We start from the raw sequence: 211901 nt of genomic DNA on the forward strand, positions 1-211901 counted from the left end.
CCGAACACAGAAGTTAAGCTTCTTAGCGCCGATTGTAGTGAGGGGTTGCCCCTTGTGAGAGTAGGACGCCGCCACGCTGGTATTATTATTCCGGCATAGCTCAGTTGGTAGTAGCGCATGACTGTTAATCATGATGTCGTAGGTTCGAGTCCTACTGCCGGAGTACTTGAAACACAACAGATTCTGTTGTGTTTTTTTGTTGTTTTTACATAAAAAAAAGGCTCTTCGTCAAGTAGTTTGGTGAATTCAAATTGAGAGAATTTCATCGTGAATCAATCGAAGCAGAGAGAAGCTTAGATTGATTCTTTTTTGTTCCGGATTAATCTTGGAAAACTGGTTATTTGTCAATAAGAGTTAATGAGTTCAGTCAAGTGAAGGAGGTTGCTTCTGTTCCCGCTGTTTATTCAGTTTTTGATTGTGCGAGACGATTTTTGTCCCAGTTTCTTTATTTGTTAAAATTAGATTAATTTAAAATTTGTTTTCGAAGTATTTTTTTGTTGCAATGCTAATCAAAATGTAATTTTTGTTAAGAAAACTGAGATACTATATCTAAGCAAATCGGAATAAAGGAGACTAAGTTATGAAAAAAATTACTAAACTGATTTTTGGAATTTTTGTTTGTACGATATTTAGTGCAATAATTAGTGGATATACTGTAAGTGCGGATGAAAATACCGCAGAGCCTCAAATTATAAATCGAGCTACTAACGTAGGAAATACCTACCATCACAGGATTGTATCAATTCAGATGTTAGAAAATCCGAGAAATGTTCTAGAGTGGAATATGTTCACTACCAGTCGTGTATTTATGCGTCAAGACCAGGGCCTTCCAAATCAAAGATGGGTTATGTTCTATAACAATGAAGATGGTACTTATCAAATTGTAGGTGGTCCTCTTAATGCTGGAGGGACATTCAGAGCAGCTTATCTATCAGCAAATGGGCAGAATATTGATACACGTTGGAATATCAATAGCGATAAGTGGCGAATTTTCCGTTTTGGATCACATGCGAATGGAAATACAGTATACATTCAAAATGTGAGTGAAAATCGTATTATGACTTATCCTGCTGCCTGGCTGGGTAGTCCGCTTATATTGAGACCACTTGAAGTAGCTAATGGAGGTACTAGTCAGCGATTTATTATCCGAATTTTAGGAAACGCTTAAAATTCGACTTGCAATTTTTTAGCTACAACATTTTGTATAATGCTAGATTCGCATATTGTAAGTACGGATGGAAATATAGTAGTCCCTCAAATTAAAAATCGATCGATTCATAAGTAATGTTGCTGATACTTATCAAATTGTTGGTGATCCTTTACACGCTGGAGGGGGATATAGGACTGCTAATCTTTCAGCAATAGAGAATTGTGGGTTCTTTAGTAGATAATCGTAGGAATATTAATAGTGACAAATGGCGGATTTATAGAGTCGGGATATATTCTTTAGGAAACACAGTTTCCATTGAAAATACAAGTATAAGTATGGTTAACCAAATTGTAACGCCATTTAATCCACGAGCTTCCATTAAGCTAGGGCAACCTAATAGGATTAATCGAGTTTCAAATCAAAGATTCATTGCACATTATTTTGAGAATGCCTAAAATATTAAAGAAACCGATTTGCTTAAAATCAGTAGATAGTGTCTTTTTAAGGAGATACTATCTTTTTTTTTAATGTATGGTACAAAAATAAAGTCCATTTTTGATTCTGTCCTTAAAACCGAATAAAAGGTGTTCCAGAAGTAACTCCTTCAGAAATAAGCAGAGAACCCAAAAAAATTGATGAACAATTTTTTTGGGTTCTCTGCTTATTTCTCGGAGCTGGATACTTCTGTCACAATCTCTACAAAGCCACTTGACGGGCTTGAACCGTCGACCTCTTCCTTACCATGGAAGCGCTCTACCAGCTGAGCTAAAGCGGCATTTTTACTACCTAAATAGGATAACTAATTTATAGTCATTTGTCAATAACTTTTCTCTGTGAACAGACGACATTTAAAAGAAATTGAGTTGTTTTTCACAAATATAAAATAACGATGGTTAATTAGTAATTATTTGAAAAATCGAAAAAAAAGTATTGCGTTATATGATGAAAATTGATATTATATTCATGTAATTTGATTCCGGCATAGCTCAGTTGGTAGTAGCGCATGACTGTTAATCATGATGTCGTAGGTTCGAGTCCTACTGCCGGAGTACTACACAAAATCCAGAAGTATTCTTCTGGATTTTTTTGTTTTCCAATGAAAATACGTAGATTGAATCGCATGATTGTTCTGAATTTTCAGAATAGCACATTGTAATTCGAAGGGTTAAAGAGTAAAATGAAGGTATATTTTCAATCGGGAAGGATGATTAAATGAACGCGATTACACCAGATATGACAAAAAAATTTGCCGATCAATTTCAAACGAATAAAAAGCAACAAGCTTTACAAAATGCTGTTGTAAAAAATGGGATCACAGCTTCAGCAGAAAATATTGCTTCACATACAAAAAACACACCGGTATTTTCTGTAGATCTAGCGACTGGGAAAGTCTCAAACCAAAAACAATCTGGCCGTTGTTGGATGTTTGCGGCGTTGAATACATTCCGTCACAAATTGTTGAATCAATTCCACTTAAAAGAATTTGAATTATCACAAAATTATACTTTCTTTTGGGATAAATATGAGAAAGCAAACTATTTTTATGAAAATATTCTTGCAACTGGTAATGAAGCATTAGACAGTCGTAAAGTCGCTTTTTTACTAGCTGTTCCCCAACAAGATGGTGGACAATGGGATATGATCGTATCATTATTCCAAAAATATGGTGTCGTACCAAAATCAGTGATGCCAGAAAGCGCGAATAGCTCAAATTCTCGTGATTTGAATAACTACTTAAACAAATTATTGCGTAAAGACGCCGTTAAACTACGTCAATTAGTGGCAGAAGGAAAAACAAATGAAGAGATCCAAGTAGAAAAAGAAAAGATGTTAGCAGGGATCTATCAATTTCTAACAACTTCTTTAGGTACGCCACCAACTGAATTTGATTTTGAGTACCGAGATGAAGAAAAAAATTACCATATCGATCAACAATTGACTCCACAAATGTTTTACGATAAATATATTGGTGTAAATTTGGATGATTATGTAAGTATCATCAATGCACCGACGGCAGACAAGCCTTACGATCGCTCTTATACGGTCGAAATGTTAGGGAATGTTGTGGGAGGAAAAGAAGTCAAATATCTTAATGTCGATATGACAACGTTCAAAAATTTAGCGATTGCTCAATTGGAACAAGGAGAATCTGTGTGGTTTGGGTGTGATGTTGGTCAATCTTCTACAAGAGATAGTGGCATCATGGCAACAGATGTTTATGAGATGGATGAATTATTTGATTTAGATTTTTCTATGACTAAAGCGGAACGTTTAGATCATGGAGAAAGCTTGATGACTCACGCGATGGTCTTGACTGGTGTCGATTTAGTTGATGGAAAATCAACTAAATGGAAAGTCGAAAACAGCTGGGGAGAAAAAGTCGGAGATAAAGGGTTCTTTGTGATGAGTGATGAGTGGATGGATGAATATACGTATCAAATCGTTGTCCGCAAAGATTTATTGACGGAAGAACAGCTAGCCGCATTTAATGCTGAACCAATTTTATTAGCTCCTTGGGACCCAATGGGGGCATTAGCTTAATTTCAATATCAATCAAAACAGATACAGAGACTTAATAGTTTTCTGTATCTGTTTTTTGTTGATTTCTTGATTTCAGGATTTTATAAATACCTGTGTTATACTTTAAAATGATATAGGAGTTGTTGCGGGCGTACTTGATTGATGAATCATCGATCTTGTGAAATAGCAAGGAGGAGTGAAAATGGATATCCAAGAAGTGTTAACAGAGATTCGTTTGAGTGGTAAGGTGATACCGATTACTGGGGGAGATGTGAATCAAAACTATCGAATTGAAGAACAGCAAAAATCCTATTTTCTAAAAATCCATCCTCATGTGACCAAACGCTTTTTTGAAGCAGAAGTGGATGGTCTGAAAGAGCTTGCACCACATGTACGAGTACCTGAAACTTATATGTTAGGCGAAACAAATGAAGGTGCCTATCTATTGATGGAATGGATCGAACCAGGGAAAGGTGATCCTCGAGAACTGGCAAAAGACTTAGTAAAAATCCATCGTTCAACTGCACCACAGTTTGGTTTTCGCAAGGACAATTATCTAGGCAGTTTACCACAGCTCAATACATTTGAAGAAGATTGGTGGACCTTCTTTTTCAAAAATCGCTTGGAGGCTCAAATCGACATAGCGGAGAAAAACAATCGATGGAATGAAACACGTGAAAAAGAGTATCAGCGGTTAAAAAAAGAACTACTAAATCGTGACGATCATCGGAAGATTACGCCTAGCCTCTTGCATGGAGATTTATGGAGTGGTAATGTTTTCTATGATAGGCAAGGAAGACCAGTGTTTATCGATCCGGCAGTTTCTTATGGGAATCGCGAACAAGATATTGCGATGAGTCAGTTGTTCGGTGGCTTTCGTCCTGAATTCCTGGAAGCTTACCAAGAAAGCTGGCCATTGGAAGAGGGCTGGGAGAGTCGTTTGCCACTCTATCAACTCTATTACTTGTTGGCGCATCTCAATATGTTTGGAGAGAGTTATGGGACACAGGTCGATCATATATTAATGAAGAAGTAATTGGAGGTTTTCTTTTGGCACAAAAATATACAAAAAAACATGAAGTATCTTATTATGAATGTGATATCAACAAAACAATGACTTTTCCGTCCATGCTGGGTGTAGTCATCAAGACTTCGGAAGAACAAAGTGATCATTTAGGTCGAGGAACCGACTTTGTCAGTAGCTTTGGCTTGACTTGGGTAATCACGAACTATTCGATGAAAATCAATCGCTTGCCTCATGTAGGTGAAACAATCGATGTTACCACACAAGCGATGCAGTATAATAAATTCTTTTGCTATCGTAATTTTTGGATTCATGATGAGGAAGGAAATGAATTAGTTGAAATCGAATCAGTATTTGTTTTGATGGATCTAGTGAACCGTAAGATGAGTAGTGTGAATGAAGAAATCATTGCACCTTTTGAAAGTGAAAAAATCAAGAAAATCAAACGACAAGAAAAAATCGAGCCAATCGAATCAGGCTTGATGTTGCCATATCGTGTGCGATTTTATGATATTGACAGCAATCAACATGTGAACAATGCGATGTACTTCAACTGGATCATTGATGTTTTAGGTTACGATTTTTTGACAACACATACACCTAAACATGTGTTGATCCGTTTTGATAAAGAAGTTGAATATGGCAATGAGATCGAGAGTCATTATGAACAAACGGTGTCTGGAACAGAGGTAAAAACGAGACATGAGATCAGAATGCAAGAGCAACTTTATTGTGCAGCGAATATCTTATGGGAGAAAAATGAAGAAACAAAATAAATCGAGTGAGATAAGATTGTGAGATATTTTGCTTCGATAAATAAGCGCGAAAAGAGGTTGTGACAGAAGTGTTCAGCTCCGAGAAATAAGCCGAGAAACCCGAAAATTGTTTTTCAAATTTTTGGGTTTCTCGGCTTATTTCCGAAGGAGTTACTTCTGGAACACCGTTTATTCGCTTTTAAGGATAGAAACAAAAATGAATTTTATTTTTGTCTCACTTTCTTTTTCGCGCTTATTTCTAAAGGAGTTTCATTTGGAACTCCGTTTAACAATGATGTGATTGTAGCGTCTATTGAGTTTTCCATATGAAGAGGCGAGCAAACCCTGTATTACTCAATTTGATTTCTATTGTGTCATAAATTTGATCAACTGTTCTTCTGACAAGCCACCGTTAATGGCAATCAAAAGTTTTATTCTAGCTTTTTGGCTATTGATACTATTACAAAAAATAACGCCCATACTTGCGAGTTCTTTTCCGCCACCTTCGTAATCATAGACGGGTTCAGCGATTCCGTTGAAACAACGAGAAACCAAGACTACTGGTATTTTTTGGATCAAGAGTTTCTTTAATGCTGTTAATGCCTGCGGAGGGAGGTTCCCAGCGCCTAAAGCTTCAATGACCAGACCGTCGACTTTCGAATGGGCAAGTGCTTCTAATAAATCACCTTGCATACCCGCATAGGCTTTGACGATTGGGATCGTTCCTTTGACTGATGCGATATCTAGTCTTTGCGCTTCAAGTAATTCTTGCATAAACAATATACGATTTTTAGTGATCAAACCGATTGGTCCTAACGTAGGAGTACGAAAAGTAGCGACATTAGTCGTGTGGGTTTTAGTGACATAGCGTGCTGAGTGGATCTCATCGTTCATCACGACTAAAACACCTTTGTCTTTTGCTTCCTCACAACTTGCTACTCGAATCGCACTTTCAAAATTATATAGACCATCGCTACCTAACTCATTACTTGAACGCATCGCTCCTGTTAAGACGATCGGTAATTTATCGCCAATCGTTGAGTCTAGAAAAAATGCTGTTTCTTCCAACGTATCTGTCCCATGGGTGATCACGACACCTTGGATGTCAGAAAGAACGGCTTGATTGATTCTTTCTTTAAGTTGTAACATATGTTTAGGCATGATGTGCGGGGAAGGAAGATTAAAGATATCTTCCATGATCAAATCAACATTTTCTGGAATCGTTACTTCTGCATCTAATAGTGGGTTAGCCACATCTGGACTTACGCCACCTGTTAAAGAATTTTCTTTCATGGCGATCGTGCCGCCTGTGTGTAAGATAAGAATTTTTTTCATTTTCAGAACTTCCTCACGAATAATTTTGCATAGGGTTTCTAGCTTATTGTATACTATATAAAAGAGTTTTGCTATGAATGAATCAAACGGAACAACTTGAGAACAAAGATAAAATGAATTTAAACGAATGGAAGTGATTCGTCGTGATCAAAATTGGCTTGACTTCATTTAAAGAACATGACAAATTAACAGGAAAAAAGAATAATACTCTTTACGATTATGCGAGTGTCCTTTCATTAGTCGAATTAGATACCGCCTATTATGGTATCCCAAGAAAGTCATCTGTGGAGAAGTGGGTGAATGAAGTACCGGCATCTTTTCGCTTCGTGATGAAAGCTTACCAAGGAATTAGCGGTCAAGGCGACTGGCAGAAGTATTATCAATCCGAAGAAGAGATGATTGAACACTTTTTGGATGTGATGGCACCGATGAGCGAGTCAGGAAAACTCTTTTGTTTTTTAGTTCAATTCCCTGCTTCATTTAAATGCACCAAAGAAAATGTCGCCTATTTAAGAAAACTAAGAAAATGGTTCAATGGCTATCCGGTAGCTATTGAGTTACGTGACTATTCTTGGTATAGCGACCAATTTCTGTCACGCACGAGACAGTTTATGACTCGTGCAATGTTTTCCTTAGCAATCATTGATGAACCACAATTACTGAATACGACGATTCCTTTCGATCCTTATGTGACAAATACGGATTTTACCCTTTTTCGTTTTCATGGAAGAAATGAGCAAGGTTGGCAAGCAAATGATCAGGATTGGCGAAAAAAAAGAACGTTGTATCGCTATTCTGAAGAAGAGTTACAGGAATTAGCAGCAGCCATCAAAAAAGTAGACGGGTCAACAAAATATGTTGGGGTGATCTTCAATAATAACTCTGGTGGAGATGCGGCTGAAAATGCCTTGGCATTACAAAAGATCTTAGGGATCGAACCAGATGAGCTGAATCCAAAACAAATCGATTTGTTTTGAAGACCTGTCTTTTGTAATCACTCTATATAAAAAGTAGCACGCACGCCTTACCAATAAGAATTGAAACTGTTCAACTAGAAATTTTTACTAAATAATAATCGGAAGAGGTGATGGAACGACATGATCAAAGCAGTTTTTTTTGATATCGATGGCACATTAGTCAACAACCAAGCAAAAGCGTTGGCTTCAACTAAATATGCGATTGATCAACTACAAAAAAAGGGCATATTATGCGGTGTTGCCACTGGGCGCAGCCCTGTAAGAATCAAAGAAGTGATCGATGAACTTGAACTAGACATGTTCGTCGTCTACAATGGTCAATTAGTCTTTGACCGTGATCAAACGATCGTCGACCATCCTTTTGATAAAACAGTATTAGCGGATATCGTCCACTTTTCAGATGCTCATCACCGACAAATCATTTTTGGTGGGCGAGATCAACTAGATGGTTCAACGACGATGATGCTAGGACAATCGATCATCATCAAAAAAATCGTCAATCACTTACCAAAAAAATTCCCTGTACGTCTGTTGAAAAAAATCTTACAAGTGTTCAGTCCACATCGTCAACGTAAACGGTATGAAACCTTAGCGATATTGAATGAACCGATTTATCAATGCATTTTATTGAGCCAAACATCTGAGCAAGAAAAACTCATCCAACGATTCCCAGAGTGTTCGTTCCAACGTTCTAATCCTTATACGGTCGATATTATTCCTAAAGGGGGATCCAAATTGTTAGGAATCCAACAGTTTGCGACAAGCAAAGGAATGGCATTGTCTGAAATCATGGCATTTGGCGATCATTACAATGATGTTGAAATGCTAAAAGGAGTAGGAATCGGTGTTGCAATGGGGAATGCGCCAACTGGTGTGAAGCAGCAAGCTGATTTTGTCACAGCATCAAATGAAGCGGATGGTATTTATAAAGGTTTGAAGCATTTCGGGATAGTTGATTGAATGTATGTCAGTTAGGAGGACTAGAATCATTATGGAGCCAGAAACACCTTATCAAAAAGTAGAACAATTCCATCGGACATTCGATCCAAGAATACCAGAGCGACCCACTGCATTTACTAAAGAACATGCGGATGATCGAGCAGGATTCAAAATCGAAGAGTTAGTTGAATTTGTGGCAGCAGCGAGTGACGGTGATGCGAAAAAATTGCATGATTCCGTCCAATACTTGCATCATGCAATTGATCAAGCAGAAAAAAAGATTCTTAAAAAACAGATTTGGGGAGAGGAAAGTCTCGTCGAGCAAGTAGATGCGCTGACCGATTTGCTTTATTTTACGTATGGCTCTTTTTCTTTGCTGGGCGTTGATCCTACGAGGATTTTTGATATTGTCCATCAAGCGAATATGGGTAAACTATTTCCAGATGGTAAACCTCACTACGATCCTGTTACAAACAAAGTATTGAAGCCAGACAATTGGCAAAAGGATTACGCGCCTGAAGAAAGGATCGCAAAGGAAATCAAGGAGCAAATGAAGAAGGCAGAGCAAGTAAAGTTTGCCACAGAAAATTCTTCAACGGGTCCTTGATAAGGTCTTCTCATTTTAGTTGGTAGAAAGATGGCCAAAAGATTTTTTATGTAGGTAGTGTATGACTGAACATAGTATGTTATAATATAAAATAGATGTCTTTTTGCACGAAAGACGTATTTACAATGTTATGCAAATCAGATTCGTCTGATCATAAACAAATAGAGACAGTAGATGCATATTGAAAACGGAGGAACCTTAAATGGGAAATAATGTTATCATCGGGATCGTCATTGCAATCATTATAGTCGCCATTCTGGCTTTTTTGGTTAGTTACGTAATGAAGAAAAAAAACCAAGATCGATTGGACGTCTTAGAAAAACGCAAGGAAGAATTATTCGACTTGCCTGTGATTGAAGAAGTTGACGATGTCAAAAAAATGCATCTAGTGGGGCAAAGCCAAAATACCTTTCGTGAATGGAGTCAAAAATGGAACGACATCTCTACCTCATCATTTGCCGAGTTAGAAAGTCAGATCTTTGAAGTCGAAAATCTCAACGAGAGCTTTAGATTCTTAAAAGGAAAAAAAGCAGTAGAAGAAGCCGAAGCAACCATGAACCAAATGGAAAAAGAAGTTGCGGAGATTCGTGAAGGCTTAAAAGAATTGCGTGAAACAGAAGAACGTAATTCCTTAGCTGTTCAACAAGCTTTAGACGTTTATGAGGAACTAAAAGCAACGATCCGAGAAGAAGAACAGCAATACGGTCCAGCTTTACCTGAGTTACAAAAGCAAGTGAAAACGATTGAAAATGAGTTTACACAATTTGTTACGTTAAATACTTCAGGTGATCCAGTGGAAGCCCGTGAAGTGCTGGATAAAGCGGAAAAACACACGTATGAAGTGGATGCGTTAATGAAAAAAATCCCGCCATTATTTGAAGATCTGAATACGACTTTCCCGGCGCAAGTGGAAGAGATCCAAGAGACCTATGACCGCTTGGTCAAAGAGGAGTATGTTTTTCCAGAAGAAAACCTGTTTGGCGATATCGAAACGATCAATCGTCGAATCGAACGTTCGTTGATCAATATTGAGAAAACGGAAGTTGAAACTGTTGAATTTGAAAATCGTGAAACGGCTAATCTGATCGATGCATTATATGATATTTTAGAACGTGAGATGGAAGCACAAGCATTTGTGACTAAAAATCAAGCAACGATCGAACAATATATCAAACATGCGACAAAAAACAATCGTCAATTGTTGATCGAATTAGATCATACCGCTCAAAGTTATACATTGAACCATAACGAAATTGGGCGTGTACGTGGTTTCCAAACAGAAGTGGAAGAAATCGAACGCCAAAACGAACAAATCAAACCACAGTTACAACAACATGAAGTGGCTTACTCAGAAGTAAGAACGTTCTATAAGAAAGTCTTCAAAGTATTAGAAGATATTGAAAACCAACAGGTTGAAATCAGCGATTCTTTACACGAACTAAGAAAAGGTGAAAAAGAAGCGCAAGAAAAAATCGATACATTCGAATTTAAATTGCGCAGTCTTAAACGGTTTGTTGAAAAACAACGATTACCAGGTTTGCCAAATGATTATCTAGAGTTTTTCTTTGTGGCAACAGAACGTATCGAAGAATTGAGTACTGTGTTGAATAAAATCAGAGTCAACATGGATGAGGTCGAACGTCTTGTAGCATTATGTGAAGAAGATCTAGAGTTACTTGATAAGAAAACCCACGATCTAGTGGATGCAGCAGCATTAACCGAGCAAATGTTGCAATATGCGAACCGTTACCGTCACACACATGAAGAAGTGAAAGAAGCCATTGAAAAGAGTTATTACTTATTCAATAAAGAATATCACTATCAAGAGGCTTTGGATGAGATCGGCACAGCATTAGAGCGCACAGAACCAGGTGCATTCAAACGAATCGAAGATTTTTACTTCAATCATCCTGATTTAGTATAATCCTGCGATCAAAAAAGACAACACAGGCAAGTGCCGAGTGTTGTCTTTTTTTGGGAGTCATTGACTAGTAACTATTGGGTAGAGAAATACGTTGATTCGATCGATTTTTTTATAGAGTCCAACTCAGAGAAAACGCCACTTGAAAGCACAAGGGACAACCGTTATAATAGGTAAGAATTTCAAAAAAAGAAGGTTTAAATATGATATATTTCGATAATAGTGCGACAACACCGATTTATCCGCAAAGTTTGGATGCGTATGTCAAAACAAGTCAACGGATCATCGGGAATCCATCAAGTCTACACGATTTAGGCAATCAGGCGAACCGCCTGCTACAACAAGCGAGAAAACAAATCGCTGAACTGATTGCTGTCTCCCCTGAAGAAGTGTATTTCACATCAGGTGGAACAGAAGGAAATAACTGGGTGCTTAAAGGAACGATGCTTGAAAAACTAGGTTACGGTAACCACATGATCATTTCAGGCGTTGAACATCCAGCTGTCAGTGAAACAGCTGAGCAGTTAAAAAAACTCGGTATCGAAGTGAGTATTGCTCCTGTCGATAAAAGAGGGATCGTCCGCGTAGATGAGTTGAAAAAATTAGTGCGTAAAGAAACGATTTTAGTTTCCGTTATGGCAGTAAATAATGAAGTAGGTGCGATCCAACCAATCAAAGAAATCAGTAGTTTTTTAAATGATTTTCCTAAAATCCATTTCCATGTGGATGCGGTACAAGCCATTGGTAAAGTTCCTTTAGAGGAATGGTTGACTGAACGTGTGGATTTTGCCACTTTTTCTGCCCATAAATTCCACGGGCCTCGTGGTGTTGGTTTTGTTTATTGGAAAAAAGGCCGCCGGTTAGCACCGCTGTTCACTGGAGGCGGACAAGAGAAAAATCAACGGAGTGGAACAGAGAATGTGCCGGGAATCGTCGCGATGGCAAAAGCCCTGCGTTTAGCTCTAGATATCAAAGCACAAAAACCAAACCAAACTGCCTATCTTAAACAAGCATTGATTGAAGCTTTACATACGTATGATAAAGTAACGATTTTTTCTGAAGGTGAAGATTACGCACCCCATATTTTGTGTTTTTCATTAAAAGGTATTCGTGGTGAGGTATTGGTCCATGCATTAGAAGAAAAACAAATATTTGTCTCTACGACAAGCGCTTGTTCTTCTAGAAAGCACATGGCAAGTAGTACGCTGCATGCGATGCAAGTACCCAATGATTTAGCTACTTCAGCGATTCGCGTCAGCTTAGATGAAAGCAATACGATGGCAGAAGTCGAACAATTCATGATCATCTTTAAACAGTTGTACAAGAAATTTTCAGTCATCAATTAAGAAACAGAGGAGTGTTTTTGTGAAGTACAGTGAAATCATGGTTCGCTATGGTGAACTTTCAACAAAAGGAAAAAATCGTCGAAGTTTTATTATGCAGTTGGCACAAAATGTCAGACAGGCATTGAGCGATTTTCCTGAAATCAAGATCCACGCAGAGCGTGATCGGATGCATCTACTGTTGAACGGTGTAGACGGAGACTTAGTCATCCCTAAGTTAGCGAAGATATTTGGAATCCAAAACTTTTCACCTAGCGTGCGAGTAGAAAAAGAAGTACAAAGTTTAAAACAAGCGGTTCAGGAAATCATGCAAGAAATCTATACAGGAAAAGAAACATTCAAGATCATTGCAAAACGTAGTGATCATAGCTTTGAATTGGACAGCAACGAACTAAACCAAGCATTAGGAAATGCAGTCATCGATGTTTTTCCGGATATCCAAGTACAGATGAGAAAGCCAGATATTGCGTTGCGTGTGGAAATCCGCCGAGATGGGGCTTATCTTTCCTATGAGACGATCAAAGGAGCTGGCGGTCTGCCTGTCGGTACAAGTGGAAAAGGTATGTTGATGCTTTCTGGAGGGATCGATTCTCCAGTTGCCGGTTATTATGCCATGAAACGTGGGGTAGAAATTGAAGCTGTCCACTTTGCTAGTCCACCTTACACGAGTGAACAAGCCTTGCAAAAAGCGAAAGACTTAACAGTGAAGCTGACACCCTATGTTGGTAAAATCGAATTTATCGAAGTACCGTTTACAGAAGTGCAAGAAGAGATCAAACGAGTGGTGCCCCAAGGCTACTGGATGACGATCACACGTCGGATGATGCTTCGTTTGACAGATGAGATCCGCCGTATTCGTCATGGACTAGTGATTTTAAATGGTGAATCATTAGGGCAGGTGGCTTCCCAAACACTCCAAAGTATGGTGGCAATCAATGAGGTCACGAATACACCGATCATTCGTCCTGTAGCGACGATGGATAAATTAGAGATCATCGAAGTGGCTGAACAAATCGATACGTTTGATTTGTCCATTCAACCATTTGAAGATTGCTGCACGATCTTTGCACCGCCACAGCCTAAAACTCGTCCACGACTAGAAAAAGTGCATCAATACGAAGAACGTTTGGATATCGATGGGATGATCGAACGTGCAGTGGCAGGATTAAAGATCGAAACGATCCACACAGAAACAGCAAAAGAACAAGTAGAAGAATTTTCTGATTTACTTTAAACGAAGGAACTTGTACTTCTTGTACGAGTCGATCATTCGTAATAAAAGATCCAGTCTCAAGAAGTAGACAGGTGAAAGAGGACGAGACAATTGTTTAGCCTCGAGAAATAAGGCGCCATCCACAAAAATTGTATGTCAAATTTTGTGGATGGTACCTTATTTTTCTTGTTTTTCATGGAGTTAAGCTTCCTCCTATTGCGAGGTTCCTTGTTCCATGCTAAACTAAAATTATGTGAAATGATTAACAAGGAGAAACGATATGCGAGAAAAATCAGAAACGTTACCAAAAGCAACAGCGAAACGGTTGCCTTTATATTTGCGCTATTTGAATATGTTGAATGATTCTGGTGTTCAACGAATCAAATCAAATGAATTTAGTGAGATCACACAAGTACCTTCTGCCACGATCCGCAGAGATTTTTCTCATTTAGGAGAATTAGGACGAAGCGGTTATGGGTACGATGTTCCCTATTTGATTGAAGTATTTGATCGAATTTTGAACACAGAGGAAGAAAAAAGAATCGCTTTAGTTGGTTTTGGGAATTTAGGAAAAGCATTGAAACACAACAATTTCAGAAGAAATGCAAATTTGAATATTGTTTGTGTATTTGACAATGATCCAGCCATCGTCGGAAAAGAAATCGAAGGTGTGATGGTTTATCCTATGGATCGCTTTAGTGAAATCGTTGAAAAAGAAGGAATCAAAGTGGCGATATCAACTGTGCCAAGTAAGTATTCACAAGCAGCCATCGACGAAATCGTCAAAGGAGGCATTACTGCGATCTTGAACTTTGCACCAGATCGTGTCAACGTTCCGCCACATGTCCATATGCAATACATCGATCTGACAACTGAACTACAGACGTTGATCTATTTTGATGAAAATTATTCGCAAGTCTTTCCTTCCAAGTAAAAACTAAGCGGGAAGATCGTGCAAAAGTGGCGTTTTTATGTGAATCGAACAGCGATTCATCAAGAGATTTTATTGACTTTGGCTACTAACCATTGTAAAATGAGTCAAGATGTTGATCAAGAGGAGTAACTAGTCCGACGTTTAGAGAGAGAGAACGAATGGTGGAACGTTCTTAGCGAAAGCTAGTGAAGGTAGCTTGGGAGTTTTTGTCTTGAATCGAGTAGAGATGAACGAGTAGTGATCGTTAACTCACTTTGAGAGGTAATAGGCAACTATTACAAATTAGGTGGTACCGCGTAATTTATACGTCCTAAATACGAAAGTATTTAGGGCGTTTTTTTTATTTCAAAGGAGGAAGACAGTATGACGGAAGAAAAGAATCTATCGACAAAGTATAATCCGCAAGAAGTTGAAGCGGGGCGTTATCAAAACTGGTTAGACGAAGATTTGTTCAAACCTAGTGGCGACAAAAAAGCAAAACCATATTCAATCGTTATCCCACCTCCCAATGTGACTGGTAAACTCCATTTAGGTCATGCTTGGGATACAACATTGCAAGACATGTTGATTCGACAAAAAAGAATGCAAGGCTATGATACGTTATGGTTACCGGGGATGGACCATGCAGGGATTGCAACGCAAGCAAAAGTAGAAGAAAAACTACGTGAGCAAGGTGTTTCTCGTTATGATCTAGGTCGCGAAAAATTTATTGATCAAGTATGGGAATGGAAAGAAGAATATGCCGGTCATATCCGTGAACAATGGGCAAAAATGGGTTTATCTTTGGATTATAGCCGTGAACGCTTCACCTTAGATGATGGCTTGTCTGAAGCTGTTCGTAAAGTATTCGTTAGCCTATACGAAAAAGAGTTGATCTATCGTGGCGAATACATCATCAATTGGGACCCACAAGCACGCACAGCTCTTTCTGATATCGAAGTGATCCACAAAGAAATCGAAGGTGCCTTTTATCATATGAGCTATGAATTGGCTGATGGTTCAGGTGTGGTGGAAATTGCAACGACTCGTCCAGAAACGATGCTTGGTGATACGGCGATCGCTGTTCATCCAGAAGATGAGCGTTACCAAGCATTGATTGGTAAAAAAGTCATTTTACCACTAGTGAATAAAGAAATACCGATCATAGCAGATGAATATGTCGACATGGAATTTGGAACAGGGGTTGTAAAAATCACGCCCGCACATGACCCAAATGACTTTGAAGTCGGTAACCGTCATGACCTCCCACGAGTGAATGTCATGAATGAAGATGGCACGATGAATGAATTAGCAGGTAAGTATCAAGGAATGGACCGTTTTGCAGCACGTAAAGCGATCGTTGCGGATCTAAAAGAACTTGGGCGTCTGATCAAAATCGAAACGATGATCCACAATGTAGGCCATTCTGAGCGTACAGGGGTAGTTGTTGAACCTCGTTTATCAACACAATGGTTTGTAAAAATGGCACCTTTAGCTGAAAAGGCGATCCAAAATCAAGAAACTGATGATGCAGTTGAGTTTTTCCCACCACGTTTCAACCAAACCTTCTTACGCTGGATGGAAAATGTTCATGACTGGGTAATCTCACGTCAACTATGGTGGGGACATCAGATCCCTGCGTGGTATCATAAGGAAACTGGTGAAATGTACGTGGGCATGGAAGCACCAGCAGACAGTGAAAACTGGTTACAAGATCCCGATGTGTTGGATACTTGGTTCAGTTCAGCGCTATGGCCTTTTTCAACAATGGGCTGGCCTGACGAAGACAATGAAGATTACCAACGTTACTTCCCAACAAGTACATTAGTAACAGGTTATGATATCATCTTTTTCTGGGTAAGCCGAATGATTTTCCAAAGCTTGGAATTTACAGAACGTCGTCCATTTGAGAATGTACTGATCCATGGATTGATTCGTGATGAACAAGGACGCAAGATGAGTAAATCTCTTGGAAATGGGATCGATCCAATGGAAGTCATTGAAAAATACGGTGCTGATGCGTTACGCTGGTTCTTATCCAATGGTTCAGCACCAGGACAAGACGTACGTTTTAGTTACGAAAAAATGGATGCTTCTTGGAACTTCATCAATAAAATCTGGAACGCTTCTCGTTTCGTTATCATGAATGTTGAAGGAATGACCGTAGAAGATATTGATCTTTCAGGTGAGAAAACTGTAGCCGATCGTTGGATTTTGACACGTTTGAATGAAACAATCGCTAAAGTGACTGACTTATTTGAACAATTTGAATTTGGTGAGGCAGGTCGCCAATTGTATAACTTTATCTGGGATGATTTCTGTGACTGGTACATCGAGATGAGTAAAGAAACACTTTACGGTGAGGATGAAGTAGCGAAACAAACCAACCGTAGTATTCTTATCCATACGTTGGATCAGATCTTACGCTTATTGCATCCGATCATGCCATTTGTCACAGAAGAAATCTGGCAACACATCCCTCATAAAGGCACATCTTTAGTAGTTGCTGACTATCCAGTCGTGCAACCGGAATACGATGATGAAGCTGCTTCAAAAGGGATGGAAGTACTGAAAGAATTGATTCGTTCTGTACGTAATATCCGTTCTGAAGTGAATACACCATTATCAAAACCAATCACGTTACTGATCAAAACAAATGATCCGAAGATCGATCAATTCTTAAATGAAAACACTAGCTATATCGAGCGCTTCTGTAATCCAGAAGAGTTGACGATCTCAAGTGACGTAACTGCACCGGATCTAGCAATGTCAGCGGTCTTGACTGGCGCAGAAATCTTCTTACCTTTAGCAGGGCTGATCAACATTGAAGAAGAAATCCAACGTTTAGAAAAAGAACTAGCAAAATGGACAGGCGAAGTGAAACGTGTACAAGGAAAATTAAGTAATGAGCGTTTTGTATCGAATGCACCGGATGATGTAGTTGAAGCAGAGCGTGCAAAAGAAAAAGATTATTTAGAAAAACAAGCAGCTGTCAATGAACGTATTGCGCAATTAAAATCAATCAAATAAAACGAAAGGGAGAGGTGACGGAAGTTGCCTCTCTTTTTTAAGTAAAAAGAGTTCTTCTGGATTTCATTGTTTCCTACGTAAGCTTTTTTGTTATAATGAAGAGGAATGGGGGGATAGTAACGTGAAAATCGAAGAAGCAATCAATTGGATCCATAGCCGATTACCATTTGGCTCACGTCCTGGATTAGACAGAGTAGAGGCCTTATTAGAGGTAGTCGGACACCCAGAAGAAAAAGTCAAAACGATCCATATTGCAGGGACGAATGGCAAAGGTTCAACAGTGACTTATTTAAGATATTTATTAGAAGAAGCCGGCTTGACAGTCGGAACATTTACCTCCCCATATATCGAATCCTTCAATGAGCGCATTTCGATCAATGGACAAGGCATTCCTGATGAATCATTGATTCGACTAGTAAAGAAATATCAACCGCTAGTTGAGCAGATGGATCAATTTGAAGCAGTAGCTGGCATTACCGAATTTGAAACGTTGACTGCTATGGCATTTGATTATTTCTTGGAAGAACAAGTGGACGTCGCGATCATTGAAGTGGGATTGGGTGGTTTACTCGACTCAACAAACGTAGCGAAACCTTTGTTGACGGGTATCACAACGATTGGTATGGATCATACAGATATTTTGGGCGACACGATCGAAGAAATCGCTGCTCAAAAAGCAGGGATCATCAAACAAAATGTGCCACTGGTCACTGGAAATATCGTACCTGAAGCCTTGGCAGTGATCGAAAAACAAGCAAAATTAAAAAATGCTACACAACACGCATGGGGAGAGGCTTACACAGTCAGTTACAAACATCCGGCAGAAGAGTGGGGCGAAATTTTTTCATTCCAAAATGAGTTTGGCAAAATCCCTAAGTTGACGATCCATATGATCGGGAGACATCAAGTTGAAAATGCGGGTATGGCGATTGAAATGTATCAAATCTATTGTGGACGGATGAATCTTCCATTCCGTGAAAAAGACGTGATCAATGGCTTGAAAAAGGCGCAATGGCCAGGTCGTATGGAACGATTAAGTGAAGAACCCTTAGTGATTTTAGATGGGGCGCATAATACCCATGCGATGGCACGCTTAGTCCAAAATCTTAAACAAGAATTCAAAGGCTATCATGTCCATCTTTTGTTCTCTGCTTTACGAACAAAAGAGGTTGATAAAATGTTACACCAATTACAAGAAGTACCAGATGCAACAATCTACGTCACTACTTTTGATTATCCTAAAGCAATCGAGTTGTCGGATATCCAAGCAACGACTGATGAGAAAGTTACGATTGTTTCAATGTGGCAATTTGGGCTTGCAGAGATCTTGGAGAAGATGACGGCTGAGGATGTTCTTGTAGTGACAGGTTCACTCTATTTTATTTCGGAAGTGCGACGTTTGCTTGTACAGTTGGGAGGAAAAAATGAAAGTTAATGCAGTGATTTTTGATATGGATGGCTTATTATTTGATACAGAGATCGTTTATTATGAGGCATCCCAAACAGTAGCCGATCGGATGGGGTTTCCCTATGACAAAGAGCTTTACTTGCGATTTTTAGGCGTTTCTGATGAAGAAGTTTGGGCGAACTACCATACTATTTTTTCAAGCTTTGGTCGAGAAACTGTCCAAAAATTTATCGACGATTCCTATCAAGAAACGCTTGATCGTTTTGCTTCAGGTCAAGTTGAATTAAAACCAGGTGTTTTAGAATTCTTGAACTTTTTGGAAGAAAAAGATATCCCAAAAGTAGTCGCATCAAGTAATCAGCGACATGTCATTGAACTGTTGCTAGAAAAAAATAATCTACGTCATCGTTTTGATACGATCGTCTCAGCTGAAAATGTCAAACGTGCAAAACCAGATCCAGAAATCTTTTTACATGCCCATGCGTTTTTAGGTACTGAAAAAGCGGAGACATTGATATTAGAAGATTCACAAAATGGGGTATTAGCAGCGTATGGTGCAGGAATTCCAGTAATCATGGTGCCAGATTTACTAGCACCTTCTGATGAATTAGCCGCTAAGACAACAGCGATTGTTTCTTCACTTCACGAAGTTCCGGCATTGATCAAATAAAAATAAAATAAATATCCTCCTTTTCCGTATCTTATTTTGAGCGCACGGGAAAGGAGGTTTTTTATGGAAAAAAATTTGCTTCAAACAGTACCCGCTACGTCTCTACCAAGGGAGAGGATGGAGACTTATGGAGAGGATGCGTTATCAGATCAAGAGCTTTTAGCCATTTTGCTTCGGACTGGTCAGCATCCGTATAATGTATTAGAAGTTGCGGGTACGTTATTGAAGAAATTTGGTGGTTTAGCGCTCTTGAGACAAGCAACACTAGCAGAATTAGAAGCGGTTCGTGGGATTGGTCGGGTCAAAGCCTTAGAGATCAAAGCATTGATCGAGCTGGGTCGACGGATACAAGTCGATCAGTTGCGTCAAACGACGACTGTCCATGCGAGTTATGAATTGGCAAAAGAATTGATCCTAGAACTAAAAGATCAAAAACAAGAACATTTAGTTTGCATCTATCTCGATACCAAAAATCAAATCTTACTAAAGAAAACCTTGTTCATCGGGTCATTGGATCAGACAATCGCACATCCACGTGAAGTGTTCCATTACGCAGTCCGCTATTCAGCAGCACGGCTTGTACTTGCTCATAATCATCGTGAGACACGTTCGTAATTGAAAAGATTACGCACGTCCTCTCAGAAATAAGAGAGTCGTGAACTCTTTGCTTGATAGGTGAAATGAAGGAGTAACGTCCTGAAGCGCTTACTCTGATACTCCGACATGCGTCATTTCATATATTGGGAATGAGGTGTGAATCTCGGTGAAGTCGGCTGAAAGATACCGTCTGTTGATTAAAATAGTGAACTGCAACGAAATCTCTCTAGCGGTAGAGGGTGTATCTGATAGGTCGGGAGTCGTTAAACTTGATAAGGTGAGAATGTGGTGAAACACTGACGAACCAGCGAATGAAATATCCATAAGTGGCGAATACCTAGAAATGGGTAAGGCTAACAGTAGGTTAGTTATGTTCCGTGGGCGAGTACCTATGGTGGTTCCGAAAGCTCCATGCACAGTTACAGGCTGTGGAGAGAACATTGGGTAAGAGTTGGCACCTAAGTCAAGACATAAGATAAAGCAAAGGGAACGTGGAAAGCTGTCATCGTGGAGAGAGTATACTCAATGAAGCGATTTTAAGGGGAATCATAAAGAGGAAACTTAAATTTGTGGCAGTGAGAGTGGAGGCACGAGCGAAGAAATTTCTGTAATGGAGATGGAGCAACAGCCTCTAGCCGTTAGTTTGATATACTTCAACTCAGTCATAGCAAAGGATTCTGGTATGACTCAAAAGGTCACGTACCTATAAGGAGCGTGATAGACCTTGAAAGAAAGTTTTAAGAAGATCCCTAGAATGAAAAACACACGGTTACGCCATGCGGAATATTATGGTATGACCGAAGTCTTCGATTCAATCTATGAGCGAAGTAATAAGGGCGAAAAATTTAAAAACTTGATGACGATCATCACCTCAACAGATAATATTCTTCTAGCCTATCGAAATATCAAACGTAATAATGGTAGTGCGACACCTGGAATAGATAAGGTGACTATCTACGATATCGAGAAGCTGGATACAGAGGAGTTTGTCAACAAAGTCAGGAAACGTTTCACTCATTACAATCCTCGAAAAGTAAAACGAGTAGAGATTCCCAAGCCGAATGGGAAAACCAGACCACTAGGAATCCCATCAATGTGGGATAGAGTCGCACAACAATGTATCCTACAAGTCCTTGAACCAATCTGTGAACCAAAGTTTTATAAACACAGCTTTGGCTTTCGACCAAACCGTTCAGCAGAAAACGCTGTTTCTACAGCGGCGGGGCGAATTAATCGAGCAAAAATGCAATAGGTAGTCGATGTAGACATCAAAGGATTCTTCGATGAAGTCGATCATACAAAATTATTGCGACAGATATGGACGTTGGGAATACAAGACAAACAACTACTCGTGATTTTGCGTAAAATGTTAAAAGCACCTATCCAAATGCCTAATGGAGAAACGATCTATCCAACGAAAGGGACACCACAAGGCGGGATTCTTTCCCCGTTGTTGGCAAACATCAATTTGAATGAATTTGATTGGTGGATCGCGAAACAATGGGAAAGTTTCAATTGTGAAAACATTAATGACTATTACAACGAAAAGGCTGAAAGATGGAATCACCAACATAGATATAAACGGTTGAGAAAAACGTCAACACTAAAAGAAATGTATATAGTCCGTTACGCAGATGACTTTAAAATCTTTACAACTACAAGAGCAAATGCTGAAAAGATTTTTACAGCAAGCAAAATGTGGTTGGAAGAACGGTTAAAACTACCTATCTCTCCAGAAAAATCAAAGATTACAAATCTGAAAAAGAAAAGTAGTGAGTTTCTTGGATTTGAATTGAAAATGGAACGTAAAGGATACGACAGAATGGGACGTAAGAATTATGTTTGCCAATCCCATATTTGTGATAAAGCCAAAAAGAGGATCAAGAAACAGCTCAAAGATCAGATAAAATTGATACAAAAAGCACCAAACGGCAATGATGTTACCCGTCACCTAAACATTTACAATAGTATGGTTATCGGGATTCACAATTATTATCAAATCGCAACACAAGTCAATGCCGATTTGATGCCGATCCAGTATCAATTAACCCAAGTTGAGAAGCACAGATTTAAATATTTGGGAATAAAGAAGACATCAAAATATAAAACTCGTGATAAAGGTATTCGACCGTATCTAAAATCGAAAATGACAAGGTATATTAACGATATACCGATTATACCGATTGGTTTTATAAAGACGAGAACGGCTTTAATGAAGCACAACGGTGTGTGTAAGTATACAGAAGAAGGTAGAAAACTGATTCATAAAAAGCTTCAAGTAGTTTCAGTGCAAGCACTTCAATGGCTTAGAAGCCATCCAGTGATTGGCGAACGAGCAACAATTGAGTTTAACGATAATCGTATTTCTCTATTTGTGACCCAACAAGGAAAATGTGCGGTTACAGGCGAAGAGTTGGATGTCACACAATTGCACTGTCACCATAAAATCCCATGGATCAAATCAAAAGATGACCGATACTCTAATCTCGTTTTGATTAGCGATACCATTCATCGATTGATTCACGCAACACGTGAAGACACACTTCTATCTTATTTGCAAGACCTTAACTTGTCGGATTCGGAATTAGAGAAAGTCAATAAATTGCGAGTAGCAGTAGGAAACACAAAAATTTCATTCAGTAATCAATTTAAAACCGGACTGAGACAAACATGAAGTAATGAACTAACGGGGGAACGCCGTGTACGGTGAAAGTCGTACGCACGGTGTGAAGTGGGGGAAAAACTGGCGATAACATCAAAGGTTTACCTATCGCTATCCAGCGGCAACGTTCTTCCGTCCAAGCAAGACATGCGATTGACACGACGCATTCAGGAATGTGGAGAGATGATGGGGATCGAAGTTCTTGACCATCTGATTATTGGCAGCAAACAATACTTTAGTTTGCGTGAAGAAGGATTAATGGAAAAAGAATGATGTAGCTTTCTTGCAAAAAAAAACAACCAAGTGTACAATTATAATGTAATTTTGTTTGGGAATAGAAGTTGAAACATCTGTTGCACCTCTATCGTACACGAGCAATGTTACAATCAAATAAGTGCTTTGGCACGAGGAGGGTATTATTAATGGAAAACGGAACAGTTAAATGGTTCAACGCTGAAAAAGGATTTGGTTTTATCTCACGTGAAGATGGAAGCGACGTATTCGTACATTTTTCAGCAATCCAAGGTGACGGATTCAAAACATTAGAAGAAGGTCAAGCAGTTACTTTTGACGTAGAAGATTCAGATCGTGGCCCACAAGCTACAAACGTTGAAAAAGCGTAATCTATACGAAAATATACTGTTATGAGGCTTGCTTCGTCATGGAGCGAACCAAATAATTGATGACAGAGGTTGAAACCAACGTGTTTCCCTCGAAAAATAAGATGAGACCCACAAAAATTGTTCTTTCACATTTTTGTGGGTCTCGCTTTTTTTTCTATAAAAATCTGGGAGTAGGACATTAGTTCTCACCACCTAAAACCGAATAAACGGCGGGAACAGAAGAACCGCTTCGATAAACAAGGCGCCAGCTACAAAAATTTGAAGAACAAATTTCGTGGCTGGCGCCTTATTTATCGAGGCTGAACACTTCTGGCCCGACCTCGGTTTTAAGTTAGTTTTGATCCGGTGTCATCACCATAGGGATGATCATTGGATGTCTTTCTGTACGATCGAACAAGTAAGGTTGTAATGCACCGACCATCGCTTCTTTTAATTTGTGCTCCGAACAGTCGGGGGCATTTAGCACATCACGCAATGCGTGGAACAAAATACGTTGCGCTTCATTGATCATATCCCCTGATTCACGCATATAGACGAAGCCACGAGAAAGGATATCTGGTCCAGCTAGAATTTCTTTTTTCTTGATATCGACAGTTGTCACTGCAAGAACGAGTCCTTCTTCTGAAAGTAAATGACGATCTCGTAAAACAACATTACCGATATCACCGATTCCACTGCCATCGATATACACATCGCCAGCGACGAATTTTCCAGCTAAACGAGCAGAATCACTTGTCAATGCTAATACATCACCGTTTTCCATGATAAAACAATTCTCAGCTGGTACACCTGTGTCTTGTGCAAGAGAGGCATGGATCTTCAACATCCGAAACTCACCATGCACCGGTACAAAATATTTTGGCTTCATCAAACGAAGCATCAATTTTTGTTCTTCTTGACCACCATGACCAGATGTGTGGATATTATTGATTTTTCCATGAATTACTTCAGCACCAGCTTCAGACAATAAGTTGATCAAGTGGTTCACACTTGTTGTATTACCTGGGATCGGTGAGCTAGAAAAAATCACCGTATCATCTGGTTGGATTTGGATTTGACGATGGGTACCATTCGCAATGCGGCTCAATGCAGCCATTGGTTCACCTTGCGAACCTGTACATAGGATCATTGTTTCATTTGCAGGCAAACGATTGATTTCATGCGCATCGACAAAGGTACCGTCAGGCACTTTGATGTAGCCGAGACGTTGTCCGTTGACGATCGCATTTTCCATACTACGCCCGAAAACAGCAATTTTTCTACCCGTTGCTACAGCGGCTTCCGCTGCTTGTTGTAGACGGAAGATATTGGAAGCAAAGCTGGCAAAAATGATCCGACCTTCGATTTTCTCAAATATTTTCAAAATAGAAAGGCCAATCGTTTTTTCTGATTTCGTAAACGTTGGAATCTCTGCATTGGTACTATCTGAAAGGAGGCAAAGAACGCCTTCTTCTCCGATACGAGCCATTTTATGCAAATTTGCTGGTTCTCCTACAGGTGTAAAATCGAACTTGAAATCTCCAGTAGCCACGATGTTACCAGAAGGTGTTTTGACAACCACACCTAAAGCATCCGGAATACTATGGGTCGTTCGGAAAAAGCTGACGGATGTTTTTCTGAAACGGATCACAGTGTCTTCATTGATTTCATTTAGCACAGCGTCACGAAGTAAGCCATGTTCGTCCAGTTTATTTGTGATCAAAGCTAAAGCTAGAGGGCCAGCGTAGATCGGGATATTTGCTTGCTTTAATAAGTAAGGTATCCCACCAATATGGTCTTCGTGTCCATGAGTGATCACTAAAGCTTTGATTTTGTGTATGTTTTGTACGATATAGTTGTAATCAGGAATGACGTAGTCAATGCCAAGCAGTTCATCTTCTGGAAACTTGATTCCAGCGTCGATGATAATGATTTCATCTTGGAATTGTACCCCATACGTATTTTTCCCGATTTCACCTAATCCACCAATCGCAAAGACGCCTGTCTCATTATTTTTGATGGAAAGTTTCATCTTAAAACTCCACTAATGTGAATGCTGGGTTTTCTTTTTCGTATTCTAGATGGTTACCTTCTAGAAGTTGTACGAATTCGATATTGTATGGGGTATTTTCTTCCACTCGTTGGCGTGCTTCAACATCGCTGTTTGCTTCGATGTATAGCGATTGTGTTTCTTCACGTTTTGGGTTACGGATTTTTGACTCTTGATAATAAACTTTGTAAATCATGGTTTATGTCTCCTTTATCTGCTTAAAGCAGTAATTTAGCGTATTTTTTGGACAACACAAAACGAGGGGACAAGCCACCTATGTTTTTTTATACTTTAAGAAAAATACTTGATTCTCCTTAAAGAGACAAGCCTCGCATTTGCTTATCCAATTGGAATATTTTTTACTCGGATCCTCTGTATGAAACATACAATAGTTAATTGCTATTCTAGCATAAATCAAGAGATAAGTATAGAAAACGGTCACTGTAAAATGAAAAAACGTACGAAGAGAAAATATTTTTCAGAAAAATTTCTTTTTAAAAAATGTAGTGTTCTATAAAGTAGTAGATTGTGCTACTATTGAAAGTAATGGCAAGATAGAATATTTAAAGGAGATGATAAAGTGAAGTTAATGTGGCATTACACCATGCGCTACAAAAAATATTTGGTGTTGAATTTTATTTGTGTGTTCGGCTTTATTCTGATCGAACTAGGTCTACCAACTATTTTAGCACGCATGATCGATGTTGGAATCCTCAACGATGATTTTGACTATGTGAAACAACAAGGACTATTGATGATCGGGATCACTGTGATCGGGATCATAATGAATATATTTTTAGGTTATTTTGGGTCAAGGATCACGACGAATATCGTTGCAGACATTCGTGATGATCTGTTCAAACATATCCAAACGTATTCACATCAAGAGTATGAAACACTAGGCGTATCATCATTGATCACTCGTACGACCAATGATGCGTATCAAATCATGTTGTTTCTACAAAATATTTTAAGAATCGGTTTTATGGCACCGATGATGTTTGTTGTTAGTTTGTATATGGTTATGCGAACAAGTCCATCTCTTGGTTTATATGTAATTGGTGCATTGCCATTCTTATTATTGGCTGTTGTTGGGATTGCTAAGTTTTCTGAACCTTTATCAAAAATCCAACAAAAGAATTTAGACAGGATCAATAGTATCTTACGTGAAAACCTATCAGGTCTACGCGTTATCCGCGCGTTTGTAAATGAAAAATTCGAAGAAAAAAGATTTGAAAAAGTCAACGAGAACTATGCTTCAAGTTCTAAAAGCCTCTTTCGCTTGATGGCGGTTGCTCAACCTGGCTTTTTCTTCTTATTCAATATCGTGATGATTTTGATTATTTGGAGCGGTACGCTACAAATTGCAGATGGACAGTTGCAAGTAGGGAATCTAATTGCTTTTATTGAGTATATTTTCCACGCGTTGTTTTCATTTATGTTGTTTGCGAGTGTGTTTATGATGTATCCGCGAGCAGCAGTCTCTGCTAGTCGTATCCAAGAAGCTTTAAATGCTACTCCTGCTATTGTTGAAGATCCAAATGGCATATCAGAAACAAAAACGAAAGGCTACATCGAATTTAAAAATGTGACCTTCGCTTACCCTGGACATTCGCAAGAACCAGTGATTCGCAACGTCAGCTTTACTGCTTCACCTGGTGAAACAGTGGCATTTATTGGTAGTACAGGTAGCGGGAAGTCTACATTGATCCAATTGATTCCACGTTTTTATGATGTTACTCATGGTGAGATCCTGATTGACGGTGTAGATGTGCGTAAGTACAAGTTGAGTAAACTAAGACAAAAAATCGGGTTTATTCCACAGAAAGCACTATTGTTTACTGGGACGATCGCTGAAAACTTGAGATACGGAAAAGAAGATGCAACGCAAGAGGAAATGGAACGTGCGGCTGATATTGCGCAGGCGACTGATTTTATTTCTAAAAAAGCGGACGGTTATGATGAACATCTTTCTGAAGGTGGCGCAAACTTCTCAGGTGGGCAGAAGCAACGGTTAGCCATTGCTCGGGCAATCATCCGTCGACCAGAAATCTATATTTTCGATGATAGTTTTTCAGCACTTGATTATCAAACGGATGCAAAACTTCGTGCAAGATTGAAAAAAGAAACAACTGAATCAACCGTATTGATTGTTGCCCAACGTGTGGGTACGATCATGCACGCCGATAAGATCATCGTATTGAATGAAGGAGAAGTAGTAGGCATGGGCACACATCGTGAACTACTAGAAAATTGTCCGATTTATTACGACATTGCCGCTTCTCAATTATCGAAGGAGGAACTAGCATGAAAAAAACCTTCGCTTCTTTTAAACGTTTAGCTCGCTATATCCGTCCTTATCGATTGACGTTTATCTTCGTGCTACTATTTACATTTTTAACGGTGGCTTTCAATGCGGCATTGCCTTATGTCGTCGGGCTTCCAACAACAGAAATCAGCAAAAATCTAGTGAATAATGAGGCAATCAATTTTTCTTATATCATCAACTGTTTGATTTGGATCGCGGTGGTTGGTACAGGTTATAGTATTTCTCAATTGCTTTCTGGGGTATTGATGACAAATGTTGTTCAGAGTGCCATGAAAGACTTGCGTAGAGATATTGAAGAAAAAATCAATCGTTTGCCGGTTTCTTATTTCGATAAAAATCAACAAGGAAATATTTTATCTCGTGTCACGAATGATGTAGATGCAGTTAGTGGCGCCTTGCAACAAGCCTTTATCGGTATCGTCAATGCAATCTTAGGGATTACGATGGCAGCAGCGATGATGTTTTATATCCAACCGGTCATGGCGTTGATTTCAATGATCATGATTCCAGCGTCAATTTGGATCTCTAAACGAGTGATCAATGCTTCTCAAAAATATTTCCAAGAAATGCAAAATTCTTTAGGTGAATTAAATGGCTATGTTCAGGAAAACATGACTGGATTCAGTGTGTTAAAAGTATACGGTCGTGAGAAAGAAACATTTGAAGGATTTCATAAGGTCAACCATAGCTTGAAACATTTTGGGTTTCGAGCAGCCTTTATTTCTGGATTGATGATGCCGTTAGTACAATTAACTGCCTACGCTACGTATATCGGTATGGCAGTTTTAGGAAGCTTTTATGTGATTTCTGGAGTCATTGTGGTTGGGCAATTACAAGCCTTTATCCAATATATTTGGCAAATCAGCCAACCAATGGGTAATGTGACGCAATTATCTTCTGTGTTGCAAAGTGCATCCGCAGCTACGAAACGGGTGTTTGAGATTTTAGACGAACCTGAGGAAAAAGAAAACAAGACCGATGTTCCTTTGCCAGAAACGATCCATGGAAATGTCTCGTTTGAACATGTCGATTTTGCTTATGATCCGAAGAAACCATTGATCCAAGACTTGAACTTTGAGGTGAAAGCTGGACAAATGGTAGCTGTTGTCGGACCAACGGGTGCTGGGAAAACAACATTGATCAACTTATTGATGCGTTTTTATGATGTGACGCATGGCGCCATCAAGATTGATGGTATTGATACGAAAGCGATGAGTCGAAGTGATGTTCGTTCCATGTTTGGGATGGTACTGCAAGATGCTTGGTTGTACGAGGGAACGATTGCCGACAACATTCGTTTTGGTAAATTAGATGCAACAGATTATGAGATCGTTGATGCAGCGAAAACAGCGAATGTCGATCATTTTATCCGAACGATGCCTGATGGTTATGAAATGGAGATCAATTCAGAAGGAGATAATGTCTCGTTGGGACAAAAACAATTGCTGACGATTGCTCGTGCGGTTGTTTCCGATCCGAAGATATTGATTCTGGATGAGGCGACTAGTTCCGTTGATACGAGACTTGAAGCGTTGATCCAAAAAGCAATGGATAAAGTGATGGAAGGACGAACGAGTTTTGTGATCGCTCACCGTCTATCAACGATCCGTGAAGCCGATCTGATCTTAGTGATGGATCAAGGCCAAATCATTGAAAAAGGAACACATGAAAGTTTATTAGCAAAAGGCGGTTTCTATGAGAAACTTTATAACAGCCAATTTGCTGAAGCAGCGGAATAATGAAAAGAGGTTTCTAGAGGCGAACAGCCTTCTAGGACCTTTTTTCTTCAATAAATGAAAAGAGGGAAAAAGATGGCAAGGTTTATAGCAGATAATGCGACGGTTATCGGTGATGTAGAATTAGGAGAAGATGTCACGGTTTGGTACCAAGCAGTGGTTCGTGGCGACAGCAATTGGATCAAGATCGGCAAAGGAACCAATATCCAAGATGGGACGGTCATCCATGTCGATCATGATGCCCCAGTTGAGATTGCTGAAAATGTCACAGTCGGACATCAATGTATGCTTCATGGCTGTAAAATTGAAAAAGGCGCATTGATCGGCATGGGAGCGACTGTTTTGAACCATGCAGTCATTGGGGAGAATAGTTTGATCGGAGCAGGCTCACTTGTGACAGAAGGAAAAATCATCCCACCGAATGTTTTAGCTTTTGGTCGACCAGCCAAGGTAATCCGTCCGTTAACAGAAGAAGAAATCCAAAAAAATAAACAGAATATCACGCATTATATCGAAATGGGACAAAAACATGCAGAAGGATTCTTCAAAGAATGGCAACAATAGTTTTAACACATGTTTTTACAGCAAAAAAAGAAGGTCTGTCATCCAAGGATGAAGGCCTTCTTTTTTGATCTTGATAGGTTGATTAGCTTAATGAAGCACTGTTTTCCATGACTTCATCGATCAAGCCATATGCTTTGGCTTGTTCAGCAGTCATATAGTTGTCACGATCTGTGTCTTTTTCAATCACTTCGATTGGTTGACCAGTACGTTCCGCTAAGATTTTATTCAAACGTTCGCGGGTTTGTAAGATATGACGCGCAGCGATTTCAATTTCTGTTGCTTGTCCTTGTGCGCCACCAAGTGGTTGGTGGATCATGATTTCAGCATTTGGTAAAGCAAATCGTTTCCCTTTTGTTCCGGCAGTCAATAAGAAACTTCCCATTGAAGCAGCCATCCCCATAACGATTGTTTGGACATCTGCTTTGACAAAATTCATTGTGTCATAGATGGCCATTCCAGCAGTCACAGAACCACCAGGTGAGTTGATATAGATGTAAATGTCTTTTTCAGAATCTTGTGCATCTAGAAATAGTAATTGTGCGATGATTGAGTTTGCTAAATCATCTGTTACTTGTCCACTCAACATGATGATGCGGTCTTTCAGTAAACGTGAGTAAATATCGTAGGCTCTTTCCCCACGTGAGGATTGTTCAATAACTGTAGGAATTAAATTCATAATAAGGTTCCTCCTTGATTTGTTTAGAAATAGTGTAACATAAATTGATTTTGATTACCTACAAAGTAGTATACATTTTTGGTCAATAAAGGTCAAATGAAAAAACTTTCCGAGAGCTAGTCTCATAAAGTGAGTTTATGTTATGATAAAAAAGAAATCAATAAGAAGGAGGAACCGTAATTGGTAATTGCTATCACAGGTTTTATCGGTGTATTAGTAGGAGCGATCTTAGTCTACTTAGGGATGGCGATCCAAATGCGTCATCTTGAGAATAAAGAGCAACGTAGACGCGAATTGGAACTGAAAGTCAAAGAAATCGAAACATTGAATCAATTAAATAAAAAAATCAATGAGATTCTCCAAAAGCGTGCGAGCTTGTTGGAAGAATATGTCAGCTTTGATGCTTTTGACGATTGTTATATCACAATCGATGACTTTGCGTATCTGCAATCATTTTCTGCACAAAATAATTTTTATTTACCAAATTATATTTTAGATGAATTATTCCAAAATATCGCTCACCGCAAAGTGATTCTTTCACCGGATGAAACGATGAAGATCGGCGGCTATGCTTACAAAGGTGGGCGTGTCATTTTGGAAAACTTTACAGATAATTTGACCGCAATGATCAATGAGAAAAAATCCCAGTTGAAAAATACGACGAGACAACCAATCGGCTTTTTCTCAAAAGATGATGTGTGGAGCTAAACAAAACATATTGTTTATTCAAGGATAAGAGAAACTAAACATTTTGATAAAGTAAAAGTTTGGGCACTTACAAGGAGTCCAAGCTTTTTCTTTTTTGTTCCTGTGGTAAAATAGGGATGATCGGAGTGAGGACTATGGTACAGATTTATGCACATCGAGGAAGTAAAGGAACCCATCCGGAAAATACATTGCCCGCCTTTTCTGAAGCAGTAAGAGTGGGGGCGGACGGGATCGAGCTAGATGTCCATCTTAGTAAGGACGGTCAAGTAATCGTTATCCATGATGAAACCGTTGATCGAACAACCAACGGCAAAGGCCTTGTTCGAGAAAAGACTCTCGAAGAGCTGAAAAAATTGAATGCAGGTAGTTGGTTTAGTAAAGATTTCCCAGCAGCGAAAATCCCTGCGCTAAAAGAAGTACTCTCGCTACTTCTCCAAAAAAATTATCGAGGAACATTGATGATCGAAATCAAAACGGACAAGTATGAGTATGAAGGGATCGAAGCACAAGTATCTGAACTTATGACAAAAAATGAGTGGCCGTTTCGTCATGCTTATTGTAGTTTCAACCTTCGTTCATTAGAACGTTTATCCGTCATCGAACCAGAGGCACAATTGGATCTTTTAATGAGTGATTCAATGAAAAAATTAGATCTAGCTAAGACCTTACCTTTTATTGAAGGTCTTCACCCTAAAGCAACTTGGGCATTTGCGCATCCTCAGGAAATACAGGAGTTTCCAAAGCGTATTCGTCTTTGGACAGTCAATACGACAGAAGAGCTTGAAAGAGGATTAAAGGAACCTGTGGATGCACTCATCACAGACTTTCCTGAACGTGCTTGGTATGTTAAACAATTAATGAAAAAGTAGGAGCCATATGGAAAAAGTATTAGTGATCGTAGGACCCACAGCAGTTGGTAAAACAGCGTTAAGTGTGACACTTGCCCAAAAATTCAACGGCGAGATCATCAGTGGAGATTCCTTACAAATTTATAAACATCTGGATATCGGTACGGCAAAAATCAAGCCAGCTGAAATGATGGGGATTCCTCATCATTTGATTGATGTGATCGAGCCAGACCAGCAGTATTCGGCAGCGGATTTTCAACAGGCAGGTCGCAAGTTGATCAAGGAAATCACCGAAAGAGGACATTTGCCGATCATCGTCGGTGGCACCGGTTTATATATTCAATCGTTATTGTACGATTTTCAATTAGGAGCAAATGAAGAAACGGATTCTGCTATTCGAGAGAAATATGAAAAAATGGCTGAAGAACTAGGAAAAGAACAACTTTGGGCTTATTTGAATGAACGCGATCCGCTTGCGGCGGGAAAAATCCATTGGAATAATCAGCGAAAAGTGATTCGCGCATTAGAAGTATTTGAGACAACAGGCTACAGTATCATGGCACCGAAAGAAAGACCTGAGTGCTTGTATGATTATTATATGATCGGTCTGGATACGGAGCGTGAGTTCCTTTATAGTAGAATCAACCAACGAGTGGATCAAATGCTCACAGAGGGATTGATTGCAGAAGCAAGAAAGGTCTATGAATTAGGGGCGGTTCAAGCCAGTCAAGGGATCGGCTATAAAGAATTCTTTCCTTATTTTGAAGAAAACATCACTCTAGATGAGGCAGTCGAACAAATCAAATTGAACTCTCGGCGCTATGCCAAACGACAACTGACTTGGTTTCGTAATCGCTTGACGGCGCATTGGTTCGATCTCTTGAAAAAACCGACAGATCTAGCAGAGATCGAAAATGCCATCGAAGGTTGGCTGAAAGAGGTGAGGACATGAGAGAAGCAAAAGAAAAAGTAATCATTGTTGGTGTGGAAACGGAAGAAAATCAGCGATATTTTGCTGAATCAATGAAAGAATTGGAACAATTGATCGATACAGCAGCTGGTGAAGTCGTATATAGACTCACGCAAAAACGACCGCAAGTGGATCGTCAAACGTTGATCGGTAAAGGAAAGCTTCAAGAATTGACTCAATTAGCAGATGCTTATGAGGCAGATCTTGTCATATTCAACCACGAATTGACTCCGCGTCAAAGTCAGCTGATTACCGATGCAGTAGGGGCGCCGGTCATTGATCGAGTCCAATTGATCTTGGATATCTTTGCGATGCGTGCGCGATCTAAAGAAGGAAAACTGCAAGTCGAATTGGCGCAATTGCAATACCTACTACCTCGTCTTGCTGGACAAGGCGAGTCGCTTTCTCGTCTTGGTGGTGGGATCGGTACAAGGGGACCAGGAGAAACGAAACTGGAAACGGATCGTCGGCATATCCGAAACAAGATCTTAGGCGTAAAAAGAGAGCTAAAAGCAGTGGAGGCCCATCGAGAACGTAATCGGCAAAAAAGACAAAGTAGTGAAGTGTTTCAAATTGGTTTGATCGGTTACACGAATGCGGGTAAATCAACAATCCTTAATTTATTGACGCAGGCCGAATCATATGCGAAAGATCAACTATTTGCCACCCTTGATCCGCTGACGAAAAAATGGCGTTTTGCGGAAGGATTCGAATTGACTGTAACGGATACCGTTGGTTTTATCCAAGATCTGCCCACCCAGTTGATTGATGCGTTCCATTCAACCCTTGAAGAAAGCCAAGGGATGGATCTCTTGCTCCATGTTGTCGATGCAAGTTCTTCTGATCGAATCTTGCAAGAACAAACGGTTTTAAAGTTGATGGATGAGTTAGATATGAAAGAAATGCCTGTATTGACTGTGTATAATAAATCAGACCAGATCGATACAGCAGGGTTTACACCGACTTTATTTCCGAATGTCTTGATTTCTGCTCAGACACAAGAGGGGAAAGAACGCTTGATCGAGGCCATCAAACGGCAGTTGATGGAGTTGATGCTTCCTTATACGAAACTTGTGCCGAGTGACCAAGGACAAACATTAAGTGAGTTGAGACGGCAGACACTTGTATTAGATGAACACTTCATTGAAGAACAAAATAGCTATGAAGTACGTGGATTTGCGAATGAAAATTCAAAATGGCTAAAAAAAGATGAGTTATTTTAAAAATGAAATAATAAGAAAAAAACGAGCTTGATCGACTTCATTTAGAAGTGGATCAAGTTTTTTTATAAAAAAAACCGTTTCTTATGTAAGGAAACCTAACATGAGAGGTTGACAGTCTTTTTTGTGATTGGTATACTTTATTCAATTGATAGGACGAAAGGAGACGTCAGATGGGAGAAAAGGAATTACGTCGTTCAATGTCAGTATTTCCAATTGGTACAGTTATGAAACTAACAGACTTGACTGCTCGACAAATCAGGTATTATGAAGAACAGGAATTTGTTCACCCTGAGAGAAGTGAAGGGAATCGACGCATGTATTCACTGAATGATATCGATATTTTATTAGAGATCAAAGACTATCTTTCAGAAGGATTGAATATGGCTGGAATCAAACGGGTCTATGAAATGGCACAGGCGAAAAAACAAGAAGAAAAAAGTAAAAAACCGCTGACCGATCACGACGTTCGTCAAATTTTCCGTGATGAGATATTAGCTCAAGGCGGGTTAGCCAAAACAGGACATTATCAGTCACAAGGCTTGCAACAACGTCAATACTTTGACTGAATGAAATAAAAAAAAGAAAGAGGGATACCATGGTAAAGAAACAAATCACAGGCGAAGAGATTAAACGAATCATTGAGGATGAGAACGTACGCTTTTTACGTTTGATGTTTACAGATATATTAGGAACAATCAAAAATGTTGAAGTTCCAGTGAGTCAAATCGACAAAGTACTTGAGAATAAAATGATGTTTGATGGTTCTTCGATTGAAGGATTTGTCAGAATCGAAGAAAGTGATATGTACTTGTATCCTGATCTTTCTACTTGGATGATTTTCCCATGGGAAAGCGACCACGGCAAAGTGGCGCGCCTGATTTGTGATATTTATAATCCAGACGGTACTCCGTTTGCTGGTGACCCTCGTGGCAATCTGAAACGTTCATTAAATGATATGAAAAAACTTGGCTTTACCTCATTTAATTTAGGGCCTGAACCAGAATTCTTCTTGTTCAAATTAGATGAAGATGGTGGCATCACAACGACGTTGAATGACAAAGGTGGTTACTTCGATTTTGCACCAACGGATCTAGGCGAAAATTGCCGTCGAGATATCGTATTGGAATTAGAAAGCTTAGGCTTTGAAGTGGAGGCTTCTCACCATGAAGTGGCTCCTGGACAACACGAGATCGACTTCAAATATGCGGATGTCGTTGATGCTTGTGACAATATCCAAACGTTTAAATTAGTCGTGAAAACCATCGCTCGTAAACATGGCTTGCATGCGACTTTCATGCCAAAACCATTATTCGGGATCAACGGTTCTGGCATGCACTGCAATATGTCTCTATTCAATGAAGATGGAAATGCCTTTTACGATAAAAACGGAGATTTAGAATTAAGTCAAACTGCGTATCATTTCTTAGGTGGCTTATTGAAACATGCGCGCGCGTATACGGCAGTCTGCAATCCAACGGTCAACTCTTATAAACGTTTAGTTCCAGGTTACGAAGCACCTGTTTATGTGGCATGGAGTGGACGTAATCGTTCGCCATTGGTACGTGTACCGGAATCTCGTGGTTTATCCACTCGTTTAGAATTACGTTCTGTCGATCCAGCAGCGAACCCATACCTAGCAATGGCTGTTTTATTACAAGCAGGTTTAGATGGTATCCGTAATGAATTGACACCACCACCGGCTGTTGATCGTAACATCTACGTGATGAACGAAGAAGAACGTGAAGAAGCACAAATCCAAGATCTGCCATCAACGATCCACAATGCCATCAAAGAATTACGCAAAGACAAAGTGATGATCGATGCGTTAGGCAATCATATCTTTGCAAACTTTGTGGAGGCAAAACGTCTGGAATGGGCTGCCTTTAGACAAACCGTTTCTGAATGGGAAAGAGAACAATATTTAGAGCTTTATTGATCTAGTCTGTAGAAAATAATAAAAAATGTAAAATGCCGAATCTATGGAGTAACCATCCATGATTCGGCATTTTTTTATCTACGGAATATGCATTTCTTGTAAGTATATTAATTAGTTTTGCGATGAATTTTAAGGAACTGATTTACTGCTATTTATTTAATATCATATGTAAACATCAATCGATTGTATGTGTGTGTTTCACTCGCCATTGTTCTAATTTAATAGTTAACCAGAAACCATATATTCCTAAAGTAATGAGAGTGAGTAATAACCATTTGATCCAATGACCAAATAATTGCATTGCTGTACCATCGAAATAGAGTCTTTTTCCGTTGATTACAGTATGTTTGATTTTCCAATTATACAAAAAACAAAATCCCCAAGGTGCGCAGATACCTAACGTTAATATGGTGATAAGTGAAGTTAAAATCGATGTACCAATATAAGTAGCAAGTCCACCATCAAAATAAGATTCTTTCATAAATATTCCTCTTTTCTGGATATATTTTTTAATTCAATATTAATAGTAACATTTTCTGCCTATATTTTCCTAAAATTTCGGTAACATTTCCTATGTTGCCATTTTCCCTCTTACTTTGATCAATTGAATACTAATCAAAGTCTTTTACGAAAGTGAGTGTATCCTTGTTTAGTGAATTTGTTCAATCATAATTGAATACTTGACTTTCGTTTAGATAGCTTGTAATATACACCTTGGGCACCCTTTTAGAGGGTCAGAAGTTTACAGAAATCAACGCTCCCTATTCTTTAGAAGGATAGGGAGCCTTATTTATTTTCTTAGACTTTTCCTGCAGATAAAACAAGAAGGAGTTTTTGAACATATGACAAAATACATTTTTGTGACAGGCGGCGTGGTTTCATCGATTGGTAAAGGGATCGTAGCAGCATCTTTAGGCCGTTTGTTGAAAAATCGTGGATTGAAAGTAACGATCCAAAAATTTGATCCATACATCAACGTGGACCCAGGGACAATGAGTCCATACCAACACGGAGAAGTTTTCGTTACGGATGATGGAGCAGAAACGGATTTGGACTTAGGCCACTACGAACGTTTTATTGACATCAACTTGAACAAATACTCCAATGTGACGACAGGAAAAATTTATTCAGAAGTCTTGCGTAAAGAACGTAAAGGGGAGTACTTAGGCGCAACTGTCCAAGTGATTCCGCATATTACAAATGAAATCAAAGAAAAAATCATGCGTGCAGCTAAAATGACTGACTCAGATATCATTATCACAGAGGTCGGCGGCACAGTTGGGGATATTGAATCACTACCATTCTTAGAAGCGTTGCGTCAAATGAAAGCTGATGTTGGTTCTGATAACGTGATGTATATCCATACAACGTTGATTCCTTATTTAAAAGCGGCTGGTGAAATGAAAACTAAACCAACACAACATAGCGTGAAAGAGTTACGTGGATTAGGTATCCAACCAAATATCTTAGTCGTGCGCACAGAGCAACCTGTATCTCAAGATGTCAAAAATAAATTGGCACAATTTTGTGACGTTGAACCAGAAGCCGTGATCGAATCACCAGACGTAGATACACTATATTCAATCCCGTTATTATTGCAATCACAAGGAATGGATCGGATCGTTTGTGATCATTTGAAGCTCTCAACGCCAGAAGCAGATATGACAGAATGGAAAGCATTAGAAAATCGTGTCTTGAACTTGAAGAAAAAAGTTCGCATTGCTTTAGTAGGGAAATATGTTGAATTACCTGATGCGTATATTTCAGTTGTGGAAGCATTGAAACATTCAGGCTTTGCATTTGATGCAGATATCGAATTGGATTGGGTCAAAGCACATGAATTGACGAGTGAAAATGTGGACGAACGATTGAAAGAGGCAGATGGGATCTTAGTACCAGGTGGTTTTGGTGATCGAGGAATCGAAGGGAAAATCGAAGCCATTCGTTATGCTCGTGAAAATGATGTCCCATTCTTAGGGATTTGTTTAGGGATGCAAATGGCTTGTGTTGAATTTGCTCGCAATGTCGTAGGTCTAGAAGATGCTGCTTCAGCAGAAACAATTCCAGAAACGACAAACAACATCATCGACTTGATGGCAGATCAAGAGAACGTTGAAAATCTTGGTGGAACATTGCGTTTAGGGCTTTACCCATGTAAAGTCAAAAAAGGCACGACTACTGCTACAGCTTATGATGGTGCAGAAGTTGTCCAAGAACGTCACCGTCATCGCTATGAATTCAACAACAAATACCGTCAACAATTTGAAGCACATGGTTTAGTCTTTTCAGGTGTATCTCCAGACAATCGTTTAGTTGAGATCGTTGAGATCACCGAGAAGAAATTCTTTGTTGGATGTCAATTCCATCCAGAATTGATCTCACGTCCGAACCGTCCACAGAAATTGATCAAAGCATTTGTTGGTGCTTCGTTAACGGAACGCGAATCAAAATAAAAAATGCTAGGAATTGATCCGTCAAAATCAGCGGGTGTCAAATTATTAGAATTGTTATTAATAAATATTTTAAATGTTTATAGAGAACCTTTTACCTACGATATTTCAGTGAATTTTATTTATTTAATGAAAAAAGCGTCTTGAAAATTTTCATTTTTATTGATTTTAGTAGAAAACTAGTGAAATGTTTGGTAAAATAGGTTCGTTGGTTAAGGATCATCTTAACAAATTTAGTTTTCACAAAATTTAGGAGGAATTTATTATGCCAGTAGTATCAGGAGCTGAATTTTTACAAGCTGCTCGTAAAGGCGGTTATGCTGTCGGCGGGTTCAACACAAACAACTTAGAATGGACTCAAGCGATCTTAGAAGCAGCTGAAGCTAAAAAAGCACCAGTACTTATCCAAACTTCAATGGGTGCAGCTAAATACATGGGTGGTTACAAAGTATGTAAAGACATGATCACTAATTTAGTTGAATCAATGAACATCACTGTTCCAGTGGCAATCCATTTAGACCATGGTGACTACGATGCAGCATTAGAATGTATCGAAGTTGGCTATACTTCAGTTATGTTCGATGGTTCTCATTTACCATTCGAAGAAAACTTGAAATTAGCTAGAGACGTTGTTGAAAAAGCTCACGCTAAAGGAATCTCAGTTGAGTGTGAAGTTGGTTCAATCGGTGGAGAAGAAGATGGAATCATCGGAACAGGCGAATTAGCAGACATCGAAGAATGTAAACAAATGGTAGCAACAGGTATTGACTACTTAGCATGTGGTATTGGTAACATCCACGGTCAATATCCAGAAAACTGGAGCGGATTAGCATTTGATCACTTACAAGCAATTGCTGATGCTGTAGGTTCAGATGTACCTTTAGTATTACACGGCGGATCTGGTATTCCTCAAGATCAAATCGAAAAAGCTATCTCAATGGGTATTTCTAAAGTAAATGTGAACACTGAATTCCAATTATCATTTGCTGCAGCAACTCGTGAATATATCGAAGCTGGTAAAGACCGCGAAGGTAAAGGATTTGACCCTCGTAAATTATTAGCACCAGGTAAAGCAGCAATCGTTAAAGATGCTGAATCTCATATCGACTGGTTCGGTTCTGCTAACAAAGCATAATCGATTAAAGTTAGATCAAACGAGATAACTGATAGAAGAGAACAATGTGCCGATCCGGCGATTGTTCTCTTTTTTTATTTAAATAAAAGGAACGATACTCGTTTCTTCGTTTCATCTATGATAAAATACAAGCATATGTATAAAATTTGAGGAATAAACAAGGTGGGGAACAAATGAAAAAAATAATCATCGAAGGAAATCGTCCATTGACTGGTGAAGTAACGATCAGTGGTGCTAAAAACAGTGCAGTTGCCTTAATACCAGCAGCGATTTTAGCAGATTCTCCTGTGATCTTGGAAGGTGTACCTGACATTCAAGATGTTCATTCATTGATAGAAATTTTAGAAATTATGGGCGCGACTGTCCGTTTTGAAAACAATGTATTAGAAATCGATCCACGCGGTGTCGTTTCAGTACCGATGCCAAGTGGGAAGATCAATAGCTTGCGTGCTTCTTACTATTTTATGGGCACGTTATTAGCTAAATTTGGCGAAGCAGTTGTTGGTCTACCAGGTGGCTGTTACCTTGGTCCGCGTCCAATCGACCTTCATATCAAAGGATTTGAAGCGTTAGGAGCAAAAGTCACAAATGAACATGGTGCGATGTACCTACGAACAGAAAACAAAACGCTTCATGGAAATCGTGTGTTTATGGATGTGATTTCTGTTGGTGCAACGATCAATATCATGTTAGCCGCAGTGAAAGCAAAAGGACAGACGACGATCGAAAATGCGGCGCGTGAACCTGAAATCATTGATGTTGCGACATTATTGAACAATATGGGTGCCAAGATCCGTGGAGCAGGCACTGACGTGATTCGTATTGAAGGAGTAGAAGAACTGCATGGTTGCCGTCATTTCATGATTCCTGACCGTATCGAAGCAGGGACTTATTTGGCTGTAGCTGCTGCTGCAGGAAATGGTATAAAAATCAAGAATGTGATCTATGAGCATCTTGAAAGTTTTATTGCTAAACTTCAAGAAATCGGTGTGAGCATGAAAATCAGTGAAGACGAGATCGAAGTCTATCCTTCAAAGAATTTAAAAGCCGCGAATGTGATGACTTATCCGTATCCAGGTTTTGCCACAGACTTACAACAACCGTTGACACCGTTATTATTGATGACTACAGGAACAGCTGAAATCATGGACACGATCTATTCCAAAAGAGTGAATCATGTCCCTGAATTAGCACGAATGGGTGCTGATATTTCAGTAGAAGGGAATATGATCATCCTAAATGGGCCGAATAAACTTCATGGCGCGGAGGTCGTTGCCTCAGATTTGCGTGCAGGTGCTTGTTTAGTCATTGCTGGATTGATGGCAGAAGGCACGACAACGATTTATAATGTCGAATATATTTTGCGTGGCTATGATCATATCATCGAGAAATTAACAGCAATTGGAGCAAGTATCAAAATGGTGGAGGAAGTGGAAGCCGAATGAGCGATTATTTGACAATGGCCGAACTGGAAAACAAAACACTAAAAGATGTTTACAGTTATGCAAAAGAATTCAAGATTCCTTATTATAGTAAGATGAACAAAAAGGAATTATCCCTAGCTGTTATTCGAGCTCAGGCTGAAAAACAAGGCTTTTACTATATGGAGGGGATTTTAGATATCGTTGGACAAGACGGCTATGGTTTTTTGCGTCCGATCAACTATGGTCCAAGTGTCGAAGATATTTATATCTCTGCCTCCCAAATTCGTCGCTTCAGTTTAAGAAACGGTGACAAAGTAGCTGGTAAAGCAAGACCGCCTAAAGAATCAGAACGATATTACGGATTGATGCACGTTGAAAGTGTCAATGGGAGAGATCCTGAAGATGCGAAAGAGCGCCCGCATTTCCCAGCATTGACGCCGCTTTATCCGGAGAAGCAACTTCGTTTAGAAACGACACCGCAACAAATTGCAACACGCATGATCGATATTTTCTCGCCGATTGGCTTTGGACAACGTGGGTTGATCGTTGCACCGCCGAAAGCAGGAAAAACATCCATCTTAAAAGAAATCGCTAATGGGATCACTGAAAATCATCCAGAAGTGGAGTTGATCGTTCTATTGATCGACGAAAGACCTGAAGAAGTAACCGATCTTGAGCGTAGTGTCAAAGGCGATGTGGTTTCTTCCACATTTGATCTGCAACCACAAAACCACACGCGGGTTTCTGAATTGGTTTTAGAGCGTGCCATGCGTTTAGTTGAAGATAAACGGGATGTCGTCATCTTGATGGACAGTATCACTCGCTTAGCTCGTGCTTATAATCTAGTGGTACCACCAAGTGGTCGTACATTGAGTGGAGGGATCGATCCTGCTGCACTGTACAAACCGAAAAAATTCTTTGGCGCTGCCAGAAATATTGAAGAAGGCGGTAGCTTAACGATTTTGGCTACGGCATTAGTTGATACTGGGAGTCGGATGGATGATGTCATCTACGAAGAATTCAAAGGAACAGGGAACTTAGAATTACAACTATCTCGTGAATTATCAGAACGCCGTATTTTCCCTGCCATCGACATCAAAAAATCAGGTACTCGTAAAGAAGAGTTGTTGATGGATAGTGATCAGCTAGAAGAAATCTGGAAACTCCGTAAGCATATGATTGGCGACTCATTAGAATATACGGAACAATTGATCCGTTTCTTGCGAAAAACTAAAAATAACCAACAATTTTTTAAAGATTTCCAAGATGTTTCTTTTGGCAAAAAAAATCCCACAAGAAATTTAAAAAGATAATTGCAAGCTTATAGGAAACATGGTAAGATGTAAATGTTGTAAATCGACAAATCAACTCTGGTTCAGCAAATGAAGCAGGGCAAAGGAGCGAATAGCATGAAAGAAAATATCCATCCAGATTACCATCCAGTCGTATTTTTGGATTCTACAACTGGTTTCAAATTCTTGTCAGGTTCAACAAAAACTTCACAAGAAACAGTTGAATGGGAAGACGGTAATACATACCCAGTCATCCGCGTCGAAGTAACTTCTGACTCACATCCATTCTACACTGGACGTCAAAAATTCACACAAGCAGACGGACGTGTGGACCGTTTCAACAAAAAATACGGTCTCAAAGACGAAAACGCTGCAGAATAATCAAACCATTGTTAAGTCAAGGTTTAACAGACTATCCTATCAGGATAGTCTGTTTTTTTTGATCTTTTGTAATTCTTATGTAGAGCTCATAAAAACTGCAAAACGATTTGCTGTTTCTTCTGATTACTGGTTATGTGTTTACGAATAATCTTAAATGTTAGGTTTATTCGTTTGTTATATCTAAATAATTTCTTGAGCCTTCACAAAATAATAATATGCTTCTGGACTAAATTTTTTAATCTTTCCCATTTTTTTAAAGAGTGGAACGCCAGTTAGTTCAGATAAAGGTTTAGAGGAATTGTAATGGTCAATATTAGTATGATTAGATTTTAACAGACAAGCTAAATATGCAGCTTTAGAAGCACTGACCACAGCTTCTTCTAAAATATAGTTTCTACTAATGATATGAGACTTGATTCTACGTATTCCATCTTCTAATTTTAAGAATGTTTCTTTATAGCTACTACCACGCCCTCCAATGATACATGCGGTCTTTAAGATATCGTCTAAAACATCTTCAGGATTCAAGCTACTTAATTCGCGACATATAAGTTCTTGTTTAGCACATTTGATGAATGCAGCTCTTATTTTACCTAAATCAATTGCTTGATCAAATAAACTTTCAATATCAAATAACTGCTTAATAATTTCCATTTCTTTTCCTTTATTGTAAGGAATACCAGTAGTATTTGGGGCAAATGCAGTTAACTTATCGCCTAGAATGTTTTCGATATCTGGGACGGAAACTATTTTGTTTGGTGGTGAAGTAACAACAAAAGGACTTTTGATTGGAAGTTCTATTAAATGATTGTAGGGAGAGGGTTCAAATAAAATATCAAGTAACACATAAGATTCTGTACCATCTAATGGCGATGGATAGAAAAACTTGAAATGAACCTTTGGAATCTCAGTTTGATAGCGTGATTGTTCTTCAAATCGGGTAAAAATAGAACAGTCAATAATTGTTTGTAACGTATCAGAAAGTTTTTCTTTGGAGATTATTTCAGTAATAACAATATCAATATCAATAGAGAATCGTTTGATTTTTTCCAGTAATAAAAGTAAACAAGTTCCACCCTTGAAAATAAACTCTAATTGAGTATCTGTAAGCTTTTCTAGTAAATATAAAGCGTGAGTTACTTTGTCCAATAAGTTATGATCTAAGTTTTGATAGTTATTTTCTACAGAGGCATACCAGTCAGTAGTAAAACTTGATTCTTGAATCATTCTTCTTCTCCTTATATAGGCAATATTTTTTTAAGTTCTTGGTGTACATTTCTCTTGTTTGCGTAACGAGTAAGTGTTGAATAATTAATATTGTACGTATCTAGAGCAGTAGAGATAATTGTATGGATTTCTGAAGAACTGATTGGAAGAATAATCGGATTGTTCACAAGTAAATCGACAATTAATTTTTCTATTTTAGGAGTATAAAAGCTTCCATCAAACCTATTTAAAGGAGCATCAACATATAACCTATTGACAATAATATTTTCTTCTGAAGGGTTAATATAGTAGTCATACATCTTTTGATCCGGAGATACAAAAGTATTTGGAAACCGTTCCTTCAAATAATGAAAGGCAGCATTTAAGGTATCAATCTCAATCTCAATGATCAGATTATTTGTCTGATACATGTGATTGGATAGATTCCCAATCCATCCTGTAGAATATATACTGAAATTCATATACGGAAACTTGGTTTGTAAAAGGTTGGCTATGCGTAAAATTTTATCATTAGGTGCTAAAGCAAATGTCTCCTTTTCATTGAGTGCATAGACACCTCTTTTGGGACTATATATGATTCCTTGTTGTTTGAGCGCATAAATTCGCCAACGTAAGGTATTCAATGGTAATTCGGGAGTGAATTGCCGATAAAATAGCAAGAGTTCTTGTGTGGAAACTTCTGATTTATTTTTTAAATAATCAATTAGCTCATTTTTGTATAAATTACTAGACATAATAATTCTCCTAGGCAAATAATTGGGTTTAAACGTATTTTCAACCCGAATGTTTGCTTAATTCTACCAAATAATTGGGTGTAAATCAAATTATGACCCGAATATTTTTATTATTCTAATCTCTAATTTTAAAAGTCTAACTTGTGATAATATAGATTATAAAAGGATGGCAAAACCTCATATTAATTCCTTGGTAATTAATGATCTCTTGCAACAAAAACATGTAAGAGAAGAGGCGCAGAAAAAGGAGAAAAAAATGAAGGATAAAAAAGCTTTTTTGTGTTTGATGTTCGGTCAAGCAGTAGCGAATATTGGTGATACGATTTATACAGTAGCAATCATCAGTGCAGTTTTTTCTTGGACAAATTCAGCATTTGCTTCAGCCGTTGTACCAGTCGTCGTTACAGGAGCAATGATGTTGGCTAGCTTTTTGACACCCTTATTCTCCATGAAAATATCGCTTGATAGAATGTTGAAATGGAGTCAAATAATGAAGACCATTTTTTTGACCGTTCTAGCAGCCTATCTCTCTTATCTGCCTAAACCAATTAACCTAGGCGTGATTTACTTTTTGATTGCTTGTATTGCATTTTTAGATGGATGTGCGGAACCAGTCAGTATGGCACTTATTCCTCGATATATCAAAAAAGATCAGTTGATTCGGGCAAATAGCTTATTTAGCACGATGCTTCAAGTCGTTAATATCGGCAGTTGGGCGGTAGGTGCTTCTCTACTTATCTGGTTTTCTGTTTCTGAGCTAGTTTGGATAGACGTGGGACTATTTTTAGTTTGTTCTGTTTTATTTTTATTTCTACCTAGAGCTGTTGAAAAAGCAGCAAAGCACTCAAAATGGCAAAAGTTGAAAAAAGGTTGGCAATACGTTTGGAGAGAGCCTTTGATACGGATAGTCGTGATCATGGATACAATAGAAGGAATTGCCAATACAGCATGGGCCTCTTCTATTGTGCTGGTTTTTGTATCGGTAGTATTGGAACAACCAGCTAACTGGTGGGGCTATATCAATACTTCTTATTTTATTGGCGCGTTACTCGGAAGTTTGATCGTGATGAAAAGTCCGGCCTTTTTTGATAAAAGTAAAGGAAAAGCAATCGTAGGAGGCTCTTTTTTGGGTGGTGTAGCAACTTTGCTAGTCGTGTTGCTCCCTTATGCGTCATTTGTTTTGCTCTGTACGTTTATGATCGGAATCTTTTTCCAGATAAAAAATATTCCGCAAGCAACGATCATTCAGCAAAAGACTTCAGAAGAAAAGTTACTTTCTGTGTATGCGATATCAGGAGTAATCCATATGGGCACTTTTTCGACTGCGATGCTAGTTATGGGGAAAATTGCTGATCTTTTTGGCGTGAAAGTTGTTTATCTTTGTTCAGGGATACTTCTTATACTCGTGGCGCTCATCGGTCAGTATAAGAAAAATCTATTTGCTTGAAAAAACTAGTATTATTTTAACACGAGATGGGACAGAAGTGTTTAGCCCTGATAAATAAGGTGCCATTGACGAAAAATTGTTCTTCAAATTTTCGTGGATGGTGCCTTATTTCTGAAAGTGTTACTTCTGTTTCCACTGCTTATTCGATTTCAGGTGGTGGGAGAGGATTAATAGCCTAAACATGTTTTTTTATTATTGTGAGAAAATATGGCAAGCGTGTTGTTGTTTATTTATTTTTTACATCATTGTTTGGTAAGGATAGTGGTATAAACAGCAATTTTATAGGTAATTGTCAGTAGAAACATAAATAAAATAAAAATTTTTTTATTTTTTTCAGATGTGAAGAAAAATTGGTAAATAACACATTCTTGCGGATGTTATAGTTATTTTGTAATAAAAAATGATTTTAGGGGAGTTATTTTAAAAATGAAGAAAAGTTTATTATTTAGCGCTGCACTTTTAGGGATGGTTATGTTTTCTGATGTAACTACCGCAGAGGAAGTTATTCATTCGGGGGATAATGAAAAAGCTACCACTTCTGCAATCGTACAAAACAATCAAAATATTTCTACTAAACTAGAACTCAAACAGAGTGAGAATCTAAATACATATAGATCAACTATTTTAGATAATCCATATGGTCCGAGTACTAATCAATCGACCGGAATATATAAACGTGCGAATGATGTGATCGAGATATACGTAGATGAATCAACTGATCAAACACAACTACCGACGTATACAGTTACTACACCTGCTTTAACGAATTTTTCGGAAGGCTCGGCAAATGGAACACAACTGGTTAAGGGACGTAATGTGATTTCTGGTTCGCAAGTCGGTCTGATCCACATTCGTAATGAATCTGGTCAAACAGCGCAAGGAAAGCTAAGTATTGAAATCAAAGGCGGGGTAACGATTCCTCGATTTATTCTTGGTGAAACAACTCAGCAAGAATGGACAAAAATGATTGCCGATAATCCGACAGCAGTAGGCTATGAACTAGTCAGTGACCGTGTGTTAGTGACAGGATCGAATCGAACACTCCAAGATGCAAAGGATCCTGAGACGATTCTTAATGCACATGAGAAAGTCATTACGTTCCATAATCAAACATCTGGTTTAGATGGTAGTTCTGCTGTCCATCGTAAGCCAGTTGGGTTGTTCCAACATTTGCGAGAAACTATTCAGTCTGGCTATTATATGTACGCTTTTTACCAACATACAGCTTATAGCAGCACCTCAGATGCAATGAGAGTAGTACTGAATCCTACGACTATGGGACAATGGGGGATTTGGCATGAACTTGGTCATACCTACCAATTATCACGAATGAATTGGAAAGACTTAGGTGAAGTAACTGTAAATATCTATTCTATGCGTGCAGAAAAAGCGCTGGGCGAGCGTAGTCGCTTAGAAAGAGATAATCGTTATCCAACTATTTTCAACTACTTGAATGGGACAGGGCAAAAACAATTTGACAGCCAAAGTGTCTGGACAAGACTTGGAATGTTCTGGCAATTGGAACTAGCATTTGGTGATGATTTCTATCCTAATTTACATAAAATGTATCGAAACGAACAACGATCACTGCCGACGGAACAAGACAAACGTCAGTATTTTGTCGTTGCAGCTTCAAAAATCAGTGGTCAAAACTTGCAACCTTTCTTTGAAAAATGGGGCATCCAAGTGACTGCTGAAAGTCGAATCGAAATGGAAAAGCTACCAAGCTTGACTAAAAAAATCTGGGAATACCGAGATGAGATGACAGGTGAAGTAGGGGATATCGATGGTGGTACGAACAATAATGACAAAGAAGCACCAACGATCCCGACAGGTCTTGCGGCGAATGAGGTAACAAGTCATTCTGTCAAATTAGCATGGAACTCATCTTCAGATAACACGAAAGTCAAAGGGTACAATATCTATAGGAACAACGTAAAAGTGGGAACAACGGATAAGCCTGAATATTTAGATGGAAATCTAAAGAGTAACGAAGTATATGTGTATCAGGTGAGCGCTTATGATGAAGCAGGGAACGAATCAGAAAGAACGAGCTTCTTGACGGTCGTTACAAGACAAGAAGAAAAAGATGATGAAGCACCAAGCATCCCAACAGGTTTGACGCAGGGAAGTGTAACGACTAATACCGCGCAGATCATTTGGACTGCTGCGACAGATAATCTACGTGTGGCTGGCTACAATATCTATCGTGACGGTGTAAAAATCAATTCAGTAACAGGTTTGAATTTCACTGATACGAATCTAGCAAGCAATACTAGCTATACTTACCAAGTCAGTGCTTATGATGGAGCAGGTAATGAGTCAGGAAAAAGTCAGGCAGTGACAATCAAGACCAACGAGCAAAATGTTATTCAAGATACTTGGCGCAGTGACCAAATTTACACAGCAGGAGACTTAGTGATTTATAACGGCATCCAATACCGTGCTAAATGGTGGGTCAGAGGAGAACGTCCTGATACATCACAGGCTTGGGAGAAAGTAGATAAAACACAATCAGAAGAATGGGGAGCGAACAAGGCATATTCTGGTGGTGACCAAGTTGTCTACAAAGGAAAGACCTATGAAGCAAAATGGTGGAATACTAATAGCAATCCAGAAACAAGCAGTGTCTGGGTATTGAAGTAATAAGTTAAAACAAATCAGTTTCACTAGAATAAAAAATCAGTAATGAAAAACAGCACCTACTTCTTTCTCTAAGGAAAGTAGGTGCTGTTTTTATGAAATAAAAGAAGTAGACTCAATCTTACTCTAAGTATCTCTCAAATTAGTTAGATAGTGGTGTTTCTTTTGATGTTTCAGTTTCTAAAGCCTGTTCTTTTGCTAATTCATTTTTATCATAAATCTTAACGAATGGATAATACATAAAAATGGAAAGAATGATTAATAAAATGTTCAATACGGCTGCCCGCCAGTCACCACCTGTAGCTAAGTAAGCACCAATAGGACCAGGGAGCGTCCATGGTGCGGTGATGGTAACAGCACTGACTAAGCCTAGTTTAGTCGCAAACCAAGCGATGGTTGCGCAAACCATTGGAGCAAAGATAAACGGAATGATCAGTGTCGGATTTAATACGATCGGTACGCCAAAGATGACTGGCTCATTGATATTGAAAATAGAAGGAGTGATGATTGCCTTACCTAGTTTTGAAGCATATTTTGATTTGGCTGTGAAGGCAAGCAGAATCGCTAAACCGATCGTACAACCTGCGCCGCCGATCCAAACAAACCATTGATAAAAAGGTTCAGCTGCAATATTGGGTAACGCCTCACCAGCAGCTGCTGCAGTTGTATTGGATTCTAAGATCTGCAACCATAAGGGGCGAGCAAGTGAACCAATGATGGATACGCCATGGATACCGAATGCCCAGAAAAAAGTGATTAGAAAAATCAGCAACAAGACACTCGGCAACGTATCGGTTGCGCTGATCAAAGGGCTGACAATTTTTGAAACGGCAGTGTGCCAATCAAAGCCGATATAATAGCTGATCGATGCCATGACTAAAATCACGATCAAGGTTGGCGTTAATGCTTCGAAAGAACGTGCAACCGCAGGAGGTACTTGCTCAGGCATTGTGATTTTGAATTTCGATTTATCCGTCAAACGATACACTTCGACTGCAAAAATCGAAGTTATGATTCCGACAAACATCCCACCACCGCCAAGATTGGCCATAGGCAAAACAAAACCAGAAGTGCCAGCAGCTTCCGCAGCCTCAAGAGGAATATTGACAGGGATAAAGGTCAACAAAAAAGCAATCGTAGCGAGTAACCCGCCAGAAACAACATCTAGTTTATAGGTTTTGGCTAAACTGGCACCGATACCAAATGTCGCATATAGAGACATGATATACATGGTCATGCGATAGGGTAATAAAATAGTTGCTGCATTTTCGGACAAGAACTGATAGATCCCCCAACTGGGCGGTAAGGGCGGAAAAGCAATGATCAAGAAAAACGAACCGACGATAATTAGTGGCAATGTAGCGATGATCCCATCACGAATGGCACGTAAATGTCTTTGGTTGGCAATTGTAGCCATTGGACCTGCCAAATAACGCTCAATGATTTCTGTAAACTTTGTTAACATTTCGACACTCCTTTTTATCGATAGAATTTAGAAGATGATGCCTTGATACAACCATAAGTAAGCGGCGGACATGAGACAGACTGTAGCAATAAGAAATGTTCGGATACATCCTTTAGTAAAGCCTATATTAGTTGAAATAAAATAATAATTGCCAGTGATGACAGCAGCTAAAGAGGGAGGAAGAAAGAGAAAGACACCCAGTCGAACTTCCCAGTGTAATAAATAGAATAAATAGGGAATGAAGATACCACTCACGATACAAGCAAGAAGCAAGTAACAAGCCGATTTCATCCCAAAACGAATGATTGATGGAGCTGTTTCTTTATTATTCATGGTACGACCTCCTTTCATTTTTGAAACGCTTACATAAGTCAAGTATACATTTATGAAATTAAAAATCAACATATATATCTATTTAACGTAATTTTATTTCTATGCCTATTTCAGTATGGGAAAGTGTGTAAGTATTTAATGATAGTATAAAAAAACATGAACCAGATAGAGGGATTCCCTCATAGTCTGATCCATGTTTCGTGTTCTGTTTTCATTGAATTAAAAACTTCGGCCACCGCCGCCAAAGGTACCGCCACCACTCGAATGAGTCGTGCTGCCACCACCACCGCTTCCTGGGGGTGGCGCTTTAGGGATACGACGAGTCGTGACAAAGGAGTTCGTTAAACGATCTGTTTTGTCCGTCAATTTGATACTTGCCTTTTCACGGAATGGGTATTTATATGTCCCGGATTTCAATTGGTATCGTGAGGCGGTGATCATATAAAAAGCGATGCTTAAGATAGCTGCCAAAGCCACCGCAATCACTATTTCGACGGTAGTCAAAACTTTATACCGAGTGATTTTACCTGTGGCTTCATCTATACGATAATGACCGCCAGGCACTCCTTCATCTACATAAGTAGAAGCTTTGGTCAAATAGGCTTGGGCTGCTGCATAATAGTTTGCATTCGTCATCTGATCATAGACATCATCCAAAATCGAATCGATCCTGCGGTCCGTCAAATAGTCGATCATATTTCCAGAAGTGGAGATATAGATTTCTCGTTGCCCCATATCTAAAAGTAAAACAGAACCATTTTGATCATTTCCTATTGCGGTTCTTAAATAGTTGTCAGCGAAATCTCTCGGTTCTGAACTATTTGAGGTAGTTGTGACGATAAATACTTGTCCTTTGATCTTTTCATTGATTTCTTTCGCTTGTTGGTTCAGTGTGTTGACTTGTTCGCTTGTAAATAAATTCGCGTCGTCATTGATTGTTGGGGTAGCAGCTCCTACGATCGGTGTCCACAGTAAACTAATAGCTAATAAAAAGAAAATGGAGAGACTTTTTTTACTCATCATATCAAATAGCCTCCAATCATAAAGAGGATCGCTAAAACAGTGAATATCCCAAAAGAGGTCAAAGCGAGTTTTTTATGACTGATCGGTAATACACCGCTAACTTTACCCGTTTGGCCATTCATTGCATAATAATAGACTTTCTTGTTAGAATCGTTGCTACGGTAAGTAACAAGCCAGACCGGTAACAAGACATATTCATTTTTTTCGCCAGTGATTTCCGCAGAAGTACGTACTCCGGTCAAAGTAGTATAGCCATTGGCTGTATCTCGCAACAATTTTTCGGAATAATCACGTAACTCATTTTGGATATCTGCTTTGATTGCTTGGTACTCAATGTCACGTTTCTCTGCTTGGAAACCAGCAAGATACTGACTTTTGAATCCGATAGCTTTAGCTAATGGAAATGGTTGGACAGCCTCCACCATTTTTTGTTGTGTATTTTTTGACAAAGCATTTTTTACTAATTCTTTGAAGGAAAGCTTTCCTTCGCGGTGAACCGCATATTGTTTTGTTTCGGTATACTCGATATCACCAACACGCCAGATCCTGACCACTGTCCCGTTGGCTTGTAAGGAACCATCTAGTTCAGCATCGGTTGCCCAATAAGGGAAATAAACGCCAGTTAATTTGTCGATTTGATCCTGATTGAAAAATGCTTTTGGTACAAACCATTTTTTCTTCGTCCATGCGAGAAACTGTTTGATTGCTTCTTCTTTTTCCACAGCAAAAGGTAGGACTTTATTTGGTAAGAAGTCACCACTTAACCGTCCTGATAGCACGACTGGATTATGGCAGTAGTAACAATAGGTAGCAGCTGTAGTGGCTTCTGTGACGATTTCTGCACCGCAGTTTGGACATAAAAATAGTTCCATGTTGCTTTGCTCATCGGTAGCCGTCTGTCCAGCTGTTGTCTCTGTATGGGTTGTTCCACCAGCATCTGCAAATGCTTGACGTTCTGTTTCATCCATTTGATCGAGCTGTTCTTCTGCTGTAAAAGTGAAGTCATCCGTTGGAACTGGTTGATCTTGAGTCCCATTGATGTCGCGGGCCGATTTTTGTTCTTCTTCATATTGACTGACTTCTGCTTCTGTATAAACATTTAAGCAATAATCACAATGAAATTTTTGATCTTTTGGATCGAAGGTCAATGGTCCGCCACAATTGGGGCATTTATGTGTTAAAGCATCCATTCAGGCACCCCTTTCAACTAGTCGAGTGGGATACCTTTGAATGGTTTTCCACAATTTGGACAAAACTTAGGAATTCCATTTGAAAGATCCACTACTTCATGACATTCGCTACATTTCATTTCGAGCTTTGGCTGACTATTCGCTACTGGTTTTGCACCACCACAGTTTGAACAGAATTTACCAGTGTTTTCGGTACCACAGACAGGGCAAGTCCATGTATCATTAGTGCCTTGCGCTGTTTGTTGGTTTTGTTTTTCTTGTTGTTGCTTGATTTGTTCTTGATTATTTTGTGAGGACTGAGCTAAGTAGGAGCCATTGGCATTCATGCTCATTCCCATGCCCATAAAGCCAGTCATTGCACCGGCATCATTTTTACCTGCAGCTTCCATCCCACGAGCAATCGAACCTTGCACATAGCCCTCACGGACACTAGGATCGCCTAACATGGCACCTTCATTACGCATGTTGATGAGTTTGACCGAATCATCTGTGTAAGAGATGCTAGCAACTGCGACAGATACAATCTCCATCCCACGAAGCTCACGCCAGGAATCGTCTAACGCTGTGCCCATATATTTGCTTAGTTCTAAACTTTTTGATGGGACATAGGAAATACGTTGCCCATCAGCAGACATTTGGTTGATCGCTGATTGAAGAGCAGTCAAAAATTCTGCTAAATATTGTTCATTGATATCTGCAATTTCAACTTGCGTCTTATTTTTAGGAATTGCATTTGTATAGAATAAGATTGGATCGGTGATATGGATAGAGTACGTTCCATGCGCACGTAAGAATAATTCTGCATTATAGAAATTATCAAAGTAATTCAACGGAGCGCTTGTGCCAAATTTGATTCCCTTGATCTCTTGTAGATTGATATAGAATACTTGTTGTTTTTGTGGTGTCACGCCACCAAATTTAAAGCGGTCGAAGGTTTCAGCGATTGCACCTTTCAATGAACCATTGAACATGGAAGGGGCAGCATCATTTTTGATCGTATAATAGCCTTCCTCAGCTGTGTAATCGATGATTTTTCCACCATCTACCAAGAGCATCATCATGTTCGGATAGACATGAACGACTGTGCCATCTGTCAATACATCTTCTGTACCTTTTCGATTGGATCCTCGTTTATCGTCTTTACGTACCTTGACACCTTTTGTCATAACTGTGGTGTCGCTCATATTGTCTGGTTCAATGACTTCGATCCATTGATCTGCTAATCCGCCGCCGATCATGCTAGTTGCTGCTTTAATAAGTCCCATAAAAAGTCCTCCCTGTGAGCAAGTATTTTTTTACTACGTATATGTTTGTATTATACCATAGGAGACTGAAAATGCTCTCAGTCGAAAGATGTAGAAAACCAGAGCAACTCTTTTCCACGTTCAGCCATACATTTTAGAACTGAACTTTTTTTCAGAATCTGGATAAATACTGTTCAAGACGCAACTCTTTGGACACAGCTCAAAAAAATCAACGATGAAATAGCTATTTTGAATGTTTCTGTCTAATAGTCTAGAGTTTAAGGCTTCTTTCACAACCTAGCCAAACGATGTTAGAAATTGGTATTTAGCCGAAACATCCCAAAATACGAGCAGCTTTTTTGAATGTTAAGACTTATTTCTAAGTGTTGCTCACTTCTGTTACAACCGAATAAAGTATAGTAGTTTTTTTTTGCTAAATCACGTATAATAAAAGTTAGTGAATTTTTCAAAAGAAGGGGGATCCTTATGGCATATCAAGCACTTTATCGTGTGTGGCGTTCACAGCGATTTGAAGATATCGTTGGACAAAAAGCTGTGACACAAACATTGAAAAATGCGATTGTTTCCCATAAAACCTCACATGCCTATTTGTTTACAGGACCAAGAGGGACAGGGAAAACAAGTGCGGCAAAAATATTTGCCAAGGCGATCAATTGCCCAAACAGCAAAGATGGTGAACCTTGTAATCATTGTGAGATGTGTCAGTCGATCACGACTGGGACACAAGAAGATGTCATTGAAATCGATGCGGCAAGTAACAATGGTGTCGAGGAGATCCGTTTCATCAGAGATCGAGCAAATTATGCACCAACAAAAGCCGCTTACAAAATTTATATCATTGATGAAGTCCACATGCTTTCGACTGGAGCGTTCAATGCTTTACTGAAAACACTGGAAGAACCAAAAGAAAGTGTAATTTTTATTTTAGCAACCACTGAACCGCACAAAATCCCTGCAACGATCATCTCTCGAACACAACGTTTTGATTTCAAACGGATCAATGCAGCAGATATTACCGAACATTTAGAATATATCTTGGATCAAACAGAGATTGCTTATGAAGCGCCTGCGTTGACTGTCATCGCACGAGCAGCAGAAGGTGGGATGCGGGATGCGTTAAGTATTCTTGACCAAGCGATTTCTTTCAGTGATGGCACGATCACGTTGGATGATGCGATGCAAGTCACGGGGAGTTTGACAAATGAGATGATGGATGCGTATCTATCCGCTTGCTTTAGCAAAGAGATCCCACAAGCCTTACAAGAATTGAATCAAATTTTAGCGGCAGGAAAAGAATCACGGCGCTTTTTAGAAGATCTGTTGTCTTATTGCCGTGATCTATTGATGTATCAGCAAGCGCCAAATCTATTAGAGGAAACCTCACATGTCAAAACAGAAACATTCACGACATTGGCGAAAGAAATCCCGGCACAACGCTTGTTTCAAATGATCCAAATTTTGAGCGATACACAAAATGAGGTGCGTTTTACAAATAGCGCGACCATTTATTTAGAGGTTGCCACAGTGAAACTAGCTCAATCTTCAGCAAATGAAAGTCAGCAAGTGCCTAGTGAGATCGATCAGCAACAAGTAAGACAATTGCAACAAGAGATCCAAGAGCTGAAAAAGGAAATCAAAGAAATCAAAAATGGTACGGTGAAAGTCACTGCGAATCAGCAAACGACGCAATCACCTGTTCAGAAAAAACAGCCAAGTACATACCGTATTCCCACGGAACGGGTGTATAATGTACTAAAAGAGGCGACAAGGAAACACTTGAATGAAGTAAAAGAAGTCTGGGATGATCTTTTGATGAGTTTGTCAGTGACCCAGCGAGCGATGCTCAAAGCAAGTGAACCAGTTGCGGCAGGACCTAATGGACTAGTGATTGCTTTTGATTATGAAATCGTCTGTCAGCGCGCAGCTAATGACGAAGAGCTTCAATTAGCGATCCACAACCAACTTAGTCGCATGATCAAAGATTATGCGCCAGAGCCTGTCTATATCACACGGGAAAGTTGGCCCGGTCTAAGAAAAAATTATCTCGTCCAAGCAAAGGATGGAGAAGCCGAAGAATCTTTTGCATCTGATGATGAATCAGACGAGATCGAATTGCTTCCTCAAGAACAAACAAACCAAGAAAATGTAGTGACGAAAGCTGAAGAACTTTTCGGTTCAGCAGTCACAGTAATCGATGATTAGAAAAGGAGAGCGATACTAATGATGCGCGGAATGGGAAATATGCAAGGGATGATGAAACAAGTCCAAAAAATGCAAAAAGAAATGGGCGAAGCCCAAGAAAAACTAAATGAAACAGAATTTACTGGCAGTTCTACGAATGACTTAGTCAAAGTCGTTTTTACTGGTAATCGTCGAATGAAAGATATCCAGATCAATGATGAAGTAGTTGACCCAGAAGATACAGAAATGCTACAAGATTTGATCGTGATGGCTGTCAATGACGTATTAGAAAAAATCGATACAGAATCAGAAAAAACAATGGGAAAATACACTAAGGGCTTACCCTTTTAAATTTTCCTGAAGGGGAAATGAACATGCAATATCCAGAACCAATTGCCAAACTGATCGACAGTTATATGAGACTTCCAGGTATTGGTCAAAAAACAGCGACAAGACTAGCTTTTTATACGATCGATATGAAGGATGAAGTGGTCAATGAATTTGCCAAAGCTTTATTGAGCGTCAAACGTGATCTACATTTTTGTAGTATTTGCGGAAATATCACAGAAGAAGATCCTTGTGAGATCTGTAAAGATCCATCGAGAGATCGTGGTATCATTTTAGTCGTTGAAGAACCAAAAGATGTCATGGCGATGGAGAAGATGCGTGAGTATCGTGGCTTGTACCATGTGCTACATGGTGTATTGTCACCAATGGAAGGCACGGGTCCAGAAGATATCAATATTCCTCCTCTCTTACAACGCTTGCATGATGCAGAGGTCCAAGAAGTGATCATCGCAACGAATGCGACCACTGAAGGAGAAGCAACTGCAATCTACCTTTCACGATTGATCAAGCCTGCTGGGATCAAAGTCACACGGTTAGCTCATGGCTTATCTGTTGGTTCCGATATCGAATATGCAGATGAGGTGACTTTAATGAAAGCGGTCGAAGGCAGACGTGAACTATGATTTTTTGACACCAGTCTGATCGCGTTAGTTTGATCGACAAAGATTTTCAGATACAATAGAAAAGCAAGAGAAGAGATGGAGGAACAAGTGTGAACGGCTTATTTATTACGATCGAGGGACCTGATGGTGCAGGTAAAACGAGTATCATCAAAGAACTATTTCCTCTTTTACAACAAGTAGCAAAAACAGAGATCATTCAAACTCGAGAACCAGGTGGGATACCAATTGCTGAACAGATTCGTGCAGTGATCCTTGATCCGAAAAATGATCGCATGGACGAGCGAACAGAAAGTTTATTATACGCAGCTGCTCGAAGACAACACTTAGTCGAAAAAGTTTTACCTGCACTTTCGAGTGGGAAAATCGTTTTGTGTGATCGTTTTGTCGATAGTTCGTTGGCCTATCAAGGTGCAGGTCGTCGGATCGGCGTAAACGAGATTGCTGAACTGAATGAATTTGCTACAGAAGGAACGACTCCTGATTTTACTCTTTATCTTGATGTGGATTCTGACACAGGATTACGTCGAATCGCTAAAAATCGCCAGAATCAAATCGATCGCTTAGATTCAGAAGGATTAGAGTTCCACCAGCGTGTCCGTCATGCCTATTTGAAATTGGTAGAGGAGCATCCAGACCGCATCCATAAGATCGATGCAAGAAATAGTTTTGAAGAAGTGTTACAATTGAGTTACCACGCAATTATCAACCAATTTCCACAATATTTTGAAAGTCAGGAAGGTGAACGTAAATGAAAATCATTTTAGCAATCATTCAAGATAAAGATAGCAACCGTTTGTCCAATGAATTGATCGATGCAAACATTCGTGCGACTAAATTATCTTCTACTGGTGGTTTCCTTAAAGCGGGAAACAGTACATTTATCGTTGGTATCGAGGACGATCGCGTCGAAGAAGCATTAGAGATCATCAAAAAAACATGTGAGTCAAGAAAACAATTTGTTTCTACTCCAGTAACGTTAGATATTTCAATGGACGGTGGCGTTCCTTATCCTGTAGAAGTAGAAGTGGGCGGAGCAACAGTCTTTGTCTTACCAGTTGAAGGATTCCACCATTTCTAGGAGGAACTATGGCTCAAGAAAACATACTTGCGCAAATGCAACCTCTCGTGTATCAACAACTTCAACGAAGTTTTGAGCATGGGCGTCTCGCTCATGCTTATCTTTTTGAAGGTGAAAAAGGTACAGGAAAGCATGAGGTAGGCATTTGGTTAGCACAACATTTATATTGTACGAAGATGAACAACCAACAACCTTGTGGCAGATGCAATAATTGTCAACGGATCCAAAATCAAGAACATCCAGATGTACTCGTTCTTGCACCCGATGGTCAGTCGATCAAGGTCGATCAGATCCGCCGCTTACAGACAGAGTTTAGTCGTAGCGGATATGAATCAAGGAAAAAAGTATTCTTGATCCAGGAAGCAGAAAAAATGAATGCGAGTGCGGCCAATAGTTTATTGAAATTTTTAGAAGAACCACCTGGTGATTTTCTAGCGATTTTAGAAACGGAAGCCATTGGTCGGATCTTACCTACGATCCAATCTCGTTGTCAAACCTTGCATTTCCAAGAATTGTCAAAGGATTCATTGATTCAAAAATTACAAGATCAGCAAATTTCTGTGGAAAAAGCAAAACTTTTGTCATTCTTGACAAACAGTTTAGGAAAAGCAGTTGAAATCTCAGAAGATGAATGGTTTAATGAGGCTAAGGACTTGATTTATCAATGGTTTGTCTACTTGGATAAAAGAGATACACAAGCCTTTATCTATGTCCAAAAACGATTGGTGAAAGTATTTAAAGAAAAAAATCAACAATTTACTGGTTTTTCAATTTTAATGTATTATTATCAGGAAGCTCAAAAACAGGCGATAACATCTGGGGAGTATGGTAAAGTCAAACGGCTGAATCAAACGATTGAACGTCTTTTGTTAGCAGAACAAAAACTACGTAGCAATGTGAGTTTTCAAGCCGTCGCTGAGCAATTTGTATTACAAACGATTTTTTGATTTGTCAATTTATATTTTGCGTAATCAAGGAGGCCACAAATGGTAGAAGTAGTAGGTGTCCGTTATAGAGATGCTGGTCATGTCTATTATTTTACACCCGGAGATTCAGAATATGCATACAATGATAAAGTGTTAGTCGAGTCTCAGCAAACTTTACATATCGCAACGGTTGCTATTCCCAAAAGAGATATTGATCTGGAAGATTTACCTGAAACCATCAATCCCATTTTGCATAAAGCAACAACTGCTGAGCTTAAAAAAAGCAACAAAAATGAAGAAGATGCAAAAAAAGCTTTTTTGATTGCGAAAGAAAAAATTAGAGATCGAAAACTAGAAATGAAAATCGTCCAAGTTGAATATACTTTTGATCGAAGCAAATTGACTTTTTATTTTGCGGCAGATGGACGTATTGATTTTCGTGAATTAGTGAAAGATTTGGCGGCCGTTTTTCGTACAAGGATCGAATTGAAACAAATCGGTGTTCGGGATGAGGCGAAGATGATCGGAAGTATCGGGCCTTGTGGGCGACCACTCTGTTGTTCTTCTTTCTTAGGAGATTTTGTGCCTGTTTCGATCAAAATGGCAAAAGAACAAGGATTATCACTGAACCCAACTAAAATTTCTGGCTTGTGTGGTCGCTTGATGTGCTGTCTACAGTATGAAAGTGAAGCATATGAAGCCGCAAAAAAAGAACTCCCTGACTTTGGGAAAACACTTGAAACTCCTGATGGTAAAGGGAAAGTCGTAGGATTGAATCTGCTTAGTCGCTTAGTTAGTGTGCGACTGAACGGACGGGAGAATCCTGTTGAATATGAATGGGATGAACTAAAAAATTTCATCCAAGTAGGTGAGATGAATGGATAAGAGATCATTATATGATGGGTTGAACCAATTGGAGTCAGAGTTACGAAATACATTGACTGAATTAGTAGAGATGAAACATGCACTGCATGAGATCGTTGAGAAAAATACCACCTTAGAGATGGAAAATCAACGACTACGCGAACATCTTCGTGAATTGAACCAAGTGGCGCAAGCTCCAGCTGAAAATGCCAAACAGGAACTATCAAAATCCCGAATGAATCTTGAAAAGATTTATGAAGAAGGATTTCATGTTTGTTATGATTTGTATGGTTCAAGACGTGAAAATGATGAACCTTGTGCGTTCTGTTTAGAAGTGATCTATCGAGAAAGTGGACGCTAAATCAAAGGATCTAGTGGCTTCTATCACGGTCAACGAATACCGCAAAGCATTCTTGTTTTGCGGTATTCGTCGTTGAACTACCAGGATAAATTTTTTAATTAGAGTAGCTTCCTTTACTCTGTTTGAGAAGGAGAATCATATGTATAACCAAAAGAGCTTTAAAGGAAATCACGTGTTTGGCACACTTTACCTCGTTCCAACACCGATCGGAAATTTGGAGGATATGACTGTTCGCAGTGTGCGCACATTACAAGAAGCGGATTTGATCGCAAGTGAGGATACACGCAATACACAAAAGCTATTGAATCATTTCGAGATCCAAACTGCCCAAAAAAGTTTACACGAACATAATTATAAAGAACGTATTCCTCAATTGATCGACTGGCTAAAAGAAGGAAAATCGATAGCACAAGTGAGTGATGCAGGCATGCCATCTATCAGTGATCCTGGACATGAGCTTGTCGTTGCTTGTATCAAGGAAGATATTCCAGTCGTTGCATTGCCAGGACCTACCGCAGGAATGACTGCATTGATTGCTTCAGGTCTCGTACCGCAGCCATTTTTATTTCATGGTTTTTTACCTAGAAAGAAAAAAGAACAAAAAACAATGTTGGAATCGTTGCGCAATCAAACAGCAACATTGATTTTTTATGAATCACCTTATCGCGTGGCCGCAACGTTGATTAATATGTTAGAAGTGTTCGGTAATCGTCAAGTTGTGCTTTGTCGAGAATTGACGAAGATCCATGAAGAATATTTACGCGGAGACATTGAAGAATTACTTGCTTATTTAGAAAAACAGCCGATCAAGGGAGAATGCTGTTTACTTGTTGAGGGAAGTAACGAAGAGGTCGTACCAAGTGAACAATTTCAAGGTACGTTAAAAGAACAGGTACAACAATTGATTGAGCAAGGAGAAAAAACTAACGTGGCAATCAAAACGATTGCAGTCAAAAACGGAATAAAAAAACAAGAAGTTTATCGTCAGTTCCATGAATTGGATGATTAAACGAAATAAGAAGAACAAGCTACATCAACTATTCTAGATAAATGAAGCGGAGAGACGGAAATCAGGTTTAGATTTTCGTCTCTCCGTTTATTATTGATGAATCATTTCTTAAATTTTAGTTTTCGTATTTTGAAAAGAGTAGAAGGGAACAATACAGCTATTTAGTTTACTGCGATGAATCCACTCTTTTATGATGCAGAAATTATTTTGACAGCTTGTTCGTTTGATTGCATCTAAGTGATATAAGAGTGGTTAATCGGATTAATCTACAGGATCACGATAAGGTAAAATAGAGATATTCCCGCTTTGCCCGGCTTGCCCAGCGCTACCACTTATTCCAGCACTGCCACTTGTTCCCGGTGAGCCCGGCTTGCCATCACTTTTCTTAGACCCGCCTTTTCCAGCAGCGCCGCCATTTCCACCGTGTCCACCACTTCCTGGGGAAACGTCATGTGTACCTGTAAGAATATATTCCACTCCTTCATCTATATAGATAACTATATTTGCTCCGTTTCCACTTTTTCCACCATTTCCGCCATTTCCACCTTTTGCTCCGTTTCCACCGTTTCCGCCATCCGTGCAGCTCTTTGAGTCTTCGCCGTCTCCGCCGTCTCCGCCACTGCCACCATTTCCACCATTTCCGCCATTTCCGCCATTCCCACCATAGCTGCCAAAAGGAGTATCTCCTGTAAGTTTTTTGATATAAAACGTACATTCAGATGAGTTGCCACCCTCTGTTCCGGGAGAGCCATCTGCACCCTCAGTCCCATTTCCGCCCAATTTTTTATTAATATCTGAACCACCGTTTCCGCCGTTTGCTCCAGCTGCGCCATTCCCGCCATTCCCGCCATTTCCTCCATGTGTCCCAATGACGACAATTCCATTATTCAAGGAAGTATGATCCAATTGAGTCATCTGTTCAGTTTGAAAGTGGACATGTGTGTGTGCACAAACGAGACTAGCGTTCTTTTCTAATGTCACCGACTTAAAAGAAAGGGAGACAGTATCGCCAGAATCAATCACAAAACTAGTGTTTTCTTTGATTGTGAGACTTTGCTCCTTGCTGCCATAATGCTGGAGAGTCATAGGGAAGATAAAGCGATTCAACATTTCCTCGTACACCTGAGCATCATTAGAATTACCATATACATAAGCTTTTAGAACAGTACATAGATTTTGACTTGTACGGTTTTCTTTTAAATTGATATCTGGTAGTACTTTGAAGCGTTCATCTTCGGTTGTCAACTCATTTTCAAATAGAAAATCTGGCGTTCCAGTCAATAGTTTGAGAGTCTGAACATCAGGACATTTGATTTGCTGATACGCTATACCAATTTTTTTTGCACTATCAGGAGTTAAAGTAAAAATATCAGAAGTATTCACAATATGATTGGATGGTAGAGTATTATCGGGAGTAGTTTTTGTCAAATTTTTTTTTAAGAATTTAGTTCTGAACTGATTGATTTCTTTAAACTCTTTTTCTAAAACGGGACTAATGTTATTTTTTAAGTTATTTAACATGGTTACTCTCCTTTAATTTTAATTAAGACTGGCCAGTCTTTTACAAACAGATAATAGCATAATATAATGATGTTTAAAAATCATAAGAATTGTTATTTAATATTGAGCGTCTCCAAACGAATAAGTAGACTTGCACAAATAGAGACGTGTGCCAAAGAAAAGACAGCGCGTATTCACAGGATTTAAGGAAGATCTTTTCTTGAAAGGGAACAAAAGTTCGTGTATAATGATAGTGGGGTGAGTCTGATGGAATTACAGTTTCCTTTACATAATGATACGTCAAGAAAAATCATCCATATCGATATGGATGCCTTTTTTGCATCCGTTGAAGAACGAGATCACCCTGAACTTCGTGGTAAACCCTTAGTGATCGCCAGACATCCGAGTGATACTGGCGGGCGTGGGGTAGTGACAACGGCTAACTATGAAGCACGTAAGTTCGGTATTCATTCAGCAATGAGTGCCCAAAAAGCCTATGAACTTTGTCCAGAAGCGATTTTCAAACCGGGAGACCACCAAAAATATAGTGCGATATCAAAAGAAGTCAGGGAGATTTTTTATCGCTATACAGACTTAGTCGAACCAGTTAGTATTGATGAAGCTTATTTAGACGTCACGAATAATAAAATCAATTGTAAATCAGCGATCAAGATCGCCCGCATGATCCAACTTGATATTTGGCAAACGGTGCATCTGACTTGTTCGGCTGGTGTCAGCTATAATAAATTTTTAGCGAAACTTGCATCAGATTTTCAAAAACCTAAAGGAATGACGGTCGTCACCCCCGAAGAAGCAGTCGATTTCTTAAAAGCATTACCAATCGAAAAATTTCATGGTGTCGGCAAGAAAACTGTTCCTAAAATGCATGAATTAGGTATTTTTACAGGAGAAGATCTGTATAAATGCAGTGAAATGATGTTGATCCAACAGTTTGGTAAAATGGGGTATTCGTTGTATCGAAAAGTACGAGGTATCCATGATTCGCCGGTCAATGTCACCCGCGAGCGTAAGTCAGTCGGAAAAGAGCATACGTATGGACAACCACTAAGAACAGAAGAAGAAGTTTTAGGTCAATTACGTCAGCTAGCTGAGAAAGTAGAAGAGTCTCTCCGACGTGTTCAGAAACATGGAAAAACAGTTGTCTTGAAGGTCCGTTATACCGATTATTCTACAGTAACGAAGCGAGTGACATTACCAGAATATGTTTATAAAAAAGAAGCGCTGTTTTATCAAGCGAGTCTGATATGGGAAGAGATTTTAGGGATAGAGAAAGGGATTCGTTTATTAGGTATCACACTGACGAATTTAGATCCGATGACTTATGAGAATATTGTGTTGCCTTTGTGGGAAACGCAAGCGATAGAATCAGAAATAGAATAAAGAATGCTCCATCTTAGACTTTGAGACAAAAGCGAAATTCACTTCTGTCTTGGCCTTTTAGATGGAGCATTCTTTATTGTGTTCAATCAAAACTGAGTATAGTTAAATCAGTTCTTGTTTTTTTATTTGTTCATATGTTTGCGTAGCATCTGTACATTTTTCCCAGATGACGACTTGTTTTTCAGCAAGCGATCGTTGCACGTCAATGATGCGCTGATTACTACTTCCACGAAATTGTAATTTGAAATCTCTTTTTGACCATTCAAAACGGCCATCAACAAGAATATCGATTTTCGAGAGCAGTTCTAGTTTATCTTCCGAATCTTGTAATAATTCATCGAAGGTATAACCGGTCCAAGACCAGATGTCTTTGCTGTGACCAAATTCTTGCCGGATTCGATCGACTACACGTAGGCAAACATTCGTATTCAAAAAAGGTTCACCGCCTAAGAGTGTCAATCCTTGGACGTAATCATTGCGTAGATCAGCCATGATTTGTTCTTCCAGTTCAGCAGTGAATGGTTTGCCGTAACGGAAATTCTGAGCGGCTTTGTTAAAACAACCTTCACAGGCAAATAAACAGCCACTTACATATAAGCTATTACGAACACCTTCACCATCCACAAAGTTGAACGGTTTATAATCGGCAATATAGTCATGACTATAATCTTGAGCCAGCCATTCTTTAGGTTTAGGATTTCTCATAGTAAAACTTCTTTCATTATAAAATGGTATCCGTTATAAAAAATTCTTGAAGGTCGTAGGAGACATAAGAAAATAGCCAGAAGAAGGGGTGCTATCTCTCGTATGACTTGGAGTTGGACGGTTGTCTCACAACCTTATCTACAGTGTTCGAAAGCCAACTCCTACGATAATAAGTCAAAAGATGAAAAAATATAGAAAACTATTTTCCCATCTTCTGTCTTATTACTTGAAGCTGAACGGCTTTCTCACAACCTTATCTACGGTGTTCGAAAAGCTGACCTTCAACATTAAGCTGAAAAATCAAAAAATATGAGAAGCTATTTTCTGATTTCCCATCTTACTGCTCAGGTCAGGGCGCTTTTCTCACAACCTTACTTCATATGTTTCACGCGTGATGAGATTTCTTTGTGTCTGCCGTGGACCATTGGGCGGGCTTGTGGGTTTCCTAGATAGCCGCATGTTCGTTTGACTACGTCACATGATTTTGGATCGTGATTGCCGCATTCTGGGCATTCAAAGCCACGTTCAGTTGGTTGGAAATCTCCTTCAAAACCACATTGATAGCAATGATCGATCGGCGTATTGGTTCCTAAATAGCCTACTTTGTCATAGGCAAAGTCCCAAACAGCTTCTAATGCCTTAGGGTTTTGTTGCAAGACTGGATATTCACAGTAATGGATAAAGCCACCAGAACAGTATTTTGGATAGTCTTTTTCAAATTCAAGTTTTTCAAATGGCGTTGGATTTTTACGCACATCATAGTGGAAACTATTAGTGTAATATTCTTTATCTGTGATATTTTCAACGATACCGAATTTCTCTGTATCTAAACGACAAAAACGATCAGTCAAGCTTTCACTTGGCGTGGAGTATACGCTGAAGTGATAGCCATATTCATTCCCCCAAGCGTCTGCATTGGCTTTTAGTTTTTTCACGATATCCAGAGTGAAGTCTTTAGCTTCAGCATTATTTTCCCACTCACCGCCAAAGAAAGAAGCAGCGACTTCATAAAGTCCAATGTAGCCTAATGAAACAGTTGCTCGACGATTTTTAAATAATTCGTCTACGGCGTCTGTACGAGATAGTCGTTTACCGAATGCACCATACATATAAAGGATCGGTGCATTTGCAGGAATCGCTTCTTTACAACGTTCGACACGATAAACTAATGCATCTTTCATGATCGACAAGCGATCTGAAAGTAATTGCCAGAATTTTTCTTGGTCACCATCTGCTTCCAAGGCGATCCGTGGCAAGTTCAATGTAACCACACCTAGATTCATTCTTCCGACATTCACTTCTTCACCGTTCTCGTCTTTCCAACCTTGTAAGAAGGAGCGACAGCCCATTGGTACTTTGAAGCTTCCTGTCAATTCAACGATCTTGTCATAATTTAGAATATCTGGATACATTCTTTTTGTGGCACATTCTAATGCTAATTGTTTGATGTCGTAGTTTGGATCAGTGGGTTTCAGATTGATTCCGTCTTTTAGTGTAAATATCAATTTAGGGAAGATTGCTGTCCGTTTTTCACTTCCTAATCCATTGATCCGGATTTGTAAAATCGCTTTTTGAATTTCTCGTTCAAACCAATTTTTACCTAGACCGAAGCCAAGTGAAGTAAAAGGCGTTTGTCCGTTGGAAGTGAAAAGTGTATTGATCTCATATTCTAAACTTTGCATGGCATCAAAAATATCTTTTTTTGTTTTGGCTTTTGCGTAGGCTTCTTGACGTTCTGGTGTGTCGATCCATTCTTTGGCATCAATTAAATGCTTTTTGTAATTTAATTGTGCAAAAGGAGCAAGCAATTCATCTGTACGATCGGCAGAACATCCGCCATATTGGCTAGATGCAACATTGGCAATGATCTGTGAGATCTGTGCCGTTGCTGTTTGGATCGATTTTGGTGATTCGACTTCTGCATTCCCAATTTTAAACCCGTTGTTCAACATACCTTTGAAGTCGATCAAACAGCAATTTGTCATTGGTGTATACGGATGATAATCGAGATCATGATAATGGATATCGCCTTTTTGATGTGCGTTGGCAATATGCGGTGGGAGTAATTTTAGCCCAATCGATTTCCCAACGATCCCAGCAGTCAAGTCACGCTGTGTATTGAACACATTACTATCCTTGTTCGCATTTTCATTGACAACACTTTGGTCTTTATTGATCAGTTTCTCAATCGAAAAGTTGATGTCTGTTGCCTTACTACGAGCAAAATCACGTTTTGTTCGATAGTGGATATATTCTTCTGCTAAGGCATATTCGTTTTTTTCTAACAAAATATGTTCAACGATATTTTGGATCTCATAGATTTTTACGTTATTTGCGAAGCGATCTTTGATTTCTTTGATCACAAGTTCTGCGATTGATTGGATCTTTTCGTACGTAATAGGAGATAAGGAACCGTGAATTTTCTTTTCTGCTTTGATCAGTGCGGCATTTATTTTCTGTTCATCAAATGGTACCTCGCGTCCGTCGCGTTTGATGACAGTCATTTTTTTGGTTTCAGGCTGTTTTTCTAGTACAGCCATTTCTTGATCTGTTCGTTTCATTTTCTTCAGCTCCTACAAAAATAGTTCTTGTCTATCATAAAACAAATTGAAGAAAGGAGCAACTAATTATCTGCTACATATAGTGTTTTATCGCTGTATAATTGAATGAGTATACTATATATGGTGTATATTATCTTGTGAAAAAAAGTGAAAACGTATGGTATCAGCTTTTGGAAAATACGAATTATTTTTTTTTGAATAAAAAAATTGAATAAAAAAATTTCATGGATAAATTTTTCGAGTGGTCAGGTGACAAAATCAAAAGGGAAAAAAGTGAAAGGATGTGCTACTATTCAATTAAGGATAAAGGTGGAGGATTAGCATGAGTAAAATAATCGAAGTAAAACATCTAAGTAAAAGTTATGGAAGTAGTAAATCACCGGTCAAGGTGTTAGACAATGTTTCTTTTTCAGTTGAAGAAGGAGAGTTTATTGGGATCATGGGGCCAAGTGGGGCTGGAAAAACTACTCTGATGAATATCTTATCAACGATCAATTTACCAACGATGGGTAGTGTGATGATCCAAGGGAATGAAATCACAAAAATGAAAAAACATGAATTGAGTGATTTCAGACGAAAAAAAATTGGCTTTATCTTTCAAACGTTCAATCTTATCGATACATTGAATGGTAAAGATAATATTTTACTTCCTTTGGCTATTGAAAATATGGCAAAAGATGAAATGGACCGAAGAGTTTTACATGTTGCCCAGCTTTTAGGGATCGAAGAATTACTAAAACGTTATCCTGATGAAATGTCAGTTGGACAAAGACAACGGATTGCGGCAGCTAGAGCTTTAGTAGTAGAACCAGAGGTGATCTTCGCAGACGAACCAACGGGATCATTGGATTCAAAATCAGCAACAGAATTGTTGAATTATTTAAAAACAGTCAACGAAGTCGAAAAATCAACGATCTTATTAGTGACACATGATCCTTATACAGCTAGTTATTGCAATCGTATTTTATTTATCAAAGATGGTGTGATTTTTTCAGAAGTGATCCGCCGAGGAACGAGAAAAGAATTCTTTGAAAAAGTCATCGACATGCAGGCGACGATTGGAGGAGGCGGTAAAATCAATGCTTTATAAACTAGCCGCAAAAAGTTTTTTTAAACAATCGAGGGGCTACCTTGTCTATTTCTTCAGTTTGACCTTATCGACGATGATCTATTACTCTTTTAGCGCGATGACCTATGACCAATCACTGATTCGAAGGGCAAGTCAAGATGTTTCGATAGATACTATTTTAAAGCTTGGTAGTTGGATCATTACCGTTGTTTTACTCTTTTTCGTACTCAGTGCTAATCGTTTCTTTCTCAATCGGAGACAAAAAGAAATTGGGATCTATCAATTGTTTGGAATCAGTAAATTCCAGATTTCATCGATCTATGTGTTGGAAACGATGACTATTGGTTTTTTTGCTTGTATGTTAGGTATTTTATTGGGAAGTATTTTTTCAAAATTGTTTCAAATGATTTTAGTACGAATGATGAAGATGGATATTACTAGTCGTTTTTTTATTTCTATCCCGTCCATTGTTGAAACCGTCGTGGTATTTTTTGTCATTCTTTCAGCAGTTTCTCTTTATTCACTATGGAAGATTTGGAGTTATCCCATGAATCGTAGTTTTGGGGAAAGAGAACAAGTGGAAAGTTCAATGTTGCGTATTCGCACAAGGCATCGTTTATTAGGCGTAATCGGTCTATTGATGATTTCTAGTAGCTATTTCGCCGCATGGAACTTTAGAGAAACGATTAGTCAGCTATTTGAAAAAAAGGTAAATCTAGGATTAATGATTGCTTTCCCATTTTCGATATTTTTTGTTTGTTTATTAGGAACCTATCTGTTCTTTTGTTATTCTTTTCGCTTGTTGCTCCATTTGTTGAGCGATTCGAGATTCAAGTATCGAGGAACCAATTTTTTATTGATTGGGAACACACAGATCCATCTTTTAAAAAGTTGGCGAATGAATTCGTTGATCACATTAGTTATCGGTCTATCTTTGGCAATGATCGGAGGGATGACTGGTATATCGACACTCATTGCACATCGTGAAGAGATTGCTGCTCCTGTTTCTTATCAATTAGATACTCAGACGGCAAACAAACTTCGACCGATCTTAGCAGAAGAGAATCAGAAGATCACTGATGAATTCGTTTTTCATTACAAAGTAGTAGGTAGCTATTATGACTTGAGCATTGGTTCGGTATCTGCCGGCAATGAGATCAAGCCAGTCAATTTGATTTCTGAAAAAGAGTATCACGCTTTTCGCAAAATCAAACCTAGTCTGCCAGAAATCAAACTTACAGGAAAAAATCATACGGTCATGTTAGATGCAATAGAATCGATGTTTCGTAATTTTTCTAGTTACGGGAAAAAGATCCATCTACCTGGTCAGCAAGAACTATTGATCCAACAGGTGCTTCCGGGATTTCTGGGAGATGAAGATATGACCTATTATGGACCGACCTTGGTCGTTGATCAAGCGATCTTTGATCGTGTAACTGGATTAGACTTTCAGATCATCAATTGGAATGTAACTGGTGGCAATCAAGAAAAATTGACCGAACGATTAAATGAAGAAGTAGCTACTAATTGGAACCACACGATTTATTATAGTTATGAGATCACCGATCAAGGGATAGTTGGGACGATCCATACCGATGCTTCTAAAGCAGAGGAAAGTGAATACTCAGAAAATAAATTAACAGGTCAAGCTTCACGTTTGAATTATAATGCTCGCTATCCTAGACTGCGTGCCACTGATCGTCAAATTGGAATCAATATCTTTGTTGCCCTTTTTGTGGGGATGATCGTGATCATTGCAACTGGTAGTATCTTGATGGTTCGGCAATTATCCGAAGCTGAAATTGAACGAACCAATTATCAATTGCTGACAAAATTAGGGATTGCTCAACGCAAAACAAATCGGATGATCTATAAACAAAATGCGTTGATGTTTTTTCCACCAATGATTTTGGGCATCACTCATGCTGTATTTGCCATCAATGTGTTTTCTCAATATGTAGAAGGGGCAGACTATTGGTTGGCATACTTTGTCTGTGGCTTATTGATCGTCATTTACCTACTCTTTTACTTTATGACTAGCCGTTTGTATTGTCGGATCATTGAGGAATAAGAAGAATAGAGCAAAAAGGGTATCTTATTCTAGCTGAACGAAAGACAGAATCGAGTTGTACGAATCTATTTTCGTACGGCTCTTTTTTTTGTTCTCTTTAGTTAGTGACAAAACTGTTAGCTGTAAAGCGCATTCTGTTAGTAAAACAAATGTTTTTTTGTGGATGGAATGAGTAGAATTTGACTAAGGATCTAAATAGGAGGAAAAAGAGATGAAACAATGGTGGCAGCAACCACAGGTTCGATATTGGCGAACTTTTATGCTTCGAACCCTTATTTATTCTACGATACTATTGTTACTCATTTATTTGTATCATTACAAAAATATTCAAGGTGGAACATTTATATATAACGAATTCTAGGAGGGAAACGATGAAGAAAAAAGGAATCGTGGCAGCGATCGATTTTTGGGGAATAGCAGACCCAGAGAGAATCGCATATCAGACAGCAGAGGAGCGACACACATATCAAGAATTGAAGCACTCCTCAGATGCATTAGGCTATTACTTAGAGAAGCGTTTGACTACGAAAGGGCCAATCGTCGTGTTCGGCAATCTAGAGTTTGAGATGGTGGTATCATTCTTGGGTGCAGTGAAAGCAGGACATGCGTATCTACCGATTGATGCCCATACACCGAAGGAGCGGATCGAAGCGATTTTACGTGTCGCACAACCTAGTATGATCATTAGTTTAAGCGACTGGGAGATTGAGACAGATCTACCAATCATCCAAAAAGATTGTCTACGCTCGATCATCGCCTCGATAGTTGGTTATCCATTTGAGCATGCAGTGAAAGGTGATGAAAATTTTTATCTGATTTTTACTTCGGGCACCACAGGGGAACCCAAAGGCGTGCAAATCAGTCATGATAACTTAGTGAGCTTTGTCGATTGGGTCTTGAGCGATTTTTCAATCAAAGAGGGACAAGCTTTTTTAGCACAAGCGCCTTTCTCTTTTGATTTATCTGTATTCACTTTGTATCCAGCATTAGTTTCCGGTGGGATCATCAAGCCCTTATTTAAGGAAAACGTACAAGATTTTCAAAAACTATTTGCCGTTTTACCACAATTAAAACTGGACATCTGGGTATCAACCCCTTCGTTTGTCGATATTTGCTTGATGGACGCATCTTTTGACGATGGACATTTACCAGAACTGACTACGTTCATTTTCTGTGGCGAAGAATTGACGAAAAAAACGGCGCAAGCGTTACTCGAACGGTTTCCTTCAGCCAAAATTTACAACACGTATGGGCCGACAGAAGCGACAGTAGCCATCTCTAGTATATTGATCACAAGAGAAGTATTGGCTACGTATGAGCGTTTACCAATTGGCTATGTCAAGTCTGATACTACTGTATCCATTTTGAAAAATGGCGAAAGTGATCATGGCGAGATTTTGATTAGCGGTCCTAGCGTGTCAAAAGGCTATTTGAACAATCCTGAGAAAACAAAAGAAGTGTTCTTTCAAGTAACTGGGCATCAAAACTATCGAACAGGAGATGCAGGATATTTAGCAGAGGACGGTTTGCTTTTTATTGAGGGAAGAATCGATCAACAGGTGAAATTACATGGTTACCGCATTGAATTAGGTGATATTGAACATGCGTTGCTTAAAGATGAACGAATCAAACAAGCAATCGTTGTGCCCAAATATCAAGGATCGAAAGTCCAACAATTAGTGGCGTTTGTTGTACTGAACCAAGCGATTCCGGATACTAATTATCAGTTGATACGTTCGATCAAACAAAGGTTGACCGATTTTCTGATGGACTATATGATCCCACAAAAAGTGGCGTTTATTGACCAATTGCCACAAACGAACAATGGGAAAATTGATCGAAAAGCATTGACAGCTGAGGTGAATAGGTGATGAGTCTCCCACATATGATTCCTTATGCGGAGCCGTATTATTTTCTATTACTGAGTTTCGCGTTAGCGCCAATCATTTTTTCTCTACTATTTTTCCAGAAACGCTTAGGAACTTATCAAGTTTTTGTCACTTTCTTTTTCTTGTTCATCAGCTTTGGAGGAACGTATTGGCAACAAGGACTTGCTTTGATTGGCTATGTGATCTGGCAAAGTATACTTGTTTGGTGTTATTTCACTTATCGAAAAAAAAGAAATCAGAGTGTATGGTTTTATCTAGCGGTAGTTCTAGCAATTCTACCTTTAGCGATTACGAAAGTCACACCATTTCTAACATCTGGTAAGGGATCACTGCTTAGTTTTCTGGGTATTTCCTATTTAACATTCAAATCGGTACAAATGATCATGGAAATGAGAGACGGTATGATCAAAACCTATCATCCTTACCGTTATATTCAGTTCTTGTTGTTTTTTCCAACCATTTCTTCAGGACCAATCGATCGTTATCGAAGATTTGAAAAAGATCAGCTCCAACCACCAACAAAGGAACAATATCTGGAAATGTTGGAAAAAGGGGTCCATCATTTGTTTATGGGTTTTTTATACAAATTCATCATCGGTCATTATCTGGGACAGGTACTGTTACCCATCGTATCAAAAGGTGCCTTGGCTCATGGCGGAATCTCATGGTGGCTATTGGGTTACATGTATGTCTATAGTTTGTATCTCTTTTTCGATTTTGCTGGCTATAGTTTGTTTGCGGTTGGTACGAGTTATTTGATGGGCTATGATACCCCGATCAATTTCAACAAACCATTTTTAGCTTGGAACATCAAAGAGTTCTGGAATCGTTGGCATATGTCTTTGTCCTTCTGGTTCAGAGATTACGTGTATATGCGGTTGATGTTCTTCTTGATGAAGAAAAAATGGTTCAAGAGTAGGATCGTGACTTCAAATATCGGATACTTTGCATTGTTTCTATTGATGGGTGTCTGGCACGGTTTGACATGGTACTACATTTTGTATGGTATCTATCATGCAACATTGATTTGTGTGACAGATGCATGGATTCGTTACAAGAAAAAACGGAAGAAAAAACTTCCTTCCAATCGCTTGACCCACGCATTTTCTGTTTTCATGACGTTTCAAGCGGTGTGTGCTAGCTTATTGATTTTTTCAGGATTTTTAGATCAACTATTTTTTAAATAAATGACGAGTTTAAAGGAGAGAATAGATATGGAAGAACAAGTTTTAACGATTTTAGCAGAGATTACAGGTACAGATGAAGTGAAAGAAAATAAAGAAATCGATTTGTTTGGTGAAGGTTTATTGGATTCACTAGGGTCTGTTCAATTATTAGTTGAGCTGGATGGACAGCTTGATGTACAAGTTCCTGTCTCAGAATTTGACCGAGAAGAATGGGCAACACCAAATAAAATTATTGATCAAATCAACGAATTGAAGGGATAACGATGAAGAAAAAGCTGTTTGCGATTTTTGGTCCAGTGATATTTGCGTTTATACTGATTGCGGTTTTTTTCACTTCATCTTATCGCGTGAATGTAGCTGACCCAGAAATCATTCATAGAGCAGCCAGTTCGATGTCAGACAACGTCTTACGAGGGGATGTAATCAAAAATACAGCTTTTACTGAAAAAAAGTATGTGCCTTTTCTTGGTTCAAGTGAATTGAGTCGGATCAGTCCCTTTCATCCTTCTGTTTTAGCCCAGAAATATCAACGGAGCTACGAACCATTTTTATTAGGTGCCCCTGGGACTCAATCGCTGAGCCAGTTCATGATGATGCGCTCAGCTGGTAGGGATCTCAGAAATAAAAAAGTAGTGGTTATCGTGTCTCCTCAGTGGTTCGTAAAAGACGGGGTGAAGGAAGACTATTTCAGTACCCACTATTCAGAGTTACAGACATTGGATTGGCTGTTTTCAATAAAAAAAGTGACCGCATCAGATCGCTATTTCGCGCGACGTTTATTAAGTTTTTCGATCGTTTCAAAAGATGAAGAGATCACGCGGATTTTAAGTACAGTACAAAAAGGAATCAAACCCAATGATAAAGAATTAGCGGGCTTGGAAGACAAATGGAACATCTTGAAGCGTGAGGATGAATTATTTAGTGGAATTGGTTTGACGGATAAACAAAAACAGATCGATCAAGCGACCAAACCATTACCGACTAGCTATGAAAAAGAGCAACTAAGTCAGCTCGCTACACAGATCGGTGCTAGTAAAACTAAGAATAATCCTTTTGCTTTAAAAGATGATTTCTACAATACCCGAATCAAACACCATTTAGATGAGTTGAAAGACTCACAGAAAGACTGGGATTATCGTTTTTCAAAGGAATATTCTGATTTTCAATTATTATTGCAACAACTAGCAAATGAACATACTGAAGCACTATTCATTCTTCCACCAGTGAATGAAAAGTGGAGTGATTATACTGGTTTGTCTCAAGAAATGTTGCAAGGATTTGCCAAAAAAGTCAAGTATCAATTAAAGAAACAAGGATTTCAACATATCGCAGACTTAACAAAGATGGCTAGTGTTCCCTATTTTATGGAAGATACGATCCATCTTGGTTGGCAAGGCTGGTTGACTGCAGATCAGTACATCCAACCCTTCTTAGAAAAGGAGCAGCCAGTGAGTCATTATCAGATGGACGATGCTTTCTATAGTAAAGATTGGCAATTGCAGACCCCGGATACACTACCAGAAAAATAAGTGATGCATTTGAATCAAAATAAAAGTCGAATAAAGAAATGTGAGGAATGACCTGTAACTTCCAAATAAAGTGGATGTTATGGGTTGTTTTTGAGATGTTAGCAGATCCAAAAAAACTAAAACGAAGATTGGCTTGATAATAAGACTGCATAAATCAAACAAATATGCTGCCCCAAAATCAGTGAACAATGATATAATTCTACTATTAAGTATGGAAAAGAGGGAAAGCGTTTGAATAAAAATGAAGAACAATTATTGATTGATTTAACAACTGCGCGTGGCGTACCAGGAAATGAAGAAGAGGTACGAAAAGTCTATAAAAAATATGCAGAGCAATTCACAGATGATATTTTTTACGATGGTTTAGGTAGTATCATCGCAAAACATGATTCTGGCAAGGGCCCTAAAGTATTTATCTCCGGACATATGGATGAAGTTGGCTTTATGGTTACAAAGATCACAGATAAAGGATTTATTGAATTTCAAACACTAGGTGGTTGGTGGGGCCAAGTCATGTTGGCACAACAAGTAGAAATCAAGACCCAAGAGGGAAAAATTATCCATGGCGTGATTGGTTCAAAACCACCACATGTCTTGACTGCTGAAGTTCGTAACAAACCGTATGATATCAAAGATATGTTTATTGACATCGGTGCGACAAGCAAAGAAGAAGCGACGGAATGGGGCATTCGTCCTGGTGATATGGTCACTCCTTATATTGAATATCGTCGAATGAATGATGGAAAATTCTTGTTAGCAAAAGCATGGGATAATCGTATTGGGACAGCTGTTTCTTTACGTGTACTTGAAAATCTAGCAAAAGAAGGACACCCGAATGTCTTATTTGCTGGAAGTGATGTACAAGAAGAAGTTGGTTTAAGAGGTGCGCGCACAAGTACTCATTTGGTTGACCCTGACATAGCGATTGCTTTAGATACAGGTACTGCTGGAGATACACCAGGGATGACACCGAAAGAGGCAGATTCAGTTTTAGGTAAAGGACCACAAATCTTGATTTTCGATGCTTCGATGATCCCACATAAAAAATTATTGAATTTTGTGATCCAAGTGGCAGAAGAAATGGCTATTCCATTCCAATATACTGTCATCACCGGTGGGGGAACAGATGCGGGCCAAATGCATGTGTCACGTAATGGTGTGCCATCTATTGCAATCACTGTCCCCGTTCGTTATCTGCATTCACATACATCGATCATCCATGAAGAAGATTACTTCAATACAGTGAAGTTAGTTACTGAAGTAGTCAAACGTTTGGATAGTGAAAAAGTAGCAGAAATCAGGAGCTATGAGTAATGAAGAATGTTTCTGAATATCGAAAAAAAGCCCGGGCATCTTTAGAAGGACAGTGGGGGATCAATGCTTGGATCATTTTCCTTTCAGTCTTTATTGGGTTGATCATCCAGCAGCTTTTTGTGGGCATCTTCCCAACAGATAGCACACAGGCAAACATACTCAATTTTTTGATCCAACACGTACTGATCTTTGCTTTTACTTATGGGGTCTATTATATCTCGTTAGTTGTGGTCAGAGGTGGGCGAGCAAAATCCAATCTGTTGTTTGCTGTTTTTCAAAAAGAATATTTTGTACCGATTCTGCTTATCAATCTTTTAAATGCCGTATTCAATTGGTTGATCAACGGTATTATACTTTTGCCTAGTTTTTTGATAGGCGGGTTCAATACGTATATCAATTTACTTTTCAATGGAAATGCTTCACCACAAGGGATGATGAATGATTTTACGATTGATCTGAGTTTTGCAATCTTTACAACTTTACTATTCGTCGTGTCGCTATTTGTGATGACGATCGTTGCAGGATTGTTCCAATTTGCTGCTTGGACAAAGTTTGACTATCCGAAACTGACAGTTATCCAAAGTTTGAAATATGCTTGGTTTTTATTAAAAGATCGTATTGGTACCTATCTTCTCCTACAACTTTCCTTTATTGGTTGGTATATTCTCGGATTTATTGCGCTATTCTTTGGTTTACTCTGGGTGATTGCTTACGTCAATGTGTCGATTGCACAGTTTTACGAACAAGCCCGTATTGAAAAAGGTAGCCCAATGGAATACTTTAACTTAGGATAAGCAGTTTTCCTTATGAAAATAAGAAATTGTGGTAGCATAAGTTTTTGAGGGGGAATCAGTCATGAAATTAACCGTTTTAGGTTGCTTAGGTGCATATCCTTATAAAAAACAAGGAACGACGAGTTATTTGTTGCAAGCTGATCAATTTAATTTGTTGATTGATGCAGGGAGCGCAACGCTTGTGAAATTGGAAGACCATCTTGATCCGCTTGCTTTAGATGCTGTGATCATCAGCCATTATCATCATGACCATATCGCAGATCTAGGTGTCTTGCAATATGAGTGGCAATTGCATCCAAACAGAGATCAAGAAAAGATATTACCAATCTATGGACATACGAAAGATGCCAGTCATTTTGAACAATTGACAATGCCGGGAGTGTCCCAAGGGGTGGCATATGATCCAACCCAAGAACTTGAAGTCGGACCATTTTCGATCACTTTCTTGGAAACGATTCACCCAGTGGTTTGTTATGCCATGCGTATTGTCGAAAGAGCCACCGGAAAAGTATTTGTTTTTACAGGAGATTCTGGCTATTTAGAGAGTTTCATCCCATTTGCTAAAGAGGCGGATCTCTTTTTGGCGGACACGTATCTTTTTGCAGGAAATGAGCGACATAAAGCGCATTTCACTTCAAAAGAATCCGGGGAGATCGCAAAAGCGGCAAAAGTCAAAAAACTGGTTTTGACACACTTGCCACAATTTGGGGACCTAACACAATTAGAGAATGAAGCAAAAGAAGCGGCTGGAGAAGAAATCGAAGTTGCTTTAGCTGAAGTCGATAAAGTGTTTGACATATAGGAGGACGAGCAGAATGATTTTTGTACCAAATGAAAACCATGATCCAAGAGTGAATTTAGCAATTGAGACCTTTTTACTGCAAGAGATGCCATTAGAAGAACCAATCTTGCTATTTTACATCAATGAACCGTCAATCATTATTGGTCGAAATCAAAATACGATCGAAGAAATCAATCGTGAATATGTTGAAGAGCATGGCATCCATGTGGTACGTCGTTTAAGCGGTGGTGGGGCTGTGTATCATGATTTTGGTAACTTGAATTTCAGTTTCATCATGCCAGATGATGGGGATTCGTTCCGTGACTTTGCGAAGGTGACTAAACCAATCATTCAAGCGTTACACGAATTAGGTATTTCAGGTGCCGAATTAAAAGGACGTAATGACCTGGTGATCGATGGCTTGAAGTTTTCAGGGAATGCTATGTATGCTACAAATGGTCGAATGTTTGCACATGGAACGATCATGTTCGATTCAGACATTGATGAGGTAGTCAATGCGCTTAAAGTCAAAAAAGAAAAAATCGAATCTAAAGGAATCAAATCGATTCGTTCGCGAGTTACAAATATCAAACCATTCTTACCTGAGGAAAAACAAGGAATGACAACAGAAGAATTTCGTGAAGACATTCTTTTGAAAATCTTTGGGGTGTCTTCAGTAGAAGAAGTAAAAACTTATGAATTGACAGAAAAAGATTGGGAAAAAATCAATCAAATTTCTGAGCAGTATTATCGAAATTGGGATTGGAATTATGGAAAATCACCGGATTTCAACTTTTCACGCCAAAAACGCTTTTCAATTGGCTCGATCGAAGTACATCTGAATGTCTCAGAAGGGATCATCGAGGATGTAAAAATTTTCGGCGATTTCTTTGGTCTAGGAGATATCAAAGATGTTGAACAAGTGTTGACAGGGTTAAAATATGATAAAGCTACCTTACAAGACGCAGTTGAAACGATCGATATCAAGAAGTATTTTGGTGCGATCGAAGCACAAGATTTATTGGAGTTATTGTACTAAATAAGGTTGTGCCAGAAGCGTCTTGACCTAGGAAGTAAGATAGAAAATTGAAAAATAGTTTTTCACGTTTTACAATTTTTTAGTTTGATGTTGAATGTCCGTTTCTGGAACATCATTTATTTGGTTGTACGGGGATAAGATAACTAATGTCCCAGATCTGACAAATCTTGAATAGATCATAAGACCTTCAAAAACAGCCGGTTGACTGCTTTTGAAGGTCTTTTTTAGCCAGGGGATATATTGATTTTTAGGCGATCGACCCACTTATCTTTTTCTTGGATCAAGGTGCTGCTGTATTTTTCGAGCGTGTTCTGGATCATCATCAAGTCATACTGTTCCTGTCGTATCAATTCTTCTGTCACATCTTTTGAAAAAATATTTTTCTCATAGTGTGTACTGTGCTCACAGTGGATCTGGATGTGAGAATTGATTTCTTGGATCGATAAATAGATTTCTCGATGCAAAGGATTTTCAATGGCTTGTGTTTCGCGAAACGAGTGCTCTAGAATATGGATGAGTAATTGTGTGAAATCTTCATCATGGATCGGTAAGGAAGCTGGGATATGGGTGTGAAAATCAACCTTGATATTCTTTTTAGCAGCGACTTCTTGATATCTAGCCAAAATCAAATTGGTTAGTTGGTGACCTGTCGGAAAAAGAGACAAATCCAATCGTCTTGTTTCGTCTACGATCCGTTCTAAGTAAGTTTTCGCTTCGTCTTGTTCATTTTTATCAATCAATTGACTCAGTTCTTCCATTTGTACAACAAAGTCATTTTTTGCTTGATCGATTTGTTGGATCTGTGCTTGGATTTTTGTATAATGTGTTTCGATCAGATCTGTTTTAGTTTGTAAGAAAAGCCGTTCTTTATGGTAACTATCGATTTTCATGATATTCTCCATGATGTTGTATCCGACAATAACAATCAGGAGAATCGCAAATAAGAGCGTGGACCAGTTGATGATCGAATGCCCGATCCCTAAGGCAGTTTGAATATAAAACATACAATGAAAGATAGCGATCAAAACGATCCAAGGACTACATACAGTGAAAAAACGATTTTGTTTATATGCTTCACCGATACTTGCTATAGAAGTAACTAAGGTGCTTACAACACTAACAACACTAGCAAAGGGCATCAATTCGGGTAATTCAAAATCTGAAAATAATGCATAAATTAAGATGTTGGCAAAAACAAATGTTTGGAAATAGCAGAAATAACCATACCATTTCTGATAGTTCGTCATTTTGGACTGATAGTAAAAAATAATCAGTATAGAAGTCAAGATTGCAAATAAGTGTGAAAAAATCGAATGTACGATTGGTTCAAAAAGAACACCGCTCAAGATATCTTCCGAAATCGATTCAAATCCAAGCACGAAAGAAAATAGGCTCAAAATCAATAATGAACGATCTAATCTATTATGCCTGTAGAGAATATAGCTAGTCCAGATCAATAATCCGATGGCAATGACGAAAGCCAAGATCATCGCGATGACTTGTGGGATCGATTGTGAAAAAATGAAGCTGATCATTGGACTGGTAGTTCCCAAATAAACTTTGGGTGTCAGACCAGCATAATTTTGATAAGGCGAGGAAACAACGATTTTCAACGTCTTGCCCACATAGGATTCTGGTAGATCGATGATCGATAAAGACAATCCAGGATTGTTTCGTGCGCTTTCTTTGGAGCGACTGTAGAGTAGCGTGTCATCTAATGAGACACTTAGCCATTGATGGTTGCCTTTGATCAAGAGATTGGCATCCGCCAATTCTTTATGTAGAGTAGTTTCCATTATAAATGGTTCATTCTTGTCGATGGACGGCATGTAGTCGATATGGTTACTGTCGAACTGAAAATAAGGATCGTTCTCGGAATAATAGACCCATGAATCATCAATCTGAGACATTTGTTTATTGTCAATTGGTGTGAAGAGGTAATGAAAAAAATAAGCGATACTTATTATAAATAACGATGCAAATATAATAAGTATGCTCCATTTGATTTTCGTATAGAATGGTATAATTTTATTACGTACGTTATTAAAAAGAACCATAGACAAATCTCCTTTAATAAATTATCTAATTCCAGAGTAAACTTTTTTCATTTAACAGTCAATTTTTAGGTATTTTTATAGTTTTTTTGTTCGTTTCTTTATTTTTTTATAGAGAATGCTCAAACTGAGTATTAATATTGTAAAAAAAATTACGTTATTATATTATAGATTTAATAAAATGTTTCTTAAGGAGGTTCAATGTGCCTATCTATAAAAAAATAACTTTTTTCAGTTCGATTTCGTTAGTGGTTCTTCTAGCAATCATTTTGTGTGTCGTGCTGCTCCCTCGAGTATTTGGACTGACACCGCATATCATTGATGATCAAGCGATGGCATCGTCTTATGCAGAAGGAAGTCTGATCTATGTACAGAAAAGAAAGACAGATACGATTTTAGTTGGAGATGTGATCACCTACTATGAAAATTCAGGTAAACATATCGTGACAAGAAGGGTCGTTGCTATTGAAGATCAACACCAGTATTTTTACACGAAAGCTGATGGAAAAACGCAAATCGAAGTTGAAGCAGTACGAGATCGTAATATTATTGGCACGCCTGTATTCAAGATCCCGTACATAGGGTTATTGTTCTCACGGCATGCGTTCAATTGGATGAAATGGGTATTCTTAGGAATCGCTGTATGCTTGTCTTCCATTACAGCTTGGCATACCTACCTTGAACTGAAAAAACGCCGAGAGAAAGAAACTGATTTTTTTTCTGACATGCAATAATCATATTTTTATTTACCAGCTTCTCCCTCTTGTCGAAAGATAGGTTTCTTCGTATAATGTTTGGAAGAGGAGGGGAAGTATGCGTAATGAAATGATGCATCGTCCCGTTGTAAAAGAAGAGTTATTGGATTTTATGCGGACAAAACAAAAACAGTTAACTGGAGAATTGGGGAAAGTCGAAGAGGAAGCACATGCGGCGGAAGTGCCGATCATTCCTCATGAGACGGTCGTCTTTTTGCAGTTTTTATTAGGACAGATCAAACCAAAAGAAGTACTTGAAATCGGAGCTGCGATTGGATTTTCATCTAGTTTGATGGCGCAAGTTATTGGAAAAGACGGTCATGTGACGACGATCGATCGCTTTGACGTAATGATCAGAAAAGCGAAAGCGACGTATGAGCGTTTAGAGATGACGGATCGAGTGACATTATTGGAAGGCCAAGCGGCTGATATTTTGCCAACATTGACTGGTCCTTATGACTTTATATTTATGGATAGTGCAAAATCAAAATATATCGAATTCTTGCCTGAATGCCTTCGTGTGTTGAAAAAAGGCGGCGTCTTGATGGTTGATGATATTTTTCAAGGAGGGACGATTCTTCTGTCAGATGAAGAGATCCCAAGAGGAAAACGAGCAATCCATCGTAAATTGAATGAATTTCTACGCGTGGTCATGGAACATCCGGATTTGACCTCTACGTTGTTACCTTTGGGTGATGGTGTGATTTTGATCACGAAAGAGGCAGAAACGATCGACTTATAATTGCCAGATTTTTTAGCAAAGATTCAAAAGAATACTAGCTAAGTCGATTTCATTGATAGCAAGGCAGAGGTTGAAAGTAGGGAATCAATCCAATCAAGTTCTGCCTTACTATTTTGAACGAAACAGACGTTCATGTTCCATGTTAAAATGACAAGTCGATCGCAGCAAAAAAGTACAATATGAAAATTGTGCCTGTATTTTTATAGTGAAATCTGTAAGAAAAAAGTACGATAAAAATTTTTGTTTCATAAAATAACTATTTTGTATTGACATAAGCTTTCAATTTATCTATAATTATTTTTGTTCCGCTAAAGCTGTCATAGTAGCTCAGCTGGATAGAGCATCCGCCTTCTAAGCGGACGGTCGGGGGTTCGAATCCCTCCTGTGACGTAAAAAACCGTTAGAAACTTTTGTTTCTAGCGGTTTTTTTGTAGATTGTGCCAAATTTGTGCCAACCAAAATGTTAAAAATCCTAAGAGTATGAATATGATGATTTTGTTTCTGAAAGCACGTCAGTTAAAGACTTTGCTACAGTTTTTTCAATTTCCACGGTGTATGATTAAGTGCTTGCCGTAAAAAAGATATTTTGGAATGTGTTCCTAAGAGATAGTGTAAGATATGGAATAACGTGAAGTAGTTTTCTGTCAATTAGAAGTCTTTTTTTGTCGCTCCCTTTTTTTGAAATACATTCATTTGATTAATCTAGGAAAATCAGACATCTATGATAAAATAAACTATCAAAAGAAACTGTCTGATCAGATAGTGTGACCAACGTTTCTTAAGTCGAACATTGAACGGCATATTTCAGGAGAGGACAAAGGAAAAGACGAATGATAATCACAAGAAAATGGATGGATCGTTTAACAGGTCCGTATCGATCATCAGGAATGTTTCGCTGTTTTGCGGAATCTCAGAGTATGGACAGTGTCAGTAGTAAAGCAATTCTATTGATTGATGAGACAAAAGTGACGATTTTATTTTTGAATTTTTTTCAAACGAAGGTTATTGATCATCTCACGTATGAACGCACAGCGATCGGAGAGGAACAAGTAACATTAGGTGGCGGTTTATCAGTTATCTGGCGTTTTTCCACCGGCAGTAAACATTGGCGGTTTCGTATTATGAAAAAAATCATCCCTTTAGGTGATGAACAAAGAGAATTTTTGATGCAACTCGAGTAAGGATATCACTTACGAAAAAAAGAAGAACACTAGCAACGATATTGTCGTTGCATAGTCGTTCTTCTTTTTTATTAAAACCGTGTGATGATGTTATCTAAAATAGCAATCAATTCTTCTTTCTCCACGTTTAGATTTCCATTGATCCACTCAGTCAGGACACTAGTAGTGCCGGAAATAGAAAAAAGAACCTCTACTTTATTTTTGATATCTTTCACATCTAATTGTTCTTCGTCCATGACTCTTTTTATCAGGATCTGTGTAAGTTGGACAGAGAGTTCATCATCCATGAAATCATTGAAGAAAAAGTGAAAAACAGCTTTGTTCTCATCTACATGATTGACTAAAGTATGGACGAATCGGCGAAAGTCATATTGCTCTTTGTTGGGGTAAGTTTGATCGAAGATATCTGTCAGTGTACAAATCGATTCTTCAATGATTTTTGAACGCAAATCATAGATATCCTCATAGTGAGTATAAAACGTCCCTCTCCCGATATCTGCTTGTTGTGAAAGCTCCGCAATCGTGATTTTATTGATGGGTTTTTCTTTCGTTAAATCTAAAAAGGCTTGTTTGATTGCGTGCTTCGTTCTTTTGCTTCGACGATCCATTTGTATCTCCTTTTTTAGACAGTATCTTTCTAAGTGTTCATTATTGGACAGATGTTGAATCATTGCCTATAGGAAGTCACTTTTTAAGTAATTATAATAAAGTTACGTAAAGAAAGAAAGTTTTGTTTCAAAAGGAGTAGATGGATATGGAAAAATTAACGATTCGTTCAATTGATAGAAAAGACTTAAATAAAGCAAGTGAATTTGCAGCACAAGGGATGAATTTTTCGAGCTATACAGAAAATCCTATCGCACTTTATCTCTATCGTCAGTATGCACTTACAGGTGCATTGATGAAATCAACAGTCACATTAGGTGCGTATCTAGACGGTCAATTTGTCGGCTTTCTTTTTGCTCGCTTCGATGGGGAAACGAAAGTATCTGTTTCATGGGGAAGACGCCTGTTTATCAACGTAGTGGAAAAATTGATGGGATTGACCGGCTATCAAGATGCAATAGGTATTTATGATCAAGCCAATCAAACAATGTATCATGAATTTGCATCTAATCATCCAGAAGGCGAAGTCACTTATTTTGCCGTTGATCCCACATTGAAAGGTAAGCGGATTGGCTCACGCTTGTTAGAAGAAATAGAGAAACGTTATAAAAATAAGCGAATATTTCTCTATACAGACTCTAACTGCAACTACCAATTTTACTTAAAAAAAGGATTCACCATTTTTGGTCGCCAACCAATCGATCTAGGTGGAGGAGAATCAATGACCTGTTACTTACTAAGCACCACCTTATGATCGAAAACTCTAGTGATTAGACGACGTATAACGTTGACTCAGTGATGAGTCGGCGTTTATTTGTATTTTTATACGCTTGATTTGTAAGAGTAAGTTGCAGAAAAAAAACAACAGTTCCTTTATAATCAAAGAGAGATCGTTTTCGTTTGGTCAATCACAGCAATGATCCAGCTAAAAAAACGATCAATCACCGATGTTAGAAAGGAAGAAAATAGATGACATTATTATCTCAAATTTTAGTTACACTTGTTGCCTTGGAATTTCTTTATATCATGTATATTGAAACTTTTGCGACGGAATCTGCCACAACTAGTCGAGTATTCAACATGCCGAAGGAAGAATTACAACGTCAGTCGGTACAGACTTTATTTAAGAATCAGGGGATCTATAATGGTTTACTTGGTGTGGCATTAGTATACGGTGCTTATTTTTCAAATGCACCAAAAGAAATCACGGGGCTATTGCTGATCTATATTTTACTTGTAGCTGCTTATGGTAGCTTGACTAGTGATCGCTTGATCATCGTCAAACAAGGTGGGTTAGCAGCGATTGCACTCATTACATTATTCTTTTAGGATATAATAGAAAAACAGCTGAAAAAATTATGAAAGTTTGTGAAAAAACTTACTTTAATCAACAAAATATGCTATCCTGTAACGTGCATTTCATCAATTTTTTATGAAAATGGGGTAGTAGTGTTGTTAAAGAATTATATTGGTTTATTGAAAAAAGAATTTTCTGGTTATAATCTTTCGGTATTTCAAAAAGATTTATTGGCAGGTATTACAGTCGCGGCGGTTGCTTTACCACTCGCTTTAGCCTTCGGTGTTTCAAGTGGGGCAGATGCAGCTGCTGGTCTGATCACTGCTGTAATTGCTGGTCTAGTCATTGGTGGTTTATCTGGTGGGTTCTATCAGATTTCTGGTCCTACTGGCGCGATGGCAGCAATCTTGATGTCGATTGCCGCAAAACAAGGAATGCAAGGTGTCTTGCTGGCTACTTTTTTGGCTGGAGTTCTTTTACTCGCTGCGGGTGTCTTGCGATTAGGAACGCTGACTTCATTTATCCCTGCACCTGTCATCACAGGGTTTACCTCTGGTATTGCAATCATTATTGCTTTAGGTCAGATCGATAATTTATTCGGTGTTCACTCAGAAGGGGCCAATGTGATGGAAAAATTGGCTAGTTATCCAAACTTAGGCTTTGAAATTTCTTTGCCAACGATTTTAATGGGGAGTTTGGTCATTATTGGGATGCTGATCTATCCTAAAAAATGGGGGCAAAAGATACCAAGCTCATTGTTGGCAATCATCCTCACAACTACGTTGATGATGATCGTTGATTGGCCAATTGCGACCGTAGGGGAAATTCCCCAAACATTGATCAGTAGTAACCGTTTGGTACTTGGTGATTTTAGTTTGTCAGCGATCCAAACAGTGATTGTACCAGCAATCAGCATTGCACTGTTAGGTATGATCGAAAGTTTGTTGTGTGGTGCCTCGGCAGGCCGAATGGCGAATTGTCAGTTAGATAGTAATCAAGAGTTAGTAGCACAAGGAATTGGTAATCTACTGTTACCATTTTTTGGTGGGATTCCAGCTACAGCAGCCATTGCTCGAACGAGTGTCGCAATCAAATCCGGTGCTCAAACCAGAGTAGCTGGAATGATCCATGCAATCGTATTGTTTCTATCCATGCTTATTTTTGCACCAATCATGTCGAACATTCCGATGCCAGCATTAGCAGGCGTATTGATCGTCACTGCTTGGCGTATGAATGAATGGGAAACAATCAAAGAACTATTCGCTAAAAGATACTGGTCAGCGCTTCTTCTATTTTTCTTGACGATGGGGTGTACAGTGATTTTTGATCTTAGTATTGCGATCGTTATAGGAATTATCAGTGGGTGTGTATTTTTTATTGTTAAGAGTGCAGCCATCACGATTTCAGTAGAGGAAATCGACTGGCAGCGAATGAGTTTGCCGGAAACGAAAAAGTTGGATAATTGGGCAGTTGTTTATATCAGTGGTCCTTTATTCTTCATGTCCGCCGAACGATTGAAAGCGACGTTAACAGAATTAGCAGATAAAGAAGGAATCATTTTTTCAATGCGTGGGGTGCCAAGTATTGATTTGACGGCGCAAAGTTTATTTGAAGAATTTCAAGAAAAAGCTGCTATAAAAGAACAAACGATTATTTACACCTCGTTACAACCAGAAGTGGAAAAGCAATTGCAACATCTTTGGGAAAAACAAAAGACAGAACAACATCTTACGGTGGCTCATGCGCTGGCCTCTTTACACAAACAAACTATGTTAGATAGTGAAATATAGTCAGTTGGTTCGCTAAAAAAATTGTGACTGCCGCCTGTTCTAAGGTAAAATAAGTTTATAGACGTTTGGGAGGTAGGAATGGATGAACATCAAACAAGTGAGTGAAGAAAAAGGAATCTCTGCGGATACGTTACGCTACTATGAACGAATCGGTTTGATCCCACCGGTGAACCGAACAAACGGAGGTATCCGGGATTATACTGAAGAAGATTTACGTTGGGTCGATTTCACCTTATGTATGCGTAGTGCGGGTTTGTCGATCGAATCTTTGACTGAATATATTCGTTTATATAGCGCCGGTGATGAAACAATCCTTGCTCGTAGGGATCTTCTTATGGAAGAAAGTGAACAATTGGCAAAAAAAATTGCAGAGATGCAAGCTTGTCAGGAACGTCTCCAAAAGAAAATCGCGCGTTATAATCAAGACTTAGTCAAAGGAGATCCAATCTTAGTTTGATCTAGTCGCTAAAACTAAGAACCAACCAATCGATCATGATTTGTGAGACTGGTTGGTTCTTTTGCTGTCTTTACTTTTTTTCAGCAAGTATTTTTCCAAGTTTTTGCCAATCTTCTAAAATCGTTTCTGTCAGCGTTCGATTATAAAAAATGGCCGCTGGGTGGAAGAGTGGAAGAACACGATACTGTTTAGTGGAAAATTGATAAGCATCATGCGGTGGATTTAACTCTAAGACTGGTCCGGTATATAGTTTTCCGTGATTTTTTGAAATTGTATAGCCATTACCTAATAAACGTTGCAGTCCAATATTGCCTAGCGTGGCAATCAAAGAGGGCTGTATATGTTGTAGTTCGTAATCTAAGATTGGTGCATGAGCAAAAACTTCCGTTTTACTTGGCGTTCGATTCGGATAAACGATCTCTGATTTTTTTGTCCGTCCATTGATGCGTTGGACGATTCGATAAGGACGGCTTCTGACAGCGCTAGTAATATACACTTCATCCCGAGATAACCCTACTGATTTTAGTGCATTCATCAACTCTTTGCCAGCTTGGCCGCTAAATGGAATGTGATTCTCAATTTCTGTTTTACCTGGGGCTTCGCCAACTAACATCAATTTGGGTCGGATAGGGCCTTGTCCAGCGACAAATCCTTCCACGCGGTGTCCTTGAATACGCCGAGTTGCTTCGTCAATCAAATGTTTTGGGTAATCCATAGTATCAACTCCTATTCTCATCCATTATAGAAAGAAATCGTTCAATTGACGAATGATTGGCAAAATAAAAAAGTTGTTGACTAATATAGTAGGATTTGTTATTCTAGTAATGTTGTAATTGTGGTCTCCACAGCTACAACCGCACAGAATGAGTTTGATTAAGTACAGGACACCCTGTCACTCTGGATGGCGAGTCTAAGTATGAAAATAAGGAGGTGCTTTAAAGCATGTACGCAATTATTAAAACAGGTGGTAAACAAGTAAAAGTTGAAGTTGGACAAACAATCTACATCGAAAAACTTGACGTTGAAGCAGGCGAAAAGGTTGTATTTGACGAAGTTATTTTAGTAGGTGGCGAAACTACGAAAGTAGGCGCTCCAACCGTTTCTGGTGCAACAGTTGAAGGTACAGTTGAAAAACACGGCAAACAAAAGAAAGTCGTTACTTTCAAATACAAACCTAAAAAACACTCACACCGTAAACAAGGTCACCGTCAACCATACACAAAAGTGGTTATCGACGCGATCAACGCTTAATCTGCGTTTGAGAAAGAAGGCCTAAACAATGATCAAAGGGACATTTAAACGAAATGACGCTGGTCAAATCGTTTCATTTACTTTGACTGGGCACGCTGATGCCGGTCCTTACGGAAGTGATATCGTTTGTGCAGGTGTTTCTGCCTTAGCGATCAGCACTGTCAATGGGATTTCATCATTAGCTGGTTTTGAACCGATTGTTGACATGAATGAAGAAGAAGGCGGCTATTTGTACGTCGAAGTAATTTCACGATTGACACAAGAGCAAAACAATATTGCGGAAATCTTATTGGAGAATCTCCTATTAGGTTTACAATCGATCGAAGCTGAAAACCCAGAATATATCCAAACAAAAACAATTAATGATAAATAGGAGGTGCAGACCATGTTGTTAACAATGAATCTACAATTATTTGCCCACAAAAAAGGTGGCGGTTCTACATCTAACGGCCGTGACTCAGAATCAAAACGTCTAGGTGCAAAACGTGCTGACGGACAAACAGTTACAGGTGGATCAATTCTTTACCGCCAACGCGGAACAAAAATTTATCCAGGTGTGAACGTAGGTATTGGTGGAGATGACACTTTATTTGCTAAAGTTGACGGTGTTGTTCGTTTCGAACGTAAAGGCCGCGACAAAAAACAAGTGTCTGTTTATCCAGTAGCTCAAGAAGCTTAATGAACAGTTGGCTCTATTCCTTGCCTAGCGAGGGATAGAGTTTTTTCATTTTTTCTGAATCACTAATGATTTCCGGCTCAAACAGAGTCAGGCTTTTTTGCGTTGGGAGAATGACTGGCTGTAAAAATAGTTGGTTTACTATTTTCGCTAGTTCTAACTGGAAAAGATATCCCGCAAAGTAAAAAAGAGATAATCGTTTTCTGTTATCTGAAAAAATAGTACACGTTTAGACTTGTCTAAATTGCTTAATAAATAAACAACAAATGTTCTTTTTTTGTTTTGAGCGTGTCTTGTTTTCTTTTTGATATAAATAGTTGACGAATAGTGATTAAATCAATAGTATTAGGTTTTAAGGACAAGAGAAGAGGGGCGAAAATATTGGCAAAACGAATTGACCGAATTTATACGTATGTCAAAGAAAAGACCGCTCATTTATCTATAGAAGAAAATGATCAAGGTGTAACGACCCAAGAGATTGCGGAAGTTTTGGGTATCCAGCGTACTAATAGCAGTAAAGATCTCAACAAATTGGTGCGTGAAGGAAAGTTGAAGAAAACCGATGGTCGTCCGGTTCGGTATGTCTATCAAGAAAGTCCAATCATTGAAAAGCCATTATCCAAATACGTACCTAGTTATAAAGAAGAATTGACTCACGTGAAAAAACCGAGTCTTCAAGTAGATACGAAAGATATTTTTGCCAAAATCATTGGAGCGAATGGTAGTATGAAAAACTCAGTGGAACAAGCAAAAGCCGCCATTTTGTATCCTCCCAGAGGGTTGAACTGTTTGATCACTGGACCGACTGGTTCTGGAAAGACTTATTTTGCTCATGCGATGTTTCATTTTGCTAAAACCAACCATGTGGTGGAAGAAGATACAGAGTTGATCGTCTTTAACTGTGCGGACTATGCTAATAACCCTGAATTACTGATGAGTCATCTTTTCGGGTATGTCAAAGGTGCGTTTACAGGTGCGGAAGAAGAGAAAATGGGAATCATTGATCAAGCGGACGGCGGGATGCTTTTCTTGGATGAAATTCATCGACTCCCACCTGAAGGACAAGAAATGATTTTTTATTTTATGGACCATGGTACCTATAGCCGATTGGGTGAAACAACGAAATCTCATGAAGCGAATGTTCGGATCGTCGGTGCAACGACTGAAGATCCAGGTTCGGCACTACTTGAGACATTTGTGCGCCGTATTCCGATCAATATCAAGTTACCTGCTTTTGATCGACGTCCAGCGAATGAAAAAATCGATTTAGTCAAGATCATGATTGCTCACGAAGCGAATCGTACGCAAAGAAAAATTTCTTTAACAGAAGATGTTGTGAAAGCGCTAATAGGCAGTGTTACTTATGGAAACATTGGACAGTTGAAGTCGAATATCCAATTGGTATGTGCACGAGGATTTCTAAACCATATGAACAAACCTGAAATATCGATTACGATCGATGATTTAACTGAAGGGATTCGTAGTGGGTTGATTCAACTAGCAAGTAATCGAAAAGAGATGGCAGAGTTATCCAAGATACTTGATCCTAAAATCACCGTTTTTCCGAACGATGATGTGATGCAGTTACAGGCAGACTCTTATGAGTTGCCTTATAATCTTTACGACATTATTGGTGATAAAGCTGCTTTGCTCAAGTCAGATGGCTTGGACCAAGAAGCAATCAATCATTTTATCTCAACAGATATCAATATCCATTTAAAGTCATTCTATAAAGATCACGGTTTTTCATTTAATGCAGATAATAAGTTGGCGGAATTTGTCGATCCTAAAATCATTGAAGTAACGAATCAGATTTATCTCATGGTGAAGCAATCTTTGCCATACGAGTTTCAACAAAATTTTATTTATGCGATGAGTCTGCATATCAGTTCTTTTCTAAAACGAATCCATTTAGGAGAAGAACGGCATACGAATGATAATATCCGAGAAATGGCCATTGATTTTCCTGAGGAATACGCACTGGCGAAAGAAGTACGGCAACATATCGAAATGTATTTCCAAGTGGAAATCCCAGAAAGTGAAGATTACTATTTAACTGTATTGCTTGTTTCATTACGAGCCAATCAAGCAAGTGGTCGAATCGGGGTCGTTGTGGCTGCACATGGCAATAGTACCGCAAGCAGTATGGTGCAAGTGGTTCAACAGTTGCTAGATGCGGATAACGTCCGGGCGGTGGATATGCCACTAGACATGGACCCGAAAACTGCTTTAAGTCGGATTGAGCGGAGTGTGCAAGAAGTAGATGAGGGAAGTGGTACGATTCTTCTGGTGGACATGGGTTCGCTTGCGTCTTTCAATGCTCAGATACAGCAAGATACGGGTATCCCTGTCCGAACAGTCGATATGGTCACGACTTCTTTAGTTTTAGAAACAGTACGTAAAGTGTCGGTGCTGGGAACAGATCTTGACTTGCTTTATGAATCCTTGAAGAATTTCCGAGGGTATGCTGAAGTCTCAAGTGGAAATGTTGCAGAAGCGGACGACAAGCAACGAAAAGCCGTAGTGGCCATCTGTGCCTCAGGAGAGGGAACAGCACAGCGAATCAAATCGTTGATCGAGCGTGCAGTCAGTAAAAGACAAGAAGCTCAATTGGAAGTGATTGCTTTGTCTATCGTCGATTTGAAAACTAAGCTACCAAAGATCCAAAAAAATTACCAAATCATTGCGACGACTGGGATCACGGACCCGCATATCGATGCACCATTCATTCCTTTGGAAAGATTTATTGATCAAAACATTGAGGTGATTTTAGATCAATTACTGTTAGAGTCAGAGTTAGATGAAACCGAAGATGTTTTATTAAATGAAGAAACAGCCAAAAGTACATGTGTGTCATTTATCGCAGATAATTTTACATTTATCAATGGAGAAAAGTTAATCGATCCTCTATGGAAATTTGCAGATGGGTTAATGGATTCAGCAAGCATTGATGTAAAAGAATACGGATTTATGATCAACCTTGTTCTACATGCGGCGGGAATGATTGAACGTGTCATCTTAAATGAACCGCTCTCTTTAGAAAATCAAGATAATCGTTCGATTAAAAACGATCCGCTCTATGTTAAAATTGTTAAGCCACTAAATGATTTAGAAGAAAAGATCAAAGTCAAGTTTCCGTTAGAAGAAGTGTATTATCTATTGAAAATGATCACTAACCATTTAGAGAAAAAAGAATACACTAATGAAGATATACACAAAAACAATACACTAAAATAGTGTGTCGTTTTTGTGTATTGTATAAGAAACCATTAAATAAAGCAGTGTATCTTTTAAAAGTTGGCACGGTTCTTGCTTTTAATAAAGTGTGCTTAACGGAAATTCTTCCGACAGAAGTGGGGAGATGTTTTGAGTAGTGATTTAATAAAAAGGAGATTTACGAATGGATATTCGATTAGCACGTATAGATGATCGTTTGATCCATGGGCAAGTTGCAACTGTCTGGTCTAAATTGACTGGCGTTGAACGTATCATCGTCATAAGTGACGTAGTAGCGAAAGACAAGTTAAGAAAGTTTCTTTTAAAAGAAGCTGCTCCACCAGGGATCATGGCAAATGTCATCACTGTTGAAAAGATGATCCAGATCTTTGAGAGTGGACTCTTAGCGCGAACGAAAGTGATGCTTTTATTTACTAATCCTAAAGACGTTGAGAAAATTGTCCGAAGTGGTGTCCGAATTGATTCTCTAAATATCGGGGGAATGAGTTTTTCTGAAGGGAAGACCATGATCACAAATTTTGTGTCCGTCGATCAACGAGATATCGAAGCCTTTCATTTTTTGGATGGTCAAGGTGTGGAGTTGGAGATTCGGAAGGTGCCTGCTGATCGGAAAATCTTTTTAATGGAATTACTGACCAAAGCCAAGAAAGCATAAAATTGTTGTTGCGTAACGGTCAAATGTATCTGTTGTCAAAGGCAAGCACTTATTTTTATTTTTGATTTTGTTACAACAAAAAGAAGTAGGAGGTATAAATATGGTAGGGATTATCCTAGCAAGTCATGGGCAATTTGCTGAAGGAATCTTACAGTCGGGTTCAATGATCTTTGGCGAACAAGAAAACGTCAAAGCTGTTGTTTTACAACCGAGTGAAGGTCCAGATGACTTGAGAGCCAAATTAGAAGAAGCAGTCGCTTCCTTCGATAACCAAGACGAAGTCTTATTCTTAGTTGATTTATGGGGCGGAACACCGTTCAATCAATCAAACACATTATTTGAAGAACACAAAGATAAGTGGGCAATCGTAAGTGGTTTGAACTTGCCTATGCTGATCGAAGCATATGCTTCACGTTTTTCAATGGAATCAGCACATGAAATTGCTGCTCATATCATTGAAACAGCAAAAGAAGGCGTGAAAGTCAAACCGGAAGAATTAGAACCAGTAGTAGAAACAAAAGCTGCGGCACAAGAAGCTGCACCTTCAGGAACACCTGGTAAGTTCACTTATGTTTTAGCACGTATTGATTCACGTTTGTTGCATGGACAAGTAGCAACTGCTTGGACAAAAACAACAAATCCAACACGGATCATCGTTGTATCTGATGCTGTAGCAAAAGATGAGTTACGCAAAAAATTGATTCAACAAGCTGCGCCTCCTGGTGTAAAAGCACACGTTGTACCAGTTGAACAAATGATCAAACTTGCAAAAGATGATCAACATTTTGGCGGCCAACGCGCATTGCTATTGTTTGAAAATCCTCAAGATGTCGTACGTGCAGTTGAAGGTGGCGTACCATTAGAAACAGTGAACGTCGGATCAATGGCGCATTCTCCAGGTAAAGTACAACCAAATAAAGTACTTGCTTTCAGTCAAGACGATATTGATTCATTCAATAAATTGAAAGAATCTGGCGTGAAATTCGATGTACGTAAAGTACCGAATGACTCTAAAGGAAACATGGATGAAATTTTGAAAAAAGCGCAAGATGAATTAAAAAATCGTGCTTAATTAATTATCAGAAAAAATGGAGGATTACTATCATGGATTTAAATATTATTCAAGTGATCTTAGTCATCATCGTTGCATTTTTAGCTGGTATGGAAGGAATTCTTGATGAATTTCAATTCCATCAACCAGTTGTTGCATGTACGTTGATCGGCTTAGTAACTGGAAATCTAGTTCCTTGTCTTATCTTGGGTGGTACATTACAAATGATCGCTTTAGGTTGGGCAAATATCGGTGCCGCTGTCGCTCCCGATGCTGCATTGGCATCTGTTGCATCTGCAATTATTTTAGTTTTAGGTGGTCAAGGTTCAGCCGGCGTTTCTTCAGCAATCGCGATTGCTGTGCCACTTGCTGTTGCTGGTTTATTATTAACAATCATTTGTCGTACGATTGCGACAGCGTTTGTTCATTTGATGGATGCTGCTGCAAAAGATGGTAACTTTAGAAAAGTTGAATTATGGCATATCGTTGCTATCTGTATGCAAGGTGTTCGTATTGCGATCCCTGCTGGTTTGATCTTAGCAATCGGTGAAGGTCCAGTAAGAAGCTTACTTGAATCTATGCCTGTTTGGTTGACAGACGGTTTAGCTATCGGTGGTGGAATGGTCGTTGCTGTAGGTTACGCGATGGTTATCAACATGATGGCTACAAAAGAAGTATGGCCATTCTTTGCAATCGGTTTTGTATTGGCAACTGTATCAGAAATCACTCTTATCGGTCTAGGCGCAATCGGTATTGCTTTAGCTCTTATTTACTTGGCACTTTCTAAACAAGGTGGTTCAGGTAACGGCGGAAGCTCAAATACTGGTGACCCACTAGGCGATATCATCGATAACTATTAAAGGAGGCGTTCACGAAATGGCAGAAGAAAGAATTCAATTATCTAAAAAAGATCGTATTTCTGTTTGGTTGCGTTCGACTTTCCTTCAAGGATCATGGAACTACGAACGTATGCAAAATGGTGGTTGGGCATTCTCAATGATCCCAGCGATCAAAAAATTATATAAAACAAAAGAAGACCGTGCGGCTGCGTTGACTCGTCATTTAGAGTTCTTCAACACTCACCCATATGTTGCTTCACCAATTCTAGGGGTGACTCTTGCACTGGAAGAAGAACGTGCAAATGGCGCACCTGTTGATGATGTTGCGATTCAAGGGGTTAAGGTTGGTATGATGGGACCTTTAGCTGGTATCGGTGATCCAGTCTTCTGGTTTACAGTAAGACCGATCCTTGGAGCTCTAGCTGCTTCTCTAGCGATGGCTGGAAATATCTTAGGCCCAATCATTTATTTCGTCGCTTGGAATATCATCCGTATGGCATTTATGTGGTACACACAAGAATTCGGCTATAAAGCGGGTTCTAAAATCACAGAAGATTTATCTGGTGGTTTGTTGCAAGACATTACTAAAGGTGCTTCGATCTTAGGTATGTTCATCTTAGGTTCATTAGTTAACCGTTGGGTATCAATTGGCTTTGCGCCAGTAGTATCAAGCGTTAAACTTGACGAAGGTGCTTACATTGATTGGAGTAGTTTACCTGCAGGTGCAGAAGGTATCAAGAGTGCGTTGGAACAACAAGCAGCTGGACTTTCTCTATCTGACTACAAAGTAACAACATTACAAGACAACTTAGACAGCTTGATCCCTGGATTAGCTGCGTTGTTACTAACATTGTTCTGTATGTGGTTACTGAAGAAAAAAGTTTCACCAATCGTTATCATTCTTGGATTATTCGTAGTGGGTATTGTATTCCACTTGATCGGATTAATGTAATCTAAGGCAATAAAAGACTAAATAAGCTGTGACAGAAATCGATCATTGATTTTTGTTGCAGCTTTTTTCATAGAATGCGACGAGACTTTACTTCATCTCTCTTCTGATCAAATGGTGGACGATTGTGGAGAACCGTTTGTTAGAGGTAGTATCTATGCTCGAAAAGGCATACTATTTATGATAAGATGTCTTTGATATAGAAGTAAAAAACGCGAAATTAAGAGTAAGGCTAAACTGAACGAATAGCCAAATCATTGAAACGGTACGACTTTTGATTACCGTAACTTTAGATTGATTAGAAATGGAGTGCTTGAAATGGTACAATCGCTGAACACAAAAGTTGACTTAACGATGAATGCGACATCTTATCTAGGTGTGGCAGAATATGGGAAGATCATGATTGGTGACAAAGGTTTTGAATTTTATAATGATCGTGATGCGCGGAAATTCGTCCAAATTCCATGGGAAGAGGTGGATATCGTGATTGCCTCGGTGATGTTCAAAGGAAAATGGATTCCACGTTTTGCGATTCGCACAAAGAAAAACGGAACCTATTCATTTTCTGCAAAACATCCCAAGGAAGTTTTGCGAGCAATCCGTAAGTATGTTGACCCAAGTCACATGGTTCGCTCTTTAAGTTTGATCGACGTAGTCAAGCGAGGCGTAATCGGTATTTTCAAGCGTAAATGATTTGTAGCTAGCCCTCATCGTTTGCTTGCTATTTATTTCTTATGATAAAATTAAAGAGTAAAGAGGGAGGTTATACGATGAGTTGGTTATGGACATTGATTGTTGGTGCAATCATTGGAGCGATTGCTGGAGCAATCACAAGTAAAGGAAATTCAATGGGATGCATCACAAATATTATTGCTGGTTTGATTGGTTCAACGATCGGTCAAGCGATTTTTGGAAACTGGGGACCAAGCGCTGCTGGTATGGCACTTATTCCATCTATTTTAGGGGCAGTGATCTTAGTTGCAGTTGTCTCATTTTTCTTTGGTAAAAGATCTTAGAAATGAAAGTCTAAAGCGTTTTGACTTGGGTGGAAAGCTCAAGCCAAAACGCTTTGTTCGTTTCTATTGAAGGAATTTATCTTTCCTATGCCTTTAAAAAAGAAAGTTTGCTATAATGATAAAAAGAGTGCAAAGAAAGAAGGAATTTACACATGATGTTACGAGTAGAAAAGTTACGCAAAAAAATGCGAGAAGCGAATCTAGATTCATTTTTAGTGACAAGTCCTTACAATCTCCGCTATTTGACTAATTTTACAGGAACCACTGGGTTAGCGGTCATCACATTAGAGAAAGCCTTCTTTATTACGGACTTCCGTTATACAGAACAAGCAGCTGCGCAAGCGCAAGGTTTTGAGATCATCAAAAATGTTGCACCAATTTTTGAGGAAGTCGCTGATTTGACTCGAAAAGAAGGATTGAAGAATCTAGCGTTTGAAGAACGCACAGTTTCATTTTTAGAGTATTCAGTATTGGAAGAATTACTTGATGCAGAGTTGATCCCAGTTTCTGATATGATCGAAGAATTGCGTGAAGTAAAAGATGCGGACGAACTAGCGGTTATTGAAAAAGCTTGTAGCATCGCTGATATGGCTTATGATCATATCCTTAAAATGATCCAACCAGGGATGACAGAGATCGAGGTCGCGAATCAATTAGATTTCTATATGCGTTCACTAGGTGCATCAGGTGTGTCTTTTGAAACCATCGTGGCAAGTGGTGTTCGTTCAGCAATGCCACACGGAGTGGCTAGCCAAAAGATCATTGAACAAGGGGATTTGATCACGATCGATTTTGGTTGCTACTATGAAGGATACGTTTCTGACATGACACGTACGTTTGCAATCGGCGATCCAGGAGAACAATTGAAAGAAATCTATCAAATCGTTTTAGATGCCCAATTGGCAGTTCTAGAAGCGGCTAAACCTGGAGTGACAGGTATCCAACTTGATGCAGTAGCAAGAGACTACATCAGCAAATACGGTTATGGGGAAGCATTTGGGCATTCCACTGGCCATGGTATCGGCTTAGAGATCCATGAAGGTCCTAATGTATCTGCGCGAGCAGAGAAACCATTTGTTGTGGGTAATGTCATTACAGATGAACCAGGAATCTACTTACCAGGAATCGGTGGTGTCCGGATCGAAGATGACTTATTGATCACTGCTGAAGGAAACCGGGTATTGACTCACTCACCAAAAGAATTGATTATTTTATGATAATCAGCGTTTTTCAATAAATGTAAATGTCGAAACTCAGACTTTGTTATAGAAAATGGGCTCATTTAATGATACACTATAAGAGAAATCAAGCGATTGTAAACGGCGCGTTTTTTCACGCATGACTGATTTACAGGCGACAGTTTTCCTAGGTACATGACATCGCTTTTGAAGTGAAAGATGTACGTAGGCAAAAGGAGGAATAAATAAAAATGGCAGACGAAAAAAACTTAGTCTTACATGCTAATCAAGATTTAGGAGAAATCGTGATTGCACCAGAAGTGATCGAAGTCATTATCGGTATTGCAGCTTCTAAAGTCGAAGGGGTCTACGGAATGCGTGGGACTTTTGCTAGCAATGTCACAGAATTGCTAGGTCGCGCAGCGCATGGTAAAGGTGTATATTTAGTCAATGACGAAGAAGGTTTGAAAGTTGACTTATATTGTTATTTAGAATATGGCGTATCAGTACCAAAAGTAGCGATGGAAATGCAGGATCGTGTTCATCAAGAAGTACTGTTCATGACCGACATTGCATTAGCTGAAGTCAATATCCATGTCGTAGCAGTTGTACCAGAAAAATTGGAACAACCAGCAATCGATGAACTTTTTGAGGACGAAGAGGAAGAAAATGAATAAAGAGTTATCAAGACACGAGATCCGCGAGATGGCATTACAGGCATTGTTCCCATTAGATTTTAACACTGATCTGACAAAAGAAGATGCAATTTTCAATGCGATCGAGTTGGACCATCAAGAGATGATCAATGAAGAGCAATCAGAATTTGTTCCAGTATATCTAGACACACTAGTTGGTGGCGTCTGTGCAAAAAAAGCATCGTTAGACACGATCATCGAAAAGCATTTAAAGAATAATTGGCGGATCAACCGCATTTCCAAAATGGATCTGATTATTTTAAGAATCGCGATTTTCGAAATGATGTACGTAGATGACGTGCCTGCAACTGTTGCATTGAATGAAGCAATCGAGTTAGCTAAAACATTCAGTGACGACCGTTCACGTAAATTTGTAAATGGTATGTTATCGAATGTGTTAAAAGAATTAGAAGCTGGGGCGTAAGTCCTAGCTTTTTTCTATGATAGTTAGTAAATCTGGTTATGTTACAAGTGGTTTATATGGTAGAATGAAAGCAAAAATATCTGGAGTGATCGTATGTCAGAATTGATGAATGGAAAAGAATTAGCAGAAAAAATGCAAGCAGAACTTGCGTTAAAAGTAAAAGAGCTTAACGAACGACAGATCAATCCCGGATTAGTTGTTTTATTAGTTGGAGAAAATCCAGCAAGTCAAGTCTATGTTCGTAACAAAGAACGAGTTGCGAATCAATTAGGTATTTATTCAAAAGTAGAGCGTTATAGTCAAACAATCTCCGAAGATGAGCTTCTAAATGAAATTGAAAAATATAACAAGGATCCACGGTTCCATGGAATCCTTGTACAATTGCCTTTACCAAAACATATTGATGAAGAGAAAGTGTTATTAGCAATCGATCCTAAAAAAGATGTTGATGGCTTCCATCCATTGAATCTAGGACGTTTATTTGCAGGGAATCCTGATAAGATCCCTTGTACGCCTTATGGAATCATGAAGATGTTTGAGGCATATGATATTGATTTGACTGGCAAGCGTGCAGTAGTGATCGGTCGCAGTAATATTGTCGGTAAACCCATGGCGCAACTTTTGTTGATGGCTGATGCGACGGTCACCATTGCTCATTCAAAAACGAAAGACCTTGCAGCGTTAACTCGTGAAGCAGACATACTCGTAGTGGCTATTGGGCGTGGCCATTTTGTGACAAAAGACTTTGTCAAACCAGGGGCGGTAGTTGTCGATGTGGGGATGAATCGTGATGAGAATGGAAAACTGATCGGCGATGTCAAATTTGATGAAGTCGCTCCTCTTGCAAGCTATATCACGCCTGTCCCTAAAGGAGTAGGTCCAATGACGATCACGATGTTGATGGCACAAACGGTCCAATCAGCTGAAGCAGAGCGAGGAGAGTTATGACGCAAGAATATTTAACAGTTACCACCTTAACCAAATATTTAAAACGAAAATTTGAAGCAGACCCATATCTGGAAAGAGTTTATCTAACTGGTGAAATCTCAAATTTCCGTATGCGAGCGAATGCGCATCAATATTTCAGTTTAAAAGATGATCACGCAAAAATCTCTGCGATCATGTTCAAAGGTGCTTTCCAAAAGTTACGTTTTCAACCAAAAGAGGGCATGAAAGTGTTGGTGATTGGTCGGATCTCCCTTTACGAAGCCAGCGGATCTTATCAAATTTACGTGGAACATATGGAGCCAGATGGTGTTGGTGCGTTATACCAAGAGCTAGAAGAACGAAAAGAAAAATTGATGAAAGAAGGTCTATTTGCTGGACCTAAAATGGCATTGCCGAGATTTCCAAAACGCATCGCCGTTTTAACAAGTCCTAGTGGTGCGGTCATTCGTGATATTATCACGACGGTCAAACGCCGTTACCCAATCGCGCAACTTGTTTTGTTCCCAACTGTTGTGCAAGGAAACCAAGCAGCAGATGATGTCGTCCGCAATATCCAACGCGTTGAAGCGTTAGGAAATTTTGATACAATGATCATCGGACGTGGTGGTGGTTCGATCGAGGATCTTTGGCCTTTCAACGAAGAACGGGTGGCTCGTGCGATTTATCAAGCAAAAACACCGAGCATCTCTTCTGTCGGTCATGAGACAGATACGACGATTGCTGACTTAGTGGCTGATGTTCGAGCAGCGACACCGACAGCAGCAGCTGAGTTGGCTGTTCCAGTATTATCGGAAGAGTTGATGCGGATCAAGGAAAGACAAGCCCGCTTAGAGCAAGGGTTTTTACGCCAGATCCAACGAAAACAAGAGCGGTTTGCCCGCTCAAGACAATCCTATGTCTTTCGCCAACCTGAACGTCTCTACGAGGGACAAACGATCAAACTAGATCAATTGCGGCAACGCTTGTATCAAGCAACGCAACAAATTTACCATGCAAAAGAAAAACAAACCATGACCTTAAGTCATCAGTTGCAACAAGTTGCACCCATTTATCGAGTGAAATCAGCCAAGCAAGAAACAAGCTACTTAGAAAAACGACTAGAAGAAAAAATGTACCAATATATGCAACAACAGCAACAAAAGTTTCAACAGACGGTTCAATCACTTGATTTACTTAGTCCTTTAAAAATCATGGGTAGAGGGTATAGTTACACCACGTTGCATGATCAAGTGGCAAAAAGTGTCGATGAGATCCAAGTCGGTGATGAGTTAGTCATTCATTATGCAGATGGACAGGTCAAAGGTAAAGTGGAACAGATCAAAAAGGAGACAGAATAAGATGGCAAATCCAACATTTGAAGAATCATTGCAAGAATTAGAAAAAATCGTCATGCAATTAGAGCAAGGAGATGTTCCTTTAGAATCAGCGTTAGATGCGTTTAAAAGAGGGATGGAATTAAGTAAGCAATGTCAAGATACTCTTTCTAAAGCAGAAGAAACCCTCACAAAAATGATGACTGAGACGAATGAAGAGATCACTTTTGACGAGAAAGAGGGGACACAATGAATCTAACCGATTTTTCTGCGACTCACCTTCCTTTGGTAGAAGAAGAAATGGTTTCTTTCATTACGGAATATACTTCGGATGAACGCTTAAAAGAAAGTATGATCTATTCGATCCATGCAGGAGGGAAAAGAATCCGTCCACTTGCTTTATTAGCAACCGTGGCTTCTTTTGATGCCAAGATCGATACTTCAGCTTATCAAGTGGCAGCAGCATTAGAGATGATCCATACGTATTCATTGATCCATGATGATCTTCCAGCAATGGATAACGACGACCTGCGTCGAGGAAAACCAACCAATCATAAAGTCTATGGGGAGGCAATCGCAATTTTAGCAGGGGATGGATTATTGACGGGTGCCTTCCAGTTGATCAGCATGACCCACTTAGCGAACTCACCAAAATTGTTATTATTGCAACAATTGGCTGTTAGTGCTGGGACACAAGGCATGGTTGCAGGACAAGCGGCAGATATCCAAGGAGAAATGAAAGATTTGACGCTAGAAGAACTAGCATTGATCCATGAACGAAAGACTGGACGTTTGATACGTTATGCTTTGCTAGCAGGTGGGATTTTAGCAGAACAACCAGAAGAAGTTTTGGTACAATTACAACAAATTGCCGCTCATCTTGGGTTAGCTTTTCAGATCCGTGATGATTTATTGGATGTGACTAGTACGACAGAAGCATTAGGAAAAACAGCTGGCAAGGATGAACGAGCGGATAAAAATACGTATCCACGCTTATTAGGGATCGAGCAGACAAGAGCTGCGTTACAACGAGAAATCCATTCCGCCAATAGGATCATTGCCAAGTTAGAACAAGAAGTTTGTTCATTTGATGGAGAGATTCTTCGTCAGTTGGTCAAACGATTTGATGAGAAGTGAGGAAGAGGATGGAAAAAGAACGAGTAGATGTATTAGCCGTCAAACAAGGGCTATTTGAAACAAGGGAACAAGCAAAACGTTCCGTGATGGCAGGATTGATCTATAATGAGAAAAATGAACGTTTTGATAAACCAGGAGAAAAAATCCCCGTTAGTAGTGAATTAAAAGTCAAAGGTAAAAAATTGCCGTATGTTTCTCGTGGTGGGTTGAAACTAGAAAAAGCATTAAAACAATTTGATCTAACAGTCAAAGATAAAGTATTGCTTGATATTGGGGCATCCACAGGAGGGTTTACCGATGCTGCCTTACAAAATGGAGCAAAAATGAGCTATGCCTTAGATGTAGGCTACAATCAGTTAGCATGGAAAATCAGACAAGATCCAAAAGTGGTCGTGATGGAACGTGTCAACTTTCGTTATGCAAAACCTGAAGACTTTGATCAAGGTGTGCCAGAAGTCGCTGTCATTGATGTATCATTCATTTCTTTGAAGCTGATGCTACCGCCATTACATGCAATTTTGAAACCAGAGGGTGAAGTAATTGCATTGATCAAACCACAATTTGAAGCAGGTAGAGAAGCGGTCGGTAAAAATGGTATTGTTCGAGAAGCGACAACCCATCAACAAGTCATCGAACAAATTTTGACTTTTGCCACAGAGCAAGGGTTTGATGTATTAGATCTAAGTTACTCTCCTATTACAGGTGGAGAGGGAAATATTGAATTTTTAGCGCACTTAAAAAAAGTATCAGATAAAGGAACGATCTATGCGAACGTTGATCCAGCTCACATCGTTGAAATGGCTCATGAACAATTCACGCATAAGCGGTAGTCTAGAAATTGACAAAAAAGACTATGAGTTCTTCTTTATTAAGCGCTTAAAATAAGCTATCATTGAAAGAAGAAGGATTGGTGAAGGAGCGGATTGAGCATGAGAAAAAAAGATCGACATCGTTTGATTACTCGATTACTAAATGAACAAGATATACGTAAACAAGAAGAATTTGTTGAAATATTAAAAAATAAAGGGATTTCTGTTACACAAGCAACGATCTCAAGAGATATCAAAGAGCTTAAATTGATCAAAGTTCCCGCAGTTGATGGTGGCTATCGCTATAGTCTGCCTGCTGAAACAAGTGAAGATGTGAGCACAAAGCTAGAAAAACTATTGAAGGACGCATTTGTAGCAGTTGACCAGATGGAAAAATTTGTTATTTTAAAAACTTTACCGGGCAATGCTTCTGCAGCTGCAAATTTAATCGATAAACGTTACAAAAAAGAATTGTTCTCGATCATCAACGATGATGACAATGTGTTGATGATCACACGATTGGAAGAAGATGCTGTTCAATTAAAGAAAGATTTTCTGCATTACCTTTAATCTAAGGAGTGATTGCAATGCTACAAGAAATCAGTATCACCAATTTTGCGATTATTCCTGAATTGCGTTTGTCGTTTCATGAAGGAATGACAGCATTAACAGGAGAAACCGGAGCCGGTAAGTCAATTATTATTGATGCTTTGGGCTTATTAGCAGGTGGTCGTGGATCAAGTGATTATATTCGTCAAGGTGCCGATAAATGTATTCTGGAAGGGTTATTTGAGTGGCCTAAACAAGAAGGTTTTGAAGCGCTGATGGAAGAGTTAGGGATCGAGTCTGATGGCTCGAATCTGATCGTCCGTCGAGATATGTCTTTAGCAGGTAAGAATGTTTGTCGAGTCAATGGACATATCGTGACATTAGCGAATTTGCGACGAGTTGGCAGTTATTTAGTGGATATCCAAGGTCAAAATGAGCATCAGGAATTATTACAACCTGAGTCACATCTTGTGTTACTTGATCGTTTTGGGGACTCGACATTCCAACAGAAAAAAAGAGCGTACCAAGAAGCTTATCAAGCGTATCGTGAACTTGAAAGAAAAGTACGTAAGATCCAACAAAACGAAAAAAATTATGTCCAACGTATTGATATGTTGAATTTCCAACAAGAAGAAATCGCAGCCGCTCAATTAGAAGTTGGTGAAGAAGAAAAACTTCGAGAAGAGCGCGATAAATTAAGTAATTATCAAAAAATCGTAGATGGTTTAGCTACTGCTTATGGGGCGCTTAGTGAAGGTGAACAAAGCAGTCTTGATGGGGTGGGAATGGCTGTTTCCGAGATCCAAAGTATTGCCCATCTTGATTCAGAGTATGAAGCAATTTTTGATAATATCCAGAGTGCCTATTATTTATTGCAAGATGCAGTAGGGGATATGAGCAGGCAAATCGATCTGCTTGAACTAGATGAGAATCGTTTGGAAGAAGTGACGCAACGCATGGAAACGATTCGTCAATTGAAGCGTAAATATGGCGATTCAGTTGAAGCCATCTTAGCCTACTATGAAGAAATCACAGAAGAATTGGATTCATCGGATTTTACAGAAAGTCAACTTGATAAAATGAAGAATGAACTGACCCAAAAAGAAGAGTGGGCGTTTCAATGTGCAGAAGAACTCCATCAAGCAAGAAAAGCGATCGCAAGTGACTTAGAACAGTCGATTCTGCGCGAATTAAAGAGTCTTTATATGGAAAACACCGAATTTGAAGTTCGTTTTTCAACGCAAGCAAATGGACGCTTAGATGAGCAAGGTTTTGATATTGTCGAATTTTATATTACGACAAATCCAGGAGAACCATTGAAGCCACTAGTCAAGGTAGCATCAGGTGGAGAATTGTCACGAGTATTACTTGCTCTGAAAACCATTTTTTCTTCTGAACAAGGTGTGACTAGTATCATTTTTGACGAAGTTGATACTGGTGTTAGTGGCAGAGTGGCACAAGCCATTGCGGATAAGATATTGAAAATATCCAAGTATTCTCAAGTACTTTGTATCACGCATCTCCCTCAAGTGGCTGCGGTAGCGGATTATCAATATTACATTGTAAAAAAAGTCGTCGGCGGAAGAACACAAACATCCGTCGCCGAATTAGCCGCAGCTGAAAGAGAAAATGAAATCGCACGAATGTTAGCGGGGAGTGAAATCACGCCTTTAACGATCGAACACGCCAAAGAGTTGTTACGTTTGGCGAAAAAATAAATAAAAAATAAAAATCACCCTTTGCCTACATTGGCTAGGGTGATTTTATTTTGCTTTTTTTTGGAATAGAGGTAAAAAAACAGTTGAAATCTTTCCCAACAGAAAAAATAATTGGTTATTTTTATATTGTATTTTATTATACTTTTTTTATGATTTTGAGAATGAGATTTTTAAATCCAAAAGCTGTCAATAGTCAATCAATAGTTAATCCGCTTACAAAGTCCTATCATTTTTAAGCATAAAAATTTTGTTTAATGACAAAAAGATAAAGTCAGTAGTAATGTTTTCCCAGATTTTGATTATGTTTGAAAAAAAAGCACTACACATAAATTAGTTTAAACGTATGATTATTGAAAATAATTCTTTTTTGAACGCTAAGAACAGATACTTGAGGTTAGTAGGAAAAGGATGTCATAAATAGTCTGAAGTATTTCTGTAAATAAACAAGAAATATTATCTGTGTAACTACTACGGATAAAAGATAGGTTTGTAAGAATGTAATAGATTAGTAAATGAATAATACGAATATTCTTAGATCAATAAAAGCTATCATTGATTCGCTTAAAGTATTGTATTAAAAGTATCGTCATATCGTCTATGTAAATGATTCGTTTCCGCTGGTGATTTATTTGTTATAGAAATAGCAAACTCAATGATTATTGTTCGTTGTTTTTGTCCCAATGGTGGTTACGTCGTATTTTTACTCATAGAGAATACCTACAAGAAAGGGAGGAAGGGACAATTCATCTAAAAATTTTTTGTAAATGGGTGATTTAGGAACGTACACTTTTAGAAGTTTTTCTAAGAAAAAGGAATGGAACAAAATAAATACATAATAATGCGAGGAGTGTAAGATATGCCAGGAATTGATTTCAGAGAAACAGGTGGAAAGTTCATTAATCGAATGCATGACGCTAATAAGACAAATACTCAAAAAAATCTGAATAGATTAGCTATTCGCATGGGGAATGAATCCCTAAATGTGAGAGCAAACCCAATTGTTACTTATCTTTATTATTCGACAGGTATTCTTCAAAATATTACACTACAGCCGATAAATCAAAGGAATGATCGAATTGTAGGAAATGCAAGCACCTCATTTGGAGAAAGAAATCAAGAAAATCCTTCGTTTGATTTAAATACTAGAGCAAATGCAACTCAAAGCTATCGTAATGTATTACAGAGCATTCCCCAAGTCAGTATAGATCAAAACGTTCTAGCATCAAATGGGCTAGCTAATGTGACAGGTACGGTTCCTAAACAATTTAATAGTGAGTACGTTCCTAAAAAGGCATTGAAATTTAAACGTAAAGAATCTAGTGAACATAAGGGCAATACATCTCGCAATACAAGTGATGTAATGCAACAATCCCTAAATGGAAGTAGACAGATCAATCCAAGACATCGCCGTGCGCTCTCCAAGGAAGCCTCCTATTTAATTAAGAAAGGCACAAGTGAGTTACATGATCAGAGAGTAAAAATTCTGAATAGTATTCAAAAAGATGAAATGTTTAAGTCTGAAGTAAGATCATCCAACCATGAGCAGACATCCCAAACAAAAGACAATGAGCTAACGAATAATGGGATTACTTCCTGGCAAGAAGAAAAGTTTCACTTGTCACAGGAAGATGTAGATACAATTAAGAAAGATGCAAGTGGACTACATGATCAGATAGTAAATCATACAAGTAGAATTCAAAAAGATGAGACTTCTTTTGTTTATGAAATCCCTAAGTTTGAAGCAAGACCATCCAAGCGAAATCAGGGAACAGACTCACGTAATCGAACAACCAATATGGAAAATCAGGAAATTTTAAAGGGATTTTTGGATGGATTACAAAAAGCCTATTCATCGCAAACAAAAGATAGTCCAAATTCAGATTTTAGATTGCGAGAAGAAAATGAGCCAACAAGCACTGGAATAGCGTCCTGGCAAAAAGGAAAGAATCACTTGTCACAGGAAGGTGTAGATACAACTCAGAAATCGATTGAACTACAGGATAAGGCAATGCAAAGTTTGAAGAGTATTCAAAATGATCACATATCTAAGTTTGAAGCAAGACCATCCAAGCGAAATCAGGGAACAGACTCACGTAATCGGACAACCTATATGGAAAATCAGGGAATGACAAAGAAATTTGTAGAAGGTTTACAGCAAGCCTCTTCATCCCAAACAAAAGATGATCCGAATTCAGAGGTCAGTTTTACAACGCATGGAGGAAAAGAAGTTGACACAGTTAAACTGCGCAATCTCAATGATAATCCTGTATTTGAAGCAAAAAATGTAAGAGGTGAAAACGAAGAAAGCTTGACACACGGTGTAGGAGAAAGTCTAATCAAGTTCGGAGAGCAAGCACAGCTCTATCGTTCTAAGGCTACAATATATCAACAGGCGATTCCTACGCAACCGTCTTAAAATAAATCACAGGATCTGTATAACAGCTTGGCGAATCAAAAAACTATTGATTTAAAAGATACGCCGACAGGTGAATATATTTTAAAAATGATAGAATCATCGGATGGACATAATTTTCCCGCAGAATTGAAGGATTTTTTGAAAGATTTACAGCAAGCTCCTTCATCCCAGACCAAAGACAGTCCAACTTCAGAGTTTAGATTGAGAGAAGAACAGGCGAGTCAGTCTACACAGTCAGTGACCAGATTTCAAAATGAAAATAAGAAAAGTTTTGCGATGCTAACAAGTGATGCGAGAGTAAAAAGCCAACATAAAAATATATCGAATCAAGCAAGCCAGCAACCAAGAACAAACAAAAAAGAGGTCAGTTTAAGTATGTAGTAACCAATGTGACAGACTCTTGATGATAATAGCTAATAACAGGAAATGGAGGTTGCGCCAAATTTGGCGCAACCTCCATTATTTTTACATGACACTGATTACAGCAGTTAGAACGACTGAACCGATTGTCAAAATCAACATTGTCCAAATCACTAATTTTGTGACTTTCGCAAAAGTGCTTGTTTGTTTTTTTTCTCGCATCGTGATTACCTCGATTTATTATTGTTAACTTGATTTTACATGCTTTTCACTGATTCTACAAGAGGGCATCTCTATAAAAACTTACCTTTTTTCAAATAATAAGTAGTCAGAAGTGAAATGATCACGGTCAATAGTATCAACCAAAGAAAAGCATCATCCCTTTCGGCAATTGGTAGTTTAATATTCATACCATAAATACTTCCAATGATTGTTGGAATCGTTAGGATAATCGTTAAAGAAGTTAAAATTTTCATAATATTATTCAAGTTGTTTGAAATGATGGCAGAAAAAGTTTGGTTCATCTGTTCGACAAGCTTCAAGCGGATACGAGCGGTGGTCTTTGCTTGTTCTGTTTCGATGATCACGTCTCTAAGGTGATTCATCATCGCGTGATTATTTTTTACCGATTGGTTCTCGGCTAATTGTTGTAACGCTTCAAGATTCGAGGCAGTCGCTTCTTTGAAATAAACCAAGCTTTTTTGGATATCCATGATTTGATACAATTGTTTATTTTCAGTTGAAACTTTTAGTTGTGTCTCCAACAGATCACATTGTGCAAGTAAGGTAGAGAGATAAGTGTTATAGGACTGAGTGATCTGCCAAAGTAACTGCATAAAAATATTTAGAGTTGTCGAAAGATCGTTTCTTTGAAACGTTTGATGAAAGACTTTTTTCAAAAAAAGTGGTTCGTGATTCGTAATTGTGATAAGCTTCTTTTTGGGCGTGAGAATAATCGAAAACGGATAAGTATCTACTTGGAAATATCCGCTAGGACTAGTTTTTGGAAAAGGGTATTGCAATAATACCAATGCTGGTTTTGTAAGCTTTTCTTGATTAAATTCTTCTACCCGGGAGTTTTCTGCATCGTCTAAGACAGACGTGAGGTAATCTTTAGGTATTTGGAACTGTTTGATCAATTGATTGATTTCTTCTTCTGTTGGTCGCTCGACACAATACCAAATGGTTTCAGCCGTTTCTTCCATTGAATCAACCAATTTCTGGTCTTCAAGTGTGAAATACTTTATCATTGGGAACCTCCTCAATACTTCTTTCTTCTATTATAACCAATTCTTGAAAAGAACACATTGAAAGAGACTACCCACTGATTATCAATCTTGATTTGTCAAAAAACGGCTGCAACAAAATAATAAAACAGTATAAATTTAAACTAAATGAAATCGTTGTGTAAACTAAATCACGTATACTGAACGCAACGATAAAAAAGGAGATTTGTCGAATGGGCAGTTTTTCACCACTTGTATTGTTTTGGTACATCTTTCCGGCAATCGTGATTTTTGGTTGTCAATTTCTAGTAAAAATATTTGCATTGACTCGTCGTTTCAAAGTCAAAGCACCTGATTTAGCCGTTCCTTTTTTGTGGGGAGGCATCCACGCATTGTCTCGTAATACCGCTACGTCTTCATTTTTGCCCTTTTTATTGATCACCATCCTTTTAATGGCAATCTGTATCGCGATATTCCAAGCTTATTACTATGACGAACTTGTGTATTCACGTTATTTCAAAATGACTTGGCGTCTTACTTTTTTGGTGACCTTAGTCATGTATCTCGTTTTGATCGTCCTAAACATCCTTTCGTTTCTCTAATATGGCGCAATCAGGCTGTTAAAAGACTTTAAAAAATCTTTTAGCAGCCTGATTGTTAAAATTTTTTTTACTAATCAAAAAGTTATTCTCAGATTTCCCATAAAAGGTGGTAGAAAGTGGGGGATTGTGGTAGACTGATTTTAGTTAGTGGAGGATTGGGGGTAGTTTCGATGTTAATGGGCGAATTTCGGCATAATATTGATGCAAAAGGTCGCTTGATCGTGCCTTCAAAACTGCGCGAAGAATTAGGCGAACAATTCGTGTTGACTCGTGGATTAGATGGCTGTCTTTTTGGCTATCCGATGAGCGAATGGAACGAATTAGAGTCGAAACTCAATGATATGCCCCTAGCAAAGAAAGACGCTAGAACCTTTGTCCGTTTTTTCTACTCAGCAGCTACAGAATGTGAGTTGGACAAACAAGGACGTATCAACATCCCTAATACATTAAGAAACTACGCAACAATAACGAAAGAGTGTGTCATTGTTGGTGTGTCAAACCGAATCGAAATTTGGGATGAAGCCAAATGGCAAGAATTTTCAGAAGCTGCGGAAGAAAACTTTGATGAAATCGCTGAAAATATGATCGATTTCGGATTATAAGAAATAGGAAGAGGCTGACCAATGACTGAAACATTTCAACACTATACAGTCATGTTAAAAGAAACGGTAGATGGACTTGCAATCAAACCGAACGGAATTTATGTGGACTGTACACTCGGCGGAGCCGGGCATAGCGAATACTTATTAAGCCAACTGAATACAGAGGGTCATCTTTATGCGTTTGATCAAGATCAAATAGCAATCGATCACGCAAAAATCCGCTTGGCTGAGTATGTCGAAAAAGGTATGGTCACTTTTATCAAAGCAAATTTCCGTGAGCTTGAAGAGCGCTTGACTGAATACGTACCTAAGGTCGATGGGATACTTTACGACTTAGGCGTGTCTTCGCCACAATTAGACGAAGCAGAACGTGGATTCAGTTATCATCAAGATGCGCCTTTGGATATGCGAATGGATCAATCGGCACCTTTGTCAGCGTATCATGTGATCAACGAATATCCTTACAACGAATTAGTAAAGATTTTCTTTCGTTATGGAGAAGAAAAGTTTTCAAAACAAATTGCCAGAGAAATTGAACGGGTGAGAAAAGATCATCCGATTGAAACAACCGGGGAATTAGTAGAAATCATCAAACAGGTGATTCCTGCCCCAGCAAGACGAAAAGGCGGTCATCCCGCAAAACGCATTTTTCAAGCTGTGCGAATTGCAGTCAATGATGAGCTAGGTGCGGAGGAAGCCTCCTTAGAACAAGCAATCCGCTTATTGAAGGTCGGTGGCCGGATCAGTGTGATCACTTTCCACTCATTAGAAGATCGGATCGTCAAAAACATGTTCAAAGAATATAGTACGGTCAAAGATTTACCACCCGGGTTGCCGGTCGTACCTGATGAGTTCCAACCTGAATTAAAAGTGATAACGAGAAAACCGATGTTGCCATCTGAAGAAGAATTGGCAGAAAACAATCGTTCTCGTAGTGCAAAATTGCGTATCGCTGAAAAAATACGAGAGAAAGAGGAGTAGAAGAATGGCAGAACTAAAGAAAGTCCAACAATATCCATATGATTTACAAGAAATTGAACTACCAGAGCAACCTCTGCCAGATTCACCCTCAGAGAAAGAAATCGTTCTTCCTCAATCTCCAGCAAAACGCTTGAAGCAAATCTCTATTTTTGAAAAGCTTGCAGTAGTGTGTATTGCTTTTTCTGTCATCGCACTTTGCGTATTAACAGTGATGTTACGAACCAATATCAGTGGTATGGAAAAGCAAATCGGTGCGCTACAGGTTGAATATAATGAAAAAAATCAAGAAAAAATCAGTTTGGAACAAGAGAAAAGTGAACTTTCTCGTACCGAGCGTGTTAAAAAAATCGCAGAAGAAAAAGGGTTGTCAATCAATGACGACAATTTAAGGAAAGTGAAGTAAATGAGTCTTAAAAATAAATTCCGGCGGTTTATGGAAAAGAAAAATCTAAATCCGATGAACAATCGCAAAAAAGTAGGTATCATTTTATTTGCTACGAGTATTGGATTGTTCTTTTTATTTGCCGTTCGTTTTGCATACATCGTGATCGGTGGACATGTGGCTGGCACATCACTAGAAGAAAAAACGAACCAGCTTTATCAAGGTAGTGAAGAGGTCAAGGCAAAACGAGGCACGATTTTTGATCGTAATGGGGTGGCACTAGCAGAAGATGCCACGTCTTACTCGATCAAAGCGATTCTTTCCGAAACATACACGACTGGAAACAAAAAATTATATGCACAAGAAAAAGATTTCGATACACTTGCGGATATTATCAGTAAAAACCTTTCAATGGAAAAAAGTAAAGCCTTGAAGGTGCTACGCGATGGAGCCGAGCAAAATCTCTACCAAGTAGAGTTTGGGAATTATGGACGTAATATCACCCAAGAAACGAAACAAAACATCGAAGCAGAGATGAAAGCAGCTGATGTGACTGGGCTTTATTTCGATAACCATCCTGCACGTATGTATCCTAGTGGGGTATTTTCTTCCCATTTTATTGGCTATGCGGTACCGGATGAAGAAGAAAATGGTTTAGTTGGCCGACTTGGGATCGAATCTGCTTATAATGATATTTTGAGTGGACAAAACGGAAAGATCTACTATCAAAAAGATAATTTCCAAAATCCATTACCAGGTACTGTAGCAGAAGAAGAAAAGGCAACAGACGGTAAAGATGTGTATACGACCCTTGATAGTCGTCTGCAAAGTTACTTAGAAACATTGATGGATCAAGTCAATGAAGAATACCAACCTGAAGAATTGACTGCGATATTGATGGAAGCTAAAACAGGCGAGATCACTGCGATGAGCCAACGCCCGACATTCAATCCTGAGACGATGGAAGGGTTGACTGGTGAAGATGCTGTGTGGCGTAACATCCTTGTACAAGATTCTTATGAACCAGGCTCAACGATCAAAGTCTTCACGACAGCAGCAGCGATCGAAGAAGGTAAATTTGATGAAAATGAATCTTTCCTATCCGGACAGATCAAAGTGGCTGATGCCACGATCAATGACCATGACTTTGGTAAAAAAGGAATACTGACCATGCGTCAAGCTCTTTCATGGTCTAGTAACGTGGGAATGGTAATGCTGGAACAACGTTTAGGTGGCAAGTGGTATAACTATTTGCAAAAACTAGGATTTGGGCAAAGTACTCACTCTGGGTTGGATGATGAAGTTGCGGGTGCTTTACCCACTGCTAATATCGTTGACCAAGCGATGAGTGCGTATGGCCAAGCGATTGGTGTCACGAATTTCCAAATGATGAAAGCTTTCAGCGCGATCGCCAACAACGGGACGATGATCCAACCACGTTATATCAGTAAGATCGTTGATCCAAATACTGGAGAAGAAGTTTCTACTGAAACGGAAGTGTTAGGACAGCCATTTTCGAAAGAAACGACAGAAAAAGTTCGTGAGTATATGCGTGATGTCATAGAAAATGAAAATTACGGGAGTGCTTACGGAGTATATAATGTTCCGGGATACAATATTGCAGCTAAAACAGGAACAGCCCAGATTGCTTCTGATACAGGAGGTTATCTAACAGGTGATACCGCGTATTTGTATTCGATCGTCGAAATGGTACCAGCTGAGGATCCCGAATATGTCCTTTATCTGACAATGAAACATCCTAAGACATATGACCGCACAGCTTTAGCAAAAATTGCGAACCCATTACTGAAACGAGCAATGGATTTCAAAGAAGCTGAAACAGCTACGCCAGAAGAGAAAAAGACGGAAAATATCACTGTCTCTGACTATCGTAATTTGAATCCTGATATTGCCGCTGCTGATGCACAAAAGAGCGGTTTGCAACCAGTAGTCATCGGCGATGGAGACAAGGTAGAAGCGCAATCCACAGCAAATGGGGATGAGCTGATATCGGGAGAAAAATTGATTTTATATAGTGGTGGTACTGCATTGATGCCTGATGTGACAGGCTGGTCAAAGGCAGATATCATGAAATTAGGAAAAATACTTGGTGTCGAAGTGACGTTCCACGGTGATGGTTACTGTACAGAACAAAGCCTCGCACCTTATGAAAAAATATCTGATGAAACATTAAGTTTCCATCTAAAAGAATAATAGGAGAGAAGAGAGCATGGATTTGACACAAACATTAATTCCCATTGCGAGTAGTTGTGCAATGACGATTGCAACAATGCCGTTATTTATTGGTTATTTTCAAATGAAAAAACAAGGCCAAGCCATTCGTGAGGAAGGACCTAAATGGCATAATGTAAAAGCCGGAACTCCAACGATGGGGGGATTGGTGTTTTTAGTCAGTGCGCTCTTGACTGGTATCTGGGTAGGCGCTTGGCAACAACAGTTGACGCCTACTCTTTTCATCCTACTTTTTGTACTTGCCCTATATGGAGCAATTGGTTTTTTAGATGATTTCATCAAAATCTTCAAGAAAAGAAATATGGGATTGAACTCAAAGCAAAAATTGATTGGCCAAATTGTTGGGGGAATCATCTTTTATCTCGTTTATCGTGGTGAAGGATACCCTGGAACACTGAATTTTTTTGGAATTGATCTTCCATTAAGTTGGTTGTACGGATTATTCGCGATTTTCTGGTTAGTTGGCTTTTCCAATGCTGTTAACTTAACAGATGGTATTGATGGCTTAGTAGCTGGATTAGGAAGTATTTCTTTTTTGACCTACGCAGTTATCGCTTGGCACCAACAGCAGTATGATGTCTTAATTATCTGCTTGAGTGTTTTAGGTGGTTTACTAGGGTTTTTCGTCTATAATCGCAAACCTGCCAAAATATTCATGGGGGATGTCGGTTCCTTAGCATTAGGAGGATTGTTGGCAGCAATCTCGATCATGCTCAATCAGGAATGGACATTACTATTGATCGGTCTGATGTATGTCATCGAAACAGCTAGCGTGATGTTACAAGTATCTTCTTTCAAATTGACTGGTAAAAGAATCTTTAAAATGTCACCAATCCATCATCATTTCGAGATGAGTGGTTGGTCTGAATGGAAGATAGATACTGTCTTTTGGATAACAAGTGTAATTACTTCGTTGATCACATTGTGGATCGTATGGTAGGAGATGACGAGAATGAAAAAAATAACAACTTATGAAAATAAAAAAGTCCTTGTATTAGGATTAGCAAAAAGTGGATTCAGTGCGGCCAAGTTATTACATGAACTGGGCGCACTTGTCACCGTTAATGATGGAAAACCGTTTGATGAAAATCCTGAAGCGCAAGAATTACTTTCTTTAGGGATCAAAGTAGTGACTGGTAGTCACCCAATTGAATTATTAGATGAAAAATTTTCAATGCTGGTCAAAAATCCAGGTATTCCTTACACACATCCATTCGTTGCAAAAGCTCAAGAAATGGGTATTCCGGTAATTACGGAAGTTGAACTGGCTTACGAAGTAGCGGAATGCCCAATTATCGGCATAACAGGCACCAACGGAAAAACGACGACAACAACAATGACTGGGTTATTGTTGAATGCAGGGAAATCAGCAGGTATCACTCGTTTAGCTGGTAATATTGGCTATCCTGCAAGTAGTGTGGCACAAGAAGCAAATCCGGAAGACAAGATTGTTATGGAACTTTCAAGTTTTCAATTGATGGGGATTACTGATCTTCGTCCCCACATTGCAGTGATCACCAATATCTACGAAGCACATATCGACTATCATGGCTCTCGTCCAGCCTACGTCAAAGCTAAATGGCATTTGCAAAAAAACATGACGTCAGAGGATTATCTTGTACTGAATTGGAATCAGAAAGAATTACAGGAACTAAGTAAAAAAACAAAAGCGAAAGTGTTACCTTTTGCGACAGATCAAGTCTTAGAGACAGGTGCTTATTCTTTTGAGGGAGTTATTTATTACGACAAAGAAAAAGTCATGGAAATCTCAGAAATAGGTGTTCCAGGAGCACACAATGTCGAAAATGCGTTAGCAGCTATTACTGTTGCAAAACAATATAATGTCTCAAATGAAGAAATAAAAGAAACATTGAGTCATTTTCATGGCGTACCACATCGTACACAATATGTCGGTGAGGTCCAAGGACGTAAATTTTACAATGATTCGAAAGCCACAAATATCTTAGCGACCAAGATGGCATTAAGCGGATTTCAACCGGAAAAATTGATTCTGATCGCCGGTGGACTTGATCGGGGCAATAGCTTTGATGAACTCATTCCATCACTTGAAGGTGTGAAGGGATTGATCACTTTTGGTGAAACTAAAGAGAAATTGAAGGATGCTGGTGGAAAAGCGGGCATACCAATAATCTGCACCGCAGAGTCTGTGGAAGCTGCGGTTCCTGTAGCTTTAGAAAATAGCGAGCCAGGAGATGTGGTTTTATTATCACCAGCCAATGCAAGTTGGGACCAATATCCTAATTTTGAGATCCGTGGCGATCGCTTTATGGAAGCCGTTAGAAAATTAAAAATAGAAAAGTAGAAACGAGCGATAATAACTATGAAAATTTTGGTAACAGGTGGAGGAACCGGTGGACATATCTATCCCGCGCTAGCCTTCGTCAATTATGTGAAAACACAAGAGCCGAACGCCGAGTTTATGTATGTAGGTGCAAAACGTGGTTTGGAAAACAAAATTGTTCCAACCACTGGGATTCCTTTTCATACCTTAGAGATCCAAGGATTTCAGCGAAAGTTTTCACTAGCTAATGTCAAAACGATCCAATTATTCTTAAAAAGTATCCATCAAGCGAAAAAAATACTAAAAGAATTTCAGCCAGACATCGTGATTGGAACCGGTGGTTATGTTTCTGGAGCAGTTGTGTATGCCTCAGCTAAGTTAGGGATTCCGACAATCATCCATGAACAAAATAGTGTGCCGGGGATGACAAATAAATTTTTGAGTCGTTATGTGGATCGAATCGCGCTTTCTTTTAAAGATGCAGCGACCTTTTTTCCGGAGGACAAATCAGTTTTGATTGGTAACCCGCGAGCACAAGAAGTTGCAGATACGATGAAAACGGATATTCTAAAAAAATTTGATCTTGATCCTAAGAAGAAAACAGTCTTGATTTTTGGAGGAAGCCAAGGGGCATTAAAAATCAATCAAGCTGTTACTTCTTATTTGGATACATTTGAAGCGACGGATTATCAGATCCTTTATGCATCAGGAGAACGTTATTATCAAAGCATTAAGGAAAAGTTAGGAGAAACAAAAGCAAATATCAGTATTCAACCTTACATCAATGAAATGGCAGCGGTGATGGCGGCAAGTGATCTATTGGTCGGACGAGCAGGGGCAACCTCCATTGCTGAGCTGACCGCACTTGGGTTACCTGCGATCCTTATCCCAAGTCCTTATGTGACAAACGATCATCAGACAAAAAACGCGATGAGTCTCGTTCGAGTTGGGGCGGCTAAGATGATTGCGGATGGAGAGTTGGATGGTGATTTGTTGGGTGCCGCGATAAATGAGATCATGACAGATGAAACACTGCAAAAAAGCATGTCAACTGCCTCTAAAACATTAGGTATCCCGGATGCGTCTGAGCGCTTGTACCAACTAGCAAAATCGTTAATCATAGAATAAGGTGGTGGTCATAGATGAGTAAGAAAAAAGAAACAAAAAAAATGCCTGAGAAGTCAAACGATGAAAACTCGCTGACACCTTGGCAAATGGCCAACCGAAAATACTTAGAAGAACATAAAGAAAAAACAGATCATCAGACAGGAACAAGTGAAAAAAGCGAGCATAAAGAAGAACAAAAAGATCCTATTTCTTCTGAAAAAGAAGAATTGCTTGTTGAAGAAGATGATTTATTAGACTATGAAGAAATCGAACATAAGAAAGACGGGGGACCGTATAATGGTTCGTTTATCGATCGCTTGCCTAATTTAAAAAATTATCGAAACAAAGTTTTATACAAAAGGCTGAGTTTAATCATTTCCATTCTTTTGATTCCTTTGTTATTTTTGATTTATTACGTTTCCCCGTTGAGCAAATTAGAGGGTGTTTCTATTTCCGGAAATGAAGTTGTTTCGAAAGAAGAAATATTGAAGGATACGCAATTAGCATTGAATCAACATATTTGGGGACAGTATTGGCAACGCCAAAGTTACATCGATCATTTGAAAAAAGAGCAACCTCGAATAAAATCTGCTACGATCGGTTTTAGTAGTGTCAATACATTTGATCTGTCTGTCACTGAATATAAAGAGATTGCTTTGATTTTAACGGACGGAAAATATAGCCCTGTGATCGAAGATGGAACAGTGTTGGATGAGACCGTTGAAAGTCCAACAAAAAATCTTCCGATCCTAGAAGGATTTACTGACCCAACAAAAATCAAAGATTTAGCAATAGAATATAATAAACTATCTCCAGAGTTACAAAAAGCCATTTCGGAAATCAAATATACGCCACGTAATACGAATCAAAATTTGATCCAGCTGAATATGAACGATGGCAATCAAGTGATCGTCAATATTACTAACTTAGCAACGCAAATGAATTTTTATGCGCAAGTAGCTAGTGAAATGGAAGAAAATGGTGTGATCGATATGGAAGTAGGGATTTTTTCTTACCCTTACTCAAATAATAGCGAAGAAGCAGAAGAAGGATCAGAAGAAAGTACAGATGAAAGTGCGCAAAGTGCGGATCAAACTTCTACTCCAGAAACAGGCGTTGATGAGCCTCAAATAAGTGAGAATCAAGACGAAATGAATCCAACGAATGAAAATACGACCCCATCTTCGTCAAGTTTAGATGAAAATTAAGAAAACCACTGTAAAATGTGATAATCTACTTTCTAAAAACTGGTAATTTATGGTAAAATTGGAAACAGTGAATATATCTATAAAGTATATTTTTAAAACGGACGTTATTGGTTCGCATGTATATGGAATAGTTAAGTAGGAGGGAATCCCATTCATGGCAAAAACAGGAATGTACGTAGGCCTTGATATTGGAACGACATCTGTCAAAGTTGTCGTGGCTGAATATATCGACAGCCAAATGAATATTATTGGAGTAGGGAACGCAAAATCAGAAGGGATTAACCGAGGCATCATCGTTGATATCGATAAAACAGTACAAGCGATACAGCGAGCAGTGCGTCAGGCAGAAGAAAAAGCCGGCATTCAAATCAAAAGTGTAAGCGTGGGTCTACCAGCAAACATGCTTGAAGTAGAAAACTGCCAAGGGATGATTGCAGTAAACGGAGATTCAAAAGAAATCACCGATGAAGATGTCCGCAATGTGGCTTCAGCTGCACTGGTTCGTTCAATACCTCCTGAACGTCAAATCGTGTCAATTTTACCACAGGACTTTACGGTAGATGGATTCGAAGGCATCAAAGATCCTCGTGGGATGATCGGTGTCAGATTAGAAATGTATGGTCTATTATTTACAGGACCAAAAACAATCATTCATAACATTCGTAAGTGTGTTGAGAATGCGGGATTGATCGTCAATGAATTAGTGATCACACCTTTAGCGTTGACTGAATCAATTCTTTCAGATGGAGAAAAAGATTTTGGTACAATCGTTATCGATATGGGTGGTGGACAAACAACAACAGCTGTCATGCATGACAAACAGTTGAAATTCACGAGCCTAGATCAAGAAGGTGGCGAATTTGTCACAAAAGATATCTCCATTGTTTTAAATACTTCCTTCAACAATGCAGAAGCATTAAAAATAAATTACGGGGATGCTTATCCAGAACGTACCTCAGAGCAAGAAGAATTTCCGGTAGATGTGATTGGCCAAACAGAACCTGTTCGAGTCGATGAACATTACCTATCAGAAGTGATCTCTGCTCGAATGGAACAAATCTTCAATAAAGCAAAAGAAGCATTAGATCAAATCGAAGCATTAGAGCTGCCTGGTGGTATCGTGTTAACTGGTGGGGCAGCAAGCCTTCCAGGTGTCGTTGATTTGGCACAGGAAATATTTGGCGTAAACGTGAAACTTTATGTACCAAATCAAATGGGTCTAAGAAATCCGGTATTTACAAACGTGATCAGTATCGTTGATTACTCTGCGAATTTAAGTGAAGTATACCAATTAGCTAAAATCGCTGTTATGGGGGAATCAGCACCTGTTCATTATACAACCAATGAGCCGGAAGCTCACACATCTTATGAACAATACGATGTGGCAGAAGAAACAACGTATAACGAAGAACCAGAAGAAAAAAATTCTGGCGAAAACGTAACAAGTAAAATCAAAGGATTTTTTACCAATATATTTGATTAATCATCGTGGGAGGAAAAAAACATGGAATTCTCAATTGATAATAACATCAATGACGGCGCAGTCATCAAAGTAATCGGCGTCGGTGGTGGAGGCGGAAACGCTGTAAACCGTATGATTGAAGAAAACGTTAAAGGTGTTGAGTTTATCACTGCCAACACAGACGTTCAAGCATTAAAAAATTCAAAAGCTGAAACAGTGATCCAATTAGGCCCTAAATACACACGTGGTTTAGGAGCAGGTTCACAACCAGAAGTTGGCCAAAAAGCAGCTGAAGAGAGTGAACAATCTTTACGTGAAGCATTAGAAGGCGCAGACATGATCTTCATCACTGCTGGTATGGGTGGTGGAACTGGTACTGGTGCTGCACCGATCGTTGCTGGAATTGCTAGAGAATTAGGCGCATTGACAGTAGGTGTTGTCACTCGTCCATTTACATTTGAAGGACCAAAACGTGGCCGTTTCGCTGCGGAAGGTATCGCACGTTTGAAAGAAAATGTGGATACATTATTGATTATCTCAAACAACCGTCTTCTTGAAGTCGTTGACAAAAAGACACCAATGCTTGAAGCATTCCGTGAGGCAGATAATGTCTTACGCCAAGGTGTGCAAGGTATCTCTGATCTAATCACTGCACCAGGTTACGTAAACTTGGATTTTGCTGATGTAAAAACAGTCATGGCAAACCAAGGTACTGCTTTGATGGGTATCGGAGTAGCAAGCGGTGAAGAACGCGTGATCGAAGCAACGAAGAAAGCAATCTCTTCTCCATTATTAGAAACATCGATCGATGGGGCAGAACAAGTCCTATTGAACATCACTGGTGGCTTGGATATGACGTTATTCGAAGCACAAGATGCTTCAGATATCGTAGCAAATGCAGCAACTGGCGATGTAAATATCATCTTAGGTACATCGATCAATGAAGAAATGGGCGATGAAATCCGTGTAACGGTCATTGCTACAGGTATTGATGAAACAAAAAAGGAACGAAAGTCTAGTCGTCCAGCTAGACAAACGTCAACTCAAACGCAATCTTCTGCTCAAAGCAATCGATTAGACATGGACCAAGCAAAACCAATTACTGCTGAAGATGAAAGCAGTTTTGGTGATTGGGACATCCGTCGCGAACAAAATGTTCGTCCAAAAGTGGATGAGTCTAATTACGAAACTATTGAGAAAAAAGAATTTGATACATTCAATCGTGAAGAAACAAAAACAAAAGGTGACGACGAATTGAATACACCGCCGTTTTTCCGTCGTAAAAAATAAAAGGAGGAAGAGCACATGATTGCTGACAACTTGCAGAATATCAAGCAAGACATTCAGGATTCGTGTGCTCTTGTTCATCGTGACCCGAAAGAAGTGACATTAGTAGCTGTTACAAAATCTGTAGAATCACTCCAAACTGAAGAATTAATCAATGCTGGAGTCACACATTGTGCAGAAAATCGTGTCGATAAATTGTTGCAAAAAAAACAAGATTTGCTTAAATATTCTGAAGTGAAGTGGCATTTAATTGGTAATTTACAACGCAGAAAGGTAAAATTGATTGTAAATGAAATTGATTACTTTCATGCGTTAGACAGTTTGAAATTAGCAGAAGAAATCCAAAAAAGATTAGAAAAACAATTAGCTTGTTTTGTGGAAGTCAATGTGTCTGGTGAAGTATCGAAACACGGTATCTCACCAGCAGAGCTTCTGCCTTTCTTAGAATCTTTAGCAGCCTATCCAAATATACAGGTAGTGGGACTTATGACTATGGCACCGAAGGACGCTTCTGTTGAACAAATTCGTAAAGTGTTTGAAACGCTGAGAGAATTGCGTGATCTTGCCCAATCAAAACAATACACACATGCACCATGTACCGAACTGAGCATGGGGATGAGCCAAGATTTTCAACTTGCAATTGAAGAAGGAGCTACATTTATCCGTGTAGGAACAGCGCTATTCAAAGACGAGGAGGAAGAATAATGCCACTTTTAAACAGGGGAGCAATTGCTAATTTTTTCGGATTAGCTGATGAAGAAGAGTACGAATACGAAGATTATCCTGAACAACAACAGGTTGCTAAGCAACCAACTAAATCAAACACACAGTATCAACAACATTCTCCAGCTGTTTCACAGCCGATTGAAAAAAAACAACGCCCAACGACGACATCTCGTCCGGTTGGTCGTGAGAATGCGCCGACGAACGAAACAAAAAAAGTCATCGAATTACATCAAACTTCTACAAAAAATACGCAAAAAGACCAACGACAAACGAGACCATCTGTTCAACCTAACACACAGTTAGCAGGAAAAATCACAGTGATGGAACCTCGTGCCTACTCTGAAGCAATGACGATTGCTAAAAGGATCATTGCGGGAGAAGCAACATTAGTCAACTTTCGGTTAGTAGAAGAAAAGCAGGCTCGACGTATCGTGGATTTCCTAACAGGGACAGTCTATGCGTTAGACGGCGATATCAAACGAGTAGGTGATGAGATTTTCCTTTGCACACCAGCTGGTCTGGAAATCGATAGTTCAACGGCTCAATCTTTCGCAGATGGAAGTATGTTTGATCTGTAAAGAGGAGGAGCAAACATTTATATTCTTTTTATGTTACTTAATTTAATTTCACGTGCTGCATATTTTTATAGCATGATCCTAGTAGTCTATGCGTTACTATCTTGGTTTCCAGGAGGGTATCAATCTAGCCTTGGACGTATATTAGCAAAGATTTGTGAACCATATATCAGCCTATTCGATCGTTTGCCTTTAAGATTTGGACCAATGGATTTTACTGTCTTAGCATCAATTGTCATTTTAAATCTTGCTGTCCAAGGATTGCAGCATATCGTTTTATGGATGATTACGTTCGCTATTTAGTGTAGAACAACCAGGGATATATAGGAGGGAATCAAGTGGATACGAATGTGTATCAGCATTTCCGAGTAGATGAACGTCCGTTTATTGACTCTGTCGGAGATTGGATCGAACAGGTCCAAAGTCAGTATGCACCTTATCTGACAGAATTTCTTGATCCAAGACAATGTTACATCTTAGAGACCTTGATTCGCCAAAATAGTGACTTGCGTTTTCAATTATACGGTGGCTATGAGCAAGCAGAACGAAAAAGATGCTTGATTTTCCCAGACTACTATGAACCAGTTGACGATGATTTTGAAATGTCGTTATATGAAATCCATTACCCAAGTAAATTTGCCAGTTTGAGTCATGGAAAGATTTTAGGTACACTAGTTGGCACAGGGATTAAACGTTCTTACTTCGGTGATATTATTTCAGATGATGACCGATGGCAAGTTTTCATTGCAGACGAAATCGATCATTTTGTCGTTAATCAAGTGACTAAAATCGGGAAAGTGGCTGTTCGCTTAGAGGAGATCAATTACACAGATATGATCTTGCCAAAAGACAGCTGGACTCAAGAAAGAGGTACGGTCAGTTCACTTAGACTGGATAGTGTGATTTCGGAAATTTATAATATTTCAAGACAGCGTTCAAAGCAGCTGATCGAATCGGGGAAAGTAAAAGTGAATTGGACAGAAAATACAAAACCGGATTTTTTGCTTGAGTTATTAGATATTGTTTCGATCAGAGGATATGGTAGAATACAAATCCAAGACCTTGAGGGGAAAACAAAGAAAGACAAGTGCAGGGTGTTGTTTGGTGTATTACGTAAATAAAACAAGAAGGTGGTTTACTCATGGCTTTAACTCCATTAGATATTCAAAATAAAACATTCCCAACAAAAATGCGGGGATATAATCAAGACGAAGTAGATGATTTCTTAGATTTAGTTGTTCGTGATTACGAAGAAGTAACACAAAGAAATCGTGAGTTAGAAAAAGCAGTGAAGCATTCAGAAGAAAAACTTGAATACTTCAATGAACTGAAAGATGCGTTGAATCAATCGATCATTGTGGCACAAGATACAGCCGACAAAGTAAAAACAAGCGCAAGTAAAGAATCAGAAGTGATCGTGACTTCTGCACAAAATAAAGCAGACGAAATGGTAGCAAACGCTGAAAAACGCGCACACCAATTAACAACGGATGCAGAAGAAAAAGCCCGCCGTATCTTGACAGATGCGACTGAAAAAGCAAGACAATTGGCTACAGAAACAGAAGATTTGAAAAAGAAAACACGTGTATTCCATCAACGAATCAGCTTGATGTTGGAATCACAACTTGAACAAGTGAAAAGTCCAGAATGGGATGAAATCTTACAACCATTCTCGAGTTACGTAACAGACAGCCATGAAGTAATCAAAGAAGTTTTGGCAAAACAGCTTGACAATGAAATTGAAAGTGATGTACACTCTGAAACAGGAGTATACGAGTCTCCAGTGACTGCTTTTGATACGCAAGCAATCGATCTTTCGATCATTCCTGGAGAATACGAAGAAGAGTAGAACAGAAAAGCATTTTGACATTCTTAAAGCGAGCCAATGACAGTGTAAGATTGGTAAGACCCTGCAAAGTGAAAGATCCTCTACTTGCTTTATTTCTGAACGACAGTAAGAAATAGCGGCTGACCTCGTTATCGGTCTTCGAGAGTTACGATTGTAACTAAATTTGGGTGGTACCACGGCATGTTCGTCCCTAGGATGAACATGCTTTTTTGCGTTCTGTAAACTATAGTTAAGGAGTGTTTGTATGAAAATGAAAGAAACCTTGCAACTAGGAAAAACAAGTTTTCCTATGCGTGGGAATTTGCCGAACCGTGAAGGTGAGTGGCAAAAAGAATGGGAAGAAAATCAAATCTATCAACAAAGACAAGCGTTGAATGAAGGCAAACCAAGCTTTATTCTTCATGATGGCCCTCCGTATGCAAACGGAAATATCCATTTAGGGCATTCTTTAAACAAAATCAGTAAAGATATCATCATCCGTTCAAAATCAATGTCTGGTTTTCGTGCGCCGTACGTTCCTGGCTGGGATACGCATGGTTTACCAATCGAGCAAGTATTGACGAACAAAGGAATCAAAAGAAAAGAAATGACGATGGCTGAATACTTGGAAAAATGTCGTGAATACGCCCTTTCACAAGTAGACAAACAACGGGAAGACTTTAAACGTTTAGGTGTTGCTGGTGATTGGGAAAATCCTTATGTCACTTTAGATCCTTCCTATGAAGCTGCACAGATCCGTGTGTTTGGTAAAATGGCTGAAAAAGGGTATATCTACAAAGGATTAAAACCAATTTACTGGTCACCATCTAGTGAATCCTCATTAGCTGAAGCTGAAATTGAATATAAAGATGTCAAATCTCCTTCTATCTATGTCGCTTTCACTGTGAAGGATGGCAAAGGTCTTTTAGAAGAAGATACTGCTTTCGTTATTTGGACAACGACACCATGGACATTGCCAGCTAACCAAGGGATTGCTGTAAACCCAACATTTACGTATGTCTTAGTAGAAGCTGATGGTCGCAAATTTGTTGTTGCCAAAGATTTGATGGAGACGGTGCAACAGGCAATTGGCTGGGAAACAGTCGTAGTCTTAAAAGAATTTGCAGGACAAGAGATGGAATACATGACAGCGTCACATCCATTCTATGATCGTGAATCTTTAGTGATCTTAGGAGATCACGTGACCTTGGATGCAGGTACTGGATTAGTCCACACCGCACCTGGACATGGGGAAGATGACTATATTGCAGGAAATCGTTACAAATTACCTGTTGTTTCTCCCGTTGATTCTAAAGGTGTATTTACGGATGAAGCACCTGGATTTGAAGGGATCTTTTATGACAAAGCAAATCCAATGATCACGGATCTATTACAAGAAAAAGGTGCCTTGTTGAAATTGGATTTCTTCACCCATAGTTACCCACATGACTGGCGTACTAAAAAACCTGTCATTTATCGTGCAACACCACAATGGTTTGCTTCAATCAATGATTTCCGCCAAAACATTCTTGATGAAGTGGAAAAAGTGGATTGGATCATTCCATGGGGAAAAACACGTCTTTACAATATGGTACGTGATCGCGGCGATTGGGTCATCTCACGCCAACGTGCTTGGGGCGTCCCACTACCAATTTTTTATGCTGAAAATGGCGAAGCGATCATTACACCTGAGACTATTGAACATGTCGCTGAATTATTTGCGGCCCATGGCTCAATCATTTGGTTTGAAAAAGAAGCGAAGGACTTACTACCTGAAGGCTTTACGCATCCAGGATCACCAAATGGCGAATTTACGAAAGAAACAGATATCATGGACGTCTGGTTTGATTCAGGTTCTTCTCATGAAGCTGTTTTACGTCAACGCCCTGAGTTATCTTTCCCAGCAGATATGTATCTTGAAGGTTCAGATCAATACCGTGGTTGGTTCAATTCAAGTATCACTACAAGTGTAGCGATCAATGGTGTTGCGCCATACAAATCAGTTTTATCACAAGGCTTCACGTTAGATGGCGAAGGTCGAAAAATGAGTAAATCATTAGGCAATACGATCGTTCCAGATAAAGTGATCAAACAATTTGGTGCGGATATTCTACGTCTATGGGTATCTAGTGTGGACTACGAAGCAGATGTTCGTGTGTCTATGGATATTTTAGGACAAGTTGCTGAAGTTTATCGGAAAATCCGAAATACGATGCGTTTCCTATTAGCAAATACGGATGATTTTGACCCTAAGAAAGATGCAGTAGCGTATGAAGATCGTCGTTCAGTTGATAAATATATGACAGTTCGTTTAAATCAAGTCATCAAAGAAATTCGTGAAGAAGGATATGATAAGTATAACTTTATGCAAATCTATCGCACAGTGATGAATTTCTTAACAGTTGATCTTTCTTCTTTCTATCTTGATTTTGCAAAAGATGTTGTTTATATTGAAGCAGAAAATGATCATCAACGTCGTTGTATGCAAACTGTTTTTTACGAAACAGCTGTTTCATTAACAAAATTATTGACACCAATCATTCCTCATACAACAGAGGAAATCTGGTCATTCTTAAAAGAAGAAGAAGCTTATGTTCAATTAAGTGAGCTACCAGGATATGTTGAATATGCGAACCAAGATGAGTTGTTAGATACATGGGCGGCCTTCATGGATTTTCGTGATAAAGTCTTAAAAGCACTAGAAGAAGCAAGAAATAGTAAATTGATCGGAAAATCATTAGAAGCAAAATTAACGATCTATCCGAATCAACAAGTGAATCAATTATTGACAGCAGTTGCTGCGGACATTCCTCAGTTATTGATCGTCTCACCAGACTACTTTACGATTATGCCAGAAAACACTGAAGCGCCTGAAAATGCTTTAGTCTTTGATGATGTAGCGATTTTAGTCGAAAAAGCAGAAGGTGAAACGTGTGATCGTTGCCGTCAAATCCGTAAAGATGTTGGAACTGATGAAAAATTACCACACTTATGCGGACGTTGCGCACAACTTGTTGAAGAATTTTATCCAGAAGCAGTCGCAGAAGGTTTTGAATAAAAGTTAGTAAAAAACAACCAAACACATTTTGTGTTTGGTTGTTTTTATTACATCAAAGAGTATTTTTAAGCGAATAGCAAGTAATTGGTCACTAATCCAATTTACCGCGTTCACGGTACCAATGATCTGGTTGCCAGATCCATTCGAAACCGTCTTTTTCTAAAAGCTCGAATGCTGCTTCAGGACCCATAGAACCAGCTTTATAATTTGGGAAATCTGGTTGTACTTGATCCCAAACTTGGCGGATCACGTCAACGATATGCCAAGATTGTGCGACTTCTTCCCAATGAGAGAAGTTGGTGCTATCACCGTTCAATGCATCTAACATAAGCTTTTCATACGCTTCAGGACTATTTTCGACCATTTCAGCACTATTGCGATATTCCAGTTTGATTGGATCGGTGGCGAAGCCTTGACCAACTTTTTTTCCATTTAATGTAAATGAAAAACCTTCTGTTGGTTGAATATAGATAGTCAAAACATTTGGTGGTAACGTTGGATCATTACAAGGTTCGTCGATCGATGTTTTAAATACATTGACAGGTACTTGTTTAAAGACAATATTGATTCGTGTACCTTTTTCAGTAAGACGTTTCCCAGTACGTACATAAAACGGTACGCCAGACCAACGGAAATTATCGATCGTAAATTTTCCAGCAACAAATGTTTCAGTTGTCGATTGTGGATCAACGTTGTCTTCTTCACGGTAGCCTTTGAATGTCTGATCATCTAATTGACCTGCAGCATATTGCCCACGTACAAAATTTTCTAAGACTTCTTTTTTTTCATAAATACGAATAGCTTTTAACGCTTTGATTTTTTCTGATCTGATTTCTTTTTCGGAAAAGGCAACAGGCGGTTCCATCGCGAGTAATGCTAACACTTGAAGGATATGATTTTGGACCATGTCTTTTAACGCACCGCTGTGGTCATAGTAGCCGCCACGATCTTCGACACCTAAACTTTCACCAAAAGTGATCTGGATGTTGTCGATGTAACGATTGTTCCATTGAGACTCAAAAATATTATTGGCAAAGCGAATCGCAGAGATATTTTGAATCATTTCTTTACCTAAGTAATGGTCGATACGGAAAATATCGTCTTCTGGAAAGGCTTGTCGAATTTTTTCATTCAATTCAAATGCAGAATGGAAATCAGAACCAAAAGGTTTTTCGATAATCAATCGGTTGAAGCCAGTTTCAGTGATGATTTTCTGAGATTTCAAATGTGAAACGATCGTGCCGAAAAATTGAGGAGCCATAGCTAAATAGTACATTCGATTACCATTCAAGTGGTATTTTTCATCTAAACGATCAGATAATTCTTTTAATGTTTGGTAATGAGAAGAATCATTGACATCATGAGATTGATAATAAAAATGGCTAGCAAATCGTTCGGCTTCTTCGGCAGAAGGATTTAATGTTTCGATTGTTCCTTTAACCACTTCACGATAGTGTTCATCACTCCAAGGACGACGTGCTGTACCGATCACAGCAAAATGTTCACTCAAGTTACCTTTTTTGTATAAACGAAAAAGTGAAGGATACAATTTACGTTGTGCTAAATCTCCTGTACCGCCAAATATAGTAAATAATACGTTTTTTTCATTCATTATTTGGGTAATCTCCTTTACAGTTTATCGACAAAAATTGTGCTGGCGGCTTTAAAGCTGACAGGAATTTTTTTGGTTTTATTTTGGATGGTGATTGGTCCTTCATAGGCCGCTACATCAGTGATTTCATAAGTTTCATCAATATTGACATCGATTGTGACTAAATAGTCTAATAATTCCTTTTCATCAAGGACACGAGCGATCCGAATTTTTGTACCGACTGGATAGGATTCAAGTGTTTGACGACGCTCTTCATGGACAACCTGTTCTTTTTCAGGAATAATGCCTCCGTGAGGACAATGTTTAGGATGATTTAAATAACTTTCTAAATGATCCGCAAGCTGTTCAGAAGTCACATGCTCAAGTACTTCTGCATCGTCATGGACTTCATTCCAGTTGTAATCTAAATGTTCGACTAAAAAAACTTCCCATAATCGATGTTTACGTATCAGGCTACTTGCTTTTATCAGTCCACTATCAGTCAATTGTACACCTTGGTAAGGAGAGTGTTCGACTAGTTTTTCTTTGACGAGTTTAGAAATCATTTCGCTTACTGAAGCAGGTGACACTGCTAGGCTAGAAACGATTTGTTTATTGTTGACTTTAGTTGTGTCACCGCCTAATTCCAGAATGATTTTTAAATAATCTTCTCGGTTTGGTGTCATATGCGATCATCCTTTCATGGTAAGAAACCATCACTTGTAAGTGTAACAAAAAAAACACAAATTGACTATTTTATGAGAAAAAAATAGGACGGAAATGTCGGTTTTTTTTTTCGTATTCAATCGTTCGTCCATCTTTCCAAGTAGTTGTTTGAGATGTGCAGTGATCAAATAGCCACTAGTTGAAAAGTACTTTGATCTTATCATAGCATAATTTGTTCGATCGTTGTGACCTAGAGGAAGTTGCATGGATGAAACTTGTAAAACGAGACAAAGGGTTTAGAAAACAGCAATTTTCTAAACCCTTCGTTTTATTTTTATAAAAAAGAAGTACGTTAATGAAGTAATTGGCAGTGTATCATCTACTAAGCTAGGATAATCATGATTTTTTTGATAACAAATAAGCGGAATCGTTTGCTTCATCGTACAGTAACATGTCGTTGTAAGAAAACGTTAGGTAAAAGCCGTACTGATCTCTAACTATCAATTTTTCGGAAGTAACTTCGACTAATAGTGTTCCTAAAGAACGGTCATCAAGCCAAAAAGAATAATCAGAATGAATGGTCAGTTCATGGTGTGTTTGGCTGGTATCTGTAAATGACCAAGTTCCACAGTATTTATCCAGATGATCGACCTGTGCTTCTTTCTTTTTATGATCGAGTACTTTTTTTCCAGCAAGTGTTGCGATACCGGCAAGTAGGATATAGAGGATTCTTTTTTTCATTTTTTCCACTCCTTTGTCTTCATTTATGATAAAAGCATATTTTGCTTATTGTCCCTTTTCTTATAGTTTACTAAAGAACGTGCATGATTTCTCTAAGACTTTCGACTGGTTTTTCAAGTGTTTTTAGTAAAAATATGGTAGGATACAGTAGTAGGGAGACAGGTGATCACTATTGGAGTACCAAGATGTTGAAATTGCTTACTTCATTGAAAGACCAAATCGCTTTATTTCTTTTTGTTTGAACAAAAAAGGAGAAGTAGTCAAAACCCATGTTAAGAATACAGGTAGAGGCAAAGAGTTATTGCTTCCTGGTGCAGAGGTGGCGTTAGTACACATTCCTGGAACAAAGCGTAAAACTGCGTATGATCTGATTGCTGTTAAAAAAGAGCAGCAGTGGTTCAATATCGATAGTCAGTTACCAAACCGATTAGCGGTTGATGGGATTTTAGATGGGACGATCCACTTACCAAATTTAAATGGTGATATTGTGTTCTACAAACGTGAAGTGACCTTTGGCAAGTCTAAATTCGATATTTATTTAGAAACAAGTTGCGGACAAAAAGCATTTGTAGAAGTCAAAGGGATGACTCTGGAAAACAAAGCAATAGGTGCTTTTCCCGATGCACCGACCATTCGTGGACTTAAACACGTCAATGAATTGATCCGCGCGCATCAAGAAGGCTATGAGGCCTATATTCTTTTTATTGCACAATTTGAACACTTGCATCAAGCAACGATCCATGAGCAGATGCAACCAGAATTAGCCACTGCTTTTCGTTTGGCTCAGCAAGCAGGTGTTCAAGTAATCGTATATAATTGTCAAGTAACAGAAAAACAAGTGGTATTGAAACAAGCAATCCCATTTGACCTAAATACAGTTTTTGAAGATCCTAATTTATAGAAAGAAGGCGTAAAGATGATCCATTTAGGTATAATCGGCACAAATTGGATTACCCATCAATTTGTTCAAGCAGCATTAGCGACACGTAAGTATGAATTAACAGCTGTTTATTCAAGACATTTAGAAAAGGCGCAACAATTTGGCGCAGAATATGAAGGCGATATCGCATTCGCAACAGATTTAACTGTTTTTTTTGAGTTAGAACATATGGATACCGTCTATATTGCTTCGCCAAACAGTTTGCATTTTCAACATGCGAAGCAAGCAATTTTGGCTAGAAAAAATGTAATTGTAGAAAAACCGGCATTTAGTACGCCAAAAGAAATGGAAGAGATCATTCATTTAGCCAATCAAGAGAAAGTCTTTTTCTTTGAAGCCGCGCGAAATATCCATGAAGCTGGGTTTAAAAAAATTGCTGAATTTTTACCTTTGAAAGATGAGATCATTGGCGCGAATTTCAGCTATATGAAATATTCTTCTCGTTATGATCAAGTGTTAGATGGGGAAGAACCGAATATTTTCTCTCCGCGTTTTTCAGGTGGCGCAATGATGGATCTCGGCGTTTACCTCGTTTATGCAGCTGTAGGTTGGTTTGGCAAGCCGCAAGAAGTTCATTATTTCCCTAGAAAAATAGCCACAGGCGTTGATGGATTAGGTTGGGGAATTTTAAGATATGCTACTTTTGATGTGGCGATCCAACCGGGCAAGATCGGTGATTCATATCTACCTTCCGAGATTTATTTTGATAGTGGAACGGTGATCATGAATGGCGTCAATGCAATTGAGCAAGCAGAATACCATGATCGTAACCACGAACAAATTGAAAAATTAGAGATCGTTGCTTCTGAAAATCCAATGAGTGAAGAGGCAGAAGATTTTGCGAATGTGATCATGAACCCTAAAGATCCACAATGGGGATTACAGTATGAAGAATGGGTCGAACTTGCACGAAACGTGAATCAAGTCGTTTATGATTTGCGAATCAGTGGAGGGATCGAATTCGATGCAGATAAAGAGGGAACTGAGTAATGACTGATTTTGTAAAACATTTTCCAACTAATTGGCAAAACAAATGGGAAGAAAAAGGGTTCACTGTCCCATCGTTTATCCAACAAGAAGTATTCACTGACTTAAAAGAAGGTAAAAGCTTGATTGCTGTTTCTCCAACCGGTTCTGGTAAGACCTTAGCTTATCTATGGCCCTTGCTATTGAATGTGAAAAAAGGTGAGGCAAGTACTTTGTTGATCCTTGCTTCTTCTCAAGAATTGGCGATCCAAGTTGCAGAGGTCACTAGAGAATGGGCAAAAGATTTAGCAATCTCTGTCCAATCTGTTGTGGGCGGCGCAAATGTCAAACGCCAAATTGAAGGACTAAAAAAGAAACCGGAAGTATTGGTAGGCACACCAGGTCGTGTATTAGAGTTGATGAAACAAAAAAAAATAAAGGCTCATCAAATCAAAACAATCGTATTTGACGAGGCAGATCAACTTTTTGATGAAGGAAATCGACCATTTATTGATCAAATCGTTCATCAAGCGCCAACGGACTACCAGTTAGCTTTCTTTTCAGCAACAGCCGATCGTTCCATCCAGCAAATCGAATCATTGACAAAACAATCGCTGAAAGTGGTCGACGTTACAAAAATGGATGATTCAAGGAAAGGACTTAGTCACTATTTTATACGTGTCCCTGCTCGAAAAACAGAGGACTATCTAAGACGATTAGCGCATGTGGAAGGTTTCCAAGGTCTTGTTTTTTTCAACCAGTTGAGTGAGTTAGGCATGATGGAAGAAAAAATGAGTTATCGAGGAATCCGCGTGGCGAGTTTAGCATCTGACCAAAACAAGCTATTACGCAAAGCGGCATTGACTCAATTCAAAGAAGGCAAAATCAGCATGTTGTTATCAACGGATGTAGCTGCTCGTGGGCTAGATATCGCTGAACTTCCTTATGTTGTCAATGTCGACGTGCCAATGACAGAAGAAACATATTTGCATCGTGCAGGTAGAACTGGTCGAATGGGGCAACAAGGACAAGTCATCACCTTTGTGAATGAACATACACTAAGAGACTTAAAAAAAATTGCTCGACAAACAGAAACAGAACTCACTGAATTATTTATTTATGGGGGAGGCTTACAGACAGAAGCCCCTGAAAAAGCCCCAATAAAAATGCTCCAAAAAAAGAAAGAATTAGGAAAAAAAGAAGCAAGTGAAACAGTAACAAAAAAAGTTGCTTCTTCTCCGAAAACAAAACACAAAAACAAGCATAAAAAAGATAAAAATAAAGGAGCAAGGCGCAAATAAGCGCCTTTTTGTGTTATTATATTGAAAATGGAAACAGGTCGTTTGGTTAAAGGAGAGTTAGCATGAACGAAAGACAGGAAGAAATCTTGGATTTACTTACGGAAAATCATAAAGGATTGACAGCAACAGATGTTGCGAAGCAATTAGAGATTGATCGTAGTAATGCAAGCCGTTATCTAAGTGATTTATATAAAGCGCATTACATCGTGAAAAGCACTGGCAGACCTGTAGTTTATTCTATGCCTCCCAAAAAAACAGCTTCAGATAAAGTTCATGTGGACGCTTCTACACAAGTCACTTTTGAAACCTTAGTAGGGGAGAATGAATCATTAAAAGTAAGTATCCAACAGGCAAAAGCAGCGATTTTATATCCGCCAAGAGGATTGCATACGATTATTTTTGGGGAGACAGGAACTGGAAAATCGATGTTTGCTGAATGTATGTACCATTTTGCAATCGATTCGGAAATGCTTTCTCCAGATGCCCCCTTTATTTCATTTAATTGTGCGGATTATGCGCAAAACCCACAGTTGTTGTTTGGGCATATCTTTGGAATAAAAAAAGGTGCCTATACAGGTGCAACACAAGATAGCCAAGGTTTGATGGCTAAAGCAGATGGGGGGATCTTATTTTTAGATGAGATCCATCGCTTACCTCCAGAAGGGCAAGAGATGCTCTTCACGTTTATCGACAAAGGGGTTTATCGCCCATTAGGGGAGAGCGCACAAGTCCATGAGGCGTCTGTTCAGATCATCGGAGCAACGACAGAATCATCTGAAAGTTTTTTGACGACATTTAACCGCAGGATACCGATGGCAATCACTTTGCCGAATCTGGCCTCTCGTTCATTAGATGAGCGGTATGAAATCATTTCCTTGTTTATCAAGCAAGAAGCCAATCGCTTGAATCAACGGATCGATATTGAAAAAGAAGCGATTTTAGCTTTTATGCTATACGACGCAGAGGGAAATATCGGGCAAGTAAAACGTGACCTGAAATTAGTCTGTGCGAAGTCATTCCTTCATTATCGTATGCACCAAGAAGAAAAATTAGTCATTCGAAAAGAAGAGTTATCCCTGCAAGTCCAAAAAGGATTATTACGAATCAAAGAAGTCCCTGAACGATTAGATCGCTTCATGGATAGTAAGAGTCAATATTTGACGTTTGAGCCAGGATTCGCTGATGTGGTTTGGTCTAGGGACCCAGAAAGAAACATGCAAGTGTACAATGACATTGAAGAAAAGGTGATGTCGCTTTCTGAATCGGGTGGCGAAAATATTGATCTTGAAGCGTTGATCTCGAAAGATGTCGATGCCTATTTTCAAACGTACGTCAAAGAATTGACGAAAAGTACGATTCCTAAAGATTTACTTCCAGAAGACATCTGGCGTTTGACAAATGAGCTATATGATGTCGCTGAGAAACGATTAGATCGAATCTATAACCAAAAAGCACGCTTTGCGTTTGCCTTACATTTGCAAAGTACATTAGATCGTGTCAAAGATGGTCACATGATCGTTCATCCTGACTTGAATAATATACGAAAGAAGTTCAAAAAAGAATTTCAAGTTGCGATCGATTTATCTACGATCATTGAAGAAGATCAACAAGTAGAGATCCCATTTGATGAAATTGGTTTTATCAGTATGTTTTTATCGATCAATCTCGGAGAAAGTGAGCCAGTCAAAGAAAATAAAGTCGACGTGTTAGTCTTGATGCACGGGCGACAAACTGCTTCAAGTATGTTGGAGATGGCACAAGCTTTACTCGGAACAACGATCGGTCAAGCGTTCAATATGCCATTAGAGATGGAAGTTCAATCCATGTATGAAGAAGTATTGAAATATGTAAAAAATCGTCAAAGCAATTTAACAAATGGCTTGATTCTACTAACTGATATGGGTTCACTGAATACATTCAGCGATTTGATCTATGAAGAGACGGGGATACGTACAAAAGCAATCACGATGACCAGTACCATGATCGTCATCGAAGCAATCCGGATGGCAAATGTTGGTAGAAGCTTAGAAGATATCTACCAAAGTATCCAAATGTCTTTTGAATCGATTGTCAAAGATCAATTTAAAATCGAAAAGCAGGAATTGAACGAACGGAAAAAAGCAGTGATCGTAACTTGTTTTACTGGAGAAGGAGTGGCCGCAAAACTGTATCAACGAATCGTACCCGTTATCAATCAGGATAAAGTTGAAGTGATCCAAATGCAGTTTTTGGAACGTGAATCATTTAAACGCCACATTGATGCGTTATTGGAAGAATATGAGATCAAGGCGATTGCCGGAACTGTTGAGGTAGATTATCAAAATATCCCATTCTTTTCTGCCTATGACGTATTCGATGATGAAAAACTCAATACATTGAAACGCATCGCAGATGACGAAGTTCCGACAGCAAAAATTGTTGATTCATTAAAAGACTCATTGAATGCGATATCATCTGTTGAGCGTTTGATCCAAGCTTTGCAAAAAGCGATCCAACAAATCCAAACAGACTTATCGATCATTGTTGAACCAGGTGTGGATACGGGTATCGTGATCCATGTTGCTTTTTTGATTGATGGTCTGATCAAACATGAAAAATTACGTACATTTGATGATTTCCCGATTTTTGCAAAAATGTATCGCTTAGAAATGGATATTGTTCGAACGAATTTGATCGGGATCGAACGTAAATATGGTGTGAAAATCCCGGAACATGAGATTGCTTTTATCACACAAATGTTTATAGAAAATAAAATAAAAAAATGATTGAAATTACACAGTGTACACACTAACGATTAGTGTGTACACTGTGTTTGCTTGATTAGTGTTATGAAAACGCTATTTTAATTGTTTAGTGTTTGGCATGCTTCTTGCATTATAGTTATAGTGTAAAACCAAATTTAAAGGAGTGGAAAAAATGGAGAAAAAAACAATCATGTTAGTATGTTCTGCAGGAATGAGTACAAGTTTATTAGTAACAAAAATGCAAAAAGCAGCAGAAGAAAAAGGAATGGAAGCAGATATCTTTGCGGTTTCAGCTTCAGATGCTGACAATAACCTTGAATCAAAAAATGTAGATGTTCTATTATTAGGTCCACAAGTTCGCTTTATGAAAGCACAATTTGAACAAAAATTAGCGCCAAAAGGAATTCCATTGGATGTTATCAATATGCAAGATTATGGCATGATGAACGGTGCAAAAGTACTTGAACAAGCTGAAAAATTAATGAAATAATCAATCGTGAAGCTGGAGGTAGAATAGTGGAAGATCAACAAAATCTAGAAGCCATCATGGGATTGATCATGTATGGTGGAAATGCAAAAAGCGATGCAATGGAAGCGATTTCTGCGGCGAAAAAAGGAGATTTTGATTTAGCGGAGCAAAAAATCCGCGATGCTGAAGCCTCTCTGGTAGAAGCGCATCATTCACAAACTCAAATGCTCACGCAAGAAGCACAAGGAAATCATATGCAAGTAACGCTGTTGACTGTGCATAGTCAAGATCACTTGATGACATCGATCGCATTTACAGACCTTGCAAAAGAAATCATTGATTTATATCGTAGAACTTACGTTGAATAACCAAAACACTTCTTTTTTGAACGGAAGAAGAAAAAAATTTTTGAACGGATTTTTTTAATTTGGTATAAGGAGTTTTTCTTTATATAAAAACTTATAGGAGGAAGTAATAATGAATGGATTAACAAGTTGGATGGAAAAATACATCCTTCCAGTTGCCGGAAGAATCGGCGCGCAAAAGCACTTAGTGGCATTGCGTGACGCTTTTATCGGTACGATGCCTGCAACAATGGCTGGATCAGTAGCTGTAATGATCAACGCAATTATTCGTGATTTACCACAGCAATTTATTAGTACGTATGCTGACAGCTTAGCAGCAGACAAAGGTTTTTTTGCTGTATTGAATGTGATCATCGGCATCAATGGGTTCGTTTGGAATGGTACCTTAGCAATCGCCGGACTGATCTTTGCCTTTTCATGGGGATATAATTTAGCCCGTGCATATGGCGTGAATGATTTAGCAGGAGGGATCGTTGGTTTAGCAACACTGATCCAAGGAATCGCTTTTGGCCCGTCATTATCAGCTGCATTGAATGTCAATGTTCCACAAAATGTGGCAGATGCGATCAATGGCTCGGAAATCGGGGCAACGATTGCTGATGGCACTCTATCAGTTGGTTTGTGGGGATGGTTGAAATTAGATCATTTAAACGGTAACGCCTACTTTACAGTAATGATCATGGGCGCGATCTCTGTTATCATTTTCTGTAAGTTGATGCTTGCTAATATCACGATCAAAATGCCTGACTCAGTACCACCGGCAGTTTCTAAAGCATTTGCAGCAATCCTACCAGCAACGATTTCATTATATGTCATCGCTATCATTAATTATGTTGTTGGACGTGTGGCAGATGGTCAACTGATCATTGATTTAGTACAAAAATATATTGCAGAACCTTTCTTGGGCTTATCACAAGGTCTTGGTGCTGTATTGATCGTTACGATCTTCGTTCAGATTTTCTGGTTCTTTGGTATCCATGGTCCGAACGTATTAGCACCAGTATTAGAAGGTATTTGGGGTCAAGCACAATTGATCAACATCGATATCTTCCAAAAGGGTTACAATGGTAAAACAGGAACACCTGCAGTATTAGATGCGATTGAAGATGGTAAAGCGTACATGTGGGTACGTGGCTCATTTGATGCTTTTGCATGGTTTGGTGGGTCAGGTGGAACAATCGTTCTATTGATTGCTATCTTACTATTATCAAAACGTGCTGACTACTTGACTGTAGCAAAACTATCGATTGGACCTGGTATCTTCAATATCAATGAACCAGTCATGTTTGGTTTACCAATCGTCTTGAATGCAATCATGTTTATTCCATTCTTAGTCGCACCAGTTGTTGCGACAACGATTGGTTGGGTGGCAACTTATCTAGGATTAGTCGCACCGGTATCTCAACAAGTGACGTGGGTCGTTCCACCGTTCTTGCTATCGTTCCTTGCAACAGGAGCAGACTGGCGGGCACCGATCGTTACATTAGTATGTATGGTCGTGACCTTCCTGATTTGGGCACCATTTGTGATGTCAGCAAATAAAATGGACCCAGCAGCAGGCGAACCGAAATAAACAGTCGAAGTAGGGGCTATGGGCGATGACGATCCGTCAAATCCCTAGCCCTCGCTTCATTCGAGTAAAACTAAAAGTAATCAATAAAAAAAGAAAAGAGGAAAATAAATGATTTCAATCGCTAGTGCTATGCAACAAGATGCAATCAAAGAGTTGTTAGAAGGATACAACGAAGAAGGCATGACCTTTACTTTCAAAGAAAAACAAGGAATCAAATTATTCTTTGAAACAAGTGCAGAAGATAAAGAAGCAGCTGCCAAAACAGCAAAAGAATTGATCAAAGCCCAACCATGGGGCACAGTATTATATTTCCAAGCAGCAGCAGTCTAAGAAACAAGATAAGGGTGGTTCAAATGATAAAAAATGGATTGTTTTTGTGTAGTATTGGTTCACTGATCATACTATATAGTTTAAATCCGGGAACGCAACAATATGACATTTATAGTATGGTCACTGGATTGTTTTTTGCAGGACTAGGGATTTACTTCTTTTTAAAAGGTAAGAAGAAAGAAGAAGCAAAGGAGAAAAAGAACTAATGGAAATAATTAAAACACTAAATATTCCGGCATCGTTTTTCTATGATAAAGTGATGGATTCTGTTCTTTTCGATGTCCGCAAAGCCACTGGGAAATCAGTGACACGCAAACAATTAAAGAATCTTGAATACGTCAAACAATTCTCTCAAAATAATCGTGCACGCATTATCATTGAGGAAGTCATTGATAACCAATCTTATAAATTTCGTACCTCAACGACTAAAAATGATTTTGTCGTTCATTATCAAATCAAACCAATTGATGAAAAATCGTGTGAAGTCCACTACACGGAACAAATGGAATCACATGGTATGTTGCAGAAAATGAATGATATGATCTTAGGGACGATGTTGATGTATTTTAAAAAGAGACGTTTTAAAAAGATGCTAGGGATGATTGAAGAATCCTATTAAAAGAGGATTGCAAATCAAACCGTCATTCCAAGAGGATAACTAATGATCAAAATGAGAATAAGTTGTGGAAACAACGTTTGGATCAAAAAAACGAAGCGCTAAAAACCAAAATCGTTTGTTCTATTTTGGCTTTTTAGCGCTATTTTTTTAAATCATTTTTTTATGGCAGACTACTTTTTGAAAAGGAATGAAGGTCCGCCTGCTATTCTTATAAAGAAAAAAATAGTACAATTGGTATAGATATTTAAAGGAAGAAGGGGAAGTATGACGAATGTTATAAAAGAATTGGGGAACCAAGCACTAGAAGAAATGTACACTTTAGCAACCTATGCTTTTAATTCACAAGATACAGACGAACGACGTGAACGATTTAAAATGATTGTTGAGAATTCATGGAACTACGGCTTTTTAGATCCAGAGGGCCATTTGACAAGTCAAGTAATGGCCACACCTTTTTCAGTGGATTTCTATGGAAAAAACTACTTGATGGCTGGAATCGGCTACGTTGCTTCCTATCCTGAAGCACGAGGACAGGGCGGTATCAATCGGATCATGGAAAAAATCCTTGAAGACTGTCGAGAAAGAAATGTCACGCTGTCTTATCTAGCACCATTTTCTTATCCTTTTTATCGTCGCTATGGGTATGAACAATTATTTGACCGGATCAGCTATGAACTGGCGAGCCGTGATTTCCCAGCAGTAAAGAAAACGACAGGCTTTATGAAACGGACAACCTTTGAGGAATCGGTGGATGCCATACAATCCATTTATACAAATATGCCGGAGAGTAGCCGAGGCGGTTTGGTACGAGAAGAATGGTGGTATTCTTACAAGTTCAAGCAACGAAAAGAGAATCATTATGCACTGTATTACGACCGTGAGGGAAATGCTACAGGATATGTCGTTTATAAATTAGCCGCCCCTACGTTTGTAGTCGTCGAAATGGGTTATCTAAATCATGAAGCATTGAAAGGCTTGATGCGTTTTATTGGTTCACATAGTGGCGCATTTGATTCGTTTGAATATACATGTGGTTTTTCTGGCTATAGCAAAAATTATTTATTGGATAATCCATATGCTAAAACCACGATCACACCTTATATGATGGGGAGAATCGTAGATATTGAGAAATTTATGCAGACTTATCCATTCCGACATGCAATCAATTTTTCTATTCAAGTGACGGAAGATCCGTATGCAAAATGGAACGAAGGATTTTTTGATATTTCTTATGTCGATGGAGTACTTGAGGTGAAGAAAGTCCAACAGACAGAATTACCTGTGGTCAGTGGAACGATTCAAAGTATGACACAATTATTATTAGGATATCAAACAGTTGAAGCGCTTGATTTCCATGAAAAAATCAAAGTAGAAGGCGCTTTGGTGGCTGAACTTAGTCAAGCACTGCCTAGCCAACAACCAATTCTCAATGATTATTTCTGAGTGAAGACAATCAGATGATAGGAGGATCATAGAAATGGAAGAAATGACATATTGTCAAAGTTGTGGGATGCCACTTGATTCAGTTGAGGTTTTAGGGACAAATAAAAACAATAGCAAGAGTGAAGAATATTGCATTTACTGCTACAAAGATGGCGCATTTTTAACTGATTGTACAATGGATGAAATGATTGAAGAGAGTGTCAAGCACATGAGTGAATCAGGCATGCTGAAAGAACAAGGCAAGACAAAGGAAGAAGCGCGTGAATTCATGCATCACTTTTTCCCAGATTTAAAAAGGTGGAAACATCAATAAAGTTTATGCCAATGGCAAAAATACCTACCACCTCATTATCGAATAAATGACTTCGCAGAATGTATTCGGTGATAAGGTGAAAAATTAGATTTTACTTTTGTCGATATTTTTTTGCAAAAGAGCAGAGATATAATAGGAAATTGTGACCGGAATCATCTCAGGATTCCTAAAACTAAATAAACAGTGTTCATAAGAAATAAGCCCGCCCCCCAAAATACAAGAACCAATTTCTGGGGAGCAGGCTTATTTCTCGGAGCTGAACATCACTATCACAAACTCGTGATAAGTTCTAAGACGTTCCTGACTGGAATCGAACCAGCGACCTATCGCTTAGGAGGCGATCGCTCTATCCTACTGAGCTACAGGAACAAGCATCAATACTATTATTTTAGCGCTTTGAAGGCATACATGCAAGCTGATTTTAGAGCAAAACGTTTCCAATAAAGGAATCCTGAGTGGTAGAATGATGGTGATAAAGGGGGTTTTGATTATGTCTGATAAGCCAAAAGAAGAAGTAATTGCAGAACGTTTAGATGAAGCAAAAAGAGAACGTGAAGAAATTACGAAAGAGGCAATCCACAAACACGAAGAAGAAAAACCTGTAGAAAAAGAAAGTCGCAAATTTACGTTTACTAAAAAAGAAGATTTATTATAAGCATATCTGTGGAATAACAAAAAAAGATCTGGGAATCTCAGATCTTTTTTTGTTTTATTATTACGCCCAGTCGCCATTTCTGAAGATCGGTACGCGTGAGCCATCTTCGCGGATGCCATCAATATCCATTTTATCTGAACCAACCATGAAGTCCACGTGCGTCTGGCTTCGATTCAAGCCTGCAGCTGCCAATTCTTCATCGGTCATTTCTGTTCCACCTTGCACACTAAACGCATAGGCTGAACCAAGTGCTAAATGGTTTGAAGCATTTTCGTCGAATAATGTGTTATAGAAGATGATACCAGATTGTGAAATCGGTGAAGGATCAGGAACTAGAGCAACTTCGCCTAAACGACGTGCACCTTCATCGGTATCTAGTAGTTTTGCTAAGACTTCTTGTCCTTGTTCCGCTGAAAAATCAACGACTTTGCCGTCTTTAAAAGTAAATTTCATTCCAGTAATGGTCGTTCCTGCATAACTTAAAGGTTTCGTACTTGAGATATATCCATCAACGCGATGACTATCAGGTGCTGTGAAGACTTCTTCTGTTGGCATGTTTGCCATGAATTTTTCATCACGAGCATTATAGCTTCCAGCGCCTTCCCACAAGTGATTTTTCGGCAAGCCAATTACGATATCTGTCCCTGGGGCAGTATAATGTAAAGCTGTAAATTGTTCCTTGTTCAATTCTTCTGCTTTTGTCGCTAATTTTTCATCGTGATTTTTCCAAGCAATTACAGGATCAGATTCATAAATGCGTGTCGTTTTGAAAATCTCATCCCACAATGCGTCGACTTGTTCTTCCTCTGGTAGATCAGGGAATACTTTTGCTGCCCACTGTTTCCCAGCAGCTGCGACAACTGTCCAACTTACTTTGTTTGATTGTGTCGCTTTTCTTAGATTCATCAATGCTTTTCCAACTGCTGATTGATAAGTGGCTACACGATCATTGTCGACTCCTGCGAATGCGTCTGGATCAGAAGAAACAACGCTGATTCTGCTCGCACCTTTTTCAATCCAATCATCTGCTTGATCGATTTTATATTGTGGAACTGTAGTGATTCGATCATCTGCTGCGTGAGTCAAGAATTCTTTTTGAATGATATCGTCTGTCCATTGAACGATCACCTCATCTGCGCCTAATTGATAAGCCTCTTTCGTGATCAATCGGGCTAATTCCGCTTGCTCTACATTGATTTGTAAGACTACTGTGTGCCCTTTCGATACATTGACCCCTGTTTCTGCAATTAAACGGGCGTATTTTTTTAAATTAACATTAAAATCAGCTAACATAATTAAATTCCTCCTCATCATATTTTTTGTAATTCCTCATTGTATGATAACATTTTATTAGAAGTGAAACAAATAAACATCTGATAAAATAATCATTTGTTTTTAATTAGAAAACAGAAAAAAGCATTGATATCCGAGTATAATGACAGAAAAATTTGTAAAAAATAAAAAAACAAGTTTTGCTTATTGAAAAAAAATGGTACAATAGTATTAATCAATGGTGGAAGCGTTATAAAAAATTTCAAGGAGATTAGAAAATTATGGCAAGAAAAAAAACGATAACAAAGGAGCAGATTTTGGCAGCCGCCTATGAAGTTGCTGCCAATGAAGGATTTTCAAAATTCACTGCGAGAAACATTGCAAATAAAATGAACTGTTCTACTCAACCAATCTATTTAGAGTTTAAAAATATGGATGATTTGAAACACGCGCTATTTGAGCAAATCTACGATTATCTAAAATACGAAGTCTTTCCTGTAGAACATACCGGCAATACGATTGTCGATCTAGCGTTGAATTACATCCATTTCGCAAATCGTGAAAAGAAATTATATAGCTCACTTTACTTGGAAGAGTATGGCGGCGGAAGAGAGATGCAAAATTTCTCCTATAATTACTTTATGGACGTAGTGAAAGAAGATCCAAAATACATGGACTTGTCAGATGATAAACTAGTCTCGCTTCACAATGGGACTTGGATCATTGCAACAGGTATCGCAGCTTTGATGTCATCGAATATCATCCATCCGACGGATACACAAATCGAAAAGATGATCCAAGACAGCATCAATGCCATTTTAAGCTTAAAAGATCCGATTGAAGTAGACTGATCTGCTTATTTGAAAAATTGATCGACCCCATTTGATAGTAATGCCTTGATTTACAAAACGTAATGCTTCTAAACAAAAAGAAGGATGTGGTAAACACATCCTTCTTTTTGTGATTAAGATAACATGGATACAAGAGATTTTGCGAACGCTTCAAGATTTTCAATATCTTCTTCCTCAGCGTTTAAATCAACTTTCACACTTTCGGCACCTTTAACAGCACCAGTTTTTGCAAAGGCAGCATCAAAATCGTCCACTGACTTACAAAACTCATCATAGAAAGTATCTCCAGATCCACACACTCCGTAGATTTTTCCAGGTAATTCAAGTTCTTGTAAGTCCTCATAGAAATCAACGATTTCGTCCGGTAGATCACCGTCATCGTATGTATAAGTAGCAACTACGCAAATATCTGCTTCTTGAAAGTCTTCTGCATCTACTTGTGTGCATTCATTGATTTCAACATCGATATCCATATTTTCCAGAGCCTCTGCAACAATATCGGCGATTTCTTCCGTGTTACCAGTCATACTTGCATAAACGATTTTTGCTAAAGCCATAAGGCGCCTCCTAAATTTTAATGAATAGCATTTCAACAACTACCAATTATACCAAAAGTTTGAGAAAAAGGAAGCGAGATTTATAAAGGTACTATGGGATTTGGCTAAATACTTCCTACTATGTTAAAATAAAAAGGATTTGTAAAAAGGAGACGAGAATAGATGATAACATTAAAATCAGCACGTGAGATCGAAGCAATGGCAGAGTCTGGTGCATTATTAGCAGATGTCCATAAAAATCTGCGAGACTTCATTAAACCAGGAGTAACTAGTTGGGATATCGAAGTATTTGTGCGTAATTATATTGAAAGTCATGGCGGAGTCGCTGCCCAAATTGGATTTGAAGGATACGAATATGCGACATGTATCAGCATCAATGATGAGATCTGTCATGGGTTTCCCCGAAAAAAACCACTTAAAAGTGGTGACTTAGTGAAAGTAGATATGTGTATCGACTTAAAAGGCGGAATCTCTGATTCTTGTTGGGCATATGTGGTCGGTGAATCCACACCTGAAATTGATCGATTGATGGAAGTGACAAAAAAAGCACTATATATCGGCATTGAGCAAGCACAAGTTGGTAATCGTATTGGGGATATTGGTCATGCAATCCAAACGTACGTCGAAGGAGAAAATCTAGGAATCGTACGAGACTTTGTTGGACATGGGGTAGGACCAACGATCCATGAAGAACCAACTATTCCTCACTATGGTGAACCTGGCAAAGGGCTAAGATTAAAAGAAGGTATGGTCATTACGATCGAGCCAATGGTCAATACAGGAACATGGAAAATGAAAATGGACCCAAATGGTTGGACAGCGTATACCAGAGATGGTGGGTTATCTTGCCAATATGAACACACATTGGCTATCACTAAAGATGGTCCAAAAATCTTGACTTCTCAAGGTGAGGAAGGAACTTATTAAGTTCTTCTTTCCGTGAACAGTTTTCAAACTGTTTGATTAACTAGAGAAAGTTGTGGATGACTTTCTTCTTCAAATAATGGATAAAAGTTGTAGGAAAGCTAGTAACTAAGATAGTAGGGTGGCAATTGGAAAAATATGTCTATTATTTTCTGGTTTGCCACCCTTTTCCTCAGTGTTATTAGCTTTTTTTTACAACCTAGATAAACGGTGTTCAAGAAGCAACACTTCAATAATAAGTAAAAAAAATCCAAAATGAAAAAGCCATTTTCGATTTTTCTGCCTTATTACTCAGTGTAGACCGCTTCTTTCACAACCTTGATAAACGGTGTACGAAAAGTTGACCTTCAACATTAAGCTAAAAAATCAAAAAATATGGGGAGCTATTTTCTGATTTTCTATCTTACTGCTCAGGTCAAAGCGCTTTTCTCACAACCTATGATAAACGGTGTTCAAAAGCCAACTCCTACGATATTAAGAGCAACATCGAAAAAATATGAGAAGCTATTTTCTCGATGTTGCTCTTAATACTTGGAGCTAAGCGGCTTTTTCACAACCTTGAACAGGAGATTACTATGAATATTTTGAATAAAATAAAACAACATAAGAATTTAATGCGTTTTATTGAGACGACGCAAAAGAGGATCGTTGATTCTGAAATGGGAACGACTTCAGTAGTTGTGGCTTATTATTTACTCTTATCTTTGTTTCCATTGATTATTGCGCTTGGAAATATTCTACCGTATCTTCAAATCGATCAAGAAACTGTCTTGACTTATATTCGCCAAGTGATTCCTGAAACGATCTATCAGTTTATTGGACCGGCGGTAAAAAATTTGTTGACACAAAGTTCTGGTAGTTTGTTGTCATTGTCAGCTATTGCAGCTTTATGGTCAGCTAGTCAGAGTATCAATGCATTACAGATTGCCATGAATAAAGCGTATGGAGTTGAAAATAGAGAAAATTTCATCATTGTCCGTTTCTTTTCCTTAATAGTTATCATCTTGTTCATGATTGCGATTAGTGGTGTCACTTTAGTACTTGGATTAGGACAAATGATTTTAGAGGCGATTCAACCGATCTTTAAAATACCTGTAAACTTTATTGACCAATTCCAAACATTGAAATGGCCGATTACTTTGGTGGCTTTATTTGTGATCATGTTTATGATTTATTGGATTGTACCAAATGCGCAATTGAAATTTAAAGCAGTGATTCCTGGTGCTGTATTTGCAACGACTGGTTGGATGTTGTTGTCACAAGTTTTTGGGATTTATGCTCGTTATTTTGCAACGCGTGTGAGCGGTTATCAAATCATCGGAAGTTTTATCGTTTTGATGCTTTGGTTAAACTTTGCTGCGACGATCATTATTCTTGGTGGAATCATCAATGCTGTTGTGCAAGAGTACATAACAGGAAACGAAATAAAAGAACGAAGAAGCATCACATCAACATGGCTTGGTAAACTAAAAAATAAATTTTCTCAAAAAAAGAATTAGAAACACGAGTTCTTATTGTAAAATAGCGACAGTGTTTTATAATTATTAATGACTCTTTAAATAAAGTAGGTGCCCGTATGCTGGTTTCTTTTAGTATGGTAATAAGGATTTTTTTGACAATTTTATTGTCTTTGATATTGACCCCCATTTTTAAAATAATTTCAGTACAAACTGGGATGGTCGATAAACCGAATGAACGACGAATAAACAAAGTGCCGATGCCTTCAGCTGGTGGCTTACCTATCTTTGTTTCCTTCGTGATATCTAGTTTGTTTTTGTTCAAAGATATCATCCCTAAATTTTATATTCTACCTATATTATTGGCTGCATCCGTCATCGTGTTGACCGGATTACTTGATGATAAATATGAACTTTCACCTAAGCAAAAAAGTATTGGCATTTTATTAGCGGCTTTGATCGTCTATTTCATCGCTGATATCAGAATCGATTCTTTTACCTTACCATTCTTAGGTTATATCCAATTAGGTTGGCTTAGTTTTCCTGTTACCATTTTTTGGATTTTTGGGATTACTAATGCAGTCAATTTGATTGATGGTTTAGATGGCTTAGCAGCAGGGATATCTTTGATTGGCTTGATGACCATTGGTATTATTGGCTACTTTTTTTTACATGCCTCAACAGTATATATACCTATAGTTATTTTTTGTTTAGTCGCAAGTATCATCGGCTTTTTCCCTTATAATTTTTATCCAGCCAAGATTTATTTAGGAGATACAGGTGCACTTTTCTTAGGCTTTATGATGGCGGTTTTATCTTTACAAGGATTAAAGAATGTTACGTTTGTTTCATCGATTTCTTTGTTGATCATCATGGGGGTACCTGTTACAGATACTTTTTTTGCAATCATTCGTAGAAAAGCGAATCGAGTATCATTTTCTACGGCTGATAAGAAGCATTTGCATCATCGATTGCTCGCTTTAGGCTTTACGCATAAAGGAGCTGTTTTGACGATCTACTCCATTGCTTTGATGTTTTCATTTACTGCAATGATCATGAATTATACGGGAAGCCTTGGAACGATCGCTTTGTTCTTAGTGATGCTATTTGCTGCTATTTTATTATTTGAATTGATCGGATTGATCAATGAAAAATACCAATTTATTCTAAAAACATTACGGTTTTTAGGGAATAAAGAATACCGTACACAAGTGATGCAGAAATACTTTAAGAAATGGAAAAGACCTTAATGGAGAACAATAAAAAAATGCCGATTTTAATTAGCATTGTGACAGCAAATAGTAAAAAAATATTCCAGACATTAGATACGATCATTGCGACGATCGGTGAAGAACCGGCAATTGAATTTCAAATTTTTGATAATAACTCGACACCTGAATACCAAGATCGATTACGCGAATATTTAAAATATCCGTTCATGAATATTTATTTCAATAATGAAAACCGAGGCTTTGGATTTGGTCATAACCATACCTTGCTCCAAAGCGCTGCAAAATATGCGGTGATTTTTAATCCAGATATTTTAGTAGATGAGCAGACGGTGATCGACCTGGTTGCGCTCTTAGAAACGCATCCTGAATGTGCGATGTTGGCACCTAAAATCTTGAATGAAGATGGGACGACTCAATACTTGATTAGACAGCGTTTAACTCTATTCGACTATGCACTACGTTTCATTCCTTTCAAATTTGTCAAAAAAATGTTTGATCGGCGCTTGACTCGCTTTGAATGTCGTGATTTACCGGAGGATCGTGATTCTTATGTTCGCATGATTTCTGGTAGTTTTATGGTAGTAGATGTTGCGAAATTTAAATCAATCAATGGGTTTGATACTCGCTACTTTATGTATTTTGAAGATAATGATCTTTGTTTAAGTTTTGAAAAAGCAAACGAAAAAATCCTTTATACACCACGTTACAGTGTCATCCATCTATATGGAAAAGGAGCACATCGTAATTTCAAGCTTTTTCGAATCTTTTTAAATTCAATGATGAAATTCTTCCATAAGTGGGGGTGGACTTTCTTCTAATGACACCAGAAATAGCAGTAGTGATCGTATTGTATCACCAAAAAATCAGCCAATCGCCTTCTTACGATTATTTAAAAACAGCTACGCAAACTGGGACAGTGGAGTTAGTTATTTTTGATAATAGTCCTGTTGCGCATGCTGATGTGCTTTATTCAGAAAAAAATGTCCATTATCATCATGATCCAGCAAATCCAGGCCTAGCGGTTGCTTACAATTATGCAGTTGACCACATTTCTGATACGGTACAGACACTTATAACATTAGATCAGGATACTCAGTTAGGTACTGATTATTTAGAAACCGTAGCCGAACTCACTTGGACAACAGAACGAGTAGCTGCGGTTCCCTTAGTATTTTCTGGTACAAAACAAATCTCTCCGGTGTGGGCAGACCACTATATCAATCGCCACTTCGAAGTGATCGAAGAGCCAGTGGTAACACGCCAACGTATGATGGCAATCAATTCTGGTGCGGCATTCTCGCTCGCATTTTTAAGAGAGATCAATGGCTATAATACCGTGTTCCCACTCGATTTTTTAGATCATTGGCTTTTTTGGCAAATCAAACAATTAAACAAAGAAATTGTAGTTTTACCCACTATAATGACTCATGATCTCTCAGTATTAGATTATAAAAAAGTCAACGTAACACGCTATCAGTCGATATTGGCTGCTGAGTCGATTTTTTACCAAGAATACGACCGTCAGCATTTAATGCAACATCGGAAGCAGTTAGTACTAAGAATGGCAAAGCAATTTTTGACTGTCAAGAATCGTCAAATCTGGCGAATGACTTTACGTTCGTTTGTTGATAATTGGAAGGTGTGAAATGATGCGATCGGTTTGTATAGCAACCTTTAATGGTGGCGCGTATTTAAAAGAACAATTGGATAGTATCTTAAAGCAACTTTCTCCAGAAGATGAAGTGATTATTTCGGATGATGGTTCAGTCGATGATACTTGGTCGATCTTAACAGAATATGCACATAATGATCCACGTATCAAACTTTTTGAAGGTCCTAAACAAGGTTTGATCAAAAATTTTGGCTTTGCGATTGAACAAGCTCAGGGAGACCTGATATTTTTAGCAGATCAAGATGATGTATGGTTAGATGGGAAAGTAGAGAAAATCACACAATACTTTAGCCTTCATCCAAAACAACTAGTAGTTATTTCAGATTTAGTAATCGTAGATAGCCAGTTGAATGAGATCCATTCCTCATACTTTACCTTTAGGAGATCCAAAGAAGGCTGGTTGACGAATTTGATTCGTAGTAACTATATCGGTGCAGGGATGGCTTTTCGCTCTTCATTAAAAGAGACGATCTTACCGATACCTGACAATGTACCGATGCATGACATGTGGATTGGTTTGCTGGCGGGAAATCATGCGGGCTTTATTCGAGAACCCTTGACTCTTTATCGGCGACACGATTTTAATGCAAGTGAAATTGAAACGAAGAGTAGTTGGCGCCAGAAAATCGCTTGGCGGATCCATTTGATCCAAGCACTTATACAGCGGAAATGGAAAAAACATCCCTAAAAGATATTGTTAAATTCTCAAGAAATCCATGACAAATAGCAGGATTGATGAGATAATAACGAAAGTGAAAATTTAAAGAAAAAGGAGCGCTTATATTCATGAAAGGAATCATCCTTGCGGGAGGAAGCGGAACACGCTTGTATCCACTAACAAAGGCAACCTCGAAACAGTTGATGCCAGTCTACGATAAACCAATGATCTATTATCCAATGTCTATTTTGATGTTGGCAGGTATCAAGGAGATATTGATTATTTCAACACCTCAAGATACCCCACGCTTTAAAGAATTATTTGGAAATGGGCATGATCTAGGTATTCACCTTGAATATGCGGTTCAAGAGAGTCCCGATGGCTTAGCTCAAGCTTTTATCATTGGGGAAGAATTTATTGGCGATGATAGTGTTTGCCTTGTTTTAGGAGATAATATCTACTATGGTGGCGGACTATCAAAAATGTTACAACGTGCTGCCTCTAGAGAAAGTGGAGCGACCGTTTTTGGGTATCATGTTAATGATCCGGAACGTTTTGGTGTGGTCGAATTTGATGAAAATATGCAAGCTCTCTCTATTGAAGAGAAACCAACAGAACCAAAATCAAATTATGCTGTCACAGGACTTTATTTCTACGACAACGATGTGATTTCAATTGCAAAAGAAATCAAACCATCTGAGCGTGGTGAATTAGAAATCACTGACGTCAATAAAGCGTATTTAGAAAGAGGAAAACTTTCTGTAGAGATTATGGGACGTGGTTTTGCTTGGTTAGACACAGGCACGCATGAATCTTTACTTGAAGCTTCTACCTTTATTGAAACGATTGAAAAGCGTCAAAACTTAAAAGTTGCTTGTTTAGAAGAGGTGGCTTATCGAATGGGCTATATCGACAAACAACAATTAGCTGTTTTGGCAGAACCACTGAAAAAAAATCAATATGGTCAATACTTATTAAGATTGGCTGCTGAATAAGGAGTTTTTAGTGATGAAAGTGACGGATACTAAATTAACAGATGTTAAAATTATCGAAATGGATGTTTTTGGGGACCATCGTGGTTTCTTTACAGAAAGCTATTCAAAAGCAAAATTTGCGGAACATGGATTAGATTTTGATTTTGTCCAAGACAATCACTCTTTATCTGCTGAAGCGGGAGTGATTCGTGGCTTGCATTTTCAAAAAGGGGCATCCGCTCAAACAAAATTGATCCGTGTCACTTCAGGAGCAGTCTTAGATGTGATCGTCGATATTCGTAAAGGTAGTCCGACCTATGGACAGTGGGAAAGTTATATCTTATCTGAACACAATCATCGTCAATTACTTGTACCTAAGGGATACGCACATGGTTTTGTGACGTTGACACCAAATGTGAATTTCCTTTATAAATGCGATAATTATTATGATGCCGCAGCAGACGGTGGGATCGCATTTGACGATCCAGAGTTAGCGATTGATTGGCCGATCGATCTTTCAAAAGCAATCATGTCTGAAAAAGATCATAATCATCCTACACTGAAAGAATTTGAAGCAGAAAACCCATTTGTTTATGGTGAAATCTAACATTTGATGAGGAGAAATATTAAATGAAAAATATCATTGTTACTGGTGGAGCAGGCTTCATTGGATCAAATTTTGTACATTATGTTGTACAAAACCACCCAGAAGTACATGTGACAGTCTTAGATAAATTAACTTATGCAGGAAACAAAGAAAATCTAGCAGGATTGCCAGCTGATCGTGTGGAGCTGGTTGTCGGAGATATCGCAGATGCAGAATTAGTCGATCGATTAGTGGAAAAAGCAGATGCAGTGGTTCATTATGCTGCTGAATCACATAATGATAATTCACTTAAAGATCCGTTTCCATTTGTACACACGAACATCATTGGTACGTATACATTGCTAGAAGCTTGCCGTAAGTACGATGTTCGTTATCATCATGTTTCTACGGATGAAGTCTATGGTGACCTACCATTACGTGAAGATTTACCAGGTCATGGCGAGGGTGAAGGTGAGAAGTTCACTTCGGAAACACCTTACAACCCGTCCAGCCCCTATTCATCAACAAAAGCTGGTTCTGATTTATTAGTGAAAGCTTGGGTTCGTTCATTTGGACTAAAGGCGACAATCTCAAATTGTTCCAACAACTACGGACCTTATCAACACATTGAAAAATTCATTCCACGTCAAATCACTAATATTTTAAGTGGTATCCAACCTAAGTTATATGGAGAAGGAAAAAATGTTCGTGATTGGATCCATACGAATGACCACTCTTCTGCCGTATGGTTGATCCTAACCAAAGGAAATATTGGGGAAACCTATTTGATTGGCGCTGATGGCGAGGAAGATAACAAAACCGTGTTGGAAATGATCTTAGAAATGATGGGTCAGCCTAAAGATGCCTATGAACATGTCAAAGATCGTGCTGGCCATGATTTGCGTTATGCGATCGACTCAACCAAGCTTCGTCAAGAACTGGGTTGGCAACCAGAGTTCACTAATTTCCGGGATGGTTTAGCAGAAACCATCAAGTGGTACGAAGAGAACCAAGAATGGTGGCAAAAAGAGAAAGAAGCAGTTGAAGCAGCTTACGCTAAAAATGGACAATAAGAGGTGAGCAACCAAGCTTCCTCGGACAAGCTGCGTAGATAAGAGTCAAAGACTTCCTCTTATCGGATGTTTTTCTTGCTTGAATAGATAGCTTGAGAGACTCAACCTCTTTTAAATAGTCATTGAAGGGGCACTGCGTTTAACTGACGCTGCCCCTTTTTTCATGAAAAAGTTTTTAAGAGCGCTTGATGGATGCTCATCCTCTCGAAAAGCGAGAACCGATATGGTAGAATAAGCTTGGTTCTTAGAACGTGGTTAGAACATAACTGTTCTGCCGTTGTTTTGGGGTAAGGGGAGAGAAAGATACCGTTATTTTTGTCCGCTACTCTGAACAAACAGTTGAATGAATCGTCTTCAAAAGATAAAGCGTTCATTAAAGACAACAAGATAGCTAATGATATTTTTACAAAAATAATTTAAAAATAAATAAATCAAGGAGCGATTGCGTTATGTTTTTATTAACAGGTGGAAATGGTCAACTTGGTACCGAGTTACGTCATTTATTAGATGAGAAAGGGTTAGATTATGTTTCGACTGACGCCCAAGAACTGGATATCACGGATGCAGAAAAAACAATGACTTATATCACAGACTTAAAGCCTGAAGTCATCTTCCATTGTGCAGCCTATACTGCTGTCGATAAAGCAGAAGACGAAGGAAAAGAATTAGATGAAAAAATCAATGTAGACGGAACGAGAAATGTTGCATTGGCAGCGAAAGCAGTGAATGCGAAATTGATTTATATCAGTACCGATTATGTCTTTGATGGTAAAAAAGAAGATGAAGAATATCTAGAAGATGATGCAACGAATCCATTGAACGAATATGGTCGTACAAAACTACTAGGCGAACAAGCAGTGCAGGAAATTTTAGAAGATTATTATATTATTCGTACGTCATGGGTATTTGGCGTATATGGTCATAACTTTGTTTATACGATGCAACGTTTGGCACAAACCCATGATCGATTAACAGTGGTCAATGACCAATTTGGACGTCCGACATGGACACGCACACTAGCTGAATTTATGGTCTATGTAATCGAAGAAAAAGTACCATATGGTGTCTATCATCTATCAAATGAGAATAGTTGTTCATGGTATGAATTCGCAAAAGAAATCTTAAAAGATACAGCAGTAGAAGTAGCACCTGTTACTTCAGCTGAATATCCACAAAAAGCAACACGTCCACAATATTCAGTGATGAGCCTGAAAAAAACGGAAGATCTTGGTTTTGTTATTCCAACGTGGCAAGAAGCACTTGAACAAATGTTACAAGCTTCTGAAAAATTAAACAAATAAGGTTTTTCCTTAGAAAAAAGAAACAACGAAGAAATTGGAGAATTTTATGGAAAAACAAACAAGAAGTGCAAGGCGAGATAAATCACGACAAACGGAAATAGAACAGACGCATCCATTTTTAGATATCCTATTGAAATTGCGTTATGTGATTGGTTTACTGGTGATCGTTATGGTTGTGACATTCAACTTGAATGGTAGTTCGATCGGCAGTTGGGATAACTATGTGTCACAAAGAGATGATGGGAAAAAGACGGATGTGATTTTTGGTCAAAATCGAGAAGTTCGTTCAGATGAATGGCTGGTCCAAACGCCTTTTTATTTCTCTCAAGCAGAATCGGGCTATCCGGTCATCAACGAAGATTATTCATTGAATGGTCAAAATATGATCATTGCCTACAATTCGCCAGTGAAAGATATCACTGTTATCGGTAAACCATTTAACTGGGGATTCTTCTTTTTAGGAAGGGATCGAGGATTGTCCTTTTATTGGGCAATGAAACTGGTAGTCATGGTCCTGTTAGGATTTGAACTACTGATGATCTTAACGAAACGAAACAAGCCACTTTCGTTGATCGGTTCATTTGCACTGACCTTCTCACCAGCTGTTCAATGGTGGTTCATGCAACACGTTGGCGATTTGATTTTCTTTACGATTGGTTTAATGGTCGCCTTTTATCATTATTTTTATCAACATGAAAAAAAGTGGCTGCGCGCATTGATGATGTTACTAGTGGTCATATTCGGTCTCGGCTTTATCTTAGTCATCTATCCGGCCCATCAAGTGATGCTCGCCTATCTATTAGTTTTTTATTTTGTCGGTTTACTGGTCTATTACCGCAAAAAAATACAATGGGATTGGTTTGACGCTGTATTGATTACTGCTGCGTTGTTGTTTATTGGTATTGTCATGTGGCATTTTTGGTCAATTTCTAAAGATGCGTTACTCGCCTCTTTGAATACGTTGTATCCTGGGAATAGAGTAAGTACAGGTGGTAAATGGAAATTTAGTGAATTTTTCTATTTCTTAACGAACTGGAAAATCCCATTCGAGGATATCAGTTTCTCAAATAATTCAGAAGTAGCACTATTTTACCATTTCTTCCCAACTGTCTTTTTAGCAAGTCCATTTGTCTTGTTTGGGAAAAAAGACGACGATCAAAAAATTATTGGTCGGATCTTAATGTTCTTTTGTCTATTCGCGATCTTTTGGATCACCATTGGCTTACCTAGAACGATGGCTCAATTGACCTTGTTATCATTTGTCCCGCCATTTCGTGCGATCTTGACTTTCAGCTTTGCGGCATTTCTATTATCGATTTGGTTTATCGCGTACATTTGGAAACACGATGTCATCCCTACGTGGTATAAATTTGTCTTATTGATTGCTAATGCAGGTATCTATTACTATGCGTTACAAGGTTCCAAGATGGAAGGGTATTTCTCTGACCTTGAGCTGATCAGTGTGATTGTTTTGGGAACACTTCTTTTAGCATTTGCATTGTTTCGACAACGCGTATTTTTCTACCTTTCATTTAGTGCATTGATCATTGCTTCTGGCTTCTTTGTGAATCCAGTTGTCCAAGGAACAGGTGCGATTTTTGAAAAAACGTTAGCTAAGGAAATCCAAAAAATCGACCAACAAGATCCAGGTCAAGTATGGTTAACCGAAGATGAGCTCTATAACTTCACACCGGCTTTAGGAGTGAAGGCGTTCAATACGGTCCGCTTTTATCCAGACAAAGCTGCATGGCAATTGATTGATCCAGAAGGGGAATATGAGCGTTTTTACAATCGTTATGCTCATACTAGAGCCTTTATTGCTAAAGAAGATACAGCCTTCAAGCTAGATCGTCCAGACATGTTCTCAGTGACTTTGAATTTTGATGATGCTGAAAAGTTAGGCATCAAATATGTCGTAACCAAGCGTCCTTTAGATGACTATAACCAGCGTAATGAAGCGCAGTTCACTAAATTATATGGACCAGACGACGATGGGCACATGATCTATGAAGTAGCCTATCCAAACTATGCTATTTGGCAAACCCAATCAACAGGTCAATAAAAATTTGTAGTTTGAAGAAGATGTGTGCTAAAAATGGAGATATTGGATCAGCTAGAGACCTTATTGGTTACGCTGATCCAATCATCCATTCTTAAAAAGTATTATTTAGAAGAGGAGGTGGAAACCATTCAAACATTTGTCGAAAAATTCATAAATAAAATGAGTACTGGGATCTTGTTGTTGATGCTGATCGCTCTTTTTTCTGTCTGGACGATCGGTATAGGGACACCAGCTACTTTATTTTTATATGAACATAGCGCACAGTTCGTCACTTTTGGTGTCTTTGTCTTAACAGGACTTAATATCTATAAAGCAAGAGGATTTGACTTTTTTTATCTAGGAGCAGCAGTTGTCATCTTCTGTTTCTATACGTATTTCAGTGGAATACGAGATGGTTCTTTGGCAGGTAACCTGTTGATCCCAATCCTGATTCTGATTGGATTGAGTGTAAAGTGGATCGAATTTGACAAAGTAGATCGAGGGATTTATTTGCTTGTCTTCTCATTTTTCCTTGCTGTTACGGTATATCGAGTATTTACAGAGATTCAAGTACCTGAAGGACAAAGCATATGGAACCAAGATAATAAATTATCCGATATTTGGATCAATACAAATACGATCGGTAGCTCGTTGATGATGCTTGGACTACTGATCAGTGGTTTCGCCAGTTCGTTTGAACGTTGGTATATTCGGATTCTTGGGGTACCAGCGATCGTCGCTGCATTTTTAGGAATCTGGGTATGTCAATCACGCTCGGCATTGATTGCGATCATCATTTTTGCTTTATTAGATATCTGGCCTAAAAGATTCTTTAAATTTATTCGTGCACCTTTTATCGGCTATTTAGCTATTTTTAGTCTGGCGCTACCGATATCCTATTTAGCTGCCACTTCTGAAGAGATCAATCTTTTCACTGGAAGAGAAGGCATATGGCTGAAATTTTATCAAACGATTTCCGAGAGTACGGAGCAACTACTGGTTGGAATGAAGCCTTTTCTTTATTTTCGTGGAGATGAGGTTTTAGGTAATCACAATAGTTATAATTCTATTTTGAATTTATATGGATTGATAGGAATCGCAATTGTAGGGATTTTATTACTTGTTTTTATTGGAAGACTAACACTGAAAGCAGATTATTCGAATGGACAGCTTACGTTCTTATGGGCATTCATGGCAGTAATGATCCAATCGTTTATGGAAGATACATTGACTTCTTTCCCTTGGGTACCTATCGGCTACTTGTTGTTAGCGATGGCAAGTCATCGTTACGATCAGCCACAGGGTAAGCAAATAAAAATACAAGAGGAAAATCAACTGTCAACTTCAAGACTTGCACGCTATCACTGAATTTGAAAATAAGGGGTGTGAGACAACAGTAACAATCAATTTCGTCTTTCACCTTAGAATCGAATAAATGGTGAGAACAGGAGCAAGCACTTCGGAAACAAGGCTGAACACTTCTGTCTCAACCTCAATCAATAAAATAAAAACGTGGGTAAGCCTTTTTTAGGCAAGCCCACGTTTTTTGCTTCATTGCAATTAAGTATCATCTTTTGTAAAATAGTAACGTTGATAAAAAGTTTACTTAATAGAAAATTAAGAAACAACGAATATCGCAGTCCTTGGCTCAATATGTGGTAAAATGGCTGTTGACTGTAATTAATTGAAACTGCTTGGAGGAACACAAATGTTGAAAGATTTGTTTTTATTTATGAAGGATATCTATCAAAATCGAAAGCTATTACTTCAATTCTCGTTAAACGATTTTAAATCACGTTTTGCGGGTTCATTTTTAGGGATTTTATGGGCGTTCATCAATCCCGTGTTTACGGTTCTCATTTACTGGTTAGTCTTTGGCTTCGGCTTGAAAGCGGCGATGACTGATGGGAAGTATCCGTTTATCGTCTATCTGATCACAGGGATGGTCCCATGGTTCTTTTTCTCAGATGCGTTTACCTCTACAACACTTGTTTTCCGAGAATACACCTATTTAGTGAAAAAAGTGGTATTCAATATCCGTATCTTACCAACAACTAAAATCCTTTCAAACCTGTACTCACATATGTTCTTTATTTTGATTGGTTTAGTCGTAACAATGGGACATGGTATTTTTCCAACGGTCATGTCTTTACAATTGATTTATTATCTATTTTGTATGGTCGCCTTTTTGACCGGATTGACGTGGTTGACCGCCTCGATTCAACCTTTTATACCAGATATCATGCAATTTATCACGATTTTACTACAGCTGATTATGTGGACATTGCCGATTCTTTGGAGTCCAAGTCAATTTAATCCAGCAATCATAAAGATTTTAAAACTAAACCCATTGTATTATGTTGTTCAAGGTTACCGTGAATCCTTCTTAAGTCAAGCTTGGTTCTGGGAACATGGTACTTATACAATCTATTTTTGGGTAGTTACATTAATCATGTTCGTAATCGGTTCCTTGGTGTTCCGTAGATTGAAACCACATTTTTCAGATGTGCTGTAAGGAGTATAGTTATGACAGAATACGCAATTAAATTAAACAACATCACTAAATCATACAATATGTATGCGAAACCGACGGATCGTTTTAGAGAAGCTTTGAATCCGTTCAAGAAATCGTACCATGATGTGTTCTATGCATTGAAAAATATTGATGTAGAGATCAAAAAAGGTGAAATGATCGGTTTTGTCGGTGAAAATGGTTCTGGTAAATCAACGATGCTCAAAATCATTACAGGCGTTTTGACTCCAACAAGTGGAACCATGGAGATCGAAGGAAAGATTTCTGCCTTACTTGAATTGGGTTCAGGTTTTAATCCAGAATATTCTGGATATGAAAATATTTATTTAAATGGAATGGTTCTTGGCTTTTCCCGTGAAGAAGTCGATGCGATGGTGGATGACATCATTGATTTCGCAGATATCGGAGACCACGTTTATCAACCTGTAAAAACTTACTCAAGTGGGATGTTCGTGCGCTTAGCTTTTGCGGTAGCGATCAATGTCAATCCAGATATTCTGATTGTTGATGAGGCACTCGCAGTAGGTGACTTGGAGTTCCAATTGAAATGTATGGAAAAATTTACGGAAATCAAAAATTCTGGGAAGACGATTTTATTTGTTTCCCATGACATCAGCTCGATCCGTCGTTTCTGCGACCGCTCTTACTGGCTAAAAAATGGTGAAGTTGTAGAATTTGGAGATACGATGGATGTGACAACCAATTACGAAAACTTCTTAAAGAAAAAATCAGTAAAAACAGTGGATCGTAACAAAAATCAAGTGGAGCGTTTTGCTGCCCCAGATATCGTCGATGTGTTAAGTGCTGAATTACTAGATGAAAACAAGCAACCGATCGATATGTTAGAACAAGGGGAAGATCTTTATGTAAAGGTCACCTATGAAGTGAAAGATGATACTATCAAAAAACCTGTGTTAGGGATTGCCCTACGAACGGTCGATAATTTCTATGTCTGTGGCTTGAATACTTTACTGGACGATATCACAATTCCTTGGGAAAAAGGAAAAAATGTCTTTTATCTCAAGTATAAGAAGTTAGGCTTACTTGCTGGCGAATACTATTTCGATGTGGCGGTTTTTGAAGAAAATGCCACCGTCCCACTAGTGTATAAAACGAAGTATATGAACTTATTTGTGACGGGTTCTTATATTGGTGAAGGGATCGTGGTCTTGGATCACCAGTGGAAAGAAGGAGATCAAAACAATGAAGTATGATTTCGAGATGGATTTAGATGAACAAAGTAGCGTAGGTAAGATTGTTGGACAAATCAAACCAGGAAGTAAAGTCTTGGAATTTGGTCCTGGCAATGGACGCATGACGAAACATTTGATCGGTGCAAAAAACTGTGAAGTAAGCATCGTTGAACTGGACAAAGAACTATTTGATTACGTCAATGAAATTGCACAAGATGGTTTTTATGGCGACATTGAAAGTTTTGAATGGGCAAAATATTATGCTGGTCAAACATTTGATTATATTTTATTTGCAGATGTCTTGGAACATTTAGTGGATCCTTTGAAGACATTAAAAAAAGTCAGAGAATTTCTAAATGAAGAAGGCGAGATTTTGATTACTTTCCCTAATCTCGTGCATAACTCTGTATTGATTCACCTCTTTAATAACGAATTGCCGTGGGCTTCGTTTGGGCTATTAGATGAAACACATAATTCATTTTATACCCACGAAGGCTTCCAAAAAGTATTTGCAAACGCTGATCTGCACATCAACATTGAAGATTATTTATATCTAGCAGTAGGGGATACTGAATTGAAGTCAGCATATACTGACTTACCAGAAGCAGTTCGTTATGATTTCAAAATGCGCCCATTTGGCGAAGTGTATCAGTATTTCTTTTCATTGAAAAAACACCCAAATGTGGAAGCTAAAATCAATTCACCGCAAAATTCAAATTATGTCAAAATGATGGAAATCATCAAAAAGAGTACGCAAGAAGAAATATTACAGATCCCGTTCAATAATTATACGGGAGAAAACCAAGTATTGACTTTTCCACTGACAGAAGAACCGGCAAGTTTTATTTTTCAATTTGAAAAGCAACCAAGCTACCTTGAGTTCAGTGTTGAAGTAGACGGAGTAAAGCTTGATTTTATCGCATCGAATGCGGTCATCAAAACAGCGACAGACTGTTATATTTTTGATGGATCAGAAGCACCAAGACTAGAATTGACCGATATAAGTGGAGAAACGATCAAAATCTCTTGCCATTATCGATTCATTGGTGAATTACCAGCAACGATGGCTGAAGTCCTTAGAGAAATCAAACCTATGGCTGCTGTTCAAAAAGAATTATCTGCTGAAAACGAGAGATTAACAAAAGAAAACCAGCACTTACAAATAGAGAATAAAGAGCAGACGAAAGTCTTGAAGACTACGACTGATCGATATTTTGACTTGTTGCAACCTAACAATTGGGCAATAAAGCCAAAAGGACGATTGGTGAGACCAAAAGAAACGGCAAAAAAAATCCAAGCCAAAGAACTTTCTCTTTGTGTCGACGAAAAAAATTGGGATCCAGAAACAAAATTACTCAAAATCATTGGATGGGGAATTTCAAATGCGGAACGTAAACCTTTATCTTATAAGTTGTCTGTAGATCAATCACCATTCTTCGAGGTTCAGCAGATTGAGCGAGCCGAAGTGAATGAAGCCGAAAAACTTCCTCCCCACACAAAAGCTGGTTTTGAGATCCAGATAGCGTGTGAACAAGAAAAATCATTTTTGATCGAATTGATTGCAGAAAATGGGCAGTCTTGGCTAGTTGAAATATAAATAACTTATTAGGTAAAGGAGTACCAAACCAGTGCAAAAAAAAGAAATTGCTGTATTTATCGATAAAATCACTCGTGAGCGGGCGACCGGCGATTTATTGATCGTTGGTTGGGCAATCGATGAAGTAACGAAAGAAATACCGACGATCCAAGTTGAAAAAGAAAATATTATAGCAAAAAATACACCAGTCGTTCGTTTAGATATCAATCATCTCTATGATTTGGACGTAAAGACGCAAAGTGGTTTTAATCTTCGATTATCTGGAAAGATGAAGGGGAAAGCAATTTTAGATTTTCAAACGAAAGATCATCAAAATGGAATATCCATCAAATTGAATGGACGTTATCCTTATGATGATGGCATCGAGTCGAGTTTGGAAAAGAAAAAACGATTGTTAAAAAAAGGCTTGAACTATGCTCGGACGCATGGCCTAAAAAAGGCTGTACGTCGTGTGAAAATGGAATTGAAACCAGGTTCGATCGACTATGCGCAATGGATCGCTAAGCATGAACAAATTGACGTTGCAGCACAAAAAACAAAAGCGCAAGCCTTTGCCTATCGTCCATTGATTTCTGTCGTGATGCCAGTTTATAACGTAGAAATCAAATGGCTAGAAAAATGTATCGATTCTGTGATTGCTCAAACATATGACCATTGGGAATTGTGTATCAGTGATGATGCCTCTACCGATCCTAAAATCCATAAATGTTTAGAACGTTATCAGCAAAAAGATCCACGGATCAAAGTTGTCTTTCGTGAAGAAAACGGTCATATTAGTTTAGCCACGAACTCTGCACTTGAGATCGCTGAAGGAGAATTCATGGCACTACTTGATAACGACGACGAACTTCCTGTCAATGCATTGTTTGAAGTAGTCAATGTCTTGAATGATCGGCCAGAACTTGATTTGATTTATAGTGATGAAGATAAGATCGATGCTGATGGCAATCGCTTCGATCCTCATTTTAAAGCAGACTGGTCACCTAATACGTTGATGGGAAATAACTATATTTCTCATTTAGGCGTCTATCGATTAAGTATCGTCAAAGAACTAGGTGGCTTCCGAAAAGGCTATGAAGGTTCACAAGATTATGACCTAGTTCTCCGTTTTACAGAAAAGATCCCAGCAGATCATATTTATCATATCGATCGTGTCCTTTACCATTGGCGTACGATTCCAGGATCAACAGCTAGTAGTGGTGAAGCTAAAAGTTATATTTACGATTCTGGTGTGAAAGCTTTGACGGATGCATTAGCTCGCAGGAATATCAAAGGTAATGTGCGTCCAGGAAGAATCTCAGGGTTTTATGAGATCAATTATGATGTCCTACAAGAGGAGCTAGTCAGCGTCATCATCCCAACCAAAAATGGGTATGACGATTTGAAAATGTGTATTGATTCGATCATCGAAAAAACGACCTATCCTAACTACGAGATCATTGTAGCTGATAACGGTAGTACTGATCCTAAGATGCAAAATCTTTTTGACTCCTACAAGGAACAACTGAAAGAACGCTTCATTGTAGAGTTGATCGATATTCCCTTCAACTATTCTCGCATCAATAACCTTGCGGCTGAAAAAGCTAGTGGAAAGTATTACTTATTCCTGAACAATGATACCGAAGTGATTGCTCCTAATTGGATGACAACAATGGTCTCATATGCTCAGTTTGATTCGATCGGCTGTGTTGGCGCCAAACTTTACTATCCAGATGATACGACTCAACATGCGGGTGTACTCGTTGGAATCGGTGGCGTCGCTGGTCATGCGTTGAATAATTATGACCGCACACATTGTGGCTATTTCGGACGATTAGTGATCGACGTCGATTATTTAGCAGTGACTGCCGCTTGTATGATGGTCAAAGCAGATGATTTCAAAGCGGTGGGTGGCTTCGATGAGACATTACAAGTTGCCTTCAATGATGTAGACTTATGTCTTAAAGTCTATGAATTGGGTCGAAACAATGTATATGCTCACCAAGTTGAGCTTTATCACTTTGAGTCAAAATCTCGCGGGTACGAAGATACGCCGGAAAAGCAGAAACGCTTTGCGGGTGAAATCAAAAAAATGCAAGATAAATGGCCCAAATATATCGCACATGATCCTTTCTATAATGACAATTTGACAAAACAAGGAATTGGCGATTTTTCATTACGACCAGATTAACGAGTAGTTGATATACCTTAGGAGAGACTTGGAGAATATTCAAGTTTTACTTAAGGTATATTTTTGTATGCCCATTTTTATAGCAGAATCAAGCACATAAATCTGTCGTGAAAAACTTTGAATTTAGGTTACAATTTGGTTATTCACTATGTTTTTAAAGTGTGCTATGGTAAGATGATAGAGGTATTATTTTGTGGTTAGGAGTGTATACATGAATAAAAATGGAGAATGGAATGCTGCTCGTCGGATATTCATTATCATGCTGGATGTCTTAGTTTACAATGCAGCGATATATATAAGTTTCTTATTGAAATTTCAAGGAGAAATTCCCACACGGAATTTTGAGACCTTTCAACATTCTGCAGTGTTTATATCTATCATCTTTATCGTCTTGAATATTTTATTAGGGGCATACGTCTTCTATAATCGGATGATCAGTGACATTATATTTGTGACTGTAATAGGGCAAGTATTGATGTCTTTAGGTGTAATGGTGGTAACTTTCGCTGGTCGATGGTTTGCCTTTCCACGGGCAGTTATTCTTTTATCTTTGGTAGTAGGAACAGTTTTACTGAGCTTATACCGTATCTTGGTCTACAAATTATATTTGAAAGTCAGTAGAGACAAGAAAGTAGTGATCGTTGGACTTGAAAAAGATGTTGCTCCAGCAATCCAAAATTTCCAATCTAAAAAAAATAATAAACATAAAGTTGAAGCGGTCATTATCGATAACTATTATGAAAACATCAAGAAGATGATCGATACGATCGATATCGTCTACTTGTCATCACATATTGAAGAAAATGAAAAAATCAAGATCTATCAATTAGTTACTAAGAAGGAAAAAAAATTATTCTTGAATACGACTTTTGAGAATTTAACAATGATCAATCCAAACATTATGAACTTTGAAGATGAAAGTATCATTGAAGCTTCTGGTTTCAAGATACAACCAGAAGATGAATTGTTCAAACGCTTATTCGATATTATCATCTCCTTTATCTTACTGATCCTTGCATCACCTTTCATGTTGCTTACAGCAATACTAGTCAAAGTGACTTCACCAGGACCAGTGATCTATAAACAAGTCCGTATCACTAAAAATCAAAAAGAATTTTCAATCTATAAATTCCGGTCAATGACAGCGACAGCGGAAGCAAAATCAGGGCCTGTCTTAGCGAAAAGTAATGATGCTCGAGTAACACCGGTCGGTAAATTTATCCGTGCTGTACGTTTTGATGAATTGCCACAGATTTTTAATGTGTTAAAAGGCGATATGTCGATTGTCGGACCACGCCCAGAAAGACCTTTTTTTGTGGATCAATTCAATGCAGAAAATCCTTATTACTATTTGAGACATAATGTCCGTGCAGGCATCACCGGCTATGCCCAAGTTTATGGGAAATATGTTTCTGACTATAACAGCAAGTTACGCTTTGATTTGTTGTATATCAAAAAATATTCGTTAATGATGGATCTAAAGATTTTATTGCAAACGATCAAGATCCTTTTTGATAAAATGTCTTCCCAAGGGTTAGAAGAGGATGAAAATGCCAGCTCATTAAAAGAAATAGATTTTCCCCAAGAAAAAATTTATAGTTGAGTTGGAGGAGCTGAAAAATGAAAAAACCGATTTTCAGTATTATCGTTCCTGTCTATAATGCCGAAGATACGATCGAGCGTTCGATTAATAGATTGCAATCGTTAGAATTTAATGATTATGAAGTAATATTAGTGAATGATGGCTCTACGGATAAAACAGAACAGTTAATCCATCAATTAGTCGACAAAAATCCTAAGTTTCAATGGGTGACAACTAAAAACCAAGGACCAGGATTTGCACGTAATGAGGGGCTCAATCGTGCGAGGGGTGAATACATCCTCTTTTTTGATGCAGATGACACTCCGAATCGAGCAGTATTAAAAGAATATGAACAACTTTTGAAAAAACAACCGAATGCTGATTTGATTGTGAGTTCCTTCATATTTCGAACTATTGATGATGAAAAAGTAATCTCTGAAAAGATAAATCAGGTCACCGAACATCGATATACGAAACGAGAAGAATTTTTGCAAGATATGTACACATTGATGAATCAGCAACTGATGTATGTTGTTTGGAATAAATGCTACCGTAAATATTTGTTAGAAAAATATAGTGTTCGATTCAAAAATTATAGTAGTTGTGAAGATCGAATTTTTAATTTAGATTATTTTGAATACTGTGATGAGGTCCTAATGAATCCTAGTATTGTTTATACCTATGAATTTCAAGGTGGCAAAGGAATAACAAATAAATATAATAAAAATAAGTTTCAAACATTTGAAGACTTTTATTTACGAGCAAATGAAGTGACAAATAATAATAATAAAGCAGGAATGGCTTCCCTTTTATTAAAAGGAACAACGTCAGTTCTTTTATCGATTGCTGAAACGTATCAGTTAACTAATATTGAAAAGAGACATGCAATAAAAGAAATTTTAAATAGTGATGTAATAAGAGAAGCGCGCTCGATTGCGTGTACTGATTCGATCATTAAAAAATTGACAAAGTTTTATTTCAACCTACCAAGTACAATCGCTTATCATACTATTATTTTTGCAAATAAGATCCAGCGAATTAGCCCGCGATTAATCGCTTTATTAAAAAGAAAATATTAAGTTCTTACAGTTAGTTAAGATCACGAAAAGGAGAAAAACATTTTATGAATATTGCTTTATTAACTGCTTCAGGTACTGGAACTAGAACAGGACAAGATATTCCAAAGCAATTCATCCATGTGAATAATATTCCAATCCTAGTTTATACACTGAAAGCTTTTGAAGAACATCCAGAGATTGATGAAATTTGTGTGGTTATTTTAAAAGGTTGGGAAGAAATGCTGACTGCTTATGCTAAGCAATTCAATATCACAAAACTAAAGTATATTGTTGAAGGTGGTAATTCTGGACAAGAATCAATATATAATGGATTGAAAGAAATCTACAAAAAAAGAGCAAAAGATGATGTTGTATTGATCCATGATGGTAATCGACCTATGGTCAGTGAAAAAATCATCAGTGAGAGTATTGCAGTTTATAAAGAAAATGGAAATGCTGTAGCTGTTATTCCTTGTACAGAAGTTGTTTTCACATTAGAAGAAAAAGGAGAGACAAGTTCAGTAAATTCATTGAATCGAGATCTTTTAGTTCGTACACAAACACCGCACACGTATCAATTGGGTGAAATTATCGAAACCTACCAATTAGCAGAAGAAAAAGGAATTAATGATATGGCAGCTTCATGTCAGTTGATGCAAGTTTTAGGAAAAAAATCTTACTTTTCACCTGGATCAGAGAAAAATTTAAAAATCACTACTCTAGAAGATTTAGAAATTTTTAAAGCATTATTGAATTCAACAAATGATGACTGGATCAAGTAAGGAAGGTAAGAAAATGAATCTATTAGAAAACGAAACTTATCTTTCAAATCTAAAAATGTGTGTTCAAGAAACTACTGATATATTTCAAAAATTCAAAGATAAATCTGTCATGATCACAGGAGCAAGCGGATTGATTTGTTCTGCGGTGGTCGATTTATTGATTATCGCTAATCAAGAACTTGATTTGCAGATGACAGTATATACTCTTGGAAGAAATATCGAAAGATTAAAAACACGTTTTTCTACTTATTCGGCAAGTAAATGCATTGTACCAGTATTGTATGATGCGACGAAAGAGTTCACTTTTACTAATAAGGTAGATTATATTATTCATGGCGCGAGTCATGCGAGTCCTGAACTTTATTCAGAAAAACCTGTAGAGACAATGCAAGGCAATATTTTTGGGCTAAATTCATTATTGGAATTTTCAAAGAAAGAACAAGTTGATAGACTGTTATATGTATCATCAAGTGAAGTCTACGGAGAATTTAGTACAGATAGACCTTTACTTGAATCTGATTATGGTTATATTGACCTATTGAATCCACGCTCTTCTTATTCTATGGGGAAACGTGCAGCTGAAACATTATGTGTTAGTTATTTAAAAGAATACTCAGTCAAGAGTGTAATTGTTCGTCCAGGACATATTTATGGTCCTTCAGCAAAACAAGAAGATAAACGTGTTTCCTCAGCATTTGTTTTAGATGCTTTGAAAGGTAAAAAAATTATTATGAAAAGCACAGGTAGCCAAATAAGATCCTATACTTATAGTCTGGATTGTGCTACTGCCATGCTATATGCACTTGTTAAAGGAAATCCTGGAGAAGCCTACAATATATCCAATCCATGTTCAATTATCAGTATTGCAGAGATGGCTAAAACGATTGCGGAAATTGGGAATGTTGATTTGGAGTTTGATTTGCCTACTGCAGGTGAAGCAAAACAATTCAATCCTATGAATAACTCCAGCTTGAATAGCGAAAAGCTGAGTGCTCTAGGATGGAAAGCATTTTTTGATGCAAAAGATGGATTTAAGAATACTTTGGATATCTTATCAGAAAGTATCTCATAAAAATTCGATACTTTTAACCGTTATAGAGTATTAAATATAGAAAAATAGGTGATCAAGTGAACAAAGTGAAAAGAGTGTTACATTTTCAGGGGAGAATGGGCAAAGGTGGAGCCGAATCCTTCATGATGAATCTATATAGAAGAATCGACCGTCGTAAAGTACAGTTCGATTTTTTGATTTATGATGATTTTGCACATGTGACAGATTATCATGAAGAGATAAAAAAAATGGGTGGAAGAATATTTGTAGTGACTAATCCCAAAAAAAACATCATAAAGTATTGGTTTGAGGTTAGAAAACTTTTAGCAGAACAGCATTTCGATATCGTTCATAATGAAGTGTATTTTGGCGGAGGAATCAACCTGTTATTAGCTAGAAAACGAGGAATAACACAACGAATAGCACATAGTCATGCCACTAGTGACGGAAAATCGTCTAATTTTTTAATGAATTTACTAAGGAAATATTTACATCATTTACTTATTAAAGAAGCAACTGATTTTTTAGCTGTTAGTAAAGAAGCTGGAGATAGCTTATTTCAAGGTCATCCTTATGAGATTATTCATAATGGTATTGATTTATCATTGTATAAGACGGATGAAGATGTACGTGCTGAGAAAAGAGCAGAGCTGGGACTTTCCCCAAATGATTTTGTTATCGGGAATATTGGACGTCTCGAAAAGCAAAAAAATCAAACCTATCTCATTGATATCGTTAGCGAACTATTACAAAAGAAACCAGATGCAAAATTGTTGATTGTTGGAGCGGGTTCGTTGCAAAAAAGTTTAGAGAAACAAATAACTGAATTGAACCTATCAAAAAATGTGTACTTGCTAGGTGAAAGAAATGACATTCCAGAGTTGTTTCAAGCTATGGATGTATTTTGTATGACATCTTTGTACGAAGGTCTTCCAATGGTCGGCTTAGAGGCTCAGGCAAGTAGGAAAAAACTCGTATTATCTAGTACGATTTCTCCAGACACGAAATTGACTCCAAACGTTACTTTTATTGGTCTTGATGAAGCTAAGGCAACTTGGTGTGAAGCAATTTTAAGTCAGCCTTGGAATAATGAAATAACACAAGAATTAATGGAATATGATGTTAGCCATACATTACAACAAATGTTAAAGGTATACAAGGTTTATTAGAGGGAGTAAAAAATGTCTGATTATTTAAGTACAAAAGAAATCCATGAAGGTTTGCTAGATTTATTAAAATTTTTTGATCAGTTTTGTCAAGAACACGATATGACATATTTTTTAGCTGGAGGAACCTTACTAGGGGCCATTAGACATAAAGGTTTTATTCCATGGGATGATGATGCAGACATCATTATGCCAAGAAAAGATTACAATAAACTTATCAGCTTAGCACATAAATTGCCAGATTTTCTAGAAATAAAAGCTTTAGAAATCGATAATAAATGGGAATATGCTTTTACAAAAATAAACGATACACGAACGTATATCGATGATGATTATCGAGTTGCCCAGCATGGATTATTTTTAGATATTTTTCCGATTGATTCTGTACCAGAAAAAACTTTTAGCCAAAAATTTTTAGTAAAAAGAATGAAGTTATTAGATGTTTTTAGAGGTGCAGAGAGTAAGAAAAAGTTTAAACCAGAAGAAAAATTTATTTTTATCAAAAAAATGATTGCTAAGTATGCTAGACGTAAGGGTGCGAATCACTTTGCTAGGAAGATGGATCAACTCGCTAAAATTACGAATGAGCGACAGATTGATTCTAGTTTAAAAGGAGTAAGTGTATCAACAATTTATGGAGTGAGAGAATTTTTGCCATCTAGTACTTTTTCTGAAGCTATCTATGTAGAGTTTGAAGACGCGAAGTTATCGATCCCAAAAAATTACAAAGTTTATTTAGAGAGTCTATATGGAGATTACATGCAATTGCCACCTTTAGAAAAGCAAAAAGGAGATCACTATAAAATAAAAAGACATAAGAAAGAAAAGTAGGTAATATAAATATGAGAGATAAATCTTTTACAGTTTCAGTGATTATGCCGACTTATAATGGTGAAAAAAATATCATTGAACAATTAGAATCAATCAAAAATCAAGAACGTATGCCTGATGAAGTATTATTATGTGATGATGGTTCAACCGATCGCACGGTTGAGATCGTAACTAATTTTATAGAAGAAAACCAATTATCTGGATGGCAGTTGTTGATCAATGAGGTAAACATCGGTTGGAGAGAAAATTTCATCCGCTTGATTCACCAAGCAAAGGGGGATGTGATTTTTTTTAGTGACCAAGATGATATTTGGTACCCGCACAAAATTAAACATATGTCTGAAAAGATTATGTCGGACCCGGAAAATATAAAAGTACTAGTTTCTAATTATGATGAGCTACTTGAAGAAAATGGTGTCTCTTATCCATGTGAAAAGAGAAAGATACCGACAAAACAACCAAATGATTATATTTATTTTTCTAAAAAAAATGTATTTTTAAATCGACCAGGATGGGTTTATGCTTTTCAAAAAGACTTTATTCCGACTTTCGATGAGTTTCTCGAAACATCACTTTATCCAGTTCATGATATGGCGATGTGGTCTACAGGTGTTTTAACAGACAAGTTGTATCTACTAGATGAAAAAACAGGATTATGGCGAAAACATGGAAGTAGTGCCATGCAAATTGAAAATGAAGAAACAGAAAAAACTGCAGAAACTAAGAAAAATATACGTTTAGGAAAACTGGAGTTATTAAAAATTCTAACAGAATCAAATTTGAATTTTGTTCAACGAGTTGATGTGCCAAATAAAGAGTATAAAATAAAAACATTGAAAGCTTTATTAAAGGAATTAGAAACAAGATTAAAGATTATCGAAGAAGATAAACCAATGGCTGTGTTGACATCTTGGAACTCTTATACAGTTTTGCATTCTTTTCTAGCTGATATCTTATACTTTACAAAAAGCAGAGTGAATAAAAAATACCGGTAATTAATGGAGGAAAATACATGTCCAATAATAGTCTGTCGCCTAAAGATATATATTCTTTTTTTAGAGATCATTTAAAAGTATATGTTGTTTCATTTATAGTAAGTTTACTTCTTGTAGGTGGGTTATTCTTCTATTCAAATTATTCTCAAAGTAAGATTGAAAATAATAATCAAATAAATCGTCCATTATTCTCATTTATTTTAGAAAATAGTCAAGGTAACATCATGACTGCTTCAGGGGCTGTAAAACAAGTATTTTTAACTAGTTTACAGGAAAAAAATCAATTTTCAGATGAGACACTTGAAAAATTAAGTGTAGGATACAATGATATCCAAAATACGATTGATGTTCAGTTTACAGATGATGTCCCAGAGCAAGAACAAAAACAAATATCTGAATTATTGCAAAAGGAAATGACTAATAACGAGTTACCATTTTTTGATAATAAAACGTTCTATTATATCAACAAAGATATCCAATTTAATAAAACATTGCCAGCACAAGTGAGTGAAGGAATTAGTACAAAAAAAATCATTTTATTAGTATTAGTAATGATAGTTATTACATTGGGTCTAGGAACTCTTTTAGTAAGTTGGAAAGAGTACAGAACCAAAGTTATCACGCAAAAATTCACACTGGGAAATGATGTTCAAGCGATTGATATCAATTCCTTAGACTTATCAACAGTAGAAGAAAAACTAAATATTATCAATTCACTATTGAATGGCACATCTGAAAATAAATTTTTGGTTTTAGAAGAAAATAATACCATTGATAAAAATAAAATTTCCAAGCATGATGATACAAATATTTATTCAAATTTGAATCATATTATTGAGCCTGTGTCGTTTAAACCAGATGAAATTTTAATTGTTTGTTTTAAGAAAAATACGACAAAAAAATGGTATAGAGAACAATTAGAGATTGCAAAAGCTTTAACTAATATCATTAAAATAATCTATATATAAGGAGAACAGCATTGTACATTTATGTAGGAACATTCGCACTGCTAGCGGTATTGTCAGTTTTGGAATATTTTACTAGAAAAAAAATATTTTTTTATGCTGGTATCGTATTTTTAACGTGTTTAGCAGGTTTTAGATTTTCTACGGGATATGATTTTTCTTCCTATAACAATTTTTTTGATAGGTTAATTAATTGGGATAAAATATTCGATGGTAGTATTGATGCAGAACCTGGATATCTTTTATTAAATTATATCGTACGTGAGCTAGGAATGAATTTTTCAACTTTTATCTTATTATTTTCTATAATAAGCATGTTATTGCTCGCTTATGCACTTAATAATTATTTTCCGGTTCCATCAATTGCACTACTTTATTACTACTCTAGATTTTTTCTAGTACGTGATATGGGGCAAATAAGATCTTCTATTGTGGCTATCATATTCTTATTGGCTTTACCAGCGTTCAAAAAAAGAAATTTAAGAAATATTATTCTACTTTCGTTAGTAGGTTCATTATTTCATATTGTTTCTATTTTTATTATTCCTGCGTATCTTTTCGTACAGATTGTTAAAGAGATCAACGTCCCTAAAGAAATATTTCTGATTTCATCTAGCGCATTTGTAGGAATCATTTTCTTTTTCCCAAATTTATTTAGGTTTATGATTCCAGATCGTTACTATGGTTACTTATCTGGGTACTATGCACAAGGTAGTTGGATTTTTAATCCGGTATTCATAATGCAATTAGTCATACTGATTGGCGCAACTATTTTCGTAAAAAACAACAATACAGTTTTTACAGAAAACTTTAATATAATATTGTCTTTATATTGCTTATCGACGATTCTGTTAGTGTGTTTCGGACCTTTAGCAACAATTGGTGGAAGAATCAGTACAATATTTTCAACAGTAGAAATTTTTATCGTACCCATTGTATTGGAGAAACTTTTTAAAAATAAATTTCTATTCTTAATAACTTTTATTTTGTTCAGCTTCTGTATATTTATTTTGATTTTTATTGTTTCTGGAGCATATAATTCATATGTCCCATACAATACGATATTCTTTAAATAATTAATAGTATTCAATAGATTAGCTTAAATACTACTAAGGTTAATTTGTAAGAAATATAGAGGCACAAGCACTATATATAAGATGGTTTTATTAAATAGTATGACAAAGTAGGTATTAATAATGAATGATAAAGCAAGAAACGTAATGAAAAACTTATACTATACTGTAGCTGCAAATTTTGCTACTTTAGGAATATCAGTGCTATTAAATCTATTTGTGCCAAAACTTTTAGGTGTTACTGAATATAGCTATTGGCAACTTTATGTTTTTTATTCGTCTTATGTAGGTTTTCTACATTTTGGTTGGATTGATGGCATCTACTTAAAAATTGGCGGAGAAGAATATGATCAGTTGAATAAACGAGATTTGGGTACGCAGTTTTGGTATCTAATGATCTTTGAACTATTCTTATCTTTCTTTGTAGCTATATGGGCCTGGTTGTTTCTTCCTCATTCTGAGCAATCAGTCATACTTATCTTAACAGCAATAGTGTCAGTCGTGACGATTATAAAAACATTTGTTTTATATATTTTCCAATCGACGAATCGAATCAAAGAGTATGCACAACTATCAAGAAATGATCGATATCTATATGTTTTATTTATTGCTATTTACTTTTCTTTAGGTGGTAGAAATTTCTTCTGGTTGATTTTATTAGATATCCTTTCTAAATTGTTGGTAACATTATGGGGAATGTCTTTGATTAAAGATATGTTAAATGTCAAATTAATCAATTTACGAGTTTTATTCCCAGAAATATTAGATAATATCAATATTGGTAGTAAATTAATGATTAGTAATATTGCGAGTATGCTGATTATTGGAACAATCCGTTTTTTTGTGCAACAAAAATGGACAATCGAAACATTTGGTAAGTTATCATTCACACTAAGCCTTTCAAATATGTTTTTGACGTTCATCAATGCCATTGGCATTGTTATGTTTCCTTTATTAAGAAGGACGAATAAAGAGAGATTGCCTGAATTGTTTCGAATTCTTAGAGGATTATTTGTCCCATTAACGTACGGATTACTAATATTTTATATTCCTGCAAAAATCATTTTAAGTTTATGGTTACCGGAATATGCAGAAAGTCTTAGGTTTATGGGGATTTTATTCCCAATTGTCATTTATGAAGGAAGAATGTCATTACTGATCAATACGTATCTAAAAACTTTGAGAAAAGAAAAAACGATTTTATTTGTAAATATCATTACGTTAGGAGTAACATTACTTGCGTCTTTATTTGTGATTTTCATTGTTGGAAATTTAGATTTGACTGTTTTACTCATTTTAATTAGTTTGGCCCTACGTTGTAATCTGGCTGAATTTTTCTTATACAAAGATTTGCGATTAACAATAGGTTGGAAGCATGTTATTGAAACATTATTAACTGTGCTATTTATTTTAAGTAACTTACTATTCAATGCATCTTTTACAAGCATGGTTGTATACGTCGTTATTTATATTGTATATCTTGCTTTTATACATCGATCAATTATTGCTAGCTATAAAGATTTTCGTATTTTACTAAAAGAACGTTAATCTAAATTTCTGTATAAAATCATTCATAAAAACGTCTCGTAAAAAATATTTTATTTTCTACGAGACGTTTTCGATTACACTGCATAGTGTTCAATATCTTATCATGGTAAAATAGGTTTATATTTTTTAATAAATAATTGGAGTGAATAAAGTGGATAAAATATTAATTACCGGTGGAGCCGGGTTTATCGGTTCAACATTGGCAAATCATTTAGGAGATCATAACGATATTGTAGTTATTGATGATTTATCAATGGGGAATAGAGAGAATTTAGATCAAACAAAAAAAATCACTTTTATTGAAGGTGATGTCAGTGATAAGCAAAAAATGGAAAAGATTATGCAATCTCACCGATTTGACTATATCTTCCATTTAGCTGCTATAGCTAGTGTTGCTGATTCCGTTGAACGTCCATTGGAAACTCATCGAGTGAATTTTGATAGTGTCTTGATGTTACTTGAGTTGATTCGTAAGTATCAGCCAAATTTAAAGCGTATTGTATTTAGCTCTTCTGCAGCTGTTTATGGAGATGAACCAACACTACCTAAAAAAGAAGAGTCAGTTATTCGACCGTTGACGCCTTATGCTATTGATAAATTTGCCGCTGAACAATATGTACTTGATTATTGCCATTTGTATGATGTGCCAGGAACTGCGGTACGTTTCTTCAACGTATACGGTCCAAATCAAAATCCAAATTCGCCATATAGTGGGGTGATCTCGATTTTAGTGGATCGCTATAAAAAGCAACTTGCTGATGAAAAAGCGTCATTTACTTTATTCGGCGATGGCAGTCAATCAAGAGATTTTGTCTATGTTGAAGATGTTGTGCAAGCTTTATTACTTGTTTCTAAAGAAGAAAAAGCACTAGGGCAACAATTCAATGTTGGAACGGGAAACAGTACAACTTTACTTGAGTTGATCCAGACAATCAATCAGATTCTTGAAGTTGAATTACTGTTAGATTATCAAGAGGAGAGAGTAGGAGATATCCACGACTCTTTAGCTGATATCACTAAGCTTTCAGCACTAGGTTACCAACCTAAACATAGCATACTTGATGGCATGAGAAAATATTTAGCAACAGAAATAAATACGACAAAATAATAAATTTTCTTTATTCAGGAAACAACAGAGAAAACCTTGTATCAAGCCAAATTGCTTATACAAGGTTTTCTTCGTTCTTATTCAATTATCACAGATGACAGGTCAACACATTGCTTATTCATCATTTCCCATCAATTTATAAATCTGATCTCTAAGATCGGTGGCAGTTGTTTTATATTTTTTATCGGCTTGGATATTACTTTCTAGCACAACTGCATCAGAGGTATCTTTTTTCATTGCTAATACCGCATGGAAACGATTGATGTTTCCTTGAGCAAATATTGTATCCCTTCCACTATAGACCCCACCATTATATGGACGCCCACTCAAATTCTTTCCCCATAGAGAAAAAAGTAAATCTTTTGGAATCAATTGCCCTTTTAATACTTTTGTAAAAAATTCATTCAAATCATAGACGGACATACTGATATTCCCAGTTCCTAATTCATTACGTATATCTGTTTCAGATTCAGTCAAAGCTTGATGATAATCATCGTCTGGACTCATTTGATAAGAGACTGCGTGTTCTGAAGTGTTTTTGACTTGGTCATAGAAGGTCGTCTGTTTCAATTGTAAGGGAGTGATGATTTGATCATACACCAACTTTTCGTATGGCTGATGGGTCAATTTCATTAAAATACCTGTTAGTAATGTGAAATTCAATGGTTCATATTTGTAACTTTGATCATTGGTATATTCGAGATGGTCTATGGCAAACTGGATCACCTCTTGGTCATTCATTGGTACGGTCGGAGAAGCTGTTTTTTTCAATCCTGATCGCATATATAATAAATCTTTGATAGTGATTTTATTGCTACCGTTGATTTGGGGATAAAATTTAGCCAGTTTTGTATCTAAAGAAAGTTTCCCTATATCCACTTGTTTTAGAATCAGTAGCGCAGTCATTGCTTTTTGGATCGAACCAATTTGATAATACAGAGATGGAGTATTTGGTTGCTGTGCTTCTTCGTTAGCGTATCCGTAGCCCTTTTCAAGGATCACTCGATTGTTTTTACGAATATAGACAGATCCGACATAATCATTTTTTTGTAACAATTGGTCGATTTGATCGTCAAGGACCTTTTCGTCTTTGGTCAAATCTAGGGAATCGTTTGCCACTTGAATCGAGGCGGATACTCTTGACTGTGCCATTTCATAGGTAGACCAAGTGATGATTCCAATAGTGACGACTAAAATGAATAAGCAGATTTTTTGAGAGAAAGAAAAATGGGAAGCTTGTTTTCTTCTTAAATGTTTCCTTTTGTTCATGTATATCAATCCTTCCTGTCTAAGAGCTTAGTGAATAAATGAAGCAGATTATTGTTATTTAGTAAATAAGAATCATTTTATTTTCTATTTTAAGCCGAAGAGAATCGATTTACTACTTACAATTTTGACATAAGAATTGTTAAAAATAATTCACCTCTGCCTGAATTTCATGTATAATGAATAAAGTTATGAAGTTGATAGTAAGGAGGAGTTGTTTTGTCAGAAAACAAACAACATCCAGATGAGAAGAGACGACGACAAAAGAATGCAACTGATTCGACAGATGTAGTCAGTAAGCGAAAAGACCTACGTAAAAAAGAAGATAAAATCGTAGGAAAAATTATTTTAGTGATTGCGCTTACGTTGCTAATTATTGGATGTGTATTTGGTTTTACGGTCTATCGCTATATCGATAGTGGCTTAAAACCTTTAGACCCAGAGAATGAACAATTGGTTTCGATCGAAATCCCTAGTGGCTCTTCAAATAAGCAAATCGGAGAGATTTTAGAACAAGACCATATCATCAAGAGCGGTATCGTATTTAATTATTATACAAAATTTAAAAATATGACTGGCTTTCAGGCTGGCTTCTACCAATTAGCCCCTAACATGACGTTAGATGAAATCGGTAAACAGCTCCAAGAAGGTGGAACCTCAGAACCTACAGAAGTGGCAGATGGGAAAATCACGATACCAGAGGGATATGATGCAGAGCAGATTGCAGAACGAGTAGCTAAAATCACTGGAAAAGACAAGCAAGAATTTTTAGATCTACTAAAAAATGAAGCCTTTTTCACTGAGTTAACTCAAAAATATCCTGATTTATTAGAAAGTGCAGCTAAGGCAGAAAACACCAAGTATCGCTTAGAAGGTTACTTATTCCCAGCGACTTATGATTACTATAAAGATATGTCACTCAAAGATTTGATCATTCAGATGGTCAATAAAACGAATACCGTGTTACAACCATACTTCTCTACGATCAAGCAGCAAAATCATACGGTTCAAGAAATCATGACACTTGCTTCATTGATCGAAAAAGAAGGCGTATCTGAATCAGACCGTAAAAATATTGCTAGAGTTTTCTTTAATCGGATTGACATAGGGATGCCATTACAATCAGATATTTCTATTTTATATGCGTTAGGCGAACACAAAGAATTTGTCTCTTATGAAGATACGGCAGTCGATTCACCATATAATCTGTATACAAATAAGGGATATGGGCCAGGACCATTCAACAGCCCAAGTGAAGCAGCTATTCAAGCTGTGATTGAACCTGCAGAGAATGATTATTATTATTTCGTCGCAGATATCTCTACAGGTGAGGTTTATTTTGCAAAAACATATGAAGAGCATATGGAATTAGTACAAAAATACGTAAATAATTAAAATTGAGCGTTATCTGTAACTTTATTTATTTTTAGAAAAACATTTACATTTTAGAAAAAGCATGGTAATCTTTTTTGGACTGTAGTCCGTAAAAGATTACCTTTTGCGGTATTCCATAGAAAAAGGAGAAGAGTTATACATGGTAGAAAAAGTATATCCTATGACGCTTGAAGGAAAAGCGAAATTAGAGCAAGAATTAGAAGAATTAAAAACAGTTAAACGGGGAGAAATCATTGAACGAATCAAGATCGCCCGTGGCTTTGGTGATTTATCTGAGAACTCAGAATATGAAGCAGCTAAAGATGAACAAGCTTTCGTAGAAGGACGTATCACGACAATCGAGAATATGATCCGTTTTGCACAGATCATTGACAATGATGGCGTTGATTCGGATGAAGTATCTATTGGTAAAACAGTGACGTTCATTGAGTTACCAGATGGTGAAGAAGAAGAGTATACGATCGTGGGAAGTGCTGAGGCAGATCCTTTCTCAGGAAAGATCTCAAATGATTCCCCGATCGCACAAGCTTTGATCGGCAAATATAAAAATGATGAAGTAACGATTTCAACACCTGGTGGCGATATGCAAGTAAAAATCGTCAAGGTCGCGCAAGCATAAGTTGAAATGTAGACACAGATAATCAATTATTGGTTTGTCTATACAAAAAGGTCTGGGACCATGACACAAAGTCCCAGGCCTTTTACTGTAGAAAGCGATAGTTACATCTAAAGTCCTATAGCATCTCAAAACAAAAATAGGTATGATAAAAAAGAGAATGAAAAGGAAAGGAGAATAGCGATGAATAGCTCTTGGCGCTTTTTTATAGTAGTAGAAGCCTTACTATTGATCTTTGCAGTTTGGCAAATCGTAAATAATGTTGAATTATTACTATTAGTTTTATTTGGTATTTTTAATATCTATCTTGCATTGCGAAAATCACCGAGATCGGGGTTTCAAAATTTTCAATTTGTACTAGGTGGACTAGTTATTTTTTTCAGTTTGATCAATAGTCCTGCGCTGTGGGTAATGGCAGTCTTTGCTGTCTTGTTCATTGGTCTTAAAGGTGTAGAGATTTCTGGGATCGATCTAACAAAAAATGCTTTTTGGCGAAAAAAACAAATCATTATGGTTCAAACAGAGCAAGTGAAGTCCCACAATAATGAACGAAAAAAACAACAATTATTCGGTAATCAGCGAATTGGTAATGATGTGTATGAATGGGATGATATCAATATCGCTCTACTTTCAGGAGATACGATCATCGATTTAGGGAACACCTTGTTACCTAAAGACGATAATATCGTTATCGTCAGAAAAGGAATCGGTCGGACACGCATTTTAGTTCCATTAGGGATTGCAATCAGTCTCGAACATGCAACGTTAGTAGGAAATGTACAATTTGAAGAAGAACAATTTGCATTGAAGAACGAGTCGATTAAAATCTATAGTAACGATTACGATGAAAATCCACGTCGTTTAAAAATCATTACGAACACATTACTTGGGGATATTGAGGTGATTCGAGCATGATTGAGAAACTTTCTCGACCGATGCTAGCTATTTATGCTTCGATCGCCTCATTTATCGTCATTTTATTTTCATTTTTTACTTATTTTTACGCAAGTAATCAAACTCATTTTTGGCGTACTTTATTAAGTGCCAGAATTTTATATGTACCATTGATCTTTCACTTATTAGCGATTTCTTCAGGTGTCGGTTTGATTGTTTTTTTGATTGTCTCTCTTTTACAAAAAGCACGTTATGGGAAAATCGAAGAACAATTACGGGCAATTTCTTCCGGTAACTATGAAGCAAAAGTTTTAAATGATTCCTTACCAAGTGCATCTGACGATATATATGTCAAAGAAATTGAAAAAGAAATCACTAAAATCAAAGAAAAAATGATCGAAGTATCAAGTGAACTTCAAATATTGACGAGTCGACCTCAATACGTTGATGGACAAACAAAAGAAGAAATCTTAGAATTAGAAAGACATCGTTTAGCGCGTGAGCTACATGATTCGGTTTCCCAGCAATTATTTGCAGCGATGATGATGATGTCTGCTTTGACGGAACAAGCCGAAAAAAGTGATACGCCTGAAATGTTTCGTAAACAACTAAGAATGGTAGCAGATATCATCAATGCTTCACAATCTGAAATGCGTGCGTTGCTACTACATTTGCGACCAGTCAACCTTGAAGAGAAAAGTTTGAAACAAGGGATTGAGCAATTATTAAAAGAATTAAAAAACAAGATACAAATTGCATTGAAATGGGATATTGAAGATATCACTTTGTCTGATTCGATTGAAGATCATCTCTTTCGGATCGTTCAAGAACTACTTTCAAATACGTTGCGTCATGCAAAAGCAAATGAATTAGAAGTGTATCTGCATAAAATCGATAATAACCTTTTATTACGAGTGATCGATGACGGTACTGGCTTCAATATGAATGAAACAAAAACCGGTAGCTACGGACTAAACAATATCAGAGAACGTGTAGCAGGTATTGGTGGAACAGTAAAAATCATTAGTTTCAAAGGACAAGGGACAAGTGTGGAAATCAAAGTTCCTTTAATAAAGGAGGCGGAAAAATGATAAAAGTATTACTAGTCGATGATCATGAAATGGTACGTTTAGGGGTTTCTTCCTATTTGTCGATCCAAGAAGATATCGAAGTGATCGGAGAAGCAGAAGATGGGCGACAAGGTTACGAAAAAGCCATGGAACTTCGTCCGGACGTGATTCTAATGGATTTAGTCATGGAAGAAATGGACGGGATCGAATCTACAAAAGCAATCCTCAAAGATTGGCCAGAAGCAAAAATCATTATTGTTACGAGTTTTATTGATGATGAGAAAGTATATCCAGCTATTGAAGCTGGCGCAACAGGCTACTTACTTAAAACATCGACGGCCCATGAAATCGCCGATGCGATCCGTGCGACTCAAAGAGGTGAACGAGTGCTTGAACCTGAAGTAACCTCTAAAATGATGGAAAAAATGAGTCGACGTAATGAGCCAATCTTGCACGATGATTTGACGAATCGTGAAAATGAGATTCTTATGTTGATCTCTGAAGGAAAGAGCAATCAAGAAATCGCTGACGAGTTGTTTATTACTTTGAAAACAGTCAAAACACATGTTTCTAATATTTTAGCGAAATTAGAAGTGGAAGATCGTACCCAAGCTGCCATATACGCGTTCAAACATGGGTTGGTAAAGTAAGTAGACTTATGACTTATCATCAAAATAGTAAGTACATTTTTACAAAGTAAGTATAGGTTGTGACATAAAATATAACTTATCACTGTTTTCACATTGATAAGAGAAAACAGTACCTTGATCCAAAGCAAAATGTATTATTTTTGCTTTGGATTTATTTGTATATGCTAATTACATTGTTTGTTATTTTGAATTCTTTGTTATCATGTTCTTTTCATTTGGGTCTTTTTATAGTTTAATATATTATAGGACAATATAAGTTCGATTTAAAAAATAAAGGAGAATGTCATGAGAAAAAAATGGATAGGCATGTTATTAAGTTTCTTACTACTGTCAGGCTCGATCACGCCAAGTGTCTACGCAGTATCGATAAACGATAGAACAAATACGTCACAAGAAAGTACTTCGCAAACTAACGAAACTACAGCAACATCTTCTAAAGCCCCTTTGACAGAAAGTACTAATCCCACCACAGAGGAGACCTCAGGACCAACAGAAAACTCTGCAGAAAATTCATCTAAAGATATTCCTGTTGATGAAGTTCATTTCCCAGATCAAAATTTCCGTCAATTATTGATTGAAATGATGGAGGAGAATCATAGTAACGTATTATCCGATGAATTGTTGGCTACAACTGAGTTGGATCTTAGTGGTAAAAATATCAAATCATTGGATGGTATCGAATATTTTAAACAGCTAAAAAAACTGGAAGTTCAAGACAATGAGTTAGAGCAAGTAGATGTTTCAGCTCTTTCAGAGCTAACCTACTTTGATGTTTCCAAAAACAAACTGCCAACAATAGATTTGTCGATGAATGATCATTTGACTTATTTTAACGGGAAAGAACAATTGATTAATGCAGAAGCATCAAAAGTTGATCGTGAATGGGTGATCAATCAAGATAATCTAAAACCAGAATTAGATAAAATCGATATCAACTCAACTAATTGGGAATACAATGGATCCGTTTTTACTACTATGGAACCTTCGGCACTAAATTATAGTTACCAAGTAGAGTTCTCAAAAAAAACAATTTTAGAAGAAACATCTAATCGTTCACTAGATATCACTGTAGAAGTGAAATTTTTAGAACAAAATAGCGTTGAATCAATTATTCCAAAAGAAGAAAAAATAGAAATGAGCCAAGGCGAAACTAAACAACTTGAGTATTCGCTTGTTCCAGAAAATACTGAGATTATTAATCCAACATGGGTATCAGTAGACAATAATATTGTTGAAGTGGATGAAAAGGGTCTGGTGACAGCAAAAGCAATCGGTGAAACAGAAGTCTTATTAAAAGATGGCGAGAGAACATTAGGAAAGTTCAACATCCAAGTAGAAAAAAATAACAATGATTCAATAACCCAAGCGAATCGCCAAGAACAAACGGTGAGCAATCGTGCAGCAGTTTCTAAACCATCCGTCAGTTATCAAACACACGTGCAAACTTACGGTTGGCAAAGTACTGTAGCTGATGGTGCTACTGCAGGTACGATTGGTCAAGGTAAAAGAATTGAAGCCATTAAAATTCAATTACCAAATAATTCATTAAATGGTGATATTGAATATAGTAGTCATGTACGAACGATTGGCTGGCAAAATTATGTGAAAAATGGTGCTACATCAGGAACGACAGATCTTTCTTTACGAACAGAAGCAATTAGGGTTCGCTTGACTGGAGAGATAAGTGAACAATATAGCGTCTATTATCGTGTGCACTCAGCTTATTTTGGTTGGTTAGGTTGGGCAAAAGATGGCGAAGATGCAGGTAGTTCAGGATTTGGTTACCAAATGGAAGCTATCCAGATCCAACTAGTCAAAAAAGGAGAAGTTGCCCCAACTCAGAGCACAGCTTTCTATGACAAAGATAAACTCCCTAATCCTAATGTCAATTACCAGACGCACAGTCAGTCAGTCGGGTGGCAACCCTATCAGTCAAATGGTTCAACTGCTGGAACGATGAATCGTGGATTAAGATTAGAGGCTGTAAAAATAAATGTTTCAGATACACCAATCCCTGGCTCCATTGAATATTCTAGTCATGTGCGTTCCATTGGTTGGCAAAATTATGTGCGAGATGATGCGATTTCTGGAACAACTGATCGTAAACTTCGAACAGAAGCAATTCGAATACGTTTAACTGGTCAGTTAGCAGAACACTATGATGTTTATTATCGTGTGCACTCAGCTTATTTTGGTTGGTTAGGTTGGACAAAAAATAATGGCAATGCAGGAAGTGCAGGATTTGGTTATCAGATGGAAGCTATGGAAGTAAGGCTGGTAGCCAAAGGGCAATCTGGACCAGCAGCTAGTACTGCATTTTATGATAAGGATACAATAAAAAATCCTAATGTTAATTATCAAACGCATAGTCAATCGATTGGTTGGCAAGGTTATCAAATGAATGGTGCAACTGCGGGAACAGTGGGACGTGGCTTTAGATTAGAAGCATTACGAATGAATATCTCTAGCACACCTATTCCAGGAACAATAGAATATAGTACACACGTTCAATCGATTGGCTGGCAAAACTATGTGAATAATAATGCTCTTTCGGGAACAGAGGGTAGAAAATTACGAGCTGAAGCGATAAGGGTGAGATTAACTGGTCAGTTAAGTCAACATTATGATGTCTATTATAGAGTTCACTCTGCGCAACTCGGTTGGTTAGATTGGGCCAGAAACGGTCAAAACGCTGGGACGTCCAATGTAGCATTACAAATGGAAGCTATCCAAGTTGTACTAGTTAAAAAAGGAGCACCAGCGCCAGGACCTACGTCAAACCCGTACCAAACCTCAATCAATCATCTATTTGTAATGGGACATGGTGCAGGAGATCCAGGGGCTTCGTATAACGGTATCAACGAGCGAGACTTTACAAGAAATGAACTTATGCCATATTTACAAAAATGGGCAGGGCGCTTAAAAACAAATCGTATAACCTTTTATGATACAAATGCGGATATGTTCCAAGACACTCGTAGAATGCAGGGTGCGTATACGATTAGTAGTAGTTTTTCTTCGGTAACAGAATTCCATTTAGATGCAGGAGCGATTGGTATTAGTACTGGTGGGCATGTGATTGCGCATCGTAACGGCAACTCGTATACGACACAAAATTATGCCATTGCTAATGTGATCCGCACACATGTAGGTTTATGGGGCTCTGTCCAAAATACCGGTGGTATCAACTTGAGAAGTGATTTATTGAATTTGAATGTACTACATTCTCGTGGTATCCCTTATCGACTAGCGGAACTAGGGTTTATCACCAATACTCGTGATGTAGAAAATATTCGTAGAAACATGGATCAAATTGCTAAAGGGATTGTAGAAGGAGTGACAGGAGAAAGATTGTAAAGTAATCATTTCTGTTTTATCAAATATAAATCCTCTTATTGACAAAAACCAATTTTACCTGTAGGGTTTAATTATAAAAACTTGTTAGGTGAGGCTCCTAAAAGAACATAGGCTACTGCCCTCAAACGTCGAGAGACGCCACAGGGTATAACAGGCAACGTCGGCTTAAGGCGTGCTTAACGTAGCTATCTGGATCATATTTCCAGAATTACGTCTTTTAGTGCTAAAGCTCAGACGAGAAGTTCGTTCAGGTAAACACTGGTACCATTTTGATGGGATCTTATGAGACGGCTTCTTTTGGAGGCCGTCTTTTTTATGTACTTCCTGTTTTTCTAACGAATCCATCCAACAAGTTTATATCGAAAAAACGATGTAACAAAGGAGAATACGAGATGAGAACATTAAATGATACAAATAACCTAGAAACACAATTGAAGATTCTTAATTATCTTGAGCAAAAAAAGCTTGAAGAATTGAAGAACTATTTAGCAACGATCGAGAAAGTGGAATTGATCCAACTATTTGTTACGCTACCTTTAGATAAACAAGTGCTGGTCTTTCGATTATTATCAAAAGACAAAGCCCTCGAAATCTTTGAAACATTTGAACCGTCTATCCAACAAGATTTGCTTCGTTCGTTTACGGATGATGGAGTGATTGAATTTGTGAATGAGATGGCTCCAGATGATCGGGTAAGGTTGTTTTACGAACTACCAGCAAGTGTAACTAAAAAACTATTGGCAGAGCTTTCTGAAGAAGAGCGAGCAACAACGAATCGATTGATGGGCTATGAACATGAGACGGCTGGGCGGATCATGACGACTGAATTTATTTCAATTAAAAAAGAAATGACTGTTGAAGAAGCACTGCATAAAATCAGAAAATTAGCGAAAGAAATGGAAACAATCTATATTTTGTATGTGACAGATATGGCGAAAAAAATTGAAGGAGTACTATCATTAAAGGATCTAGTCATTGCAGAAAGTGATCAACGGATTGAAGAAATCATGATCAAGCACGTCGCTTATGTAACCACAGATACAGATCAGGAAGAAACTGCACGATTGTTACAAGAGTTAGATTTGATCGCTATTCCTGTCGTGGATAAAGAAACACGACTAGTAGGTATTGTGACAGTGGATGACGCCATCGATGTCTTAGAGCAAGAAACGACCGAGGATATGTTCAATGCTGCTGGTTTAGCAGACGTCGCCTCTGTAGAAGCTGATCGTAGTACAGTACTGATCAACGGCAGTCTTTGGCAAATCTGGAAAGTCAGGTTGCCTTTCTTAGCCATCACATTGGTCGCAGGGATGTTAGCTGGTCTAGTGATCGATGAGTTTGAACAAACGTTAGAATCAGTGGCCGCTGTTGCTATTTTTATTCCTTTGATCATGGATATGGGTGGGAATGTAGGGACGCAGTCATCGACGGTTTTTGTTCGCGGATTATCTTTAGGGCACATTGATCTCAACACGTTTATCAAGCACTTTTTGAAAGAAACAGGTATTGGTTTAAGTTTAGGGATTGTTGTAGGTATCGTATCTGGAATAGTCGCTTCTGTGTGGCAAGGAATACCATTGTTAGGTGTAGCTGTGGGAATCTCCTTGGTCTTTGCAATGACCTTAGCTGCCGCCCTTGGTTTTTTGATTCCTTTTATCTTATTGAAATTGAATATTGATCAAGCTGCTGGATCTGCACCGATCATTACCTCGATCAAAGATATTGCTGGGTTATTTATTTACTTTATTTCAGTTAACGTATTCTTAGGCTACCTATTGTAGGAATAATTAGTATATTATAGGCATACCTTTTTAGTAGAAACATCAAGGAATATTCTATGATCTACCAGAGTAGCTCTTCTTTTGATCCTCCATAAAAATTAGGGTTTTCCGTAAAGAAAAGCAGGGTTGCTTTTGTTTTTAGAGTGGCTTTGCTATACTTGAAATGGAATGGAAAAAGGAGGAGAAAAGTGAAACAGAATTTTGCAATCGTAGGACTTGGACGTTTTGGTGGCAGTATCTGTCGTACGTTAGTCGAAGCTGGTCAAGAAGTTTTAGCCATTGATAGCAGTGAAGATCGCGTGAATGAATATATGAATATCGCAACACATGCAGTGGTTGCGAATGCACAAGATGAAATGACTCTACGGTCTTTAGGAATCAGAAATTTTGATCATGTGATCGTAGCAATTGGAGAAGACATCCAAGCAAGTATTTTAGTGACTCTGATGGTCAAAGAAATGGGCGTTCCGAATATCTTAGCGAAAGCACAAAATGAGTATCATGCTCGTGTTCTTGAAAAGATCGGTGCAGATCGCGTAGTCCATCCTGAGAGAGATATGGGGATACGGATCGCACATAATCTTGTCTCTAAAAATATTTTGGATTATTTAGAGCTGTCAGACAAATTTTCGCTCGCTGAGATTCGGGTATCCAACCCTAAGTTCTTTAATAAAACGTTAGCAGAACTAAATTTCAGACAGCGATTTGATTTGACTGTAGTAGCCATCCGGCGTTTCGATCGTTCTGTCGTGGTGTCACCAGCCGCTGACGAGTATGTACGTGAAAATGATAATTTACTTGTTATCGGAGAAACAGAAGATGTAGATATACTTGATGATAAAATGAATCAATAAAAAGGGGCTCATCACATGCAATTAACAATAACGGACAAAGCAAAAGAATGGTTTCAAGAAGAGGTAGATTTACCTGAAAATTATGGTATCCGTTTTTTTGGGAAAGTATATGGCAAAACAGAAGTACATGAGGGATTTTCAATCGGTATGTCTGTGGAGTTACCAGAACGTCCGATGAAACAAGAAACGATCGATGGTCTATTATTCTTTATTGATGAAGCCGATGATTGGTTCTTCAAAGGCTATGATCTGGTTGTTGATTATGATCCACAATTAGAGGAACCAACGTATCATTTCCAAGAAACAGCAGATGTATAAGGTGAGAGATAGTCTTTTATCTTTAGGAAAATAAGCCTGACGAACGAAAAGTAAGTTTTACTTACTTTCGGATTGTTAGGTTTTTTTTTTAGACAGTCAAACGCTGATTCATTTTTACTAGGTTCATTATAGAAAAAAGTCGTTCAAGGTATGAAGTGCATCATACTTCATTCTTTTGAGGGTTTAAGCTAGACTAATAAGTAGAGAGGATGGGTGTGATGACAAAAAAAATAATTTATTCAGTACGTTCGTTTCGTGAAGAATTTATCGAAAAGATCAAAGAAATAGCACCAGAATATTCATTTCAAACGGAAGTAGCATCCGACGAACTTTCTGAAATAGCGATCAGTATCGGTTGGAACGGCGATTATCAAGAAGGTATATTCGCTTCTGATCGCTTAAAGTGGGTCCAATCGATTTCTGCCGGGGTAGATAATCTTCCATTAAACGAATTCGCCGAAAAAGATATCTTACTTTCCAATGCAAGTGGTATCCATGTAGAATCGATCAGTGAGCATGTGATGGGCATTATTTTAGGCTATTCACGTGGATTGTTTCAAGCCCAACGAGCGCAGTTCCATAAAGATTGGCTAGGATCAGAGATCCATTATCAAGCATTGGCAGATCAAAAATTACTAATTATTGGAACTGGACATATTGGAAAAAAATTGGCACAACATGCAGCTGTATTTGGTTTGGAATGTATCGGTATCAACACATCTGGACATCCAGTAGAGGGCTTCAAAGAGACTTATCCATTAGATAAATTAAAAGAAATCTTGCCGAAAGCAACGATTGTGGTGAATATCTTACCTTTGACAGATCAGACAAAAGGATTGTTTGACGCAAAAGTATTTGAAGCTTTTGATAAAGAAGCGCTATTCATCAATGTAGGACGTGGGCCTTCTGTAAAAACATCTGATTTAATAGCTGCGTTAGACGATGGACAACTTGCTTTTGCGGCTTTAGATGTGTTTGAAGAAGAACCATTAGCAAAAGATAGTCCATTATGGGAAAGAGAAGATGTATTGATCACGTCACACATTGCAGGTCAGACACCACATTTCCAAACAAAGTTTATGGATATTTTTCTAAAAAACTTAAAATCCTACGTAGAAAAAACAGAATTAGAAGTAAATGAAATCGATTTGAATGAAGGTTATTAAAGGTTATTAAATGAAAAAGAATCTCTAGAAGAGGTATGTAGTGACTACCTCTCCCAGAGATTCTTTTATTTTGGCAATTGGATTTTTGGCCAGCCTTTGACTGCTTGAGCAAAAATGAATATACCCGCAAATGCAATAAACGCTGTTGTGTCAAAAGTTGGTACAAAAATCATCAGAATCGTTGCAATAACAGTAGGTAATGAAATCGCATAGATCATTGTTTTTAGACAATCGAGAAAAGTTACTTTAGCCAAACGTAATCTTGCGTAAACATAAGCTGCAAAATTGGCCATAAGTAAAGTGATGATCAAATTTAAAAAGCTAGGATAAATGGAAATCAAAAATACTAAAGCTTTGATCCAAAAAGGGATCGTTGCTTCACTTAATGTACTACGTAAGTTTTCACCTGTTAGATTTTTTAAGGTATTATTCGTATACTCAATTTCAAATTGATTGTTGTTCAACAATGCCGAAGTCGTGCCAGTATTCGGTAAAGCTAGAACCAATTTATCCTTTAGCAGACCGACACTTAGGAAATTCCCTATCAAATCTGAAGAGATATCTTCAGGGGTACGTTTTCCTTCGGGATCAAAGGTAAAGATGATCGAATCCGTTTGATAAATAAAACCATCATTTGTTGGCGAATCGATTTGTCCGTCACGAATCTTAAAATCTGGAATTTCAGATGCGATTTTTTGACCATCGGATTTGATCGTGTCTAGCACTTGAAAAATTTGGTAAGAAATAGGTAATGCCATTAGTATACTTAAACATAAAAGATAGACTAATGATTTTCCAAATGATACGTTTTTAGCATTTTTAAGCTCGGTGAATCGAGCAAATGAGCTAATGATTAATTGTTTTGTTGTCATAATTACTCCTTCTGTAGAATTGTCATCACTAGCAATTCTAGCGGAGTATGCTATGAATTACAAGAGTTCTAAAACATTCTCTCACGATAGATAAGGTTATATTCTTATTGTTCATTGTTTTCTAGAGATGAAAATTGTTAGCAGATAGAGTATGATAGGAAAGAATGATAAATAAGGTAGGTAGAAAAATGAAGATTTATGTTCAATTTAAAAGCTATTTAGAAAGTAAAGGGTATTGGGAAGTTTTCATCTATCTATTTTTTGGTGGATTAGCAACGATTGTCAATTTTGTCAGTTATGCAATCGCGCAACAAATCTTCCAGTTATCGATGCCCATTTCGAATACGATTTCTTGGATTTGTTCTGTTCTGTTTGCATTTGTCACCAATAAGGTATGGGTCTTTCGATCAAAATCTCCTAGTTATACGCATTTGTTTATTGAGTTTGGAAAATTTGTTTTTTACCGAATCGTTTCTTATGGACTAGACATGGGCGCCATGTTCTTGATGATCAAAGGATTGGAAATGAATGATTATGTGGCTAAAATCATTACACAGGTTTTAGTCGTATTGGCAAATTATGTCTTTAGCAAATTATTTATTTTCAATAAGACAGAAATTATCGAAGAGCCAGTAGAAACCAGTAAAAAATTGGAAGACTAGGCATAACAATTGAAGAATTCCCCTCACTTTGTTACTCTTTTAGTGTAAAGAGACCCAACAACTATGAGGAGGAATTTTTTATGACTTACACATTACCAGATCTACCCTATGCATTTGATGCATTAGAACCATATATTGACGAAGAAACGATGCATTTGCATCATGACAAACATCACAATACTTATGTGACAAACTTAAATGCAGCGATCGAAAAATATCCTGAACTAGGTGAAAAAACAATAGAAGAATTGGTTTCAGACATGGATGCTATTCCATCTGACATTCAAACTGCTGTACGTAATAATGGTGGTGGACATGCGAACCATTCATTCTTCTGGAAAATCATGGCACCAAATGCTGGTGGCGAACCAACAGGAGCAATCAAAGACGCAATTAATGAAACATTCGGCGATTTTGCAACATTCAAAGAAGAATTCAAAAAAGCAGCAGCAGGACGTTTCGGTTCTGGCTGGGCTTGGTTAGTACTTGAAGATGGCAAACTTGCCATCACTTCTACTGCCAACCAAGATTCACCATTGATGGAAGGCAAGAAACCTGTTCTAGGTTTAGATGTATGGGAACATGCTTACTACTTGAAATACAAAAATGTACGTCCTGACTACATTGAAGCTTTCTGGAATGTTGTGAATTGGGATGAAGTGAACAAGCATTTCGCAGGATAAAATAGCTTTCTTCCATTTGCCATGCAATTTAGAAAATTAACGGGGCAATGCTTGCGAGCGTTTTCTAAATTCGGTATAATGTTTGTGCAAGGGTTACTTGCAAGAACTTTTTTGGAGGCTATATATTTATGGAACACGGTACAGTAAAATGGTTCAACAATGAAAAAGGATTTGGGTTTATTACAGTAGACGGTGGAGACGATGTATTCGTACATTTCTCAGCAATCCAAGGCGATGGCTTCAAAAGCTTAGAAGAAGGCCAAGAAGTAGAATTTTCTATCGTTGAAGGTGCGCGCGGTCCTCAAGCTGCTGAAGTATCTAAATTATAAGATCATGTTGACGAAAAAAGAAGATACGGCTTGCCGTATCTTCTTTTTGTTTTTTTATTTTCTTTTTCTGGAAAAAATGGTTTTACAAGAAAAATTAGTTATTTTTGCTTATCACCATACATCATTTCTTTGATTTTTTGGACTAAGTGCTTATTTTCTGAAGCAGAAAGGTCATTGCGGATGGTAATATAAGGAATTTCATCTTCATAACTGATTATTTTGGTGGGGGCTTCAGTTGTACGAATAATCAAGTCAGGATTTAGCAATAATTCATTTGTGAAAAGGACATTCAAATACAAACGTAATTGGTCTTGTAAAACTTTTACATATAATAATTCGATACTTAGTGGATAATCACTTTCTAATTTCACTTTGATCTCTTTATCAAAAAATGTGGGTGGGGCAATGACTAAAAATGCTTCGATCAACGTACTTAATTGAATCCATGGAAAATGTGTTTTTTGCATTTGTTGAGTCCAACCTACCATATTTTGATAGAAATAGGGATAATTTTTTTCGATAAAATCAGTAACTTCTCTTTTTTTGCCAGAAAAAGGACTAAAAAGATAATCATGGATACCGTTCGCATATAATGTTGCATCTAATAGCTTTTTCTTTGAAGTAATTTCATTGGTGTTTATCCCAACAGATTTCATGTAACGATAAAACTGATCGCGAAATTCATTAATCGGTGTCGCATTTTTTTTATGAATCTTTGATGCATGAACCATAATATTTTTATTTACGTAAATGTGAGGACGTGTTTGTATCCACAGTAAAATAAAGTTTGACTCAGAAGAAGGTAAACCATAAACAGAAATAATCGGTTGTAGGACGGTGGTCACCTCAGAAAGACCTTCTAGCATAGGATCTAAAAAGTGAGGAAGTTCAGGTTCAGGAACAGGATATCCTTGCTTGAATCGATTGATATTAACAGCTAATATGAAACACCATTCCATTGTTTTAATTTTGTTCTTTTTTAGTGCGATATTGGTAAAAACTTGTTTTACTGTCGTTAAGATCTTCTGGAAATCAAGCGTTAAAAATGGCCATTCCATCCCTTCATATACTTCCCATAGAAACAAATAAATCGTGTAGCGAATTTGGGTTTCTTTTCCACTGAAAAAAATAGTGCCTCCTCGTGTTTTTATTTTTAAATTGTAATAACTGAAGAAATGATTTACTTGAGCCAACTGCCGTCTGAGAAAGGATTCGCTGATTCCATAATGAGTGGCGAATTCGTAAAGCGTGAAATTTGAATGTAGACAGACGGCTTTCAGTATTTGGAAATTCAACGAATCTTCAAGTATTGCTAGTTTCAGTTGATGAAAGTCATAATTGTCACCAATAAAATGGTAACTAGATCCATCTTTTTTGAACAGATTATTTTGTGATAGAGAACATAGCCGTTCGCAATGATTGAATAAGGAACGTCTATCTATGTGGAGTAGGATTGAAAGTTTGTCCATTGTCAAAGGTTGATATGACTCGTAACAACTTTTTAAAATAGTCAGTTGTACGTGTATGTTTTTCTCTAATATATTATAGATATTCAATGAGAAACCTCCTTTATAAGTAGAGCAATAATTAGATGAATTATTATAAAATGTTATATTTTTATTCAGAATATAATAATTTTTAATATGTTGAATAGTATATTTGGTAAAAAAAAGAATTGCATATCAATTTTTTTTGGTTATTTTATGAGAGGCATAGTACAAGTTTTTTTTAAAAAAATAAATAAATAATAATACTTTACTTGGATAATATTATATGTTATTTGACATTTTAAATAAATTTTTTTGCATAAAATAACGATTACATATTCATTTCCGTGTATTGTCATCAGTTTTCAGATAGTTATTTCAAAATATATAAGAACTTAATGATAGATTTCTTATTTCGACGTTGCTACTATTCAAGATAACTTAAGTTGTAATGAGAAAAATTAAAAAGATATCTTTTTAAATTTTTGGTAAAGGAGTGTCATTCAGGGCAAAGCATATTTATTCGTGTTGATTCAATCTGTGGGGGAGAACAAAAATACATGAATCTGCTTTAGGGGGAAAGGGAATGAAAAAGGATTACAAAAAAAATATGGATCAAAAGGCACGTGCCAAACGGCGATCAAAAAAAACGATATTGATAGGTACGTCGATAGCAGCAGGGGTGATGTTAGGGGTTACTCCGATTTCAATTGCGACACCTTTATTTACCCTTGGCACGCATCAAGCTTATGCGGATGTGGTCAGTGGACAAATATTCAATACTTTGACTACAGCTAATACAAGTGGCACAACAGCTTCAGCTCCTTACCAACTTAGTGGGGCAACTAGAAATGTCGACTTTACGATTTCAGGAGAAAATGGAATCAATGTTAATTTGTTGAATGGGACGAGACGAGCAGTCTTAGTAATCCCAGAAGAAATGCAGGGACTTGTTTCTCCAGCAGGCCCTGGGACTTTTCAAACAGATATATTACTTCCACAAGATGAACTAGCTCCACTGCTGAATGCAGTAAATGGAGCGGTCATTCCTTTAATCACAGCGATTGATACCTTGTTGGGGGCAAATCCATTAGCAAGTGTGAATCTTGCTGAAGTTTACGAGCAGTTGAACTTATTACAAAATCTAAGTACGTTGACTTCTGCTGAAGTGCAAATTCCACTGCAAGTACAAGGGGACGAATATATCTATGGTGAACTGGATGGGGCACTTGAAACTGTTGTTAGAGAAGGATTAACAGAAATATTAACTGATTTGAACAATGCCGTTCAGGCGTTACAAGCAACTGGAAATGGGGTTTTAGGAAATGCGGCAGCTGGGATTGTTAATACTGCATTAGCAGCGACTGTAAAACCAGCATTTAACTTAGCATTTGCTACTGTAACAGGACTACTAGGTCCAACTTCTTCTTTGGTTGGTGTTGTAGCAGATGCGAGCGTATTAGGAGGAACAGAAATTACGATCCCGACAACGATCCAAGATCCTAATTATGCTGATTTAGCAAATGCAGGGATCGATTTATCAACTCCTTATGAAGCAGGCTTTGTTGGAACTGTTGTGAAAGCAGATGTGTTGAACCTTAATGTGGGTTCCACTACTGACGGCTATTCACCGATTTTTTACCAAGCAGCCGAAGTAACTGCGCCTTATAATGTTGAAGTTACAGGAAATTCAACAGATGGCTACGAAGTCACAGGGTTAGCCGATCCAAATGCTACAGTGCGGATTTATGATGATGCCAACAATTTGATTGCTGAAGGTCAAGCAGATGGGACAGGAGCATTTACAATACCGATTTCTCAAGATGATGTTGCGCCACTTGATGACATCCGACTAATTGCCTACGATCAAAACGACAACCCAAGTTTACCAACGGCGGCAATTATTCCGGATGATGAAGAGGCTGATGCCGACGCAGATGCTGACGCAGATGCTGATGCCGACGCAGATGCTGACGCGGATGCCGACGCAGATGCCGATGCTGATGCGGATGCCGATGCTGACGCAGATGCTGATGCTGACGCAGATGCTGATGCCGACGCAGATGCTGATGCCGATGCCGATGCTGATGCCGATGCTGATGCCGACGCGGATGCTGACGCTGACGCCGACGCGGATGCCGATGCTGACGCGGATGCCGATGCCGATGCTGATGCCGATGCGGATGCCGATGCTGATGCTGATGCTGACGCCGATGCCGATGCTGACGCCGATGCTGATGCGGATGCCGATGCTGATGCTGACGCAGATGCTGACGCAGATGCGGATGCTGACGCTGACGCCGATGCGGATGCGGATGCCGATGCTGATGCCGACGCCGATGCCGATGCTGACGCCGACGCTGACGCCGACGCGGATGCTGACGCCGATGCTGACGCCGACGCCGATGCTGACGCCGATGCTGATGCTGATGCCGACGCTGACGCTGACGCTGATGCCGACGCCGATGCTGACGCTGATGCGGATGCTGATGCCGACGCGGATGCCGATGCGGATGCTGACGCCGATGCGGATGCGGATGCCGACGCTGACGCTGATGCCGACGCCGATGCTGACGCTGATGCTGATGCTGATGCCGACGCAGATGCAGATGCTGATGCCGATGCCGACGCGGATGCTGACGCGGATGCTGACGCAGATGCTGATGCCGATGCTGATGCTGACGCTGACGCTGACGCCGATGCCGACGCTGACGCAGATGCCGACGCGGATGCTGACGCCGATGCTGACGCTGATGCCGACGCGGATGCCGATGCTGACGCTGATGCCGACGCTGATTCCGACGCAGATGCTGACGCAGATGCTGACGCAGATGCTGATGCCGATGCTGACGCTGATGCCGACGCTGATGCCGACGCGGATGCCGATGCTGACGCGGATGCCGACGCGGATGCCGACGCGGATGCTGACGGTCGTCTAGATGGGATTGGAAGCAACGGGGGTGGAGCAGGAAATAATTCAGATGGAGATCCAATTGGATTGTTCCTAAGTACCCGTGGAACAAGCAACCAATCTGGTTGGACTTCTGCTAGAAACGGAGTAAATCCTAGTGGTCACCACTCAGCGACACCAAAAATGTATCCTAAAACAGCTGAGCATTCATCTGTTGCCACTTCTTGGTTAGGTGCGATCACAGCACTACTTTCGGGAGTTGGTATCTGGAAATCTAAAAAAAATAAAGAAGATTAATGAACAGGAACTAGAAAATTAGCTATGACAATCGGAAAATTGTCTGCTTGTCATAGCTATTTCTGATAGAGGTGATATGATGCTAGTGCAGACGCGTAATAAACTCTCGATACTTAAAGATATCTTGGATACCACAGGAATGGAAACAGAGAGAAAAACAGCTATCATTACTACTGGTGAAAACAAAGAACGTGGAAAAACAATGGAGTTTTATGGGAAAAACATCTCTCAGCTTTGGAATAATATCGTAACTGCTTATCAAACGAATCAATGGGACAAAAACGCTTATTTAAGAGTGGATCTTGTAACCGAAGAAGAAAAAATCGACTTCGAATTTTTAAACCAAAAATTAAAAAAAATCAAGCGCAATAATTATATAGATTTTAATGTACGATTTGATGGGATAAGGAAACGATCTTTTTTAAAAGAAGAATTAGTAGGAAATGCCATTATCAAACCGGCTAAAACACATATTGTTGGAAAAAATCACCCCAATCTACAAATTGACCCACAGAATTTTCGAGGATATGTGAAACGAAAATATAATCGAGAAGAGGTGGATTTAAGTTACTTAGCGCGTTCAAACGTTTATCTTTTTAAGACAAAAGCTTATTATTTTGAAAACAATCAAGTAATCAAGCTTGAAGATTACGGAAATGGAAATCAGGTGAGAAGGATCACTGAAGAATCTTTGAATGAAGTGACTGACACCGTTATAAAAGAAGGAAGTAAGTATCTAAAAGGGCAGTTAACTGATAATGGACAGTTTATCTACGGCTATTATCCTTGTTATGATCAACTAATCAAGGGCTATAATTCAGTTAGACATTTTTCTTCATTATATGCGTTGATTGAAGCTGCTGAATATTTCTCAGACCATGAAATGTTGCTAGAGGCAGAAAAAGGCCTTGCTTGGGGTATCGAAAACTTAACAACGAATGAACAGGGATATTTTTTGGTCAAAGACTTTTTCAATAAAGAGATTGAATACAAATTAGGTGCCCAAGCAACTGCGATTTTAGCAATCGCAAAATATATCCAAGTATCCGAGGACGGTTTTTATAAAAAGTACTTGAAACAACTTGTTGATACGATTTCTCGGAAATTTCTCTCAATAGACAACCAAACAATCCATGTTCTGGATAAACAATTGGCGGTCAAAGAGCATTTTCGAATCATTTATTATGATGGGGAAGCCTTGTTTTCTTTGTTAAGAGCGTATGAGATTCTTAATGATCCTAAGATTTTTAGTACGTGTGAAATCTTGATGGAACATTTTGTCACGGAGGATTATCAAAAATATCACGACCATTGGTTGAGTTATGCGACAAACGAGATGCTAAAACATAAACAAAAAATTGAGTATTATCGTTTTGGAATCAAAAATGCCCTTGAAAATATCAACTTTATTGAGCAGAGAGACACTGCCTATCCGACAATGCTTGAATTACTTGTGGCAGCGTCCAAAATGATGGGGAAATTGGAACATAGTGAATTAAAAAATGAACTCTTCAATACGCAAAATGATTTCATTGAAGTAAAGGAAAGAATCGATACAGTGATGAAGAAGCGTGTTTCTCATGAAATCAAAACAGGAGTCATGTTTCCAGAATATGCGCTTTTCTTTAAAAAACCAGTTACGATCAGTTATGGTTTTTTTGCAAGGCATGATCGTTTTCGTATGCGGATCGATGATGCAGAACATTTTTTGTCTGGGTTGATCAATTATCAAAGTCATTATAAAAAGGAGTGAATAAGATGGTTGCATTTATTCGTTTTGCAGCATTGGCATTGATTGGGATTTCCTATTTAGGTTATCGTATAAAAAAGAAAAAACATCACCAAACAGAATCGCTAGAGACGGATCTGAGCCAATACGAGAAAAATGAAGAAGGACTTTACCCTTGGGAAGTTGATGCCGATGACTCGCCTAAGCGAATTGATCAAAAAGCAAGAAGATATGTCAATCAAGCAAGACCTAAGCGTGGAAAATGGTAAATAAAGTAGGTGGAAAGATGAATACGATCAAGCAATTACTGAGTGATATCGAAGGTTCATATTTTAAAGAGTATGCTAGTTTGGATCAGGAGATCAATCAACTTGAGTACTTTTCTGGACATCTTAAACGCACGAGAGATTATTCTACAACTGTATTTGTCTGTATAACAAATGAACGGCGTCAATATATCAATCAAATGCGTCCAGTCAAATGGGCGGATGGAAATGAACAAATCAAAGGCAAGGAAAATCAATTTGCTCTGATTGTCACAGAACATCCAATCGAAGACCCTCGTGTGACGACACCGCAATTCATTGTTCAAGATAGTTGGCGTTTCTTATTGGAATTTGCTAATAAAATGCGTCAATCATTCAAAAAACCGGTGATTGCGATTACTGGTTCTGCTGGAAAAACATCTACACGTATGATGATCACTCATGCATTCAAAGAAGAGAAGGTTCTAGAAAATCGTGGAAATCATAATGTGAGATTTGCGATTCCTCTTTATTTAAGTCAGTTAGTCGGGGACTTTGACGTATTGAACCTTGAAGTATCCCTCAATGCGTTGAATACGTATGACACGGGTTCAATGTCTAATCTAATACAACCCGATATAGCAATCGTGACTTCGATAGGTGAAGCACATCTTAGTTCCTTAAAAACAACTAAGAATGTCGCTTACTATAAATCAAAAATCTTTGATGGTTTAAAAAAGAATGGTACGGCAATCATCAACACCGACATGGGCGCTGAAGAGTTAGCTATACTCATTCAAGCAGCCGAAAAGAAAACAACTGAAATTTTTACTTATTCGCTATATGATACAAGTAGAGATGTATATGTCTTGTCCGTTGAACAGAAAAAAGAATTTTGTGAAGTAGGTATCCATTTTTTTGAACAAGAGTTCAAGATCCGTCTCAGTGTTCCATCTTCTGGGATGATTTCCAATGCTTTGGCAACGCTGATAGCCATTTGGAAAATCAAAGGAGATGTTTCAGCTTGTCTTACCACCTTCGAGACATTCAAACCGTTACCTAAAATTTTAGAAAAACATGTTTATCCAAATGAACCTTCTTTTACTTTTATTGATGATACACACAATGCGTCATTACCCTCTATGAAAAATGCAATCAATTACTTTAAAGGGGTACGCCCATTTTATAAAGGAAACTCAATATTGGTTTTAGGACAAATCGCTGATTTAGGAAATGCTGCTGAAGACGTTCATCAACAAGTAATGCAGGAATTAACTGATGTACCAGCAGATTATATTTATGGCTATGGGGAAAATTTCAGAAAATTATTCAATGAAAAAAATAAAAATGATCATAAATATGAATGGTTTGACACGTTACCTGAATTAACAAAAAATATCGAACAGCATTTGACGAATGATAGTATCATTTTGGCAAAGGGTTCAGTCACAGGTAGCGATTTTCATGAAATCGATCGGTATATTCGCCAGATTTCTTTAAAAGAAATGGTATGAGCTTCTGTATATGGAGAGCCACTGGGATGTTGTAACAACATTTACTTGAACAATCATGTACAACCAATAAAAAAAGACGGAGAGAACGGAGAAGTTGTTTCATTTCCTGATTTCTCCGCTTTTTTTTGCTGGAAATGCTTAATAGGAAGGCATAAACAAAGTTAAAAAAACTAGTTTTTTTAATTTATTGAACAAAAAATCATAAAAATCCAATAAAACGTATAAAAAGAATCGCTTTCTTTCTTTTCTGTTTATGCGCCCTATGGTATGATAATTAAGAATTTTACAAAAAATACATATAAATCACGAAGATAAACACTATTTTTTAAAGTTTTATTAGGATTAAGTAGTTGGATTGCTGAATGATTGGGTGTATGAGAGAATAATCAAGAATATGTATGATAGAGGTGTAGTATGAAGCGGTGGCAAAAAGTGATATTGACTTTATTGGGAATAATCGTACTTCTCATCGGCGGAGTTTCAGCTTACGGAATCAAGTTTATGGGTGAAGCGAGCCAAACAGTCAATCGGATTTCAAAACAATCTGATCGTGTATCAGCAAAACGTGACGATCGAGTAAGCATTGATGATCAAGAACCCTTTTCAGTATTATTATTAGGATTAGATACAGGAGGCCTTGGACGAACAGAACAAGGGAGATCCGATACGATGATGGTCGTGACCGTCAATCCACAACAAAAGAAATCAACGATCATTAGTTTGGACCGAGATATCTATACGAATATCGTCGGATATGGGACGGTCGATAAGTTGAACCATGCCTATGCATTTGGTGGTGTAGAGATGGCGATGGATTCAATCGAACAATTACTTGATATCCCTATTGACCACTATGTCACGATCAATTTGGATGGTATGAAAGACTTGATCGATGCAGTAGGTGGGATCGAGATCGACAATAAAATCGACTTTACTTTAGATGGCGTCCATGTTCCAGAAGGAAAACAAACAGTTGATGGTGAAAAAGGGTTGGCGTATGCAAGAATGCGTCATGAAGATCCTGAAGGTGACATTGGTCGACAAGCACGTCAACGAGAAGTTGTGACGAAAATCGTCAATAAAGTAGTCAGTCTTGATGGCGTAAGTAACTATCGAAAACTTTTAGATGCGGCAGGCAACAATGTGACTACTGATTTGGATTGGGATGACATGCTAGATATTGCAACAAATTATACCTCTGCTTTCCAAACGATCAAGCAAGACCAACTAAAAGGAAAAGACACGACGATCAATGATGTGTACTACCAAATACTAGGTCAAAATGACTTATTATCGATCCAAAACCAATTGAAAAAACAATTAGAGATCAAACCAAGTGATACGTTGCCTAACTTAAAAAATGATAATGCCTATATGATGTTTTATGATGACTCAGAAAATGGTGATGGAGATTCCACTGCTAATACCACGACCAGTGAGACATCTGAGTATTCACAAGATACGTACAATCAATATGGCACTGATGGGTATGGTCAGCAGTCGGTCTACTCAGAAGACACCTCTCAATACTACGACCCGAATCAGTATAACCAGCAACAATATTATGACCCATACGGCGGTCAGCAAAATGATCAAAGCACAGAAACTTGGACAGGCAATGGCTATTAACGAGTTTTGTTCATATGATTTATCCAATAAATAAAACAAGTAGATATCGAAAATGAAGGATATATCCTTTATTTTCGATATTTTTTGTTTTATTTTATTTTTTATTTAGTTATTTTTCGTTTGTTTTAAATGTTTTTCTTGTAACAAAAAAACATTTTGGAATCATTGGTGGATTTTTTTTGATTGCAGAAATGTCTTAAAAACATTTGTTTATTAGATGTTTTACGCTATTTCAATCAAAATCTAGTAATCTTTTATATTTTGATTTTTATACTCAAAATTAAAAAACACTAATTCTTATTTAAAAATGTTATATTTTTAGTTTTTATTTGTTATGATATCGTTGTGCAAGAAGGAAATACATAGCACGAAATAAAATTGTTGATGGGGGATATACATACTAATGAAAAGAAATGTTCGTCTAAAGAAATTATTGGCTGGCGCTGCATTATGCAGTCTGCTAGTAACACCGTTGTTTTTGAATGAACAACAAAGTGCAGCAACAGAACAAACAATCAAAACAACACCTGATTTTGGTGTAGGTCAAGGTATTGAATGGCCAGAACAAGTCGTTGCACCATTTGTCGATATGACGGCTTATACGTCAGGTACAGAGTTATCGAATAATGGCGCGTTGAATCTAGCGGCGATCGCAAAGGAAACAGGGCAAAAATTCTTTAATTTAGGATTTATGCAAGCAAAAGGAATCAAAGATGGTAAGATCGATTGGGCGTGGGGCGGATTTGCCGGATTGAGTGAGAACGACAGTGATCAATGGCAATATGAAGGCATTAAAAAAACAATCCGTGAATTAAGAGCGGTCGGTGGAGATGCTGCTGTTTCATTTGGTGGATTGAACACAGGTGCTTTCTGGGAAGTCAGCCATGATGAAGATATGCTTTATGATGCTTATATGGAAGTGGTTCAAGGATATGGCTTTACTCGTGTAGATTTTGACGTGGAAGCAGGGGCGATGGGCTATACAGAAAACTTACTCAATGCGAAAGCAGTCAAACGACTACAAGATACTACAGGAGTGCAAGTAACATTAACATTACCTGTTATGCCGACTGGTTTGATTTCGACTGGACTAGCCGTATTGCAAGCTTATTTAGAAGCGGGTGTCGATTTGACCAATGTCAATATTATGACGATGTGTTATGGTCCGAGTGTCACTGATTATGCACAAGGATCATTAGATGCGGTCGACAATACAATGGTCCAATTGAAGAATCATTATCGCCAATATGCTGGTATCACTTTGACTGATGAAGAAGCTTATGCAAAATTAGGTACAACTCCTTCGATTGGTTTTGAGAACGAACAACATCCATACTTCACGACAGAAATGTTCAATCAAGTTGTCGAACATGCAAGAGAACGTAAAATAGGAATGGTTTCTTATTGGTCGATGAACCGTGATGCAAAAACAGATGGTGGACAAGGGCAAATAAAGAACCAATTTGAATTCTTGAAAGTGAGTGAAGCATTTGCTGAAGGTAATGAGGGCGGCGGAAGCGAAACTCCGGAAGATAAAGAAAAACCATCTGTTCCGACAAATCTTTCTGTTGGGAACATCACAAAAAATAGTGCGCATATCAACTGGACGGCGGCGACTGATAATGACCGTGTGGCAAAATATAACTTGAGATTAGTAGGGAATGGACAAACGATCAATGTTACGACTACTTCTCTTTCATACGCGTTTACAAACTTAAAAGATGATACAGAATATACGGTAGAAATCAATGCAGAAGATCGTTCTGGAAATATTTCGGATACGGCAAAAGTTGCATTCACAACTTTAGCGAATGTAGTAGATCCAGGGGAGCCGGGCGAACCAGGAGAAGCTCCTGCATGGGAGGCGACAAAAGTTTACCTAAGTGGTGATGTTGTTTCTTATAAAGGTGCATTATACCGTGCCAAATATTGGACACAAAACAGTATTCCAAGTGAGTCAGGTTTGTATGGTCCTTGGGAATTGATTTCAGGAACGCCAGAAGGTGGCGATGAGATCGCCGCGTGGGAAGCGAATAAAGTTTATGTACAAGGAAATCGAGTGACGTATAATGGGATCGTTTATGAAGCGCAATATTGGACACAAAACAACAAGCCAAGCGAATCTGGATTGTACGGTCCTTGGAAACAGGTTGGATAAAATACCAATTAATAGTTAATAAAAAAACTACGTGAATTGCTCACGTAGCTTTTTTTATGCTAATAATAAGTCTGTTACACCCAATTTTATATAGTTGAGGTCGGTATTATCGAATAAAGTGAATAAAGAAATTTCCTCTAACTTTAAAAAAGTGTAAACAGGGAAAAGAAATCCGAATTTTTAGACATTATATTTGAATCTCCAAATCATCAGTTGTTTCTAAAGTAAAGGCTATAAAAATCGGACTATTTATATTTTTTGGTTATTATTCATTTTAATTATTTTTTAATCTAAAACAAATATTTATTGATAATTATTATTTATCTTTAAATGAAATTATATTAAAACCCTATTTAATAACTTTTTTCAGTTTTTCTAAATTAAAAAAACTCTAAATAGGTTAAAATAAGGTTATATAAAAATTATAAAATATTCATATTATAAATAAAGATATTACTTTTTTGTTATTTCGTTGCTATGATGGATGTGTGAGATAGCTATCACAAAAAAATAAAATCGCAAGGAGGAATTGCAGATGAAAAAAATTGTTTTATTAATTGGTATGTTCATTTTAGGAGGAGCTTTTTTTACGATAAATGTCAATGCGGAAGCGGATAATTCACATCCTGTAAGTACAAATGGGAATCGACTTCGCTATAATACGCCATATCGTTTAAGAGACAAGAATTTACCTCATCGAAATCCTGTGACATTTGAAGCGTGGGCGAGCTATGACTACGCAATATTCGGTCATTATACAAGGCCCGGTTATCGAGGTGGAACGCCGATTATTATTGAAAGCACAACTGGGAAAACGGGATTCATTGATTCAAATGATCCAATAGCTATTCGATCAACGAGTTCAAATTGGGGTGGTTGGGTCTATTGGGATGTGACGAATTCTTATTTAGCTAATTCAGTCTGGTTTACAAACAGACGTGTGCCAATCGGTCATTTAGTTGGGAATTCCCGAGATCGTTCAGTAGGAATCGGTGGTATGACGTTTAGTTCAAATTTAGGGTTTCCGTTGCCTACATATTTGGAGTTGGGTGGATCCGATGCAAATAAGCCTTGGATGACATTTAGAACAGTAACGCAAAATCAGCTTATAATGCCACCTATAAACGTTAGAAGGACACCGTTTTTATTAACTGATGCATAAGGAGTATAGGTCTCGCTGTGTTCTTGAAGTATCACTTGAATGGAAGCGTGTATTGAATAGTAAAAAGCGATGAATTGTTAAGTAATTACATAATAAGTTCGAACTGTTGATCAATAAAAAATAAATATGACAGAAGTGATTAGCTAAAATGGGCTCTTCGTCAAGTTGTGTTGATGGATCCAATCGAAAATGGTGTACAGACGTAATCAAATTGCACGATGGAGATGGGAAAAAGCCTATTTAAGTGCATTCGTCGATCTCTATGATCGTTCGATTATCTCTTGGGAATTAGGTCATTCAGACAATAATTTACTTGTCGGGAATACGATAAAAAAGCAACGTATAAGAACTCTGGTGTACGACCATTCCCTCATAGTGATCGCGGATTTCAATACATGTCTTATGACTATAAGAAACTTGAAAAAAATATATGTTCAACAAAAGTATTTCTCGAATGCGGTGTTGTCTGGATAATCAACCGATTCAAACTTTGTTGGGAAACATTTAAAGAGAGAAAGTTTCATCAAGAAAGCTATCAGAGCTTTGAAGAGGAAAAGAAATCTGTAAGTAAATATATGCGGTACTATAATAACTACCGCTATTCGGAATCTTTAAATGCGCTTTCTCGGAAGGGGTTTAGAAAACAAACTGCATGAAAATAGGAATCGAGACACTCGATTCCTATTTTCATGCAGTTTGTTTTTTTCACTGTCTACTTGACGGGAGCCAATTCAACATTTTGCTAGATAGGCTTTATTAATTCAAAATAAAAATCGCGTAATTCAAGATAGATGCAAAAAACACCCATAAATAGTAAGGGATCGTCAACCACATTGCTGTGCGATTGTGCAGCCATAAATGATAGACCAAAGCTGTTAAGAAAATCATTAATAAAGTGATATCGATTGCTGAAATCAAAGTATTTCCAAGGTTGAAGAATAAAGCTGACCATAAAAGGTTGAAGATGAATTGAATAGTAAAGAGCCATAGTAGTTTAGAGCGGTGTTTTTGATTTTGTGTATTTAGAATAAAGTACAAAGAAATGCCTATTAAAATATAGAGGACCGTCCACATAGGACCAAAAATCCAACTAGGTGGTGCAAAAGCTGGGAGTTGTAACGAGTAATAATATCTTCCTGGATTGCCGCTAAGAATGCCAGATAAAAATCCTAGAGCAACGATTCCGATAATGCAAACCCACAAACGATAATCTTTTAATCGATTGATAGTGTATACCATAAAAAAAACTCCTTTCTTTAGACAGTTTAACATAATTATTTATAACATCACCTATTTATGACTTGTAATTTTTTAAGTTATTTTAAAAAATGTTAATATAGCGTACATATTGACCAGAATAAATTAGTAACGGGGTGATTAAATCGTTGTTTAAAGCTATTTTAAGTTGATTTTAAAACGTTGTTGCAATACCGAACATTTTCGTTTTTACTTTTTTATTTAACTATAAAACGGAGATAAAACGATTAAATAACCTTAATTTTTTATTTGTTTTTGTTATATTATTTTGAGTTATCTGATATTATAAAATTTGTAATCGATTACGAACAAGGGAAATGAATTAGTTGAATGGGGAGAGTTTAAAAAAATGAAGAAAAAAAGTATAAAAAGATTATTAGCTGGAGCGGCTTTGTGTAGCTTATTGGTTGCACCGTTGTTTTTAAATGAAGAGCAAGGAGCGGCAACAGAGCAAACAGTTCGCGCAACACCTGATTTTGGTGTAGGTCAAGGGATCGAGTGGCCAGAACAAGTCGTAGCACCATTTGTAGATATCACGGCGTATACTTCAGATGAAGTGCTGTCAAATAAAGGTGCCTTGAATATGGCAGCAATTACTAGAGAAACAGGTCAACGTTTCTTTAATCTAGGGTTTATGCAAGCTAGAGGAATCAAAAATGGTAAACTTGATTGGGCTTGGGGAAGTTTCAATGGTTTAAGTGAAAGTGATAGTGACCAATGGCAATATGAAGGAATCAAGCAATCGATCCGTGAGTTAAGAGAAGTAGGCGGAGATGCAGCTGTGTCATTTGGCGGATTAAATTCTGGTGCCTTCTGGGAAGTAACACAAGATGAAGATATGCTTTATGATGCTTACATGGAAGTAATCCAAGGTTATGGTTTTACACGGATTGACTTTGACGTAGAAGCGGCTGCTATGGGGTACCACGAAAATTTAGCAAATGCGAAAGTAGTAAAACGATTACAAGATGCAACTGGGGTTGATGTGACGTTGACATTACCAGTTATGCCTACAGGATTGATCTCAACAGGATTATCTGTCTTGCAAGCTTATTTAGAAGCGGGTGTTGACTTAACTAACGTGAATATCATGACGATGTGTTATGGATCAAGTGTGACGGACTATGCGCAAGGTTCATTAGATGCGGTAGACAATACAATGGTCCAATTGAAAAATCACTACAAACAATACGCTGGTAAAACATTAACGGATGAGCAAGCTTATGCAAAATTAGGTACGACTCCTTCTGTGGGTTTTGAAAATGAACAACATCCTTACTTTACAACAGATATGTTCAACTTGGTTGTACAACATGCCAAAGAACGCAAAATCGGTATGGTATCATATTGGTCTATGAACCGTGATGCAAAAGTGGACGGCGGACAAGGGCAAGTGAAAAACCAATATGAATTCTTAACTGTCGGTCAAAGTTTTACAGATGGTTCTGAAATGCCTGAAGATACACAAAACCCATCAACACCGACAAATGTAGGTTCAGATTTCATTACGACACAGCGTGCGCGTATCAATTGGACAGCGTCAACGGATAATGACCGCATTGCTCGTTATAATCTTAAATTAACTGGTGCAGGCGAAACAGTATCAGCGACAACGATGGCTGTGTCTCATACCTTTGAAAACTTGAAGAGCAATACGACTTACACAGTTGAAGTGATTGCAGAAGACCGTTCTGGAAATGTTTCGGATGCAGCAACTTATACTTTTACTACGCTTGAAGAATCAGAATCTACTCTACCCGCTTGGGACCCTGCAACAGTTTACTTAGGTGGAGAGCGTGTTACATATGAAGGGCTGATCTATGAAGCGAACTACTGGACGCAAAATGATATTCCAAGTGAATCTGGTCCGTATGGTCCTTGGAAACTTGTAACTAAATAACCTGTATTTTTCATATTACTCCATAAATAAAATGATAAATTGTAAAAAATATTAATAACTTGTATTAAAAAATGATATTTAAGTTATTATTGATATAGATATGTAAAAGAAGAGAGCCTAAAATAAGCTCTCTTCTTTTTATTGAAAAAATAATATGCATAACGAAACATTAAGAAAATATTAAGTGTATAATAAAATCATTTAGGTGATTAACTATCTTTAGTGTCAATGAAACCCTATTAAATCAATCTTTAAATCTTTTTTTGAAATCATTTCAACTAAAATAAAGTTATAAAAGCATAACGTTTGTTTTTATTTTAGAAAACGTTTACAATGAACCTATCAAATATAGGAGGTTCAGTTATGAAAAAGTTTAGTGTTATGATGTTCGTAGGAATTGTTATGTTAGGTTTGTTTGGCTTTGGTACATCTGGTTATGCACATGGTTATGTAACATCTCCAGGGAGTCGTGCCTATTTCGGTACAGCAGCTGCAGGTAATTTGAATCAAAACGTTGGACGCGCACAATGGGAACCACAAAGTATTGAAGCGCCTAAAAATACATTTATCGATGGAAAAATCGCAAGTGCAGGTGTTAGCGGGTTTGAGCCATTAGATGAACAGACAGCAAATCGTTGGCATAAAAGTGTAATTAATGCTGGTCCTTTGAATATCACTTGGAACTTAACTGCACAACATCGTACAAGTACTTGGGATTACTATATTACAAAACCAGGTTGGAACCAAAATCAACCTTTGAAATTCAGCGATTTTGAATTGATCACAAAAATCGATGATAAAGCAACAGTTCCACCAAAAACAGTAAATCAAACAATTACTGTTCCTCAAGATAGAAAAGGCTACAACGTGATTTTAGCTGTTTGGAATATTTCAGATACAACAAATGCGTTCTATCAAGTAATTGATGTCAATGTTCAATAGACAAACCTTGAAGAGAAACCTTTTTAACTGATCATATAAAAGAACACCCATGAAGTGACTCTCATGTAGTGACCCCAAAAAGTTAGACTTTTATGGAGTGGAGAAATCCACTCCTTTTTTGTACGATAAAATTAACTGTTA

At 38.0% G+C, this 211901-nt stretch carries 191 protein-coding genes, 5 tRNA genes, 3 pseudogenes, 1 riboswitch and 2 other annotated features; of the genes and pseudogenes, 168 read left to right on the forward strand and 31 right to left on the reverse strand.

Annotation, left to right across the window (positions count from 1 at the left end; all coding sequences use genetic code 11):
• The first annotated feature begins 89 nt into the window (after positions 1-89).
• Together I2F89_RS04350 and I2F89_RS04355 are read left to right on the forward strand one after the other, a co-directional pair.
• Positions 90-163, forward strand: a tRNA-Asn gene (locus I2F89_RS04350).
• 417 nt (positions 164-580) lie between these two features.
• Positions 581-1168: a hypothetical protein gene (locus I2F89_RS04355; protein ID WP_071868089.1), complete on the forward strand. Its 588-nt coding sequence runs from the start codon at positions 581-583 to the stop codon at positions 1166-1168.
• Between the two features lie 684 nt (positions 1169-1852).
• On the opposite strand, the gene I2F89_RS04360 is transcribed toward I2F89_RS04355, so the two are convergent.
• Positions 1853-1925, reverse strand: a tRNA-Thr gene (locus tag I2F89_RS04360).
• A gap of 200 nt (positions 1926-2125) precedes the next feature.
• Between I2F89_RS04360 and I2F89_RS04365 the strand changes: the two genes are divergently transcribed.
• The 4 genes from I2F89_RS04365 to I2F89_RS04380 all read left to right on the forward strand — a co-directional run bounded on the left by I2F89_RS04365 (position 2126) and on the right by I2F89_RS04380 (position 5470).
• Positions 2126-2199: transfer RNA gene (locus I2F89_RS04365), tRNA-Asn, on the forward strand.
• Between the two features lie 163 nt (positions 2200-2362).
• The gene (locus I2F89_RS04370; protein ID WP_023519252.1) at positions 2363-3691 is read left to right on the forward strand and encodes an aminopeptidase C; all 1329 of its coding nucleotides are present in this window, start codon (positions 2363-2365) and stop codon (positions 3689-3691) included.
• Between the two features lie 181 nt (positions 3692-3872).
• A complete protein-coding gene (locus I2F89_RS04375) occupies positions 3873-4706 on the forward strand; it encodes a fructosamine kinase family protein (RefSeq protein ID WP_071867027.1) in 834 nt (277 codons plus the stop codon).
• Between the two features lie 14 nt (positions 4707-4720).
• The gene (locus tag I2F89_RS04380) at positions 4721-5470 is read left to right on the forward strand and encodes an acyl-ACP thioesterase domain-containing protein (protein ID WP_195513603.1); all 750 of its coding nucleotides are present in this window, start codon (positions 4721-4723) and stop codon (positions 5468-5470) included.
• Positions 5471-5815: 345 nt separating this feature from the next.
• Here I2F89_RS04380 and I2F89_RS04385 read toward each other — a convergent pair whose 3' ends face one another.
• Positions 5816-6784, reverse strand: a complete 969-nt coding sequence (locus I2F89_RS04385; RefSeq protein ID WP_071867025.1) for an asparaginase — start codon at positions 6782-6784, stop codon at positions 5816-5818.
• A gap of 143 nt (positions 6785-6927) precedes the next feature.
• Here I2F89_RS04385 and I2F89_RS04390 point away from each other — a divergent pair, with 143 nt between their 5' ends.
• From I2F89_RS04390 to I2F89_RS04455, 14 genes and pseudogenes are all read left to right on the forward strand, one after another.
• The gene (locus tag I2F89_RS04390) at positions 6928-7761 is read left to right on the forward strand and encodes a DUF72 domain-containing protein (protein ID WP_074800089.1); all 834 of its coding nucleotides are present in this window, start codon (positions 6928-6930) and stop codon (positions 7759-7761) included.
• Between the two features lie 120 nt (positions 7762-7881).
• Positions 7882-8721: a Cof-type HAD-IIB family hydrolase gene (locus I2F89_RS04395; RefSeq protein WP_071867023.1), complete on the forward strand. Its 840-nt coding sequence runs from the start codon at positions 7882-7884 to the stop codon at positions 8719-8721.
• Positions 8722-8752: 31 nt separating this feature from the next.
• The gene (locus tag I2F89_RS04400) at positions 8753-9307 is read left to right on the forward strand and encodes an HAD family hydrolase (protein WP_074800092.1); all 555 of its coding nucleotides are present in this window, start codon (positions 8753-8755) and stop codon (positions 9305-9307) included.
• A gap of 202 nt (positions 9308-9509) precedes the next feature.
• The gene (locus tag I2F89_RS04405; protein WP_195513604.1) at positions 9510-11231 is read left to right on the forward strand and encodes a septation ring formation regulator EzrA; all 1722 of its coding nucleotides are present in this window, start codon (positions 9510-9512) and stop codon (positions 11229-11231) included.
• Between the two features lie 200 nt (positions 11232-11431).
• On the forward strand, positions 11432-12574 hold the full coding sequence (locus I2F89_RS04410; RefSeq protein ID WP_019723566.1) for a cysteine desulfurase family protein: 1143 nt from the start codon (positions 11432-11434) through the stop codon (positions 12572-12574).
• A 19-nt stretch (positions 12575-12593) separates the two neighbouring features.
• On the forward strand, positions 12594-13805 hold the full coding sequence (thiI, locus tag I2F89_RS04415) for a tRNA uracil 4-sulfurtransferase ThiI (protein ID WP_074800096.1): 1212 nt from the start codon (positions 12594-12596) through the stop codon (positions 13803-13805).
• 259 nt (positions 13806-14064) lie between these two features.
• On the forward strand, positions 14065-14718 hold the full coding sequence (locus I2F89_RS04420) for a redox-sensing transcriptional repressor Rex (protein ID WP_010736081.1): 654 nt from the start codon (positions 14065-14067) through the stop codon (positions 14716-14718).
• Positions 14719-14821: 103 nt separating this feature from the next.
• Positions 14822-15034, forward strand: a binding site (T-box leader).
• Between the two features lie 47 nt (positions 15035-15081).
• Entirely contained in the window at positions 15082-17727 is a 2646-nt protein-coding gene (locus I2F89_RS04425; RefSeq protein WP_071867018.1) for a valine--tRNA ligase, read from the forward strand.
• A 121-nt stretch (positions 17728-17848) separates the two neighbouring features.
• Complete coding sequence (locus tag I2F89_RS04430; RefSeq protein ID WP_071867017.1) at positions 17849-19162, forward strand: bifunctional folylpolyglutamate synthase/dihydrofolate synthase; 1314 nt, start codon at positions 17849-17851, stop codon at positions 19160-19162.
• A complete protein-coding gene (locus I2F89_RS04435) occupies positions 19152-19805 on the forward strand; it encodes an HAD family hydrolase (RefSeq protein WP_071867016.1) in 654 nt (217 codons plus the stop codon). Before I2F89_RS04430 ends, I2F89_RS04435 begins: the two co-directional genes overlap by 11 nt.
• A 63-nt stretch (positions 19806-19868) precedes the next feature.
• Positions 19869-20402, forward strand: a pseudogene (gene radC, locus I2F89_RS04440) (RadC family protein); the annotation flags it as partial.
• A gap of 754 nt (positions 20403-21156) precedes the next feature.
• Positions 21157-23076, forward strand: a pseudogene (gene ltrA / locus I2F89_RS04445) (group II intron reverse transcriptase/maturase).
• A gap of 105 nt (positions 23077-23181) precedes the next feature.
• Positions 23182-23337: pseudogene (locus I2F89_RS04450) on the forward strand (JAB domain-containing protein); the annotation flags it as partial.
• Positions 23338-23486: 149 nt separating this feature from the next.
• Positions 23487-23687 (forward strand): cold-shock protein, encoded by a 201-nt coding sequence (locus tag I2F89_RS04455; RefSeq protein ID WP_010736076.1) that lies wholly within the window; start codon positions 23487-23489, stop codon positions 23685-23687.
• A 331-nt stretch (positions 23688-24018) separates the two neighbouring features.
• Here I2F89_RS04455 and rnjA read toward each other — a convergent pair whose 3' ends face one another.
• Both rnjA and I2F89_RS04465 read right to left on the reverse strand, forming a co-directional pair.
• On the reverse strand, positions 24019-25698 hold the full coding sequence (rnjA, locus tag I2F89_RS04460; protein WP_010736075.1) for a ribonuclease J1: 1680 nt from the start codon (positions 25696-25698) through the stop codon (positions 24019-24021).
• A gap of 1 nt (position 25699) precedes the next feature.
• Positions 25700-25912 carry a DNA-directed RNA polymerase subunit epsilon gene (locus I2F89_RS04465; RefSeq protein ID WP_010736074.1) on the reverse strand — a complete coding sequence of 71 codons (213 nt, stop codon included), beginning with the start codon at positions 25910-25912 and terminating at the stop codon, positions 25700-25702.
• A 384-nt stretch (positions 25913-26296) separates the two neighbouring features.
• Between I2F89_RS04465 and efrA the strand changes: the two genes are divergently transcribed.
• The 3 genes from efrA to I2F89_RS04480 all read left to right on the forward strand — a co-directional run bounded on the left by efrA (position 26297) and on the right by I2F89_RS04480 (position 30345).
• Positions 26297-28027 (forward strand): multidrug efflux ABC transporter subunit EfrA, encoded by a 1731-nt coding sequence (efrA, locus tag I2F89_RS04470; RefSeq protein WP_115357389.1) that lies wholly within the window; start codon positions 26297-26299, stop codon positions 28025-28027.
• Positions 28024-29784 (forward strand): multidrug efflux ABC transporter subunit EfrB, encoded by a 1761-nt coding sequence (gene efrB, locus I2F89_RS04475; RefSeq protein ID WP_074800099.1) that lies wholly within the window; start codon positions 28024-28026, stop codon positions 29782-29784. Before efrA ends, efrB begins: the two co-directional genes overlap by 4 nt.
• A 72-nt stretch (positions 29785-29856) precedes the next feature.
• Positions 29857-30345, forward strand: coding sequence for a gamma carbonic anhydrase family protein (locus tag I2F89_RS04480; RefSeq protein WP_062805556.1), 489 nt, complete (start codon positions 29857-29859; stop codon positions 30343-30345).
• 82 nt (positions 30346-30427) lie between these two features.
• On the opposite strand, the gene clpP is transcribed toward I2F89_RS04480, so the two are convergent.
• The gene (clpP, locus tag I2F89_RS04485) at positions 30428-31021 is read right to left on the reverse strand and encodes an ATP-dependent Clp endopeptidase proteolytic subunit ClpP (protein ID WP_010736070.1); all 594 of its coding nucleotides are present in this window, start codon (positions 31019-31021) and stop codon (positions 30428-30430) included.
• A gap of 243 nt (positions 31022-31264) precedes the next feature.
• Here clpP and I2F89_RS04490 point away from each other — a divergent pair, with 243 nt between their 5' ends.
• The 6 genes from I2F89_RS04490 (at position 31265) to glnA (ending at position 36706) form a co-directional block, all read left to right on the forward strand.
• Positions 31265-31729 (forward strand): hypothetical protein, encoded by a 465-nt coding sequence (locus I2F89_RS04490; RefSeq protein ID WP_371740687.1) that lies wholly within the window; start codon positions 31265-31267, stop codon positions 31727-31729.
• A gap of 134 nt (positions 31730-31863) precedes the next feature.
• Positions 31864-32598, forward strand: a complete 735-nt coding sequence (locus I2F89_RS04495) for a glycerophosphodiester phosphodiesterase (RefSeq protein ID WP_086334404.1) — start codon at positions 31864-31866, stop codon at positions 32596-32598.
• Positions 32599-32605: 7 nt separating this feature from the next.
• Positions 32606-33529, forward strand: a complete 924-nt coding sequence (miaA, locus tag I2F89_RS04500) for a tRNA (adenosine(37)-N6)-dimethylallyltransferase MiaA (RefSeq protein ID WP_071867013.1) — start codon at positions 32606-32608, stop codon at positions 33527-33529.
• Positions 33526-34770: a GTPase HflX gene (gene hflX, locus I2F89_RS04505; protein WP_195513607.1), complete on the forward strand. Its 1245-nt coding sequence runs from the start codon at positions 33526-33528 to the stop codon at positions 34768-34770. The genes miaA and hflX overlap by 4 nt, the downstream gene beginning before the upstream one ends.
• Before the next feature lie 170 nt (positions 34771-34940).
• Positions 34941-35336 (forward strand): MerR family transcriptional regulator, encoded by a 396-nt coding sequence (locus tag I2F89_RS04510; protein ID WP_010736065.1) that lies wholly within the window; start codon positions 34941-34943, stop codon positions 35334-35336.
• Positions 35337-35365: 29 nt separating this feature from the next.
• On the forward strand, positions 35366-36706 hold the full coding sequence (gene glnA / locus I2F89_RS04515) for a type I glutamate--ammonia ligase (RefSeq protein WP_195513617.1): 1341 nt from the start codon (positions 35366-35368) through the stop codon (positions 36704-36706).
• 175 nt (positions 36707-36881) lie between these two features.
• Here glnA and I2F89_RS04520 read toward each other — a convergent pair whose 3' ends face one another.
• A complete protein-coding gene (locus tag I2F89_RS04520; protein ID WP_195513620.1) occupies positions 36882-37187 on the reverse strand; it encodes a DUF898 family protein in 306 nt (101 codons plus the stop codon).
• Positions 37188-37548: 361 nt separating this feature from the next.
• Between I2F89_RS04520 and I2F89_RS04525 the strand changes: the two genes are divergently transcribed.
• The 5 genes from I2F89_RS04525 (at position 37549) to I2F89_RS04545 (ending at position 43388) form a co-directional block, all read left to right on the forward strand.
• Entirely contained in the window at positions 37549-39159 is a 1611-nt protein-coding gene (locus I2F89_RS04525) for a CTP synthase (RefSeq protein WP_034689095.1), read from the forward strand.
• A 262-nt stretch (positions 39160-39421) separates the two neighbouring features.
• Positions 39422-40291, forward strand: coding sequence for a class II fructose-bisphosphate aldolase (locus I2F89_RS04530; protein WP_010736062.1), 870 nt, complete (start codon positions 39422-39424; stop codon positions 40289-40291).
• A 173-nt stretch (positions 40292-40464) separates the two neighbouring features.
• Positions 40465-41736, forward strand: coding sequence for a UDP-N-acetylglucosamine 1-carboxyvinyltransferase (locus I2F89_RS04535; RefSeq protein ID WP_074800108.1), 1272 nt, complete (start codon positions 40465-40467; stop codon positions 41734-41736).
• Positions 41733-43028: a transcription termination factor Rho gene (gene rho, locus I2F89_RS04540; protein WP_010736060.1), complete on the forward strand. Its 1296-nt coding sequence runs from the start codon at positions 41733-41735 to the stop codon at positions 43026-43028. Before I2F89_RS04535 ends, rho begins: the two co-directional genes overlap by 4 nt.
• A 96-nt stretch (positions 43029-43124) precedes the next feature.
• On the forward strand, positions 43125-43388 hold the full coding sequence (locus tag I2F89_RS04545; RefSeq protein ID WP_010736059.1) for a type B 50S ribosomal protein L31: 264 nt from the start codon (positions 43125-43127) through the stop codon (positions 43386-43388).
• Positions 43389-43568: 180 nt separating this feature from the next.
• On the opposite strand, the gene I2F89_RS04550 is transcribed toward I2F89_RS04545, so the two are convergent.
• Together I2F89_RS04550 and I2F89_RS04555 are read right to left on the reverse strand one after the other, a co-directional pair.
• A complete protein-coding gene (locus I2F89_RS04550; RefSeq protein WP_195513622.1) occupies positions 43569-44615 on the reverse strand; it encodes a nucleotidyl transferase AbiEii/AbiGii toxin family protein in 1047 nt (348 codons plus the stop codon).
• Positions 44616-44626: 11 nt separating this feature from the next.
• Positions 44627-45349 (reverse strand): DUF6577 family protein, encoded by a 723-nt coding sequence (locus tag I2F89_RS04555; protein WP_071867007.1) that lies wholly within the window; start codon positions 45347-45349, stop codon positions 44627-44629.
• A gap of 256 nt (positions 45350-45605) precedes the next feature.
• Here I2F89_RS04555 and I2F89_RS04560 point away from each other — a divergent pair, with 256 nt between their 5' ends.
• Complete coding sequence (locus I2F89_RS04560; RefSeq protein WP_074800117.1) at positions 45606-46796, forward strand: MFS transporter; 1191 nt, start codon at positions 45606-45608, stop codon at positions 46794-46796.
• 426 nt (positions 46797-47222) lie between these two features.
• Complete coding sequence (locus tag I2F89_RS04565) at positions 47223-49442, forward strand: M60 family metallopeptidase (protein ID WP_195513624.1); 2220 nt, start codon at positions 47223-47225, stop codon at positions 49440-49442.
• Positions 49443-49581: 139 nt separating this feature from the next.
• Here the strand turns inward: I2F89_RS04565 and I2F89_RS04570 are convergent, their stop codons facing one another.
• The 5 genes from I2F89_RS04570 to I2F89_RS04590 form a co-directional block, all read right to left on the reverse strand.
• The gene (locus I2F89_RS04570; protein ID WP_019722638.1) at positions 49582-50904 is read right to left on the reverse strand and encodes a PTS sugar transporter subunit IIC; all 1323 of its coding nucleotides are present in this window, start codon (positions 50902-50904) and stop codon (positions 49582-49584) included.
• 27 nt (positions 50905-50931) lie between these two features.
• Positions 50932-51237 carry a hypothetical protein gene (locus tag I2F89_RS04575; RefSeq protein ID WP_071867004.1) on the reverse strand — a complete coding sequence of 102 codons (306 nt, stop codon included), beginning with the start codon at positions 51235-51237 and terminating at the stop codon, positions 50932-50934.
• Between the two features lie 219 nt (positions 51238-51456).
• A complete protein-coding gene (locus I2F89_RS04580; protein WP_142432928.1) occupies positions 51457-52260 on the reverse strand; it encodes a TPM domain-containing protein in 804 nt (267 codons plus the stop codon).
• Entirely contained in the window at positions 52257-53450 is a 1194-nt protein-coding gene (locus tag I2F89_RS04585; RefSeq protein ID WP_074800125.1) for an ATP-binding protein, read from the reverse strand. The genes I2F89_RS04580 and I2F89_RS04585 overlap by 4 nt, the downstream gene beginning before the upstream one ends.
• Before the next feature lie 17 nt (positions 53451-53467).
• On the reverse strand, positions 53468-54715 hold the full coding sequence (locus I2F89_RS04590) for an SPFH domain-containing protein (protein WP_195513626.1): 1248 nt from the start codon (positions 54713-54715) through the stop codon (positions 53468-53470).
• 465 nt (positions 54716-55180) lie between these two features.
• Here I2F89_RS04590 and dnaX point away from each other — a divergent pair, with 465 nt between their 5' ends.
• The 9 genes from dnaX to rsmI all read left to right on the forward strand — a co-directional run bounded on the left by dnaX (position 55181) and on the right by rsmI (position 62105).
• Positions 55181-56917 (forward strand): DNA polymerase III subunit gamma/tau, encoded by a 1737-nt coding sequence (gene dnaX / locus I2F89_RS04595; RefSeq protein WP_074800128.1) that lies wholly within the window; start codon positions 55181-55183, stop codon positions 56915-56917.
• 18 nt (positions 56918-56935) lie between these two features.
• Positions 56936-57247: a YbaB/EbfC family nucleoid-associated protein gene (locus tag I2F89_RS04600; RefSeq protein WP_010736051.1), complete on the forward strand. Its 312-nt coding sequence runs from the start codon at positions 56936-56938 to the stop codon at positions 57245-57247.
• Positions 57248-57270: 23 nt separating this feature from the next.
• The gene (recR, locus tag I2F89_RS04605; protein ID WP_019722633.1) at positions 57271-57867 is read left to right on the forward strand and encodes a recombination mediator RecR; all 597 of its coding nucleotides are present in this window, start codon (positions 57271-57273) and stop codon (positions 57865-57867) included.
• Positions 57868-57956: 89 nt separating this feature from the next.
• The gene (gene tmk / locus I2F89_RS04610; RefSeq protein WP_071866999.1) at positions 57957-58619 is read left to right on the forward strand and encodes a dTMP kinase; all 663 of its coding nucleotides are present in this window, start codon (positions 57957-57959) and stop codon (positions 58617-58619) included.
• Positions 58616-58945, forward strand: coding sequence for a cyclic-di-AMP receptor (locus I2F89_RS04615; protein ID WP_010736048.1), 330 nt, complete (start codon positions 58616-58618; stop codon positions 58943-58945). The genes tmk and I2F89_RS04615 overlap by 4 nt, the downstream gene beginning before the upstream one ends.
• Before the next feature lie 8 nt (positions 58946-58953).
• Positions 58954-59892 (forward strand): DNA polymerase III subunit delta', encoded by a 939-nt coding sequence (gene holB, locus I2F89_RS04620; RefSeq protein ID WP_074800130.1) that lies wholly within the window; start codon positions 58954-58956, stop codon positions 59890-59892.
• Positions 59893-59931: 39 nt separating this feature from the next.
• On the forward strand, positions 59932-60756 hold the full coding sequence (locus I2F89_RS04625) for a PSP1 domain-containing protein (RefSeq protein WP_071866997.1): 825 nt from the start codon (positions 59932-59934) through the stop codon (positions 60754-60756).
• Positions 60749-61096 (forward strand): DNA replication initiation control protein YabA, encoded by a 348-nt coding sequence (locus I2F89_RS04630; protein ID WP_010736045.1) that lies wholly within the window; start codon positions 60749-60751, stop codon positions 61094-61096. The genes I2F89_RS04625 and I2F89_RS04630 overlap by 8 nt, the downstream gene beginning before the upstream one ends.
• Positions 61097-61235: 139 nt before the next feature.
• Complete coding sequence (gene rsmI, locus I2F89_RS04635; RefSeq protein WP_071866996.1) at positions 61236-62105, forward strand: 16S rRNA (cytidine(1402)-2'-O)-methyltransferase; 870 nt, start codon at positions 61236-61238, stop codon at positions 62103-62105.
• Positions 62106-62366: 261 nt separating this feature from the next.
• Here rsmI and I2F89_RS04640 read toward each other — a convergent pair whose 3' ends face one another.
• Positions 62367-63626, reverse strand: coding sequence for a hypothetical protein (locus I2F89_RS04640; RefSeq protein WP_074800134.1), 1260 nt, complete (start codon positions 63624-63626; stop codon positions 62367-62369).
• A 243-nt stretch (positions 63627-63869) separates the two neighbouring features.
• On the opposite strand from I2F89_RS04640, the gene dinB reads away from it, so the two are divergent.
• A complete protein-coding gene (dinB, locus tag I2F89_RS04645) occupies positions 63870-65006 on the forward strand; it encodes a DNA polymerase IV (RefSeq protein WP_177187677.1) in 1137 nt (378 codons plus the stop codon).
• 102 nt (positions 65007-65108) lie between these two features.
• Here the strand turns inward: dinB and nrdG are convergent, their stop codons facing one another.
• The gene (nrdG, locus tag I2F89_RS04650; RefSeq protein ID WP_071866994.1) at positions 65109-65711 is read right to left on the reverse strand and encodes an anaerobic ribonucleoside-triphosphate reductase activating protein; all 603 of its coding nucleotides are present in this window, start codon (positions 65709-65711) and stop codon (positions 65109-65111) included.
• A 371-nt stretch (positions 65712-66082) separates the two neighbouring features.
• Complete coding sequence (nrdD, locus tag I2F89_RS04655; protein ID WP_019723769.1) at positions 66083-68272, reverse strand: anaerobic ribonucleoside-triphosphate reductase; 2190 nt, start codon at positions 68270-68272, stop codon at positions 66083-66085.
• Between the two features lie 322 nt (positions 68273-68594).
• Between nrdD and I2F89_RS04660 the strand changes: the two genes are divergently transcribed.
• The 11 genes from I2F89_RS04660 to I2F89_RS04710 all read left to right on the forward strand — a co-directional run bounded on the left by I2F89_RS04660 (position 68595) and on the right by I2F89_RS04710 (position 79945).
• On the forward strand, positions 68595-69362 hold the full coding sequence (locus I2F89_RS04660) for an ABC transporter ATP-binding protein (RefSeq protein WP_071866992.1): 768 nt from the start codon (positions 68595-68597) through the stop codon (positions 69360-69362).
• The gene (locus I2F89_RS04665; protein WP_074800139.1) at positions 69352-71412 is read left to right on the forward strand and encodes an ABC transporter permease; all 2061 of its coding nucleotides are present in this window, start codon (positions 69352-69354) and stop codon (positions 71410-71412) included. Before I2F89_RS04660 ends, I2F89_RS04665 begins: the two co-directional genes overlap by 11 nt.
• A gap of 211 nt (positions 71413-71623) precedes the next feature.
• Complete coding sequence (locus I2F89_RS04670) at positions 71624-71773, forward strand: teichoic acid D-Ala incorporation-associated protein DltX (protein ID WP_115357407.1); 150 nt, start codon at positions 71624-71626, stop codon at positions 71771-71773.
• Between the two features lie 10 nt (positions 71774-71783).
• The gene (gene dltA, locus I2F89_RS04675; RefSeq protein ID WP_142432934.1) at positions 71784-73283 is read left to right on the forward strand and encodes a D-alanine--poly(phosphoribitol) ligase subunit DltA; all 1500 of its coding nucleotides are present in this window, start codon (positions 71784-71786) and stop codon (positions 73281-73283) included.
• Entirely contained in the window at positions 73283-74488 is a 1206-nt protein-coding gene (gene dltB, locus I2F89_RS04680) for a D-alanyl-lipoteichoic acid biosynthesis protein DltB (protein WP_195513628.1), read from the forward strand. The genes dltA and dltB overlap by 1 nt, the downstream gene beginning before the upstream one ends.
• A gap of 27 nt (positions 74489-74515) precedes the next feature.
• Positions 74516-74749: a D-alanine--poly(phosphoribitol) ligase subunit DltC gene (dltC, locus tag I2F89_RS04685; RefSeq protein WP_071866988.1), complete on the forward strand. Its 234-nt coding sequence runs from the start codon at positions 74516-74518 to the stop codon at positions 74747-74749.
• Between the two features lie 2 nt (positions 74750-74751).
• A complete protein-coding gene (dltD, locus tag I2F89_RS04690) occupies positions 74752-76017 on the forward strand; it encodes a D-alanyl-lipoteichoic acid biosynthesis protein DltD (RefSeq protein WP_195513631.1) in 1266 nt (421 codons plus the stop codon).
• Positions 76018-76248: 231 nt separating this feature from the next.
• A complete protein-coding gene (locus I2F89_RS04695; RefSeq protein WP_010736030.1) occupies positions 76249-77331 on the forward strand; it encodes a M42 family metallopeptidase in 1083 nt (360 codons plus the stop codon).
• Positions 77331-78125: a DUF975 family protein gene (locus tag I2F89_RS04700; RefSeq protein WP_195513633.1), complete on the forward strand. Its 795-nt coding sequence runs from the start codon at positions 77331-77333 to the stop codon at positions 78123-78125. Before I2F89_RS04695 ends, I2F89_RS04700 begins: the two co-directional genes overlap by 1 nt.
• A gap of 61 nt (positions 78126-78186) precedes the next feature.
• The gene (locus I2F89_RS04705; protein WP_071866984.1) at positions 78187-78927 is read left to right on the forward strand and encodes an MBL fold metallo-hydrolase; all 741 of its coding nucleotides are present in this window, start codon (positions 78187-78189) and stop codon (positions 78925-78927) included.
• Positions 78928-78940: 13 nt separating this feature from the next.
• A complete protein-coding gene (locus tag I2F89_RS04710; RefSeq protein ID WP_071866983.1) occupies positions 78941-79945 on the forward strand; it encodes a lipoate--protein ligase in 1005 nt (334 codons plus the stop codon).
• A 224-nt stretch (positions 79946-80169) separates the two neighbouring features.
• Here the strand turns inward: I2F89_RS04710 and I2F89_RS04715 are convergent, their stop codons facing one another.
• Positions 80170-82002, reverse strand: coding sequence for a hypothetical protein (locus I2F89_RS04715; RefSeq protein ID WP_195513635.1), 1833 nt, complete (start codon positions 82000-82002; stop codon positions 80170-80172).
• A gap of 200 nt (positions 82003-82202) precedes the next feature.
• Here I2F89_RS04715 and I2F89_RS04720 point away from each other — a divergent pair, with 200 nt between their 5' ends.
• The 4 genes from I2F89_RS04720 to I2F89_RS04735 all read left to right on the forward strand — a co-directional run bounded on the left by I2F89_RS04720 (position 82203) and on the right by I2F89_RS04735 (position 84677).
• Complete coding sequence (locus I2F89_RS04720; RefSeq protein WP_071866981.1) at positions 82203-82733, forward strand: signal peptidase I; 531 nt, start codon at positions 82203-82205, stop codon at positions 82731-82733.
• Positions 82734-82812: 79 nt separating this feature from the next.
• Positions 82813-83496, forward strand: a complete 684-nt coding sequence (locus I2F89_RS04725; RefSeq protein ID WP_071866980.1) for an O-methyltransferase — start codon at positions 82813-82815, stop codon at positions 83494-83496.
• Between the two features lie 316 nt (positions 83497-83812).
• A tRNA-Arg gene (locus I2F89_RS04730) sits at positions 83813-83886 on the forward strand.
• A 440-nt stretch (positions 83887-84326) separates the two neighbouring features.
• Positions 84327-84677, forward strand: a complete 351-nt coding sequence (locus tag I2F89_RS04735; protein WP_195513637.1) for a hypothetical protein — start codon at positions 84327-84329, stop codon at positions 84675-84677.
• A 71-nt stretch (positions 84678-84748) separates the two neighbouring features.
• On the opposite strand, the gene I2F89_RS04740 is transcribed toward I2F89_RS04735, so the two are convergent.
• The gene (locus I2F89_RS04740) at positions 84749-85285 is read right to left on the reverse strand and encodes a TetR/AcrR family transcriptional regulator (RefSeq protein WP_195513639.1); all 537 of its coding nucleotides are present in this window, start codon (positions 85283-85285) and stop codon (positions 84749-84751) included.
• A 146-nt stretch (positions 85286-85431) separates the two neighbouring features.
• Here I2F89_RS04740 and I2F89_RS04745 point away from each other — a divergent pair, with 146 nt between their 5' ends.
• From I2F89_RS04745 to I2F89_RS04760, 4 genes are all read left to right on the forward strand, one after another.
• Positions 85432-86037: a GNAT family N-acetyltransferase gene (locus I2F89_RS04745; protein ID WP_071866977.1), complete on the forward strand. Its 606-nt coding sequence runs from the start codon at positions 85432-85434 to the stop codon at positions 86035-86037.
• 215 nt (positions 86038-86252) lie between these two features.
• Complete coding sequence (locus I2F89_RS04750; protein WP_071866976.1) at positions 86253-86612, forward strand: DUF1304 domain-containing protein; 360 nt, start codon at positions 86253-86255, stop codon at positions 86610-86612.
• A gap of 123 nt (positions 86613-86735) precedes the next feature.
• Positions 86736-88370 carry a SulP family inorganic anion transporter gene (locus I2F89_RS04755; protein ID WP_195513640.1) on the forward strand — a complete coding sequence of 545 codons (1635 nt, stop codon included), beginning with the start codon at positions 86736-86738 and terminating at the stop codon, positions 88368-88370.
• An 82-nt stretch (positions 88371-88452) separates the two neighbouring features.
• Positions 88453-88827, forward strand: coding sequence for a MerR family transcriptional regulator (locus tag I2F89_RS04760; RefSeq protein ID WP_071866974.1), 375 nt, complete (start codon positions 88453-88455; stop codon positions 88825-88827).
• 70 nt (positions 88828-88897) lie between these two features.
• Here the strand turns inward: I2F89_RS04760 and I2F89_RS04765 are convergent, their stop codons facing one another.
• Positions 88898-89542 carry a uracil-DNA glycosylase gene (locus I2F89_RS04765; RefSeq protein WP_071866973.1) on the reverse strand — a complete coding sequence of 215 codons (645 nt, stop codon included), beginning with the start codon at positions 89540-89542 and terminating at the stop codon, positions 88898-88900.
• A gap of 127 nt (positions 89543-89669) precedes the next feature.
• Positions 89670-89749, forward strand: a sequence feature (ribosomal protein L21 leader region).
• 20 nt (positions 89750-89769) lie between these two features.
• Here I2F89_RS04765 and rplU point away from each other — a divergent pair.
• The 22 genes from rplU to I2F89_RS04875 all read left to right on the forward strand — a co-directional run bounded on the left by rplU (position 89770) and on the right by I2F89_RS04875 (position 110069).
• Positions 89770-90078, forward strand: coding sequence for a 50S ribosomal protein L21 (gene rplU / locus I2F89_RS04770; protein WP_019723824.1), 309 nt, complete (start codon positions 89770-89772; stop codon positions 90076-90078).
• A gap of 28 nt (positions 90079-90106) precedes the next feature.
• On the forward strand, positions 90107-90451 hold the full coding sequence (locus I2F89_RS04775) for a ribosomal-processing cysteine protease Prp (RefSeq protein ID WP_010736012.1): 345 nt from the start codon (positions 90107-90109) through the stop codon (positions 90449-90451).
• A gap of 12 nt (positions 90452-90463) precedes the next feature.
• Positions 90464-90757, forward strand: a complete 294-nt coding sequence (rpmA, locus tag I2F89_RS04780) for a 50S ribosomal protein L27 (RefSeq protein ID WP_010736011.1) — start codon at positions 90464-90466, stop codon at positions 90755-90757.
• 378 nt (positions 90758-91135) lie between these two features.
• Entirely contained in the window at positions 91136-93991 is a 2856-nt protein-coding gene (locus I2F89_RS04785) for a sigma-54-dependent transcriptional regulator (protein ID WP_195513649.1), read from the forward strand.
• A 163-nt stretch (positions 93992-94154) separates the two neighbouring features.
• A complete protein-coding gene (locus tag I2F89_RS04790; protein ID WP_066026051.1) occupies positions 94155-94646 on the forward strand; it encodes a mannose/fructose/sorbose PTS transporter subunit IIB in 492 nt (163 codons plus the stop codon).
• A 100-nt stretch (positions 94647-94746) separates the two neighbouring features.
• Complete coding sequence (locus tag I2F89_RS04795) at positions 94747-95718, forward strand: mannose/fructose/sorbose PTS transporter subunit IIA (protein WP_071865918.1); 972 nt, start codon at positions 94747-94749, stop codon at positions 95716-95718.
• 32 nt (positions 95719-95750) lie between these two features.
• Entirely contained in the window at positions 95751-96557 is an 807-nt protein-coding gene (locus I2F89_RS04800; protein WP_071865919.1) for a PTS mannose/fructose/sorbose transporter subunit IIC, read from the forward strand.
• Between the two features lie 16 nt (positions 96558-96573).
• Positions 96574-97488, forward strand: a complete 915-nt coding sequence (locus I2F89_RS04805; protein ID WP_019724014.1) for a PTS system mannose/fructose/sorbose family transporter subunit IID — start codon at positions 96574-96576, stop codon at positions 97486-97488.
• 315 nt (positions 97489-97803) lie between these two features.
• Positions 97804-98178, forward strand: coding sequence for a DUF956 family protein (locus tag I2F89_RS04810; protein ID WP_195513698.1), 375 nt, complete (start codon positions 97804-97806; stop codon positions 98176-98178).
• Positions 98179-98255: 77 nt separating this feature from the next.
• Positions 98256-98501 (forward strand): GlsB/YeaQ/YmgE family stress response membrane protein, encoded by a 246-nt coding sequence (locus I2F89_RS04815; RefSeq protein WP_010736004.1) that lies wholly within the window; start codon positions 98256-98258, stop codon positions 98499-98501.
• Positions 98502-98653: 152 nt separating this feature from the next.
• Positions 98654-99718, forward strand: coding sequence for a M24 family metallopeptidase (locus tag I2F89_RS04820; RefSeq protein ID WP_071865921.1), 1065 nt, complete (start codon positions 98654-98656; stop codon positions 99716-99718).
• Positions 99719-99930: 212 nt separating this feature from the next.
• The gene (locus tag I2F89_RS04825) at positions 99931-100356 is read left to right on the forward strand and encodes an Asp23/Gls24 family envelope stress response protein (protein ID WP_010736002.1); all 426 of its coding nucleotides are present in this window, start codon (positions 99931-99933) and stop codon (positions 100354-100356) included.
• Positions 100349-100798 (forward strand): transcription antitermination factor NusB, encoded by a 450-nt coding sequence (gene nusB / locus I2F89_RS04830; protein ID WP_010736001.1) that lies wholly within the window; start codon positions 100349-100351, stop codon positions 100796-100798. The genes I2F89_RS04825 and nusB overlap by 8 nt, the downstream gene beginning before the upstream one ends.
• A 93-nt stretch (positions 100799-100891) precedes the next feature.
• A complete protein-coding gene (locus tag I2F89_RS04835; protein WP_071865922.1) occupies positions 100892-101746 on the forward strand; it encodes a bifunctional methylenetetrahydrofolate dehydrogenase/methenyltetrahydrofolate cyclohydrolase in 855 nt (284 codons plus the stop codon).
• Entirely contained in the window at positions 101743-103083 is a 1341-nt protein-coding gene (xseA, locus tag I2F89_RS04840) for an exodeoxyribonuclease VII large subunit (RefSeq protein ID WP_071865923.1), read from the forward strand. Before I2F89_RS04835 ends, xseA begins: the two co-directional genes overlap by 4 nt.
• Before the next feature lies 1 nt (position 103084).
• A complete protein-coding gene (locus I2F89_RS04845; protein ID WP_010735998.1) occupies positions 103085-103312 on the forward strand; it encodes an exodeoxyribonuclease VII small subunit in 228 nt (75 codons plus the stop codon).
• The gene (locus I2F89_RS04850) at positions 103309-104196 is read left to right on the forward strand and encodes a polyprenyl synthetase family protein (protein WP_142432945.1); all 888 of its coding nucleotides are present in this window, start codon (positions 103309-103311) and stop codon (positions 104194-104196) included. The genes I2F89_RS04845 and I2F89_RS04850 overlap by 4 nt, the downstream gene beginning before the upstream one ends.
• A gap of 8 nt (positions 104197-104204) precedes the next feature.
• Complete coding sequence (locus tag I2F89_RS04855; protein ID WP_010735996.1) at positions 104205-105026, forward strand: TlyA family RNA methyltransferase; 822 nt, start codon at positions 104205-104207, stop codon at positions 105024-105026.
• 99 nt (positions 105027-105125) lie between these two features.
• On the forward strand, positions 105126-105575 hold the full coding sequence (locus I2F89_RS04860; RefSeq protein WP_010735995.1) for an arginine repressor: 450 nt from the start codon (positions 105126-105128) through the stop codon (positions 105573-105575).
• A 17-nt stretch (positions 105576-105592) separates the two neighbouring features.
• A complete protein-coding gene (gene recN / locus I2F89_RS04865) occupies positions 105593-107272 on the forward strand; it encodes a DNA repair protein RecN (RefSeq protein WP_195513650.1) in 1680 nt (559 codons plus the stop codon).
• Positions 107273-108128: 856 nt separating this feature from the next.
• The gene (locus I2F89_RS04870; protein WP_195513652.1) at positions 108129-109688 is read left to right on the forward strand and encodes a hypothetical protein; all 1560 of its coding nucleotides are present in this window, start codon (positions 108129-108131) and stop codon (positions 109686-109688) included.
• Between the two features lie 27 nt (positions 109689-109715).
• Positions 109716-110069, forward strand: coding sequence for a hypothetical protein (locus tag I2F89_RS04875; RefSeq protein ID WP_195513654.1), 354 nt, complete (start codon positions 109716-109718; stop codon positions 110067-110069).
• 84 nt (positions 110070-110153) lie between these two features.
• Here I2F89_RS04875 and I2F89_RS04880 read toward each other — a convergent pair whose 3' ends face one another.
• Together I2F89_RS04880 and I2F89_RS04885 are read right to left on the reverse strand one after the other, a co-directional pair.
• Positions 110154-110270: a DUF4044 domain-containing protein gene (locus tag I2F89_RS04880; RefSeq protein ID WP_010735989.1), complete on the reverse strand. Its 117-nt coding sequence runs from the start codon at positions 110268-110270 to the stop codon at positions 110154-110156.
• Positions 110271-110341: 71 nt separating this feature from the next.
• Positions 110342-111298, reverse strand: coding sequence for a magnesium transporter CorA family protein (locus tag I2F89_RS04885; protein ID WP_010735988.1), 957 nt, complete (start codon positions 111296-111298; stop codon positions 110342-110344).
• A 209-nt stretch (positions 111299-111507) separates the two neighbouring features.
• Between I2F89_RS04885 and I2F89_RS04890 the strand changes: the two genes are divergently transcribed.
• The 17 genes from I2F89_RS04890 to ileS all read left to right on the forward strand — a co-directional run bounded on the left by I2F89_RS04890 (position 111508) and on the right by ileS (position 129647).
• Complete coding sequence (locus I2F89_RS04890; RefSeq protein ID WP_071865927.1) at positions 111508-111876, forward strand: DUF3397 domain-containing protein; 369 nt, start codon at positions 111508-111510, stop codon at positions 111874-111876.
• 170 nt (positions 111877-112046) lie between these two features.
• The gene (gene mraZ / locus I2F89_RS04895) at positions 112047-112478 is read left to right on the forward strand and encodes a division/cell wall cluster transcriptional repressor MraZ (RefSeq protein WP_029594184.1); all 432 of its coding nucleotides are present in this window, start codon (positions 112047-112049) and stop codon (positions 112476-112478) included.
• A gap of 21 nt (positions 112479-112499) precedes the next feature.
• Complete coding sequence (rsmH, locus tag I2F89_RS04900) at positions 112500-113459, forward strand: 16S rRNA (cytosine(1402)-N(4))-methyltransferase RsmH (RefSeq protein WP_065095669.1); 960 nt, start codon at positions 112500-112502, stop codon at positions 113457-113459.
• Between the two features lie 4 nt (positions 113460-113463).
• Positions 113464-113862, forward strand: a complete 399-nt coding sequence (ftsL, locus tag I2F89_RS04905) for a cell division protein FtsL (protein WP_010735984.1) — start codon at positions 113464-113466, stop codon at positions 113860-113862.
• Positions 113863-116055, forward strand: coding sequence for a penicillin-binding transpeptidase domain-containing protein (locus I2F89_RS04910; RefSeq protein ID WP_071865929.1), 2193 nt, complete (start codon positions 113863-113865; stop codon positions 116053-116055).
• A 16-nt stretch (positions 116056-116071) separates the two neighbouring features.
• A complete protein-coding gene (mraY, locus tag I2F89_RS04915; protein ID WP_066026042.1) occupies positions 116072-117034 on the forward strand; it encodes a phospho-N-acetylmuramoyl-pentapeptide-transferase in 963 nt (320 codons plus the stop codon).
• A 12-nt stretch (positions 117035-117046) separates the two neighbouring features.
• Positions 117047-118417 (forward strand): UDP-N-acetylmuramoyl-L-alanine--D-glutamate ligase, encoded by a 1371-nt coding sequence (gene murD / locus I2F89_RS04920; RefSeq protein ID WP_086334420.1) that lies wholly within the window; start codon positions 117047-117049, stop codon positions 118415-118417.
• 18 nt (positions 118418-118435) lie between these two features.
• Positions 118436-119524: an undecaprenyldiphospho-muramoylpentapeptide beta-N-acetylglucosaminyltransferase gene (murG, locus tag I2F89_RS04925; protein ID WP_195513656.1), complete on the forward strand. Its 1089-nt coding sequence runs from the start codon at positions 118436-118438 to the stop codon at positions 119522-119524.
• Positions 119525-119538: 14 nt separating this feature from the next.
• A complete protein-coding gene (locus tag I2F89_RS04930) occupies positions 119539-120711 on the forward strand; it encodes a cell division protein FtsQ/DivIB (RefSeq protein WP_086334422.1) in 1173 nt (390 codons plus the stop codon).
• 154 nt (positions 120712-120865) lie between these two features.
• Entirely contained in the window at positions 120866-122194 is a 1329-nt protein-coding gene (ftsA, locus tag I2F89_RS04935; RefSeq protein WP_019723318.1) for a cell division protein FtsA, read from the forward strand.
• A 21-nt stretch (positions 122195-122215) separates the two neighbouring features.
• Entirely contained in the window at positions 122216-123463 is a 1248-nt protein-coding gene (gene ftsZ, locus I2F89_RS04940) for a cell division protein FtsZ (RefSeq protein ID WP_010735977.1), read from the forward strand.
• Between the two features lie 15 nt (positions 123464-123478).
• Positions 123479-124165, forward strand: a complete 687-nt coding sequence (locus I2F89_RS04945; RefSeq protein WP_195513658.1) for a YggS family pyridoxal phosphate-dependent enzyme — start codon at positions 123479-123481, stop codon at positions 124163-124165.
• Complete coding sequence (locus I2F89_RS04950) at positions 124165-124764, forward strand: cell division protein SepF (protein ID WP_065095674.1); 600 nt, start codon at positions 124165-124167, stop codon at positions 124762-124764. The genes I2F89_RS04945 and I2F89_RS04950 overlap by 1 nt, the downstream gene beginning before the upstream one ends.
• 30 nt (positions 124765-124794) lie before the next feature.
• Positions 124795-125064, forward strand: a complete 270-nt coding sequence (locus I2F89_RS04955) for a YggT family protein (RefSeq protein ID WP_071865935.1) — start codon at positions 124795-124797, stop codon at positions 125062-125064.
• A 35-nt stretch (positions 125065-125099) separates the two neighbouring features.
• Complete coding sequence (locus I2F89_RS04960; protein WP_065095675.1) at positions 125100-125882, forward strand: RNA-binding protein; 783 nt, start codon at positions 125100-125102, stop codon at positions 125880-125882.
• Between the two features lie 20 nt (positions 125883-125902).
• Positions 125903-126610 (forward strand): DivIVA domain-containing protein, encoded by a 708-nt coding sequence (locus I2F89_RS04965; protein WP_019722916.1) that lies wholly within the window; start codon positions 125903-125905, stop codon positions 126608-126610.
• Between the two features lie 244 nt (positions 126611-126854).
• The gene (gene ileS / locus I2F89_RS04970) at positions 126855-129647 is read left to right on the forward strand and encodes an isoleucine--tRNA ligase (protein ID WP_074800193.1); all 2793 of its coding nucleotides are present in this window, start codon (positions 126855-126857) and stop codon (positions 129645-129647) included.
• A gap of 91 nt (positions 129648-129738) precedes the next feature.
• On the opposite strand, the gene zwf is transcribed toward ileS, so the two are convergent.
• From zwf to I2F89_RS04985, 3 genes are all read right to left on the reverse strand, one after another.
• Positions 129739-131262, reverse strand: coding sequence for a glucose-6-phosphate dehydrogenase (zwf, locus tag I2F89_RS04975; RefSeq protein WP_176285305.1), 1524 nt, complete (start codon positions 131260-131262; stop codon positions 129739-129741).
• A 14-nt stretch (positions 131263-131276) separates the two neighbouring features.
• Positions 131277-131924: a metal-dependent transcriptional regulator gene (locus I2F89_RS04980; RefSeq protein ID WP_071865938.1), complete on the reverse strand. Its 648-nt coding sequence runs from the start codon at positions 131922-131924 to the stop codon at positions 131277-131279.
• Positions 131925-132300: 376 nt separating this feature from the next.
• The gene (locus tag I2F89_RS04985) at positions 132301-132645 is read right to left on the reverse strand and encodes a DUF4828 domain-containing protein (RefSeq protein ID WP_071865939.1); all 345 of its coding nucleotides are present in this window, start codon (positions 132643-132645) and stop codon (positions 132301-132303) included.
• A gap of 172 nt (positions 132646-132817) precedes the next feature.
• Between I2F89_RS04985 and sfsA the strand changes: the two genes are divergently transcribed.
• The 12 genes from sfsA to I2F89_RS05045 all read left to right on the forward strand — a co-directional run bounded on the left by sfsA (position 132818) and on the right by I2F89_RS05045 (position 143708).
• Entirely contained in the window at positions 132818-133546 is a 729-nt protein-coding gene (sfsA, locus tag I2F89_RS04990) for a DNA/RNA nuclease SfsA (protein ID WP_071865940.1), read from the forward strand.
• A 15-nt stretch (positions 133547-133561) separates the two neighbouring features.
• Complete coding sequence (locus I2F89_RS04995) at positions 133562-134575, forward strand: Gfo/Idh/MocA family protein (protein ID WP_195513660.1); 1014 nt, start codon at positions 133562-133564, stop codon at positions 134573-134575.
• Positions 134575-135852: a DEAD/DEAH box helicase gene (locus I2F89_RS05000; RefSeq protein WP_195513662.1), complete on the forward strand. Its 1278-nt coding sequence runs from the start codon at positions 134575-134577 to the stop codon at positions 135850-135852. Before I2F89_RS04995 ends, I2F89_RS05000 begins: the two co-directional genes overlap by 1 nt.
• 62 nt (positions 135853-135914) lie before the next feature.
• Positions 135915-138617: a sigma 54-interacting transcriptional regulator gene (locus I2F89_RS05005; RefSeq protein ID WP_071865943.1), complete on the forward strand. Its 2703-nt coding sequence runs from the start codon at positions 135915-135917 to the stop codon at positions 138615-138617.
• Positions 138618-138768: 151 nt separating this feature from the next.
• Entirely contained in the window at positions 138769-139086 is a 318-nt protein-coding gene (locus I2F89_RS05010; protein ID WP_010735963.1) for a PTS sugar transporter subunit IIB, read from the forward strand.
• Positions 139087-139112: 26 nt separating this feature from the next.
• Positions 139113-139433 (forward strand): PTS lactose/cellobiose transporter subunit IIA, encoded by a 321-nt coding sequence (locus I2F89_RS05015; RefSeq protein ID WP_010735962.1) that lies wholly within the window; start codon positions 139113-139115, stop codon positions 139431-139433.
• 109 nt (positions 139434-139542) lie between these two features.
• Positions 139543-141003 carry a PTS sugar transporter subunit IIC gene (locus I2F89_RS05020; protein WP_071865944.1) on the forward strand — a complete coding sequence of 487 codons (1461 nt, stop codon included), beginning with the start codon at positions 139543-139545 and terminating at the stop codon, positions 141001-141003.
• Between the two features lie 108 nt (positions 141004-141111).
• Complete coding sequence (locus I2F89_RS05025; RefSeq protein ID WP_010735960.1) at positions 141112-141333, forward strand: hypothetical protein; 222 nt, start codon at positions 141112-141114, stop codon at positions 141331-141333.
• A 23-nt stretch (positions 141334-141356) separates the two neighbouring features.
• The gene (locus tag I2F89_RS05030; RefSeq protein ID WP_010735959.1) at positions 141357-141539 is read left to right on the forward strand and encodes a DUF3188 domain-containing protein; all 183 of its coding nucleotides are present in this window, start codon (positions 141357-141359) and stop codon (positions 141537-141539) included.
• Entirely contained in the window at positions 141539-141952 is a 414-nt protein-coding gene (locus I2F89_RS05035) for a DUF3284 domain-containing protein (RefSeq protein WP_010735958.1), read from the forward strand. The genes I2F89_RS05030 and I2F89_RS05035 overlap by 1 nt, the downstream gene beginning before the upstream one ends.
• 264 nt (positions 141953-142216) lie before the next feature.
• Positions 142217-143395, forward strand: coding sequence for a GNAT family N-acetyltransferase (locus I2F89_RS05040; protein WP_195513664.1), 1179 nt, complete (start codon positions 142217-142219; stop codon positions 143393-143395).
• Between the two features lie 34 nt (positions 143396-143429).
• A complete protein-coding gene (locus I2F89_RS05045; protein ID WP_071865946.1) occupies positions 143430-143708 on the forward strand; it encodes a zinc ribbon domain-containing protein in 279 nt (92 codons plus the stop codon).
• Positions 143709-144003: 295 nt separating this feature from the next.
• Here the strand turns inward: I2F89_RS05045 and I2F89_RS05050 are convergent.
• A tRNA-Arg gene (locus I2F89_RS05050) sits at positions 144004-144077 on the reverse strand.
• A 121-nt stretch (positions 144078-144198) separates the two neighbouring features.
• Between I2F89_RS05050 and I2F89_RS05055 the strand changes: the two genes are divergently transcribed.
• Positions 144199-144363 carry a hypothetical protein gene (locus I2F89_RS05055; RefSeq protein ID WP_169823209.1) on the forward strand — a complete coding sequence of 55 codons (165 nt, stop codon included), beginning with the start codon at positions 144199-144201 and terminating at the stop codon, positions 144361-144363.
• A 60-nt stretch (positions 144364-144423) separates the two neighbouring features.
• Here the strand turns inward: I2F89_RS05055 and I2F89_RS05060 are convergent, their stop codons facing one another.
• Positions 144424-145656 carry an aminopeptidase gene (locus tag I2F89_RS05060; RefSeq protein WP_071865947.1) on the reverse strand — a complete coding sequence of 411 codons (1233 nt, stop codon included), beginning with the start codon at positions 145654-145656 and terminating at the stop codon, positions 144424-144426.
• A gap of 260 nt (positions 145657-145916) precedes the next feature.
• Between I2F89_RS05060 and I2F89_RS05065 the strand changes: the two genes are divergently transcribed.
• A complete protein-coding gene (locus tag I2F89_RS05065; RefSeq protein WP_010735953.1) occupies positions 145917-146486 on the forward strand; it encodes a TetR/AcrR family transcriptional regulator in 570 nt (189 codons plus the stop codon).
• Positions 146487-146599: 113 nt separating this feature from the next.
• On the opposite strand, the gene I2F89_RS05070 is transcribed toward I2F89_RS05065, so the two are convergent.
• Positions 146600-147043, reverse strand: a complete 444-nt coding sequence (locus I2F89_RS05070) for a flavodoxin (RefSeq protein WP_010735952.1) — start codon at positions 147041-147043, stop codon at positions 146600-146602.
• Positions 147044-147205: 162 nt separating this feature from the next.
• Between I2F89_RS05070 and map the strand changes: the two genes are divergently transcribed.
• From map to I2F89_RS05205, 27 genes are all read left to right on the forward strand, one after another.
• A complete protein-coding gene (map, locus tag I2F89_RS05075; RefSeq protein WP_071865948.1) occupies positions 147206-147970 on the forward strand; it encodes a type I methionyl aminopeptidase in 765 nt (254 codons plus the stop codon).
• Positions 147971-148542: 572 nt separating this feature from the next.
• Positions 148543-149466 (forward strand): YihY/virulence factor BrkB family protein, encoded by a 924-nt coding sequence (locus I2F89_RS05080; protein WP_010735950.1) that lies wholly within the window; start codon positions 148543-148545, stop codon positions 149464-149466.
• Positions 149467-149543: 77 nt separating this feature from the next.
• Positions 149544-150674 carry an MraY family glycosyltransferase gene (locus I2F89_RS05085; protein ID WP_071865949.1) on the forward strand — a complete coding sequence of 377 codons (1131 nt, stop codon included), beginning with the start codon at positions 149544-149546 and terminating at the stop codon, positions 150672-150674.
• On the forward strand, positions 150674-151474 hold the full coding sequence (locus I2F89_RS05090) for a glycosyltransferase (protein ID WP_161642162.1): 801 nt from the start codon (positions 150674-150676) through the stop codon (positions 151472-151474). Before I2F89_RS05085 ends, I2F89_RS05090 begins: the two co-directional genes overlap by 1 nt.
• Entirely contained in the window at positions 151474-152301 is an 828-nt protein-coding gene (locus I2F89_RS05095; protein ID WP_195513666.1) for a glycosyltransferase, read from the forward strand. The genes I2F89_RS05090 and I2F89_RS05095 overlap by 1 nt, the downstream gene beginning before the upstream one ends.
• 4 nt (positions 152302-152305) lie before the next feature.
• Positions 152306-153016, forward strand: coding sequence for a glycosyltransferase family 2 protein (locus I2F89_RS05100; RefSeq protein ID WP_071866072.1), 711 nt, complete (start codon positions 152306-152308; stop codon positions 153014-153016).
• 98 nt (positions 153017-153114) lie between these two features.
• The gene (gene rfbA / locus I2F89_RS05105) at positions 153115-153981 is read left to right on the forward strand and encodes a glucose-1-phosphate thymidylyltransferase RfbA (protein ID WP_010735945.1); all 867 of its coding nucleotides are present in this window, start codon (positions 153115-153117) and stop codon (positions 153979-153981) included.
• 13 nt (positions 153982-153994) lie between these two features.
• Positions 153995-154567 carry a dTDP-4-dehydrorhamnose 3,5-epimerase gene (gene rfbC / locus I2F89_RS05110; RefSeq protein ID WP_010735944.1) on the forward strand — a complete coding sequence of 191 codons (573 nt, stop codon included), beginning with the start codon at positions 153995-153997 and terminating at the stop codon, positions 154565-154567.
• A 23-nt stretch (positions 154568-154590) separates the two neighbouring features.
• Positions 154591-155619: a dTDP-glucose 4,6-dehydratase gene (gene rfbB / locus I2F89_RS05115; protein ID WP_195513668.1), complete on the forward strand. Its 1029-nt coding sequence runs from the start codon at positions 154591-154593 to the stop codon at positions 155617-155619.
• A gap of 449 nt (positions 155620-156068) precedes the next feature.
• Entirely contained in the window at positions 156069-156920 is an 852-nt protein-coding gene (gene rfbD / locus I2F89_RS05120) for a dTDP-4-dehydrorhamnose reductase (RefSeq protein WP_074799783.1), read from the forward strand.
• A gap of 46 nt (positions 156921-156966) precedes the next feature.
• Positions 156967-158982 (forward strand): DUF7657 domain-containing protein, encoded by a 2016-nt coding sequence (locus I2F89_RS05125; RefSeq protein WP_074799782.1) that lies wholly within the window; start codon positions 156967-156969, stop codon positions 158980-158982.
• Positions 158983-159099: 117 nt separating this feature from the next.
• Positions 159100-160329 carry an EpaQ family protein gene (locus I2F89_RS05130; RefSeq protein WP_177187670.1) on the forward strand — a complete coding sequence of 410 codons (1230 nt, stop codon included), beginning with the start codon at positions 159100-159102 and terminating at the stop codon, positions 160327-160329.
• A 340-nt stretch (positions 160330-160669) separates the two neighbouring features.
• A complete protein-coding gene (locus I2F89_RS05135) occupies positions 160670-161476 on the forward strand; it encodes an ABC transporter permease (RefSeq protein ID WP_019722596.1) in 807 nt (268 codons plus the stop codon).
• Between the two features lie 11 nt (positions 161477-161487).
• Positions 161488-162708 carry an ABC transporter ATP-binding protein gene (locus I2F89_RS05140; protein ID WP_010735938.1) on the forward strand — a complete coding sequence of 407 codons (1221 nt, stop codon included), beginning with the start codon at positions 161488-161490 and terminating at the stop codon, positions 162706-162708.
• On the forward strand, positions 162698-164284 hold the full coding sequence (locus tag I2F89_RS05145) for a class I SAM-dependent methyltransferase (RefSeq protein WP_115357438.1): 1587 nt from the start codon (positions 162698-162700) through the stop codon (positions 164282-164284). Before I2F89_RS05140 ends, I2F89_RS05145 begins: the two co-directional genes overlap by 11 nt.
• A gap of 31 nt (positions 164285-164315) precedes the next feature.
• Positions 164316-166454 (forward strand): glycosyltransferase family 2 protein, encoded by a 2139-nt coding sequence (locus tag I2F89_RS05150; protein ID WP_115357439.1) that lies wholly within the window; start codon positions 164316-164318, stop codon positions 166452-166454.
• A 211-nt stretch (positions 166455-166665) separates the two neighbouring features.
• The gene (locus I2F89_RS05155; protein ID WP_195513669.1) at positions 166666-168057 is read left to right on the forward strand and encodes a sugar transferase; all 1392 of its coding nucleotides are present in this window, start codon (positions 166666-166668) and stop codon (positions 168055-168057) included.
• 17 nt (positions 168058-168074) lie between these two features.
• The gene (locus I2F89_RS05160) at positions 168075-169115 is read left to right on the forward strand and encodes a glycosyltransferase family 2 protein (protein WP_195513671.1); all 1041 of its coding nucleotides are present in this window, start codon (positions 168075-168077) and stop codon (positions 169113-169115) included.
• A gap of 44 nt (positions 169116-169159) precedes the next feature.
• The gene (locus I2F89_RS05165; protein ID WP_010735933.1) at positions 169160-169876 is read left to right on the forward strand and encodes an IspD/TarI family cytidylyltransferase; all 717 of its coding nucleotides are present in this window, start codon (positions 169160-169162) and stop codon (positions 169874-169876) included.
• 13 nt (positions 169877-169889) lie between these two features.
• Complete coding sequence (locus I2F89_RS05170) at positions 169890-170948, forward strand: NAD-dependent epimerase/dehydratase family protein (RefSeq protein WP_115357442.1); 1059 nt, start codon at positions 169890-169892, stop codon at positions 170946-170948.
• A gap of 65 nt (positions 170949-171013) precedes the next feature.
• Entirely contained in the window at positions 171014-172096 is a 1083-nt protein-coding gene (locus tag I2F89_RS05175; RefSeq protein WP_185953846.1) for a glycosyltransferase family 1 protein, read from the forward strand.
• Between the two features lie 12 nt (positions 172097-172108).
• Complete coding sequence (locus I2F89_RS05180) at positions 172109-172924, forward strand: LicD family protein (protein WP_115357443.1); 816 nt, start codon at positions 172109-172111, stop codon at positions 172922-172924.
• Positions 172925-172935: 11 nt separating this feature from the next.
• Positions 172936-173919 (forward strand): glycosyltransferase, encoded by a 984-nt coding sequence (locus I2F89_RS05185; protein ID WP_010735929.1) that lies wholly within the window; start codon positions 172936-172938, stop codon positions 173917-173919.
• Positions 173920-173936: 17 nt separating this feature from the next.
• Entirely contained in the window at positions 173937-174887 is a 951-nt protein-coding gene (locus I2F89_RS05190) for a hypothetical protein (RefSeq protein ID WP_104775520.1), read from the forward strand.
• An 11-nt stretch (positions 174888-174898) separates the two neighbouring features.
• On the forward strand, positions 174899-175960 hold the full coding sequence (locus I2F89_RS05195; protein ID WP_010735927.1) for an EpsG family protein: 1062 nt from the start codon (positions 174899-174901) through the stop codon (positions 175958-175960).
• Between the two features lie 120 nt (positions 175961-176080).
• Positions 176081-177505, forward strand: coding sequence for a lipopolysaccharide biosynthesis protein (locus I2F89_RS05200; RefSeq protein ID WP_115357444.1), 1425 nt, complete (start codon positions 176081-176083; stop codon positions 177503-177505).
• 151 nt (positions 177506-177656) lie between these two features.
• Positions 177657-178613, forward strand: a complete 957-nt coding sequence (locus I2F89_RS05205) for an NAD-dependent epimerase/dehydratase family protein (protein WP_142432961.1) — start codon at positions 177657-177659, stop codon at positions 178611-178613.
• 114 nt (positions 178614-178727) lie between these two features.
• On the opposite strand, the gene I2F89_RS05210 is transcribed toward I2F89_RS05205, so the two are convergent.
• Positions 178728-179882, reverse strand: coding sequence for a serine hydrolase domain-containing protein (locus I2F89_RS05210; RefSeq protein WP_195513673.1), 1155 nt, complete (start codon positions 179880-179882; stop codon positions 178728-178730).
• A 216-nt stretch (positions 179883-180098) separates the two neighbouring features.
• On the opposite strand from I2F89_RS05210, the gene mltG reads away from it, so the two are divergent.
• The 10 genes from mltG (at position 180099) to I2F89_RS05260 (ending at position 191983) form a co-directional block, all read left to right on the forward strand.
• Positions 180099-181274: an endolytic transglycosylase MltG gene (mltG, locus tag I2F89_RS05215; protein ID WP_071865969.1), complete on the forward strand. Its 1176-nt coding sequence runs from the start codon at positions 180099-180101 to the stop codon at positions 181272-181274.
• A gap of 139 nt (positions 181275-181413) precedes the next feature.
• Positions 181414-181893 (forward strand): transcription elongation factor GreA, encoded by a 480-nt coding sequence (gene greA / locus I2F89_RS05220; protein WP_010735922.1) that lies wholly within the window; start codon positions 181414-181416, stop codon positions 181891-181893.
• Between the two features lie 180 nt (positions 181894-182073).
• Positions 182074-182805, forward strand: coding sequence for a cell wall-active antibiotics response protein LiaF (gene liaF / locus I2F89_RS05225; protein WP_019723159.1), 732 nt, complete (start codon positions 182074-182076; stop codon positions 182803-182805).
• Positions 182802-183875, forward strand: a complete 1074-nt coding sequence (liaS, locus tag I2F89_RS05230; RefSeq protein ID WP_019723158.1) for a two-component system sensor histidine kinase LiaS — start codon at positions 182802-182804, stop codon at positions 183873-183875. Before liaF ends, liaS begins: the two co-directional genes overlap by 4 nt.
• Positions 183872-184504 (forward strand): response regulator transcription factor, encoded by a 633-nt coding sequence (locus I2F89_RS05235; RefSeq protein ID WP_071865970.1) that lies wholly within the window; start codon positions 183872-183874, stop codon positions 184502-184504. The genes liaS and I2F89_RS05235 overlap by 4 nt, the downstream gene beginning before the upstream one ends.
• Positions 184505-184789: 285 nt before the next feature.
• Positions 184790-187861 (forward strand): N-acetylmuramoyl-L-alanine amidase, encoded by a 3072-nt coding sequence (locus I2F89_RS05240; RefSeq protein ID WP_195513675.1) that lies wholly within the window; start codon positions 184790-184792, stop codon positions 187859-187861.
• Between the two features lie 73 nt (positions 187862-187934).
• Positions 187935-188110: riboswitch (M-box (ykoK) riboswitch) on the forward strand.
• Between the two features lie 143 nt (positions 188111-188253).
• On the forward strand, positions 188254-189645 hold the full coding sequence (gene mgtE / locus I2F89_RS05245) for a magnesium transporter (protein ID WP_071865971.1): 1392 nt from the start codon (positions 188254-188256) through the stop codon (positions 189643-189645).
• A gap of 188 nt (positions 189646-189833) precedes the next feature.
• The gene (locus tag I2F89_RS05250) at positions 189834-190499 is read left to right on the forward strand and encodes a potassium channel family protein (RefSeq protein ID WP_010735916.1); all 666 of its coding nucleotides are present in this window, start codon (positions 189834-189836) and stop codon (positions 190497-190499) included.
• 15 nt (positions 190500-190514) lie between these two features.
• The gene (locus I2F89_RS05255) at positions 190515-190817 is read left to right on the forward strand and encodes a HesB/YadR/YfhF family protein (RefSeq protein WP_074799774.1); all 303 of its coding nucleotides are present in this window, start codon (positions 190515-190517) and stop codon (positions 190815-190817) included.
• A 218-nt stretch (positions 190818-191035) separates the two neighbouring features.
• A complete protein-coding gene (locus tag I2F89_RS05260) occupies positions 191036-191983 on the forward strand; it encodes a phosphoglycerate dehydrogenase (RefSeq protein WP_071865972.1) in 948 nt (315 codons plus the stop codon).
• 65 nt (positions 191984-192048) lie between these two features.
• Here the strand turns inward: I2F89_RS05260 and I2F89_RS05265 are convergent, their stop codons facing one another.
• Complete coding sequence (locus tag I2F89_RS05265) at positions 192049-192855, reverse strand: DUF1189 domain-containing protein (RefSeq protein WP_071865973.1); 807 nt, start codon at positions 192853-192855, stop codon at positions 192049-192051.
• Between the two features lie 188 nt (positions 192856-193043).
• Here I2F89_RS05265 and I2F89_RS05270 point away from each other — a divergent pair, with 188 nt between their 5' ends.
• The 3 genes from I2F89_RS05270 to I2F89_RS05280 all read left to right on the forward strand — a co-directional run bounded on the left by I2F89_RS05270 (position 193044) and on the right by I2F89_RS05280 (position 194529).
• Complete coding sequence (locus tag I2F89_RS05270) at positions 193044-193517, forward strand: GtrA family protein (RefSeq protein WP_074799771.1); 474 nt, start codon at positions 193044-193046, stop codon at positions 193515-193517.
• 80 nt (positions 193518-193597) lie between these two features.
• Complete coding sequence (locus I2F89_RS05275; protein WP_074799770.1) at positions 193598-194200, forward strand: superoxide dismutase; 603 nt, start codon at positions 193598-193600, stop codon at positions 194198-194200.
• Between the two features lie 128 nt (positions 194201-194328).
• On the forward strand, positions 194329-194529 hold the full coding sequence (locus tag I2F89_RS05280; RefSeq protein WP_010735910.1) for a cold-shock protein: 201 nt from the start codon (positions 194329-194331) through the stop codon (positions 194527-194529).
• A gap of 98 nt (positions 194530-194627) precedes the next feature.
• Here the strand turns inward: I2F89_RS05280 and I2F89_RS05285 are convergent, their stop codons facing one another.
• On the reverse strand, positions 194628-196085 hold the full coding sequence (locus I2F89_RS05285; protein ID WP_161642135.1) for a helix-turn-helix domain-containing protein: 1458 nt from the start codon (positions 196083-196085) through the stop codon (positions 194628-194630).
• 517 nt (positions 196086-196602) lie between these two features.
• On the opposite strand from I2F89_RS05285, the gene I2F89_RS05290 reads away from it, so the two are divergent.
• The 8 genes from I2F89_RS05290 (at position 196603) to I2F89_RS15745 (ending at position 208317) form a co-directional block, all read left to right on the forward strand.
• Complete coding sequence (locus I2F89_RS05290; protein WP_195513677.1) at positions 196603-199224, forward strand: adhesive domain-containing protein; 2622 nt, start codon at positions 196603-196605, stop codon at positions 199222-199224.
• 79 nt (positions 199225-199303) lie between these two features.
• On the forward strand, positions 199304-200977 hold the full coding sequence (locus tag I2F89_RS05295) for a hypothetical protein (protein WP_195513679.1): 1674 nt from the start codon (positions 199304-199306) through the stop codon (positions 200975-200977).
• A 5-nt stretch (positions 200978-200982) separates the two neighbouring features.
• Complete coding sequence (locus I2F89_RS05300; RefSeq protein ID WP_010735905.1) at positions 200983-201222, forward strand: hypothetical protein; 240 nt, start codon at positions 200983-200985, stop codon at positions 201220-201222.
• Positions 201223-201239: 17 nt separating this feature from the next.
• Positions 201240-202712, forward strand: coding sequence for a Mur ligase family protein (locus I2F89_RS05305; RefSeq protein ID WP_195513700.1), 1473 nt, complete (start codon positions 201240-201242; stop codon positions 202710-202712).
• Between the two features lie 414 nt (positions 202713-203126).
• The gene (locus I2F89_RS05310; protein ID WP_071865976.1) at positions 203127-204341 is read left to right on the forward strand and encodes an LCP family protein; all 1215 of its coding nucleotides are present in this window, start codon (positions 203127-203129) and stop codon (positions 204339-204341) included.
• A 403-nt stretch (positions 204342-204744) separates the two neighbouring features.
• On the forward strand, positions 204745-206499 hold the full coding sequence (locus I2F89_RS05315) for a carbohydrate-binding protein (protein WP_195513687.1): 1755 nt from the start codon (positions 204745-204747) through the stop codon (positions 206497-206499).
• A gap of 535 nt (positions 206500-207034) precedes the next feature.
• Positions 207035-207661: a hypothetical protein gene (locus tag I2F89_RS05320; RefSeq protein ID WP_071865978.1), complete on the forward strand. Its 627-nt coding sequence runs from the start codon at positions 207035-207037 to the stop codon at positions 207659-207661.
• A 395-nt stretch (positions 207662-208056) separates the two neighbouring features.
• Positions 208057-208317, forward strand: coding sequence for an IS3 family transposase (locus I2F89_RS15745; protein WP_195513689.1), 261 nt, complete (start codon positions 208057-208059; stop codon positions 208315-208317).
• A 100-nt stretch (positions 208318-208417) separates the two neighbouring features.
• Here the strand turns inward: I2F89_RS15745 and I2F89_RS05330 are convergent, their stop codons facing one another.
• Positions 208418-208900: a TspO/MBR family protein gene (locus tag I2F89_RS05330; RefSeq protein ID WP_071865980.1), complete on the reverse strand. Its 483-nt coding sequence runs from the start codon at positions 208898-208900 to the stop codon at positions 208418-208420.
• Positions 208901-209267: 367 nt separating this feature from the next.
• On the opposite strand from I2F89_RS05330, the gene I2F89_RS05335 reads away from it, so the two are divergent.
• Positions 209268-210818, forward strand: coding sequence for a fibronectin type III domain-containing protein (locus tag I2F89_RS05335; RefSeq protein ID WP_195513696.1), 1551 nt, complete (start codon positions 209268-209270; stop codon positions 210816-210818).
• Between the two features lie 333 nt (positions 210819-211151).
• Positions 211152-211760 (forward strand): lytic polysaccharide monooxygenase, encoded by a 609-nt coding sequence (locus tag I2F89_RS05340; protein ID WP_375148118.1) that lies wholly within the window; start codon positions 211152-211154, stop codon positions 211758-211760.
• The last annotated feature ends 141 nt before the right edge of the window (positions 211761-211901 follow it).

Origin of the sequence: Enterococcus sp. 1001283B150225_161107_E12, from assembly GCF_015556925.1 — a bacterium.
Classification (GTDB): domain Bacteria; phylum Bacillota; class Bacilli; order Lactobacillales; family Enterococcaceae; genus Enterococcus_B; species Enterococcus_B mundtii.

What these genes read in the sequence shown, in the direction of transcription:
- I2F89_RS04355 (WP_071868089.1), top strand. Translation starts at nt 581, where the DNA reads ATGAAAAAAATTACTAAACTGATTTTTGGAATTTTTGTTTGTACGATA.
- I2F89_RS04370 (WP_023519252.1), top strand. Translation starts at nt 2,363, where the DNA reads ATGAACGCGATTACACCAGATATGACAAAAAAATTTGCCGATCAATTT.
- I2F89_RS04375 (WP_071867027.1), top strand. Translation starts at nt 3,873, where the DNA reads ATGGATATCCAAGAAGTGTTAACAGAGATTCGTTTGAGTGGTAAGGTG.
- I2F89_RS04385 (WP_071867025.1), bottom strand. Translation starts at nt 6,784, where the DNA reads ATGAAAAAAATTCTTATCTTACACACAGGCGGCACGATCGCCATGAAA.
- I2F89_RS04395 (WP_071867023.1), top strand. Translation starts at nt 7,882, where the DNA reads ATGATCAAAGCAGTTTTTTTTGATATCGATGGCACATTAGTCAACAAC.
- I2F89_RS04400 (WP_074800092.1), top strand. Translation starts at nt 8,753, where the DNA reads ATGGAGCCAGAAACACCTTATCAAAAAGTAGAACAATTCCATCGGACA.
- I2F89_RS04405 (WP_195513604.1), top strand. Translation starts at nt 9,510, where the DNA reads ATGGGAAATAATGTTATCATCGGGATCGTCATTGCAATCATTATAGTC.
- I2F89_RS04410 (WP_019723566.1), top strand. Translation starts at nt 11,432, where the DNA reads ATGATATATTTCGATAATAGTGCGACAACACCGATTTATCCGCAAAGT.
- I2F89_RS04420 (WP_010736081.1), top strand. Translation starts at nt 14,065, where the DNA reads ATGCGAGAAAAATCAGAAACGTTACCAAAAGCAACAGCGAAACGGTTG.
- I2F89_RS04425 (WP_071867018.1), top strand. Translation starts at nt 15,082, where the DNA reads ATGACGGAAGAAAAGAATCTATCGACAAAGTATAATCCGCAAGAAGTT.
- I2F89_RS04435 (WP_071867016.1), top strand. Translation starts at nt 19,152, where the DNA reads ATGAAAGTTAATGCAGTGATTTTTGATATGGATGGCTTATTATTTGAT.
- I2F89_RS04455 (WP_010736076.1), top strand. Translation starts at nt 23,487, where the DNA reads ATGGAAAACGGAACAGTTAAATGGTTCAACGCTGAAAAAGGATTTGGT.
- rnjA (WP_010736075.1), bottom strand. Translation starts at nt 25,698, where the DNA reads ATGAAACTTTCCATCAAAAATAATGAGACAGGCGTCTTTGCGATTGGT.
- I2F89_RS04465 (WP_010736074.1), bottom strand. Translation starts at nt 25,912, where the DNA reads ATGATTTACAAAGTTTATTATCAAGAGTCAAAAATCCGTAACCCAAAA.
- efrB (WP_074800099.1), top strand. Translation starts at nt 28,024, where the DNA reads ATGAAAAAAACCTTCGCTTCTTTTAAACGTTTAGCTCGCTATATCCGT.
- I2F89_RS04480 (WP_062805556.1), top strand. Translation starts at nt 29,857, where the DNA reads ATGGCAAGGTTTATAGCAGATAATGCGACGGTTATCGGTGATGTAGAA.
- clpP (WP_010736070.1), bottom strand. Translation starts at nt 31,021, where the DNA reads ATGAATTTAATTCCTACAGTTATTGAACAATCCTCACGTGGGGAAAGA.
- I2F89_RS04490 (WP_371740687.1), top strand. Translation starts at nt 31,265, where the DNA reads ATGGCGATCCAAATGCGTCATCTTGAGAATAAAGAGCAACGTAGACGC.
- I2F89_RS04495 (WP_086334404.1), top strand. Translation starts at nt 31,864, where the DNA reads ATGGTACAGATTTATGCACATCGAGGAAGTAAAGGAACCCATCCGGAA.
- miaA (WP_071867013.1), top strand. Translation starts at nt 32,606, where the DNA reads ATGGAAAAAGTATTAGTGATCGTAGGACCCACAGCAGTTGGTAAAACA.
- hflX (WP_195513607.1), top strand. Translation starts at nt 33,526, where the DNA reads ATGAGAGAAGCAAAAGAAAAAGTAATCATTGTTGGTGTGGAAACGGAA.
- I2F89_RS04510 (WP_010736065.1), top strand. Translation starts at nt 34,941, where the DNA reads ATGGGAGAAAAGGAATTACGTCGTTCAATGTCAGTATTTCCAATTGGT.
- glnA (WP_195513617.1), top strand. Translation starts at nt 35,366, where the DNA reads ATGGTAAAGAAACAAATCACAGGCGAAGAGATTAAACGAATCATTGAG.
- I2F89_RS04520 (WP_195513620.1), bottom strand. Translation starts at nt 37,187, where the DNA reads ATGAAAGAATCTTATTTTGATGGTGGACTTGCTACTTATATTGGTACA.
- I2F89_RS04525 (WP_034689095.1), top strand. Translation starts at nt 37,549, where the DNA reads ATGACAAAATACATTTTTGTGACAGGCGGCGTGGTTTCATCGATTGGT.
- I2F89_RS04530 (WP_010736062.1), top strand. Translation starts at nt 39,422, where the DNA reads ATGCCAGTAGTATCAGGAGCTGAATTTTTACAAGCTGCTCGTAAAGGC.
- I2F89_RS04535 (WP_074800108.1), top strand. Translation starts at nt 40,465, where the DNA reads ATGAAAAAAATAATCATCGAAGGAAATCGTCCATTGACTGGTGAAGTA.
- rho (WP_010736060.1), top strand. Translation starts at nt 41,733, where the DNA reads ATGAGCGATTATTTGACAATGGCCGAACTGGAAAACAAAACACTAAAA.
- I2F89_RS04545 (WP_010736059.1), top strand. Translation starts at nt 43,125, where the DNA reads ATGAAAGAAAATATCCATCCAGATTACCATCCAGTCGTATTTTTGGAT.
- I2F89_RS04550 (WP_195513622.1), bottom strand. Translation starts at nt 44,615, where the DNA reads ATGATTCAAGAATCAAGTTTTACTACTGACTGGTATGCCTCTGTAGAA.
- I2F89_RS04555 (WP_071867007.1), bottom strand. Translation starts at nt 45,349, where the DNA reads ATGTCTAGTAATTTATACAAAAATGAGCTAATTGATTATTTAAAAAAT.
- I2F89_RS04560 (WP_074800117.1), top strand. Translation starts at nt 45,606, where the DNA reads ATGAAGGATAAAAAAGCTTTTTTGTGTTTGATGTTCGGTCAAGCAGTA.
- I2F89_RS04565 (WP_195513624.1), top strand. Translation starts at nt 47,223, where the DNA reads ATGAAGAAAAGTTTATTATTTAGCGCTGCACTTTTAGGGATGGTTATG.
- I2F89_RS04570 (WP_019722638.1), bottom strand. Translation starts at nt 50,904, where the DNA reads ATGTTAACAAAGTTTACAGAAATCATTGAGCGTTATTTGGCAGGTCCA.
- I2F89_RS04575 (WP_071867004.1), bottom strand. Translation starts at nt 51,237, where the DNA reads ATGAATAATAAAGAAACAGCTCCATCAATCATTCGTTTTGGGATGAAA.
- I2F89_RS04580 (WP_142432928.1), bottom strand. Translation starts at nt 52,260, where the DNA reads ATGATGAGTAAAAAAAGTCTCTCCATTTTCTTTTTATTAGCTATTAGT.
- I2F89_RS04585 (WP_074800125.1), bottom strand. Translation starts at nt 53,450, where the DNA reads ATGGATGCTTTAACACATAAATGCCCCAATTGTGGCGGACCATTGACC.
- I2F89_RS04590 (WP_195513626.1), bottom strand. Translation starts at nt 54,715, where the DNA reads ATGGGACTTATTAAAGCAGCAACTAGCATGATCGGCGGCGGATTAGCA.
- dnaX (WP_074800128.1), top strand. Translation starts at nt 55,181, where the DNA reads ATGGCATATCAAGCACTTTATCGTGTGTGGCGTTCACAGCGATTTGAA.
- I2F89_RS04600 (WP_010736051.1), top strand. Translation starts at nt 56,936, where the DNA reads ATGATGCGCGGAATGGGAAATATGCAAGGGATGATGAAACAAGTCCAA.
- recR (WP_019722633.1), top strand. Translation starts at nt 57,271, where the DNA reads ATGCAATATCCAGAACCAATTGCCAAACTGATCGACAGTTATATGAGA.
- I2F89_RS04615 (WP_010736048.1), top strand. Translation starts at nt 58,616, where the DNA reads ATGAAAATCATTTTAGCAATCATTCAAGATAAAGATAGCAACCGTTTG.
- holB (WP_074800130.1), top strand. Translation starts at nt 58,954, where the DNA reads ATGGCTCAAGAAAACATACTTGCGCAAATGCAACCTCTCGTGTATCAA.
- I2F89_RS04625 (WP_071866997.1), top strand. Translation starts at nt 59,932, where the DNA reads ATGGTAGAAGTAGTAGGTGTCCGTTATAGAGATGCTGGTCATGTCTAT.
- I2F89_RS04630 (WP_010736045.1), top strand. Translation starts at nt 60,749, where the DNA reads ATGGATAAGAGATCATTATATGATGGGTTGAACCAATTGGAGTCAGAG.
- rsmI (WP_071866996.1), top strand. Translation starts at nt 61,236, where the DNA reads ATGTATAACCAAAAGAGCTTTAAAGGAAATCACGTGTTTGGCACACTT.
- I2F89_RS04640 (WP_074800134.1), bottom strand. Translation starts at nt 63,626, where the DNA reads ATGTTAAATAACTTAAAAAATAACATTAGTCCCGTTTTAGAAAAAGAG.
- nrdG (WP_071866994.1), bottom strand. Translation starts at nt 65,711, where the DNA reads ATGAGAAATCCTAAACCTAAAGAATGGCTGGCTCAAGATTATAGTCAT.
- nrdD (WP_019723769.1), bottom strand. Translation starts at nt 68,272, where the DNA reads ATGAAACGAACAGATCAAGAAATGGCTGTACTAGAAAAACAGCCTGAA.
- I2F89_RS04660 (WP_071866992.1), top strand. Translation starts at nt 68,595, where the DNA reads ATGAGTAAAATAATCGAAGTAAAACATCTAAGTAAAAGTTATGGAAGT.
- I2F89_RS04665 (WP_074800139.1), top strand. Translation starts at nt 69,352, where the DNA reads ATGCTTTATAAACTAGCCGCAAAAAGTTTTTTTAAACAATCGAGGGGC.
- I2F89_RS04670 (WP_115357407.1), top strand. Translation starts at nt 71,624, where the DNA reads ATGAAACAATGGTGGCAGCAACCACAGGTTCGATATTGGCGAACTTTT.
- dltA (WP_142432934.1), top strand. Translation starts at nt 71,784, where the DNA reads ATGAAGAAAAAAGGAATCGTGGCAGCGATCGATTTTTGGGGAATAGCA.
- dltB (WP_195513628.1), top strand. Translation starts at nt 73,283, where the DNA reads ATGAGTCTCCCACATATGATTCCTTATGCGGAGCCGTATTATTTTCTA.
- dltC (WP_071866988.1), top strand. Translation starts at nt 74,516, where the DNA reads ATGGAAGAACAAGTTTTAACGATTTTAGCAGAGATTACAGGTACAGAT.
- dltD (WP_195513631.1), top strand. Translation starts at nt 74,752, where the DNA reads ATGAAGAAAAAGCTGTTTGCGATTTTTGGTCCAGTGATATTTGCGTTT.
- I2F89_RS04700 (WP_195513633.1), top strand. Translation starts at nt 77,331, where the DNA reads ATGAAGAATGTTTCTGAATATCGAAAAAAAGCCCGGGCATCTTTAGAA.
- I2F89_RS04705 (WP_071866984.1), top strand. Translation starts at nt 78,187, where the DNA reads ATGAAATTAACCGTTTTAGGTTGCTTAGGTGCATATCCTTATAAAAAA.
- I2F89_RS04710 (WP_071866983.1), top strand. Translation starts at nt 78,941, where the DNA reads ATGATTTTTGTACCAAATGAAAACCATGATCCAAGAGTGAATTTAGCA.
- I2F89_RS04715 (WP_195513635.1), bottom strand. Translation starts at nt 82,002, where the DNA reads ATGGTTCTTTTTAATAACGTACGTAATAAAATTATACCATTCTATACG.
- I2F89_RS04725 (WP_071866980.1), top strand. Translation starts at nt 82,813, where the DNA reads ATGCGTAATGAAATGATGCATCGTCCCGTTGTAAAAGAAGAGTTATTG.
- I2F89_RS04735 (WP_195513637.1), top strand. Translation starts at nt 84,327, where the DNA reads ATGATAATCACAAGAAAATGGATGGATCGTTTAACAGGTCCGTATCGA.
- I2F89_RS04740 (WP_195513639.1), bottom strand. Translation starts at nt 85,285, where the DNA reads ATGGATCGTCGAAGCAAAAGAACGAAGCACGCAATCAAACAAGCCTTT.
- I2F89_RS04745 (WP_071866977.1), top strand. Translation starts at nt 85,432, where the DNA reads ATGGAAAAATTAACGATTCGTTCAATTGATAGAAAAGACTTAAATAAA.
- I2F89_RS04750 (WP_071866976.1), top strand. Translation starts at nt 86,253, where the DNA reads ATGACATTATTATCTCAAATTTTAGTTACACTTGTTGCCTTGGAATTT.
- I2F89_RS04760 (WP_071866974.1), top strand. Translation starts at nt 88,453, where the DNA reads ATGAACATCAAACAAGTGAGTGAAGAAAAAGGAATCTCTGCGGATACG.
- I2F89_RS04765 (WP_071866973.1), bottom strand. Translation starts at nt 89,542, where the DNA reads ATGGATTACCCAAAACATTTGATTGACGAAGCAACTCGGCGTATTCAA.
- rplU (WP_019723824.1), top strand. Translation starts at nt 89,770, where the DNA reads ATGTACGCAATTATTAAAACAGGTGGTAAACAAGTAAAAGTTGAAGTT.
- I2F89_RS04775 (WP_010736012.1), top strand. Translation starts at nt 90,107, where the DNA reads ATGATCAAAGGGACATTTAAACGAAATGACGCTGGTCAAATCGTTTCA.
- rpmA (WP_010736011.1), top strand. Translation starts at nt 90,464, where the DNA reads ATGTTGTTAACAATGAATCTACAATTATTTGCCCACAAAAAAGGTGGC.
- I2F89_RS04790 (WP_066026051.1), top strand. Translation starts at nt 94,155, where the DNA reads ATGGATATTCGATTAGCACGTATAGATGATCGTTTGATCCATGGGCAA.
- I2F89_RS04795 (WP_071865918.1), top strand. Translation starts at nt 94,747, where the DNA reads ATGGTAGGGATTATCCTAGCAAGTCATGGGCAATTTGCTGAAGGAATC.
- I2F89_RS04800 (WP_071865919.1), top strand. Translation starts at nt 95,751, where the DNA reads ATGGATTTAAATATTATTCAAGTGATCTTAGTCATCATCGTTGCATTT.
- I2F89_RS04805 (WP_019724014.1), top strand. Translation starts at nt 96,574, where the DNA reads ATGGCAGAAGAAAGAATTCAATTATCTAAAAAAGATCGTATTTCTGTT.
- I2F89_RS04810 (WP_195513698.1), top strand. Translation starts at nt 97,804, where the DNA reads ATGGTACAATCGCTGAACACAAAAGTTGACTTAACGATGAATGCGACA.
- I2F89_RS04815 (WP_010736004.1), top strand. Translation starts at nt 98,256, where the DNA reads ATGAGTTGGTTATGGACATTGATTGTTGGTGCAATCATTGGAGCGATT.
- I2F89_RS04820 (WP_071865921.1), top strand. Translation starts at nt 98,654, where the DNA reads ATGATGTTACGAGTAGAAAAGTTACGCAAAAAAATGCGAGAAGCGAAT.
- I2F89_RS04825 (WP_010736002.1), top strand. Translation starts at nt 99,931, where the DNA reads ATGGCAGACGAAAAAAACTTAGTCTTACATGCTAATCAAGATTTAGGA.
- nusB (WP_010736001.1), top strand. Translation starts at nt 100,349, where the DNA reads ATGAATAAAGAGTTATCAAGACACGAGATCCGCGAGATGGCATTACAG.
- I2F89_RS04835 (WP_071865922.1), top strand. Translation starts at nt 100,892, where the DNA reads ATGTCAGAATTGATGAATGGAAAAGAATTAGCAGAAAAAATGCAAGCA.
- xseA (WP_071865923.1), top strand. Translation starts at nt 101,743, where the DNA reads ATGACGCAAGAATATTTAACAGTTACCACCTTAACCAAATATTTAAAA.
- I2F89_RS04845 (WP_010735998.1), top strand. Translation starts at nt 103,085, where the DNA reads ATGGCAAATCCAACATTTGAAGAATCATTGCAAGAATTAGAAAAAATC.
- I2F89_RS04850 (WP_142432945.1), top strand. Translation starts at nt 103,309, where the DNA reads ATGAATCTAACCGATTTTTCTGCGACTCACCTTCCTTTGGTAGAAGAA.
- I2F89_RS04855 (WP_010735996.1), top strand. Translation starts at nt 104,205, where the DNA reads ATGGAAAAAGAACGAGTAGATGTATTAGCCGTCAAACAAGGGCTATTT.
- I2F89_RS04860 (WP_010735995.1), top strand. Translation starts at nt 105,126, where the DNA reads ATGAGAAAAAAAGATCGACATCGTTTGATTACTCGATTACTAAATGAA.
- recN (WP_195513650.1), top strand. Translation starts at nt 105,593, where the DNA reads ATGCTACAAGAAATCAGTATCACCAATTTTGCGATTATTCCTGAATTG.
- I2F89_RS04870 (WP_195513652.1), top strand. Translation starts at nt 108,129, where the DNA reads ATGCCAGGAATTGATTTCAGAGAAACAGGTGGAAAGTTCATTAATCGA.
- I2F89_RS04880 (WP_010735989.1), bottom strand. Translation starts at nt 110,270, where the DNA reads ATGCGAGAAAAAAAACAAACAAGCACTTTTGCGAAAGTCACAAAATTA.
- I2F89_RS04885 (WP_010735988.1), bottom strand. Translation starts at nt 111,298, where the DNA reads ATGATAAAGTATTTCACACTTGAAGACCAGAAATTGGTTGATTCAATG.
- I2F89_RS04890 (WP_071865927.1), top strand. Translation starts at nt 111,508, where the DNA reads ATGGGCAGTTTTTCACCACTTGTATTGTTTTGGTACATCTTTCCGGCA.
- mraZ (WP_029594184.1), top strand. Translation starts at nt 112,047, where the DNA reads ATGTTAATGGGCGAATTTCGGCATAATATTGATGCAAAAGGTCGCTTG.
- rsmH (WP_065095669.1), top strand. Translation starts at nt 112,500, where the DNA reads ATGACTGAAACATTTCAACACTATACAGTCATGTTAAAAGAAACGGTA.
- ftsL (WP_010735984.1), top strand. Translation starts at nt 113,464, where the DNA reads ATGGCAGAACTAAAGAAAGTCCAACAATATCCATATGATTTACAAGAA.
- I2F89_RS04910 (WP_071865929.1), top strand. Translation starts at nt 113,863, where the DNA reads ATGAGTCTTAAAAATAAATTCCGGCGGTTTATGGAAAAGAAAAATCTA.
- mraY (WP_066026042.1), top strand. Translation starts at nt 116,072, where the DNA reads ATGGATTTGACACAAACATTAATTCCCATTGCGAGTAGTTGTGCAATG.
- murD (WP_086334420.1), top strand. Translation starts at nt 117,047, where the DNA reads ATGAAAAAAATAACAACTTATGAAAATAAAAAAGTCCTTGTATTAGGA.
- murG (WP_195513656.1), top strand. Translation starts at nt 118,436, where the DNA reads ATGAAAATTTTGGTAACAGGTGGAGGAACCGGTGGACATATCTATCCC.
- I2F89_RS04930 (WP_086334422.1), top strand. Translation starts at nt 119,539, where the DNA reads ATGAGTAAGAAAAAAGAAACAAAAAAAATGCCTGAGAAGTCAAACGAT.
- ftsA (WP_019723318.1), top strand. Translation starts at nt 120,866, where the DNA reads ATGGCAAAAACAGGAATGTACGTAGGCCTTGATATTGGAACGACATCT.
- ftsZ (WP_010735977.1), top strand. Translation starts at nt 122,216, where the DNA reads ATGGAATTCTCAATTGATAATAACATCAATGACGGCGCAGTCATCAAA.
- I2F89_RS04945 (WP_195513658.1), top strand. Translation starts at nt 123,479, where the DNA reads ATGATTGCTGACAACTTGCAGAATATCAAGCAAGACATTCAGGATTCG.
- I2F89_RS04950 (WP_065095674.1), top strand. Translation starts at nt 124,165, where the DNA reads ATGCCACTTTTAAACAGGGGAGCAATTGCTAATTTTTTCGGATTAGCT.
- I2F89_RS04955 (WP_071865935.1), top strand. Translation starts at nt 124,795, where the DNA reads ATGTTACTTAATTTAATTTCACGTGCTGCATATTTTTATAGCATGATC.
- I2F89_RS04965 (WP_019722916.1), top strand. Translation starts at nt 125,903, where the DNA reads ATGGCTTTAACTCCATTAGATATTCAAAATAAAACATTCCCAACAAAA.
- ileS (WP_074800193.1), top strand. Translation starts at nt 126,855, where the DNA reads ATGAAAATGAAAGAAACCTTGCAACTAGGAAAAACAAGTTTTCCTATG.
- I2F89_RS04980 (WP_071865938.1), bottom strand. Translation starts at nt 131,924, where the DNA reads ATGACACCAAACCGAGAAGATTATTTAAAAATCATTCTGGAATTAGGC.
- I2F89_RS04985 (WP_071865939.1), bottom strand. Translation starts at nt 132,645, where the DNA reads ATGAAAAAAAGAATCCTCTATATCCTACTTGCCGGTATCGCAACACTT.
- I2F89_RS04995 (WP_195513660.1), top strand. Translation starts at nt 133,562, where the DNA reads ATGATCCATTTAGGTATAATCGGCACAAATTGGATTACCCATCAATTT.
- I2F89_RS05000 (WP_195513662.1), top strand. Translation starts at nt 134,575, where the DNA reads ATGACTGATTTTGTAAAACATTTTCCAACTAATTGGCAAAACAAATGG.
- I2F89_RS05005 (WP_071865943.1), top strand. Translation starts at nt 135,915, where the DNA reads ATGAACGAAAGACAGGAAGAAATCTTGGATTTACTTACGGAAAATCAT.
- I2F89_RS05010 (WP_010735963.1), top strand. Translation starts at nt 138,769, where the DNA reads ATGGAGAAAAAAACAATCATGTTAGTATGTTCTGCAGGAATGAGTACA.
- I2F89_RS05020 (WP_071865944.1), top strand. Translation starts at nt 139,543, where the DNA reads ATGAATGGATTAACAAGTTGGATGGAAAAATACATCCTTCCAGTTGCC.
- I2F89_RS05025 (WP_010735960.1), top strand. Translation starts at nt 141,112, where the DNA reads ATGATTTCAATCGCTAGTGCTATGCAACAAGATGCAATCAAAGAGTTG.
- I2F89_RS05030 (WP_010735959.1), top strand. Translation starts at nt 141,357, where the DNA reads ATGATAAAAAATGGATTGTTTTTGTGTAGTATTGGTTCACTGATCATA.
- I2F89_RS05035 (WP_010735958.1), top strand. Translation starts at nt 141,539, where the DNA reads ATGGAAATAATTAAAACACTAAATATTCCGGCATCGTTTTTCTATGAT.
- I2F89_RS05040 (WP_195513664.1), top strand. Translation starts at nt 142,217, where the DNA reads ATGACGAATGTTATAAAAGAATTGGGGAACCAAGCACTAGAAGAAATG.
- I2F89_RS05045 (WP_071865946.1), top strand. Translation starts at nt 143,430, where the DNA reads ATGGAAGAAATGACATATTGTCAAAGTTGTGGGATGCCACTTGATTCA.
- I2F89_RS05055 (WP_169823209.1), top strand. Translation starts at nt 144,199, where the DNA reads ATGTCTGATAAGCCAAAAGAAGAAGTAATTGCAGAACGTTTAGATGAA.
- I2F89_RS05060 (WP_071865947.1), bottom strand. Translation starts at nt 145,656, where the DNA reads ATGTTAGCTGATTTTAATGTTAATTTAAAAAAATACGCCCGTTTAATT.
- I2F89_RS05065 (WP_010735953.1), top strand. Translation starts at nt 145,917, where the DNA reads ATGGCAAGAAAAAAAACGATAACAAAGGAGCAGATTTTGGCAGCCGCC.
- I2F89_RS05070 (WP_010735952.1), bottom strand. Translation starts at nt 147,043, where the DNA reads ATGGCTTTAGCAAAAATCGTTTATGCAAGTATGACTGGTAACACGGAA.
- map (WP_071865948.1), top strand. Translation starts at nt 147,206, where the DNA reads ATGATAACATTAAAATCAGCACGTGAGATCGAAGCAATGGCAGAGTCT.
- I2F89_RS05080 (WP_010735950.1), top strand. Translation starts at nt 148,543, where the DNA reads ATGAATATTTTGAATAAAATAAAACAACATAAGAATTTAATGCGTTTT.
- I2F89_RS05085 (WP_071865949.1), top strand. Translation starts at nt 149,544, where the DNA reads ATGCTGGTTTCTTTTAGTATGGTAATAAGGATTTTTTTGACAATTTTA.
- I2F89_RS05090 (WP_161642162.1), top strand. Translation starts at nt 150,674, where the DNA reads ATGGAGAACAATAAAAAAATGCCGATTTTAATTAGCATTGTGACAGCA.
- I2F89_RS05095 (WP_195513666.1), top strand. Translation starts at nt 151,474, where the DNA reads ATGACACCAGAAATAGCAGTAGTGATCGTATTGTATCACCAAAAAATC.
- I2F89_RS05100 (WP_071866072.1), top strand. Translation starts at nt 152,306, where the DNA reads ATGCGATCGGTTTGTATAGCAACCTTTAATGGTGGCGCGTATTTAAAA.
- rfbA (WP_010735945.1), top strand. Translation starts at nt 153,115, where the DNA reads ATGAAAGGAATCATCCTTGCGGGAGGAAGCGGAACACGCTTGTATCCA.
- rfbC (WP_010735944.1), top strand. Translation starts at nt 153,995, where the DNA reads ATGAAAGTGACGGATACTAAATTAACAGATGTTAAAATTATCGAAATG.
- rfbB (WP_195513668.1), top strand. Translation starts at nt 154,591, where the DNA reads ATGAAAAATATCATTGTTACTGGTGGAGCAGGCTTCATTGGATCAAAT.
- rfbD (WP_074799783.1), top strand. Translation starts at nt 156,069, where the DNA reads ATGTTTTTATTAACAGGTGGAAATGGTCAACTTGGTACCGAGTTACGT.
- I2F89_RS05125 (WP_074799782.1), top strand. Translation starts at nt 156,967, where the DNA reads ATGGAAAAACAAACAAGAAGTGCAAGGCGAGATAAATCACGACAAACG.
- I2F89_RS05135 (WP_019722596.1), top strand. Translation starts at nt 160,670, where the DNA reads ATGTTGAAAGATTTGTTTTTATTTATGAAGGATATCTATCAAAATCGA.
- I2F89_RS05140 (WP_010735938.1), top strand. Translation starts at nt 161,488, where the DNA reads ATGACAGAATACGCAATTAAATTAAACAACATCACTAAATCATACAAT.
- I2F89_RS05145 (WP_115357438.1), top strand. Translation starts at nt 162,698, where the DNA reads ATGAAGTATGATTTCGAGATGGATTTAGATGAACAAAGTAGCGTAGGT.
- I2F89_RS05155 (WP_195513669.1), top strand. Translation starts at nt 166,666, where the DNA reads ATGAATAAAAATGGAGAATGGAATGCTGCTCGTCGGATATTCATTATC.
- I2F89_RS05160 (WP_195513671.1), top strand. Translation starts at nt 168,075, where the DNA reads ATGAAAAAACCGATTTTCAGTATTATCGTTCCTGTCTATAATGCCGAA.
- I2F89_RS05165 (WP_010735933.1), top strand. Translation starts at nt 169,160, where the DNA reads ATGAATATTGCTTTATTAACTGCTTCAGGTACTGGAACTAGAACAGGA.
- I2F89_RS05170 (WP_115357442.1), top strand. Translation starts at nt 169,890, where the DNA reads ATGAATCTATTAGAAAACGAAACTTATCTTTCAAATCTAAAAATGTGT.
- I2F89_RS05180 (WP_115357443.1), top strand. Translation starts at nt 172,109, where the DNA reads ATGTCTGATTATTTAAGTACAAAAGAAATCCATGAAGGTTTGCTAGAT.
- I2F89_RS05185 (WP_010735929.1), top strand. Translation starts at nt 172,936, where the DNA reads ATGAGAGATAAATCTTTTACAGTTTCAGTGATTATGCCGACTTATAAT.
- I2F89_RS05190 (WP_104775520.1), top strand. Translation starts at nt 173,937, where the DNA reads ATGTCCAATAATAGTCTGTCGCCTAAAGATATATATTCTTTTTTTAGA.
- I2F89_RS05200 (WP_115357444.1), top strand. Translation starts at nt 176,081, where the DNA reads ATGAATGATAAAGCAAGAAACGTAATGAAAAACTTATACTATACTGTA.
- I2F89_RS05210 (WP_195513673.1), bottom strand. Translation starts at nt 179,882, where the DNA reads ATGAACAAAAGGAAACATTTAAGAAGAAAACAAGCTTCCCATTTTTCT.
- greA (WP_010735922.1), top strand. Translation starts at nt 181,414, where the DNA reads ATGGTAGAAAAAGTATATCCTATGACGCTTGAAGGAAAAGCGAAATTA.
- liaF (WP_019723159.1), top strand. Translation starts at nt 182,074, where the DNA reads ATGAATAGCTCTTGGCGCTTTTTTATAGTAGTAGAAGCCTTACTATTG.
- liaS (WP_019723158.1), top strand. Translation starts at nt 182,802, where the DNA reads ATGATTGAGAAACTTTCTCGACCGATGCTAGCTATTTATGCTTCGATC.
- I2F89_RS05235 (WP_071865970.1), top strand. Translation starts at nt 183,872, where the DNA reads ATGATAAAAGTATTACTAGTCGATGATCATGAAATGGTACGTTTAGGG.
- I2F89_RS05240 (WP_195513675.1), top strand. Translation starts at nt 184,790, where the DNA reads ATGAGAAAAAAATGGATAGGCATGTTATTAAGTTTCTTACTACTGTCA.
- mgtE (WP_071865971.1), top strand. Translation starts at nt 188,254, where the DNA reads ATGAGAACATTAAATGATACAAATAACCTAGAAACACAATTGAAGATT.
- I2F89_RS05255 (WP_074799774.1), top strand. Translation starts at nt 190,515, where the DNA reads ATGCAATTAACAATAACGGACAAAGCAAAAGAATGGTTTCAAGAAGAG.
- I2F89_RS05260 (WP_071865972.1), top strand. Translation starts at nt 191,036, where the DNA reads ATGACAAAAAAAATAATTTATTCAGTACGTTCGTTTCGTGAAGAATTT.
- I2F89_RS05265 (WP_071865973.1), bottom strand. Translation starts at nt 192,855, where the DNA reads ATGACAACAAAACAATTAATCATTAGCTCATTTGCTCGATTCACCGAG.
- I2F89_RS05270 (WP_074799771.1), top strand. Translation starts at nt 193,044, where the DNA reads ATGAAGATTTATGTTCAATTTAAAAGCTATTTAGAAAGTAAAGGGTAT.
- I2F89_RS05275 (WP_074799770.1), top strand. Translation starts at nt 193,598, where the DNA reads ATGACTTACACATTACCAGATCTACCCTATGCATTTGATGCATTAGAA.
- I2F89_RS05280 (WP_010735910.1), top strand. Translation starts at nt 194,329, where the DNA reads ATGGAACACGGTACAGTAAAATGGTTCAACAATGAAAAAGGATTTGGG.
- I2F89_RS05290 (WP_195513677.1), top strand. Translation starts at nt 196,603, where the DNA reads ATGAAAAAGGATTACAAAAAAAATATGGATCAAAAGGCACGTGCCAAA.
- I2F89_RS05295 (WP_195513679.1), top strand. Translation starts at nt 199,304, where the DNA reads ATGCTAGTGCAGACGCGTAATAAACTCTCGATACTTAAAGATATCTTG.
- I2F89_RS05300 (WP_010735905.1), top strand. Translation starts at nt 200,983, where the DNA reads ATGGTTGCATTTATTCGTTTTGCAGCATTGGCATTGATTGGGATTTCC.
- I2F89_RS05305 (WP_195513700.1), top strand. Translation starts at nt 201,240, where the DNA reads ATGAATACGATCAAGCAATTACTGAGTGATATCGAAGGTTCATATTTT.
- I2F89_RS05310 (WP_071865976.1), top strand. Translation starts at nt 203,127, where the DNA reads ATGAAGCGGTGGCAAAAAGTGATATTGACTTTATTGGGAATAATCGTA.
- I2F89_RS05315 (WP_195513687.1), top strand. Translation starts at nt 204,745, where the DNA reads ATGAAAAGAAATGTTCGTCTAAAGAAATTATTGGCTGGCGCTGCATTA.
- I2F89_RS05320 (WP_071865978.1), top strand. Translation starts at nt 207,035, where the DNA reads ATGAAAAAAATTGTTTTATTAATTGGTATGTTCATTTTAGGAGGAGCT.
- I2F89_RS15745 (WP_195513689.1), top strand. Translation starts at nt 208,057, where the DNA reads ATGTCTTATGACTATAAGAAACTTGAAAAAAATATATGTTCAACAAAA.
- I2F89_RS05330 (WP_071865980.1), bottom strand. Translation starts at nt 208,900, where the DNA reads ATGGTATACACTATCAATCGATTAAAAGATTATCGTTTGTGGGTTTGC.
- I2F89_RS05335 (WP_195513696.1), top strand. Translation starts at nt 209,268, where the DNA reads ATGAAGAAAAAAAGTATAAAAAGATTATTAGCTGGAGCGGCTTTGTGT.
- I2F89_RS05340 (WP_375148118.1), top strand. Translation starts at nt 211,152, where the DNA reads ATGAACCTATCAAATATAGGAGGTTCAGTTATGAAAAAGTTTAGTGTT.